The sequence below is a fragment of the Streptomyces viridosporus T7A genome (assembly GCF_008704515.1).
In the GTDB taxonomy this organism is placed as follows: Bacteria; Actinomycetota; Actinomycetes; order Streptomycetales; family Streptomycetaceae; genus Streptomyces; species Streptomyces viridosporus.
On sequence record NZ_CP023700.1, the window covers coordinates 1,488,670 to 1,713,655 of the forward strand.

Sequence of the window (224,986 nt, forward strand, 5' to 3'; positions counted from 1 at the left end):
CGCCCGGGGGCGGGCCGGAAGCGAGCGGAGCCTAGCTCATTGTTACCTATACTCACAATGAACGACATCCTGATATTGTTCCCGCATGACCGCCCCCGATCCCGACGGCCTGCTGGCCGAGCAGCTGCTCCGGCTCACCCGCCGGGTGCACCGCATCCAGAAGCACCATCTGGAGCGGCGCGGGCTCGGTGTCACCCCCGCCCAGTCCCGTCTGCTGCGCACCCTCGCGCACTACGGCTCGCCGCCCCGCATGGCGGATCTCGCCGAGCGGCTGGAGGTGGTGCCCCGGGCCGTCACCACCCTGGTCGACGGGCTCGAGGCGAGCGGCAAGGTACGGCGCGTACCGGATCCGGCCAATCGGCGGGTGATCCGCATCGAGCTCACCGAGGACGGGCGCGCGGCCCTGCGCGAACTGCGCGCCGCGCGCAGGGCCGCCGCGGAGGAGATCCTGGCCCCGCTGGCGGACGAACAGCGCGCGGTGCTGGGCGATCTGCTGAACACTCTGGTCGACGGGGCGGCCGCCCCGCACCACGGCGGCCCCTCCGTGTGACCCGTGTCCCGGGCGGTGGCCGGGCGGCCGGCGTCCCGGCAGCCGGTTCCGCGCGGTGGCGGGGAAAACCGTTTGCCTCCCGGTACTGAGCGGCGTCAACCTGTCACGGTTTGCTGTTTCCGGCCGACAGCGGCGTGCGGCGTGCCCGTGTCTCCCTCCGGCCGCCTCCCGCCCTCCCCGCCGCCCCCCTGACACGAGCCACTGGGACGTCATGCAGATCCAAGACCTTCCGTACTCCGACCCGGGCGTGCCCGACACCCGCTCGGGTCCCCGATTCCTGTGGTGGCTCTTCCGGAACCAACTGTCCGGACAGCTCAGGTCGTTGGCCTGGGGACTGCTGCACTTCGCCTCCGTCGCCTCGCTGCCGTTCTGCGTCGGTGTCGCCGTCCAGGCCGCCGTCGACCGCTCCGGGAGCCGGCTCGCGCTGGCCGGCGGCCTGATGGCGCTGGCCTGTGTCGGCAACGCGGTCGGCGACACCTTCCTGCACCGTGCCGCCGTGACCAACTGGATCACCGCCGCCGCCCGCGTCCAGCAGTTGCTGGCCCGCAAGGCCGCGACGCTGGGTTCGGCGCTGACCCGGCGCGTCGCGGCCGGTGAGGTCGTGGCCGTCTCCACCGGCGACGTCGAGAAGATCGGCTGGTTCGTGGAGGCCCTGTCGCGGTTCACCGCGGCGGCGGTCACCATCGTGCTGGTCTGCGTCGGCCTGCTCCTCCACCAGCCGGCGCTCGGCGCGGTCGTGGCCGTGGGGCTGCCCGTGCTGGCGATCGCGGTGCTGCCGCTGCTGCCGCACGCCACCCGGCGGGCCGACGTCCAGCGCGAGAAGGCCGGCCGGGCCACCGAACTCGCCTCGGACACCGTCGCCGGACTGCGCGTGCTGCGCGGCATCGGCGGTGAGGAGCTGTTCCTCGAGCGCTACCGCCGCGCCTCCCAGGAGGTCCGCCACGCCGCCGTGCGCAGCGCGCGGATGTGGTCGCTGATCGCCGCCGTCCAGGTGCTGCTGCCGGGGCTGCTGCTGATCACGGTGGTCTGGTACGGCGTCCATCTGGCCCGTGAGGGCCGGATCACCGTCGGCGAACTGGTCACCGTCTACAGCTCGGTCATGCTGCTCACCTATCCGATCCGGCACTTCGAGGAGATCGCGATGGCCTACTCCTTCTCGCGCCCCTCGGCCAGGCGGGCCGCGCGCGTGCTGTCGCTGGAGCGGGCCACGGACACCGGGGGATCGCGTGCCGCCGAGGCCCCCGCCGGTGACCTGTACGACCCGGCGACCGGTCTGCTCGCCCCCGCGGGGCGGCTCACCGCCGTGGTGTGCGGGGACCCGGACGCGGCGGGGCGGCTGGCCGAACGGCTCGGCGGGCACGCCGCGGAACCGGACACCTCGGTGCTGCTCGGCGGGGTGCCGCTCGACGAGCTGCCGCTGGACTCCGCCCGGCGCGCGGTCCTGGTGCAGGACAAGGACCCGGTGCTGCTGTCCGGCACCCTGCGCGAACTGCTCGACGTGCCCGCGTCCGGTGCCGTCGGCCCGCACGAGGCGCTGGAGGCCGCGCAGTGCGCGGACGTGCTGGCGGCTGTGGTGCAGGGCTCGTCGGCCGCCGAGGACCCGATGGACGCGTGGCTCACCGAACGCGGACGGTCCCTGTCGGGCGGCCAGCGCCAGCGGCTCGCGCTGGCCCGGTCGCTGGTCACCGACCCGGAGGTGCTCGTCCTGGACGAGCCGACCTCGGCCGTCGACTCGCACACCGAGGCCCGGGTCGCCGAGGGCGTGCGCGCGCTGCGGAAAGGACGCACCACCGTGGTGTTCACCTCGTCCCCGCTGCTGCTGGACCGCGCGGACCGGGTGGTGTTCCTGCACGGCGGCACGGTCGCCGCGGTCGGCGGCCACCGCGAGCTGGTGCGCGCCGAACCCCGGTACCGGGCCGTGGTGACCCGCGAGACGGAGGAGGAGGCCCCGGCGGCCGGCGCCCCGCGCGGGGACCGGGAGCCCGGTGAGGTCCCGCTCGAGCGGGACGTCGTACCGCGTGAGGACGGCGTACCGCACCGCCTGGAAGAGATCGAGGAGACGGCATGATCGGCGTGGCACCACCGGCCTACGACCCGGCGGCCCCGACCACGGCCGGCACCCTGCCCGTGGGTGCCCCCGCGACCGTGCGCGCCTACGTGGCCGAGCTGCTGCGCCGGCACCGGCGGGCCTTCCTGCTGCTGATCACCGTGAACACCGTCGCCGTGATCGCCTCGATGGTGGGCCCCTATCTGCTGGGGGACCTGGTGGAGCGGGTCTCGGACCGGACGCGGGAGCTGCACCTGGGGCTCACGGCCGCGCTGTTCGTGCTGGCGCTGGTCGTCCAGGCGGTGTTCGTCCGCCAGGTGCGGCTGCGCGGTGCGGTGCTCGGCGAGCGGATGCTGGCCGACCTCCGCGAGGACTTCCTGGTGCGGTCGGTCGGACTGCCGCCGGGGGTGCTGGAGCGGGCGGGCACGGGGGATCTGCTGTCGCGGATCACCACCGACATCGACCGGCTCGGCAACGCCATGCGCGAGGCCGTGCCCCAGCTGGCCATCGGAGTGGTGTGGGCCGTCCTGCTGCTGGGCGGACTGGTCGTCACGGCGCCCGAGCTGGCGCCGGCGGTCCTGGTGGCTGTGCCGCTGCTGGTGGCCGGCTGCCGCTGGTACTTCCGGCGGGCGCCGGCCGCCTACCGCTCGGAGGCGGCCGGATACGCCGCCGTGGCCGCCGTGCTCGCCGAGACCGTGGACGCGGGGCGGACCGTCGCGGCCCACCGCCTCGGCGAGCGCCGTGTGGCGCTCTCGGACCGGCGGATCAAGGAGTGGACGGCCTGGGAGCGCTACACGCTCTGGCTGCGGTCGGTGCTCTTCCCCGTCGTCAACATCACCCACGTGACCGTGCTCGGCTCGGTGCTGATGATCGGCGGTGTGTTCGTCCTGCAGGGCTGGATCGGTGTCGGCCAGCTGACGACGGGGGCCCTGATCGCGCAGATGCTCGTCGACCCGGTGGGGCTGATCCTGCGGTGGTACGACGAACTGCAGGTGGCCCAGGTGTCGCTGGCCCGGCTGGTCGGGGTCCGGGACATCGAGCCCGGCGCCGGTGACGCCGCGCTGGTCCCCGACGGGCGCCGGGTGCGGGCGGAGCGGGTGCGCTTCGGCTACCGCGAGGGCGTGGACGTCCTGCGCACGGTGTCGCTCGAGGTCGCCCCGGGGACCAGGATGGCGCTGGTCGGCCCTTCGGGCGCGGGCAAGTCCACCCTGGGCCGGCTGCTCGCCGGGATCTACGCGCCCCGGGACGGCCGGGTCACCCTGGGCGACGCCGAGCTGTCGCGGATGGCGGCGGAGCGGGTCCGGGAGCACGTGGCCCTGGTCAACCAGGAGCACCACGTCTTCGTGGGCTCGCTGCGCGACAACCTGCGGCTCGCCCGGGCGGACGCCGGGGACGCCGAGCTGTGGGCGGCGCTGGGCGCGGTCGACGCGGACGGGTGGGCGCGCGCGCTGGACGACGGTCTGGACACCGAGGTCGGCTCGGGCGGCCTGCCGCTCACCCCGGCCCAGGCCCAGCAGGTCGCCCTGGCCCGGCTGGTGCTGGCCGACCCGCACACGCTGGTCCTGGACGAGGCGACCTCGCTGCTCGACCCGCGTGCGGCGCGTCACCTGGAACGCTCCCTGGCCCGCGTCCTGGACGGCCGGACCGTCGTCGCCATCGCCCACCGCCTGCACACGGCCCACGACGCGGACGTCATCGCCGTCGTGGAGAACGGCCGCATCAGCGAACTCGGCAGCCACGACGAGCTGGTCGCCGCGAACGGGGCGTACGCGGCGCTGTGGCGTTCCTGGCACGGGTGAGCGGCGCCGCCGGGCGCGGCGGGCCCGGGCGGGCGGCGGGCACGGTCGTCCGGAGGCCGCGCGGAGGCCGGCCGCACCGGGCTCCGCGCGGCCGGCGCTTCCCCGGCGCGGTGGGCACTGCCCGCCGCCCCGGCCCCGGAGCGGGGCCCGGCCCCGGAGCGGGGCGGCGGGGGCGTGCCGTTGCCGGTGGGGAACACCGGTGGAAGGCTGGAACCAGGCATCGGCTCGGGGAACGCCCGGGGCCCGGCGGACCGGGCACGGGCGGTGCCGGTGCCCCGTGCAGTGGCGGCCCGTGCGGGCCGCGGCGGGAACGGGCCCGCCCGCACCCCCAGGAGGTACCCGTGAAAAGCGCCGACGGTTGGGGAGACGACGTCTACCAGCCCGACGCGTCCGACATCCAGGACGACGCCGGACTGCTCGACGCCGAGGACACCCTGGTGGACGACGGCGTCGATGACCCCCTCGACCGGGGCTGGTCCCCTCCCGAGCGGCCCTGGGCCGTGGAGCACCACGGCGTGACGGCGGCGGAGCGCCACGAGGGCGAGACGCTGGACCAGCGGCTCGCCGAGGAACTGCCGGATCCCGCCGCCCCCGACGGGGACGGTCTCGGCGACTCCGAGGGCACCGACGGCGAACTCCTGGACAACGAGGTCGGCGCCGCACGCTCCGGTCGGCTCGTGGCCCCCGACGAGGGGGCGCACGAGGACGAGGAGGAGGCCCTGGTCGCGCTCGACGTCGGCATCGACGGCGCGGCCGCCTCCGCCGAGGAGGCCGCCATGCACGTCGTCGACGAGGACACCCTGCCCGGCTGACCCTCCGTTCCCCCGTCGTCGCGCCCGACCGAGTCGCCCGAGGAGCATCCATGCAGAAGGACAAGCACCCCGACTACCACCCCGTCGTCTTCCGCGACCGCGCCGCCGGTTACGCCTTCCTCACCCGGTCCACGGCCACGAGCAGCCAGACCATCGAGTGGGACGACGGCGAGACCTACCCGGTGGTGGACGTGGAGATCTCCTCGGAGAGCCACCCGTTCTACACGGGCAAGGCCCGGACGGTGGACTCGGAGGGCCGCGTCGCCCGGTTCGAGCGCCGGTACGGCCGCGAGGGGTCCGGCTGAGCCGACGGCGGCGGGCCGGGCCGGTCCGTGCCGCCGCCCTCAGACCACGTTGAGCGCCACCGCGCAGCCCACGCCGCCCAGCAGCATGAACGCCGGCATCAGCACCTTGAGCTCGACCCAGCTGCCCGCCCGGAACCGCATGGCCTTCGGCGGGCCGACCGGGTACCAGCGCTTGCGGCCCACCGGTATGGGCCACAGGATCGGGCAGCCGGAGACGGTCAGCGCGTCCCCGAGGTCGTGCACCAGCGCGCCCAGGACGATCGGCAGGCCCAGCCACAGGTACTCCTGGCCCGGTGCGGTGAACAGCCAGTCGGAGCCGTTGCCCGGCTGGTCCAGGATGTCGGCGAGGATCCAGGCGCTGGTCGCCGCCAGGAGCCACACCAGGACATCGCTGCTGGAGCCCCGGGTCGCCCGCCACAGCAGGCCCTCGATGGCCAGCACCATGTGGGCGAAGAGGATCGCCAGCACCGCCCAGCGGCCCCCCGTGATCGCCAGCACCGCGGTGCCGGAACCGATCAGCACGGCCCACAGCCAGGTGTGCGTGAGCGTGCGGTGCCCGCCGGTGCGGCGCGGGTCGCCCGGCTTCTTCGTGGCCTTGTAGACGGCGTAGGACAGTTTGTCGACGACCTCGCACAGCCAGCGGGACAGCGGTCCGAAGGACCGGGAGATGGTGGCCGCCTTGTGGTCCAGGTCCGGGGCGAGCGCGGCGCCGGCGCAGATCAGGGCACCGACCAGGAGGACCGGCCAGGGCATCGGGTGCCCGGCCGCGGCCGTCGCCGCTCCGACGCCGAGCCAGGCCGCAGCGCCCGACAGTGAGTGTGCTGGTCCCATCATCGCCGTTGCCCGCCCCATTCCTCTTCGGCCGCTGTCCAGTTGACCGGGTGCATTGACGCTCCGCCGACGACACAGCGTAGCGTTCGCGATCTTCGTGGCCGCATTCGATTCCCGCATCGGGCGGGAGGACAGGCAAGATGGGGGGTGTGACCCTCATCGATCAGCTGCCGCCGACCGCCGACCCCGACGCCCTGTACGAAGCCTTCGAGTCCTGGGCCCGGGAACGCGGTCTCACGCTCTACCCCCACCAGGAGGAGGCGCTGATCGAGGTGGTCTCCGGGGCGAACGTGATCGTGTCGACGCCCACCGGCTCCGGCAAGAGCATGATCGCCGCGGGCGCCCACTTCGCCGCTCTGGCCCGCGACGAGGTCACCTTCTACACGGCCCCCATCAAGGCGCTGGTGTCGGAGAAGTTCTTCGAGCTGTGCAAGGTCTTCGGCACGGAGAACGTCGGCATGCTCACCGGTGACGCGTCCGTCAACGCCGACGCCCCGGTCATCTGCTGCACCGCCGAGGTGCTGGCGTCGATCGCGCTGCGCGACGGCAAGGACGCCGACGTCGGCCAGGTCGTGATGGACGAGTTCCACTTCTACGCGGAGCCGGACCGCGGCTGGGCCTGGCAGATCCCGCTGCTGGAGCTTCCGCAGGCGCAGTTCGTGCTGATGTCGGCGACGCTCGGCGACGTCTCCTTCTTCGAGAAGGACCTCACCCGCCGCACCGACCGCCCCACGGCGGTGGTCCGCTCGGCCACCCGGCCCGTGCCGCTGTCCTACGAGTACCGGTACACGCCGCTCACCGAGACGCTCACCGACCTGCTGGAGGCCCGGCAGGCCCCGGTCTACATCGTGCACTTCACGCAGGCGCAGGCGGTGGAGCGGGCGCAGGCGCTGATGAGCATCAACATGTGCACGCGCGAGGAGAAGGACCGGATCGCCGAGCTGATCGGCAACTTCCGCTTCACCACCAAGTTCGGCCGCAACCTCTCCCGCTACGTCCGCCACGGCATCGGCGTGCACCACGCCGGCATGCTGCCCAAGTACCGGCGCCTGGTGGAGAAACTCGCGCAGGCCGGGCTGCTGAAGGTCATCTGCGGTACCGACACGCTCGGCGTGGGCGTCAACGTCCCCATCCGCACGGTGCTGTTCACGGCCCTGACCAAGTACGACGGCAACCGCGTGCGCACGCTGCGGGCCCGGGAGTTCCACCAGATCGCGGGCCGCGCCGGACGCGCCGGCTTCGACACGGAGGGCTTCGTCGTCGCCCAGGCGCCCGAGCACGTCATCGAGAACGAGAAGGCGCTCGCCAAGGCCGGGGACGACCCGAAGAAGCGGCGGAAGGTCGTGCGCAAGAAGGCGCCCGAGGGCTTCGTCGGATGGACCGAGCAGACCTTCGAGAAGCTCATCGGCTCCGAGCCGGAGCCGCTGACGTCCCGTTTCCGGGTGACGCACGCGATGCTGCTGTCGGTGATCGCCCGCCCCGGCAACGCCTTCGAGGCGATGCGCCGGCTGCTGGAGGACAACCACGAGCCGCGCAAGCAGCAGCTGCGGCACATCCGGCGGGCGATCGCCATCTACCGTTCGCTGCTGGACGGCGGCGTCGTCGAGAAGCTGGAGCGGCCGGACGCCGAGGGCCGCGTCGTCCGCCTCACCGTGGACCTCCAGCAGGACTTCGCGCTGAACCAGCCGCTGTCCACCTTCGCGCTGGCGGCGTTCGAGCTGCTGGACCCCGAGTCGCCGTCGTACGCCCTGGACATGGTGTCGGTGGTGGAGTCCACCCTGGACGACCCGCGCCAGATCCTCGCCGCCCAGCAGAACAAGGCGCGCGGCGAGGCGGTCGCCGCGATGAAGGCGGACGGGGTGGAGTACGAGGAGCGCATGGAGCGCCTCCAGGACATCACCCACCCGAAGCCGCTGGAGGAGCTGCTCTTCCACGCGTACAACACCTACCGCAAGAGCCACCCCTGGGTCGGCGACCATCCGCTGTCGCCGAAGTCCGTGGTGCGGGACATGTACGAACGGGCGATGTCCTTCACGGAGTTGGTGTCCTTCTACGAGCTGGCGCGCACCGAGGGCATCGTGCTGCGCTACCTCGCCGGCGCCTACAAGGCCCTGGACCACACCATCCCCGACGACCTCAAGTCCGAGGACCTGCAGGACCTGATCGCCTGGCTGGGCGAGACGGTGCGCCAGGTCGACTCCAGCCTGCTGGACGAGTGGGAGCAGCTGGCCAACCCGGAGGAGATGACCGCCGAGGAGGCGCAGGAGAAGGCGGACCAGGTCAAGCCGGTCACCGCCAACGCGCGCGCCTTCCGCGTCCTGGTCCGCAACGCCCTGTTCCGCCGCGTCGAGCTGGCCGCGCTCGACCAGGTGGAGGAGTTGGGCGAGCTCGACGCCGAGTCGGGCTGGGACGCGGACGCCTGGGGCGAGGCGATGGACAAGTACTGGGACGAGTACGAGGAGCTCGGTACCGGCCCCGACGCGCGCGGTCCGAAGCTGCTGCTGATCGAGGAGGAGCCGGACCACGGGCTGTGGCGGGTCCGGCAGATCTTCGACGACCCGAACGGCGACCACGACTGGGGCATCAGCGCCGAGGTCGACCTCACGGCCTCCGACGCGGAGGGCCGCGCCGTCGTCCGCGTCACCGATGTCGGCCAGTTGTGAGCACAGGAGAGTCCCACCCATGACGAACCCGGCCGAGAGGCTCGTGGACCTGCTCGACCTGGAGCAGATCGAGGTCGACATCTTCCGTGGCCGCAGCCCGCAGGAGTCGCTGCAGCGGGTCTTCGGCGGCCAGGTGGCCGGCCAGGCGCTGGTCGCCGCCGGCCGCACCACGGAGGGCGACCGCCCCGTGCACTCGCTGCACGCGTACTTCCTGCGCCCGGGCCGGCCCGGGGTGCCGATCGTGTACCAGGTCGAACGGGTGCGGGACGGGCGGTCGTTCACCACCCGCCGGGTCACCGCGGTGCAGCAGGGCCGCACGATCTTCAATCTCACCGCCTCCTTCCACAAGCCCGAACAGGGGAGCTTCGAGCACCAGCTGCCGCCGGCCCGTGAGGTGCCGGACCCGGAGTCGCTGCCGACGGTCGCGGACGAGATCCGTGCGCATCTGGGCGCGCTGCCCGAGCAGTTGGAGCGCATGGCCCGCCGCCAGCCCTTCGACATCCGCTATGCGGACCGGCTGCGCTGGGACCCGGACGAGGTCAAGGGGGCCGAGCCGCGCAGCGCGGTGTGGATGCGCGCGGTCGGTCCGCTCGGCGACGATCCGCTGGTGCACACCTGCGCCCTGACCTACGCCAGCGACATGACCCTCCTGGACGCCGTCCGGATCCCGGTGGAACCGCTGTGGGGCCCGCGCGGCTTCGACATGGCGTCGCTGGACCACGCCATGTGGTTCCACCGCCCGTTCCGCGCGGACGAGTGGTTCCTGTACGACCAGGAGTCGCCGATCGCGACGGGCGGGCGGGGGCTGGCCCGCGGGCGGATCTACGACCTGCGCGGTCGCCTGCTGGTGTCCGTCGTCCAGGAGGGGTTGTTCCGGGCGCTGTAGGCCACCGGTTCCCGCGGCGCCGCCGGCCCGGACGGGCCGCGGCAGCGCGCGGTGTCCCCCGGGTCCGCGGGGAGCCCTCCGGGCCGGAGCGCGACGGCACGGGGCGGAGCGGGGTGCCGGACGACGCTCCCGCGCCTCTTCCGTCAGCCGGGCCGGCTCCGCCCGCGACCGGGGAGCCGCTCGCTCCCGGCCCGCCGGCCCCCTCCGCCGCCGGGGGGCGTGCGACCGGTCGTGGTCCGGGATCCGCGCGCCGCCGCGGCCTGTTCGGCGGCGGCCGCGGCGGTGACGTCGTGCGTGAGGGTGCGGTGTCCGGACATGCTCGTCTCCCCCGTGGAGTGTGGGCGGCCGGCGCCGTGTGCGTCCGTCCAAAAGGAACGTAGCCGCTTTGCCACGGTCCGCGACAGGCCTGTGGACAACTCCGCGGGGCATCCACGGGGCATCCACGGGGCATGACGTGTGCGCAGGTCAGAGCTCCGTGAAGGGATCGGGGTCCGGTCGGCGGGTGTCCACGTCCAGATGCTCGCCGACCCGGTTGACCAGAAGCGTCATCTCGTACCCGATCTGGCCGATGTCGGCCTCGGCGCCGCTGAGGACGCACAGGCAGCTGCCGGTGCCGGCCGCGGTGACGAAGAGCACCGCGTCGTCGAACTCGACCATCGTCTGGCGCACCCCGCCCGCGCCGAAGTGCCGTCCCGAGCCCTTGGCGAGGCTGTGCAGTCCGGACGACACGGCGGCGAGGTGCTCCGCGTCCTCCCGGCGCAGCCCCGTGCTCGCGCCCGTCACCAGTCCGTCGTTGGACAGGACCAGCGCGTGCCGTACGTGTTCGACGCGCTGGGTCAGGTCGTCCAGCAGCCAGTCGAGTCCCTGGTTCTGCGCCATGTCGTGAATCTCCCCGTGTTCTTCCCCGTGGTCTTCCCCGCCTGCCGTCCCCTCCTGGCGGGAGGGTCCCCGCGCCAGCCTTCCCCACGACCGGGCGCCGGGCAAGAAGAATGGGAGCCATGGGACAGAAGATGACCGACGAAGAATGGCGGGAGTTCGTCTCGCGCGGGACCCGCACCGCCAAACTCTGCACCGTCCGCGCCGACGGAAGCCCGCACGTGGCCCCGGTCTGGTTCCTGCTCGACGGCGACGAGGTGGTGTTCAACACCGGCGAGCGGACCGTGAAGGGGCGCAATCTGGCCCGTGACGGGCGGGTCGCCCTCTGCGTGGACGACGACCGCCCGCCGTTCGCCTACGTGATGCTGCACGGCCGGGCACGGCTCTCGCAGGACCCCGGGGAGCTTCGGCACTGGGCCGCCCGGATCGGGGCGCGCTACATGGGCGAGGACCGCGCCGAGGAGTTCGGGGCCCGCAACGGCGTGCCCGGCGAACTCCTCGTCCGCGTCACGGTCGAGAAGGTCCTGTCGGAGAAGGGCGTCGCGGACTGAGACCCGGTCGCGGGGCGGCGGGCCCCGCGGTCACCCCACCGAGTCCAGCGGCCGGGCGGTGTGCGTCCGCCCGGCGTACTCGACGAGCCGGATGAGCACCTCCTTCCCCGAGTCGCGCTCGCGCGCGTCGCACAGCACGACGGGCGTGCCCGCGTCCAGGTCGAGCGCCCGGCACACGCTCCGCGCGTCGTGGCGCCCGGCTCCCTCGAAGCAGTTGACGGCGACCACGAAGGGGATGCGCCGGTGCTCGAAGTAGTCCACCGCCGGGAAGCAGTCCTCCAGGCGCCGGGTGTCGGCGAGGACCACGGCGCCCAGGGCGCCCTGCGCCAGTTCGTCCCACAGGAACCAGAAGCGGTCCTGTCCCGGTGTGCCGAAGAGGTACAGGGAGAGCCCGGACCGGATGGTGATGCGCCCGAAGTCCATGGTGACGGTCGTGGTGACCTTCCGGTCGACGCCGTCGGTGTCGTCCACCGACCGTCTCGCCTCGCTCAGCAGTTCCTCGGTGCGCAGCGGCCGGATCTCGCTGACCGCGCCCACCAGGGTGGTCTTGCCGGCGCCGAACCCGCCGGCGACCAGTATCTTCAGCGCCGGCGCGGCCGTCTCGGCGTCCGGGGCGTCGGGGTGTTCGGGGACCATCGGTCACTTCTCTCTGGAGTGCCGGCCGCGGTCGGCGGGGGTGGGACGGGTGTGCCGCGGGTCCGGGAGGCGCCGCCGCGCGGCGGCGTCCGGGTGCCGGGCGCGGGGCCGCTACAGCGCCCGCAGCCCTTGGACCACCTCGCGGAGAACGCGTTCGTCGGGCAGGTGAGCGGGCGGCACCGGGAAGCTGACGGTGATGTTGCCGCGTTCCAGCAGGTCGCCGAGGAGCACCCGGACCACACCGCCGCCATGTCCAGGTAGTGCATGCCCGCGACGCCGAGACCGGTGGTGAGCCCGCCGAGCAGCGGGGCCCGGCCGCGACCGGGGCCGTGGCCGACGGCGAACACCCCGGCGCAGACGACGGCCATGGCGACGAGCAGGCTCACCGGGGTGAGCGGTACGTCGTGGCGGATGCCGGTGCCGCTGACGCCGAACCCGAGCACGGCCACGAAGTGCGTGGTCCAGATGCCGGTGCCGATCGCCGGGGCCGCGGTGATCAGCCGGTTGCGGCGCGCGCGGCCGGTGGCGGCGAGCGCGCGTACCGTGCAGCGCGGCCCGAGGACCGCACCGGTGCGGGCCATCGCGCACGACGGCACGGGGGTGAGCCGTCCCAGGGCGGCGCGGTCCAGGTGTCCCATGGCCCCGGGACGTCAGGGGGCACAGGCGCACGAAGGGGGCGTGTCTCGAAAGCTGGTGGAATGTGGCGCGGCGGTGCGCCGGATCGACCGTGTCACGCTCGAACGTGCGCACAGCGCATCGCCCGCTCCGGTGGGGAATCATGCGGTGCATGAGCGACGACCACACACACGTCCAGGAGTTCTTCGGCGCACGGGCGGCCGACTGGGACCGCCGCTTCCCCGACGACGGCCCGGCCTACGCGGCCGCGGTGGCCGAGCTCGGGCTGCGCGAGGGCGGCCGGGTGCTCGACGCGGGCTGCGGCACGGGGCGGGCGCTGCCTGCGTTGCGTGCGGCCGTGGGGCCCTCGGGGGTGGTGCTCGGCGCGGACCTGACCCCGGCCATGCTGCGGGAGGCGGTACGGGCCGGACGGGACCGCGACGGGGTGCTGCTCCTCGCCGACGTGGCCGCGCTGCCGCTGCGTCCGGGGGTGCTGGACGCCGTGTTCGCCGCGGGCCTGATCGCGCATCTGCCCGATCCCGTCGCGAACCTCCGGGAACTGGCCCGGGCGGTGCGGCCCGGGGGCGTGCTCGCGCTGTTCCATCCGGTCGGCAGGGCGGCGCTCGCCGCCCGCCAGGGCCGCTCGCTCACGCCGGACGACCTGCGGGCGGAGCCCAACCTCCGCCCGCTGCTCGCCCGTTCGGGGTGGCGCATGACGTCGTACGCCGACGAGGACACCCGGTTCCTGGTACTCGCCGTGCGCGGGAACCGGGCCCCGGGGCGGGGAGCGGATCCTCAGTCCGCGTCCGCGGGCCGCACCGGGCAGCCGCGCAGCCCCGGGACGGGGTGGGTGCCCAGGTCCTCCAGCCGGTAGCCGTTCGGGTAGCCCTTGACCTCCCGGTTCTGCCGGGCGAAGTGCGGGGTCCTCCGGGGCGGCAGCAGACGGACGGCGCGTCCCCGCAGCCGTACCGCGCGGCGTACCCACGCGCGCGTGACGGGGCCGGGCGGGGGGTAGCGGAAGGCGCGCAGCAGGGGTTCGTCGAGCAGGGCGAGCGTGGCGGTGCGCAGCAGGGGGGCGAGCGGACGCGGGTACCAGGAGGCCATGAGGTCGAGCGTGGCGTCCGAGACCCGCCGCGCGCCCTCGTCCCAGCCGAAGTGGGCCTCCTCGTAGGCGTCGAGGAAGGCCTCGAACTCCTCGTAGGACCCGGGGATGTCCTTGATGCCCATGTGCCGGCCGAGGGTCTGGTAATGGACGGTGCCGGCGACCGTCTCGTGACGCGACATCCTGCGCCATCCGTAGGCGTCGATCCAGCGCTTGGGCATCACGACGAACGTGCACAGGACGTAGCGCATGTCGTCGTCGGGGATGTCGTAGCTGCGGTGCATCCGGTTGATGCGGCGGATCGCGGTCCGGCCCCGGTCGCTGCCGAATCCGTGCTCGACGACGGCGTCCAGGAGCAGCGAGGTGTCGTCGTAGCGTTTCTGCGTGCGGTCCGTGAGCTCGGCCGTCTCGGCGAGCAGCCCGCCGATGCGGGGAACGGCGTAGGTGCGGTAGAGGGCCAGTTCGAGGGCCCGGGCGAAGTCCCAGGGGAACTCGTAGGCCGCGCTGAGCCGGTAGATCTCCGTGGCCTCCCGGTACGGGTCCATCCGCCGGATCCGTTCCAGCCGCTCGAAGCGCTTCACCGTGCTGCCCCCTTCTGCCGTCGGAGTTCCGACCTTACGTTGAGCGGCGGGAGTCGAAAGGCCGTCGAGGGCGACCGCACCGGGGAGGGTGAACCGTATGTGGGGCAGAGTCCGCAGGATCGGCGTCAAGGTGGCCGACGGCGTGCGCACGCGGCAGCGGACCGGGCGGGAGGACCGTCCGCACAACCTGTTCGAGGCCGCCGCGGCCTACGTCTCGGCCCGGGTGGAGGGCGATCAGGAGCGGATCGACGAGGCGTCCGGCTGGGTCTCGCCGGAGGCGCTGTCGTTCGGGGTGAACGAGCTGGCGTGCCGGGCCGTCGTCGCGCTCGCGCGGGAGCGTGACGAGTCCCCGCGGACCGTCGCGCGGGCGCTGCTGGGGCTCCCGGCGGCCTGATCCCCCGGCGGTACGCGGTCGTCCCGCCCCGCCCGGCCGGGAACCCGCGGCTCCGGGTGCGGCCTGCGGGGTCGTGACAAGCGGCTCGGGGGCGGCATAGGGTGCGCGCCGACGGACGAGCCGATGGGGAGGCTGGGATGGCCGGGACGGACGAGGAGGCCGTCGCCGCCGCGGAGGACGCGCTCTACGTGCTCACCGCGGCGTTGCTGACGCCGGCGCAGTTCCCGAGCGTGCTGGGCGACGACTACCCGGAGGCGTGCGCGGCGCTCGGCCTCCCGCCGCTCGCCGACGGGTACGGGCTGGTACTCGGCCAGGACGGCGAGGGGGCCCGGTGGACGGTCGTCGTCGACGACGTCTCGCTGGTCGCCGTCGCGATCGCGTCCTGGGACTGCGGCATGGAGCACGACCTGTCGCCGGACGAGCGGACGGTGGTGGCCGCGCTGCCCGGCTGGCCCCTCGCCGTCGCCGTCGCGGCGCCGAACGTGCCCGCACCGCACGATCCCGGTCCCGACGTCGCGGATCGGCCCCCGCTGTCCCCGCCGGACACGAGCGTCTGGGGTCCCGCACAGCGCCGCCTGGGCGCCGACGAGATCGCGCTGCGGTGGTCCACCTGGCGGGGCCAGGTCGACGACACCGCGTTCTCGACGTCCGGCGGCCCCGGGGAGGCGGCCGACGGCGCCGCGGACGCCCCGGAGGGCACCACGGAGGGCAACGGGGAGGAGGACGGCGGGCGTGGCCGGCGGCCGGGCCACAGCGGCGTCCGGCACGTCCTGGCGCAGGCGCGCGCCTATGTCGACTCGCCGCCGCCGATCGGCCGGGTCCGCTCGGCCTTCGCGCCGGGCGGAGCGCGCACCCTGCGGGCCGACGGTCCCGGCTGGTCGCTGGTCGCCAGGACGGACGACATCGCGTTCGTCCTGCTCGACGACGAACCCGGTGAGGTGCTGCCGGTGGGCCGGGGGCCGAAGTTGCCGGGGCTGCTCGAAGCACTCGACAGGATGGCCGTACGCCCCCGCTGAGCCCACTCCGGCCTGCGGCACGGCCGCGGACCACGGAAGCTGGCGCGTGGTGCACCTCTCCGCGCGGGCATCGTTCCCGGGGCCCCACTCCCCCGGTGACGGCGCGGTCGGTCCCTCACCCCGGGGCAGTTCGGGACCCCTGCTGCCCTCTTCCGCTCGTCCGCCCTCCCGGAGGTCGTCATGCGCCCGTCCCGCGGCGTTCCCCTGCTCGCCGTCGCCCTCGCGGCGGCCGCCCTCACCGCTCCGTCCCCGGTCCGCGCGGCCGAGGACGGCCACTGCGCGCGCCAGGAACGGGTGCGCGTGCCCGGCGCCGCCCACCAGCGCAGTGCCTGTCTGGCCGACCTGACCACCACGGGGCTGGCCGGCACCCCGTACACCGACATGGCCGACCAGGCGGGTCTGACCGCCGCGGCCACCCGGTCGCCGTCCGGTGTGCCCGGTGTGCAGATCGACGGCTACTTCCCGGACTCCTCGCGCTTCAACACCACCCACGGATGGCGGCACGACGCGCAGTTCGTCATCCGGCTCCCCGACCGCTGGAACGGCGGCCTGGTCGTCACCGGCGCGCCCGGCAACCGCAAGCAGTACGCGACGGACCAGGCGATCTCCGACCAGGTGCTGGCCCGGGGGTACGCGTACGCGGCGACCGACAAGGGCAACAGCGGGGTCGACTTCCACCGTGACGGCGTCCGGCCCGGCGACGCGGTCGCCGAGTGGAACACACGGACCACACAACTCACCCGGGCGGCCCGGCAGGCGGTGGCCCAGCGCTACGGGCACGCCCCGCGCCGCACGTACATCACCGGCGTCTCCAACGGCGGCTACCTCACGCGCTGGCAGTTGGAGAACCATCCGGAGCTGTACGACGGCGGGGTGGACTGGGAGGGCACCCTGTGGACGGCCGACGGCCCCAATCCGTTCACCTCCCTGCCGGTGGCGGTGGCCCGGATGTTCGGCACGGCGCAGGACGAGGACCTGTACGCGGCGGGCTTCGCCCGCGGCTCGGAGTTCCTGTGGCCGTACCACGAGAAGGCCTACTGGGGCGTCACGCAGAAGATCTACCGCGCCGAGTTCGACCCCTCCTACGACCCCGGATGCCCCGACCCCTCCGCGGGTTCGACGGTGGAGGAGGTCCTCGCGCCGTGCGCCTCCGACGCCTCCTACGACTACGCCTCGCGCCCCGGCTCCGTGCACCGCGCCGTGGCCCGGGTGTCGCTGACCGGGCGCATCGACCGGCCGCTGATCACCCTGCACGGCGACCTGGACGCGCTGCTGCCCAAGGCCACCGACTCCGATGTGTACGCGCGCATGATCGACACAGCCGGGCGGGGCGCGCTGCACCGCTACTACACGGTGCAGGACGGCACGCACGTCGACGGACTGTACGACTCCCATCCGGACCGGCTGCGGCCGATCCTGCCCTGCCACCGGTCGGCGTTCGACGCCCTGGTGGCCTGGGTGGAGCGCGGGGTCGAGCCGCCCGCGGACCGGGTCGTGCCCCGCCCCGCCGACGGTGACGTGGTCAACTCCTGCGCGCTGGACGCCGGCGGGGCGGGGGCGCGGTAGCTCCTCAGCGGCCCAGCTCCTTGCGCGAGACGCGGCGCAGCCTGCTCCGCTGCGAGGGGTCCAGGGCGAGGTACGCGGCGGCCGGGACCCCCAGGACCACCAGAAGCGCGGCCCACCAGGGCAGCCAGATGAGCAGGATGAGCCCGGCCGCCACACCACCCGCGGCGATCTTGGCGTTCTTCGACATGAGTGTCGCCTCCTTCGCGGCCACTGCCGCTCTCTGTCGTGAGAACGGGCCCGCGCTTTCGGCGGTTCCGGACCGCGACCCTGAGACTTCCCTGAGCCGCGCCCCCTAGGGTTTCCCGGAGGCTCGTCGCCTCCTGCGGCGCACGGGAGCACGGCTCACCTTCATGGTGGCCCGGATCACACTCCGGGCGCACCCGTCGGCCCCCGTCGTGCTGTACTCTCGGCGGCTCCGATCCCACTAGTCAAGTTTGAGGAATCCGTCATCGCTGCGCAGACGCACTCCCCTGCCCCTCCCTCCCCGCACGCCGAACCGGCCCGTTGCCCGGCCGTCTTCGTCCCCGGCGATCCCGCCCGCGCCGGCCGTGTCGCCTTCTGGCGGCCGGACGGTTCGGCTCCGCCCGCCGTGGACGGGGCGCCGGTCGAGGAGCTGACCGTCGTCGCGCCCGGCGGCGACGGGGTCGCGCCGGTGCGGGTGCCCGCCGTTCTCCTGCCGGTGCGCGCCGCGCTGCCGGTGCTCACCCGCGCGCGGGCCGGCGGCGGGCACCGGGCCGCCGTGTTCTGGGGCGCCGCCGCCGTGCACGCCCTGCACCTGGTGGCACGCGGGCTGCTGCTGCCCGGCCTGTCCCCGGCCGACCACGACGCCTGGCGCGTCGGCCCCCTGGGCGCGGAGGACGTCGACGCGGTGCGCCGGCTCGCCGCGGCGATGCCGCCCGAAGCGCACGCCGTGCCGGTGGACACCGCCGGACCGCTGCGGCTGCCCGACCCCGAGCGGCTGCTGCGCGCCTTCCTCGACGCGGTCGCCGACACCCTCCCCCGCTCCCCCGCCGCGCCCCTCCTGACCGGCACCCCGGCCTTCGCGGCACCGCGGCCGCAGCGGCTGCCCGAACTGCGCGGCTGGGCCGCCGACGTCGCCGCCGGCCACGACGCGGGCGTACGGCTGTCCCTGCGGATCGAGCTGCGCGTGCCGACGGACGCGGCGGAGGCGGGGACACCGGGGAACTCGGCGGACGCGGCGGACGCGGTGGGCACGGCGGACACGGTGGGCGGCCGGCCCGACGGCACGGGGGCCTCGTTCCGGGCCGTGCTCCAGGTGCACGGCGCGAGCGGTCCCGCCCTGGTCGCGGACGCCGCCGAGGTGTGGCGCGGGACGTCCGAGGAGGATTTCGGTCCCCGCGCGCGCAGGGACGCCCTGCTCGCGCTGCGCCGCGCAGCCCGGGCCTGGGCGCCGCTCACGCCCCTGTTGTCGGCGGCCGTCCCGGACGCGGTCGACCTCGCCGACGAGGAGGTCACCGAACTCCTCGGCGAGGGCGCCCGGGCGCTGGCCGGCGCGGGCGTCGAGGTGCACTGGCCCGGGGAGCTGGTCCGCGGACTCACCACCCGCGCGGAGATCGGCCCCGCGGACGACGCGCCGGGGTCCGGGAGGGCCGACTTCTCCCCGGGGCCGTCGTCCCTGTCCGCCGACGCGCTGCTCGCCTTCGACTGGTCGTTCGCCGTGGGCGACCGGCTCCTCACCCGCGAGGAGCTGGACCGGCTCGCCGAGGCGAACCGCCCCCTGGTGCGGCTGCGCGACCAGTGGGTCCTGATCGACCCTCGGGAGGTGCTGCGCGCCCGGGCCCGCCGGAGCCGCGGGATCACGCCGATCGACGCGCTCGGCGCGGCCCTGACGGGCTCGGTGGAGGTCGACGGCAGCCGGATCGAGGTGCGCACCACCGGATGGCCGGCGGCGCTGCGGGACCGGCTCGCGGACCCCGAGGCCCAGGAGCCGGTCGGGCAGCCGGCCGCCCTCGCCGCCACCCTGCGGGACTACCAGCGGCGCGGCCTGAACTGGCTGGCGCACATGACCTCCCTGGGCCTGGGCTGCTGCCTCGCCGACGACATGGGCCTGGGCAAGACCGTCACCCTCATCGCCCTGCACCTGCACCGGCAGAGCGATCCCGCGGCGGCGGGACCCACCCTCGTGGTCTGCCCGACCTCGCTGATGGGCAACTGGCAGCGGGAGATCGAGCGGTTCGCGCCCGGCACCCCGGTGCGCCGCTTCCACGGGGCGCGGCGCGCCCTGGACGGCCTGGCCGACGGCGAGTTCGTGCTCACCACGTACGGCACGATGCGGCTGGACGCGCCCCGGCTCGCCGAGGTCGCCTGGGGGATGGTCGTCGCCGACGAGGCCCAGCACGTGAAGAACCCGTACTCGTCCACGGCCCGGCAGCTGCGTTCCCTCGGCGCACGCGCGCGCGTGGCGCTCACCGGCACGCCGGTGGAGAACAACCTGTCGGAGCTGTGGGCGATCCTCGACTGGACGACGCCCGGGCTGCTGGGCCGGCTCGGCACCTTCCGCAGGCGGTACGCGGACGCCGTCGAGGGCGGGCAGGACCCGGCCGCGGCGGACCGGTTGGCCCGGCTGGTACGGCCGTTCCTGCTGCGTCGCCGCAAGTCGGACCCGGGGATCGCCCCCGAGCTGCCGCCGAAGACGGAGACCGATCACGCCGTGTCGCTCACCCGGGAGCAGGCGGGGCTGTACGAGGCCGTGGTGCGCGAGGCCCTGGCGGAGATCTCCGGCGCGGACGGCGCGGCCCGGCGCGGGCTGATCGTGAAGCTGCTGACCGGCCTGAAGCAGATCTGCAACCACCCGGCGCAGTTCCTCAAGGAGGAGCGGCCCGTGGTCGCGGGACGGTCCGGGAAGCTGGAGCTGCTCGACGAACTCCTCGACACGGTCCTCGCCGAACGGGCCGGCGTCCTGGTGTTCACGCAGTACGTGCAGATGGCCCGGCTCCTGCAGCGGCACCTGGCCGCGCGGGGCGTACCGGAGCAGTTCCTGCACGGCGGCACGCCGGTCGCCGAGCGCGAGGCCATGGTGCGCCGCTTCCAGGACGGCGAGGTCCCGGTCTTCCTCCTGTCGTTGAAGGCGGCGGGCACCGGTCTGAACCTCACCCGCGCGGAGCACGTCGTGCACTACGACCGCTGGTGGAACCCGGCGGTCGAGGCGCAGGCGACCGACCGCGCGTACCGCATCGGCCAGACCCGGCCCGTGCAGGTGCACCGGATCATCGCCGAGGGGACGGTCGAGGACCGCATCGCCGAGCTGCTGGTCCGCAAGCGGGAGCTGGCCGACGCGGTGCTGGGCTCCGGCGAGGCGGCGCTCACGGAGCTGACCGACGCGGAGCTGGCGGAACTGGTCGAGCTGCGAGGAGGACCGCGATGACCCGGTACGACGGTGAGCGCACCTTCGCCGCGCTGCCGCCCGTGCGGGGGCGGGGTTCCGTGCGGACGTGGTGGGGCCGGGCCTGGCTGGCCGCGCTGGAGGGCACGGCGCTGGACGCCGGGCAGCTCAAGGCGGGCCGCGGGCTCGCGCGCGCGGGAGCGGTCGGCGCGGTGTCCGTGCGGCCGGGACGCATCACGGCGGTCGTGCGGGACCGCGACGGAACGGCCCACCGGGCGGACGTCCTGCTGCAGGAGCTGTCCGGGGAGCAGTGGGACCGTTTCCTGGCCATGGCCGTCGAGCGGGCCGGGCACGTCGCGGCGCTGCTCGACCGGGAGATGCCCACGCACCTGGTCGAGGACGCGGAACTGGCCGGGGTGGAACTGCTGCCGGGCCTCGGCGATCTGGAGCCGGAGTGCGACTGCGGCGCCTGGGACCACTGCGGTCACACGGCGGCGCTCTGCTACCAGGTGGCCCGGCTGCTGGACCGGGACCCGTTCGTCCTGCTGCTGATGCGCGGACGCGGGGAACGCGCCCTGCTGGACGCGCTCCAGGCACGCGGTGACGCGTCCGCCGGTCCGGCCGTCCGGCCGGAGGGCGTGGACGCGGCCGAGGCGTACGCGGCCGGGGACATCCTGCCCTCGCTGCCCGACGTTCCCGCGCTTCCCACGGAGCCGGGGATTCCGCCGTCGCTGGACACGGAGACCGCGCCCGGTGCCGGGATCGACCCGCGTGCGCTGGAGTTCCTGGCCGGCCGTACCGCGGCACAGGCCCACCGCATGCTGGCCGAGGCGCTCGGGGAAGGGCACGGGCCGCGGCCCGGGGAACCGGAGCCGACGGTGGCGCGGGACGCGGTGCGGCTGGCCGCCGGGGACCCCGGACGGGCCGCGGCGGACCGGCTCGCGGACGGGTCGGGGCGCGGCCGGGAGGGGCTGGCCGTGGCCGTGCGGGCCTGGCGGCACGGCGGACCGGAGGCGCTGGACGTGCTGGACGGGGAGTGGACGCCGGACGCCGGGAGCCTCGCCCGCGCGCGTGCCGCGCTGGAGGCGGCCTGGGACGAGGACGAGCGGCCGGCGCTGCGGGCCCGGGCCAACCGGTGGACGGTCGTCGGCGCCTGCGTCCAGCTGCGGCTGGGACGCGACGGCCGCTGGTGGCCGTACCGCAAGGAGCGCGGCCGGTGGGTCCCGGCGGGCGGCGCCGCCCGGGACCCGGCGACGGCACTGGCCTCGGCGGAGCGCGCCTTCGGGCAGTGAGCGCCGTCCCGGGGCACGTCCGGCGGCCACGGCGTCAGGGCGCTCCGGCGTCCCCCAGGGACGGCAGCAGGGATTCCAGACCGCTCGGCAGCTCGGTGGGGAAGCCGGACGGCAGCTCCGTGGGGAAGCCGGACGGGAGCCGGCTCGGCAGATCGCTGGGCAGCTCGGAGGGGACGCCCGGCGGCAGGTCGGGCAGGCCACCGGTGTCCGTGCTGCTCCCGGTGGGCTCCCTGTCCGGCGAGTCGTCGTCGCCCGAGGCCGTCAGCACGACGAAGACGACGGCCGCGACGGCCACGATCGCGGTGACCAGGACGAGTACCGTCCTGCGCCCGCCGGGGCCGCGTTCCGGTCCGCCCCGGTCGTCGGGCGGCCCGGGCGGCCGGGGCGGCGGCGCGCCGCCGTACGGGGGCGGTCCGAAACCGCCGTCCGGGGGCGGTGTGCCGCCCGGCGGGCCGGACGGCGGCTGGGGCGGTACGGGTGGCGTGGCCATGCGCACCATGGTCGCCGCGGGCACCCGGCCCGCGCGAGGGCGCCGCGCGGAAGTCGGCGCGGACTCAGGGCACCGGCGCCGTGCTTCCGGCGCGTTCCGCGCGCAGAGCGCGCCGCGCGGGACCTCGGCGCGCGCGGGGGGGCTCCGGCGCTCGCACGGGCGCCGCCGCGCGCCCCGGGCGACGGGCGGGGCGGGCGGGCGCGGGCAGGCGGAAAGCCGCCGCGAGGGCGCGACCGCGCGCCGGAGCCCGGCCGCGAAAGCCCCGCGGCGCCCGGAGCGCCTCCGCGGGAGGCCACCGCGACGCGCGGGGGCGCGGTCGTCCGGCGGATCAGCCGGTACGACCGCGCCCCCGCGCGTGCGAAGCTCAGCCCCGGGCCCCCAGCAGGTGGTCCATGGCGAGCTGGTCGAGGCGCTCGAAGGCCATGCCGCGCGCGGCGGCCGCGTCGACGTCGAAGTCCTCGAACGCGGACCGGTCGTCGAGCAGGGCCTGCAGGCCGTCGGCCGCCGTGGGCTCGGCCAGCTGGTCCAGACGGGCCGCGCGCAGCGCCTCCTGCACCTCCGGGTCGGCGCGGAAGGCGGCCGCGCGCTCCTTGAGGATCAGGTAGTTGCGCATGCAGCCGGCCGCCGACGCCCACACCCCGTCGAGGTCCTCCGTCCGCGGCGGCTTGAAGTCGAAGTGCCGCGGGCCGCTGTACCCGGCCGACTCCAGCAGGTCCACGAGCCAGAACGCGGCCCGCAGGTCGCCCGCGCCGAAGCGGAGGTCCTGGTCGTACTTGATGCCGCTCTGGCCGTTCAGGTCGATGTGGAACAGCTTGCCCGCCCACAGCGCCTGGGCGATGCCGTGCGGGAAGTTCAGCCCGGCCATCTGCTCGTGGCCGACCTCCGGGTTGACGCCGTACAGCTCGGGCCGCTCCAGGCGCTCGATGAAGGCCAGGGCGTGTCCGACGGTGGGCAGCAGGATGTCGCCGCGCGGCTCGTTCGGCTTGGGCTCGATGGCGAAGCGGATGTCGTAGCCCTGGGAGGTGACGTACTCGCCGAGCAGGTCGAAGGCCTCCTTCATCCGCTCCAGGGCGTCCCGCACGTCCTTGGCGGCACCGGACTCGGCGCCCTCGCGGCCGCCCCAGGCGACGTAGACCTCGGCACCGAGCTCGACCGCGAGGTCGATGTTGCGGATGGTCTTGCGCAGCGCGTAGCGGCGCACGTCGCGGTCGTTGGCGGTGAACGCGCCGTCCTTGAACACCGGGTGGGTGAACAGGTTGGTGGTGGCCATCGGCACCTTCATGCCGGTGTCGTCCAGCGCCTGCCGGAACCGCTTGACGTGCTCCTCCCGCTCGCTGTCGCTCGAGCCGAAGGGGATGAGGTCGTCGTCGTGGAAGGTGACGCCGTGGGCGCCCAGCTCGGCCAGGCGCCGCACCGACTCGACCGGGTCGAGGGCGCGCCGCGTGGCGTCGCCGAAGGGGTCCCGTCCCTGCCAGCCGACGGTCCACAGTCCGAAGGTGAACCTGTCCTCGGGGGTGGGCTGGTAGTTCATGCCGCGGCTCCTTGCTCGCTGAGGCTATTTCGTCATGGCGATTTACAAATTAGTATGCAGGAGCATTTCAGGGAAGAGACTCGCCCCGCGGAGCCGCGGAGGAGACTCGCCCCGCCGAGCCGCGGAAGAGGGAGAGACCGATGTCAGCAGCCGAGGGTCCGCTCGTCGTCGGCGTGGACACATCCACCCAGTCCACCAAGGCCCTGGTCGTCGACGTGGCCACCGGCCGGATCGTCGCGAGCGGCCAGGCCCCGCACACGGTGACCTCCGGGGCGGGCCGGGAGAGCGATCCGCGCCAGTGGTGGGACGCCCTGTGCGAGGCGCTGCGCCAGTGCGGCGAGCCGGCGCACGAGGCCGCCGCCGTGTCGATCGGCGGGCAGCAGCACGGCCTGGTCACCCTGGACGGGCGCGGCGAGCCGGTGCGGCCGGCGCTGCTGTGGAACGACGTGCGGTCCGCGCCGCAGGGCCGCCGGCTGATCGAGGAACTGGGCGGCGCGAAGTTCTGGGCCGAGCGCACCGGGAGCGTCCCCACCGCCTCCTTCACGGTCACCAAGTGGGCGTGGCTGGCGGAGCACGAGCCGGAGGCGGTCCGCGCCACCAAGGCCGTCCGGCTCCCCCACGACTACCTCACCGAGCGGCTCACCGGCCAGGGCACGACCGACCGCGGCGACGCCTCCGGCACCGGCTGGTGGGCCTCCGGGAGCGAAGGCTACGACGAGGAGATCCTCGCGCACGTGGGCCTCGACCCGGCGCTGCTGCCCCGCGTCGTGCGGCCCGGCGAGGTGGCCGGGACCGTGCGCGACAGCCACGACCTGCCGTTCTCCAAGGGCACCCTGGTGGCGTGCGGCACCGGCGACAACGCCGCCGCCGCGCTGGGCCTCGGGGTGCGGCCCGGCACGCCGGTGATGAGCCTCGGCACCTCGGGCACCGTGTACGCGGTGTCGCGGCGCAGGCCCGCCGATCCGACCGGCACCGTGGCGGGCTTCGCCGACGCGCGCGGCGACTGGCTGCCGCTGGCCTGCACGCTCAACTGCACGCTCGCGGTGGACCGGGTGGCGAGCCTGCTGGGCCTGGACCGCGAGGCCGTCGAGCCCGGCGACGGCGTCACGCTCCTGCCCTTCCTGGACGGCGAGCGCACCCCGAACCTCCCCCGCTCCTCCGGCCTGCTGCACGGACTGCGCCACGACACGACCGGCGGCCAGGTGCTCCAGGCCGCCTACGACGGCGCCGTGTACTCCCTGCTCGGCGCGCTCGACCTGGTGCTCGGCGAGGACGACGGGACCGACGAGGACGCCGACCCGTCGGCGCCCCTGCTGCTGATCGGCGGCGGCGCCCGGGGAGCGGCCTGGCAGCAGACCGTACGGCGGCTGTCGGGGCGCCCCGTGCAGGTGCCCGAGGCCAGGGAACTCGTCGCCCTCGGGGCCGCGGCACAGGCGGCCGGGCTGCTCACCGGGGAGGACCCGGCCGCGGTCGCCCGGCGCTGGAACACGGCGGCGGGCCCGGTGCTGGAGGCGGTGGAGCGGGACGAGGAGACGCTGGCCAGGGTCGCCGGGGTACTCTCCGACGCGGCCCCGCTGCTGGAGCGCGGCCCGGACGCCGGGTGACGGCACGGACCGGGGACGGCGCCCGGGACACCGGCCGACGGCGGGCACCGGGGGCCCGCGACGACGAAGAGACCGGGGACTGACGGAGGAATGAGCGCACCGCTGCACGAGGCCCGCCCGGCCGGTCCGGGGCGCGCGCTGCCCGACACCCAGCAGGGCATGCGCCGCCGCAACCTCTCGCGGGTGCTGCACACCGTCAGCGCCGAGGGACCGCTGTCCCGGGCCGCCGTCGCCTCACGCATCGGGCTGACCCGCGCGGCGGTGTCCACCCTGGTCGACGAGCTCATCCGCTCGGGGCTGCTGGAGGAACTGGGCCCCGAGCGGCCCGGACGCGTGGGCCGCCCCGGCTCGGCGCTCGCCGTCAGCGGCCGCGGTCCGGCGGGGATCGGCGCCGAGATCGGCGTCGACCACCTCGCGGTCTGCGCGGTCGACCTGCGCGGACGCATCCGCTCACGGGCGGTGCGGCAGGTGGCGAACCGGGGCCGCTCCCCCGGGCCGGTGATCGGGGAGCTGACCGAGCTGGTCCACCGGGTCGTCGCCGAGGCGGAGGCCGAGAGCCTGTGGCCGGCGGGGCTCGCCGTGGCCGTGCCGGGCCTGGTGGCGCGCGACGCCCGGACCGTCGTACGCGCCCCGAACCTCGGCTGGCGGGACACGGACCTCGGCGCCCTGCTGCCGGGCCGGTTCCCGCTCACCGTGGCCAACGAGGCCAACTTCGGCGCGCTCGCCGAACTCTGGCTCGGCGAGGGGACCCCCCGGGACTTCCTCCATGTGTCGGCCGAGATCGGCATCGGTGCCGCGGTCGTCGTGGACGGACGGCTGCTGCGCGGAAACCGCGGCTTCGCGGGCGAGTTGGGCCATGTGCCGGTGCGGCCCGAGGGACCGGAGTGCGCGTGCGGCGGACGCGGCTGCCTGGAGCAGTACGCCGGCGAGGAGGCGGTGCTGCGGGCGGCCGGACTGGAGCCGGGCGAGGACCGCGTCGGTCTGCTCGCGGGCCGCGCCGAACAGGGCGATGCGGACGTACGGCGCGCCCTGCGCGACGCGGGGACGGCGCTCGGCATCGCCCTGACCGGGGCGGTCAATCTGCTGGACCCCGAGAGCGTCGTGCTGGGCGGCGCGCTGTCCGGGCTCGCCCCCTGGCTGCTGCCGTCGCTGCGGTCCGAGCTGTCCCGCCGTACGGCGGGGCCGGTCTGCCCCGTCTCCGTGTCCGCGCTGGGGCCGCAGGGCCCGCTGCTGGGCGCGGCGCACTCGGTGGTGCGGGGCGTCCTGGACGATCCGGCGGCCTTCGCCGAGCGGGCCTGAGGCGGTCCGGGGCCGCGGGTGGCGGCCCCGACTCGGCCGCGGGTGGCGCCCGGCACCTCACCTCTCGATTACGAATCGCCCAACTCCTGGCTTCCGGACGGTGAGCGGGCAACGATGAGGGCATGACACCGGCGCAGCGAGCCATGGAGCGGCTGGGGACATGGCCCGACCTCACGGCCTGTCCGGCGGGTTGCGGTACGGGGCAGGCGCTCCGCACCGCCCGTGACGAGATCGTCCACTTCCACTCCGCCCGGAACGTGGACCTCCACCTCACCCACCGCGCCATCCAGCGCTTCCACTACGACCTGGGCGGGTCGAGCGCGATACAACTGGTCCCGGGCTCCTGCTGGGTGACGGTGCACCTGGACTGCGCCACCGACGTCGACCTGCTGCTGAGCCTGGTGAGCGTCGCCCTCAAGGCCCACCAGGCCCGGCCCCCGTCCACCGGTCCGGTGCCGGCCGGGTGCAACTTCCACCGGGTCACCGTGCTGCCGCGCGACGCGGTGCCCGACCGCTGAGCGGCCGGCCTCACGGCCGCAGACTGCCGACGATGTCCGCGGTCGCCGTGAGGCCGCTGTGGATGGTGGGAGCGATGCTGGTGCCGGCCAGGTAGAAGCCGAGCAGCAGGCAGACCAGGGCGTGGGAGATCTTCAGTCCGCTGTTGCGCAGGAAGATCACCGCCAGCACCGAGAGCAGCAGCACCACAGAGATGGAAACGGCCATCGTCAACCTCCTCCGCCACGTCCGCTTCGCGGCGTTCGGCCGCAAGTGTGGCGTAGCGGGAGGTTCGTCCGGGCGGCTGACCTGTCCGCCGAACGTGTGGTGTCACACCCGCCGGTGGGCGTCCAGGAAGGATTCCAGTCCGGCGAGGTCGTCGGTGTTGAGGTGGTCGACGTCCGCGGCGACCAGCTCGCCCCACAGCGCGTCGCGCGCGGGTCCCGGCAGGTCCGGGGTGGCCCAGAAGCGCACCCTCTGTCCCCGCGCGTGCGCGGTGCGCACGATGTCCCGCAGTTTCCGGCGCTCGTCGCCAGGGAACGCGCCGACGCCCCGCCAGGTGAAGTGGAGCGTCCAGTTGTCGCTGATCAACGGGGCGAAGGAGGCCGGCGCCGGGCCGCCGAGGTCGGCGAGCCGGCCGTCGTAGAAGGCCCGGCGCACCCGCTGGGCCTCCATGGGCGCACGGGCCGCGCGGTCGCCGGAGACGACGGCGGTGACGGGTCCGGGCAGGACGCGGCCGTGCGCGCAGGTGGTGAACAGGTGCCGGTAGCGGCGCAGACGGCGGTCGAGCGCGCGGTAGGTGGACGAGCCCTCGGTCTTGAGGTCGACGAGGAGCTGGAACGGCCCGCGGTGCCCGCGGTACACGGAGCCCCGGTGGGCGCGGACCCGGGCGGCGAGCGGGTCGAGGTAGAGGGATTCGAGGGTGCGGGACGGGTCGAGGTCCTCGGGGTCGTGGGCGACCAGGAGTTGGTCGCCGACCAGGAAGACGTCCGCCTCGACGCTGCCGAAGCGGTGGTCGAGGGCGTCGAGGAGGGGGCGCGGGTGCTCGTAGTCGTTGTGGGCGTGGGCGCGCCACAACGGGCGTGGACGGTGCCCGTGTTCGCCGGCCAGCGCCTGGGTGGCGGGCAGTGCGACCGGACCGGCGAGGGCGGCGCCGAGGGTGGTGAGGGCTCTGCGGCGGGTGGTGAGGGCCATGCTCTGCCTCCCGGGGAGTGGCGTACGGGGCCTCAGCGAGTATGAGGTCCGCACAGGCCCGAAAGGCAGTGCTGTGACGGGAGTTGGCCGGTCCGCCGTCGCGCGTTCATCCCACTGACGCGGGGCGCGCGGAGAAGCCCGCCCCCTGGAACGCGCCTGGAGGGGCGGGCTTCTCCTCCCGTTCGTCCGGGTGGGCTCAGGGCGCCCGCAGGTCGACCAGCCCGGCCAGCGCCTCGCGGTGGGCGCCCGCCGTGCCGTGGGCGATCGAGTCGGCCTTGGCGCGCTTCAGGAAGAGGTGCACCGGGTGTTCCCAGGTCATGCCGATGCCGCCGTGCAGTTGCAGCGCCTCCTCGGCGGCCCGGACCGCGACGGGGGCCGCGTAGGCCTGCGCCACGGCGACCGCCACGTCGGTGTCCTCGCCGGTCGCCAGGGCGTCGGCGGCGCCCCGGGCGGCGGCGCGGAGGCCGGCGATCTCCAGCCACAGCCGGGCGAGTCGGTGCTTGAGCGCCTGGAACCCGCCGACGGGGCGGTTGAACTGCTTGCGCTCCCTCAGGTGGCGGAGGGTCTCCGTCAGCGACCGGTCCGCGAGGCCGAGTTGCTCCGAGGCGAGCAGCCCGGCACCGGCCCGCAGGGCACGGCGTACGGCGGGTTCCGCGTCGCCCAGCCGGCGTCCCGGGGCTCCGTCGAGGGTGACCTCGGCGACCGGCCTGGTGAGGTCCAGGGACGTCTGCGGGGTGAGGGTGACCGCGCCGGCCTCCACCGCGTACAGCCCGCCGTCGTCCGCCGGCACGAGCAGCACATCGGCGACCGCCGCGTCCGCGATGCCGGACAACCGCCCGTGCAGCGCGCCGCCCTCCCGCCGCACGGTGGCGAACGCGGCGCCGGGCGCCGTGTGCAGCCCGACGGCGAGGGCGCCGATCCTGCGCCCGGACGCCAGTGCGGCGAGCGGTTCGTCCCCGTCCGCGCAGGCGAGCAGGGCCTCGGTGGCCACGACCGCGCTGGTCAGGTACGGCACCGGAGCGACCGCGCGGCCCAACTCCTCGAGGACGACGGCGGCTTCGCGGTGGGTGGCGCCCTGGCCGCCCCGGTCCTCGGGGACCAGCAGGCCCGCCAGGCCCATGCCGTCGGCGAGCGTCTTCCACAGCGCCAGGTCGTGGGGCGCGTCCGTCTCGATCCGGGCGATCACCCCGGCCGTGTCGCAGTGGTCGGTGAGCAGGTCCCGGACGGCGGCGCGCAGCGCCTCTTCCTCCTCCGAGTACAGCAGGTCGGGCCGTGTGCTCATCGGGCGAGGTCCTTCCACGCGACGTCCTTGTCGGTGCGCGGCTCGGCCGGCAGGCCCAGGACGCGCTCGGCGACGATGTTCAGCAGGACCTCGCTGGTCCCGCCCTCGATGCTGTTGCCCTTGGAGCGGAGGTAGCGGTAGCCGGCGTCGCGGCCGGTGAAGTCGACCAGTTCCGGGCGGCGCATGGTCCAGTCGTCGTACAACAGGCCCTCTTCGCCGAGGAGTTCCACCTCCAGCCCGCTGATCTCCTGGTTGAGCCGGGCGAAGGTGAGCTTCGTCCCGGCGCCCTCGGGGCCGGGCTGGCCGGCGGCGAGCTGCTGGCGCAGGCGTTCGCCGGTGAGGCGGGCGACCTCGGCCTCCACCCACAGCTTCAGCAGCCGCTGGTGCAGGTCGTGGGTGCGCAGTTCGGGGCGCTCGCGCCAGGTCTTCGCGACCGGGCCGATCATGCCGCCCTCACGGGGCAGCCGCATGCCGCCGATGGCGACGCGCTCGTTGTTCAGCGTGGTTTGCGCGACCCGCCAGCCGTCACCGACCTCACCGAGGCGGTGGGAGTCGGGGATGCGGACGTCGGTGAGGAACACCTCGTTGAACTCGGCCTCACCGGTGATCTGGCGCAGCGGCCGCACCTCGACGCCGGGGTCGGTCATGTCGCAGAGGAAGTACGTGATGCCCCGGTGCTTGGGCACGTCCGGGTCGGTGCGGGCGATGAGGATGGCCCAGCGGGCGAGGTGGGCGCTGGACGTCCACACCTTCTGCCCGTTGACCACCCAGTCTCCCCCGCCCTCCCGGACGGCGCGGGTGCCGAGCGCGGCCAGGTCGGATCCGGCGCCCGGCTCGCTGAACAGCTGGCACCAGACCTCCTCGCCGGTCCACAGCGGCCGCAGGAAGCGCCGCTTCTGCTCCTCGGTGCCGTACTGCAGGATCGTCGGCGCGGCCATGCCCAGGCCGATGCCGATGCGTCGCGGGTCGTTGTCGGGGGCTCCCGCGGCCTCCAGCTCGGCGTCCACGACGGCCTGCAGGGAGCGCGGGGCGCCGAGCCCGCCGAGCCCCGCGGGGAAGTGCACCCAGGCGAGTCCGGCGTCGAAGCGGGCGTGCAGGAAGTCCAGGCGCCCGGTGTCGGCGGGGGGATGCGCGGCCAGCAGTTCCTGTGTGCGGCGGCGCAGTTCGGCGGCGTCGATCATGCCGCGGCTCCGTTCTCCGGCGCGGGCAGCACGGTGACGCGTCCGGTGGTGACTCCGTCGGCGACCCGCTGCACGGCGGCCGCGGCGCCGGCGAGCGGGACGCGCTCGCTCACCAGCGGCTTGATCGCGCCCCGGGCGGCCAGTTCGGTGAGCCGCTCGTGGCAGTGCCGGACCAGTTTCGGGTCCTTGGTGTTGTACAGGCCCCAGTGCAGGCCGAGGATCGAGTAGTTCTTCACCAGGGCGTGGTTGAGCGCCGGGCTGGGGATCGTGCCGCCGGCGAAGCCGACGACGACGATCCGCCCCTCGAAGGCGACGACCTTGGCGGACTGGGCGTAGGCCTGGCCGCCCACGGGGTCGTAGATCACGTCGGCGCCCCGGCCGCCGGTGGCCTCCTTGACGGCGGCGACGACGTCCTGCTCGTGCCGGTCGATCACCAGGTCGCAGCCCAGCTCCCGGGCGACGGCCGCCTTGGCCGGGCCGCCGACCACGCCGATGACGGTGGCGCCGGCGGCCTTGCCCAGTTGCACGGCCGCGCTGCCGACCCCTCCCGCGGCGGCGTGGACGAGCAGGGTCTCGCCGGCTTCGAGCCCGGCCCGGCGGTGCAGGCCGAACCAGCCGGTCTGGTAGCCGATGTGCAGGGCGGCCGCCTCGGCGTCGTCCAGTGCGTCCGGGGCGGGCAGCAGCGCGGCGGCGTCCGCGACGGCGTACTCGGCGAACCCCCCGTGCGGCAGCACGGGGGTGGCGAGCACCCGGCGCCCGTCCTCGGTCTCGCCGCAGACCTCCAGGCCCGGCGTGAACGGCAGGGGCGGCCTGACCTGGTACTGGCCCCGGCACATCAGCGCGTCGGGGAAGTTGACGTTGGCGGCGCGCACCCTCAGCAGGACCTGGCCGTCGCCGGGCGTCGGTCGCGCCGCCTCCGCGAGGCGCATCACCTCGCCCGGCTCGCCGATCTCGTGCACTTGCCATGCCTGCATGCGGGGCCTCCACGGGGCTGGTGGACGTCGGGGTCACCCGGACCGGGTCCCTCGCATACTAAGCGGTCGCTTGCTTTCAGGGAACCGTCCGTCGCGTCACGTCCTCCTGGGCCGCGCCCTGACATGCATCCGCTCCCCCTGCGGGCCGAACAGGCTGAGGAACTCCACCGGCCCCTCCCCCGTCGACCCGAACCAGTGCGGCACGCGCGTGTCGAACTCGGCCGCCTCCCCCGCGGTGAGCACCAGGTCGTTCTCGCCCAGCACCAGCCGGAGCCTCCCGGACAGCACGTACAGCCACTCGTAGCCCTCGTGGGTACGGGGTTCCGGCTCGAGCTTGCGCCGCGGCTCGAGCACCTTGTAGGCCTGGAGTCCGCCGGGCTGGCGGGTGAGCGGCCAGTGGGTGCGGCCGTAGCGCTCGATCGGCTTGGAGCGGACGCGCGGGTCGCCGACCGGCGGCGCGCCGACCAGCTCGTCCAGCGGCACCTGGTGGGCCTGCGCGATCGGCAGCAGCAGCTCCAGGCTGGGTCTGCGCAGTCCAGACTCCAGGCGCGAGAGGGTGCTGACGGAGATGCCGGTCGCCTCGGACAGCGCGGCGAGGGTCACCTCCCGCTCCTTCCTGATCCGCCGCAGCCGGGGGCCCACATCCGCGAGAACGCTCTCCGTAGTCATGCGTTTATTGCAGGTTCGGCAAAGGTGTTTGTCAATGCGGCAGCGCTCGGGGGACCTTCGGCGTGGAGGTGGTCACCATGACCGAGCACACCCGGAACACCCGGGACACCCGGAACGACCAGAACGCCCGGAAGGCCCGGGGCACCCGGAACGCCCGGGACACCGAGAGGAACGGGAACGCCGGGCGGACCCGGAGGGCCGGCGGGCACGGGAGCGGGACCCACGACGTGGTGGTCGTCGGGGGCGGCGCCGCCGGGCTGTCCGCCGCGCTGGTGCTCGGGCGGGCCCGGCGGCGCACGCTGGTCGTCGACGCGGGTGAGCCGCGCAACGCGCCCTCGTCCCACATGCAGGGCTATCTGTCCCGGGACGGGATGGCGCCGGCCGAGTTCCTGGCGGTCGGCCGGGAGGAGATCGCGCGCTACGGCGTCGAGCTCGTCCGCGACCGGGTCACGGACGTGACCCGGGACGGGGACGTGACCCGGGACGGGGACGTGACCCGGGACGGGGACGTGACCCGGGACGGGGACGTGACCCGGGACGGGGACTTCACCGTCGTCCTCGGCGCGGGGCGGACCGTGCGGGCCCGCCGGCTGGTCGTCGCCACCGGGCTGCAGGACGAGCTGCCCGCGGTGCCCGGGGTCGCCGAGCGGTTCGGGCGGGACGTGCTGCACTGCCCGTTCTGCCACGGCTGGGAGGTGCGCGACGAGCCCTTCGGCGTCCTCGCGGCCGGCCCGGCGAGCGTGCACCAGGCGCTGATGGTGTCGCAGTGGTCCAAGGACGTCACCCTCTTCCTGCACACGGTCGCCGAGGAGGAACTGTCCGGCCAGGACCTGCGCCGACTGGCCGCCGCCGGGGTCGACGTGGTGCCCGGCGAGGTCGCGGAGCTGCTGGTCGAGGACGACCGGCTCACCGGGGTCCGCCTCGCCGACGGCTCCGTCCACGCCCGCTCCGTGCTCTACGTCGCCCCGCGCCCCGTGCCCCGAACGGGCCTGCTGGAGCGGCTGGGCACCGCGATGGACGAGACCCCGTTCGGCACGTACCCGGTCGTCGACCCGACGGGCCTGACCACGGTGCCCGGCGTCTGGGCGGCGGGCAACGCGATCGGCTTCGCCGAGCAGGTCGTCCACGCGGCGAGCGGCGGCTACCGCGCGGCGGCCGCGATCGTCGGGGACCTGCTCATGGCCGACCTGGACGCCGCGGTGACCGGGTGACCCGCGGCGGCCGGGTGTGAAGTCCACGGCTCCGTAGCACTCTGATCCCATGCTGCTGTCCCGTCTGGCCCGTGTGTCCCAGGAAGTCGCCGCCACCTCCGCGCGGTCCCGGAAGATCGCTCTGCTCGCCGAGCTGTTCCGGGACGCCGGGGCCGACGACGTGCCGATCGTCATCCCGTACCTGGCGGGGCGGCTGCCGCAGGGACGGATCGGCGTCGGCTGGAAGGTGCTGAACCGCCCGGTCGCTCCCGCCGCCGAGCCGTCCCTGACCGTCCGCGAGGTCGACGCCCTGCTCGGCCGGCTGGGCGAGGTGTCCGGCCCCGGATCGCAGGCCGAGCGGGCCCGGCTGGTCGGGGAGCTGCTGGGCGCGGCCACCGAGGACGAGCAGCGGTTCCTGTCCGGGCTGCTCACCGGGGAGGTCCGGCAGGGCGCCTTGGACGCGGTCGCGGTGGAGGGGCTGGCGCGGGCGACGGGAACGCCGCCGGCGGACGTGCGGCGCGCGGTGATGCTCGCGGGCTCCCTGCAGACGGTGGCCGGGGCGCTGCTGGCGGACGGCCCCGCCGCGCTGGAGCGGTTCCGCCTCACCGTCGGCCGCCCGGTGCTGCCGATGCTGGCCCACAGCGCCTCCTCGGTCGCCGAGGCGGTCGAGAAGCTCGGCGCCTGCGCGGTCGAGGAGAAGCTGGACGGCATCCGGGTCCAGGTCCACCGTGACGGCGACACCGTCCGCGTGCACACCCGGACCCTCGACGACATCACCGACCGCCTGCCGGAAGTGACCGCCGCGGCACGGGAGCTGCGGGGCGAGCGCTTCATCCTCGACGGGGAGGTCATCTCCTTCGACGAGGACGGGCGCCCCCGCTCGTTCCAGGAGACCGCCGGCCGGGTCGGCTCCCGGGTGGACGTGGCGGCGGCCGCCCGGGAGGTCCCCGTCTCGCCCGTCTTCTTCGACGCGCTGTCCGTCGACGACCGCGACCTGCTGGACCTGCCGTTCGCCGAGCGGCACGCGGAGCTGGCCCGGCTCGTGCCGGAACCCCTGCGGGTGCGGCGCACGGTGGTGTCCGGGCCGCGGGAGACGGGCGCCGCGGAGGAGTTCCTCGCCCAGACCCTGCGGCGCGGCCACGAGGGCGTCGTGGCCAAGGGGCTCGACGCCCCCTACAGCGCCGGCCGGCGCGGCGCGTCCTGGCTGAAGGTCAAGCCCGTGCACACCCTCGACCTGGTGGTGCTGGCCGCCGAGTGGGGCCACGGCCGGCGCACCGGAAGGCTCTCCAACCTGCACCTGGGCGCCCGCACCGCCGACGGCGGTTTCGCGATGCTCGGCAAGACGTTCAAGGGACTGACCGACGCGATGCTGGCCTGGCAGACCGAGCGGCTGCGGGAGCTGGCCGTCGACGAGAGCGGGTACGTCGTCACCGTGCGCCCGGAACTCGTCGTCGAGATCGCCTACGACGGCCTCCAGCGCTCCACCCGCTACCCGGCGGGCGTCACCCTCCGCTTCGCCCGCGTGGTCCGCTACCGCGAGGACAAGCGCCCCGAGGAGGCCGACACGGTCGAGGCGCTGCTCGCCGCGCATCCGGGGGTGCGGCCGTGAGGAGCGGCCGGAGCGCCGGCCTGCTGCTGTTCCGGCGCACCGACCGGGGCCTGGAGGTGCTGCTCGGCCACATAGGCGGACCGTTCTTCGCGCGGCGGGAGACGGGGGCGTGGACCGTGCCCAAGGGCGAGCACGACCCCACCGAACCGGCCTGGGAGGCGGCGCGCCGGGAGTTCCGGGAGGAGCTGGGGCTGGAGCCGCCGGACGGGGCGGCGGTGCCGCTCGGGGAGGTCCGGCAGGCGGGCGGCAAGACCGTCACGGCCTGGGCGGTCGAGGCCGACCTGGACCCGGCGGCGGTCGTCCCCGGCACCTTCACGATGGAGTGGCCGCCGAGGTCGGGGCGGACCCGGGAGTTCCCGGAGCTCGACCGGGTGGAGTGGTTCGCCCTGGACCGGGCCCGGGAGGTGATCGTCTCCGCGCAGAGGGCGTTTCTCGACCGCCTGGCGGAGCACTCGCCCTGAGGAGTCCTCCCGCGTTGCGCCGGTCACCGCCGCGCGGGAGGGTCGAAGGCACAGCCCGTCCCCAGGGAGGTCAGCGATGCCCATCGCAACGGTGAATCCGGCGAACGGCGAGACGCTCAAGACGTACGAGGCCATGGGCGAGGAGGAGATCGAGCGCCGGCTCCGGCTCGCGGAGGCCACGTTCCGCACGTACCGGACGACGACCTTCGACGAGCGCGCCCGGCTGCTGCACCGGGCCGCCGACCTCCTCCAGGAGGACCGGGACGACATCGCCCGGGTGATCACCACGGAGATGGGCAAGCCGGTCGCACAGGCCCGCGCGGAGGCCGTCAAGTGCGCCAAGGCGATGCACTGGTACGCCGACCACGCGGCGCGGCTGCTCGCCGACGAGGAGCCCGACGCCTCCGACGTGAAGGACTCCGGTGCCTCCCGGGTGCTGGTGCGCTACCGGCCGCTCGGCCCGGTGCTCGCCGTGATGCCGTGGAACTTCCCGCTGTGGCAGGTGGTCCGGTTCGCGGCACCCGCGCTGATGGCGGGCAACGTGGGCCTGCTCAAGCACGCCTCGAACGTGCCGCAGACCGCCCTGTACCTGGAGGACCTGTTCCACCGGGCGGGCTTCGCCGAGGGCTGCTTCCAGACCCTGCTCGTCGGCTCCGCCGCGGTCGACGACATCCTGCGGGACGAGCGGGTGAAGGCGGCCACCCTCACCGGCAGCGAGCCCGCGGGACGCGCGGTCGCCTCGACCGCCGGGGAGATGATCAAGAAGACGGTGCTGGAGCTGGGCGGCAGCGACCCGTTCGTGGTCATGCCGTCCGCCGACCTGGACCGGGCCGCCGAGGTCGCCGTGACCGCGCGGGCGCAGAACACCGGGCAGTCCTGCATCGCCGCCAAGCGGTTCATCGTGCACACGGACGTCTACGACGCCTTCGCCGAGCGCTTCACCGCGGGCATGAGGGCGCTGAGGGTCGGCGACCCGATGGACGAGGGGACGGACGTCGGCCCGCTCTCCAGCGAGCGGGGCCGGGCCGACCTGGAGGAACTGGTCGACGACGCCGTGCGCTCGGGCGCCACCGTGCTGTGCGGCGGCGAGCGTCCCGACGGGCCCGGCTGGTACTACCCGCCGACCGTGCTGGCCGGGATCACCCGGGAGATGCGCATCCACCGGGAGGAGGCCTTCGGCCCGGTCGCCACGCTGTACCGGGCGGCCGACCTGGACGAGGCGGTCCTGATCGCCAACGACACCGACTTCGGCCTGAGTTCCAACGTCTGGACGCGCGACGAGGCCGAGATCGACCGGTTCGTCCGGGACCTGGAGGCGGGCAGCGTGTACGTGAACGGCATGACGGCGTCGCACCCCGGGTTCCCGTTCGGCGGGGTCAAGCGGTCCGGGTACGGGCGTGAGCTGTCCGGGCACGGAATCCGCGAGTTCTGCAACATCACCACGGTTTGGCAGGGTGCGTGATGCTCACAGGGCTACGATCCCGACTGTGAACCGCGAAGTGACTCTGCCCCTGATCGTCGACGACCGCGGGACCCTGCAGGTGGCCGCGGCCGACGTCAGCAAACTGCTGCGCACGGTGGGCGGACGGTGGGTGCGTCTGGTGGAGGCCGGGGAGGACGGACTCGACGAGGACACGGTCGCCGCGCTCACCATCGAGCTGGCCAAGCTGGCCGACCGGATCGACGTGGCGTGCATCGCGCACAGCAGTGGCGGCGCGCCGTAGGGGCGGTCAGGCCGCCCGGGCGAGCGTCGCCCAGAACATCGCCTCGTAGCTCTGCAGCAGGCGACCGTGGCGGTGCGCGCGGTTCTCGTCCAGGCTGCCCGCCTCCAGGGCCGCCCGGACGGCCGCCTCGGCCGTCCGGTCCAGGTCCGGGGCCGGTTCGGCGAAGAAGTCGAAGAAGGCGCAGGCCTCGTCGGTGAAGCCGTAGTGGGTGCGCAGGGCCTTCGCGATCGTGGCGCAGTAGCCGCCCCAGGCCGAGAAGTTGGCGGTCACAGCGAGGACGGCGTCGGCCGGCGCGGCGTTGAGGGCCAGCCAGGCGACGCAGGCGGGGTAGGCCTGGCACCCCGGCAGGGGGTCGTACGCGTCCGCCCGGGCCGCGTCCGCGCCGCAGGCGGCCGCGAACGGTTCCAGGTGCTCCGCGGCGAGCGCCTCACCCTGCGCGAGGGCGGTGAAGAACGCGGCGGACCGCGGTTCGGCCGCGGACCTGTCCGCCAGGTGCAGGAACGCACGCCGGTCCGCGGGGATCACCCACCGCTGCTCCCGGGCGAGCGCGGCCAGGACCGCCCGGTCCGCCTCGCCGCGGGCGATCAGCGGCACGAGGGGGTTGGCGCCCGGGTCCGGGGCCAGGTCCCGGACGGCCGCCTCCAGCAGGTCCCGGGCCGTGCGTGTCATCGCGCCCTCCGTCGCGTCGGTCGTCCACGATCGTTCCCCCGGCGCGGGACGCGGGCAACCCGGCGGCGCCGCCCGCACCGCCGGGTCGTCCTCACGGCCGCCTCAGCGGATGGGCATGCCCGACAGGGTGCGCGCGATCACCAGGCGCTGGATCTCGCTCGTGCCCTCGAAGATGGTGTAGATCGCGGCGTCGCGGTGCATCCGCTCCACCGGGTACTCGCGGGTGTAGCCGTTGCCGCCCAGGATCTGGATCGCCTGGGCGGTGACCTCCTTGGCGGTCTCGCTGGCGAACAGCTTGGACATCGAGCCCTCGGCGGCCGTGAAGGGCTTGCCGTTGACCGCCATCCAGGAGGCGCGCCAGACCAGCAGGCGGGCGGCGTCGATCCGGGTGCGCATGTCGGCGAGCTGAAAGGCGACGCCCTGGTTGTCGATGATCGGGCGGCCGAACTGCTCACGCGTCTGGGCGTACTCCAGGGCGACCTCGTACGCGGCGCGGGCGGTGCCGACCGCCATGGCGCCGACCGCCGGGCGGGACGCCTCGAAGGTGGCCATGGCGGCGTTCTTGACGCGCTCGCCGCCCTTCTTCGCCTTCTCCCGGGCGCGGGCGAGGCGCTCGTCCAGCTTCTCCTTGCCGCCGAGCAGGCAGGAGCCGGGGACCCGGACGTCCTCCAGGACGACCTCGGCGGTGTGCGAGGCGCGGATGCCGTGCTTCTTGAACTTCTGGCCCTGGGACAGGCCGGGGGTGCCCGGCGGGACGATGAAGGAGGCGTGGCCCTTGGAGCCGAGGTCCGGGTCGACGACCGCGACCACGACGTGGACGTTGGCGATGCCGCCGTTGGTCGCCCAGGTCTTGGTGCCGTTGATCACCCACTCGTCCTTGGCCTCGTCGTACACCGCGCGGGTGCGCAGGGAGGCCACGTCGGAGCCGGCGTCGGGCTCGGAGGAGCAGAACGCGGCGACCTTGACGTCGTGCGCGTCGCCGTACATCTGCGGGATCCAGGTGCCGATCTGCTCCTCGGTGCCGTTGGCGAGGACGCCCACGGCGGCGAGGCCGGTCCCGACGATCGACAGGGCGATGCCCGCGTCGCCCCAGAACAGCTCCTCCATCGTCATGGGGATGCCGAGACCGGTGGCGTCGAAGTACTGCTGGGCGTAGAAGTCCAGGGAGTAGATGCCGACCTTGGCCGCCTCCTGGATGACCGGCCAGGGAGTCTCCTCACGCTCGTCCCATTCGGCGGCCGCGGGGCGGATCACATCGGCGGCGAAGCCGTGCAGCCAGTCCCGGACCTCCTTCTGTTCGTCGTTGAGCTCCATGGTGAACTCGGCCATGTCCCCTCCAGCGGGCGGTGCACGTGCATGTTACTTGCGGTAACACGAGTCTGTTACCCGCTGGTAAGAAAAGTCAACTCCCCGGGACCGGTCGGCATCCCGTTCGATGCCCGGGGTGCCGTCAGTGTTAGTTTGCGCAGGCGTCACCGGAACAGCACGGGTGGGGAGATCTCATGGACACCACGCAGCGGACCGATCAGCAGCGGTCCGCCGACCGACGCCGGCGCGAGCTGCTGGAGGCCGCCGACCGGGTGGTGCTGCGCGACGGCCCGCAGGCCTCGATGAACGCGATCGCCGCCGAGGCCGGCATCACCAAGCCGATCCTCTACCGGCACTTCGGCGACAAGGGGGGACTCTACGCCGCCCTGGCCAAGCGGCACACCGACGCGTTGCTGGACTCGCTGCGGGCCGCCCTGGACGCCCCGGCCGACCGGCGCGAGCGGGTCGAGGCGACCCTGGACACCTACCTCTCGGCGATCGAGGCGCGCCCCCAGGTGTACCGCTTCCTGATGCACCCGGCGGAGGGGTCGCAGAGCGACCAGGGCTTCGACGTGGGCAAGCACTCGGCGCCGCTGCTGCGGCGGATGGGCGAGGAGCTGGCACAGGTCATCGAGGAGCGGCTGGACCTCGGGTCGGACAGCCAGCAGCTGGCCCGGGTGTGGGGACACGGCATCGTCGGCATGATGCACGCGGCCGGTGACTGGTGGCTCGGCGAACGTCCCTGCTCCCGCGCCGCGTTGGTGCGCAGCCTGGCCGACCTGCTCTGGGGGCGGCTGGCCGCGGCGGGCGACAGGGTGGGCGGCCCGGGGTTCTGACCGCTCCTCGCCCCCGACGTCCGCCCGGCGTCCCCTCAGCCCTCCCGGCCCTCCCGGTTCCAGGAGGCCCGCTTCACCTGGCGCATGAGCCTGCGGTGCCGCCACCCCGTCAGCCGGTCGGCGTAGAGACGGCCCTCCAGGTGGTCGCACTCGTGCTGCAGGCACCGGGCGAAGAAACCCGTGCCGTGGACGGTGACCGGTTCGCCGGTCACCGTGAAGCCCTCGACGACCGCGTGGTCGTGGCGCTCCGTCCCGGCCTCCAGTCCCGGCAGGGACAGACAGCCCTCGGGGCCGCGCACCACCACGCCGTCCGTCTCGACCAGCCGCGGGTTCACCACGTGGCCGAGGTGCCGGACGTCCTCGTCGTCCGGGCAGTCGTACACGAACACCCGCAGCGGCTCGCCGATCTGGTTGGCGGCCAGGCCCACCCCCCGGGCCGCGTACATCGTCGCGAACAAGTCCTCCACCAGCCGGGCCAGTTCGGGACCGAAGTCGGCGACCTCCCGGCAGGGTGCCCGCAGCACCGGGTCGCCGAGCAGGGTGAGGGGCCGCACACGTCCGTGGACGCCGGGGATGGAGCCGTGTCGCATGGCGGTCAGAGTACGGTCCTTCCTGCAACGCCCGTCTCACGAGGGTGCCGCGGTTCTGGAGTGCGAATGGATCTCGATAGGCTGACGTTCACACCACGTGGCCGTCAGGCACAGGCGCGGCGCGTACGCAAGGAGGATCGAGAACTGATGGCAGGCAACTCGGACCCGCTCACGCCGCGGGCCAAGCTGGCCGTGACCGCAGGTAAAGCGGTCGCGGCGGCATCACGCGCCGCAGGGCGCGGCAGCGGTTCGGTGATCGGCGGCCGGGTGGCGCTGAAACTCGACCCCGACCTCCTCGCCCGGCTCGCCCAGAGCCTGGACGTCGTGCTGGTCTCGGCGACCAACGGCAAGACCACCACCACCCGGCTCATCGCCGAGGCGCTGCGGGCCGCGGGACCGGTCGTCTCCAACGCGCTCGGCGCCAACATGCCGGCCGGCATCACCTCGGCGCTCGCCGGCGGCTCGGACGCGAAGTTCGGCGTCATCGAGGTCGACGAGAAGTACCTCGCCGGCGTCGCCCGGGACACCGCCCCGAAGTGCATCGCCCTGCTCAACCTCTCCCGCGACCAGCTCGACCGCGCCGCCGAGACCCGCATGCTCGCGGAGAACTGGCGCGAGGGCCTGGCCGGCTCCAAGGCCGTCGTCGTCGCCAACGCCGACGACCCGCTGGTGGTGTGGGCCGCGTCCTCCTCCCCCAACGTGATCTGGGTCGCCGCCGGGCAGATGTGGAAGGACGACGCCTGGTCCTGCCCGTCCTGCGGCGGTGTGATGCAGCGCCCGGGCGACGACTGGTTCTGCGGCGAGTGCGGCTTCCGCCGGCCGACCCCCAGCTGGGCCCTGTCCGGCGACCACGTGCTCGACCCGCACGGCTCCGCCTGGCCGATCCACCTCCAGCTTCCGGGCCGCGCCAACAAGGCCAACGCCGCGAGCTCCGCGGCCGTCGCCGCCGTCTTCGGGGTGCCGCCGCAGGTCGCCCTGGAGCGGATGTACCAGGTGCAGGCCGTGGCGGGCCGCTACGACGTCGTGCAGTTCCAGGGCCGGGACCTGCGGCTGCTGCTCGCCAAGAACCCCGCGGGCTGGCTGGAGACGTTCTCGCTGATCGACCCGCCGCCGACCCCGGTGATCCTGTCGGTGAACGCGCGCTCCGCCGACGGCACCGACACCTCCTGGCTGTGGGACGTCGACTACACCCGGCTGACCGGCCACCCGATCTGCGTCATCGGCGACCGGAAGCTGGACCTCGCGGTGCGCCTGGAGGTCGCTGACCAGCAGTTCCAGGTCTGCGAGGACATCGACCAGGCGGTCCAGCTGTGCCCGCCCGGCCGGATCGAGGTCATCGCCAACTACACCGCCTTCCAGGACCTGCGCCGCCGCGTCGGCAACTGACGCGGGCGACGCACTCACAAGGACAGTGACTTCATGAGCGACAACAGCCTGCGGGTCGTCTGGCTCTACCCCGACCTGCTCAGCACCTACGGCGACCAGGGCAACGTGCTCGTCGTGGAACGCCGGGCCCGGCAGCGCGGCCTGGACGTGGCCCGGCTCGACGTGCGCAGCGACCAGCCGATCCCGACCTCCGGCGACATCTACCTGATCGGCGGCGGCGAGGACCGTCCGCAGCGGCTGGCCGCCGAGCGGCTGCGCCGGGACGGCGGTCTGCACCGGGCGGTGGAGAACGGCGCGATCGTGTTCTCGGTGTGCGCCGGCTACCAGATCCTCGGCCACGAGTTCATCAACGACCTCGGCCAGCGCGAGCCCGGCCTCGGCCTGCTCGACGTGGTCTCGGTGCGCGGCGAGGGCGCCCGGTGCGTGGGCGACGTGCTGGCCGACATCGACCCGCGGCTCGGCCTGCCCCCGCTGACCGGCTTCGAGAACCACCAGGGCGTCACCCACCTGGGCCCCACGGCCCGCCCCTTCGCCCAGGTGCGCTTCGGCAACGGCAACGGCACGGGGGACGGCACGGAGGGCGCGTACAACGACACCGTGTTCGGCACCTACATGCACGGCCCCGTGCTGGCCCGCAACCCGCAGATCGCGGACCTGATGCTGAAGCTGGCGCTCGACGTCAACGCCCTGCCGCCGACCGACGACCGCTGGTACGAGGCACTGCGGGGCGAGCGCATCGCGGCGGCTCAGCAGTCCGCGTGAAGGCCCGTCTGACGACTGCTCCGCACAGGTGAGCGGGGTCGTCCAGCAGGCGGACGCTCGATGTGGCCCCGCCCCCCGATGCCGCTAGGGTGGCGGGGATCGAGCCGGACAGCGCGGTCCGGTCCCGGCCCACATCGAGAAGGTTGTTTCGGGCTATGCGCATTGGTGTCCTCACGTCCGGCGGCGACTGCCCCGGCCTGAACGCCGTCATCCGGTCCGTCGTGCACCGCGCCGTCGTCGACCACGGCGACGAGGTCATCGGTTTCCGGGACGGGTGGAAGGGCCTGCTGGAATGCGACTACCTCAAGCTCGACCTCGACGCGGTGGGCGGCATCCTCGCCCTCGGCGGCACCATCCTCGGCTCCTCCCGGGTCCGCCCCGAGCACCTGCGGGACGGTGTGGAACGGGCCAAGGGGCACGTCCGGGAGCTCGGGCTCGACGCGATCATCCCGATCGGCGGTGAGGGCACGCTGAAGGCGGCCCGGCTGCTGTCGGACAACGGCCTGCCGATAGTCGGTGTGCCGAAGACCATCGACAACGACATCGCCGTCACCGACGTCACCTTCGGCTTCGACACGGCCGTCGGCGTGGCGACCGAGGCCCTGGACCGGCTGAAGACCACCGCCGAGTCCCACCAGCGCGTGCTGATCGTGGAGGTCATGGGCCGTCACACCGGCTGGATCGCGCTGCACTCCGGCATGGCGGCCGGCGCCCACGCCGTCGTCGTGCCCGAACGGCCCTTCGACATCGAGGAGCTGACCGCGAAGGTCGGCGAGCGGTTCGCGGCCGGCAAGCGGTTCGCGATCGTGGTGGCCGCCGAGGGCGCCAAGCCGAAGGCCGGGACGATGGACTTCGACGAGGGCGGCAAGGACGTCTACGGCCACGAGCGGTTCGCCGGGATCGCGCGGCAGCTCTCGGCGGAGCTGGAGGCGCGGCTCGGCAAGGAAGCCCGTCCGGTGATCCTCGGCCACGTCCAGCGCGGCGGCACGCCGACCGCCTACGACAGGGTGCTGGCCACGCGGTTCGGCTGGCACGCGGTGGAGGCCGTGCACCGGGGCGAGTTCGGGATGATGACCGCGCTGCGCGGCACCGACATCGTCACGGTGTCGCTGGCCGAGGCCGTCGAGACGCTGAAGACGGTGCCCGAGGAGCGTTACGCCGAGGCGGAGTGTGTCCTGTAGCACTCGAACGGGCCAACCCCGCCCCCGGTCGCAGCCGCGACCGGGGGCGGTTCTAGTCTGGTGCGGACAGACAGCGCACAACCACCACGAATCAGGAGCCGGCGGATGGATCACAGCGGGCACGGCATGACCATGGATCTGCCGCCGTTCACGCTGGGGCGAGGACTCGCCTGGTCGGCGGACCCGTTCTTCCTCATCGCCTGCCTGCTCGGGCTGGCCCTGTACGGCTGGGGCGTGGTGCGCCTCGTCCGGCGCGGGGACAAGTGGCCGGTGGGGCGGACGGTGGCGTTCGTCACCGGCGTGCTCAGCATCGGGCTGGTGATGTGCACCGCACTGAACGACTACGGCATGGTCATGTTCAGCGTGCACATGGTGCAGCACATGGTGATCAGCATGGTGTCACCGATCCTGATCCTGCTCGGCGCCCCGATCACCCTGGCGCTGCGCGCGCTGCCGACGGCCGGGCGGGGCCGCAAGGGGCCGCGCGAGCTGCTGCTGATGCTGCTGCACAGCCGCTACATGCGGGTCATCACCCACCCGGTGTTCACCATCCCGATGTTCATCGCGAGCCTGTACGCGCTGTACTTCACCCCGATCTTCGACTTCCTGATGGGTTCGCAGATCGGGCACATCGCGATGATGGTGCACTTCCTCGCCGTCGGCCTGATCTTCTTCTGGCCGATCATGGGCGTGGACCCGGGCCCGCACCGTCCGGGACACCTCATGCGGATGCTGGAGCTGTTCGCGGGCATGCCGTTCCACGCCTTCTTCGGCATCGCGCTGATGATGGCGTCCTCCCCGATGGTCACGACCTTCGAGAACCCGCCCGCCTCGCTCGGGATCGAGGCGCTGTCCGACCAGAACGCGGCCGGCGGCATCGCCTGGGCGTTCAGCGAGGTCCCGTCCGTCCTGGTGCTGATCGCGCTGCTGTTCCAGTGGTACGCCTCGGACCAGCGGCAGGCCAAGCGCGAGGACCGCGCCGCCGACCGTGACGGGGACAAGGAACTCGAGGCGTACAACGCCTATCTGGCCTCACTGCACGCACGCGGAAACTGAATTCACCCCTCCCCCGGCCCCCTTGAACGGGCAATTTCCTTCAGTAGCGTGAAGTGTCCGGGGGAAACCGCCGGGGGGAGCGGTGATGGCACTGCGCGCGTTCCTGCACGGGGCGGGGAAAACGGCGATGCGAAGGATCGCCGTCCTGCCGTTGATTCGTCCGGTCGCCGGTGGGCGTGATTCGGCCACACCTTTGTTCGAGGCCGGAGCGGTCGCCGCGGGGGTCGCCTCCCGGGCACCGTTCTTCGACGGGCACAGCGGGCTCGGACGGGACGCCGGCGTGCGGTCGCGGCCCGCCCGCGGCGGCTCGCGGCGGGGAAACACACCTGGTCGGTACGGGGGCACCGGGCGGCGGGCGATCCGCGACGCCGGGCGGCTGGAACGGTGTCTCACCGCGCCGCGCGACGGCCGCCCGACACGGGCACGGGCGACGGCGCCCGGTCTTCGCACCGGCGGGACACCGGAATGCCTCGACCGGCCCACCCCCGTCCTCCCGCGCCACGACACCCTGGGGGAGAAACACGACCACGAAAAGGGAAAGGCTGTTCCCTTTTCCGCGCCGCTCCGGGCGGGAATCGCGATTCCGGTCGACGCGCGGGGACTTCCCGAGGTGAAGTGCTCGTGCGGAAATACCGCTGCGGCCCTTCGAGGGGGACGAACGCGGGATTTCCGTCGCGTTCGAGGACGGGACCGAGGAGTGGAGGGGCCACGGCCCTTCCGAGCCGTGGTGGTACGGCCCGCGCCCGGCAACCGGAGTGGATCTCCCCCGTCGACGTCGGCGATCCGGCCCCGGACATCGGCGCACCCGCCTCCACCGGCCCCCCCGCGGGGACCCCCGCCGGAGCCGACGCCGCGGCCGCCACCGCCCAGCGCCCCGCGAACCGGGAGTTCATCGGATGCCTTCAGGATCACCCACGTCCGGAGTCGGCCGGGTCATCGCCGGACGCTACCTGCTGCTGCGCCGGCTGGGCGGCGGCGGCATGGGGCACGTCTGGCTCGCCCACGACCAGGGACTCGCGTGCGAGGTCGCCCTCAAGGAGATCGTGTTCCACGATCCGGCCGAGTCCGGCCGGGAGCGCGAGGCCCGGGTGGCCCGGGCCCGCGCGGAGGCCCGGCACGCGGCGGGCCTGCGCGGTCACCCGCACGTGGTGACCGTGCACGACGTGCTGGAGCACGAAGGGCTGCCGTGGATCGTCATGGAGTACGTCGCGGGCGCCGTCGACCTGCGGGAACTGGTCGCCCGGGGCGGCCGGCTCGCCCCGGCCGAGTGCGCCCGGATCGGGCTGGCCGTGCTGGACGCGCTGACCGCCGGGCACGAGCGGGGCGTGATGCACCGGGACGTGAAACCGGCGAACATCCTGCTCGCGCCGGACCGCACCGGCCTGCCCCACGGGCGGGTGCTGCTCACCGACTACGGCATCTCCGTCCAGCCGGACACCGGTGAGACGCGGTACACCCTGGCGTCCGCCCTGGTCGGCACGGCGGGTTACCTGGCGCCGGAGCGGGTCACCGGAGGCCCGCCCACCCCCGCGGCCGACCTGTTCTCGCTCGGCTGCACGCTCTACCACGGCGTGGAGGGCCGCAGCCCGTTCGCGCGGGAGTCGCCGCTGGCCTCGATCACCGCGGTCGTCATGGAGGAACCGCGCCCACCGGTGCGGGCGGGCGCGCTGGCGCCGGTGCTGCGGGGGCTGCTCACGAAGGACCCGGACCGGCGGACGACGGCGCGGGCGGTGGCGGCGGAGCTGGCGCGCATCGTGACCCCGCAGTCGGAGGCGTACGCGTGGACGCAGACGGACCCCGGGTCGCCCTCGCCCTGGGAGGCCCCGGCCCGGCCCGCGGCCGGAGGGGCCGGTTCCGCCACCGGGGCCCGCCGGCGCCCCCGCCCGCACGCGCTGCGGGCCGTCCTCGCCGGTGGGCTCGGCCTGGTGCTGGCCCTGGGCGGTGCCTGGTACGCGCTGGCCGACCGGACGGACGGCAGCGGCGGGGCCGCGGTGCCGTACGGCGAGGCCGTCGGGCTGGCGGAACCCCTGCGGGAGGGCGACTGCGTGCTGGCCGACTGGCCCGGCGGCACCCGGTTCACCGGCGTCCCGCGGCTCGCCCTGGATCCGACCTGCGCGGACCAGGCTCCCGACGGACAGGTCATGGCGTTCGTCGCGGCCGCCTCGGACGAGGAGGCGCGGGAGCGGGGGCCGGCCCGGTGCGAGGAGCGGACGCGGGAGATCCGCGACAGGCTGGCCGACGTCCGCAGCGTCGCCGTCGTCCCGGCCCCGCAGGGGTTCGAGGCGGCCGGGCGGCGTACCGCCTGTCTGGTGCTGGGGGCGCACGGACCGGTGTACGGGCCGCTCGGGGAGCGGCGCCGGTTCGGGGCGGCGTTCGCCGACACCGCGACGATGCAGCGGCGGGACTGCCTGGACGCGCGCTCCCACCGGGAGGCCCGGCTGGTGCCCTGCGGCGGCCGCTACGACGAGCAGGTGCTCGGGTTCACGCGGCTGGGCGCGGACGTCACGCTCGCCGAGGCCCGCACCGGGTCGGACACCGCGTGCGCACGCGAGGTGCCGCCGCGTGACTACGGCTTCGACCCGTCCGTCCACGAAGCCGGGTCCTGGACCAGCGAGGGGTCCTGGAAGTCCGGCGCCCATGTCGTCGTGTGCACCGTAAAGAAACGGAACGGGGGCACCATGGAGGGAACCGAATGAGGAGGGTGTCGCGATGCCCGGTTCCACGAACGGTTCCAGTTCGACGAAGACCATGGGGGTGCTCACCGTCGGCGGGCTGGTCGCCGTGACGGCCTACACGGTGGCGCTCGGCAGCAACGGCTGGTTGTGGTTCGCCTGGGTGGTCCTGGGCCTGATCACCCTCGGCATGGTCGCCACGCGCAGCGCCTGAGGGACACCTGCGGCGGGCCGGTCTCACTTCGGAGTGAGCCGGCCCGCCGAGTGCACCCCCGGCTGGTACTTCGGCAGCCGGACGGTGATCTTCATGCCCGCGCCCACGGCCGTCTCGATGACGAGGCCGTAGTCGTCGCCGTAGACCTGGCGGAGCCGGTCGTCGACGTTGGACAGCCCGATGCCGCCCGTGGGACTCACCTCGCGGGCGAGGATGCGGCGCAGCAGGCCGGGGTCCATTCCGGCGCCGTCGTCCTCGATGACGACGAGGGCCTCGGCGCCCGCGTCCTGCGCGGTGATCTGGATGTGGCACTGGTCGGACTTGCCCTCCAGGCCGTGCTTGACGGCGTTCTCGACCAGGGGCTGGAGGCAGAGGAAGGGCAGCGCGACCGGCAGTACCTCGGGGGCGATCTGCAGGGTGACGGAGAGGCGGTCGCCGAAGCGTGCCCGGACCAGCGCCAGGTAGTGGTCGATGGCGTGGAGTTCGTCGGCGAGGGTGGTGAAGTCGCCGTGCCGGCGGAACGAGTAGCGGGTGAAGTCGGCGAACTCCAGCAGCAGCTCACGGGCCCGCTCGGGGTCGGTGCGCACGAACGAGGCGATCACGGCGAGCGAGTTGAAGATGAAGTGCGGGGATATCTGCGCGCGCAGGGCCCGGATCTCGGCCTCGATGAGGCGGGTGCGGGACTGGTCGAGGTCGGCCAGTTCGAGCTGCACGGAGACCCAGCGGGCGACCTCCCCGGCGGCCCGCACCAGGACCGCGGACTCGCGGGGCGCGCAGGCGACGAGCGCGCCGTGCACCCGGTCGTCGACGGTGAGCGGGGCGACGACGGCCCAGCGCACCGTGCAGTCGGGGGTGTCGCAGGTGAGCGGGAAGGCCTCGCCGCGGCCGCTGTCGAGGGGGCCGGCCAGACGCTCCATGATCTCGGTGCGGTGGTGCGCGCCGACGCCGTCCCAGACGAGGACCCGGTCGCGGTCGGTGAGGCACAGCGCGTCCGTGCCCAGCAGGGAGCGCAGCTTGCGGGCGGCCTTGCGGGCGGTCTCCTCCGTCAGACCGGCCCGCAGCGGGGGCGTGGCCAGGGAGGCGGTGTGCAGGGTCTCGAAGGTCGCGTGCTCGACGGGGGTGCCGAGTCCGGCGAGGCTGGCGGGCCGGGCGGTGCGCCGGCCCAGCCAGAAGCCGGCCGCCAGCAGGGGCAGGACGGCGACCAGCAGCCCGGCGAGGAAGCCGCTCATGCGGACACCTCCGAGCGGAGTTCCTCCGGCAGGTGGAACCGGGCCAGCACCGCTGCCGTGCCGGGCGGCACCCGGCCGGGGGTGGCCAGGGACACCAGGACCATGGTGAGGAAGCCCAGCGGCACCGACCACAGGGCCGGCCAGGCGAGGAGGGCGTGCCAGGGCCCCTCGCCCGGGTAGCCGGCCATGGTCGCGGCGACGGCGAGGAAGGCGGACCCGCCGCCCACCAGCATCCCGGCGGCGGCGCCGGGCGGGGTGAGCCGGCGCCACCAGATGCCGAGGACGAGGAGCGGGCAGAAGGACGAGGCCGACACCGCGAAGGCGAGCCCGACGGCGTCGGCCACCGGCAGTCCGCCGACCAGGATGCTCCCCCCCAGCGGGACGGCCATGGCGAGCACCGTGCCGAGCCGGAAGTGCCTCACGCCCCGCGAGGGGAGGACGTCCTGGGTGAGCACGCCGGCCACGGCCATGGTCAGCCCGGACGCCGTGGACAGGAACGCGGCGAAGGCGCCCCCGGCGACCAGCGCGCCGAGCAGGTCGCCGCCCGCTCCCCCGATCACCCGGTCGGGCAGCAGGAGCACGGCGGCGTCGGCGTTCCCGGTGAGCGTGAGTTCGGGCGCGTACAGGCGGCCCAGCGCGCCGTAGACCGGGGGCAGGAGGTAGAAGGCGCCGATGAGGCCGAGCACCGCGACGGTGGTGCGGCGGGCGGCGACGCCGTGCGGGCTGGTGTAGAAGCGGACCACGACGTGCGGCAGGCCCATGGTGCCGAGGAAGGTGGCCAGGATCAGCCCGTACGTGGCGTACAGCGGGCGTTCCTCGCGGGACTCGGCCCGGGAGGGCGACAGGGCGTCGTCGACGCCGCGTCCGGCGGCGGGGACCTCGGTGCCCTCGGCGAAGGTCAGGCGGGTGCCGCCGTCGATGTGGTGGGTGCCGGCGGGCAGCCGGAGTTCGGTGCCGCGGTGGGCGCGGCCGTCGACCGTGCCGTGCACCGTCACGGTCAGCGGTTCCTCCAGCCTCAGGTCGAGGCCGTCCTCGACCCGGACGACCCGCTGCTCGCGGAAGGCGGCCGGTTCGTCGAAGGCGTGGCTGGGCGCTCCGTCGCGCTGCCAGGCGAGGACCAGGAAGAGGGCGGGGACGAGCAGGGCGGTGAGTTTGAGCCAGTACTGGAAGGCCTGCACGAAGGTGATGCTGCGCATGCCGCCCGCGGCGACGATCGCGGTCACCACCACGGCGACGATCACCCCGCCGAGCCAGTCGGGCGCGCCGGTGAGGACGGCGGTCAGGGTGAGTCCCGCGCCCTGCAGTTGGGGCAGCAGGTACAGCCAGCCGACGCCGACGACGAAGGCGCCCGCGAGCCGCCGTACCGCCTGGGAGGCGAGCCGGGCCTCGGCGAAGTCGGGCAGGGTGTACGCGCCGGAGCGGCGCAGCGGGGCGGCGACGAACAGCAGCAGGACCAGGTAGCCGGCGGTGTAGCCGACCGGGTACCAGAGCATGTCCGGGCCCTGGACCAGGACGAGTCCCGCGATGCCCAGGAAGGAGGCGGCGGAGAGGTACTCGCCGCTGATCGCGGCCGCGTTGAGCCGGGGGCCGACGGTGCGGGAGGCGACGTAGAAGTCGGAGGTGGTGCGGGAGATGCGCAGGCCGAAGGCGCCGACGAGGACGGTGGCCAGGACGACGAGGGCGACGGCGGGCACGGCGTAGCCGGAGTTCACGGTTCGGAAGGTCCCGTCGTCTCAGCGGTCCTCGACGAGCCGCACGAAGTCGCGTTCGTTGCGTTCGGCGCGGCGCACGTACCAGCGGGCGAGCAGCACCAGCGGTGGGTACAGCCCGAAGCCGAGGACCGCCCACTCCAGGCGGCGGGCGTCCGGGGCGACGGCGAAGACCAGCGGGAGCGGGCCGACGAGCAGGGCGAGGACGGCGAACACGGTGAGGCCGGCCCGCAGTTGGATGCGCATCAGGGACCGCACGTAGGTGTGGCCGAGGGTGGTCTGCTCGTCGATCTCGGTGCGCGGGCGGTAGTAGCCGAAGGCACGGCCGGCGCGGCGGGGCGGGCCGGTGACGACCACGCGGCGTTCGGTCGGGTCCTGGGGCATGCGGGCTCTCCCCTAACTCGTGGTCCGGCGCATCAGCAGGTCGCGCAGTTCGCGGGCGTGCCGCCGGCTGACCTGGAGTTCCTCGGTGCCGATCAGGACGCTCACGGTGCCCGCGTCGAGCCGGAGTTCGCCGATGTGGCGCAGGGCGACCAGGTGGCGGCGGTGGATGCGGACGAAGCCGCGGGCGCGCCAGCGCTCCTCCAGGGTGGACAGCGGGATGCGGACGAGGTGGCTTCCCCGGGCGGTGTGCAGGCGGGCGTAGTCGCCCTGGGCCTCGACGTGGGTGATGTCGTCGACCGCGACGAAGCGGGTCACGCCGCCGAGTTCCACGGGTATGTGGTCGGGGTCGGGTTCGTGCACGGGGATGCGCGGGGCGGTGCCCCGCCGGGCGGCGGCGCGCAGTTCGTCGACGCGGCGGACCGCCTCGGCCAGCCGTTCCTTGCGGACCGGTTTGAGCACGTAGTCCACGGCCTTGAGGTCGAAGGCCTGGACGGCGAAGTCCTCGTGGGCGGTGACGAACACGACGAGCGGCGGCCGGGCGAACCCGGTGAGCAGCCGGGCGAGGTCGAGCCCGTCGAGGCCGGGCATCTGGATGTCGAGGAAGACCACGTCGATGGCCTCGGGGCCGTCGGGCCCCGAGGCCAGGGCCCGGTTGATGCGGCGCAGCGCCTCGGTCGCGTCTCCGGCGCCCTCGGCACTGCCGATGCGGGGGTCCGCGTTGAGCAGGTACAGCAGTTCCTCCAGCGAGGGACGTTCGTCGTCGACGGCGAGGGCACGCAGCATGAGGCTGGAGTGTAGGGGGCATTCCCGCGTCCGGGCACGTGCCGGACGCGGCCGTCACCGCCGGTTCCGGTGACCGGTCGCCGTCCTGGACGGCGACCGGTCGCCGCTGGATACAGTTCCGGCATGACCAGCAGGCCCGCGCCGTTCGACGAACTCGACCGGAAGATCGTCACCGCGCTGATGGCGAACGCCAGGACGTCCTTCGCCGAGATCGGTACGGCCGTCGGGCTGTCGTCGACGGCGGTCAAGCGCCGGGTGGACCGGCTGCGCGAGACCGGGGTGATCACCGGTTTCACGGCGACCGTGCGGCCGTCCGCGCTGGGCTGGCGCACGGAGGCGTACGTCGAGGTGTACTGCGAGGGCGCGGCGCCGCCCCGGCGGCTGGCGGAGGTGGTGCGCAACCATCCGGAGATCGCCGCGGCGATGACGGTGACCGGTGGGGCGGACGCGCTGCTGCACGTGCGGGCGCGAGACGTGGAGCACTTCGAGGAGGTCCTGGAGCGCATCCGCCAGGAGCCGTTCATCCGCAAGACGATCAGCGTGATGGTGCTGTCCCACCTGCTCCCGGACAGTCCTGAGGCGGGCGTCAGCCAGCCCGCCCCGGAAGGCGCAGCAGACGTGCGCTGAATGGCGGAAACGCGCAGTGATCCTGCGCGAGCACGCAGCTCCCGTTCCTTGTCGCCCGTCAGGCTCGGTTCCTACCGTGGAGACACCCCCCTGTCGGCACCGCGTGGAAGCGGAGGGACCCCTCTGTGCCCGACTCCCGTGTGGCGCGCCGGCGGCGCTATCTCGTCTGCGAACCCAGACACTTCGCCGTGCGGTACGCGATCAACCCCTGGATGCACCCCGACCGTCCCGTCGACGTCCTCCTCGCCCAGCGGCAGTGGCGGACACTGGTCGACGCCTACCGCGACCACGGCCATACCGTGGAGACCGTGGAACCGGAGCCCGGCCTGCCCGACATGGTGTTCGCCGCGAACGCGGCGGTCATCGTCGAGGGCCGGGTCTTCGGCTCCCTGTTCCTGGCGCCCGAGCGGCGCCCGGAGTCCGTCCCGTACGAGGCCTGGTTCAAGGCCGAGGGGTACGAGGTCCACCACCCCGGGTCGGTCTGCGAGGGCGAGGGCGACCTGGTGCCCGCCGGGCGCTGGATCCTCGCCGGCACCGGGTTCCGCACCACCCGTGAGGCGCACCGCGAGGTGCAGGAGTTCTTCGGGGTGCCCGTGATCGGCCTGACGCTCGTGGACCCGTACTTCTACCACCTGGACACGGCGCTGTTCGTGCTGGACGAGGAGAACATCGCGTACTACCCGGAGGCGTTCTCGCCGGGGAGCCGCGAGGTGCTCGCCCGGCTGTACCCGGACGCGGTGGTCGCGACCCGTGAGGACGCGGCGGCGTTCGGGCTGAACTCCGTGTCCGACGGCCGCCATGTGTTCATCTCGCCGGGGGCCACGGCGCTCGCCTCCCGGCTCGCCGACCGCGGCTACGTCCCCGTTCCCGTCGACCTGTCCGAGTTCCACAAGGCGGGCGGCGGCATCAAGTGCTGCACTCAGGAGATCCGCTCATGACCTCGTCCGTCGTCACGCGTTCGTCCGCCGAGCTGATCGGCGCGGAGGAACCGGTCCTCGCGCACAACTACCACCCGCTGCCCGTGGTCGTCTCCCGCGCGGAGGGCGCGTGGGTGGAGGACGTGGAGGGCCGGCGCTACCTCGACATGCTGGCCGGTTACTCGGCGCTCAACTTCGGCCACCGCCATCCCGCGCTGGTCGAGGCGGCGCACCGCCAGCTGGACCGGCTCACGCTGACCTCGCGCGCGTTCCACAACGACCGGCTCGCCGAGTTCGCCGAGCGGCTGGCCGCGCTGACCGGCCTGGACATGGTGCTGCCCATGAACACCGGCGCGGAGGCGGTGGAGAGCGGTGTCAAGGTGGCCCGCAAGTGGGCCTACGACGTGAAGGGCGTCCCGGCCGACCGGGCGACGATCGTGGTGGCGGCGGACAACTTCCACGGCCGTACCACGACGATCGTGAGCTTCTCGACGGACGAGGTGGCGCGCGCCGGTTTCGGCCCCTTCACCCCGGGCTTCCGGGTCGTCCCCTACAACGACCTGGCGGCGATGGAGGCCGCGGTCGACGAGACGACCGCCGCGGTGCTGATCGAGCCGGTCCAGGGCGAGGCGGGCGTCGTCGTCCCGGACGACGGCTATCTGGCGGGCGTGCGGGAGCTGACGCGCCGCGCGGGGTGCCTGTTCGTGGCGGACGAGATCCAGTCGGGGCTGGGCCGCACGGGCCGGACGCTCGCCGTGGAGCACGAGTCGGTCGTCCCGGACGTGGTCCTGCTCGGCAAGGCGCTGGGCGGCGGCATCGTCCCGGTGTCGGCGGTGGTCGCCCGGCGCGAGGTGCTCCAGGTGCTCCACCCCGGGGAGCACGGGTCGACCTTCGGCGGCAACCCGCTGGCCGCGGCGGTCGGCACGGCCGTGGTGGAGCTGCTGGAGACGGGTGAGTTCCAGCGCCGGGCGGCGGAGCTGGGCGTGGTCCTGCGCGAGGGCCTGGAGGCGCTGGTCGGCAAGGGGGTCGTCGGTTTCCGCTCCCGCGGTCTGTGGGCGGGCGTCGACGTGGACCCGGCCCTCGGCACGGGCCGCGAGGTGAGCGAGCGCCTCATGCACGAGGGCGTCCTCGTCAAGGACACCCACGGTTCCACCATCCGTCTGGCCCCGCCGCTGACGATCACGGCGGACGAGCTCCGGGGGGCCCTGGAGACCGTGGAGAAGGTCCTGGGCCGACGGGACTGAACCGGCGCGGTACGGGGACGGGCCGGTCCGCGGGGCCGCCCCCGTACCGCGCCCCCGCCGTGGCGGGGCGGCCCCGCGCCCCCGCGCACGGTGACCCCGTCGGCCCGGCGGGGTCACCGGGACGTCCGCCCCGCCACCCGGGAAGCCCCCTTCGCGGTCAAGGGTGAAGATGGGGACAAAGGTGGTAGACCACTCTCAGCGACAGAGAGGTCGGCCGTGGGCGGACACAAGGAGCAGGACGTTGCCCGGCAGGGGTTCGATGTGGCCGACGCCGTTCCCCTGCTGCTCGATCCGCGGGGCGTGGTGTCGGGCTGGACCGGTCAGGCCGAGCGGCTGCTGGGGCACTCCGCGCCCGAGGCGGTGGGCCGGAAGTTCGCCGAGCTGCTGACCCCGGAGGACGCCGAGCGGGTGCCGGACCTGGTCGAGCGGTGCCGGGAGGACGGTGGCTGGGCGGGGCTGATGACGGCCGTGCGCCGGGACGGTCGGCCGGTCGCGCTCATGGTCCGGGTCACCCCGACCGTGGAACCGCGGGGCCGTTCGCCGCTGCTGGTGCTGCTGTCGGAGCTGGCCGGCTCCCCCGGCTGGGACATGAGCCGTGCGGTGCTGGAGCAGATGGTCGCCGGATCGCCGATCGGCATCGCGATCGTGGACACGGATCTGCGCTTCGTGTGGTCCAACGCCGCACTGGAGCGGTTCGGCGGCGGTCCGGCCGAGCGGCGCCCGGGGCTGCGGCTCGCGGACGTCCAGCCGGGCATGGAGACCGAGGCCATCGAGGCGCAGATGCGGCACGTGCTGGAGACCGGCGAACGCGTGGTCGACCACGTGCACACCGGCCGCGTCCGCTCGGCCCCGCTGCGCGACACCGCGCACCTGATGTCGTTCACCCGGCTCGACGACGAGCAGGGCCGCCCGGCGGGCGTGTACTACACCGTCGTGGACGTCACCGGATGGCAGCGCGCCCGGCAGCGTCTCGCCCTGCTCGACCGGGCCGGTGAGCGCATCGGCCGCACCCTGGACATCATGGGCACCGCGCAGGAACTGGCCGACGTCGCCGTGCCGGGGCTCGCCGAGTTCGTCGTCGTCGACCTGCTGGAGACGGTGCTGCGGGGCGCCGAGCTGCCGCCCGGACCGCTCGCCGGGACCGAGCGGGTGCCGCTGCTGCGCGCGGGTCACCGGTCGCTGTACGAGGACCTGCCGCGCACGGTCGTGGAGACCGGCGAGGTGGTGGCCTACCTGGCCGACTCGCCGCCGGTCCGCTGTCTGGCCACGGGCCGGTCCTGGCGTCAGGAGCAGCTCGATCCGCTCGCCACGGGGTGGCTCGCGGGGACCCCGGGCGGTCACGAGCCCACCTTCCTGGAGCTGGGCCTGCAGAGCGCGATGCTCGTGCCGATCCGGGCCCGGGGCGTCACCCTGGGCCTCACCGGGTTCTTCCGGCGCCGCCGCGAGCACCCCTTCGACGCGGACGACCTGAGCCTGGCCGAGGACCTCGTCTCCCGTGCCGCCGTCTGCGTGGACAACGCCCGGCGCTACACCCGCGAGCGGGACGCCGCGCTCGTGCTGCAGCGCAGCCTGCTCCCGCGCAGTCTGCCCGAGCAGGACGCCGTCGAGGTGGCCGCGTGCTACCGCCCGGCCGACGAGCTGACCGGTCTGGGCGGCGACTGGTACGACCTCATCCCGCTGTCCGGCGCCCGCGTCGCGCTCGTCGTCGGCGAGGTGCCCGGGCACGGCATCGACGCCGCCGCGGCCATGGGCCGGCTGCGGACCGCGGTGCGGACCCTGGCCGCGCTGGACCTGCCGCCGGAGGAGGTGCTCGCCCACCTCGACGACCTGATGGACCGGCCGGCGCGGGACGGTGGTGACGCACCGGGGGCCGAGGGCTCGGAGGGCCGGGGGGCCGGCTGCCTGTACGTGGTCTACGACCCGGTGGACGGCCGGTGCACGATGTCCGCCGCCGGGCACCCCGCGCCCGCCGTGGTGGCACCCGACGGCACGGTCACCTTCGTGGAGCTCTCCCAGGGCCCGGCGCTCGGCGTGGGCGGTCCGCCGTTCGAGTCGGTGCGGCTGTCCCTGGCCGAGGGCAGCACGCTCGTCCTGCACACCGACGGTCTGCTGACCCCCGGGGAGCCCGCGTCCGCCGACACCGCCCGGGAGCGGTTGCGCCGGGTGCTGGAGGAGACCACGGACTCGCTCGAGTCGAGCTGCCGCGCCGTGGTGGACGCGCTGGTGCCGACCCGTCCGTACGACGACGTGGCCCTGCTGCTGGCCCGTACCCAACGCCTCGCCCCCGAACGAGTGGCGGTCTGGGCCCTGCCGGCGGATCCGGCCGTGGTGGCCGAGGCCCGCGGGTCCGCCGTCCGGCAGCTGTCCCGGTGGGGGCTGGACGAGCTGGCCTTCGCCACCGAGCTGGTCGTCAGCGAACTCGTCACCAACGCCATCCGGCACGCCGGCGGCCCCGTCCGGCTCCGGCTGATCCGCGAGCGCTCACTGGTGTGCGAGGTGTTCGACGGCGGTGTGACGACGCCCCACGTGCGGCATCCCCGTGCGATGGACGAGGGCGGACGCGGGCTGCTGCTGGTCTCCCAGATCGCCCGGCGGTGGGGCACCCGGTTCGTCCCCGAAGGGAAGATCATCTGGGCCGAGCAGTCACTGGACGCGCCGGACCTGTGAGGTTCCGGCGCCGCCCCGGGGAAGGAGCGGACGACTCGCGCGACACGCCCCCGTGCGGGAGGACCAACGGGTTTCCGGAGGCGAGGCGACGGCCATGGCGCAGACGTCGATCGATTACGCGGCGGTCTACCAGGCCCTGCCCGGCATGGTGGCGCCGCTGACCCCCGATCTGGTGTTCGCGGACGTCGACGAGGCGTACGCCCGCGGGGTCGGGCGCTCGCGCGGGGAGCTGGTGGGCCGCCACCTGTTCGACGTCTTCCCGGCCAAGACGTCTTCCCGGCCAACCCGAACGCCCCGGACTCCACGGGCGCGCGCAACCTCCAGGCCTCGCTGCTCCGGGTCCTGGCCACCGGCGAGCGCGACACCATGCCCCTGCAGCACTACGACGTCGAGAACCCCGAGCGGTCCGGGGCGTGGGAGGAGCGGTACCGGAGCCCGGTGAACACACCGGCGCTCGGCCCCGACGGGAGGGCCGAGCTGATCGTGCACCGGGTGGAGGAGGTCACCGAGCTGGTCCGGGCCCGCGGCCACGCGGGCGACGGCCAGGGCCGGATGCCGGAGGCCGAGCTGTACTCGCGCGCCCGCGAGCTCCAGGAGCTCAACAACCGGCTGCGCCGGGCGCACGCGCGGGAGCGGGAGGTCGCCCCGGCGCTGCAGGAGTCGATGCTGCCCGCCCACCGGCAGGTCGGCGGCCACCGGGCCGCCGTGCGGTACCGGCCCGCGGTGGGGGCGCTCAACGTCTGCGGGGACTGGTACGACCTGGTCGACCTGGTGGACGGGCACCGCGTCGGCGTGTCCGTGGGCGACGTGGTCGGGCACGGTCTGGAGGCGGCCGGTGTCATGGGCCGGCTGCGCAGCGCGCTCACGGCCGCCTCCCGGGTGGCGGACGGCCCCGCCCGGGCGCTCGACGTGGTGGGGCTCTACGCCCACGTGGTGGACGGCGCCGAGTCCGCGACCGCGGTGACGACGTTCATCGACTTCGACCGGCACACGATCACCTGCAGCAGCGCCGGTCATCCCCCTCCGGTGCTGGCCCACCGCGACGGTCGCGTGGAGTTCCCCGACCGGGCGACCGATCCGCCGCTGGACGCCGGCCCGGTCCCGGGCCCGAGGCCGGAGGCGGCGACCGCGTTCACGCCGGGGGCGACCGTGGTGCTCCACACCGACGGTCTGATCGAACGGCGCGGGGAGGACATCGACACCGGACTGCTCCGTCTGGCCGAGGCGCTGCGGCGCCCTCGGACACAGGAGCCCGAGGCGCTCGCGGGCATCGTGCTCCGAGAGCTCCTCCCGCCCGGCGGCGCCACCGACGACACGGCGCTGATCCTCGTACGGCTGTGACACCGGGGGACGCCCCGTCGCCGCCCGCCCCGGCGGGGACGGCGCCCGGGCCTGCTCAGGCCCCCGTGCGCTCCTGGTCGAGGCGGCGCACCCGGTCCACGTTCCGCCGGTCCTCCGCGTCGTCGCTGGGCGCACCGGCGAACCAGGCGTCGAGGATCTCCTTCAGCAGCGGCTCCGACGTCAGCCGCAGGCTGAGCGCCAGCACGTTGGCGTCGTTCCAGCGGCGCGCGCCGTCCGCCGTGGTCGCGTCCGTGCACAGGGCGGCCCGGACGCCCGGCACCTTGTTCGCGGCGATCGAGGCGCCCGTGCCGGTCCAGCAGCACACCACCGCCTGGTCCGCCGTCCCGGCGGCGACCTCGCGGGCCGCCGCCTCGGAGCAGACCGCCCACTGCGGGTCGTCCCCGTGGCTCAGGGCGCCGTGCGCGCGCACGTCGTGACCGCGCTCGCGCAGCTCGGCGAGGAGGGCACGGGCCACGGGTTCGTCCATGTCGGAGGAGACGGAGATGCGCATGCTCCGGAGCCTACTCGGCCGGACGGCCCGGGGAACCTCGCAGGGGGCGCTCCCGGTCCGGTGCGATCCGGTCACGCCCGCCGATCGGGTTGTCGCCGGCCGGTGAGCGGCAGCAGGCTGGGGGCGGTGGTCCTCCCCGGTCGCGCCGGCCCCTTCCGGCCCGGCCGCCGACGGGTGTCCGGCCGTCCGGTGCGGTTGCGTCCGGTTGCGTCGCACGTGGTGCCGGGCGGACCCGCCCGGACCTAGACTGGCCCCCGCCCACGGCGTGCCGGTCGACCTGCTGGAACGCGGCGGCCCCGCCCGTCCGCCGGAGTCGAGGAGCGTGCGTTTGTTCTACTACCTTCTCAAGTACGTGCTGCTGGGCCCGCTGCTGAGGCTGCTCTTCCGGCCCCGGATAGAGGGCCTGCGGCACGTTCCGTCGTCCGGTGCGGCCATCGTCGCGGGCAACCACCTGTCGTTCTCGGACCACTTCCTGATGCCGGCCGTGCTCAAGCGGCGCATCACCTTCCTCGCGAAGGCCGAGTACTTCACCGGGCCCGGCCTCAAGGGCCGGCTGACGGCGTTCTTCTTCCGCAGCGCGGGGCAGATCCCGGTCGACCGCTCCGGCAAGGAGGCCGGTCGGGCCGCCATCCGGGAGGGTCTCGGAGTGTTGGCCAAGGGCGAACTGCTCGGCATCTACCCGGAGGGCACGCGGTCGCACGACGGCCGCCTCTACAAGGGCAAGGTCGGCGTCGCGGTGATGGCCCTCAAGGCGGGCGTCCCGGTGGTCCCCTGCGCGATGATCGGCACCTTCGAGGCGCAGCCGCCCGGCAAGGTGATCCCCCGCCTCCGCCCCGTGGTCATCCGTTTCGGCGAGCCCCTCGACTTCTCGCGCCACGCCGGCCTGGAGGACGAGAAGGCGGTCCTGCGCGCCGTCACCGACGAGATCATGTACGCCATCCTCGCCCTGTCCGAGCAGGAGTACGTCGACCAGTACGCGGCCGTCGCCAAGGCGGAGGAGGCGGCGCGCGGGGCGGCGGAGGACAAGCGCCGGTTCCCGCGCATGCCGCTGGGCTGACCCGCCCGGGCACACCGGCGAGGGGCGGCCGGAGGGCGCCGGCCGCCGTCGGGCGACCGGCCGTACGCCGTGCCGGCCGCGCGCCGGGCACGGGCCGCACGGAAACGACCGTGCATCCCCGCCGCGGCGAGGATGCACGGTCACGTCGTTCCCGAGGGCTTACGAGGGGGCCGTCCCCCGGTGCTCCGCGGCGATGCCGAACCGCTGCCGTTCGCGGGGAGCGGACGCCGCCTCGCGGACGCCGGCGACCGTGCTGATCACCTGCTCCTCCGCGGGTTCCCCGGCCCCCTCGAGCTCTTCGAGCCGTCGCAGGTCATCGGCGGACACGAGGGCGACGAGGGGTTTCCCGTGCCGGGTCACGACGACGCGCTCCCCGCCGTACACCACCCGGTTGATCAGGTCGGCGAGCTCAGCCCTGGCTTGCGTCACCGGAATCTCGTAGGCCATGCGCCCATCATAACGTCACGTACATCCTGTACATTTTTTACAGAAGCCACAGCGCCTGCGACGCGTGCGCCGGAAACGGCCGCGCCCTGCCACAGGAGGGGTTCGCATGACCCGACCGTCCGCCCGCCACGTCCTGCCCGAGCTCACCGAACGCACGGCGTCCGGGCACCGGACGACGGATCCGTACGCCAAGCTGCTCCAGGAGCGGATCGTCCTTCTCGGCACCCCGATCGACGAGACCTCCGCGAACGACGTGATGGCCCAGTTCCTGTACCTGGAGCACCGGGCCCCGGACCGGGACATCTCGCTCTACGTCAACTCCCCGGGCGGCTCGTTCCACGCCATGTCGACGATCTACGACACGCTGCGCTTCGTCTCCTGCGACGTGGAGACGGTCTGCCTCGGCCGGGCCGAGGGGACCGCCGCGCTGCTGCTCGCCGCCGGCACCCCGGGCAAGCGGTGCGTGCTGCCCGGCGCCCGCCTGGTGCTCCGTCAGCCCGATCCGTCCGGGCCGCTGGAGGGCCGGGCGAGCGACCTCGCGGCCCGGGCCGAGGAGCTGGGCCGCATCCGGTCCCGGATGGAGGACATGCTCGTCCGGCACGCGGGCCGCACCCCGGAGCAGGCCCGGGCGGACCTCGAGCGGGACACTGTCCTCGACGCACGGGCGGCGGTGGACCACGGCCTGGCGGACCGGATCGTGCCCGACCGCAGGGGCGGGCACCCCGCCGACGACGCGAGGTGAGCCGTCGATGCTGCCCCCGGAACTCCCTCCGCTGCCCGCGCTGACCCGCGCGGAGGCCGAGTTGATCGACCGTTACCTCGAGGTCGTCGACCTGCTCGGCCGCATCAACCCCGCCTCGGACGGTGACACCTACCGCGGCCTGCGCGCCGCGCAGGCACTGGTCGGCAAGGCCGTCGCGCTGCGCGACGCGCTGACCGTGATGCACCGGCGCGGCGAGACCGAACTGCACTCCGCCACGCTGGGCCGGGCCCTGCGGGTGCTGGACGGCGAACGGCGCACGGCCCGGCTCATCCTGCCGCCGACCCCGGGCAGTTGACGCCCACCCCGGTCCGGGCGGCCGTCCCCGGCGAGGGCGCGTCCGGACCGGAGCCGAAACGGACCAAACGGCTTACCCCCATCCGGCGTAGATGCACCTGCTTTTTTCGGGGCGCCGAAGTTGCGCAACACGCGGGGCCAGTGGGCGGAATTGAGCATTCCGACGCTGGTCCGAGGCCTTTCGGGGCTCTTGACAGCGAACCGAACAGGAGACTGTCCACCCGAACGGATGAGTGGTGAGTAACAACACAAATCCCCGGTTCAGTTGGGATTTCGGGCCGGGCATGGGACAAGATCCCTGACTGACGACAAGACCCCGCCGCCGCGGCGGGGCGATCCGGGCGGACGCCGAATCCTGCCGCCGCCCGGATGACCGGTCGACAAGGAGTGGATCGGCAGGAGTGGAGGACCCAAGCACGACGGGTCGCCGGAACGCCAGTTCCGAGCAGCCCTTGGGGTGAAGCCGCACGTGTGCGGCCGGGCCACTTCGCCAGCCCGAATCCGACAGGTCATCCTTCACAGGCGGCTGACGAAGGGTTGCGCATGACTGCGCTCAATCGTGTCCCGTCTCTCATGGCCCGGGCCGGCACGGCCTCGGCCCTCACCCTGGCCGCCGTGGGCGGCTCGATCGTGGTCCCGGGAGCCGCCTCGGACGCGGCCGCCGCGAGCACGGCCACCAAGGCTCTGAACGTCGCCGCTTCCAAGAAGGGAGCGCCGTACCAGTGGGGCGCCACCGGACCGTCCCGGTTCGACTGCTCCGGGCTCACCCTGTACTCGTTCAAGAAGGCGGGCAAGACACTGCCGCGCACCGCCGCACAGCAGTACAACAAGACGAGCCACATCTCCGCCAAGAACCGCAAGGCCGGTGACCTGGTGTTCTTCCACTCGGGCCGCAGCATCTACCACGTCGGCATCTACGCGGGCAACGGCAAGATCTGGCACGCCCCGAAGACCGGGGACGTGGTGCGCCTGCAGAAGATCTGGACCAGCAGCGTCTGGTACGGCCGGGTCAAGTGATCCGCCGGGGGCGGCGGTGCCCCGACGCACCGCCGCCCCACCGGGCGTGACGCGGCCTCAGCCGGTCGCCCGTCACCTCGCCCGTCACCGTACGGGCCGGCATCGCCCCCGCACGCGACGGGACCCCGCCGCGACGAGCCGGCCGAGACTTCGCCGGGCCGTTCCAGAACCGCGGGTCACCCGGGCGGGCGTACGGATCCTCCTCGCCTTCCCGCTGCCGCTCGCGTTCACCTCACGCCCCGGCTCGCCCGGCACGGCGCGGCGCACGATCCCGGAACCACACAACCGGTGCCTCCGGGGCGGAACACCGGCCCACGGCGCCGTGTGGCCCCGCCGGATCGGCCGCGGCCCGTCCGGGCCCTTGCGCCGGCACCTCGCCGACCGTCCCCTCGCCGTGACGGCCCCTACGGTTCCTGCCGACCCGTCGTGACCGGCTCCGCGGCAGGCTCCGCGGTGGGTTCCGCGGCGGGAGGCAGGGTCCACGGCAGTTCGACGGAGACGGTCTTGCCCCCCTCACGCGTGGGGCGGATTCTGAGCCTCCCCCCGCATTCCGCGGTCAGGCAGCGGATGATGACCAGTCCGCGGCCGTTGTCCTGCTGCACCGCGGCGGGCAGCCGTTTGGGGAAACGCGGATGGCTGTCGGTGACACCGACGTGCAGCCGCTCGTCGCGGTCGAGGACCATGTCCACCGTGAAGGTGGGCGACTGCCCGAAGGTGTGCTGCACGGCGTTGGTGGCGAGTTCGGAGACGATCAGCCGGACGGTGTCGGACACGTCCGCGTCCGCCGGCATGCCCCACTCCGCCAGCACGTCCCTCACATGGGCACGGGCCGCGGAGACCGAGGCGGGATCGCTCGGCAGAGTGACGGATGCTTCCAGATGGTCTGCCATGGCGATGTCGTCCCTTTCCCACGGGAGCGCAGTCCGACACGGAGGGGATGGTTCGAGTACGGTCCCGCACTGGTGCTTCGCCGCCAGAGTGCCATCACCGCACGGCGCGGGGCGGCGATCCACCAAGATATGCATATATCTGTCGCCCGAAGCGGTGAACCCTGCGACGGAAGACCGTATCCGGGCGGCTCGGAAGGAGTAAGGAGAGTCCATGCAGCACGGTCCCGCGGTGCGCCGCCGGAAACTGGGCGCCGAACTGCGCACGCTGCGCGCTTCGGCGGGGCTCACCAGCGGCGAGGCGGCCCGGCTGGTGGGCTGGCACCAGTCGAAGGTGAGCCGCATCGAGACCGGCACGAGCGGAGTGAAACCGGCCGATGTCCGCTCGCTGCTCGACGCCTACGGCGTGACCGATCCGCAGCTGCGGGAACTGCTGCTGATGCTGTCGGGTTCCGGTGACGGCGACGGCCGTCACCACTGGTGGCACGCCTACCGCGGCGTCCTGCCGCCGACCTACCGGGACTTCATCAGCCTGGAGTCCCAGGCGAGCGCGATGCGCACCCTGGAGACCACGGTGATCCCCGGGCTGCTGCAGACGCCGGAGTACGCGCGGGCGGTGACCCAGGCCGCGCTGGAGGGCGCTTCGGAGGAGCGGCTGGACGCCCTGGTGGAGGTGCGGTTGGCCCGGCAGGACGTGCTGCGGGCGGACCCTCCGCTGGAGTTGAGCGCGGTCCTGGACGAGGCGGTGCTGCGCCGGGAGGTCGGGGGCCCCGGCGTGATGACCCGCCAGCTGGCGCGGCTGGTCGAGGCGGCCCGGCTGCCCCAGGTGCGGTTGCAGGTCCTGCCGTTCAGCGCGGGGGCGCACATCGGTGTCACCGGCCCTTTCGTCATTTTCTCATTTTTGCGCACTTCTGATCTGGACGTGGTTGTTCTCGACCACTTGACGAGTAGCCTCCACCTGGAGCGGAAAGAAGACCTCCGGGCCTACTCGGAGGCCTTCAACGCCCTTTCGATCCACGCCCTTTCACCCGAGGACTCGTTGGATTTCATCGCCGGTACAGCCGCCGGCGCGTAAGGAGGCACGATGCCTGCACCGCCTCGGACCCTTCCTTCCGGTTTCGACCCGCACGGTGTGCGGTGGCTGCGCAGCAGTTACAGCACGGGCGCGAACAACTGCGTCGAGACGGCCCGGCCGGCCTCCGGCCCCCTGGCCGGACTGCTCGCCGTGCGCGACTCCAAGACTCCGGCCGGGCCCGTGCTGCTCTTCTCCCCCGGCAGCTGGACGGAGTTCGTGACCGCGGTCCGCTGACCACCGACCGGACCGACCCGTCCGTCCGGAGGGACCTGCTGAACCGGACAGCACCCGACCGATCCGACCCGTAGTCCGCCCGACCACTCGACCGACCACTCGACCGACCATTCGACCGACGATCCCCTCATCGGGCGACGCACGGCCGTGCCACGCCGACTCATGGCCGCGTTTCGCCGATCACCCGTACAGCGCGTTCGATCTCCGCCCCGGACAGGTCCGCGCGGGCGGTCAGCCTGAGCCGTGAGATGCCGTCGGGCACGGAAGGAGGACGGAAGCAGCCCACGGACAGGCCGGCCGCCCGGCAGTCGGCCGCCCATCGCACGGCCTGCTCCGGGGAGGGAGCGCGCACGGAGACGACCGCGGCGTGCGGCCGCACCGCTTCCAGGCCCGCGGTCGTCAGCCGGGTGTGCAGCTCGCGCGCCACCTCGCCCGCCCGTGCCGCGCGCCCGGGTTCGCGGCGCAGCAGCCGCAGCGCCGCGAGGGCCGCCCCCGCCGCCGCGGGGGCCAGACCCGTGTCGAAGATGAACGTCCGTGCCGCGTTGACCAGGTGCTCGATCACCCGGGCCGGGCCGAGCACCGCTCCGCCCTGGCTGCCGAGCGACTTGGACAGCGTGACCGTCACGACGACGTCCTCGGCGCCCGCGAGCCCCGCCGCGTGCGGGGCGCCCCGGCCGCCGTCGCCCAGCACGCCGAGGCCGTGGGCGTCGTCGAGCACCAGACCCGCGCCGTGCTCCCGGCACGCCTCGGCCAGCGCGGTGAGCGGGGCGGCGTCCCCGTCCACCGAGAACACCGTGTCGGACACCGCCACGGCGGGTCCGTCGTGCGCGCCCAGCGCCTTGCGCACCGCGTCGGGGTCGGCGTGCGCGGCGACCTGTGTCGTACCGCGGGCCAGCCGGCAACCGTCGATGAGCGAGGCGTGGTTGCCCGCGTCGGAGACGATCAGGGAGCCGTGCGGGGCCAGCGCGGTGACCGCGGCGAGGTTGGCCGCGTAGCCGGAGGAGAAGACCAGGGCCGCCTCGAAGCCGCAGAAGCCGGCCAGCTCGCGCTCCAGCTCGGCGTGGAGTTCGGTGGTGCCGGTGACGAGGCGCGAGCCGGTCGCGCCCCCGCCCCAGGTCCGCGCGGCCCGTGCCGCGCCCTCGGTGACCTCGGGATGGCGGGCCAGGCCCAGGTAGTCGTTGCTCGCCAGATCGAGGAGGGGCGCGTCGGCCGCCCGTGGGCGCAGGGTCCGCACGAGCCCGGCACGCCGGCGCAGCTCCGCCTGTCCGTCGATCCAGCCGAACGCCATGGGTCCTCCGGTGCTTTTGTAGGCAATGCACAGACACTAGCGGGACGACCATGGGGCCACTGTGTGGCAATACCCACACGTCGAAGCACCTCTGTTGTACGAACTCTCCTTGGCCCGGACGGGCCGAGTAGGACAGGATCGGCTTTCATGGACCTGTTGAACACGCTGGTGGACAAGGGGCTTCGGCGCGAGACGCCGACCCGCGGGGAAGCACTGGCCGTCCTCGCGACGTCCGACGACGACCTGCTCGACGTGGTGGCCGCGGCCGGGAAGGTGCGGCGGCACTGGTTCGGCCGGCGGGTGAAGCTCAACTACCTGGTCAACCTCAAGTCCGGCCTGTGCCCGGAGGACTGCTCCTACTGCTCCCAGCGGCTGGGTTCCAGGGCCGACATCCTCAAGTACACCTGGCTCAAGCCCGACGAGGCGTCGAAGGCCGCCGCCGCCGGACTGGCGGGCGGTGCGAAGCGGGTGTGCCTGGTGGCCAGCGGGCGCGGTCCGACCGACCGCGACGTGGACCGGGTGTCCGACACCATCAGGGCGATCAAGGAGCAGAACGGGGGCGTCGAGGTGTGCGCCTGCCTCGGCCTGCTCTCCGACGGCCAGGCGGAGCGGCTGCGCGAGGCGGGCGCGGACGCCTACAACCACAACCTCAACACCTCCGAGTCCACCTACGGGGACATCACCACCACGCACACCTACGCCGACCGCGTGGACACCGTGCAGAAGGCGCACGCGGCGGGTCTGTCCGCCTGCTCCGGGCTGATCGCCGGCATGGGCGAGAGCGACGAGGACCTGGTCGACGTGGTCTTCGCGCTGCGCGAGCTGGACCCGGACTCGGTACCGGTCAACTTCCTGATCCCGTTCGAGGGCACCCCGCTCGCCAAGGAGTGGCACCTCACCCCGCAGCGGTGCCTGCGCATCCTGGCGATGGTGCGGTTCGTCTGCCCGGACGTCGAGGTGCGGATCGCGGGCGGCCGTGAGGTGCACCTGCGCACGATGCAGCCGCTCGCGCTCCACCTGGCCAACTCGATCTTCCTCGGCGACTACCTCACCAGTGAGGGCCAGGCGGGCAGGGCCGACCTGGAAATGATCGCCGACGCCGGGTTCGAGGTGGAGGGCACCGACCGGGTGACCCTGCCGGAACACCGTACGGGCGGTGGCTGCGGGGCGCACGACGACGGTGGGTGCGGGGCGCACGAGGGCGACGGATGCGGGTCGCACGGCGGCGGGGCGTGCGGTCCGGCGCCGTCGGGCGCGGGCTCCTGCGCGGGTGCGGCCGAGGAGAGCGCGCCCCGGACCGACGAGCCGCGCACCGACCTGGTCGCCGTCCGCCGCCGGGGCGCCGGAACGGACCTCGCGCCCAATGCCTGAGCTCTCCGTCGCCGAGCTGCTGGAGCTCGACCGGCGACACGTCTGGCACCCGTACGGGCCCATGCCGGGCCGCGGGGAACCGCTCGTCGTGGAGTCGGCGAGCGGGGTGCGGCTGCGGCCGGCCGACGGCTCGGGCGAGCTGGTCGACGGGATGTCGTCCTGGTGGTCGGCGATCCACGGCTACAACCACCCGGTGCTGAACGAGGCCGTCCGGGAGCAGCTCGCGCGGATGAGCCACGTGATGTTCGGCGGGCTCACGCACGAGCCCGCCGTCCGGCTGGCGAAGCACCTCGTCGACATGTCGCCCGAGGGCCTGGAGCACGTCTTCCTCGCCGACTCGGGATCGGTGTCGGTCGAGGTCGCGGTCAAGATGTGCCTGCAGTACTGGCGTTCGCTGGGCCGGCCGCAGAAGCGGCGGCTGCTGACCTGGCGGGGCGGCTACCACGGCGACACCTGGCAGCCGATGTCCGTGTGCGACCCCGAGGGCGGGATGCACGAGCTGTGGAACGGGGTGCTGCCCCGTCAGGTGTTCGCCGACGCCCCGCCCGCCCGGTACCAGGAGTCCTACGCCGACCACCTGCGGGAGACGGTCGAGCGGCACGCCGGCGAGCTGGCCGCGGTGATCGTGGAGCCGGTGGTGCAGGGCGCGGGCGGGATGCGGTTCCACTCCCCCGCGTACCTGCGGGTGCTGCGCGAGGCGTGCGACGCGCACGACGTGCTGCTGGTGTTCGACGAGATCGCGACCGGGTTCGGGCGCACGGGCGCCCTGTTCGCCGCGGAGCACGCGGCGGTGGCCCCGGACGTGATGTGCGTGGGCAAGGCGCTGACCGGCGGCTATCTGACCATGGCGGCGACGCTGTGCACCGCGCGGGTGGCGAGGGGCATCTCGCGCGGCGAGGTGCCGGTGCTGGCCCACGGCCCGACGTTCATGGGCAATCCGCTGGCGGCGGCCGTGGCCTGCGCCTCCGTCGAACTGCTGCTCGGCCAGGACTGGGCTGCGGAGGTCAAGCGCATCGAGGCGGGCCTGCGGGACGGGCTGGCGCCGGCGGCACGACTGCCGGGGGTCCGGGACGTACGGGTGCTGGGCGCCATCGGTGTCGTCCAGCTCGACCGCGCCGTGGACATGGGCGCGGCCACCCGGGCCGCGGTGCGCGAGGGGGTGTGGCTGCGGCCGTTCCGGGACCTGATCTACACCATGCCGCCGTACGTCACGGGCGACGCGGACGTGGCGCTGATCGCGCGGGCGGTGTGCGCGGCCGCGGAGGAGGGATGACATGCCGGTTCTGGTGATCACGGGCACGGGCACCGAGGTCGGCAAGACGGTGGTGACGGCCGCGGTCGCGGCGGCGGCGCTGTCGGCCGGCCGGTCGGTGGCCGTGCTGAAGGCGGCGCAGACGGGGGTGGGCCCCGGCGAGCCCGGGGACGCCGACGAGGTCGTCCGGCTCGCCGGTGCCGTGACGGCGGCCGAACTCGCCCGCTATCCGGACCCGCTGGCGCCGGCCACGGCCGCCCGCCGGGCCGGCCGGGCGCCGGTGCATCCGCACGACGTCGCCGAGCGGGCCGCCAAGCTGGCCACCGAGCACGACCTGGTGCTGGTGGAGGGCGCGGGCGGGCTGCTCGTGCGGTTCGACCCGGCCGGCGGGACGCTGGCGGACGCGGCGGGGCTGCTGGCGGCCCCGGTGCTGGTGGTGGCGTCGGCGGGCCTCGGCACCCTCAACGTCACCGAGCTGACGGCCCGTGAGCTGCGCGGGCGCGGGCTCGGCCTGGCGGGTCTGGTGATCGGCAGCTGGCCCGCGGAGCCCGATCTGGCCTCCCGCTGCAACCTGCTGGACCTGCCGGACGTGACCGGGGCACCGCTGCTGGGCGCGGTACCGGCCGGGTCGGCGGCGCTCTCCCCCGCCGCTTTCCGGGCCGCGGCACCGCACTGGCTGGCGCCCCGGCTGGACGGGACGTGGGACGCGGAGGCGTTCCGGGTGCGGGAGGCGCCCTGACGGCGGCGGGGAGCGCGCGGAAGGCGCCCTGCCCTCGGCGGGGATGCGGGCGGCCCCCGCGGGGGAGAATCGCGGTGAGGCCCCGTCCGGGGAGGCCCTCGTGTCTCCCCGGCTTCCCGGCCTCTCCCCCGTGAACAGGGAGGTACCCGCCATGTCCGCCGGCTCCGCGAAAGTGGTGCGGGATCCCGTGCACCACCCGTTGTTCGCCCGTTGCTACGCCCGGGCCAGTACCGCCGCCGAGACCCGCATGGGAATGGCGCGGGTGCGCCGACGGCTGCTCGGCGGGCTGTCCGGGCGGGTGATCGAGGTGGGCGCGGGCAACGGCCTGAACTTCGCGCACTACCCGGGCACCGTCTCGGAGGTCGTCGCCATCGAACCGGAGCGGATACTGCGCAAGTCGGCCGTCGAGGCCGCCCTGCGCGCCCAGGTGCCGGTGGACGTGGCGCCGGGCGCGGCGGAGGCGCTGCCGGTCAAGAGCGAGGCGTTCGACGCGGCGGTGCTCTCCCTGGTGCTGTGCAGTGTGCGGGACGTGCGGCGGGCGCTCGCGGAGCTCAGGAGGGTGCTGCGGCCGGGCGGCGAGCTGCGGTTCTTCGAGCACGGCCGGGGCGGCGGCCGGGTCATGACCTTCACCCAGCGCGCGCTGGACCGGACGGTGTGGCCGTCGTTGGCCGGTGGGTGCCACCTGGCGCGGGACCCGGTCGGCGCGCTGCGGGAGGCGGGGTTCGAGCTCGGCCCCTACCGGCGGACGCTGCTGCCGGAGAACGGGCCGAAGCTGCCCCAGTCCTACTGCGTCACCGGCGTCGCGTGGCGCCCGCCGGCCGACGCGGCGGACGCCGGGCGCTGATCACTCGCTCCAGCGGCGCAGTTCGGCCGCGATGTCGTCGACGGTCGCCTCGCCGCTCTTGACCAGCCGGGCCAGGTCACGGACCTGCTCCGGCGAGGTGACGACCTTCAGGCCGCTGGCGACGAGATAGGCGTACGCGACGGCGGAGGCGAACAGGGCGTTGGAGCGTTCCAGCGCCGGGACGTGGATCAGCAGTTGGAGGAGGGCGGCGGCGCGGGCGTGCGGGCTGTCGTAGACCGGGACGTCGAATATCTCGGCCCGGTGGCGCGCGACGGCGGCGACGAGGGCTCCCCAGTCGGTGACCTGGGGGTCTCCCGGGGTCTGCTGCTCGGCGAGCATCAGCAGCCAGGCGAGGTCGATGCGCAGGCCGTTCAAGGGCTCAGGGGCGACCTTCGTGCGGGTCCTCGCGGTCCTTCCGCGCCCTCGCCCGGGCGGCGGGTCCCCCGTCGAACTCCTCGGCGAAGACGGCCTCGTACTGCTTCATGAAGTCGGCGGCGGCCTCGACGAACGCGCGGCCGGCCTCGCCGGTGTCCTGCCGGACCAGTTCCTCGATGTAGCGGTTCACGCTCATCCCGCGGGCCAGGGCACGTTCCCGTGCCGCCCGGGCGGTGCCCTCGTCCACGCGCACGTTCAACTGGGTCTTCGCCATACCTCGAAGCTAGCGCCGAAGCGCTAGCACCGGCAAGGGCGCCCGGCCCCCGCCGGGAGGCGGGCGTCCTTCGTGAGGTGCGTGCCCCCTCCCGAGGTGCGTGCCCCTTACACCGGCACCGGGGACCCGACCTGGGGCGGAGAGGAGTCCGGCCCCACGGGGGATGCCGGATGTGGGCCGCATCACACTACCCTCGGGCGCGACGAGCAGACCCGACGTCCCCTCGAAGGAGGCGGCCTTGTCCACACCTGCTGCGGAACACGCCCCGGGCCTCGCACCGGCCGACCGGATCGCGGCCCGCGCCCGCGGTCTGACCAAGGCGTACGGCTCGGGCGAGACGGCCGTGATCGCCCTGGACTCGGTGGACGTGGACATCGTGCGCGGTCGGTTCACCGCGGTGATGGGGCCGTCGGGTTCGGGGAAGTCCACGCTGATGCACTGCCTGGCGGGGCTCGACACCGTCTCGGCCGGACAGGTGTGGCTCGGGGAGACCGAGACAACGGGCTTGAGGGACCGTGAGCTGACCCGGCTGCGCCGGGACCGGATCGGGTTCATGTTCCAGTCGTTCAACCTCATCCCGACCCTGAACGCGCTGGAGAACATCACCCTGCCGATGGGCATCGCGGGGCAGCGGCCCGACCAGCAGTGGCTGGACCGGGTCATCGACACCCTCGGGCTCCGGGACCGGCTGCGGCACCGGCCCGCCCAGCTCTCCGGCGGACAGCAGCAGCGCGTGGCCTGCGCACGGGCGCTGGCCTCCCGGCCCGAGCTGGTCTTCGCGGACGAGCCGACCGGCAACCTCGACTCGCGAGCCGGGCTGGAGGTGCTCGGCTTCCTGCGGGAGGCCGTGGACCGGCTGCACCAGACCGTCGTGATGGTCACCCACGATCCGGGCGCCGCCGCCCACTCCGACCTGGTCCTCTTCCTGGCGGACGGCCGGATCGTCGATGAGATGCGGCGGCCCACGGCGGAGTCCGTGCTGGAGCGGATGAAGCGCTTCGACGTGCTCCGCGCCTCCTTCGACGGCGGAGCCCGCCGACCGGACGGCCCGGCCCCCGACGAGGACTGAGCCGGACGGTCCGGCCCCCGGCCTGGACCGAACCGTACCGAGGGCCGCGCTCCGGGACGGTCTTCGGCACCGCGGCGGCACTGCCGCCGGCGCCGCGGGCCTCGCGGATGGACGTGCCGGAGGCGCTCGCCCGCGAACGAGCCACCACGGCCCCCATGAGCCGCCGCGGCCCCCGTGGTCCCCGTGGTCCCCATGGCCCACTGGCCCCCATGGTCCACATGGTGAAACACCGCGTGACCGACGCCTCCGCGTGCTGTGATCACCCCATGACCGAACTGCGCGTACGGGCCGCCGCGCCCGAGGACCTCGACACCGTACTGGCCTTCTGGAAGGTGGCCGCGGAGGGCACGAGCATCAGCGACGACCGGACCGGCGTCGAGCGGCTGGTCGCCCGCGACCCCGAGGCGCTGATCCTCGCCCTGGCGGTCCCCCCGCCCGAGCGGAGCCCGGCGGGAGGGGAGGGCGGGGAACTGGTCGGCACGGTGATCGCCGGCTTCGACGGCTGGCGCTGCCATCTGTACCGGCTGGCGGTGCACCCGGACCACCGGCGCCGGGGGATCGCCTCCGCCCTGCTGGCCGCCGCGGAGGAGCGGTTCGTACGGCTCGGCGGGCGGCGTGCGGACGCGATGGTGCTCCAGCGCAACGAGACCGCGCACCGCGCCTGGGGCGCCACGGGCTACGCGCCGGAGGAACGGTGGCGTCGCTGGGTGAAGCCGCTCACCGGGTGATCCACGGCCCGACGGCACTTTTTTGCCGATCCTTTGCGCTCGGCGGGCCACTCGGTCCTCCATGAGAAGTTGTGTGCGCCCGCCCTCGGGCGGGCCTCCCGGTCCGCGACGCCGCGCATCCGCCCTCCTCCTGTCCGACCATGGGACGGAGGTGACCCGATGACCGAAGTGCTCCTCCTTCTGGTGGCGATCCTGCTCTCCCTCGCCTGCGGTGCCTTCGTCGCGGCCGAGTTCTCCCTCACCACGGTCGAGCGCGGCGAGCTGGAGCGTGCCGTCGAGCGCGGCGAGCGGGGGGCTCAGGGTGCGCTCAAGGCCGTACGGAACCTGACCTTCCAGCTCTCCGGGGCGCAGCTCGGCATCACGGTCACCAACCTGGTGGTCGGCATGCTCGCCGAACCGTCGATCGCGGCGCTGATCGCGGGCCCGCTGGAGGACATCGGCGTCTCCGGCTCGGCGGCGCGCTCCCTCGCCCTGGTGATCGGCACGGCCCTGTCGACCGTGTTCCTGATGGTGGTCGGCGAGCTGGTGCCCAAGAACTGGGCGATCTCGTCGCCGCTGGCCGTCGCCAAGCGGGTGGGCAACGCGCAGCGCTGGTTCAGCGCCGCCTTCCGTCCCTTCATCACCCATCTGAACAACACGGCCAACCGCATAGTGCGCCGCATCGGCGTGGAGCCCACCGAGGAGCTGGAGCCCGCGCGCGGCCCCCAGGAGCTCGCGGCGCTCGCCCGGTACTCCGCGAAGGAGGGCGCGCTGGAGCCGGACACCGCCGAACTGTTCGTCCGCACGCTGAACCTCGCCGACCTCACCGCGGAGAACGTGATGACCCCGCGCGTCCAGGTCATCGCCCTGGAGGCCGGGGCGACCTGTGAGGACGTGGCGAACGTGACCCGGGCGACCGGACTGTCCCGGTTCCCCGTCTACCGCGGCACCCTCGACTCAGTGGTCGGGACCGCGCACGTCAAGGACGTGCTGGCGGTGCCCTCGGAGCGCCGTGCGCGGGTCCCCGTGTCCGAGATGATGCGCGAACCGCTCCTGGTGCCCGAGTCGCTCACCGTCGACCGGTTGCTGGACCGGCTCTCCGAGCGGCGCACCATGGCCGTGGTGATCGACGAGTACGGCGGCACGGCGGGCGTGGCCACGCTGGAGGACATCGTCGAGGAGGTCGTCGGCGAGGTCCGCGACGAGCACGACCCGCACGAGACCCCCGACCTCGTCCGGACGGGCACCGACGAGGAAGGGCGCGCGCTCTTCTCCGCCGACGGCTCCGCCCGCGTGGACCAGCTCGCCCAGGTCGGCCTGCGCGTGCCGGAGGGGCCGTACGAGACCCTCGCCGGGCTCGTGGCGACCGCACTCGGCCGCATCCCGGCCGCCGGCGACATCCTCCAGGTCGCCGGCTGGCGGCTGGAGGTGCTGGAGTCCACCGGTCACCGCGCGGCGCGCGTCCTCATGCACGCTCCTCCCGACGCCTGGCCCCTCGTCGAACCGGGGAGGGACGGGATCACCCCCACCACGACGCACACCCGGCCGGACGGAACGGCGGACGGGACGGCGAACGGGGCGGCGGACGGGGCGGCGGACGGGAAGGGGGCGCGGCGATGACCGTCGTACAGCTGCTGATCGGTCTGGCGACCCTCGTCGTCAACGCCTTCTTCGTGGGCGCCGAGTTCGCCCTGATCTCGGTCCGCCGCAGCCAGATCGAGCCGTACGCCGACCAGGGGGACCGGCGCGCCAGGAGCGTGCTGTGGGGGCTGGAGCACGTGTCCGCGCTGATGGCGGCCGCGCAGCTCGGCATCACCCTGTGCACCCTGGTCCTCGGCGTCGTCGCCGAGCCGGCCATCGCACACCTGCTGGAACCGGTGTTCCACGCGGTGGGTGTCCCCCGGGGCGCGGGGCACGCGGTGTCCTTCGTGATCGCGCTGGCGCTCGCGACGTATCTGCACATGCTGCTCGGCGAGATGGTGCCGAAGAACGTCGCGCTCGCCGAGCCGGTGCGCAGCGCGCTGCTGCTGGGACCGCCCCTGGTGGCGCTGTCCCGGACACTGCGCCCGGTGATCTTCACGGTCAACGCCTTCGCCAACACCCTGCTGAAACTGCTGCGGGTCAAGGCGCGCAACGAGGTGGTCGCGTCCTTCTCGGACGCCGAGCTGGCCCAGATCGTGAGGGACTCCGGCGAGGCCGGCCTGATCGACGAACGCGCGCGGGAACGCCTGAACGACGCGCTGGAGCTGGGCCGCCGTCCGGTGCGGGACGTGGTGCTGCCCCTGGAACGCGTGGTCTACGCACGCGAGGGGGTCACTCCCGAAGGGCTGGAGGAGCTGTCGGTGCGGTCCGGGTTCTCCCGCTTCCCCGTGGTGGACGAGGGGCGGCGGATCGTCGGCTACCTCCACGTGAAGGACGCCCTCGACGCCTCGCCCCGGGACCTGCCGTTCCGGCCGCGGGACATGCGGCCCATCGCACGCGTGCGGGAGAGCACACCGCTGGACGACGTCCTGACCGCGATGCGGGGCAGCCGTACGCACCTGGCGGCCGTGCTCGGGGCCGACGGGCGGCTGGCGGGGCTGGTCACGATGGAGGACGTCCTGCGGGAACTGTTCGGGCAGCGGGCCTGAGCGGGCACGCGGCGGGGCGGGGAACCGGGCGGGGAGGCCGACCGACCGGCGGGTATGTGCACGGGATAGCATCTCTGTCGCCATGCAGACGATTCCCACCCACACCAGCCTCGTCGCCGTCGGCGACTCCTTCACCGAGGGCATGTCGGACCGGCTGCCCGACGGCACGTACCGGGGCTGGGCCGATCTCCTGGCCGCGCGGATGGCGGCCGCCCAGCCCGGTTTCCGGTACGCCAACCTCGCGGTGCGCGGCAAGCTGATCCGGCAGATCGTCGACGAGCAGGTGGAGGCCGCGGCGGCCATGCGGGCCGACGTGGTCACCCTGGTCGGCGGGCTCAACGACACCCTGCGGCCCAAGTGCGACATGGGCCGGGTGCGGGACCTGCTGACCGAGGCCGTGGAGCGGCTGGCCCCGCACTGCAAGCAGCTGGTGCTGATGCGCAGCCCGGGCCGCCAGGGCCCGGTCCTGGAGCGCTTCCGGCCGCGCATGGAGGCCCTGTTCGCCTGTGTCGACGAGCTCGCCGAGCGGCACGGCGCGCTGGTCGTCGACCTGTACGGGGCGCCCTCGCTCGCCGACCCCCGGCTGTGGGACGTGGACCGGCTGCACCTGACCGCGGAGGGCCACCGCAGGGTCGCGGAAGCGGTGTGGCAGACGCTCGGCTACCCGCCCGAGGACCCCGAGTGGCACCTGCCCCCGGAGGCGACGCTGCCGCCGCGCTGGGCGGCCCGGCGGGTCGCGGACGTCCGGTTCGCCCGGCAGCACCTGCTGCCGTGGATCGGCCGCCGGCTCACCGGCCGCTCCTCGGGCGACGGCCTGCCGCCCAAGCGCCCCGAACTGCTGCCGTACGGGGACCGGTAGCGGTCCCGGCCCCCGGCCGGGCCCTTGGAGCTTCCGACGAACCACCCGGTGGCGCTGGCCTGCACGAATCGCCAGTAGACTCCGTACACGTGACTGCTGCGCCCGCCAAGCCCCGTATCCCGAACGTCCTCGCCGGACGCTACGCCTCCGCCGAGCTCGCCACGCTCTGGTCCCCCGAGCAGAAGGTGAGGCTGGAGCGCCGGCTCTGGCTCGCCGTGCTGCGGGCCCAGAAGGACCTCGGGATCGAGGTGCCGGACGCGGCGATCGCCGACTACGAGCGGGTCCTCGACCAGGTCGACCTGGCCTCGATCGCCGAGCGCGAGAAGGTCACGCGGCACGACGTGAAGGCGCGGATCGAGGAGTTCAACGACCTCGCCGGGCACGAGCACGTGCACAAGGGGATGACCTCGCGCGACCTCACCGAGAACGTCGAGCAGCTGCAGGTCCGGCTCTCGCTGGAGCTGGTGCGCGACCGCGCGGTGGCCGTGCTGGCCCGGCTGGGCAGGCTGGCCGGCGAGTACGGCGAGCTGGTCGTGGCCGGCCGTTCGCACAACGTGGCCGCGCAGGCCACCACCCTCGGCAAGCGGTTCGCCACCGCCGCCGACGAACTGCTCGTCGCGTACGGCCGGGTGGAGGAGCTGCTGGCCCGCTACCCGCTGCGCGGCATCAAGGGCCCGGTGGGAACGGCGCAGGACATGCTGGACCTGCTCGGCGGCGACGCGGATCGGCTGGCGGAGCTGGAGCGGCGGATCGCCGGTCACCTGGGCTTCACCGAGGCGTTCACCTCGGTCGGCCAGGTCTATCCGCGTTCCCTGGACTACGAGGTGGTGACCGCGCTGGTGCAGCTGGCCGCGGCGCCGTCGTCGCTGGCGAAGACGATCCGGCTGATGGCCGGGCACGAGCTGGTCACCGAGGGCTTCAAGCCGGGCCAGGTCGGGTCCTCCGCGATGCCGCACAAGATGAACACCCGCTCCTGCGAGCGCGTCAACGGCCTGATGGTGATCCTGCGCGGCTACGCGTCGATGACCGGCGAGCTGGCGGGCGACCAGTGGAACGAGGGCGACGTGTCCTGCTCGGTGGTGCGCCGGGTCGCGCTGCCGGACGCCTTCTTCGCGCTCGACGGCCTGCTGGAGACGTTCCTGACGGTGCTCGACGAGTTCGGCGCCTTCCCGGCCGTCGTGGCCCGGGAGCTGGACCGCTACCTGCCGTTCCTGGCCACCACCAAGGTGCTGATGGGCGCGGTGCGCGCGGGGGTCGGCCGCGAGGTCGCGCACGAGGCGATCAAGGAGAACGCCGTCGCCACGGCCCTGGCCATGCGCGAGCAGGGCGCCGAGCGCAACGACCTGCTCGACAAGCTCGCCGCCGACGAGCGGCTGCCGCTCGGGCGCGACGAGCTCGAAGCGCTGATGGCGGACAAGCTGTCCTTCACGGGCGCGGCGGGCGACCAGGTCGCCGCCGTGGTCGGCCACATCGACGAGATCGTGAAGCAGCGCCCGGAGGCCGCCGGTTACGTCCCGGGGGCGATCCTCTGAGTCGCTTCACCCCCGAGGAGCTCCAGGCCGCCCGCGACCGGCTGGTGCCGGACGTGGCCGCGGACGGCCTGCGCGTGCTGTTCTGCGGCATCAACCCGGGTCTGATGACGGCCGCGACCGGCCACCACTTCGCCCGCCCCGGCAACCGCTTCTGGCCGGCACTGCACCGCTCCGGCTTCACCCCGAGGCTGCTGAAGCCGGCGGAGCAGGAGGAGCTGCTGTCCCACGGGCTCGGCATCACCAACGTCGTGGCGCGGGCGACCGCGCGGGCCGACGAGCTGAGCGCCGAGGAGTACCGGGAGGGCGGACGGCTGCTCGCCCTGAAGGTGGCCCGGCTCCGTCCGCGGTGGCTGGCGGTCCTGGGGGTCACCGCGTACCGGACCGCGTTCGACGACCGCGGGGCGAAGGTGGGGCCGCAGACGCGGACGATCGGCGACACGCGGGTGTGGGTGCTGCCCAACCCGAGCGGGCTGAACGCGCACTGGACGCCGGCGGCCCTGGCCGAGGAGTTCGCACGGCTGCGGGAGGCCGCGGAGCGGTAGGCGCCGGACCGTGCGCGCGGGCGGCGCGCCGGGCCCGCGGCCCGAGCGCCCTCCCCTCTCCTCCCCTCCGCCGATCCCGGCGGGCCGTGCGCGGGGTTCAGGAGCCGTGCGCGGGCTTCGTGGACCACTCGCGGGGTCTCCGAGGGCCGTCCGCGGGATCCGGGGGCCGTCCGCGGGATCCGGGGGTCGGTGCCTCGCAGGCCGCGGCCGGTCTCCGGCACCGTCGCGCGGCGGCCCGACCCCCGCTGTCGGCGTCCGGCTCCCGGTCAGGCGTCCCGGCGGCGCAGGCTCCACGCCCCCGCCAGGAGCGCGGCGGCCGTCCACAGCGCGGTCACCGCGAGCCCCGACCAGGGGCCCAGCGGTCCCTCGTGGGTCTGCTGGAAGACCAGCTGTCCGGCCCGGTCGGGCAGGAAGTCGACGACGGGGCCGGCCGCGTCGCCGATCACGAAGGACACGACGACGATGAACGGGATCAGCACGGACAGCGTGGCCACACCGCTGCGCAGCAGGGCCGTGAGGCCCGCGGCGAACAGGGCCATCAGCATGAGGTAGACACCGCAGCCCACGACCCCGCGCACCTGTTCGCCCCCGGTGAGGCCGTCCGCCAGGGAACCCAGTCCCGCGCGTGCCGCGAGGAGCGCGGCGAGGGCGGTCAGCAGCCCGGCGACGAGCGCCGGTACGGCGATCGCCGTCACCTTGGCGGCGAACCAGCGGCCGCGCCGCGGAACAGCCGCCAGCGAGACGCGCAGGGCGCCGCCCTGGAACTCCGACGACACGGCCATGGTGCCGAAGGAGATCGCGGCGATCTGGCCCGGCATGACGCCGGACAGGGAGATGTACAGCGGGTCGAAGTCGTCCGGCATCTCCGAGATGCCGGCGAGCGCGGAGAACGCCGTGGTCACGGCGAACAGCGCCAGGAGGGCCCCGGGGAGCGAGCGGAGCGTGCGGATCTTCAGCCACTCGGACCGGAGTACGGGTGCGAACTGCATGGTCAGGCCTCCTGGGGCTGTGCGGTGAACTCGGTCTCGGCCGCGGTCAGGTCCAGATAGGCCTGCTCCAGCGTGCCCTCGTCCGCCGCGAGTTCGAGGATCGGCACCCCTGCGGCGGAGGCGAGGCGCCCGATGTCGTCCACCCGCGCGTCCGGCACGCTCCAGTGCCCGTCCGGGTGCTCCACCATGGCGTGGCCCTCCCGGGCGAGCGCCTCCTTGAGGGCGGTGGGGTCGCAGGTGCGGACGCGGACGGTGGGCCGCACGCGTGCGCGGATGAACTCCCGCACCGGGGTGTCGGCCAGCAGCCGGCCCCGCCCGAGGACGACCAGGTGGTCGGCGAAGGAGGCGGTCTCGTTCATCAGGTGGCTGGAGACCAGGACGGTCCGTCCCTCGTCCGCGAGGCGGCGCAGCAGGGTGCGGATCCACACGATGCCCTCCGGGTCCAGGCCGTTGGAGGGCTCGTCGAGCATGATGACCTCCGGGTCGCCGAGCAGCGCGGCGGCGATGCCCAGCCGCTGGCGCATGCCCAGGGAGTACGTCCGCACCCGGCGGCGGGCCACCGGTCCCAGGCCGGTCTCCTCCAGCACCTCGTCGACCCGGCGGTCCGGGATGCGGTTGCTCGCCGCCAGGACGCGCAGGTGGTCGCGGCCGGTGCGGGAGCCGTGCGCGGCCTGCGCGTCGAGCAGGGCGCCGACCCGGCGCAGGGGCTCGGGGAGGGTGGCGTAGGCGCGTCCGCCGACGGTGGCGGAGCCGGACGTCGGGCGGTCGAGGCCGAGCACCAGGCGCATGGTGGTGGACTTGCCGGCGCCGTTGGGGCCGAGGAAGCCGGTGACCCGGCCGGGCGGGACGCGGAAGGTGAGGTCGTCGACGGCCCGCCGGGTGCCGTACTCCTTGGTGAGGTTCTGGACGTCGATGCTGGTCATGTGCCTCAGCGTGGCCGCGGACCGGAGGTCGGCACCTCCCCCGGGCGGGGAGAGGCCCTCCCCCGTGCGGGGGAGGCCGGTCGTCGGTGGCGGCTGGCACGATGACGCGATGACCACCGTCCTGCGTCCGCTCCTGCGCGGGGTGACGTACACCCGCATGCTGCATCTGTGGGTGACCGCGCTGCCGTTCAGCATATGGATCTTCATCTATCCGGCGGCCCCGTGGGCGCCCCTGCTCGTGCTGATCCCGCTGGGACTGGTTCCGGTGGTGCGCAGGGGCGAGGGGATACAGGCCCGGCTGCTGCTGGCGCCCGACGAGCGGGAGTCGGAGTTCTCCGAGGAGCCGTCGGCGACCTGGCCGGACCGGTGGCGGACCGTGCTGTGGCTGGCGGCGCGGGTGGGGCTGGCGGTGGTGACGGGGATCACCACCACCTGGCTGCCGCTCCTGGCCTACGGCTCGGGCGAAATGGCCATGGGCCACGCGCCGGGGGGCATCCCCTTGCTGGAGGACGCGACGCCGCACTGGGCCTACGCGCTGCTGATCCCGGTCTTCCTGGTCCTGCTGTACGCGGTGGTGGTGGGGCTCGGCGAGCTGGTCACCGCCGTCGCGCGCCGTCTGCTCGGCCCCTCCCCCACCGAACGCCTGGCCGCCCTGGAGGCCAGGACCGAACAGCTCCTGGAGCGCACCCGCATCGCACGCGAGCTGCACGACTCCATCGGCCACGCCCTGACGGTCGCCGTCGTGCAGGCCGGTGCCGCGCGGGCGGCGGGCGACCCCGCCTTCACCGACCGGGCGCTGGGCGCCATCGAGGAGACCGGCCGGGCCGCCCTGGAGGACCTGGAGCGGGTCCTCGGCGTCCTGCGCGAGGCGCAAAAGCCGGTGAGCGGCCGGCCCACGCTCGCGGACGCGGACCGCCTGCTGGAGTCCGCCCGGGCCTCCGGGGCGGAGGTCGACGCCGAGGTGAGCGGACCGGTGGGCACCGTGCCCGGCCCGATCTCCCGCGAGGGCTACCGCATCCTGCAGGAGTCGCTGACCAACGCGCTGCGGCACGCGGGGGCGGTCCCCGTGCGGGTTCGGATCCACGTCGCCGACGGTGCGCTGCTGCTGGAGGTCCGCAACCCGCTGCCGGGGGACGTGCCCGGCCCCGGGCGCGGCAGCGGGCTGCGCGGCATACGGGAGCGCGCCGCGCTGCTCGGGGGCCGCGCACGGACCGGACCGGACCGGGACGACTGGGCGGTGCGGGTCGAACTGCCGCTGTCCGGTGCCGAGATGCGTTGATCTAGGCTGACCGGATGCCGGTCACCGTTCTGCTCGTCGACGACGAGCCCCTCGTGCGCGCGGGGCTGCGTGCCGTGCTGGAGGCGCAGCCCGACATCGAGGTGGTCGGGGAGGCGGCCGACGGGGCGGCGGTGATCCCGCTGGTGCGGCGGCTGCGGCCGGACGTGGTCGCCATGGACGTGCGCATGCCGCTGCTGGACGGGATCGAGGCCACGCGCGCGCTGCTGCGGACGGTCGAGGAGCCGCCGAAGATCCTCGTGGTGACGACGTTCGAGAACGACGAGTACGTCTACGAGGCGCTGCGTGCCGGGGCCGACGGGTTCCTGCTGAAGCGGGCGCGGCCGGCGGAGATCGTGCACGCGGTGCGGCTGGTCGCCGAGGGCGAGTCGCTGCTGTTCCCCGCCTCGGTGCGCCGGCTCGCGGCCGAGTACGGCGACGACGGCGGCAACCGCGCGGCGCGGGACGTGCTGGAGCGGGCGCGGCTGACCGAGCGCGAGGCGGAGGTGCTGCGGCTGATGGCCCGGGGGCTGTCGAACGCGGAGATCGCCGCCCGGCTGGTGGTGAGCACGGAGACGGTGAAGTCGCACGTGAGCGCCGTACTGGCGAAGCTCGGGGCGCGCGACCGCACGCAGGCGGTGATCGCGGCGTACGAGTCGGGGTTCGTGGCGCCGGGATGAGTCGCGTCCCGGGGCGGGTCGGAGCCGTTGCCCCTGGGGCGGACCGCGGGGTTCCGCCCGGAGGTCGCCGGGGCGCGCCGTGCCGAGTACCATCCGGCCCACACGCGCATGAGCTGGGAGGACGGACGGTGGGTCGGCTGACCGGGGGGGACCCCTCGCTGCTGCGAAGGATCAACTCCGCGGTGGTGCTGCACGCGTTGCGGGCCACGGACTGCGCGACGCTGACCGAGGTCACCCGGGTGACGGGTCTGTCCCGGCCGACCGTCGAGGGCGTCGTGGAAGGGCTCATCGAGGCGGGCCTCGTCGTCGAGAAGGCGGCCGAGGAGGGGGCCGCACGGCGGCAGGGGCGGCCGGCGCGGCGGTTCCGCTTCCGTGCGGAGGCCGGGCACCTGCTGGGCCTGGAGATCGGCGTGCACCGGGTGGCCGCGCTGCTGGCCGACCTGGACGGCCGGGTGATCGGCGCCCAGGCCAGGGACGTCGACGAGACGGTCGGGGCCGACGAGCGGCTGGAGCGGCTGCGCACCGCCGTCGCCGAGCTACTGCGCCGGGCCGGTGTCGCGCGCGGCTCCCTGCGGGCCGTGGGCGTGGGCACGCCGGGCATCGTCGAGGCCGACGGGACGGTGCGGCTGGGCACGGCGCTGCCCGGATGGACGGGGCTGGGCCTCGGGGAGCGGCTGCGCCGGTCCTTCAAGTGCCCGGTGCTGGTGGAGAACGACGCCAACGCGGCCGTCGTCGCCGAGCACTGGAAGGGCGCCGCCAAGGAGACCTGCGACGTGGTGTTCGTGCTGGCCGGGCTGAGCCCGGGAGCCGGTTCGCTGATCGGCGGGCGGCTGCACCGGGGGTACAGCGGGGCGGCCGGTGAGATCGGGGCGCTGCACCTGCTGGGCCGGGAGGCGACTCCGGAGACGCTGCTGTCCACCACGGACGAGCCGCTGCACCCGCTCGACGAGCAGGCGGTCGCCGAGGTCTTCGCCCGGGCCCGCGAGGGCGACCGGCGGGCGCTCGCGGCGGTGGACCGCTTCACCCGGCGGCTCGTGCACGACGTGGCGGCGCTGGTGCTGGCCCTCGACCCGGAACTGGTGGTGATCGGCGGCTGGGCGGCCGGCCTGGACGGGGTCCTGGAGCCGCTGCGCCGTGAACTGGCCCGCTACTGCCTGCGCCCGCCGAGGGTCGCCCTGTCCCTCCTCGGGGAGGCGGCGGTGGCGACGGGCGCGCTGCGGCTCGCCCTGGACCACGTGGAGGAGCAGCTCTTCGCGGTGGACGGCACGGTGACGGCGCGTCGGTGAGGAGCCGGTGCGCCGGTGGCGGCCCGCCGGCCCCGTCGCGCCCGGGAGCGCGGCGGGGCCGGGACGCGGCGGTCCTCAGGAGGCGGCGCGCTCGGGTCCGTGGTGGATCTCCACGCCGCCGAAGTCGCCGAAGGTCAGCCGGCAGGTGTCCGCGCGGTAGGTGGCCACGGAGAGCGCGGCGGTGCGGCCCCGGGCGATGAAGCGGGTGGTGACGACGAGGACGGGCGCGCCGGGCAGGCGGTCCAGTTCCCTGGCGTCGTCCGCGCGGGCGGAGCCGAGCTCCACGGCGTTCTCCTGCCGCTCCAGTTCCAGGCGCTGCAGTTCGCGCAGCACCGCACGCGCGCGGGCCGCGCCGGACGGTGCGTCGATGCCGGAGAGGTCGGGCACCGATCCGGCCGGGATGTGGAGCAGCTCGGCGGCGACGGGCTGACCGTGCGACACGCGGGAGCGGCGCACGATGTGCACGGGCTCCTCACGGCCGGTCACCAGGGCCTCGGCGACGGCCGCGGGCGGCACCTCGAGCACGCAGTCGAGGGGCTGCCAGGCGTCGTCCGGCCCGCCCGGCCAGGCGTGCTGTGCCGTGCCGACGGACACGCCCATGCGCGGCGGCGCGACGGTCGTGCCCACACCGCGGCGGCGCTGCAGCCTGCCCTCCAGTTCGAGCTGTTCCAGCGCCTGCCGGAGCGTGGCCCGGGCGACGCCGAAGCGGGCGGCGAGGTCGCGCTCGTTGGGCAGGATCTCGCCCACGGAGAACTCCGAGTCCAGCGCCTCGCTGAGCACGGTCCTGAGGTGCCAGTACTTCGGTTCCGGCACCGTTTCCAGCTGCGTGGTCCCCACCCTGTCCTCCGCGATCGCCGTGTCCGGCGGCGTTTTAGCGCCCTTGTTTATTAAAGGTTGTTTCACTTGTCAGCGACGATAGGGCGCCCCTCACCCTTGGTCAATACCAATCCCGGTCCGCTTGCGCGTGGCGTGATCGAACGGCCACGAAGCGTCCGGGACGCGTCGGGGCCCCCGCCGCGGCGGGGGCCTCGGTGTGCGGACGTCAGGTCACCGGGCGGCGGCCAGGTGCCGCAGCTTGTCGGGGTTGCGGATGACGTACACCGTCCGGACGCGTCCGTCGGCGACGTCGAGCTGGAAGACGGAGTCGGGCTCGTCGCCGGACAGGACGAGCACCGCGGGGCCGCCGTTGAGCTCCAGGAAGCGGAAGGAGAGGTCCGCGACGCCCTTGCGGGCGGTGCCGTGGAGGAAGCGGCCCACCTTGTCGGCGCTGTGCAGGACCCGCAGCGGGGCGCGCGACTTGCCGCCGCTGTCGCCGACGAGACGCACGTCCGGGGCGAGCAGGTCCATCATCGCCGCCAGGTCGCCGCCGGCCGCCGCGGCCAGGAACCGCTCGGTGAGGTCGCGGCGCCGCACGGGGTCGACCTCGTAGCGCGGGCGCCGCTCCTCGACGTGCCGGCGGGCGCGCCCGGCGAGTTGGCGCACGGCGGGCTCGCCGCGGTCGAGCATGGCCGCGATGTCGGCGTACGGGTAGCCGAACGCCTCCCGCAGCACGAAGACCGCGCGTTCCAGCGGCGACAGGGACTCCAGGACGACGAGGACGGCGAGGGAGACGGAGTCGGCGAGCACGGCCCGCTCGGCGGCGTCCGGGGCGGTGTCGCCGAAGTCGGTGGGGTACGGCTCCGGCAGCCACGGGCCGACGTAGGTCTCCCCGCGTGCCTTGATCCGGCGCAGCCGGTCGAGGGCGAGGCGGGTGGTGATGCGCACCAGGTAGCCGCGCGGCTCGCGCACCCCGGACCGGTCGCCGCCCGACCAGCGCAGCCACGCGTCCTGGACCACGTCCTCCGCGTCGGCGACCCGGCCCAGCATGCGGTAGGCGACTCCCAGGAGAACGGGACGGTGCTCCTCGAAGACGTCGGCCATGGCGTCGGTGGTCACCGCACCATCCCAGCCGACCCGCGCGGCCGTGTCCAGGCGGAACCGGTGCGCCCCGGCGGGCGGGTCACCGGTGGCGGGACCCGCGGGGGCAAGGGGCTACCCGTGGGTAGCAATTGCTGACAAGCTGTCTACGCCGTCAGGCGGCGTCCGATCCCGCGAGTCCCAGACGAGGAGCACCCCCATGTCCGCGACCGTCTCCTTCGAGGTCACCTCCCCCCTCGGTCCGCAGCCCGTGACCCTGTCCTACGCGCGCGTGGGCCGCGGTGAACCGCTGCTCCTGCTGCACGGCATCGGGCACCACCGGCAGGCCTGGGACCCGGTGGTGGACATCCTGGCGACCGAGCGGGAGGTGATCGCCGTGGACCTGCCCGGTTTCGGCGCCTCCCCCGCGCTGCCCGACGGCCTCACCCACGACCTGCCGACCATGAACGCCGCGCTCGGCGCCCTGTGCGCGGCGCTGGAACTGGACCGGCCGCATGTCGCGGGCAACTCGCTCGGCGGCCTGCTGGCCCTGGGCATGGGCCGCGAGAAGCTCGTCCGGTCCGTCACCGCGCTGTCCCCGGCCGGTTTCTGGACCCCGGCCGAGCGGCGGTACGCCTTCGCCGTGCTGATCGGCATGCGGCGGGTCGCGGAGCGGATGCCGCTGCCGCTGGTCCGGCGCCTCGCCCGCTCGGCAGCCGGCCGGGCGGCGCTGACCAGCACCATCTACGCCCGCCCGGGGCGCCGTTCGCCCGAGGCCGTGGTCGCCGAGACGCTCGCGCTCGCCGGTGCCACCGGCTTCACCGAGACCCTCCGCGCGGGCACCACCGTGCGGTTCACCGACGACGTGCCCGGCATCCCCGTGACCGTCGCCTGGGGCGCCCGCGACCGGCTGCTCGTCCCCCGGCAGGGCGTCCGCGCCAAGCGGACCATCCCCGGGGCCCGGCTGGTCCGGCTGCCCGGCTGCGGCCACGTCCCGATGAACGACGACCCGGCGCTGGTCGCGCGCGTCCTCCTCGACGGCAGCCGCCGCTGAAGGCCGCCCGGCGGCTCCCGCGGACGGCCGGCCCCCTAGGGTCCCTGTCATGACGCCACCGCACACCGACTCCGACGGGGACCTTGCCTCCCCCGCCTGGGAGTTGCTCCTGCCCGCCGCCTCCGCACCGGCACGCGCGCGGGGCCGTTCCCTGCAGGCGGCGCTGCGCGAGGCGGTGCGGTCGGGCCGGCTGGCGCCGGGGACCCGGCTGCCGTCGAGCCGTGACCTGGCCGCCGACCTCGGGGTGTCGCGCGGGCTGATCACCACGGCGTACGAGCAGTTGACCGCGGAGGGCTACCTGCGCTCCGGCCGGGGCGCCGGGACATGGGTGGGAGACGCGGTACGGGCCGCCCGGCCGCGCGCGCACGACCTCGCCCCGCGCTCCTCGGGCGCCCGCGCCGACTTCGTCCCCGGCACCCCCGACCTGTCGCTGTTCCCGCGCTCCGCCTGGGCCGCGGCGCAGCGCAGCGTGCTGGCGGACCTCCCGCACCGGGAGCTGGGGTACCCCGATCCGCGCGGCCTGCCCCGGTTGCGCACGGCGCTGGCCGAACTGCTCGTACGACGCCGGGGCGTGGTGGCCGATCCCGAGCGGATCGTGGTGGTCTCCGGGGTCGCGCAGGCGACGACGCTGCTCGGCTCCGCGCTCCGCGCGCGCGGGCTGCGCACGGTCGGCGTGGAGGACCCCGGAAGCCCGCAGCACGACGCCCTGTACGCCTCGTCCGGGGTCTCCGCCGTGCCCGTGCCCGTGGACGGGGAGGGGCTCGCCATGGAGCCGTTGCGGGCGTCGGGGGTACGGGCGGTCGTCGTGACGCCGGCGCACCAGTTCCCCACCGGCATCGCCTACTCCGCGCGGCGCCGGGCCGAACTGCTCGACTGGGTGCGGTCCGTGGACGGGATCGTCCTCGAGGACGACTACGACGGCGACTTCCGCTACGACCGCGCGCCCGTCGGCGCGCTGCAGGGACTCGACCCCGAGCACGTGGCGTACACCGGCTCGGTCAGCAAGTCCCTCGCCCCGGGGCTGCGGCTCGGCTGGCTGCTGGTGCCGCGGTCGTGGACCGAGGAGGTGGTGGAGCGCAAGCGGACCATGGACCTCGGCCATCCGGCCCTGGACCAGGCGCTGTTCGCGCGGTTCCTGGAGCGCGGCGACTACGACCGCCAGCTGCGCCGCTGCCTGCGCGCCTACCGCGAGCGGCGCGACGCCCTGGTCGCCGCCCTGGGCGCGCACTTCCCGGGCGCCGAGGTGTCCGGGATCGCGGCGGGGCTGCACGTCATCGCCTCGCTGCCTCGGCGGTACGGGCCGCGGGAGCGCTTCCTCGCACGCGTGGCGGGGGCCGGTGCGGCGGTGCGCCCGCTCGCGGACCACGCGCGCACCGGCGCGGCCCACGACGACGGGGCGGACGGGGGCGTGCGGCTCGTGCTGGGCTACGCGCACGTGCCGCCCGCACGGATCCACGAGGGGGTGCGCCTGATGGCCGAGGCCGTCACCGGCTGAGGGCCGGGGCGCGTCGACTCACCGCCGCCGCACGGTTGTTCACCCGGGGTTCGCGTGCGAGCCTCGTCGCCCCCGTAGGTGTGGCAGCGCACACCGACCGGCCGGAACCCGTACCTGGAGGCGCATCCATGTCCCACCGTCCGCTCCCCGACCGCCGCGCGGTCCTGCGCGGCTCCCTCGCGGCCTCGGCGGCCCTGACCCTGCCCACCGCGCTCGGCACGGCGCCCGCCTTCGCCCGGTCCGGTCGCCCGCGGGCCGCCTGGGGCGTGCAGACGGGCGACGTGACCCGTGACTCCGCACTGGTGTGGGTGCGTTCCGACCGTCCGGCCCGGATGATCGTCGAGACGTCGGCGACCGAGTCGTTCCGCCGTCCGCACCGGTGGCACGGCCCGCTGCTCGGCGCGGGCACGGACTTCACCGGTACCACCCGGCTGCACGGGCTGCCGCCCGGCGAGCGGATCCACTACCGCGTGCTGCTCGCCGACCCCGACGACCCGCGCCGCACCGGGGAGCCGGTCACCGGCACGTTCCGCACGGCGGCGGCGCGGCGGCGCGACGGTGTGCGGTTCGTGTGGTCGGGCGACCTGGCCGGACAGGGCTGGGGCATCAACCCCGACCTCGGCGGCTACCGCATCTTCGACGCGATGGCACGGCTCGACCCGGACTTCTTCCTGTTCAGCGGCGACACCGTCTACGCCGACGGTCCCATCGCCGCCACCGCGGCCCTGCCGGACGGCGGCACCTGGCGGAACATCACCACCGAGGAGAAGTCCAAGGTCGCCGAGACCCTCGCCGAGTTCCGGGGCGCCTTCCGCTACAACCTGCTCGACGAGAACCTGCGCCGGTTCAACGCCCACGTGCCGTCCGTCGTGCAGTGGGACGACCACGAGGTGCGCAACAACTGGTACCCCGGCCAGCGGATCGCGGACACGGACGCCCGGTACACCGAGAAGAGCGTCGACGTGCTGGCGGCCCGGGCGCGGCGCGCGTTCGGCGAGTACTTCCCGATGTCCACGCCGCGGCCGGGCGCCCGGGAGGGGCGGGTGTACCGGGTCCTGCGGCAGGGGCCGCTGCTCGACGTGTTCGTGCTGGACATGCGGACGTACCGGGGCGCCAACTCCCCCGGCGACCAGGTCGTCGACCCGCAGGGCATCCTCGGGCGCGAGCAACTGGAGTGGCTCGAGCGGGAGCTGGCGCGGTCGCGGGCGGTGTGGAAGGTGATCGCCGCCGACATGCCGATCGGTCTCGTCGTGCCCGACACCACCGAGGGGCGGCAGAACGTCGAGGCGGTCGCCCAGGGCGACCCGGGGGCGCCGCTGGGGCGGGAGCTGCAGATCGCGGAGCTGCTGCGGTTCGTCAAGCACCGGCGGATCACCGGCACGGTGTGGCTGACGGCCGACGTGCACCACACCTCGGCCCAGCACTACCAGCCCTCGCGGGCCGCGTTCGGCGACTTCGAGCCGTTCTGGGAGTTCGTCTCCGGCCCGTTGAACGCGGGCGCCTTCCCGGCCGTCGCGCTCGACGGCACCTTCGGCCCGGAGCGGGTGTTCGTGAAGGCGCCCACCGCGTCGAACGTCTCGCCCGCCGGCGGCCACCAGTACTTCGGCGAGGTGGACATCGACGGCGACAGCGGCGTGCTGACGGTGCGGTTGCGGGAGCAGGACGGCACCGTGCTGTACACCAAGAGGCTGCAGCCGGGCCTGGTCGGTCAGTGACGCGACACCAACCGGCCGACGACCCGACAAAAACAGACATAAGGAGTCTTTACTCGCCAGTCACGGTGCGTTCGTGGTCGCGAAACACGATTCCTCCACAGTGGCGGTATGAGTCGAGACATGTCTGAAGCGACCCACGCCCGGCACGGACGCACCACGCACCGCCGGTGGACCCCGGCCGGGCTCGCCGAACTGTGCCGGGCGGCGTTCCGCACGTGGTGGGCACGCCGCCACGGCCACGCGCCACCGGCCTGCGGTACCGGCGCCGCCCGGCCGCCCGCCGCGGTGGCCGGGGAGGGCGCCCTGTGGCGGATGCGGACGACGGTGAAGGACGCACCGGGTTCGCTGGCCGCGCTGTGCACGGCGCTGGCCGAGCGGCACGTCGACATCCTCAGCCTGCAGACGCACCCGCTGGGCGGGGCCACGGTGGACGAGTTCCTGCTGCGGGTCCCGGCCGGCCTGACCGGGTCCGACCTCACCGGAGCGGTGTCGCGCGCCGGGGGCGCGGACACCTGGATCGAGCGGGCCGACGCCCACGACCTGGTGGACGCCCCGACCCGGGTGCTGGGGCTGGCCGCCCGCGCCGCCCAGGACACCTCCGAACTTCCGCTGGTGCTCCGCCAGTTGCTGGGGCGGTGCACGATCCGTTCCCTGCCCGCCGCACCGTTCGGCGGCCACGGGACGGCGCCGGCCGTGCCGGTGGAGGGGACCCTGGAGGGCACCGTGATGCGGCTGCGCGCCCCGGAGGGCGGACTGATCACCGTGGAGCGGCCCCGTCTGCCGTTCACCCCGGCCGAGTTCGCCCGGGCCCGGGCGCTGGTGGACCTGGACGCCCGGCTCGGCCCGAGGATCCCGCGCGGCCGGGACGTGCTCACGCTGCCCGAGGGCAGCGACATCTCCGTGCGCCGGGCGGACACCGGCGACCTGCCGGCGGCGCGGGCGATGCACGAGCGGTGCTCGGAGCGAACCCTGCGCATGCGGTACCACGGGCCGGTCGGCGACGCGGACCGCTACCTGAACCACCTGCTCGGTCCGCGCTTCGGGCGGACGCTCGCCGCGCAGACGGCCTCCGGCCGCGTCGTCGGCCTCGGCCACCTGCTGTGGGACGGCGACGAGACCGAGGTGGCGCTGATCGTGGAGGACGCCTGGCAGCGCCGGGGCGTCGGCGGCGAACTCCTCGCCCGGCTGGTCGCCCTGGCCGCCGAGGCCGGCTGCGCCACCGTGTACGCCGTGACGCAGGCCTCCAACACCGGCATGGTCGCCGCGATGCGCGGCCTCGGGCTCCCCCTCGACTACCAGATCGAGGAGGGCACCCTGGTCCTCACGGCCCGCCTGGACGCCGAGCCGGCCGTGGGCCGCCTCTTCGAGCTCCGCGGCCCGCGTACGGGGATCGGCCGGTCGTAGCTCCCCGTACGGCGCCCCCTCGGTCCGCCCGGCGTGACCCGCCGGGCGGACCGAGGGGCGCGCGGAGCCTCAGCCCTGCGCCAGCGCCTCCGAGCGGGCCGGCGCACCGGCCCGCTCCCCCAGGGCCCGGTCCAGGTCGGCCCACAGGTCCTCGACGTCCTCCAGGCCGACCGAGAGCCGCAGCAGCCGGTCGCTCACCCCTGCGTTCCTGCGGTCCTCGGCGTCGACGATGCGGTGGCTGATCGACGCCGGGTGCTGGATGAGGGAGTCCACGCTGCCGAGGCTCACCGCCGGGGTGATCAGCCGTACGGCGCCGATCACCTCGTGCGGGTCGCCGTGCACCTCGAAGGAGACCATCGCCCCGCCGACGCGCGGGTAGTGCACCCGGGCCACGCGCGGGTCGGCGGCGAGCCGGCGGACGAGCTCGGCGGCGTTCGCGGAGGCCGCCCGGACCCGCACCGGGAGGGTCGACAGGCCCCGCAGCAGCAGGTAGCCGGCCAGCGGGTGCAGTACGCCGCCCGTGGCGAAGCGCACCTGGCGCAGCCGTCCGGCGAACTCCTCGTCGCAGGCCACGACGCCCGCCAGCACGTCCCCGTGCCCGCCGAGGTACTTGGTCGCGCTGTGCAGCACCAGCCGCGCCCCGTGCTCGGCCGGGCGCTGGAGCACCGGGGTGGCGAAGGTGTTGTCGACGAGGAGCGGCACGGAGCCGCAGGCGTGCGCCACGGCCCGCAGGTCGACCTCGGCGAGCGTGGGGTTGGCCGGGGACTCGACCAGCACCAGGCCGGTGTCCGGGCGCAGCGCGTCGGCGACCCCGGCCGGGTCGGTCCAGGTCACCTCGGAGCCGAGCAGTCCGGCGGTCAGCAGGTGGTCGCTGCACCCGTACAGGGGCCGCACCGCCACGACGTGGCGCAGGCCCATGGAGCCGCGGACCAGCAGGACGGCGCTGAGCGCGGCCATGCCGCTGGCGAAGGCGACCGCCGACTCGGTGCCCTCCAGGCGGGCCAGGGCGGTCTCGAAGCGGGCGACGGTCGGGTTGCCGAGCCGCCCGTAGACCGGCGGGCCGTCCGGTTCGGCGCCGGTGGTGGCGAAGGCGTCGATCCGGTCGGCCTCGCCGCGGCTGTCGTACGAGGGGTAGGTGGTGGACAGGTCGATCGGCGGGGCGTGCAGCCCCTGCCCGGCGAGGTCGTCCCGGCCGGCGTGCACGGCCTCGGTGTCGAGTGCTCTCTTGGTGGCGCGCGTGTCCATGCCCAGGTCCATGGACGGAAGGGTGAACACGGATCGGGTCACCGGAGCGGATCCCCGTGTTACGTTCGGGCCGTGGCCGAATCTGTCGTACTGGATCCGGTGGACCTCCATCTGCTGCGGCTGTTGCAGAACGACGCCCGGACGACGTACCGGGACCTCGCCGCCCAGGTCGGGGTCGCGCCGTCCACCTGCCTGGACCGGGTGGCCCGGCTGCGCCGGTCCGGCGTGATCCTCGGGCACCGGCTGAAGCTGGATCCGGCCAGGTTGGGCCGGGGTCTGCAGGCGTTGCTGTCGGTGCAGGTCAGACCGCACCGGCGGGAGCTGGTGGGGCCCTTCGTGGAGCGGATCAGGGCGCTGCCCGAGTCGCTGACCGTGTTCCACCTGACCGGCCCGGACGACTACCTCGTGCATGTCGCGGTCGCGGACATGGCGGATCTGCAGCGGCTGGTGCTCGACGAGTTCACGGCCCGGCGGGAGGTGGCGCGCGTGGAGACCCGGCTGATCTTCCAGCAGTGGGACTGCGGTCCGCTGCTGCCGCCTTCGCCCTCAGCACAAAGCGGGTGACGTGCGACGGGCCGCGTACCAGGATGGTCCGCATGTCTGAGACCAACAGCGCGCTGCCCCGTCAGGTCGCCGACGCCTACGTCGACGAGCTCGTCGCCCTCGACCCGGTCACCGGGACCTTCCTCGGCGTGAAGGAGAGTTCCTCCCGTCTGCCCGACTTCTCACCCGCCGGTCAGGAGGCGCTCGCCGAGCTCCAGCGGGCCACGCTCGCACGGCTCGAGGAGGCCGAGCGCCGCCCCGGCGCGGACAGCGCCGTCGAGCGCCGCTGCGCCCGCCTGCTGCGCGAGCGGCTCACCGCGGAGCTGGCCGTGCACGAGGCCGACGAGGGCCTGCGCTCGGTCGGCAACATGGCGACGCCCGCGCACGCGGTGCGCGAGGTGTTCACGGTGACGCCGGCGCAGACGGACGAGGACTGGGCGGCGATCGCCGAGCGGCTGCGCGCGGTGCCGGCCGCGCTGGCCGGCTACCGGCAGTCCCTCGCGCTCGGCCTGGAGCGCGAGCTGTACGCGGCTCCGCGCCCGACGGCCACGTTCGTCGGGCAGCTCACCGAGTGGGCGGACACCGGCGAGGGCCGCGGCTGGTTCGAGGACTTCGTCTCGCCCGGCCCGGACGCCCTGCGCGCGGAGCTGGACGAGGCGGCCCGCGCGGCCACCGCCGCCCTGGCGGAGCTGCGGGACTGGATGCGCGACGTGTACGCGCCGGCGATCGAGGGCGCGCCGGACACCGTGGGCCGGGAGCGCTACGCCCGCCGGGCCCGCTACTTCAACGGCACCGACCTCGACCTGGACGAGGCGTACGCGTACGGCTGGTCCGAGTACCACCGCCTGCTCGGCGAGATGCGGAAGGAGGCCGAGAAGATCCTGCCCGGCGCCGAGACGCCCTGGGTGGCGCTGGCCCACCTCGACGAGCACGGCCGGCACGTCGAGGGCGTCGACGAGGTCCGGGACTGGCTCCAGGGCGTGATGGACCGGGCGATCGACTCCCTGGACGGCACCCACTTCGACCTCGCCGAGCGGGTGCGGAGGGTGGAGTCGCGGATCGCTCCGCCGGGCAGCGCGGCGGCGCCGTACTACACGCCTCCGTCGGAGGACTTCTCCCGGCCGGGCTGCACCTGGCTGCCCACGATGGGCCTGACCCGCTTCCCGGTCTACGACCTGGTCTCGACCTGGTACCACGAGGGCGTGCCCGGCCACCACCTCCAGCTGGCGCAGTGGGTGCACGTGGCCGAGGACCTCTCCCGCTACCAGGCGTCCGTGGGCATGGTCAGCGCCAACGCCGAGGGCTGGGCGCTGTACGCGGAGCGGCTGATGGACGAACTCGGGTTCCTCACGGACGCGGAGGAGCGGCTGGGCTACCTGGACGCGCAGATGATGCGGGCCCTGCGGGTCATCGTCGACATCGGCATGCACCTGGAGCTGGAGATCCCGGCGGACTCGCCCTTCCACCCCGGCGAGCGCTGGACGCCGGAGCTGGCGCAGGAGTTCTTCGGGGCGCACAGCAGCCGTCCGGCGGACTTCGTGGAGAGCGAGATGACCCGCTACCTGTCGATCCCGGGCCAGGCGATCGGCTACAAGCTCGGCGAGCGGGCCTGGCTGCTGGGCCGGGAGAACGCCCGCGAGCGGCACGGCGACGCCTTCGACCTCAAGGCCTGGCACATGGCGGCGCTGTCCCAGGGCTCGCTGGGTCTGGACGACCTGGTGGAGGAGCTGTCGGCGCTGTGATCCGGCCGTGCGCCCGAACCGGCGCCGTCAGCGCCGGAAGCCTCCTTCCGAGTCGATGACCTGACCGGTGATCCAGTCCGCCTCGTCCGTGGCCAGCCACGCGATGAGGCGGGCGGGGTCGTCGGGCATGCCCCAGCGCCCGGCGGGGAAGCACGCGGCGACGGCGTCGTAGGCGTCGCCGGTCAGGTAGTCCGTGTCGACCGGGCCGGGGTTGACGGTGTTCACGGTGACCGCGTGCTCCGCGAGCGCGGTCGCCAGGGAGCGGGTGACGGAGGCGAGCGCGCCCTTCTGGAGGGCGTAGGCGATCTCGTACGGCATGCCGCCGGCGATGTCCTGCCCGGAGGTCATCATCATCACGCGCCCGCCCGGGGTGCGCGGCGGCAGCGCGGCCCGGTGGCGGGCGTGGGCCTGGACGAGCAGCAGCACCGAGCGGGTGTCGACGGCCCAGTGGGCGTCCAGCATGCCCGCGTCGATCGCGTCGAGGCTGCCGTCGGAGCCGCTGAGGGCGTGGTTGGCGACGAGGACGTCGAGCCGTCCGCCGAGCGCCTCGGTGGCCCGGGCGTGCAGTTCGGCGGGGACGTCCGGGTCGGCGAGGTCGCCCGGCCCGGCGGCCACCCGCGCGCCGGGGTCGCCCAGGGCCTCGCGCACGGAGGCGGTCACCTCCTCGATCCGGTCGGCGCCCCAGGGCATGGCGGCGTCGTGCGGCACGTGGTGGTGCAGGTAGACGCTCGCGCCGTGGGCGGCGAGGCGCCGGGCCACGGCATGTCCGATGCCGCCGCGCCTGCTGGCCCCGGTGACCAGCGCGGTTCGGCCGCGCAGCGGCAGGGGGTCGCGGCGCAGTGCTTCGGGAGTGGGATGCGGAAGCTTCGGCATGATCACTCATGATGGCGGGCGCGCGGACCCGGCGCACCCGGGTTTTCCCGGCGGGCCGGCGGAGCCGCGGCGCACCGGGCCCGCGTCCCGGTCAGCGGACCCCGCGCTGCCGCAGCACCGATCCCGAGCGGCCCTTGACGACCTCCAACTGGGCGTGGATCCGTCGCCGCAGATCGGCGACGTGGCTGACGATGCCCACGCTGCGGTCGCGTTCGCGCAGGGAGTCCAGGACGTCCAGGACCTCGTCGAGGGTCTGGTCGTCGAGGCTGCCGAAGCCCTCGTCGATGAAGAGGGTGTCCAGCCGGACCCCGCCCGCCTCGTCGGTGACGACGTCGGCGAGACCGAGTGCGAGGGCGAGCGAGGCGAAGAACGTCTCGCCGCCCGAGAGGGTCGCCGTGTCGCGCTCCCGGCCGGTCCAGGCGTCCACGACGTGCAGGCCGAGTCCGCTGCGGCCGCGTCCGGTGCGGTCGTCGGAGTGGACGAGGGTGTAGCGGCCGGACGACATGCGGTGCAGCCGCACGGTCGCGGCGGCGGCGACCTGCTCCAGGCGTGCCGCCAGGACGTACGACTCCAGACGCATCCTGCGCTCGTTGTCGGCCGAGGTGCCCGCGGCGAGGCCGGCCATGCGGGCCACGCGGTCGTACTCCTCGCGCAGCGGCCCCAGTCGGCGCACCGAGGCGGCGACCCGCGCGGAGAGCCGGTCGAGCTCGGCGCAGCGGCGGGCGGCGGCGTCGCACGCGGAGGCCGCCTCGCGCACCCGGCGGGCCGCCTCCTCGGCGGCCCGCTGCGCGGAGGCGGGATCGGCGCGCGGTTGCCGGGCGGCGGCCGCGGTCTCCGGTTCGGCGAGCACCGCGCGCACGGCGGCCTCCTCGTGCTGCCGGGCGTCCAGGCGCCGTTGCAGTTCGCGGTGGGCGGCGTCGTCGAGGAGGGCGTCGGCCGCGGCCTGCGGGGTGTCGAAGCCCGCGCGGAAGGCGGCGTCGGCGAGCCGGGCGTCGGCGTCCTTGAGCCGCCGGGCGGCGTCCTCGGCGGTGCGGGCGGCGTCGGCCGCGTCCGTGAGCCGGGTGACGTCCCGCTCCAGTTGCGCGGCGCGCGCGGCCACGCCGGCCGCGGTTCCCCGCGCCCGGTCCACCTCCTCCTCCAGGGCGGCCTTCTCACGGTCCAGCCGGTCGCGGTGGCCCACCCGGGCGGCGGCCCGGACCGCCGCCTCCCGCTGGGCGGCGGTCCGCAGTCCGTGCTCGTGCTCCGCCCGCCGCAGCTCCTCCTGGACGGAGTGCAGGACCGAGGCGGCGGCCCTGGCCCCGGCGTACCGGCCCTCCAGCTCCTCGACGGTGCGGGCGAGCCGTTCGGTGGGCGTGTCGCCGGCCTCCGCGCCGGCGGCGGCCAGCGCCTCGCGCAGGCCGCCGAGGCGTCGCTCGTCCTCGGCGTGCCGTTCCTCCGCCCGCCGGCAGTCGGCCAGGGCGCGCTCCTCCGCCTCGCGGTCGACGTGTCCGTCCACCTTGCGGGCGGGGGCGGGGTGCTCGGTGGCGCCGCAGACCGCGCAGGGCGCGCCGTCGGTGAGGCCGGCGGCCAGTTCGGCGGCGATGCCGCTCAGCCGCTGCTCCTTGAGGTCGAGCCAGTGCGTGCGGGCCGTCACCGCCCGTTCGGCCGAGGCGAGCGCCCTGAGCCGGGCGTCCTCGGTGTCGGCGGCGAGCCGGTCCCGCTGCCGGGCCGCCGAGAGCCGCTTCCGGGCCGCCTCGTGCTGCACGGCGAGCTCTCCCGCGTCCGCCGCGGCCCGTTGGGCGGCCTCGATGGCGTCCTGGAGGCCGGCCCGGGTCTCCTCCCACCCCGCGAGCCAGGTCTCCGCGTCCTCCAACGCCTCCGCATCGGCGCGCTCCTGGCGGTCCAGGTCGGCCCGTTCCTCGAGGAGTCCGGCCAGCCTCCGCTCGGCCCGCCGGGCCGACTCCAGCGCGCCCAGTTCCTCGGTCGCCCTGCGTGCGGCGGCCGCCAGCCCGGCCGCCCCCTCGCCCGCGCGGGACGCCGGGAGCAGGGCGCGCGCCCGTGCCTCGGCCTCGGCCGCCCGGCGGTGCTCCGCGTCGGCGGCGTCCCGCAACTCCAGGGCGGGGGCGACCGTCTCGGCCTTGCGGGCCCGCTCCCAGCGCTCCTGCGCCTCCCGGTGGGCCGCGGCCCCCTCCCGAAGCCGCGCCGCCCGCTCCTGCGCCTCGGCGAACCGCCTTTGCAGCCGGTCCCGTTCGCGTGCGTCGTCCAGGGCCCGGTCGGCGGCGGCCTGGGCGGACTCGGCGGCGGTGAGGCGGCAGCGGGCGACGGCGAGCTGTTCGCGTGCGGTGCTGCGGGCCACGGCGGCCGCGCCCAGCACGGCCTCGGCCAGTCCCGGCTCGCCCGGGGCCAGTGGGGGCAGTTCCATGGCGTCGCCCGCGGCCTGCTGCATGCGGTGCGCGTCGGCCAGCAGGGCGGTGTCGCCGTCGCGCACCTGCGCCTCGGTGGCGCGCCGGCGTTCGGCGAGGCGCTTCTCGGCGTCGGCGAAGCGGCGGGTGTCGAAGAGGCGGCCGAGCAGTCTGCCGCGTGCCTCGGCGTCGGCGCGCAGGAAGCGCGCGAAGTCGCCCTGGGGCAGCAGGACGACCTGGCAGAACTGCTCCCGGCTCATGCCGAGGAGCTGGGCGATCTCCTCGCCGATCTCCTGGTGCGAGCGGCTGAGGTCCTTCCAGCTCCCGGCTGCCGCGTCGTACTCGCGCAGCCAGGTCTGCGCCTTGTCGAGCGTGGTGCCCGTGCCGCGCTTCTTCGGGCGCTCCCAGGGCGGTTGCCGGGTGATCTCCAACCGGCGCCCGGCGACGGTGAGTTCGAGGGTGACCGAGGTGCGGGTCCCGGGTTCGGCGTGGTCGCTGCGCAGGGCCGTGCCCTGGCCGCTCTGCCGGGCTCCGGGGACGGAGCCGTACAGGGCGTAGCAGACGGCGTCCAGCACCGAGGTCTTCCCGGCACCGGTGGGGCCGTGCAGCAGGAAGAGCCCGGCGGCGGACAGCTCGTCGAAGTCGACGCACTGCAAGTCCCCGAAGGGCCCGAAGGCGGTGATGTCCAGCCGGTGCAGCCTCACCGGGCCACCTCCCGTACCGCCTCGTCCGCGCGGACCGCGTCGAAGGCGTCCCGTAGGACGGCGCGTTCGTGCTCGTCGGGGCCGGCGCCGCGCACATGGGCCACGAAGTCCTCGGCGATCTGCTGGTCGTCGCGGCCGGCGAGGCGGCGGGCGTAGGACACCTCCGGGTCGTCCGCCGGCCGGTCCGGGGCGAAGACGAGGCTGAGGGTGTGCGGGAAGCGCTCGGTCAGCCGGGCCATGGGGTCGGCCGGGCGGACCGGGTCGGTGAGCGTCGCCTCGACCCACGCCTCCTCGTGCCGCGCCAGTGCGGGATCGGCGAGCAGTTCCTCCAGGGTGCCGCGGATCCGGGCCAGGGCGCGCGGCACCGGGCAGTCGACGCGCTCCGCGGTGACGGCCCCGTCGGCGGCCAGGTCCACCAGCCACATGCTCTTGCGGTGGTCCGCCTCCGAGAAGGAGTACGGCAGCGGGGAACCGGAGTAGCGCACCCGCTCGGTGAGGGTCTGGCAGCCGTGCAGGTGCCCGAGCGCCACGTAGTCGACGCCGTCGAACACCCCGGCGGGGACGGCGGCCACTCCCCCGACGGTGATGTCCCGCTCGCTGTCGCTGGGTCGGCCGCCGGTGACGAAGGCGTGCGCGAGGACGACGGAGCGGGTGCCGGGCGCGCGGGCGGCCAGATCGGCGCGGACCCGCTCCATGGCGGCGGCGAGCACCGCCTCGTGGCCGGCCCTCTCCACTGCGAACTCGTCCTTCACCAGCGCGGGTTCGAGGTACGGCAGCCCGTAGAAGGCGACCTCGCCGTGGGCGTCGGACAGCACCACGGGCGTGCCGCACTCGGACGGTTCGGTGCGCAGGTGGATGCCCGCGCGCCCGATGAGTCCGGCGCCGACGCCGAGACGGCGGGCCGAGTCGTGGTTGCCGGAGATCATCACCGTCGGCACCCCGAGCCCGGCGAGGCGGTGCAGGGCGTCGTCGAACAGCTCGACCGCGGCGAGCGGCGGCACCGCGCGGTCGTACACGTCTCCCGACACGACCAGCGCGTCCACCTCGCGCTCGCGCACGGTGGTGACGAGGTGGTCGACGAACGCGGCCTGGGCCCCGAGCATGCCGACCCGGTGGAACGACCGGCCCAGGTGCCAGTCGGAAGTGTGCAGCAGTCTCATGATTCCCGCAGGGTATCCGCCGGGCCCGACAGCACGGGCGGTCGCTCCCGGATCGCTCCGTCCCGGCCCGGTCCGGCCGTGCCCGTCATGTCCCCTTCCGGGAGCGGGACTTCGCGGCCGGTGGCCGTCACGCGTCCCCGTACGCCTCCCCGCCGAGCTCGAACCCGGCCGTGCCCGCGGTCGCGTCGGCCAGCCAGGCGCGGAAGGCGGCCACGTCGGCGTCCGGGAGGCCGATCTCGATCGTGACCTCCTCCCCGTAGTGCACGTCCCGCACCGCGCGGCCGGTGGCGCGCAGGTCGTTCTGGATCTTGCCGGCCCGCTGGTGGTCGACGGTCACCGTGGCCAGCCGGAAGCGGCGCCGGGTGATCGTGCCGAGGGTGTCCAGGGCCTCGCCGACGGCGCCGCCGTAGGCGCGGATGAGTCCGCCGGCGCCGAGTTTGACACCGCCGTAGTAGCGGGTGACGACGGCGACGACGTACCGCATGTCGCGGCGGAGCAGCATCTGGAGCATGGGGACGCCCGCGGTGCCGCCGGGCTCGCCGTCGTCGCTGGCCTTCTGGACCGAGGCGTCGGCGCCGATGACGTACGCCCAGCAGTTGTGGGTGGCGTCGGCGTGCTCCTTGCGCACGGCGGCGACGAAGTCCTGCGCCTCCCGCTCGGTGGCCGCCGGGGCGAGGGCGCACAGGAAGCGGGAGCGGTTGATCTCGATCTCGTGCACACCCGCGCGCGCGACGGTGCGGTACTCGTCCTGCATCCGGCCAGCCTATGCTCCGCCGTGCGGGCCGGACGCCCCGGTCATCCCTCCCCGCCGCGGGGCACGGTCACCGAGGTCAGCAGCGCGGCGCCGGGGGCGAGGTCCCGCCAGTCGGCGCCGTGCCAGGACAGGACGGCGACGGCGGAGGTCGGGAACTTCTCGCGGACGCGGTCCAGGGTGTCGTCCAAGCCGTCGCCGGCCAGCGTCAGGACGAGGTCCTCCAGGCCGGGGTTGTGGCCGATCAGCAGCAGCGTCCCGGCCTCGGCCGGCGCCTCGCGCACCACGGCCAGCAGCTCGGGGACGCCGGCGGCGTACAGCCGCGGATCGTGGCGGACCGGCGGGGACGTGTCCCACTGCGCGGCGGCCAGCTCCCAGGTCCGGCGGGCCCGTACGGCGGTGGAGCACAGCGCGAGGTCCGGCAGGCAGCCGGCCTCGGCGAGGGCGCGTCCGGCGGCGGGCGCGTCCGCGCGTCCGCGCGGGGCGAGGGGACGCTCGTGGTCGGCGACGCCCTCCGGCCGGGCGGACTTGGCGTGGCGCAGGACGACCAGGCGGCGCGGCGGTCCGGTCCCGGTGTGCCCGGTCATGCCGGGGCTCCCAGGTCGCGGGTGAGGTCGAGGCCGAGCAGCCGGTCCGCGTAGGCGTAGGTCTCGAAGCGGGCGCCGTCCGCCAGGTCCGCGTCGCCCTCCACCGCGTGCAGGACGCGGAGCACGCCGGCCGCCTCCAGATCGTCCTCCCAGGCGGCGCGCAGGTCCGCGCGCACCCGGTCGGGGATGGGCCGGGAGGGCCGGTGCGCCCAGGCGGCGACCGCGCGGCGCCAGTGGGCGAGGGTGTCGCCGGCGTCGTCCAGGGCGGCCCTGTCGACCCGCAGGGGGGTGCTCCGGGGCTGCGCGAGCAGGACGAGGCGCAGCACGGCGGGGTCGGTGTCGCCGGGTGGGCCGGGTGCCTCCCAGTGGACGGGGGCCACGGCGACGTGCACTCCGTCGGGTGCCGCGCCGCCCTCGCCCACCACGTGCAGGACCTGTGCCTCGCCCAGGCCGCTGCCCGTGTCCCGGCCGTCCTCGAAGGGCCGGACGCCGAGCGCCGCGCCCGCCGCGCGCAGTTCCGCCTGCCGCCGCTCGCCGGTGAGCAGCGCCCACACCGGGGTGCCGCCGAGTTCCAGGGCGCGGACGAGCAGGTCGGCGACGAGCAGCACGCGCAGGTCCGTCGGGTCGGACCCGCGCGGGTGGGCCTGGACGCGGGTCAGGCCCCGCCGGGCGGGGGCGGCGTCCACGAGTTCGCCGGTTCGGGCGTCGGTGATGCGCAGCACGAGGCGAGCGTAGGCGCGCGGGCGGTCGCGCGCAGGCATCTCGCGCGCTTTCCGGGCCGCCGTGGCGGATCCGGACCCGCCCGGAGGGGCGGCCGCCGCCGGGAATCACCGCGGGCCCCGGGGCGTTGCGGGGAGAACGGCATGTTCACGACGCTCCGGGAGGCCGACGGTGTACGGCGACGACGCAACGGTCCGCAAGATCCTCACCGAGCTCGGCGACACCTGGGCCGTGGTGGGCCTGTCGTCGAACCGGCAGCGCGCGGCGTACGGCGTCGCCCAGGTGCTGCAGCGCTTCGGCAAGCGCGTGGTGCCGGTGCACCCGAAGGCCGAGACGGTGCACGGCGAGCGGGGGTACGCCTCGCTCGCGGACGTCCCCTTCGACGTGGACGTGGTGGACGTGTTCGTCAACAGCGAGCTGGCGGGGGCCGTCGCGGACGAGGCGGTGGCCAAGGGCGCCGGGGCGGTGTGGTTCCAGCTCGGCGTCGTCGACGGGGCGGCCTACGAGCGGACCCGCGCGGCGGGTCTGCACATGGTGATGGACCGTTGCCCGGCGATCGAGATACCGCGGCTGGGCCGGACCCTTTCGTAGGCGCCGCCCCGGGGTCGCGCCGCACGCTTCGCAGCGGGGTCCGTCGCCTCCTCTCCTCACGGTCCCGGGCCGGTGAGGCACCGGCCCGCCGGTCGGTCGTGCCGGGGTCCGGCCCGCGCCGGTCCGAGGGCGCCGGTTCGAAGGCGCCGGTTCGAGGGCGCAGTCTCCTCCCGGCCGTTCACCGGCTCCCGCCGAGGCCCGGCGCGCCCCACACCGGGAACCAGCGGCCCAGATCGGGCTCGATCCGCAGGTCGTCCGCGAGGAGCGCCCTGACCTGGAGCTCCAACGCGTTGTCGCGCCTCTCGGTGCCGTCGGGCAGGGGGGCGAAGGGGTAGAAGGTGCCGCGCTTGTAGAGGTAGACCAGCGCCAGGACACGAGGGTCCGCCGTCGCACGGAACACGGCCAGTGAGCAGAGCAACTGCGGGCCGAAGCCCGCGTCCTGCAGCAGTGTGTTGACCGCGTGCAGGTCGTTGACCAGGGAGGCCGTGTCCTCGGGGGCGTGGCGGACGAGCAGCCAGGTGTATCCGTACGTGTCCTGGCTGTACTCGACCGGTGCGCCTTCCCGGTCGGCGTCGAGCAGTTCCCGCACCTCCTGGCGGAGGGTGTCGAAGGCGCCGCCCTCGACACTGGCGAAGCAGACCGAGCCGGTCCCGGTCGGGACGAAGCCGGCTCCCGCCTGGAGGGTGATCGCGGCGGAGGGCAGGCCGAAGAGCCGGTCGAGGTCGGGGCGCACCGGCTTGCTGCGGCCGAGGAGGGCGTCCAGGAGTCCCACTGCGCGGTACCTCCGTCGGCCGTCACACCCGGCCGAGCTGGGCCGAGATCCGGCCGAGCCGGTCGAGGCGCTGCTCGAGGGTGGGGTGGGAGGAGAACAGCCGGCTCAGGCTTCCCTCGGAGGAGAAGGCCGGCGCGAACCAGAAGGCGTTGAACGGCTCCGCCTTGCGCAGGTCCTTGGTCGGGATCCTCGCCATCTGGCCGGTCACCTTGGTGAGCGCCGAGGCGAGCGCGGACGGGCGGCCGGTGAGCAGCGCCGCGGAGCGGTCGGCGGACAGCTCGCGGTAGCGGGACAGCAGCCGGGTCAGCAGAAAGCTGATCATGTAGATGACGGCGCTGGCCAGGGGGATCACGACCGCCGCGATGGCGGTGGTGGTGTCACGGCTGTTGCGGCCGAGTCCGCTGTAGAGCGCGACGCGGCTCATGATGCCCGCGAGGACGCCCAGGAACGACGCGATGGTCATCACGGCGACGTCGCGATGGGCGACATGCGCCATCTCGTGCGCGAGGACGCCCTCCAGCTCCTCCGGTTCCAGGCGGCGGAGCAGACCCGTGGTGACGCAGACCAGGGCCGCGTCCCGGCTGCGGCCGGTGGCGAAGGCGTTCGGCATGTCGCTGTCCGCGAGCGCCACCCGCGGCTTGGGCAGGTCGGCGAGGGCGCAGACGCGGTCCACCGCGCCGTGCAGCTCGGGCGCCTGCCGGGGGGTGACCTCGTGCGCCCCCATGCCGGCGGCCACGATCCGGTCGCTGAACCAGAACTGCGCGACGAACAGGCCACCCGCGATCACCAGGACGACGGGCCACGCGTTCCGCAGGAGCGCCAGCAGGACGCCGACGCAGACGACGTAGAGCAGTCCGATCAGGAACATCGTCGTCACCATGCGGGTGGTGAGTCCTCGATCCGGGACGTACCGCGACCGGGATCCGGGCATGCCCCTCACCTCCAGCGGTCAGGCACTGCACTTTCCTCCCTGTCAGTGTGCTCCTCCCGCTCCGTGTCCGGCGGGTCGCCCGGGAAGAAGGACCGGCACCCGGGAGGCGGACGGCGCCGTGCCGCCACGACGGGCCGGCGGCGCGGGCCCTCCCCACCGCCGCTGCCGCCCGCACCGGGCGGGACCCGGGCACGGCCGGACGGCGCCCGGCTCCGTCAGTCGTGCGGCGGCCGGTTGCCGATGCGGTGGTCGGCCACGTTCAGCGCCTCGTCCACCAGCCGGCGCAGATGCCCGTCGCGCAGCGAGTAGACCACCCGGCGGCCCTCCTTGCGCGTGTCCACCAGCCCCGCGAGACGCAGCCGCGCCAGGTGCTGGCTGACCGCCGGCCGCGCCGCGCCGCACGCCTCGGTGAGCGTGGTGACGTCGGCCTCGCCGCCGGTCAGGGCGTGCAGCAGGGTCAGCCGGGTGCGGTCGCCGAGCAGCGCAAGGAGCTCCGCCGCGAGCGCGAACCGCTCCTCGCCCGGAGTGCGCGGGTGCGCGTCCTGCGCAGATGACAGGTGCATGCGTGCGCTCATAGGCACACAATGGCTCCGTGGGTGCCACCGCGTCCACTTCGCGCACCGGAAGGGGGCCCCCGTGAGCCGGCAGCACGCGCACCACCACCACGAGCCCGGGCCGGGGAGCGGGCACGACCACCGGCATCCCCGGGCGTCCCCGCGGCACCGCCTCGTCCGCCTCCTCACCCCCCACTCCCACGAGACCGCGGGCAAGCTGGACCCCGCCCTCGAGTCCTCTGCCCGGGGCATGCGCGCGCTGTGGGTCTCGCTGGCGGTGCTCGGGGTGACCGCGCTGGCGCAGGCGGCCGTGGTGGCCGTCTCGGGTTCGGTGGCGCTGCTCGGCGACACGGTGCACAACGCGGCGGACGCGCTGACCGCCGTCCCGCTGGGCATCGCCTTCGCGCTGGGGCGGCGGGCCGCCACCCGCCGCTTCACCTACGGCTACGGGCGGGCCGAGGACCTGGCCGGCGTCGTCGTCGTGCTGGTCATCGCCGCGTCCGCGGCCTTCGCCGGCTGGACCGCGTTCGGCCGGCTCCTCGATCCGCGCCCCGTCGCGCACGTGCCGGCGGTCGCCGTCGCGGCGCTCGTCGGGTTCGCGGGGAACGAGTGGGTGGCCCGCCACCGCATCCGCGTCGGCCGCGCCATCGGCTCGGCCGCCCTGGTCGCCGACGGACTGCACGCCCGTACGGACGGGTTCACCTCGCTGGCCGTGCTCCTGGGTGCCGGCGGCGCGGCTCTCGGGTGGCGGCTCGCGGACCCGGTCGTGGGGCTGGCGATCACGGCGGCGATCGTGCTGGTCCTGCGGGACGCCGCGCGGGAGGTGTTCCGGCGGGTGATGGACGCCGTCGACCCGGCGCTGGTGGACCGGGCCGAGCGGGCGCTGGCGCGGGTGCCGGGGGTGCGCGGGGTGGGCGAGCTGAGGCTGCGCTGGATCGGTCACCGGCTGCGCGCCGAGGTGGCGGTCGTGGTGGACGGCGGGGCCACGGTGCGCGAGGCCCACCGCATCGCGGTCGACGCCGAGCACGCCCTGCTGCACGCCGTACCGTGCCTCACCGCGGCCCTGGTCCACGCCGATCCGGAGCCGGTGCCGGGCGAGACGGACCCGCACCTCGCGCTGGTCCACCACGGGGCGCGCCGAGCGTCCTGAGCACCGGCGCCACCACCGGCCCGGTCCGGCGGCCACCGCGGCGGAGCGCCCTCAGGCGATCCCCAGTCCCTCCAGGACGACCGCCCCCGGGAGCTGCGCGAACGCCTTGCCCGGCACCAGCAGTTTGCCCCGGCGCCGGCCGCTGCCGACGAGCACGTACGGCAGGTCGACGACGGCCGCGTCCACCAGCAGCGGCCAGTCGCCGGGCAGCCCGATCGGGGTGATGCCGCCGTACTCCATGCCGGTCTCCCCCGTCGCCGTGTCCATCGGGGCGAAGGACGCCTTGCGGGCACCGAGGTGGCGGCGCACGACCCCGTTGACGTCGACGCGGGTGGTGGACAGCACGACACAGGCGGCGAGCGTGCTCCCGCCGCCGCGTCGGCCCGCGACCACCACGCAGTTCGCCGACCGCTCCAGCAGGTCCCGGCCGTAGTGCTCCACGAAGACGGCGGTGTCGGCCCGGAGCGGATCGGTGTCGACGTAGAGGATCCGGTCGGCGGGGACGCCGCCGCTCCAGTCGCGGACGGCGGCGGCCACCGGGGCGGTGAGCTCGTCGAGGCAGTCGGGGGCGGGGGTGGCGTGGTCGAAGTCTCCGATGGGTGCGCGCATGGCCGCACCGTAACAGCGGCGCGGCGGCCGTTTCAGGGGCGTCTCAGTGCACGGGCGGCACCGAGACGGCCATGATCATCTCCGTCGGTACGTCGCCCCGGTTGCCGTAGGTGTGCGGGGTGTCGGCCTCGAAGGAGACGCTCGCGCCGGCCGGCACGCGGTGTTCCGCCCCGTCGACGGTGAGCGTCAGCTCCCCGGACGTGACGTGGACGAGTTCGACCGTGCCGGTGGGGTGAGGGTCGGATGCGCTGTCCTCGCCCGGCATGAGCCGCCAGTCCCACATCTCCAGCGGACCGGGCGCCTCGGCACCCGCGAGCAGCCGGTTGTAGCTGCCCGCCTCGGTGTGCCAGAGCCGCACGGCCCGGTCGGCGGGGACGATGCGGACCTTGGGGCCCCGCTCGTAGTCGAGCAGGGTGGTGATGCTGACGCCGAGCGCGTCGCCGATCTTGACGACCGTGCCGATGCTCGGGTTGGTGCGGGCCTGCTCGATCTGGATGAGCATGCCGCGGCTGACACCGGCCCGTGCCGCCAGCGCGTCCAGGGTGAAGCCGCGCTCGGTGCGCCAGCGCCTGACGTTGCGCGCCAGGGACTGGGTCAGCAGGTCGAGGTCCGACACGTTCCGCCCCTTACGTTCAATGAAATGGATGACAGGGTTCAATACGTTCAACTACGGTGTGGTGCACCCGATCGTTCACCGCACTGTACTGCGAGGCTTGTCGTGACAGCACTCTTCGCCCTGGCCACCAGTCTGTTGTGGGGCCTGGCCGACTTCGGCGGCGGACTGCTGACCCGGCGCACCCCCGCGCTCACCGTGGTCGTGGTCTCGCAGTCCGTCGCGGTGGCCGTGCTCGGCGTGATCGTGGCCGCGACCGGTGCCTGGAGCGAGGCGGGGGCGCGGCTGTGGTTCGCCGTGGCCGCCGGTCTCGTGGGCCCGGTGGCGATGCTCTCCTTCTACAAGGCGCTCGCCCTGGGGCCGATGGGCGTCGTCTCGCCGCTCGGTTCGCTCGGCGTGGCCGTGCCGGTCGGGGTGGGGCTGGCGCTGGGCGAACGGCCGGGTGTGCCGCAGTTCGCGGGCATCCTGGTCGCCGTGGCCGGTGTCGTCCTGGCCGGCGGCCCGCAGGTGCGGGGCGCGCCGGTGCAGCGGCAGGCCGTTCTCCTCACCCTGCTCGCCGCGTTCGGGTTCGGCGCGGTGATGGCGCTGATCGCCGAGGCGTCGACCACCCTCACCGGGCTCTTCCTCGCCCTGTTCGTGCAGCGGGTCACCAACGTCGTGGCGGGCGGCCTCGCCCTGTACGTCTCGGTGCGGCGCGGCGGGCCCGCCCTCGCGCCGGGCGGGTTCCCGTGGCGCTCGCTCCCGGCGCTCGCGTTCGTCGGGCTCGCGGACGTGGCGGCCAACGGCCTGTACGCGACCGCCGCGCGGATCGGTCCGGTCACCGTGGCCGCGGTGCTCGCCTCGCTCTATCCGGTGGTGACCACCGTCGCCGCCCGCGGCCTCCTCGGGGAGCGGCTGCGCGCGGTCCAGACGGCCGGTGCGGGACTGGCCCTCGTGGGGTCGGTGCTGCTGGCGACGGGGTGACGACGGGGTGCGGGGGCGCGTCCCGGCTCCCGGGTCAGCTCTCGGGCCCCAGTTCGGCGAGCCGGGCCGTGCCGTCCCCGTCCAGTTCCGCGAGCCGCGCGACGTCCTCCCCGTCCAGTTCCGACAGCGCCCGCAACTGCTCCGGGGTGACGCCCTCCGGGATCGGGACGGGCGCCGGGGTGCGCAGCGGCGGCTGCCAGCCGTCGGCGGGGGTCCAGCGGCGCACGACCCGGGCCGGGGCGCCCGCGACCACGGCGTGGTCGGGCACCGCGCCCCGGACCACCGCGCCCGCGGCCACCACCACGTTCCGTCCGATCCGCGCCCCCGGCAGGATCACCGCGCCGGTGCCGATCCAGCACCCGGGGCCGATCCGCACCGGTTCCATCCGCGGCCACTGCTTGCCGATGGGCTCGTGCGGGTCGTCGTAGGAGTGGTTGGTGGAGGTGACGTAGACGTACGGCCCGAAGTAGCAGTCGCTGCCGATGGTGACGGACGTGTCGGCGATGACGTGGCTGCCGCGGCCCAGGACGACCCCGTCGCCGATGCGCAGGATCGGCTCCGGGCCGAGGTCGAGGCCGGGCATCAGGCCGGCGGTGAGGGTGACCTGTTCGCCGATGATGCAGTGGGCGCCGACGTGGATCCAGGGTTCGCCGAAGACCGTGCCGAGCGGGAAGGCGAGCCTGGTACCCGTTCCCATGGAACCGAAGCGGAAGCGGCCGGGGTGCTCGGCGGTCACCGACCCCGTGCGCTGCACCCAGGCCCAGCCCGCGTGGACCGCGCGCTGCGCGAGGCGGCGCGGCCAGGACGAGAACGTGTTCTTGCTCTTCGGCACCCGCTCACCGTAGTCGGCGGGCGCGGCGCCGTTGAGCCGGTGACCCTGTGATCTTCACCCCATGGCGTTGGCGTACGGTGCCTCCATCACCCGACGAGGAGGCGACGATGACGCACCGGGCGCTGATCACCGGCATCGGCGGCAGGGAGCCGCGTGTGGACCGGGAGGCCTTCGTGGCCCCCACGGCCGCGGTGATCGGGGACGTGACGCTGCACGCGGGTGCGAGCGTCTGGTACGGGGCCGTGCTGCGCGGCGACGTCGAGCGGATCTCGGTCGGCGCGGACAGCAACGTCCAGGACAACTGCACGCTCCACGCCGACCCCGGCTTCCCCGTGAGCGTGGGCGAGCGCGTCTCCGTCGGGCACAACGCCGTGGTGCACGGCGCGACCGTCGGGGACGACTGCCTGATCGGCATGGGGGCGACCGTGCTCAACGGCGCGGTGATCGGCGCGGGGTCCCTCGTGGCCGCGCAGGCGCTGGTGCCGCAGGGCATGGAGGTGCCGCCGGGGTCGCTCGTCGCGGGGGTGCCGGCGAAGGTGCGGCGGGAGCTGACCGAGGAGGAGCGTGCGGGACTGACGCTCAACGGCACGATGTACGCGGAGCTGGCGCAGGCCCACCGCGACGTGCACGGCGGGCCGTAGCGCTCACGCGTTCCAGCTCCACTCGGCGACCTCCGGCAGGTCGGTGCCGTGCTCGCGGATCCACGCGTGGTGCCGCGTGCGCGCGTCGGCCATCCGCTGGCGCACGGCGGCGGCGCGCACCGCGAGGCCGGGGACCCGGTCGATCACGTCCATGACCAGCCGGTAGCGGTCGAGGTCGTTGCGGACGACCATGTCGAAGGGCGTGGTCGTGGTGCCGGACTCCTTGTACCCGCGCACGTGCAGGTTCGGATGGCCGTTGCGGCGGTAGGCGAGGCGGTGGATCAGCCACGGGTAGCCGTGGTAGGCGAAGATCACCGGTTTGTCGGCGGTGAACAGGCCGTCGTACTCGAAGTCGGTCATGCCGTGCGGGTGCTCCTCGCGGGGCATGAGCCGGGCGATGTCGACGACGTTGACCACGCGGACGGCGAGCTCCGGCAGGTGGCGGCGGAGCAACTGGGCGGCGGCCAGGACCTCCTGGGTGGGCACGTCACCGGCGCAGGCCAGCACCACGTCGGGCGCGCCGCCGTTCTCGGTGCCGGCCCACTCCCAGATCCCGGCGCCCCGCGCGCAGTGGACGCGCGCCTCGTCGATCGACAGCCAGTCGAAGCAGGGCTGCTTGCCGGCCACGACCACGTTGACGTAGTCGCGGCTGCGCAGCGCGTGGTCCGCGACGGACAGCAGGGTGTTGGCGTCCGGCGGCAGGTAGACCCGTACGACCTCGGGGCTCTTGTTGAGCACGTGGTCGACGAAGCCGGGGTCCTGGTGGGAGAAGCCGTTGTGGTCCTGGCGCCACACGTGCGAGGTGAGCAGGTAGTTGAGCGAGGCGATGGGTGCGCGCCAGGGCAGCTCCCGCGAGGTCTTCAGCCACTTGATGTGCTGGTTGACCATGGAGTCGACGATGTGCACGAACGCCTCGTAGCAGGAGAACAGTCCGTGCCGGCCGGTGAGGAGGTAGCCCTCCAGCCAGCCCTGGCAGAGGTGTTCGGAGAGGACCTCCATCACCCGGCCGTGCCGGTCGAGGTGCTCGTCGACGTCGAGGGTGCCGGCCTGCCAGGCCTTGCCGCTGGCGTCGTAGACCGCCTCCAGCCGGTTGGAGGCGGTCTCGTCCGGGCCCACGAGCCGGAAGTCCCGCCGGTCCGCGGTGTCCCTCATGATCCGTTCGAGGAGGCCGCCGAGGATCCGGGTGGGCTCGTGCAGCGTGGTGCCGGGCTTGTCGACCGGGACGGCGAAGTCGTCGAGGGCGGGCATCGGCAGCTCGCGCACCAGCAGTCCGCCGTTGGCGTACGGGGTGGACCCGAGGCGCCGGTCGCCCTCCGGGAGGCAGGCGAGGACGTCCGCGACGGGCCGGCCCGCGTCGTCGAACAGTTCCTCGGGCCGGTACGACCTCAGCCAGGCCTCCAGCTGCCGCAGGTGCTCGGGGTTGTCGCGGACGCCGGCGAGCGGCACCTGGTGGGCGCGCCAGGTGCCCTCGACGGGTTTCCCGTCCACCTCGGCGGGGCCGGTCCAGCCCTTCGGGGTGCGCAGCACGATCACCGGCGTGCGCGCCCGTTCGGTCACGCCGTCCTCACGGGCGGCGCGCTGCACCTCGGCGATGCGGTCCAGCGCGGTGTCCATGGCGTGCGCCATCGCCCGGTGGACGGCGGCCGGATCGTCGCCGCTCACGTGGATCGGCTCGTGGCCGTAGCCGCGCAGCAGGGAGTCGAGTTCGTCCTCGGGCAGGCGGGCCAGGACCGTCGGGTTGGCGATCTTGTAGCCGTTGAGGTGCAGGATCGGCAGGACGGCGCCGTCGTGGACCGGGTCGAGGAACTTGTTGGAGTGCCAGGACGCGGCCAGCGGCCCGGTCTCCGCCTCGCCGTCCCCGATCACGCAGGCGACCAGCAGGCCGGGGTGGTCGAGGGCCGCGCCGTAGGCGTGGGCGAGGGAGTAGCCGAGTTCGCCGCCCTCGTGGACGGAGCCGGGCACCTCGGGGGCCACGTGACTGGGCACGCCGCCGGGGAAGGAGAACTGCCGGAAGAGCCGCTCCATGCCCGCCGCGTCCCGGCCGACGTCCGGGTACGTCTCGCCGTAGCTGCCCTCCAGCCAGGAGTTGGCCAGGACGGAGGGGCCGCCGTGGCCCGGTCCCCAGATGCACAGCGCGTCCAGTCCGCGCCCCGCGATCACCCGGTTGAGGTGGGTGTACACCAGGTTCAGCCCGGGTGAGGTACCCCAGTGCCCGAGCAGCCGCGGCTTGATGTGCTCGGGCCTGAGGGGCTCGGTCAGCAGCGGGTTCGCCAGCAGGTAGATCTGGCCCGCCGCCAGGTAGTTGGCGGCCCGCCAGTGGGCGTCCAGCGTGCGCAGTTCCTCGTCGCTCAGTACGGTCCGGGTGTCCGGGGCCTCGGGCATGGATGACTCCGTGGGTGGTCGACGTGGGCGGTCGGGCGGGTGTGGCGGGGGAACGGCGGCACGTCGCGCCCCGCGTCGGGCATCGGGACGGGGTACCAGTTTCCTGCGCTTCGACACGCCTCGCGCGGCCGGACGGCTGCATGTGGCGCAATCCGCGCGCGGGCCCACGGACCGCCCCGGGCCGGATCCCGGCGGTGGAGCCCCGTGCCCCGGTGCCCGCGGCCGTCCCTCCCGGTCGTCCCGTACGCGGTACGACGGCGGCCGGGCCCACCGGCCGGTGCGGGCCCCGCGGACCCGCGGACGGCACGGCCCGGTCCACGGGGTGCGGACCGGGCCCGGCGCCGTCGACGCCCGCGGCGAGGGGAGCTCCCTCGTGTTCCCCTTGCTTCCGGCGTGCGCGCGCCTCGGATCTGCTCCAGGCACGCGTGCCTCAGGTCTGCCTCAGGCGTGCGCGACGACGGCGACGGGTGCGGCGCAGTGGTGCATCACCGCGTGCGCGACGGGCCCGATGTGCGCACCGATCGGGGTGCGGCGGATCCGGCGGCCGACGACCACCAGCGACGCCTGTGCGGAGTTCTCGACCAGGCGGACGGACGGGCTGCCGCCGAAGGCTTCCTCGACGACCTCCACCTGCGGGAACTTCTCCCGCCAGGGGGCGAGCACCTGGGTCAGCGTCTCGGCCTGCTGCCGCTCGACGTCGTGGTACACCTCGGGAGCGGCCGCCAGTCCGTAGACGTAGTACGGCGGCAGGGCCCAGCCGTGCACGACGCGCAGGGCGGTGTCCCTGCGCGCCGCCTCCGCGAAGGCGAACTCGATCACCGGGTCGTGGGGTTTGCCCGCGTCCAGGCCGAGCAGGACGGGCCGGTAGGGCGTGGCGGCGGACGAGATGCCCATGCGGTCCGGTTCGTGCTCGTCGGCGGCCTGCCCGCCGGCGCGGACCAGGACGACGGGCCGCTCGGCACGGGCCACGACGAGGAGTCCGACCGAGCCGACCAGGAACCCGCCGATGGCACCGAGCCCCCGGGAGCCGAGCACCAGCACTTCGGCGTCCTCCGCGGCCTTGACCAGCACCTCGTGGGGGCGACCGCTGACCTGCTCGTGGGTGACCTCGACCCCGGGGTGGCGCAGCCGCAGCTCCTCGGCGGCCTCACGCGGCACGCGTTCGCTCCAGTGCGCCTGCGTCTCGGCACCGCTCACCGCCGCCTCGGCCGCCGGCCCCGGAACGGGCTGCCAGACGTGGAGCAGCCGCAGCGGCAGACCGCGCAGCGCCGCTTCACGGGCCGCCCACTCGGCGGCCGCCCGGCTCTCGGGGGAGCCGTCGAGGCCGACCGTGATGGTGCGGGTCATGGTGTGCACCTCCTGCTGTTGGGGAGATCAACCTACTTCTCCGTCCGGGCCCGGTGACAGGGCCGTTGGTCCCGGGCCCGTACCCCCACCCCCGCTCCGTCCCTGTGCGCGGCCGGTCGGGGAGCAGGGACCAACGCCCTCCCCGGTGGGCCGGACGGCCCATGGCCCGGACCGTGGCGCTCCGGGAGGCTGAGGGCACAACGCCGGTCCGTGACGCCGTCCGGGAGGTCCGCCGTGTTCGCTCCCCCGTCCCCCCGCATGCCCCGTGCCCTGCCCGCCGGGCACCGGGCGCGGCTCCTGCGGACCGCCCGTGAGGTGTCCTTCCCGGAAGGGGCCCGGTTGTTCGAGGAGGGTGGCCGCGCGGACCGGTTCTGGGTGGTCCGCACCGGCTCCGTCGACCTCGACATGCGGGTGCCCGGCCGCCGGGCGGCCGTGATCGAACGCCTGGGGCACAACGAACTCGTGGGCTGGTCGTGGCTGTTCGCCCCGCACGTCCGGCACCTGGGCGCCGAGGCGGTCACTCCGGTACGGGCCCACGAGTTCGACGCCGCGGCGGTCCACGAGCTGTGCCGGGACGACCCCGAGTTCGGCCGGGCCCTCACCCGGTGGGTCGGCGACGTGGTCGCCCACCGGCTGCACGCCGCCCGGGTCCGGCTGCTGGACCTGTACGCCCCGTACGGCGCCGGCGGTGGTCTGTGAGGAAGGCGGCGCCCGTGGACCCGGCCGTCGCGGTGAGACGCAGTGAGCGCAGTGAGCGCAGTGAGCGCAGTGAGCGAGGAGAGACCGTGCACGGTGTGCCGCACATCGTCCGTGACGTCATGACCCGGTCGGTGGTCTCCGTCGGGAGGCAGACCCCCTTCAAGGAGATCGTCCGGCTGATGCGGGGCCGGGGGGTGAGCGCCCTGCCCGTCCTGGAGGACGGGGACCGGGTCGTCGGCGTCGTGTCCGAGGCGGACCTGCTGCCCAAGGAGGAGTTCCGGGACAGCGACCCCGACCGGCGCACGCAACGGCGCCGCCTTCCGGACCTGCTGAAGGCCGGGGCGCTGACCGCGGAGGAGCTGATGACCTCCCCGGCCGTCACGGTCCGGGCCGGGGTGACGCTCTCGGACGCCGCCGGCCTCATGACCCGTCACCGGGTCAAGCGATTGCCGGTGGTGGACGGACGGGGCGCGCTGGAGGGCGTGGTCAGCCGCGCCGATCTGCTCGAGGTGTTCCTGCGCGACGACGAGGAACTGGCCGAGCAGGTACGGCGGGAGGTGGTGGCGCACCTCTTCCCCGGGCCGGAGTCGGCGGTGTGGGTGGAGGTGCGCGACGGTGTGGTCCGGCTGGTGGGCCGGGTCCGGGACACCTCGCTGGTGCCCGCGGCGGCCCGGCTGATCCGGGCCGTGGAGGGCGTCGTCGACGTGGAGTTCGCGCCGACGGAGGTGGTGTCCCCCGTCTCGGCCCGGACGTAGCGGGGCGTCCGGTGCCGGACCGGGCCGGACGTGGTGGGGCGTCCGGTGCCGGACCGGGCCGGGCCGCCGGGGGCTCCGGCGGCCCGGCCGCCCCGCGCGGTCCGTCGCGGCGACGGCGGTCAGTCGCTCGGGCGCAGGGTCCAGACCACGGTCATCTCGCCGGTGACCGCTCCGTCCTCGCGGCGGATGGCGACCGTCACCGGGAACTCGGGGCGGCGGCCCGCGTCGAGCTCCGCCACGACCTCCGCGGCGGGACGGCCGAGGGTCGCGGTGGCGGTGACGGGCCCCATCGCCAGCTTCCGGTAGGCGATCTCGGCGCGGACCGCCAGCGGCACGGCACGCGAGAGCTGGTCCCCGAACGCGGCGAGCACGATCGCGCCGCTCGCGGACTCGCCGAGCGTGAACATCGCACCGGCGTGCGGACCGCCCACGTGGTTGTGGTAGTCGCCCTGGTCCGGCAGGGCGACCACGGCCCGCTCCGGAGTGGTCTCCAGGAACTGGAGGTTGAGGGTCCGGGCCATGGGCACGGTGGCGGCGAGCATGTCGCCGACGGACATCTGATCTGCGCTCATGACTGCATGTTACCCGTGAGTAGCATCCGCTGGCCAGAGCCGGTGGCACCCGCCGCCCGCGCGACCCGCCGCGCCGTCCCGCCGCCGATTTGCTACGCCCCCGTCAAAGGGCGGTGACCGAATCGTGTCCCGGACGCGGCTAGGGTTGCTGCCCATGTGGCCAGGACAGCAGCCGCCCGGGGGCGAGCAGAACCCGCAGTCGAACAACCCGTACCAGCAGCCGGGGTATCAGCAGCCGAATCCGTACCAGCAGCCCGGCTACCAGCAGCCGAACCCGTACGCCCAGCAGCCGCAGTGGGGGGCTCCCGCCACGGCGGAGATGGCCCGGCCGCCGCAGGGCGGGGGCGGCGGGAACCGGACGAAGCTGGTGGCGATCGTGGCGGCGACGGCCGTCGTCGTGACCGCCGGTGTCACCGGGTTCCTGGTGCTCGGCGGCGACAAGGACGACGAGGCCGGCGGCGGCAAGGACGGCAAGCCGTCCGCGAGCGCGTCGCCGAGCACCTCCGCCGAGCCGAGCGCGTCCGGCTCCGGGGACAACCCCCGGGGCGGCGAGGGCGTGAAGGCGACGGTTCCGGGCTGGCAGGTCGTCGTCAACACGCGCTTCGGCACCATGTTCGACGTCCCCGCCGACTGGGAGATCGAGAACCCCGGCACCAGCGTGGGCTTCGAATGGGAGGAGAAGGACGGTGAGATGGGCCGCACCACCGTCACCGCCCCGGCCTACCTGAAGTCCGAGTGGTGCACCACCGACGACGACAAGGACGGCCGCGAGGAGGACACCGCCCTCGTCACCGCCGGAACCCGCGGCGAGAACGGCGCCAAGACCACGGACGAGGCGGCCAGCACCAGGGTGCCGTGGTGGATCTACGGCGGGTACACGCAGCCCGACAAGAAGAGCGTGAAGCAGGACGAACCCGAGCCGTACACCACCAAGTCGGGCATCAAGGGCAGCGTCGCCAGGGCGTACTCGGAGAACACGCCGCAGAACGGCAAGTGCGACAGCGACGGCAAGGCGATCACCTTCGCGTTCAAGAACAGCGCCGGGGACTTCGTCACCTGGAACCTGTACGGCGCCAAGGGCGTCAAGGAGGAGATCCCCGAGGCGACCGTGGAGAAGATCCTCAGCACCGTGCGCCTCACCGAGGAACCGCCGGAGGAGTCGTAACAGGCCAGGGGTGGGAAGACGCATTTGGCAAGTCGGCCCCGCCCCGGCGATAGTCACGGGGTGTCGACCACCACCGCCTTCCGCCGCCCCGCCTGGGCGGGCCGCAACTACACCCTGCTGACCGCCGCCGCCGTGGTGACCAACCTCGGCAGCCACGGCGCGCTGATCGCCTCCGCCTTCGCCGTGCTGGGCATGGGTGGCGACGGCGGCGACGTGGGTCTGGTGGCCGCCGCCCGCACCCTGCCGCTGGTGCTGTTCCTGCTGATCGGCGGTGCCGTCGCGGACCGCCTCCCGCGCCACCGGGTGATGGTCGCGGCCAACGCGCTGAACTGCGTCTCGCAGGCCGTGTTCGCGGCGCTGGTCCTGACCGGCGAGGCGCGGCTGTGGCAGATGATGCTGCTCAGCGCGCTCGGCGGCGCCGGCCAGGCGTTCTTCAACCCGGCCGCCGAGGGGATGCTGCTGTCCTCGGTCGACGGCGAGCAGGCCGGCCGGGCGTTCGCGGTGTTCCGGATGGCGATGCACGGGGCGACCCTCGGAGGGGCCGCCCTCGGCGGGGCCATGGTCGCCGTGATCGGGCCGGGCTGGGTGCTCGCGGTGGACGCGGCGGCCTTCGCCCTCGCCGCGGCCCTGCGGGCCCTGCTCGACGTGAAGCACATACCGCCGCGCGCCCCGAGCGGCGGCATGCTCGCCGACCTGCGCGAGGGCTGGCGGGAGTTCATCGGCCGGCCCTGGCTGTGGAGCATCGTCATCCAGTTCTCCCTGGCCAACGCGGTCGTCGGCGCCGCCGACGCGGTCTACGGGCCGCTGGTCGCCCGCGACCACCTGGGCGGTGCCGCGCCGTGGGGCCTGGCTCTGGCCTTCTTCGGCGGGGGCACGGTGGTGGGCGCCCTGCTGATGACCCGCTGGCAGCCGCAGCGCCTGCTGTTCGTCGGCACCCTGTGCGTGTTCCCGCTGGCCCTGCCGTCCGCCGCGCTCGCCGTGCCGGTCCCGGTCGGCGTGCTGTGCGCGGTGATGTTCGTGACCGGCGTGACCCTCGAGGTGTTCGGCGTCTCCTGGATGACCGCGCTGCACCAGGAGATACCGGAGGACAAGCTGTCCCGGGTCTCGGCGTACGACTGGTTCGGCTCGGTCGCGCTGGTGCCCGCGGCGATGGCGCTGGCGGGCCCGGCCGAGACGGCGTTCGGGCGCGAGGAGGCGCTGTGGGGCTGCGCCGCCCTGGTCGTGGTGGTCACCGCGGCGGTGCTGTGCGTGCCGGACGTGCGCCGTCTGCGCCGCCGGACCCGGCAGGTGGCCGGGGCGACGCCGGACGCGGACCACGGGTCAGCCGATGCCGAACGCCCCGTCGGGGGGCTCGGGTGACGGTACGGCGTCCTCGTCCCGCACCGGCCGCGCACCGCGGACGAAGTCCCGCAGGGACGCGCCGTGTTCCACCCGGGCGGGGAAGGCGTCGGCCGCGGTGCGCCGGGCCAGGGCGGCGGTGTCGAGGGGCCGGTGCGAGGCGGCCAGCACCGCGTTGCCGAACCGGCGCCCGCGCAGCACCCCCGGCTCGGCGATGAGCACCAGCTCCTCGAACTGCGTGCCGAGGGTGGCGAGCTGGGAGCGGAGGAAGGCGAACGGGGCCGCGTCCGCGAGATTGGCGAGGTAGACCCCGCCGTCCCGCAGGACGCGCGCGGCCTCGCGGGCGTAGGTGACGGAGGTCAGGTGCGCCGGGACCCGCGAGCCGCCGAAGACGTCGGCGACCAGGACGTCCGCCGAGTCGCCGGGGGCCGCCTCCAGCCAGGCGCGGGCGTCCGCCGCGTGCAGCGTGATGCGGGCGTCCCCGGGCAGCGGCAGGTGCTCGGCGACCAGTTCCAGCAGGGCCCGGTCGGCCTCGACGACGTCCTGCCGGGAGCCCGGCCGGGTGGCGGCCAGGTAACGGGGCAGGGTGAGCGCGCCGCCGCCCAGGTGCAGCGCGTCCAGCGGGCGTCCCGGTTCGGCGAGGGTGTCCAGGACGTGCCCGAGCCGCCGGGCGTACTCGAACTCCAGGTGGGTCGGCTCGTCCAGGTCGACGTACGACTGCGGCGCCCCGTCGACCGTCAGCAGCCAGGCCCGTTCCCGGTCGACGTCGGGCATCAGCTTGGCGGTGCCGTGATCGACGGCGCGGGTCACGGGCAGGGGCTCGTTCACCGTGCCATTGTGCCGCCGCCCGTACGGCGGGGTGCCCGCCCCCCTGCTCGGGGACGGGCACCCCGGTGCCGTCGCTCAGCCGACCTCCGTCACCGTGCCGGCCCCGACCGTGCGCCCGCCCTCGCGGATCGCGAAGCCGAGCCCGGGCTCCAGCGGCACCTCGCGGCCCAGCTCCACGGTCATCGTGACGGTCTCCCCGGGCCGGGCGACCGCCGCCGAGCCGAGGTCGACGTCGCCGACCACGTCCGCGGTGCGGAGGTAGAACTGCGGCCGGTAGCCGGTCGACACCGGCGTCGTACGGCCGCCCTCGCGGGCCGACAGCACGTGGACCCGCGCCGTGAAGCGCCGGCTCGGCACCACGCTGCCCGGCGCGGCCACCACGTGCCCGCGGCGCACGGCGTCGCGCGGCACCCCGCGCAGCAGCAGCGCCACGTTGTCCCCGGCCTGCGCCCGGGTCATGGGCCTGCCGAAGGTCTCCAGACCGGTCACCACGGTCTCCGCCCCGGCGCCGAGCACCTCGACCCGGTCGCCGACGCGGACGGTACCGCGCTCGACCGCGCCGGTCACCACGGTGCCCCGGCCGGTGATGGTGAGCACGTTCTCCACCGGCAGCAGGAACGGCGCGTCCAGGTACCGCTCGGGGACGGGCACATAGGTGTCCACCGCGTCCAGCAGCGCCTCGATCGACGCCGTCCAGCGCGGGTCCCCCTCCAGTGCCCTCAGCCCGGAGACCCGGACGACGGGCACCGAGTCGCCGCCGTAGCCGTGCGCGGAGAGCAGGTCGCGGACCTCCAGCTCGACCAGGTCGGCCAGCACGGCGTCCTCGCCGTCCTCGACGGCGTCGGCCTTGTTGAGGGCCACGACGATGTGGTCGACGCCCACCTGGCGGGCGAGCAGGACGTGTTCGGCGGTCTGCGGCATGATCCCGTCGAGCGCGGAGACGACGAGGATCGCCCCGTCGAGCTGTGCGGCGCCGGTGACCATGTTCTTGACGTAGTCGGCGTGGCCGGGCATGTCGACGTGCGCGTAGTGCCGGGTGTCGGTCTCGTACTCGACGTGCGCGATGTTGATGGTGATGCCGCGCGCCGCCTCCTCCGGCGCCCGGTCGATGCGGTCGAACGGGACGAAGCTGCCGGAGCCGCGCTCGGCGAGGACCTTGGTGATGGCGGCGGTCAGGGTGGTCTTGCCGTGGTCGACGTGGCCCATCGTGCCGATGTTCAGGTGCGGTTTGGTGCGGACGTACGCCGTCTTGGACATGGCGGTACCTCGAAGCCTCTCGGTGGTGGAGCGTGAGCGCCCCGGCGCGCGGCGGATGCGGCGCGCGGCGGGACGGGGACCCCCGGAAGGTGCCGACCCTCCCCCTGCGGGGTCCGCCGGACGATCCGGGGAGGGTCAGCTTCGGGCGCCGTCGACGGCGGCCGTGAGGACGGGAACGGCAGCCTTCGGGGCATCCGCGGCGGCGGATGCGGCGAGGTGGAAGGCGTACCGGAACATGGGGTCGATCATCGCCGACCCGCCGCCCGGCGTCGAACGGTTTTCCACGGCGCGCGGCGGTGCGGGGGGGGCGACCCGCCGCGCGCCGGCGGTCAGGTGCCGGTGTTCTCCAGCGCCTCCCGCACCGACGACGGCGCGCACCGCCCGCGTTCCCGGCCTGTGCCGTGGAGGTTCTCCGGCCGCTTCGCGAGCGCGGGTGGAGCGGCAGGTCGGCCGGCGTTCCGACGGCGGCTCTTCGAGCGACTCCGCGAGGGCGCGGTCCTTTTCACGGTGTTTCACCGCCCGGGGACCGGGAGCCCCGCGCGAGGGGCTCCCGGTTCCGGTTCAGGCGTCCAGGACCAGCCGCGGGCAGCCCCGGGCAGCGCGGGACACGCAGATCATCATCGTGCCGTCGGCGGCCTGTTCCGCGGGGGTGAGGATGGAGTCGCGGTGGTCGGCGGAGCCGTGCAGGATGCGTGTCTCGCAGGTGCCGCAGGTGCCTTCCTTGCAGGAGGACAGTGCGGTGATGCCGTGTTCCTCGGCGACCTGGAGGACGGACTTGCCCACCGGCACCCGGGCCCGGACGCCGGACTGGGCGAACTCCACCTCGAAGGCCTCGTCGGGTGCGTCGCGCACCACCTTCCTGGGCGCGAACCGCTCGGTGTGCAGCGTGCCCGCCGGCCAGTGCGCCAGGGCCCCCTCGAGCGCCGTCAGCAGCGGTTCCGGGCCGCACGCGTAGACGAGCGTGCCGGGGCGGACCGCGGCGAAGATGCCCGGCAGGTCCGGGTGGCCGCACTCGTCCTGCGGGATCGTCCTCACCCGGTCGCCGTACCGCTCCAGTTCGTCGAGGAACGCCATGGACGAGCGGGTGCGGCCGCCGTAGTGCAGCTCCCACTCGGCGCCCTCGGCCTCGGCCTTCTCGATCATCGGGAGGATCGGGGTGATGCCGATGCCGCCCGCGACGAAGACGTAGCGCGGGGAGGGCACGAACCTGAAGTTGTTGCGCGGCCAGCCCAGCCGGACGCGGGCGCCGACCTCGAGCCGGTCGTGGACCGCCCGGGAGCCGCCCCGCCCGCCCTCCTCGCGCAGGACCCCCAGCCGCCACTCGTGCCGCTGCGACGGCGACGACGACAGGGAGTACTGCCGCACCAGGACGCCGCCGTCCACCGGCACCCGGACGTCGACGTGCGCGCCGGGTTCCCAGTCCGGCAGGACGTCGCCGTCCGGGTGGGCGAAGCGCAGCGCGACGACACCGTCGGCCACCTCCTCCCGGCCGGTCAGGACGAGGTCCATCTCCCGCTTGACGCGCTTCTTCTGACGCTCGACGTCGGCGACGTCCCACACCACGGGCAGGGAGAGCCGCACCGGCAGCAGCGCCATCCGGGCGAAGTCGAGCGGGACCTCGGCGGCCGGGCGCAGGGAGGGCAGCCGCTCGAAGAGCACCCTGAGTCCCGTGGCGCCCTGGACGCGGGCCAGCGCCTGGCCGAGACAGGTGTGCCGGCCGGCGGTGAAGGCCAGGTGGTCGGTGGGGTCCTCGCGGTGGATGTCGAACTCGAAGGGGCGCTCGACGTGGGCCGGGTCGGTGTTCGCGCTCGCCAGCGAGACCCAGACCATGTCGCCCTTCGCGATCCTCACACCGGAGATCTCCAGGTCGCGCATCGCCTTGCGGGAGGCGAAGGGCGACGACGGGCGGCGGCGCACGGTCTCCTCGAAGACGTTCGCCCACAGCGCCGGGTCCTGGAGCGCCTCCTCGACGTAGTGCTCCTTCTCGGCGAGGAACAGCACGGCGTTCGCCATCGCCTGGGCGGTGGTGTCCGCACCGGCGAGAGCGAACTCGCAGACGTGCAGGGCCACCTGGGGGACGGTCAGGACGTACGCGCCGTCCCTGGTCCGCTGCGTCGCCATGTCGCTGATGAAGTCGTCGCCGGGGTTCTCCCGGCGCTCGGCGACCACGGCCTGCAGCCGTGCGAAGGACGCGGCGAACCGCTCCCACACCTCGTCGACGATCTCCGCGGGCATCTCCTCCTGGGCGGAGGAGAGCACCCGGCCCATGTCACCGCGCAGGCGGCGCATCATGGCGTCGTGCTCCCAGCCCAGGCCCAGGTGGGCCAGGAGGGTCTGGGTGGTCAGCTCCAGGCAGTACTCCTCCATGAGGTCGCCGGAGCCCCGCGTCTCGATCTTGTCGAGGATGCGGTGGGCGCGCTCCTCGATCTGCGGGCGCAGCGCCTCCATGCGGTCCTGGGTGAATCCGCGCAGCGCCGCGTTGCGGTGGACGGTGTGCAGGTCGGGGTCGGTGCCCACGATCATCTCGGACATCAGGCCCTGCGGGACGACGTCGCGGTGCTTCTCGGGCACCTCGATCGTCGCGGTGTTGCCGGAGGAGGAGAACTCCCTCCAGTCGGCCAGGACGCGCAGGACGTCCTCGCGCCGGGTGACCACCCAGGCGTTGAGCCAGGGGTACCAGAACACCGGGTGCTCGTCGCGCACCCTGGCGAAGTGCGTCGACGGGTCGCGGTAGTAGTCGTCGCTCATCGCGTCGAAGCCGTGCGCCACGGGGCAGCGGCCGGCGGCGGGCGGTGTCGCGGTCTCGGTCATCGTCGGCTCCTTCCTCTACAGGGCCGCGGCCACGGCCATGGTCGACAGCTTCTGGAAGCGGGCCACGTTCTCGCTCTCCTCCATGACTCCGGCGGACAGGAACACGAAGGTGAGGTCGCGCTCGGGGTCGACCCAGAACAGCGACGACCCGGCGCCGTAGTTCCCGTGCGTGCGCGGCGAGGTGAAGGGGCCGAAGAAGGTGGGCGCGGTGCCCGTGCCGGAGAGCGAGAAGCCCAGGCCGAAGTTGCCGCGGGGCGTCTCCCAGCCGCGGGCGGCCGCCATCTGCGCGTACAGGTCGTTCGGCATGTCGCCGGTCTGCAGGGTGGTGGCCTGCTCGACGATCGCCGGGGCCAGCACCCACCGCCCGTCGTGCAGGCCGCGGCGGCGGATCATCTCGGCGAACGTGAGGACGTCGCGGGCGGTGGAGACGGATCCCACCCACGGCATCTCGGCGTCCTCGGTGATGCGGTCGTTGAGGCACTCGATGTCGTCGGGCTGCAGGAACCCGCCCTCGGGCAGGTACGCCTTGAGCGGCACGGCCCGGTCCCGCAGCGCCGCCGGGAGGCCGAACGAGGTCTCGTCCATGCCCAGCGGATCGAAGATCAGCTCCCGGGCCAGGTCGCGGAACGACGCGGCGCCGTAGGCGCGGCGCACCATCTCGCCCATGAGCGCGTGGTTGATCGCCGGCGCGTAGTTGAGGTTGGTCCCGGGCTCGAAGAGCACGTCCACCGTGGACAGGGCCCGGACGACGTCCGCGAGGACGCCGAAGCGGTCCGGTCCGAGCCCCGGGTTCGGGGTGGGCGGCATGCCGGAACGGTGGGTGAGCAGGTGGACGAGGCTGATCCGGTCCTTGCGGAGCGTGCGGAACGGGTCGGTTCCGAGGAACTCCGGTATCAGGTCCACGACGCGGGTGGAGAGGGCCAGTCTGCCCTCGCCGATCGCGCGCAGCGCCATCGCGTTGGTGAACGCCTTGGTGAGCGACAGCACGCGGAACACGGCGTCGGGCCGCAGTGCGCGGTCGGCGGCCCGCTCGTGCCAGCCGAGCACGGTGTCCACGACGACGTCCCCGCCGCGGGCGAGGATCAGGTGCGCGCCGTCGTAGGTCCCGGCCGCGATGTCGTTCCTGATCTCGGCGACGAGCCGGTCGAGTGCGGCCCGGTCGATGTCGGCCCGGGACACGACGTCCGGGCCGGCGTCCCGCGCCACGGGGACGGTGGCGGTGTGCTGGGTCATGGTCTCCGCCTTCCTCACTGCATCACGAGCCCGCCCGAGGGCGAGATCGTCTGGCCGGTGTAGTACGCGCCGTCCTCGCCGGCGAGGAACAGGACCGTCCTGGCGATCTCCTCGGGCGCGGCGGTGCGGCGGATGGGCTGGAGACCGACGAGGAAGTCGACGAACTCGTCGTCGCTCTGCCGGAAGAGCGGGGTGTCGATGGCGCCCGGGGCCAGGGCGTTGACGCGGATGCCGAACGGGGCGAGTTCGACGGCGGCCTCCCGGGTGAGCCCGAGGACGGCGGCCTTCGAGGCCGGGTAGTAGGGCGGCATGGCCACCCCCATCAGTGCCGCGGCCGAGGAGAAGTTGACGACGGCGCCGCCGCCGTTGCGCTTCAGCAGCGGGACCGCGGCGCGCAGCGTGTAAAAAGTGCCGTAGAGGTTGATCCTCAGGACGCGGTCGAAGTCCTCGTCGGTGACGTGCTCGATGAACTCCGGGTCGTGGCGGCGCCCTTCCTTCATCGCGAGGAAGCCCTTGTAGTTCTCCTCGTTGAGCGCTTCCAGCGCGGCGCGGTTCGGGGCGTTGACACCCGCCGCGTTGACGAGGGTGTCGAGGCGGCCGTGGTCCGCCTCGACCCTGGCGAACGCCTCGTCGACGGCGCGGCTGTCGGCGATGTCGAAGGCGAGCGGGACCGCGCGCTCCAGGCCTTCGAAGGAGTTCTCCAGGCTCTCGGCGGAGATGTCGGCGCCGTAGACGACGGCGCCCTCCTCGTGGAACGCGCGGGCCACCGCGAGCCCCATGCCGGACGCCGCTCCGGTGACGAACACGACGTGATGGGCGAACTTCATTGTTCCTCCAGGGCTCCCCGGGCACGGGCGCCGGGGATCAACGTGTGTCGAGGCTCGCACACTCACAAGACATGTGTCTAGTGAGTGTCGTCACGGCGAACACCGCCCATCCCGCGGTCTCCCCCGCGTCCGGGCACGGCAGGTCACCGGTCGGCCGCGAGGCTTCCGGGGGCATTCGGGCGGTATTTCCGGTCGCACGGAGGGGTGACGGCACCTCTCCGTGAGCGGGGCGGTGCGGACGGCGGTCGGCGCCCCAGCGATCTCCGCGCACCTGATCGGTGGACGGACGTCCACCGAGCGAGGTCTTCACGAAGGGCGCGCGGGCACGGGCGCGGGCACGGGCGCGGACGGCGCGGCTCAGGCCGAGTGGGCCGGGTCCCCCCGCAGGGCGTGGGCGAGGGCGTCGGCGATCTCCGGGACGATCGCCTCGAAGAACGCGGGACGGTCACGCACGACGCTGACGTAGAACGCGCGCTCGATCGTCATCACCAGGGCGATGACGCGCGCCCTGGCCCGCTCCGCCGTCAGGCCCCGTGCGACGAGCCGGTCGGTGATGGTCGCCATCGCGTCGGCCAGCCGGCCGTACAGGGCGAACCACTCCTCCGCCACGGGCTCCTCGTTCGTCAGCGCCTGCTCCATGGCGGTGAACTCCATGCGGTGCCGGCGCCACAGGGCGGCGTGCTCCCGCAGCCACCGCTCGGTGGCCGAGGACGTGGGCTCGACCAGGGTGAGCTGTTCGTAGGACGCGACCACTTCCGGCTCGACGGCGCGCATGAGCTCGACGACGATCTCCGCCTTGGAACGGAAGTGCAGGTAGAAAGTGGCCCGTGAGACGTGCGCCGCACGGGCGACGGCGTCGGCGGTCGTGGCCGTGTAGCCCTGCGCCACGAACAGGCCGCGCGCGGCGTAGACCAGAGCGGCACGGGTGCGCCGCTTCTGCTCGGCGCGTGACACACGGGCCGTCTTCTCCGCCAACGGACAACCTTTCTGAGCCGGCGTCCCCTCACTGTACCGAAGCGTGTCACCTGCCGGAACGCGGGAGAACACGGGAGGAACGCGGGGAAACGGGGCGCGTGGGCCGCGGTGCGCAGCGCGCTCCGCGCCGCCCGGGAGCACCGCGGCTCCCCCGCACCCGCCCCTTCGGCCGCCCGCCCGGGGCCGGCCGCGACCGACGGCGGACACGGTCACCCGGTCGCGCGCGGCTCCCCCTCCCTGGGACGCCCCTGAGACGCACACGACGGCGATCACGGACATGTGTCGGTTACTGTCGCGGAATGCTCGATGCCACCAACCGCTCTGGGGGCACCGCCACGACCCCTCCCCGGGCCGCCACCACGGACCTCGCGGTCGCCGTCCCCACGGCCGCACCCGCGCTCCCCCCGCCCGTCGCCGCGACGGGGGTCGCCGCCCGCTGCGCCAGAGTCCTGCTGTCGCCGTGGTCACGGCTGTCGCTGCTCGTCGTGCTGCTCGCCTCCGCGGCGTCGACGGTGCTGCTCCTCGAACCGCAGAGACTGCTGACCGACGGCTGGCCGTCGCAGCTCGGCGGAGCCGCGGCGGTGGTGGCGTACGCGGTGGCCTACGGGGTGTGCACGGTGGCGTTCGTGCCGCGCCCGCTGCTGAACATCGCCGCGGGCGCGCTGTTCGGCTCCCAGCTGGGCCTGGGTGCTGCGCTGGGAGGCACGGTGCTCGGCGCCGGGCTGGCCTTCTGCCTGGGGCGGGCGCTCGGCCAGGACGCGCTCCGTCCGCTGCTGCGCGGACGCTGGCTGAAGGCCGCGGACCACCAGCTGAGCCGGCACGGCTTCCGCTCCATGCTGGCGACCCGCCTGTTCCCGGGCATCCCGTTCGCCGCGGCGAACTACTGCGCCGCCGTCTCCCGGATGGGCCTGCCGCCGTTCCTGCTGGCGACGGCGCTCGGCTCGATCCCGAACACCGCCGCCTACGCGGTGGCCGGCGCCCGCGCCTCGACACCGACCTCCCCGGCCTTCCTGATCGCGCTGGCCTGCATCGCCGTACCGGGTCTGGTGGGCGCGGCGGTGGCGTGGCGCAAACGGCACCGGCTGCGCGGAGACTGAGCCGGCGGACACCCCGCCCGTGAGCGCGGTGTCCGCCGGCGGGGCGTCAGATCCGCTCCAGCACCATGGCGTTGGCGAGCCCGCCCGCCTCGCACATGGTCTGCAGGGCGTACCGCGCGCCGCGTTCGCGCATCGCGTGGACCAGGGTCGTCGTCAGCCGGGTGCCGCTGGCGCCCAGTGGATGGCCGATCGCGACGGCGCCGCCGTGCACGTTGACCTTGGCGAGGTCGGCGCCGGTCTCCTGCTGCCAGGCCAGGACCACACTGGAGAACGCCTCGTTGACCTCGAACAGGTCGATGTCGTCGAGGGACAGGGAGGCGCGGCGCAGCACCTTCTCGGTCGCCGGGACGACCCCGGTGAGCATCAGCAGCGGGTCGGAGCCGGTGACCGCGAAGCTGTGCAGCCGGGCGAGCGGACGCAGTCCCAGCCGGGCCGCGGTCTCGCTCGAGGTGATGAGCACGGCGGAGGCGCCGTCGTTGAGCGGGCTGGCGTTGCCCGCCGTGACGTTCCACTCGATCTGCGGGAAGCGCTCGGCGAAGGCCGGGTCGTGGTAGGCGGGCCGGAGGCCGGCCAGGACCTCGGGGGTGCTGTCCGGCCGTACGCACTCGTCGCGGGCGACGCCCTCCAGGGGCGCGACCTCGGCGTCGAACAGACCGGCGTCCCACGCCGCGGCGGCCCTGCGGTGCGAGGAGGCGGCGAAGGCGTCCATCCGCTCGCGGGTGAGGGACCACTTCGCGGCGATGAGCTCGGCGCTGATGCCCTGCGGGACGAGCCCCTCCGGGTAGCGCTCGGCGACCCCGGGGCCGAACGGGTCCTTGCCGGCGGGGACGTTCGACCACATCGGCACCCGGCTCATGGACTCCACGCCGCAGGCGACGACGAGGTCGTACGCGCCGGAGATGACGCCCTGCGCCGCGAAGTGCACGGCCTGCTGGGAGGAGCCGCACTGGCGGTCCACGGTGGTCGCCGGGACGGACTCGGGCAGGCCGGCCGACAGGACGGCGTAGCGGGTGGTGTTCATGGCCTGCTCGCCGACCTGGTCGACGGTGCCGCCGATGACGTCGTCGATCAGCGCCGGGTCGACACCGGACCGCTCGACGAGGGCGCGCAGGGTGTGGGCGAGGAGCTCGACGGGGTGGACGTGGGCGAGGGCGCCACCTGGCCTGCCCTTGCCGATGGGGGTGCGTACGGCTTCGACGACGACTGCGTCACGCATGGTGCGGGCCTCCTCGGCCTCCTCGACCGCCCGGGCGGCGACCGGCGACTACCAGTGAGTAGGAAATCCGAACTCACCATAGCGCGGCGAGTTTGAAAAACAAACCCTCACGTAGACTCGACCGTATGGCCGCCCCCAAAGACCCGCGCCCCTGCTCGATCGCCGACACCCTGGCCCTGGTCGGCGAGAAGTACTCCCTGCTCGTCCTGCGCGAGGTGTGCCTCGGCAACGGCCGCTTCGACCAGCTGGTGCGCAACATCGGGGCGCCGCGCGACATCCTGGCCACACGGCTGAAGCGGCTCGTCGAGGCCGGGGTGCTGACCAAGCGGCCCTACAGCGAGCGCCCGCAGCGCTTCGAGTACCGGCCCACCCGGGCGGGGCTGGAGCTGGAGCCCGTCCTGCTGACCCTGATGGAGTGGGGCAACCGCCACCTCCGCCCGGACGGCGACCGGCCCATGGTGCTCGAGCACGTCTGCGGCGACGAACTCGTCCCGGTCGTCACCTGCCGGGCCTGCGGCGACCGGGTGCGCCACGAGGACCTGACACCCCACCCGCAGGCCCCGGGGTGGACGGTGGGCGGCCCGGCCACGACCTGAGCCGGAGCCCGGAGCGCGCCAGGCTCCGGCGGTCCGTGAAGCCCCTGTGCCGGGCCCGTCATCTTGGGGCGCTACGCTTCCCCCTCGGCACGCCGGATCATCGATCACCGCGCACCGCGGTGCGGTGTGCCCGTCGCCCGTTCCACGATCGGCACTTGGACTCCGTTACCTCATGTCTTGGTTTGAATCCCTCATCCTCGGACTCGTCCAGGGGCTGACCGAGTTCCTCCCCGTCTCCTCCAGCGCGCACCTGCGGCTGACCGCGGCCTTCTCCGGCTGGGAGGACCCGGGCGCGGCCTTCACCGCGATCACCCAGGTCGGCACGGAGGCCGCGGTGCTGATCTACTTCCGCAAGGACATCGGGCGGATCCTGTCGGCCTGGACCCGCTCGCTGACGAACAAGGAGATGCGCCGGGACCACGACGCGCGCATGGGCTGGCTCGTCATCGTCGGCTCGATCCCGATCGGCGTGCTCGGGGTGACGCTCAAGGACCAGATCGAGGGCCCGTTCCGCGATCTGCGGATCACCGCGGCGATGCTGATCGGCATGGGCATCGTCCTCGGCGTCGCCGACCGCCTCGCGGCGCGGGACGAGGGCGGCGGCCGGCACCGCGCGGCCAAGCAGCGCAAGCAGCTCGAGGACCTGACCGTCAAGGACGGCCTGATCTACGGCTTCTGCCAGGCCATGGCCCTCATCCCGGGCGTCTCCCGCTCCGGCGCCACCATCAGCGGCGGCCTGTTCATGGGCTACCGGCGCGAGGCCGCGGCCCGCTACTCCTTCCTGCTCGCCATCCCCGCGGTGCTGGCCTCCGGCCTGTTCGAGCTCAAGGACGCCGCGGAGGGCGGGCACGTCTCCTGGGGCCCGACGGTCTTCGCGACGATCGTCGCCTTCGTGACCGGGTACGCCGTGATCGCCTGGTTCATGAAGTTCATCTCGACCAAGAGCTTCATGCCGTTCGTCTGGTACCGCATCGCGCTCGGCGTCGTGATCATCGTCCTGGTGACCATGGGCGTGCTCAGCCCGCACGCGGCGGAGTCGGCGGGCTGAGCCCCGGCCGCGTGACCGGGGCGTGACCGAACCCATACGGGGCGGGTAGCCGTCCGGTAGCGCAGTGTCAGTGTCTGGCCCTAGGCTGGTCCGCATGTCCCCCGATGTCGTGACCCCTGGTTCCCTACGGTCCGCCGCCGAGGTCAACGAGCAGATCCGCGCCCTCTGGCTGCGTGCGGGCGGCTCCCTGTCGGCCCAGGAGCGCGAGAAGTACGAACTGCTGGTGATCGAGTGGGCGGCGGCGGTCCGCGGCGAGGTCGTCGAGGCCGCCTGACCCTCCCGGCCGCCCCGGGCGGTACGCCTCAGCGTCCGCCCGCCACCCGCAGGACCGCCCCCGTGGTGTACGAGGCGTCCGGTGACATCAGCCACGCCACGGCCGCCGCGATCTCCTCCGCCTGCCCCGCGCGCCGCAGCGGAACCCCCGCCCCCGCCTCCCGTGCGCGGTCCGGGGCGCCCATGGCGGCGTGCATCTCCGTGTCGATCACGCCCGGGGCGACCGCGTTGACGCGGATGCCGTCCGGCCCGAGCTCCTTGGCCAGCCCCAGCGTCAGCGTGTCCACGGCGGCCTTGGTCGCCGCGTAGTGCACGTACTCGTTCGGGCTGCCCAGCGTCGCGGCCCCGGACGAGATGTTCACGATCACCCCCTCGCCCCGGGGCGTCATGAGCTGCGCGGCCCGCCGCGCGCACAGCAGCGGCCCCATGAGGTTGACGTCCACGACCCGGCGCAGGGTCGCGGTGTCGACCTCGGCGAACCGCCCCAGCGGACCGGTCACCGCCGCGTTGTTCACCAGCCCCGTCACCGGTCCCAGCTCCCGCTCCGCCACCTCGAAGAGCCGGTCGACGTCCGCCTCGACCGAGGTGTCCCCCCGCACGGTCACGGCACGCGCACCCGCCGCCCGCACCCCCTCCGCCACCCTCTCGGCGGCGCCGGCGTCCCGGAGGTACCCCACCACGACGTCGTGCCCCTGCGCCGCGAGCCGCAGACAGGTCGCGGCCCCGATCCCCCGGCTGCCGCCGGTGACCACGGTGACGAGGCGTTTCATGACTTCCTCCCGGTGAAAGCTCCGAGCCGATGACCCCCGGGCAGAGCCTAGACCCGCGGACGGGCGAGGACGTCGTCCTCCGGCGACCGTGGGGGGCCGGCTTCGTGCGTCAGGTCGCGCAGTGGGCGGCGTACCGGGCGGAGTGTCCTTCGACGCAGAAGTCCTCGAAGTCGCCGGCCTCCTCACCGCGGATCAGCCGTCGCAGTGCCGCTCCGGCTTCGGGCGAACACCGACTCGACGGGTACGCCCTGGTCGTGGCCAGTCCGCTTCCGCACAGCAACGGGAGGCCGATCGAGCAGTCGGCGTCCATACTGGCGGACTTGACCCGCCAGACGAGCAGCACGTCGTGGGGGTCCCCGGCATGGGACAACTGAACGCAGCACAGCTTCATCAGCTCCGTGTCACCGCCGCCCTGCGAAAGCTCCTCCAGCCAGGTGTGGGCGGCCAGCAGACTCCGTACTTCGTCGAGGTCCACGCCATCGGCATCCGTCGGACTCGACACGCGATCCGGTCCGCTCAAGCCTCGGTGCTCCTGGAGTGGTTGTCGTCCGCCCCGCGTGTCCACAGTGAGATGTCACTGCTCGTCGCTACGGCGATGGTGCGTCCGGAGGGCGAGAAACCGGCTGCTCGGAGTTCGGAGTAGTGCGAGTGAAAGATGTGCCACCACCGCTCTCCGTGCGGACCGGCGTGGGGAAGCCCGCCGTCGCCGGACAGCAGGACGCGATCGTTCGGCCAGGCCGGGGAGACGACCTCCAGAGTCCAGCCGTCCGAGGTGGTGGTGTGCAGCCCTCCGCCGAAGAGCCCCGCGATGCGTACGCGGCTTCCGGTGATCGGCCCCAGCCCGGGGCAGGACAGGTCGGCAACCGCGTCGGGCGTGCTGTCCTCGGGGTCGGGATCACGGTCCCTGGCGATCTCCTCCCCGGTGACGGCGTCGAAGAGACCGTGACCGTCACCGGAGACGACCATCACCAGATCGTGACCGCTGTCGGGATGCGTCGCGAAGCCGATCCCGAGCAGCCCGCCGACAGGGACGCGGGACGCGAAGACGGGCTGCCAGGGCTCAGGAGCGGGCACCACGGGGGCCGCGAGAAGCCGGTCACGCATCGCCCGCCGGTACGCCGAGAGCTCCGGCCCACCCTCCGACCGCTCGACCGGATCCGCCTTGCCCGTCCACGTCGTCACGGCTCCATGATCCACGCTTCGGCAGGCCTGCCCAATGGATGTGACGCGGCCCGACGTTCGAGCACGTGCCCTTGCGGGCTGTGAACACGGCTCGATGACCCGGGCCGAGCAGCGCTCGCAGCCCCCTTCGCGGCCGACGGCACCTCGCGGGACCAGCGCTGAGGACCAACGCCGAGAAGGGCGACCGTGCGGGCACGGCGGGCCGGACGGCCGGGGGACCTCTCACCCGGCTGGTCCGAACGCCGTCATGCGGAAGCCACCACCTCGCCGGCCGTGACCTCGGGAGGGTGGGGAAGCACCGACGCGAGGTTGTCCCGCACGAAGTCCGCCGCCCTCGCGACCGACTCCTCGGCACCGGCCCGGTCCTGGAAGACGCTGGTCGAGACCATCACCCCGTCCCCGGCATCGATCCAGTAGTAGGCCACGAAGCCGGAGACCTGGCGCATGAGCGGCACGAACCCCTCGTTCACGAGACGTGCCGCCTCGGCCGGATCGGTCACCCCTTCGTATCGCCGGACTGCTGCGTACATCCCCGAGCTCCTCACGGCGTTCCGGGTTCGTCCTCTGTGTGCGTCCTCTGCCGAGACGTCGTACCCCTGCGGCGGCTGTTCGGCTCACGAGGCGTCCGGCCATCACCCGAAGGGCGGCCCCGGGTGATCCGAACGGCGGCCGCCGCGCGCCTCGGCGCGGCCGGCCCCCGGCCGGTGGGCCTGGTGGACGGTGACGGTGGGCCCGGTGGGGGCGGGCGCGCACCTCGGCTCCGGGGCGCGCCGCGGTCGGCTGGTCGTTCACGGTGTCCGGCCCGGCCCCGCCGCGCCCCGGAAACCGGTGAATATCCGCGCACGCCCCCTTGGATCCGCCCGCCGCATGACCAAGACTGAGCCGATGACGCAGCGTACGGAGCTCGCGACCGTGAGGGACCGGCTGGCCGTCGACGAGCTCGTCACCGAGTACGCGGCGGCCGTGGACGACGGTGACTGGGAGGCGTACCGGGGACTGTTCACTCCGGAGGGGCGGGCGGACTACCGCTCGGCCGGCGGGATCGAGGGGAGCGCCCGGGAGGTGGCCGGGTGGCTCGCGGAACACCTGGAGGCGTTCCCCGTGCGGCAGCACCTGATCGTCAACCGACGGGTGCGGTTCGGCGTCCGGGAGCAGGACACCGGTGACACGGCACGGGTGCGGGCCGACTACGTGGCCCCGATGGGCCGCACCGGGCGGGACGGCGGACCCGCCGAGCCGGACCTCGTGTGCGGCGGCCGGTACGCGTTCGCCCTGCTGCGCACGGACGACGGCTGGCGGCTGAGCGAGGTGGTGGTGCGCGAGAAGTGGCGCCGCCCTCCCGGCCCGCCGACGGCTCCTGTGATCGGCTGAGCCCGCCCGCCCTGTCCCGGATCACCTCCGGGACGCACACTGGAGGTACCACGGGGTCGGCAACCGATGGGGACGGGCTGAGCGGGAGTGTGTGTTCCGGCGTGTACGAGTGGCCGGGGACGGCCGGGGCCGGGACGGGTGCCGTCCGGCCGGGGAGGGGGACGGGAGTTCGCCCGTCGAACGCGTGACCTTGGCGGGTGGTGCTCGTTGGGAGGGGTGAGCGGGTGTTCGGAGTCGAGCCGGTGGGGGTGCGGGGTGGACGGCCCGGAGCACTCCACGGACACGCGGACGGAGCGGCAACGGTCTTCGGCCGAGGCGTCCTCGGCGCGCCGGGCCGGGAGCATCAGCGGGGCCACCCGTCACGACGCCGCCTCGGCGGCCGTCGGACGAGGCGCCCTCGGGCACCGCACCCGGCGACGGACCGCACCGCCCCCGCACGACCGGAGCGATCGTGCGGGGCATCGGACCGCCCGGGCCGGAGACGGCGCCCGGGGGCGTGGGGAAACCCGTCCCCGGGGTCCCGGACCACGGACACGATCCGTGCGGCCCGCACGCGGAGCGGACGCGGGAGACCGGTGTGCCCGGCACCGTTCGGGGCACGCGGCTGAGCCCGTGCAGTTCACGCCCGGTCTCCGGGAACGGTAGGGAGGCGCTCATGAAGACGCTCGGCCACTGGCTCACCTCGCCGTGGCGGCGCTCGGCCCTCGCCGCGGTCGTGGGTGCCCTGCCCGTCCTGGCCTTTCCCGCCCCGTCCCTGTGGTGGTTCGCCTACGTCGCCCTGGTCCCCTGGATCCTGCTGGCCCGCACCGCGCCGACGGGGCGACGGGCGGCCTACGACGGCTGGTGGGGCGGGTTCGGCTTCATGCTGGCCATGCACCACTGGCTGCTGCCGAACCTGCACGTGTTCACGTTCGTCGTCGCCGCCCTGCTCGGCGCGCTGTGGGCGCCCTGGGGCTGGCTGGTGCGCCGCATGCTCGGCGCAGACCCGTCGCGGGGCCGGGTCCTGGCGGCGCTCGTCGTGCTGCCGTCGGGCTGGCTGGCCGTCGAACTCGTCCGTTCCTGGCAGGGCCTCGGCGGCCCCTGGGGCGTGCTCGGCGCGAGCCAGTGGCAGGTGGAGGCCGCCCTGCGGCTGGCGTCGGTCGGCGGGATGTGGCTGACCGGCTTCCTGGTGGTGGCGCTGAACGTCGCCGTGGCCGTGCTCGTCGCCCTCCGGCGGTCCCGCGTGCCCGCGGTCGCCGGGCTGACCGCCACGGCCGCCGTGACCTGTGCGGCGTGGGTGTGGTCGCCGCGGCCGGACACCGACGACCGGGTCAGGATCGCGGTCGTGCAGCCCGGCGTCGTCTCCGGCCCCGGCAACCGGTTCGACCTCGAGGAGCGGCTCACCCGTGAGCTCGTGGGCCAGGACGTCGGGCTGGTCGTCTGGGGCGAGAGCAGCGTCGGCTTCGACCTCGGGGAGCGGCCCGACCTCGCGCGGCGGCTCGCGGACCTGTCCCGTGAGACGGGTGCGGAGATCCTGGTCAACGTGGACGCCCGGCGCTCCGACCGGCCCGGCATCCACAAGAGTTCGGTGCTGGTCGGTCCGGACGGCCCGACCGGTGACCGGTACGACAAGATGCGGCTGGTCCCGTTCGGCGAGTACGTCCCGGCCCGTTCCCTGCTGGGCTGGGCGACCTCCGTCGGCGAGGCGGCCGGCGAGGACCGCAGGCGCGGCTCGCGGCAGGTGGTGATGGACGTCGGGGAAGGGCTGCGGATCGGCCCGATGGTGTGCTTCGAGAGCGCCTTCCCCGACATGAGCCGGCACCTCGCCGAGGACGGCGCCGACGTCCTGCTCGCCCAGTCCTCCACCTCGACGTTCCAGCAGAGCTGGGCTCCCGCGCAGCACGCCTCGCTCGCCGCGCTGCGCGCCGCCGAGACCGGCCGTCCGATGGTGCACGCGACCCTGACGGGCGTCTCCGCCGTGTACGGACCGGGCGGGGAGCGCGTCGGCCCGCGGCTCGGCACGGACGCCCGTGCCGCGCAGGTGTACGAGGTCCCGCTGGCGCACGGCACCACGCCCTACGTCCGCTTCGGCGACTGGCTCCCGTACACCGCGCTGCTGGTCCTGGCCGCCTGGGGCGTCACCGAAGTCCTGCGCCTCGGGCGGAACGCTCGTGGATCGCGTGTACCACCCGCTCGCACAGCTCATGGGTCGCCAGCGCGTCCCGGGCGCTGAGCACCTCGCCCGCGCGCACCGCGTCCAGGAAGGCGAGCACCGCCTGCTCGATGCCGCGCTGCCGGGACACCGGCACCCAGTCGCCGCGCCGGCGCACGGTCGGCTGCCCCTTGTGGTCGATCACCTCGGCGAGGTTGACCACCTGGCGCTTGGCGTCCTGCCCGGAGACCTCGAGGATCTCCTCGGCCGATCCGCTGAGCCGGTTCATCACCCCGAGCGCGGTGAAGCCGTCCCCGGCGAGCTGGAGCACCACGTGGTGCAGCAGCCCGTCCTCGGTGCGGGCGCGCACGGTCACGTCGTCGACCGGGCCGGGCACCAGGAAGCGCAGGGTGTCGACGACGTGGATGAAGTCGTCGAGGATCATCGTGCGCGGCTCCTCCGGCAGCCCGGTCCGGTTCTTCTGCATCAGGATCAGTTCGCGCGGATGCTCCGCGCACTGGCTGTAGCCCGGGGCGAAGCGCCGGTTGAAGCCGACGGCGAGGCTCGTCCCCCGCTCCTCGGCGAGCGCCACGAGCCGCGTGGAGTCGGCGAGTTCGTAGGCGAGCGGCTTGTCGACGTAGGTCGGCACGCCCGCCTCGAGGAGGCGGGTCACGATCTCCGGGTGGGCCTGCGTCGGCGCGTGCACGAAGGCGGCGTCGAGGTCCTGGGCGAGCAGCGCGGCGAGGTCCGCGTGGCGCTGCCCGGGCGGGAGGTGGAGGCCGTCGGCGACCCGGTCGAGCGTGGCGGGGGTGCGGGTCTGCAGGTGCAGTTCGACGTCGGGCAGGCCGGCGAGCACCGGGAGGTAGGCCTTCTGCGCGATGTCTCCGAGTCCGATGCAGCCGACCTTCACCGGGTGTTCTCCTCTAGCCCTCGTCCGTCCTGGTCCGCTGCGCAGCATACGGCGGCCGGGGAGGCCGCCAGTCGGCGATCCCGTCGAAGCCGCGCAGGAACAGCGCCGGCCCGGCCTTCGACAGCGCGGCGATCGCGTTGTCGCGCACGGCGGTGCCGACCCGGCCGGTCATCATGTTCAGGCGGGCCACCCTGACGGCCCGGCGGGTGATCGCGGTGGTGCGGGGCAGCCGGGCGGCGGTGTAGGCGGGCAGGTCGTCGACGAGGGAGAGGGTGATCGCGTCCTCGATGGCCTGGTTGCCGCCCTGGCCGAGGGTCGGCGGCATGGCGTGCGCGGCGTCGCCGACCAGGGCCACCCGGCCGCGGTGGTGGGCGGGCAGCGGCTCGGCGATGTGGTGGACGTCGTGGCGGAGCACGTCCTCGGGGCGGGCGGCGGCCAGCACGGCGGGGATCGGGTCGTGCCAGTCGCCGTAGCGCCGCAGCAGTTCGGCCCGCTCGTCGTCGGGGGCGTGCTCCCCCGCGGGTGCCACGGCGGCGGCGTAGGCGTAGACCCGGCCGTCCTTGAGCGGGTGCGTGCCCCAGATGCGGCCCCGGCCCCAGGTCTCGTGCGAGGCGAACTCCACGCCGGGCAGCGGGATCACGACCCGCCAGGTGGTGAACCCGGAGTACACGGGTCCGGGGTGGTCCGGGAAGAGCGCGCGGCGCACCGCGGAGTGGATGCCGTCGGCGGCCACCACCAGATCGGCCTCCAGCTCGCCGTCGGGGGTGCCGACGCGGGCCGGCCGGCCGGGGTCGCCGGCCTCTCCGGGGTCGACGAGGTGCGCGGCGGCGGCCGTGCGGACGGCGTCCGGCGGGAGCCGCGCGGCCAGGTGGTCGATGAGGGTGGCCCGGTGGAGCAGGACCAGGGGGCCGCCGAAGCGCTCCTCCGCGGCGGCGGCGCCGGTCCGGGACAGCCACCGGCCGCTCGGCGCGCGCAGTCCTCCGTCGCCCTGCCAGGCGGACAGGGCGCGGATGTCGTCGCCGAGCCCGATGGCGTCCAGCCCGCGCAGCGCGTTGGGCGCCAGGGAGATGGCCGCGCCGACCGGTTCCAGGGAGGGGGCCCGTTCCAGCACCGTCACCCGCGCACCGCGCCGGTGCAGGGCGACCGCCGCAGTCAGGCCGCCGATCCCCCCGCCGATCACGATCGCCCGTTCGGCTCGCCCCATGGCTCCTCCTCACCCTGGAACTACATATGTAGTAAGCGTACGGCTCCGACTGTACTACAGCCGTAGTGCGGGAGGTAGTTTGGCCTCCATGTCCGAACGCACCGCAGGCGCCTCCCGCGCCGATCTAGTCGCCGACGCCGCCCTCGCCCTGCTCGCCGAACGCGGGATGCGCGGGCTCACCCACCGGGCGGTCGACCAGGCGGCCGGACTCCCCCAGGGATCCACCTCGAACCTGGCGCGCACCCGCCAGGCGCTGCTGGAGCTGACGGTGCGGCGGCTCGCCGAGCGGGAGGCACGCGTCCTCGCGCTGCACGAGCTGCCGGACCCGCGGGCCGGGACCGGCTCCCTGGTGGACGCCCTGGCCCTGGCCACCCACCGCGCGCTGACCCGCAACCGCGAACTCACCCTCGCCCGTTACGAACTGGCCCTGGAGGCCACCCGCCGCCCCGAACTGCGGGCGTACTTCGACGCGGCCGGCGCCCGCTTCCGCGACCAGCTCGTCGCCCTGGTCACCGGGCTCGGCTCCATGGAACCGGACCGGCACGCGCTGTCGCTGATCGCCTGGGCGGACGGGCTGATGTTCTCCTGTGTGGCCGGTTCCTTCAGCGCGCGCGTGCCGAGCCTCGCGGAGGTGCGCTCGGACCTGGGGGAGCTGCTGGCCGGAATGCTCGGTCGGCCTTGAAACGCCTGGTGGACGAGGGCGGGGGTGGGCGAGGATGCCCCTCATGACGACCGAACGCCGCGAACCCGACCGGAACGCCGACGAACGCACCATGCTGGAGGGCTGGCTCGACTACCACCGCCGCACCCTGGCGTGGAAGTGCGAGGGGCTGACCGACGACCAACTGCGCACCGCCCCGGTGCAGCCCTCGGAGCTGTCCCTGATGGGGCTGGTGCGGCACATGGCGGAGGTGGAGCGGTCCTGGTTCCGCAGGGTGCTGGCGGCCGAGGACACCGGGCCGATCTACTACGACGAGGCCGATCCGGACGGCGAGTTCCACCTCACCGGGGCGGACACCTGGCAGGAGGCGTACAGCACCTGGCAGGCCGAGATCGGCGCGGCCCGGCGCAACGCGGCCGGCTTCGCGCTGGACGACCCGTCCAAGGGCCGGGGCCGGGACGGTGGCGAACCGTTCACCCTGCGCTGGATCTACACCCACATGATCGAGGAGTACGCGCGTCACAACGGCCACGCCGACCTGATCCGCGAGCGGCTCGACGGCGTCACCGGCGAATGACGTCACCCTCGGCACCTCCCCGGCCCCCCGTACGGGGCCGGAGATCACCCGTGCGGGGCATGCTCCGCCCGTCCGCCGCCCCTCGACGCACCCGAGCCGCCAGAGTGGCCCGGGTGCATCGAAAGACGACCACAGCAACGCTTCTGCTGACCGTGGCGGTCTCGGCCCTCTCGGGCTGCGTGACGGTCCAGCACCCTCCCGCGCCCGGCCCGCCGGGGGCGGCGCCCCGGCCGTCCGAGGCGCGCCCGGTCGTGCAGGCACCGGCCCGCGAGGCCCTGGAGAGGGTCGGCCCGTCCCGGCGCCCGAAGGCGTCCGAGACCCCCTCGCACCGTGCCGCCCCCACGACCGCCGCACCGGAGCGCAAGGCGCCGCCCGTCGAGCGGAAGGGACAGACCCGGTCGGCCCGGCCGCAGCCGAGGACGTCCGGCCGCCCGCAGCGGCCCCAGCCCCTCCCCCGCGTTCCGGAGGCGACGCGCCACGTCGGAGGCGGCGGGACGGGGCTGTGCGCACTGGGCAGACAGTACGGCGGCTGGCACCCGGACAGCCCGGAAGCGACCATCTGCAAGGAGACGTACGGGGGCTGACCCGGCCGTCGGCCGCGTCACCGACCTGTCCGGGTGGCACGCCTAGGGCCGCTGTCGCGGCGGACGCCACCCGCCGGGCGCCCCGCCCTCGCCCAGCCGCAGTTCCAGCCACCGGATGGCGGCCCGTACCCCCTCGCCGTAGGTGTCGTCGGCCAGGGTGCGGGCCGCACCCCGGGCCCGGTGGAGATGGGTGCGGGCGGCGTCGGGGCGGCCGAGGCGGGCGTAGTCGGCGGCCAGGTTCAGGTGCAGCGACGGATAGAGGGCCCGCACGGCGAGGGACCCCTCGTACGCGGCGGACCGGTCCCCGACGACCTCCTCCGCCGCCGTCAGCGCCCGCAGGTCCCAGGCCAGTTCGTCCTCGGGGTCGTCCTGGGTGTCGGCGAGGTAGTGGGCCAGGGTGCAGCGGTGCAGCGGATCGCCGTGCGCGCCGATCTCCACCCACAGGCCGAGGAAGCGGTGCCGGGCCTCCTCCCGGTCGCCCGCGTGGTGCAGCATCACGACCTGCCCGATCCGTGTCAGCACGGCGTCCGGCGCCGCCTGCCCCTGTCGCTCCGCCACCGCGCCCTCCGCACCGCTCGCCGGCTGTCGCACCCGACGCTAACGGCAGGCGGGGCCGATCCCGGACAAGCCGCTCCGTGGCGCCCCGGGCGGCCGGGTGCGGGATCCGGTGGACCGGCCCGCACCCCCCGGGAGGCGTCAGCCCAGGTTCGGGATGGTCCAGTCGATCGGCTCGTGGCCCTGCGCGGCCACCGCCTCGTTGATCTGCGTGAACGGACGGGAGCCGAAGAACTTCTTCGCCGACAGCGGGGAGGGGTGTGCGCCCTTGACCACCGCGTGCCGGCTCTCGTCGATCAGCGGCAGCTTCTTCTGCGCGTAGTTCCCCCACAGCACGAAGACCGCCGGGTCGGGACGGTCGGCCACCGCGCGGATGACGGCGTCGGTGAACCTCTCCCAGCCGCGGCCCTTGTGCGAGTTGGCCTCGCCGCCGCGGACCGTGAGCACCGCGTTGAGCAGCAGCACGCCCTGCTCGGCCCACGGCATCAGATAGCCGTTGTCCGGGATGGGCGTGCCCAGCTCCGCGTGCATCTCCTTGTAGATGTTGCGCAGCGACGGCGGGATCCGCACCCCGGGCCGGACCGAGAAGCACAGGCCGTGCCCCTGCCCCTCGCCGTGGTAGGGGTCCTGACCGAGGATCAGGACCTTCACCTTGTCGTACGGCGTGGCGTCCAGCGCCGCGAAGACCTCCTCGCGGGGCGGGTAGACGGGACCCTTCGCCCGCTCCTCCTCGACGAACTCGGTCAGCTCCTCGAAGTAGGGCTGCTGCAGCTCGTCGCCCAGAACCCCGCGCCAGGACTCGGGCAGCATGGCGATATCGGTCACGTCGTCGTCCTCACGTGTGCGGTCACTTGCAGGCTTCAGAACCTACAGGCGATCACTGACAACCGGCCCCGCGGGCGGCCGTACCCGGTCCTACCAGCTGGTCTTCCGGGAGAGTTCCCACATCATCATGATCGTCGAGGGGTCCAGCGCCCGCTCCGCCCCCGAGATGTCCCGGCTCGCGGCCACGTACTGCCTCCCCTGCCACAGCGGCAGCAGCCGCGCGTCCTCGACGAGGATCCGCTGGGCCTCCTTGAACTGCTTCACCACGTTGGCGCGGTCGTTCTCGCGGCGGGAACTGGGCAGCAGGTCGTTCGTGATCCTGGTGGCCTCGTAGGGCGTGCCGAGCGCGTTCTGCTTGCCGACGAACGGGGCGATGAAGTTGTCCGCGTCCGGGAAGTCGGGGGACCAGCCACGCCCGAACACCGGGTACTCGCCCTTCTGGTAGCCCTCGACGTACGTCTTCCAGGGGCGGCTCTTGAGGGTGACGTCGAACAGCTTCGAGGCCTCCAGCTGGCGCTCGATCTCCTTGAACTCCAGCCCGGTCTCGGAACCGTAGCGGTCCGTGGTGTACCAGAGGGTGAGCGGGACCGGCTCGGTGATGCCCGCCGAGGTGAGGATCTGCCGGGCCTTGGCGACGCTGGGCTCGCCGTAGTCGTCAAAGAAGCCGGTGGTGTGGCCGGTCAGGCCCTTGGGGACCATGGAGTACAGCGGGTCGACCGTGTCCCTGTAGACCTTGTGCGCGATCGCTCCGCGGTCGATGACCTGGGCGACGGCCTTGCGCACCGCCTTCTTGTCGGCCCACGGGTCCTTCGGGTTGAACACCAGGTAGTTGATGTCGGTCCCGGTGCCCTCGACGAGCTGGATCTCCTCCTCCTTGGAGGCCTTGCCCTGGAGGTCGATGACGTCACCGGCGGCCAGACCGCGGTAGGTCAGGTCGATCCGGTCCTCCCGCAGCGCCTTGACCATGGTGCTGGAGTCCTGGAAGTAGCGGACGGTCACCGCGCCGTTCCGGTGCTCGGCGTGGCCCTCGTAGTGTTCGTTGCGGACGAGCCGGGCCTCCTTGCCCTCCTCGTACGACTGGAGGGCGTACGGCCCGGAACCGACGACGGCGCCGTCCTTGCGCAGGGCGCCGGCCGGGTAGGAGTCGGGGTCGACGATCGACATGGCGGGCGTGGCGAGCACGAACGGGAAGGTGGTGTCCGGCTTGTTGAGGTAGAAGACCACCTCGCGCTCGTTCGGTGCCTGTACCCGTTCGAGGCTGCCCAGCAGACCGGCGGGGCCGCCGTTGACATTGATCTCGCGGATCCGGTCGATGGAGTGCTTGACGGCCTTGGCGTCGAGCGTGCCGCCGTCGGAGAACTTCAGGCCCTCGCGCAGTTCGCAGCGGAACACCTGGTTGGAGCTGTCGGAGAACTCGCAGCTCTCGGCGGCGTCCGGCTGGGGCGTGCTCGCACCGACGGGGTAACTCAGCAGCGTCTGGTAGATGTTGCGGAACAGCTCCCAGGAACTGTCCCAGGAGGCGGCAGGATCCAGCGTGCTGGGGGAGCTGGTGGTTCCTATGACGATGGGGTCCTCGTCCTCCGGGGTGTCGGACGACAGGACGCCGCATCCGGTCACCAAGGACGATATGGACGCGATGGCCGCCACCCGCCGCAGGCATCGGTTCCGGTTGAACACGCGCACGCTCCTCGATCTGCCGTACCAAGGGTCGGCAGACGATACCGCAGTGTTCCGCCTCCTGGACCGCTCCGGTACGGCCCCGTAGATCAACTTTTCGATGACTACGTTGTCAGCGTGTCGTGGGGCCCCAAAACGCCGACACGGGCGCCGTTTTCGTCAACGGACGCCCGTGCCGCAGCCGCCGCGCCCCGGGCCGCGCGGGCGTCCGGGCGGCCCGGGGCGGCGGGGCGGGGGTCAGGCCACTCCGGTGTTCAGGAAGACGCCGCCGTCGACGACCAGGGTCTGGCCGGTGACCCAGTCCGACTGGTCCGAGGTGAGGAACGCGGCGGCGCCGCCGATGTCGGACGGCACGCCGAGCCGGCCCAGCGGGTAGGCCGCGGCGGCCTCCGCCTCCCGGCCCTCGTACAGCGCCTGGGCGAACTTGGTCTTCACCACGGCCGGGGCGATGGCGTTGACCCGCACCTTGGGCGCGAACTCGTGCGCGAGCTGCACGGTCAGGTTGATCAGCGCCGCCTTGCTGACGCCGTAGGCGCCGATGAAGGGCGAGGGCGCGAGGCCCGCGACGGAGGCGATGTTGACGATCGCGCCGCCGTTGTCCTTCTGCCAGGCGTGCCAGGTGCGCTGGGCGAAGCCGAGCGCCGAGAGCACGTTGGTCTCGAACACCTTGCGCGCCACGTCCAGGTCGAGGTCGGCCATCGGCCCGAACACCGGGTTGGTCCCGGCGTTGTTGACCAGGTGGTCGATGCGGCCGAAGGCCTCCATCGTGCGCTCGACGGCGACGGCCTGGTGGGCCTCGTCGTGCGCCTTGCCGGCGACGTACACGGCGCGGTCGGCGCCGAGCTTCTCGACGGCCTCCTTGAGGGCTTCCTCGTTGCGGCCGGTGATGCAGACGCGGTCGCCGCGCGCGACCAGCGCCTCGGCGACGCCGTAGCCGATGCCGCGGCTGGCACCGGTGATCAGGGCGACCTTGCCCGAGAGTTCCACGGAAGTCATGTCCTCGGCCTTCCCTAGTCGAGCGGTCCGCCGGCGACGTACAGCACCTGGCCGGAGACGAAGCCGGCCCCCTCGCCGGTGAAGAAGGCGATGGCGTCGGCGACGTCCTCCGGTTCGCCGACGCGGTTCACCGGGATCTGGGTGGCGGCGGCGGCCTTGAAGTCCTCGAAGCCCATGCCGACGCGCTCCGCGGTGGCCTTGGTCATCTCGGTGGCGATGAAGCCGGGGGCGACGGCGTTGGCGGTGACGCCGAACTTGCCGAGCTCCTTGGCGAGGGTCTTGGTGAAGCCCTGCAGACCCGCCTTGGCGGCCGAGTAGTTGACCTGCCCCCGGTTGCCGAGCGCGGAGGAGGAGGACAGGTTGACGATCCGGCCGAAGCCCGCGTCCACCATGTGCTTCTGGCAGGCCCGGGACATCAGGAAGGCACCGCGCAGGTGCACGTTCATGACGGTGTCCCAGTCGGAGACGCTCATCTTGAACAGCAGGTTGTCGCGCAGCACGCCCGCGTTGTTGACCAGGATGGTCGGCGCGCCGAGCTCCTCGGCGACCCGCGCGACGGCGGCCTCGACCTGCGCCTCGTCGGAGACGTCGCAGCCGACCGCGACGGCCCTGCCACCCGCGGCGGTGATCTTCTCGACGGTGTCCTTGCAGGCGGCCTCGTCGAGGTCGATCACGGCGACCGCACGGCCCTCGGCGGCCAGTCGTACGGCGGTGGCGGCGCCGATGCCGCGCGCGGCGCCGGTGACGACCGCGACCCGCTGCTCAGTGGTGGACATTGCTGCTTCTCCTCGCCCTTGGGATGCGGCTCCTGCGGCCGGGCTCCATGAGTGAGCGACCGCTTAGTACCTTCAGCAGACGTGACGCTAGAAGCCCTGGCACCCGGTGTCAACGGCACACCGCGCGGTGTGATCCATTCCCCGCACGACCGGCCCCGCGGCGGGCCGTGTCCCGGCCGTCGCCGGCCCGCGCCGTCACCCGCGCGGAGCACCCGATCGGCCCAGGGCCGCGCGCCTGGGCGCCGGGCGGCCCCTAGCGTCGAAGCGCGAGCCACTCGTGGCCGGAAAGGAGGCGCTCCATGCGCCGTCGCACCGGTGCCCTGGGCACGCTGATCACGCTCGCCGCGATCGTGCCGCCGACCGGCACCGCTCACGCCCAGGGCCTGGACTGCTCCGACGTCGCCGTCCAGGAGGAGGCGCAGTCCCGGCTCGACGCGGACCCGGGCGACCCCCACCGGCTCGACATAGCCCAGGGGGCGGACGACGGAGTGGCCTGCGAGGAGCTTCCCCGGCGCGGCCTCACCTCGTCCACCGCCAGGCCCCGGACGGCCGCCCCCTCCCCCGCCGGCCCGATGGCGCCCACGGCCCTTCCGACCGGGCTCGCGGTCCCCACTGCGCCGACCGGGACCGCGGCTCCCGCCGCACCGGCGACTCCCGTCGCCGCACCCGCACGCGGCGCGCGGGGCGGCACGGGCGGCTCGTCGGACTCCGGACCGAGCGGCTGGGACGTGGGCATCGGCGCGACGTTCGTGACGGCCGCCCTCCTCGCGACCGTCTACCTGGCGAAGCGCCGCCCGTGACGGGACCGCCGGCCCGGGCGGCCGGGGCGCAGGCCCCACCGCGGGGCCGGCCGGGTCAGCGCACGAGCAGGTCGAGCAGCCGCTCCACCTCCGCCGCCGGATCGGCGGTGAGCCCGGTGTGCACCGGTCCCGGCTGGACGATGGTGGAGCGGGGCGCGATCAGCCAGCGGAAGCGCCGCCCGGCGTCGTCGTGCGCGGCCTGCCCCGCCGCGTCACCGCCCGCGCAGACGCCCTCGACGGCGCGCAGCGCGGCCCGTACGCCGGGCAGGTCGACCTCCGGGTCGAGGGCCAGCAGTCGCGGCTCGTCGAGGTGCGTACGGGCCGCGACGAACGACTTGGGGCGGCAGTACACGAGCACCCCCGCGTTGACGCACTCACCGCGTTCGACGCGCGGCACCACCCGCAGCAGCGCGTACTCGAAGACGTGCCGGTCGCTCACTGGTCCCCCTCGAGGCCGTGGATGCGCTGGTGGGCGGTGGCCGCGCGGGCGAGCAGCGGCCGCGCGTACGCCCGCCGGAGTTCGTCCGGCGTGCCGAAACCGGGCTCGCCGGTCAGCCACACGTCGGGGATCTCCGCGGTGACCTCGGCGAGCAGGTCCTCGGTGATCCGCGGCGCCAGTTCCGCGGCGGCCGCGGCGACGTCCGGCGCGAAGGACTTCAGGGCGTGGTCGGAGGCGTCGTAGGGGCGCGCGGCGGAGCTCTCGGCGCCGGGCCAGTTGTGGTGCCAGATCATGGTCGCCCCGTGGTCGATGAGCCAGAGCTCGCCCCGCAGGCGGAGCAGGTTGGGGTTGCGCCAGGAGCGGTCGACGTTGTTCACCAGCGCGTCGAACCAGACGACCCGCCCGGCCTCCTCGGGGCTCACCTCGAAGGCGAGCGGGTCGAAGCCGAGGGCGCCGGAGAGGAAGTCCATGCCGAGGTTGGTGCCGCCGCTGGACTTCAGCAGCTCCTGCACCTCCTGGTCGGGCTCGCCGAGCCCCAGGACGGGGTCGAGGTCGACGGTGACCAGACGCGGCACCCTCAGCCCCAGCCGGCGGGCGAGTTCCCCGCAGACCACTTCGGCGACCAGCGTCTTGCGGCCCTGTCCCGCGCCGGTGAACTTCAGGACGTACGTCCCGAGGTCGTCGGCCTCGATCAGCCCCGGCAGCGAACCACCCTCGCGCAGGGGCGTGATGTAGCGGGTTGCGGTGACCTCGGTCAGCATTTCCCCAGGTTACGCGATCTCTTGACCTTGCAATCCACGCCCTTCCCAAGGCCCCGCGCTCCGGGAAGCCGGCCACGGTCGGCCCGGCTCGCCCCGAGGGACGCGTCGGCCGCCGCCGCGCGCCGGTTGCACGCCGACCGGTACCTGCCCGAGCACGCGGCCGCCCGCGTACGGCAGGCGGGACGGCGGGCCGGGCACGGGTAGGGACGTTGACGCTGAGAGCGAAACGACAGCCGTGGTTCACGCCGTCCCGACCCCGGCCGGGCCACACTCTCGGCAGTGCCTGAACAGGGCAGGGTCTGAACAGCGCGGGCCCGCCGACCGTACCTCTGCGCAGATCACCGGATCACGCATCCTCCCGGAAGGGACACACCTGCATGACCAGCGCATCGTTCCAGTCCTCTCCCGAGCTCCCGGTTCCGCCCGAGCAGGGCGGCGCCCCCGCGGGGCCGGCCCGTCGGACCGTCGTGGCCGCGGCCGGGGCGGCGGGCCTCGCCGTCGCACTGACCGCGTGCGGAGGGTCCGACGACGCGTCGTCGTCCTCCTCCACGGACTCCGGCTCACCGGGTGGCGGCGGCGCGGACGGCGGTGGTTCGGGCGGGGGCGAGGAAGCCGCCGCCGGTGCCGCGCTCGCCGCGACCGCCGACATCCCCGAGGGCGGCGGGAAGGTCTTCGCCGACCGCAAGGTGGTGGTCACCCAGCCGACGGCGGGCGAGTTCAAGGCGTTCTCGGCGACGTGCACCCATCAGGGGTGCGCGGTGAAGAGCGTCGCCGACGGGGTCATCAACTGCCCCTGTCACAACAGCAACTTCTCCATCACCGACGGCAGTGTGCAGAGCGGCCCGGCGACCAAGCCGCTGCCCTCCGTGCAGATCGACGTCAGCGACGGCTCGATCACCCTCGTCTGAACCGCCGGCGCCGGACCGTACGGCGCCGGTCGCCGGGACGAGGGGCGACGCTCATCGCGGGGTGCGGCCGGAGGGCGCCCCCGCGGCACCGCCGTGCCGGCCGGGCCCCGTCACGGGCGGCGGGCGAGGTCGCACGGTGCGACAGGCCCCCCGCCCTTGCGCGGGCGAGGAGGACGACTCATCCTTCCCGACGTGATGTCAGGGCATCTCCCTCCGGTACGACGTGAGAGAAGAGGCACCGTATGACCGCCACGCAGCGCCGGGGCCGGAAGATCATGATGACGCCGGGCGAGCTGGACGACTTCCTCACCGGTCAGCGCACCTGCCGGGTCGCCACGGTGTCCGCCGACGGCGCGCCGCACGTCAGCGCGCTCTGGTTCGTCTGGGACGGCGTCTCGCTGTGGCTGTACTCGGTCGTCCGCAGCAAGCGCTGGGCGGACCTGCGCCGGGACCCCCGGGTGGCGATCGCGGTGGACACCGGCGAGGAGTACGACGAGCTGCGCGGCGCGGAGCTGTCCGGGCGGATGGAGTTCGTGGGCGAGGTCCCGCGCACCGGCGAGCTGTGCGCGGAACTCGACGTCCCCGAGACCCTGTTCGCCCGGAAGTACTTCGGCCTGGACGAGATGCCCCACGACGGCCGGCACGCTTGGATGCGGCTGACCCCGGAGAAGGTCGTGTCCTGGGACTTCAGGAAGTTGGGGGCGCTCCCGTAACGGGCGGCCCGGCGGTGGGCGGGGCGGCCGTCCCGCCGCTCACCCCGCGCCCTGCTCCCGGTGCCCTCCCCCGGCCGCGCCGACGCTCTCCCCGGCCTCCCGCAGCGCCCGCACCGCCGCGCGGATCGAGGGGCGGCGGTCGGCGTCGGCGCGCCAGACGACGAACACGTGCCGCCGCATGCGCTGTCTGAGCGGGAGGGTCACCACCCCCTCGGGCAGCGGGTCGCGGCCGAGCAGCGGGGCGATGCAGACGCCGAGCCCCGCGGCGACCAGGGCGAGCTGGGTGTGGCTCTCGGCGGCACGGTGGCCGACGATCGGCTCGATGCCCTTGGAGCGCAGCGTGAACATCAGCCACTCGTGGCAGAACTCGCCCTCGCCCCAGGTGATCCACTCGTCCTCGGCGAACTCGGCCAGGTCCGCCTCGGCGCGGTCCGCGAGCCGGTGGCCGGCCGGGAGCGCCACGTCGGCCGGGTCGTCCAGGACGGGCGCCTTGACCAGGCCGTCGGGCAGCGGCATCGGCTTGTTGTGCCAGTCGAGCACCACCGCGAGGTCGAGGTCTCCGCGCACCACCCCCGCGACGCCCCGCTCCGGTTCCAGCTCGCGGGAGCGCACGCGCAGCGCGGGATGCCGTCGGCGCAGGTCCGCGAGCGCCACGGGGAACAGTCCCCGCGCGGCGGTCGGGAACGCCGAGACGCGCAGCTCACCGGCGACCTGACCGCGCTGCGCCTCCAGGTCGGACTGGGCGAGCTGCACCTGGGACAGGATGCGCGCGGCGTGCTCGGCCAGCAGCCGGCCCGCGTCCGTGAGCCGGACGCCGCGCCCGTTCTTGGCGAGCAGTTGCTGGCCGACCTCGCGCTCCAGCTTGGCCATCTGCTGCGAGACGGCCGAGGTCGTGATGTGCAGGCCCGCGGCCGCACCGCTGACCGAGCCGTGCCGGGCGAGGGCGTCGAGGGTGCGCAGGCGCTCCAGGTTCAACATGTAAGCGATGCTACGCAATACCAAGTGTGAAATCTCGATTGTGCTACGAGATGATGTCCATCATCGTTACGCCCATGAGCAGCGTCACCGCGACCACCACGCCGGACCCCACCACGCCGGACCCCATGACGCCGGGTCAGGACGGCCCCGTCCCGAACGGCGCCCGCCCCCGCCTGGACTGGCGGCTCCGCTTCGGCGCGCTGTCCCTGATCTGGGGTTTCAGCTTCCTCCTCATCAAGGTCGGCACCCAGGGCTACGCCCCCTTCCAGGTCACGCTCGGCCGGCTGGTCTTCGGGACCGCCGTGCTGGCGGTCGCGATGGCGGTGCGGCGGGAGCGGCTGCCGCGTGGCGCGCGCACCTGGGGCCATCTCGCGGTCGCCGGGTTCCTGCTGAACGCGCTGCCCTTCTCGCTGTTCGCGTTCGCGGAACTCACCATCCCGTCCACCCTGGCGGGCATCTGCAACGCGACCTCGCCGCTGTGGGGCATGGCCCTGTCCCTGGTCGCCCTCTCCGAGGACCGTCCGACCCGGGTGCGGGTGGCGGGGCTGGGCCTGGGCTTCCTCGGGGTGCTGACCGTGCTGGGAGCCTGGCAGGGCTTCCAGGGCCTGGACGCCCGCGGCACGGCGCTGGCCCTGCTGGCCTCGCTGAGCTACCCCGTCGGCTGGATCTACGTCCGTCGCACCCTGGCGGGCAGCAGTCACTCGAACCTGTCCCTGACCGGCGGCCAGCTGCTGCTCGCCACCCTCCAACTGGCCGTGGTGACACCGCTGTTCACCACCCTTCCGACCGACTTCGCCGTCGGGCCGCTGCTGGCGGTCGTGGCGCTGGGCACGCTGGGCACGGGTCTGGCGGTGCTCATCCAGTACGGCCTGGTCGCCGAGGTCGGCCCGACGACCGGTCAGATGGTCACGTACTTCATCCCGGTGATCGCCGCCGCGGCGGGCGTCGTGCTCCTCGGCGAGACGCTGGTCTGGTCGACACCGGTGGGCGCGGTGATCGTGCTGGCGGGCGCGGCGCTCACCCAGGCCGGGCCGAGGAGGACGGCGTAGACCGCGCCCGCCCCGGCCGCCGGCCGCGCCCCGCCCCCTTCGGCCGCCGCTCGCGCCGCACTCCCGCCCCGGCCGTCGGCCGCGACCTCCGAACGCAGGCCCCCGCCCGCTAGACGTACGTCCTCGACGGCTCCCCGCCCGGTCCGAGCGCCGCGGCGATCGCCTCGCCCAGGAGTTCGGTCTCGTCCTGCGTGAGCGTCGAGACGGTGACGCGGATGCCCGGCGGCGCGCTCATCCGGAAGCGGGCGCCGGGGGCCACCGCCCAGCCGGCGTGCAGCAGCCGGGCGACGGCGCCGGTCTCGTCCGGGACGGGCACCCACACGTTCATGCCGCTGCGCCCGTACGCCGCGATCCCGCGCCGGGCGAGCGTCCCGATCAGCGCGTCCCGGCGCCGTCCGTACGCCGCCGCCACGGCCGCCGGGTCCACCGCCCCGTCGGTCCACAGCCGTACCACCGCGCGCTGGACGAGCCTGCTCACCCAGCCGGGTCCGAGGCGCTGCCGTCCGCGCACCCGGTCGAGCGTGACGGCGTCCCCGGTGAGCACCGCGAGCCGCAGGTCGGGGCCGTACGCCTTGGCCGCCGAACGCACGAAGGCCCAGCTGCGGGTGGTGCCCGCGAGGGGGTGCAGCGGGAGGTCGACGATGTGGTGCCCGTGGTCGTCCTCGATCAGCAGCGTCTCCGGGTGGTCGGCCAGCACCGACCGCAGGGCACGCGCGCGGTCGGCGCTCAGCGCGGCGCCGGTCGGGTTCTGCGCGCGGTCGGTGACGATCAGCGCCCGGGCTCCGCCCGCCAGGGCGCGCCGTACCTCGCCGGGGAGCGGCCCCTCGTCGTCGACGCCGACGGGGACGGTGCGCAGCCCGAGCGCCGGGACCAGGTCCAGCACGCTTCCCCACCCGGGGTCCTCCACGGCGACGGCGTCCCCGGGCCTGAGGTGCGCCGCGAGCACCCGCTCCACGGCGTCCAGCGAGCCGGAGGTGACGACGACGGGCCCGTCCGGGACCCCGTCGGCGTCCAGCCCGGCCCGCGCGAGGCGCGCGAGTCCGGGCTCCACCGGGGCGTGCCCGTAGAGCACCGGCTCCCGGTCGCCGAGCCCGGCCGCCGCGGCGAACGCCTCGGCCAGCGGGGGCAGCAGCGCGGGGTCCGGGTTGCCGTCGGACACGTCCCGCACCCCCTCCGGCACCTCCACCCGGATGGCGTCGCGCGCCGTGGTGGCCGGCTTGGGCCGCACCCTGCTCCCTCGGCGGCCCGCGGTCTCGATGACCCCGCGCTCCCGCAGGGTCCGGTACGCGGCCGCGACGGTGTTCGGGTTCACCCCCAGTCGCGTCGCCAACTCCCGCATGGGGGGAAGCAGTTCGCCGGGAAGCAGCTCTCCCTCCCCCACCGCGCGCTCGATGCTCGCGGAAATCTCCGCCGCACGCCGCCCACTGATCCGATACTCTCCTAGCACAAACCCAATTATGCACTAGTGCAATGGAGAGTGCCATGCAGGGGACCCCACCGCCGCAGCCGCGGACCGCCGCCGTCTACCCGCCCACCGGACGCACCGTCCCCACCCGCTCCCCCGGCCGGGCCGCGTACGACAGGGAACTGGTGCACGCGATACTCGACGAGGGCTACGTCTGCCACCTCGGATTCGTGCGCGACGGTGCCCCGGTGGTGCTGCCCACGCTGTACGCCCGGGTCGGTGAGCGGCTCTACGTGCACGGTTCGACCGGCTCGCGCCCCCTGCGCGCGGCGGGCCGGGCCGACGCCGGTCTCCCGGTCTGCCTGACCGTCACCCACGTCGACGGGCTGGTGCTGGCCCGCTCGGCCTTCCACCACTCGGTCAACTACCGCTCGGTGGTGGTGCACGGCCTCGCGCACGACGTGACCGACCCCGAGGAGAAGCGCCGGGCCCTCGACGCCCTGGTCGACCACGTCGTACCGGGGCGCGCCGCCGACTCCCGCCCGGCCGACAGGAAGGAGCTGGCCGCCACCGCGGTGATCCGCCTCGACCTCGAGGAGGTCTCCGCCAAGCTCCGCACCGGTGGCGTCAACGACGAGCCCGAGGACCTCGCCCTGCCCCACTGGGCCGGCGTCCTCCCGCTGCGCAAGGGGTACGACGCCCCGCTCCCCGACCCCGGCCTGGCCCCCGGCACCGCGCTGCCCTCCTACCTGGCGGCCCTGTGATGCTGATCCATCCCTGGGACGCGCCCCGCGACGACGCCGAGTGGCAGCAGTGGCTGGCCGCGCACGACTTCGGGCAGCTCGCGGTCAACGGCCCGCCGGGCGAACCGCCCCACGTCCAGCCCCTGCACTTCGCCTACGACGCCGGACGCGGCGAGGCGGTCACCCACCTGGCCCGGCCCAACCCGCTGTGGCGGGCCGTCGAGGCGGACCCGGTCGTCCTGCTGAGCGTGGTCGACGACTACGTCTACGTCCCCGGCCCCTGGCAGGCGGAGCCGGACGTCCCGCCCGAGCACGGCGTGCCGACGAGCCTCTACGCGGCCGTCCAGTTGCGGTGCCGCGCCCATGTCGTGGACGACCCGGCGCACAAGGCCGCGCTCCTCGACCGCCAGGTCGGCCACTTCCAGCCGGAGGGCGGCTCCGCGCGGGTGGCGGTGGGTGAGGCCCCGTACGGGAGGATGCTGTCCGGCATCCGCGTACTGCGGCTCGAAGTGACGGGCGTACGCGCGAAGTTCAAGTACGCGGGCCAGCGGTCGGCGGCGGTGCGCAACCGGATCGCGGCCGGGCTGGCGGACCGGGACGGCGCGCGTGACGCGGCGGCCCGCGGACACGTCCTGCGCCGTCGGCGGGAATGACCGAGGGGCCCCTCCCCGGCGGAAGGGCCCCCGCCGTCACGTCACACCGGCACCGCTTCCCGCCCCGCGCCGCGGGCCCGCGCCTCGCGCGCCTCGCCCACCGCGAGTCCGGCGACCGCGCCGAGCATCAGCAGCGTGCCGACCAGGGTGGCCGCCGTGAGCCGCTCGCCGAGCAGGGCGACCGCGAGCACCGCCGCGCTCACCGGCTCCAGCAGCATGATCACGGACACGGTGGCCGACCGCACGACGGCCGCGCCGGCGAAGTAGAGGCCGTAGGCGAGCGCCGTGGGAACGGTGGCGACGTACACCAGGAGCCAGAGGAGCCGACCGGGTGCCTCGGTGGCCGGCACCAGGCCCTCCACCACGGCGAGCGGCAGCAGCAGCACGCTCGTGACGGCGAACGCCCCGATGGTCGTGCCGGAGGCGTCCGTCCCGCCGTCGCGCCCCCACCAGCGGGTGAGCAGCGTCATCGCCGAGTAGCCGGCCGCGGACAGCAGCGCGAGCAGGACGCCCCACGGGTCCACGGTCGTCCTCCCGCCGCCCAGGACGAGCACGGCGAGCCCGACGAGGGCACCGGCGACGGCGGCCAGGCCGCCGCCCCCCAGGCGCTCCCCCAGGGCCGCTCGCGCGCCGAGCGCGATGAGCACGGGTCCGGCGCCGAGGGTGACGACGGTGGCCACGGCGAGTCCCGTGGCGGAGACGGCGGCGAAGTAGGCCGTCTGGAAGACGGCGAGCCCCACCCCGGTGGCCACCGCGCGCAGGAGACGGCGGCCGGCCGGCACGGACGGGGCGGTCCGGTCGCGCGGCAGCAGGAGCCGGGCGGCGGACAGCAGCAGGAGGCCTCCCGCGCAGCGCCAGAAGGACAGGGCGACGGGCCCCATGTCGCTGGTCCGGTAGACCAGCGACGCGGCCGCACCCGCGGTGCCCCAGGCGGCACCGGCGACGATCAGGTAGAGCAGGCCTCGCCCGACGGGCAGGCCCAAGACGGCGTTCGACACGTGTTCTCTCCGCAGATGCGCGCACCACGGGCAGCGCCGTGGCGCGGGAAGGAAGGGACCCCGGGTTCAGGCCCTCGGGCCGGGCGGCGGGGTCAGCGGACTCCGTCTGCGGGCAGCACCGTCACGCCCGGCGACGCGCCGGGCGGATGCACCGGAGGGCCCGCCTCAGGCGGCCGGAGGCGGGAGAACGAGTGCGTGCGCATGCATGATCAACACCTTATGCGGTCGTTTCCGGCAGGGACAACTCCCGTTCGGGCCCACTGCCGGCCACCGGCCGGTCGGAGCCCTTCGCCGGTGCCGAGGACTGGGCGATGAAGGCGCCCAGCAGCACGACCGCACCGCCCGCGATCTGCGGCGCCGACAGGTGCTCGCCGAGCAGGACCCAGGCGAGGACGGTGGCGATGACCGCCTCGAGACAGGCCACGACACCCGCGACCTGCGGCGAGAGCCGGCGCACCGAGAGCACGCCGGTGACGTACGCGACGACCGTGGCGACCAGGACGATCCACGCCAGCAGCACGAAGGCGGCGACCGGGGTGCCGTCCATCTCGGCGCTGCCCGCGAGCACGGACCAGTCCATGGACCAGGGGCGGGCGACGACGGTCAGGACGGCGGCGCCGACGAGCAGGCCGTAGGCGATCACGCCGAGCGGGTCGGGGGCCTCGTCGCCGGCGTCGCTGCCCTGGTCGGACAGGACGAAGTAGCCGACCTGGCAGCAGGCGGCGCCGAGCGCGAACAACAACCCGAGGGCGTCGAAGCCGAGGCCCGACCACACCTCCACGACGCAGGCGAGCCCGCCCACCGCCAGCACCACGCCGATCGCGGCGGCCCGGGTCACCGGGCGCCGCTGCACGAACCGCACCCAGCCGAGCACCAGTGCGGGCGCCAGGTACTCGACCAGCAACGCGACACCCACGGGGATGCGGGACAGGGCGGCGAAGTAGCAGGCCTGGACACCGGCCACGGCGAACAGACCGAACCCGGCCAGCAGTCCCGGACGGCGGCGCAGCAGTCCCCGGTGACGCACCGCCAGCGGCAGCATGACGAGCGCCGCGCCCGTCACCCGCAGCCACACGACGTGGAGCGGGTCCAGCCCCGCCTCGATCAGCGGCTTGGCCGCGACACCGGATCCCCCGAAGGCCACCGCGGACAGCAGCGCGAGGCCGAGCCCGACGCCTTTGCCACGAGTGCTCCGAGTGCTGACAGAGGTATGCACCGGCACATGATGACAGGCACCGACAGGAGCGTCACCCCCCATGGCACCTGTCTCATCGGCTGGACGGCGCGGTGGCCTCCCCCGGGTCGCTCAGCGGGCCGAATCTCCGTCCTCGGCGGCGTATCGCCCGGGCCGTGCGCCGTACCGCCCGTCGGTCCGCGCCTCGATCCGGCCGGGCAGCCGGGAAGTGTCCACACCGGCGCGCTCGAGCACCTCGACGGCCCGCGCCTGCGGCTCCACGGCGATCTCCGCGAGCAGATCCACTCCGCGTGCCGGACCGTCACCGCGGCGGGCGGCGCGCTCGTGGGCGCGCTCCATGCAGGCCGCGGCGAGCGGCGAGAAGCCCGCGACCTCCGCGGCCACGGGGGCGCCGCCGGAGTCCTCGACGCCGCTCTGCCAGCGCAGGCCGTAGCCGATGCTGCGCTGGACCAGGTAGCCGAGCAGCCGGGCGATGTGCGGGCCCTCGCCGAAGACGGTCCTCACCTCGGTGTCGGACTCCAGGAGCGAGTGCAGCAGATGGGCGGTGTCGATCTGGCGGTCCCCGTCCCGGACCGCTCTGCGGCGGGCACCGGTGACCACCGCTGCCAGCTCGGCACCGAGCCTGGCATCGTTGTCCGCGTGGTGGGCCCCCCGCTCTCGGGGCCCAGGGGCCGACTGCCGGGGGATAGGGGCTTGCACATCCCCACCCCATCAGCCCCGCGGGCCCGGGTCATCCCCGGCGGGAAGCATTTCCGCGTCCCACGGGAAGTGGACTCCCCGGGCCGAAATCTCCTCCTTGCGGAGGAGATCAGGGCGTTTTCCCTCGAGCGGCGCGCGCCGCCTTTCCGCACGCCCCATGACGGCGGAGCCCGGTGCGGGCGTTCGCCCGCACCGGGCTTCGGGCCTGCCGCGGTCAGTCCTCGTCGGCGAGGATCAGGTACAGCTTCTTGCGGGCCTCGTTGATGACGGTGAGCGCCTTGTCCCGCTGCTCCTTGCTGCCGGTCTTCCAGACCTGGCCGAACGCCTCCATCAGTCCGAAGCCGGCCTGCCGGATCTCGCCCAGCGCCTCCCAGTCGACGCCGCGGGAGGCTTCCTCCCAGGGGGCGTCGGGGCCTTCCCCGGCCGCCGCGCGGCCGGCGTCGGTGAGGGAGAACAGCTTCTTGCCGCCCTCGCTCTCGCTCACGATCAGCCCTTCGTCCTCCAGGAGCTGAAGGGTGGGGTACACCGAGCCGGGGCTGGGCTTCCACGCCCCGCCGCTGCGCTCGGCGATCTCCTGGATCATCTCGTAGCCGTGCATCGGCCGGTCCTTCAGCAGGGCCAGGATCGAGGCCCGTACGTCACCGCGCCGTGCCCTCCCCCTGGGTCCGCCGCGCCCTCGCCCGCCCCACGGGCCGTGACCGAAGCCCGGACCGAAGGGACCACCGGGCCCGCCCGGACCGAAGGGGCCGAACGCCGCGCGCGGCCGGTCGAAGTCGTCCCGGCCGCCGCGCGGGCCGCCGTGACGGTGTCCCTGCTCGAAACCATGGGTGCGCATCGCAACCACTCCATTCCATCGTTGATCTGTCGCGATGCTTCAACGATATATCGGGATGGTTCGGTGGACAACCTCCCGGGCCGCCGCACCACCGCGCCGGAAGCTGCCGGAAACCGGTCCAGTCCCCGCACATTGGCCTTGGCCTGCGGCTTCGCGCAGCCCTTACGGTCGGGGCATGCGCATGCGAATCGTCGACGCCTTCACCGACCGGCCCTTCGCCGGCAACCCCACCGGAGTGCTGCTGCTCGACGCCTTCCCGGACGACCCCTGGCTCCAGAACGTCGCGCTGGAGGTCAACCACGCCGAGACGGCCTTCGCCCACCCGCTCCCGGCGGGCGGTGAGGCCGACTGGGCCCTGCGCTGGTTCACCCCCACCACCGAGGTCGCGATGTGCGGCCACGCCACCCTGGCCACCGCGCACGTCCTGCACACCACCGGCGCGCACAAGGGCCCGGTGCGGTTCGCCACCCGCAGCGGCGTCCTCGCCGCCACCCCCGACGAGGACGGCTCCCTCACGCTGGACTTCCCCACCGCCCCGCTCACCCCGGTGGACCTCCCCGAGGGCGTCGCCGACGCGCTGGGCGCCGCGCCCCGCACGGCGTTCGACACCGGCCCGAAGATCGGGGACCTGCTCGTCGAGGTCGCCGACGAGCGCACGGTCCACGCCCTGCGCCCCGACCTCAAGGCGCTCGGCGCCCTCTCCGAGCGCGGCATCATCGCCACCGCCCGCGCCGAGAACCCCGCGCTGGGCTACGACTTCGTCTCCCGCTGCTTCTTCCCGAACCTCGGCATCGACGAGGACCCGGTCACCGGCAGCGCGCACACCGCCCTGGCCCCGTACTGGTCCGAGCGCCTCGGCCGCCCCGTCCTCACCGGCCTCCAGGCCTCACCGCGCTCCGGCCGGGTCCGCACGGAGGTGCGCGGCGAGCGCACCCTGCTGAGCGGGCGGGCGGTGACGGTCATCGAGGGCGAACTGCTCGTCTGAGCCCGGACGGGGAGCGGAGGGCGGAAGCACACCGGAAGGACGAGGGGCGTGCGGCACAGCCGCACGCCCCTCGCTCCCGGTCCCTCGCCCGGCCCTCACTCGGGCGTTCAGGCCGTCGGCAGCCAGTCCACCCTGCCCGCCAGCAGCGCGTAACCGACGAACGCCCCGATGTCGAGCAGCGTGTGGGCGACCACCAGCGGTCCCACCCGGCCCCAGCGCCGGTACAGGTACACGAACACCACGCCCATGACCACGTTCCCGATGAAGCCGCCGATGCCCTGGTAGAGGTGGTACGAGCCGCGCAGCACCGAACTGGCCGCCAGCGAGGCGCCCGGGGACCAGCCCAACTGGTCCAGCCGGCGCAGCAGGTAGCCGACGACGATGACCTCTTCGAGGATCGAGTTCTCCATCGCCGAGAGGATCAGCACGGGGTACTTCCACCACACCTCGGGCAGCGCCTCCGGCACCACCGTGAGGTTGAAGCCGAGGCCGCGCATGGCCAGGTAGAAGGCGATGCCGCTGCTGCCGATGACCGCCGCGATCGCCGCTCCGCGGCCGAGGTCGGACCAGGGGCGGGTGCGGTCGAACCCGAGGGTGCGCAGCCCCGCCCCCTCGCGCATCAGGAAGTGCGCGACGAGCGCCACCGGGACGAGCGCCGTGGTGATCCCGAAGAGCTGCCAGGCCAGGTCCAGCCAGGGGCGGCCCGGCGCGGCCGAGGCGTTGAGCGTGGCCGCCTGGTCCTTCAGACCGCCCGGCCTGGTGACCGAGCCGAGGAAACTGATCAGCGCGGAGACGCCGCTCGCGCCGAGTGAGAGCGCGAGCACGAGCAGCGTCTCGTTGCGGAGCGTCGTCCGCGAGAGCCCGCGCTCAGGGTAGGAATCGGCCACCGGGCCCGCCTCCGCCTGCACACCTGCCTCCACATCACCGATCGGTCCGATCAGTATGGGGGCAGTGGCCGGGCGCCCGGTCGGCGGGCCGGGCGCAGCGGTCAGGCCGTCGGCACCGGTTCCGGCAGGCCCACCGGCCAGGTGTGCACCGGATCGCCCTGCTCCGTCAGCTCGCGGTAGCGACGGGTGGTGGCGGCCAGCGCGGCCTCGCGGCCCAGTCCCCGGTCCAGGGCCCGGTGGAAGGTCGCGGCCTGCCAGGTCGCGCCGTTCACCCGGCGCCGGCACCGCTCCTCGATCACCCCGAGGTACAGGTCGCGGTCGGCGGGCTCGATCCCCCACGCGTCCAGTCCGGCCTCGGCGAGCGGCAGCAGTTCGTCGCGCACGAGGGTGACCGCGTCCACCTCGGCCGTACCGCCGTAGCGGCCGCGCCGGGGCCAGGTGAGGCGGGCGTCGATGCCGTCCTTGCAGGCGGCGTCGAAGTTGGCGGCGGCCGCCTCGAAGGGCAGCCGGCTCCACACCGGCCGGCTGTCCTCGGCGAGGGCGCGGACCATGCCGTAGTAGAAGGCCGCGTTGGCGACGACGTCGGTGACGGTGGGCCCGGCGGGCAGCACGCGGTTCTCCACCCGCAGGTGCGGGACGCCGTCGGCGATGCCGTAGACCGGGCGGTTCCACCGGTAGATGGTGCCGTTGTGCAGGACGAGTTCGGCGAGGGTGGGGATGCCGCCCCGGTCCAGCACCTCGAGGGGGTCCTCGTCGTCGCAGATCGGCAGCAGGGCCGGGAAGTAGCGCAGGTTCTCCTCGAAGAGGTCGAAGGCCGAGGTGACCCACCGCTCCCCGAACCAGGTGCGCGGCCGCACCCCCTGGGCCTGGAGCTCGGGCGGGCGGGTGTCGGTGGACTGCTGGAACAGCGGGGGCCTCGACTCGCGCCACAGTTCGCGCCCGAAGAGGAAGGGGGAGTTGGCGCCCACGGCGATCTGGGCGGCGGCGACGGCCTGCGCCGCGTTCCACACGTCGGCGAAGCGGTCCGGGGTGACCTGGAGGTGCAGCTGCACGGAGGTGCAGGCGGCCTCCGGCGCGATGGACTTCGAGGTGCAGCTGAGGCGCTCCACCCCGTCGATGTCGAGCTTGAAGTCCTCACCGCGCGCGGCCACGATCTGGTCGTTGAGCAGGGTGTAGCGGTCGACGTCGGAGAGGTTCGAGGAGACCAGGTCGTCCCGGCCCAGCGTCGGCAGGATGCCGATCATCACGATGCCCGCGTCGACCTCTCCGGCTTTTCGGTCGGCGTAGCCGAGCGAGGTGCGCAGTTCCTCGTCGAGCCGGTCGAATACCCGGCCGCCCAGGCGGTGGGGGGCGATGTTGACTTCCAGATTGAACATGGCGAGTTCCGTCTGGAAATCCCGGCTCGCGATGCGTTCGAGGACTTGCGCATTCAACATTCTCGGCATGCCGTCGGCACCCGCGAGATTCAATTCGATCTCCAGCCCCATGAGGTTCTTGGGGCGGTCGAACCGCTTCTCCGCCAGGAGTCGCTCCAAGCCCGTCAGACACCTGTGGAGCTTGTCGCGGTAGCGCTGGCGATCGGACAGGTCGAACTGACCTGCCACGACCTTCTCCCCCATCGAAGCGTCCCTCCTCGGATGGGCGGACCGAAGAACGGCCGCCGGGGTCCCGGTGCACAAGGGAGGATGCCCCGTCAATGCGATCGATAACGCCCCGGACGGACTCATCGACCGCTACGCTGGCGACTGTGACCAGTGGCACATTCACGCGGCATGGCGCGCACCGCACGTTACGGGGCCGCTGCGAACTCGTGAAAAACGCCGACGGCAATGAGCCGACCACTCCGCGGTCGTTTTCCGAGGTCACCGTCGCGCACCCCTCCTGAAATCGGGATGGTTTTCGCATTTCACCGGCCGGAAGTACCCTTGTTTCGCGAGCCGAAAACAGCTAGGCGAAACATATGGTGAACGGGCGTCGTATAAACTTCGTGCACAAGGCAGAGAAGGTTGGCGCCCACGGTCGAGCGATCCAGCCGACGAGGTGATGTGGCGGCAGACCTCACCCCCACCTCGCGCGCTCAGCCCCCGGCCCCGCCTCTCTGACCTTCGCGAGCTGACAGCGCCGTCCGCACCGCCACGCCCCGCCCTCGCGCCACTGTGCCTTCGAATGAGAGGCGACCCACCATGCCGCTGCATGTCCCGCCGGCTCCCGCGCCCGCCCTGCGTTCCGTCCTCACCGCGCTCTCCTCCCCGACCGCGGTCCGCGAAGCCCGAACCCCCTCTCTGCTCGGCACGCGGGGACCGGCCTCGCCCGAGCTCCCCCTGCCCGTGCACGTCCTGGACCGGATCGCCACCGAGGACGTGTCCGCGACACGTCTGGCCGGGTGGCGCTTCCTGATCCGCTGCGGCGATCGCGCCGTGGCCGCCGCGGACACCGTGCTCACCCCCGACGGCTGGACCTTCTCCCGCTTCTTCGAGGGCCCCTACGTCGCCTCCACCGAGCTCGCGCTGCGCCAGGCCGAGGCCCTGACGCAGCCGTACCAGCCCCGGCTGCTGTCGGTGCCCGGGCTCTACATGCTGACGCTCTGGCTGCACGGCGACCCCACCGCGGACGCGGCCACCGGACATCCGGCCGCCACCGACCTGCTCGTCCCGCTGGCCCCGGCGCCGCCCGGGATCGCGGCCCACCGCCCGCACCGGGTCGCCGAGCTGCTCCCGGTGCTGACCCACCGGGTGACGCCCACCCGGCTGCTCGACTCCCCCGCCGCCTGAGGCCCCGCGCGCTCCGGCTCCGCGTCCCCCGCCGCCCGTGATCCGGGCCGGCGGGGGACGTGCCGTTTCCCCGTCCTTTCCCCACCCCGCCGCCCCACCCCCACCACCCCGCTCGTCCGAGCGCGAAAAGACTCGTACGAGCCCGGAACGCTTTTCCGCGGCACCGGACTAGCCCCATCCGACCACGCCGAACCACCCGAAGGGACCGTGCAGTTGAGCTGAACCGCCCGCGCGGGTGACGCGTCATCAACCTGTGAGGAGTGGTGCCGCGAAATCCCTGCGGATCGCCGTCCGCGGGGCAACACTGGTTTCCGACCGACCTATCACAACGGGGGGCGGCCATGAACGAACCTTCACGCCGCGGAACTGACACGACAGACGTCTCACAGGTCACCACAGAGCGAAAGAACCCATCCATGTGCCAGCACCAGTCACCGTGCCCCTCGGCCGACTCCGCCGACCGGGAATCCGCCCGTCTCGTGGCGCACCACCCGGAGCAGGGGTGGAGCCTGCTGTGCAACGGTGTCGTGCTCTTCGAGGACACCGGTGAACTCCTGCCCGACGGCAGGGCCATCGCCCCGCAGCGCCCCCGGGGCGCCCGCCTGACCACCGCCTGAGCCCCACCGGGCCCGACGGGGCCCGCCCCGGGACGCCAGGGGCCGGACCGCAGGACCTCCTGCGACCCGGCCCCGATGCGTGTCCGGAGCGGATCACCCACCGTGAGCCGGTGCCCGGCAGGAGTGACGCCCGGCCTCTCCGCCCCCTTCCGCGCGGGGAGTTCGTCCCGCGCACCCTCCCGCGGACACCCCCGGCCTCCGGAAGGCTCCGAAGGCGCCGCACCGCACCCGGGACCCCGCGGGCCGCCCCCACCGCCCTATCGTGACCGGCATGCAGTCCTACACGATCGGCCAGGCAGCGCGACTGCTCGGCGTGAGCCCGGACACCGCCCGCCGCTGGGCGGACGCGGGCCGGATCACCACCCACCGCGACGACAGCGGGCGGCGCCTCATCGACGGCCGGGACCTGGCCGCGTTCTCGGTCGAACTCGCCAGGGCGGGCACCGCCGAGGAGGGCGCCCCCTACACCTCGGCCCGCAACGCCTTCCCCGGCATCGTCACCGCGATCAAACTCGGCGACGTCGCCGCCCAGGTCGAGATCCAGGCCGGCCCGCACCGCCTCGTCTCCCTGCTCACCCGGGAGGCCGTGGAGGAGCTGGGCCTCGAGGTCGGCATGGAGGCCACCGCACGCGTGAAGTCGACGAACGTCCACATCGACCGCGTCTGACCGGGGCGGGGGCCCGTCGCGCGAGCGCACATGCCAGCCTTTCAGCAGCCTTCCCTGGCACACACGATGCGACAGGGAACCTCTCCCTGGCAGATGCGTAAGTATCATCAGCACAGGGGAGGGCTGTGTCCGCTCCTCCCCCCGGCCCGCAGAGGGAGTGCCACCGAGATGACCCGTTCCGCCCGCCGCCCCCGGCGGCGCCTGCGGACCGCCGGCGCCGCGGCCGCCGTCCTCCTGGCGCTGGGCGGCTGCTCCGCGTCCGGCACGGACACCTCGGGGTCCGCCGGGGACGGCCCCTCCGGGACGGTCACCGTCTTCGCGGCCGCCTCGCTCGAGGAGGGCTTCTCCACGCTCGGCGAGCGGTTCGAGAAGGAGCACCCGGGAACCACGGTCACCTTCAGCTTCGGCGGCAGCGACACCCTGGCCGCCGGCATCTCCGGCGGTGCCCCGGCCGACGTCTTCGCGGCGGCCAGTACCAGGACGATGAAGACCGTCACGGACGAGGGGCTCACCGCGGGCAGCCCGAGCACGTTCGTCCGCAACCGGCTGGAGATCGCCACCCTGCCGGGCAACCCGCGGGGAATCGGCTCCCTGGGGGACCTGGCCGCACCCGGTCTGAAGGTCGTGCTGTGCGACAGGACGGTGCCCTGCGGTGCGGCGGCGCAAACGGCCCTCACGGCCGCCGGCGTCGACCTGACGCCGGTCTCCTACGAGCAGGACGTCAAGAGCGCCCTGACGAAGGTCGAGCTGAAGGAGGCCGACGCCGCCGTCGTGTACCGGACGGATGTGAGGGCCGCGGGTGACAGGGTGGAGGGCGTGGAATTCCCGGAGTCGGCCGAGGCCGTCAACGACTACCCGATCGCCCTCCTCGAGAACGCCCCGAACCCGACGGCGGCGAAGGCGTTCGTCGCACTGGTGCGGTCGCCGGAGGGCCGGAAGGTCCTGACCGGGGCCGGATTCCTCGCGCCATGACCGGTCGGCACGGCACCCCGCCGGACCCGGGCGCGCCCGCCCCGCCCTCCGGCGGCGGCCGGAACGGGACACCGGCCGCGAAGGCCCCCCGCACGCCGCGCCCGCGCACCCCCGGCCGCGGCGTCCCCCTCCTCCTCCTCGCGCCCGCCCTCCTGGGCCTCGCCTTCCTCCTGGTCCCCCTCCTCGCCCTCCTCCTCCGAGCTCCCTGGCGCAGCCTCCCCGAGCAGCTGACCAGCCCCGAGGTGTGGCAGGCGCTGCGCCTGTCGCTGGTCTGCGCCACGGCGGCGACCGCGCTGAGCCTGGTCATCGGCGTCCCACTGGCCTGGCTGCTGGCCCGTACGGAGTTCCCCGGCCGCGGCCTGGTCCGCGCCCTGGTGACGCTTCCGCTGGTCCTCCCCCCGGTGGTGGGCGGCGTCGCCCTGCTGCTCGCCCTGGGCCGCAACGGGGTCGTCGGCCAGTGGCTGGACGCGTGGTTCGGCATCACCCTGCCCTTCACCACCGCGGGCGTCGTCCTCGCCGAGACGTTCGTGGCGATGCCGTTCCTCGTCATCAGCGTCGAGGGCACGCTGCGGGCCGCCGACCCGCGTTACGAGGAGGCGGCCGCCACCCTGGGCGCCTCCCGGTTCACCGCGTTCCGCCGGGTCACCCTGCCGCTGGTCGCCCCGGGCATCGCGGCCGGTGCCGTCCTCGCCTGGGCCAGGGCCCTCGGTGAGTTCGGCGCGACGATCACCTTCGCCGGCAACTTCCCCGGCCGCACCCAGACCATGCCGCTCGCGGTGTACCTCGCCCTGCAGAACGACCCGGCCGCCGCGATCGCCCTCAGCCTGGTGCTGCTGGCGGTGTCCGTCGCCGTGCTCGCCGGACTGCGGGACCGCTGGATGAGGACGGTCTGATCCCGTGCCCGAGACCCTGCCGGAAGACCTCGGCGAGGACCCCGGAAAGAGGTCCGGCCCGGCGCCCGCACCGGCCGCCGAGGGCCTCGACGCGCGGCTCGTCGTCGACCGCGGCTCCTTCCGCCTGGACATCGCGCTCACCGCCGCGCCCGGCGACGTCGTCGCCCTGCTGGGCCCGAACGGCGCCGGCAAGACCACCGCCCTGCGCGCGCTCGCCGGCCTCGCTCCCCTCACGGCGGGCCATCTGCGGCTGGACGGCGTCGAGCTGCGCCGCACGCCGCCCGAGTCGCGCCCGGTCGGCGTCGTCTTCCAGGACTACCTGCTCTTCCCGCACCTGACCGCCCTCGACAACGTGGCCTTCGGACCGCGCTGCCGGGGCGCCGGCAAGGCACAGGCCCGCGCCCTGGCCGCCGAGTGGCTGGACCGCATGGGCCTGGCCGAGCACGCCGGTGCCAAGCCCCGCCGGCTCTCCGGCGGCCAGGCCCAGCGGGTGGCGCTCGCCCGCGCCCTGGCCACCCGCCCCCGGCTGCTGCTCCTGGACGAGCCGCTCGCCGCCCTGGACGCCCGTACCCGGCTGGAGGTGCGGGCCGGTCTCCGCCGCCATCTGGCCGCCTTCGAGGCCGTCGCCGTCCTGGTCACGCACGACCCGCTGGACGCCATGGTGCTGGCCGACCGCCTGATCGTCGTGGAGCGGGGCCGGATCGTGCAGGAGGGCACGCCCTCCGACACCGCCCGCCACCCGCGCACCGAGTACGTCGCCCAGCTGGTCGGCCTCAACCTGTACCGCGGGCAGGCCGAGGGCCACACGGTCCGGCTCGACGCCGGCCCCGCGGTGAGCACCACGGAGGACCTTTCCGGCCCCGCGTTCGTGGCGTTCCCGCCCGGCGCCGTGACCCTCCACCGCGACCGCCCCACCGGCTCCAGCGCCCGCAACCTCTGGCGCTGCGAGGTCGCCGGCCTGGAGCCCCACGGCGACCAGGTCCGCGCGGAGCTCACCGGCGAACTCCCCCTGACCGCCGACCTCACCGCGGTCGCCGCGGCCGAGCTGGGCCTGCATCCGGGCGCCCCGGTGTGGGCGGCGGTCAAGGCCGCGCAGACCCACGCGTACCCGGCGTAGCACACGACGGCCCGCGCACACGGCGTAGGGCCCCGCTCCGGCCGTGCGGCCGGAGCGGGGCCCTACGCAACCCTTCCGTTTCGGGTGGGTCAGTCCTCGTACGCGTCCAGCGGCGGGCAGGAGCACACCAGGTTCCGGTCGCCGAAGGCCTGGTCGATGCGGCGCACCGGCGGCCAGTACTTGTCGGCGGCGCTCACCCCGGCCGGGAACACGGCCTCCTCGCGTCCGTAGGCGTGCTCCCACTCCCCGCCGAGCGCGGCGGCGGTGTGCGGGGCGTTGCGGAGCGGGTTGTCGTCCGCGGGCCACGCGCCGGAGCCGACCTTCTCGATCTCCGCGCGGATCGCGATCATCGCCTCGCAGAACCGGTCGATCTCGGCCAGGTCCTCGGACTCGGTCGGCTCGATCATCAGCGTGCCGGCCACCGGGAAGGACATCGTCGGCGCGTGGAAGCCGTAGTCGATCAGCCGCTTGGCGACGTCGTCCACGCTCACGCCGGTCGCCTTGGTCAGCGGGCGCAGGTCGATGATGCACTCGTGCGCGACGAGGCCGCCGGGGCCGGTGTAGAGCACCGGGTAGTGCGGCTCGAGGCGCTTGGCGATGTAGTTGGCGCTGAGCACCGCCACCTGCGTGGCCCGCTTGAGCCCCTCGCCGCCCATGAGACGGACGTACGCCCAGGAGATGGGCAGGATGCCCGCCGAGCCCCACGGCGCGGCCGAGATCGGCCCCACACCGGTCTCCGGTCCGGCCTCGGGCTGGAGCGGGTGGTTCGGCAGGTACGGGGCGAGGTGCGCCCGCACGCCGACCGGGCCGACGCCGGGTCCGCCGCCGCCGTGCGGGATGCAGAAGGTCTTGTGCAGGTTCAGGTGCGAGACGTCACCGCCGAAGTGCCCCGGCTTGGCCAGGCCCACCAGCGCGTTGAGGTTGGCGCCGTCGACGTACACCTGGCCGCCGGCCTCGTGCACCTGCGCGCAGATGTCGGCGACGTGCTCCTCGAACACGCCGTGCGTCGAGGGGTACGTGATCATCAGCACCGCCAGCTCGTCGCGGTACTGCTCGATCTTCGCCCGCAGGTCCTCGACGTCGACCTCGCCGTTCTCGGCGGTCCTGACGACGACGACCTTCATCCCGGCCATCACGGCGCTGGCGGCGTTGGTGCCGTGCGCGGAGGACGGGATCAGGCAGACGGTGCGCTGCGCGTCGCCGTTGGCCCGGTGGTAGCCGCGTACGGCGAGCAGGCCGGCCAGCTCGCCCTGGGAGCCGGCGTTGGGCTGGAGGGAGACCTTGTCGTAACCGGTGACCTCGGCGAGCCGCTCCTCCAGCTCGTGGATGAGCGTGAGGTAGCCCTGCGCCTGCTCGGCGGGCGCGAAGGGGTGCAGCTGCCCGAACTCGGGCCAGGTGATCGGCTCCATCTCGGTGGTCGCGTTGAGCTTCATGGTGCAGGAGCCCAGCGGGATCATGCCGCGGTCCAGCGCGTAGTCCCGGTCGGCGAGGCGGCGCAGGTAGCGCAGCATCGCGGTCTCGGAGCGGTGCTGGTGGAAGACGGGGTGCGTGAGGTACTCGTCGGTGCGCAGGAGCGCGTCCGGCAGCGCGTCCTCGGCGACCGCGTCCAGCGCCTCGACGTCGCCCTCGACGCCGAAGGCGCCCCACACGGCGGCGAGCAGGTCGCGGGTGGTGGTCTCGTCACAGGCGATCGAGACGTGGTCGGCGTCGACCGGACGCAGGTTGACGCCCCGGTCGCGCGCGGCGGCGACGACCTCGGCGGCCCGCCCCGGGACCCGGACGGTCAGCGTGTCGAAGTAGGAACCGTGCACGATCTCGGCCCCGCCGGCCCGCAGCCCTTCGGCGAGGACCGCCGCGTACCGGTGGGTGCGCCGCGCGATGGTCCGCAGCCCCTGCGGGCCGTGGTAGACGGCGTACATGCCGGCCATGACGGCGAGCAGCACCTGGGCGGTGCAGATGTTGCTGGTGGCCTTCTCGCGGCGGATGTGCTGCTCACGGGTCTGCAGCGCCAGCCGGTAGGCCTGGTGTCCGTCGGCGTCGACGGAGACGCCGACGAGCCGCCCGGGAAGACTGCGCGCCATCTTCTCCTGCACGGCCATGTATCCGGCGTGCGGTCCGCCGAAGCCCATCGGCACACCGAAGCGCTGCGTGGTGCCGACCGCGATGTCCGCGCCGAGCTCACCGGGCGACTTGAGCAGGGTGAGGGCGAGCAGGTCGGCGGCGACGGTGACGAGCGCGCCGAGTTCGTGCGCCCGGTCGATCACCGGCTTGATGTCGCGTACGGCGCCGGAGGCACCCGGGTACTGGATCAGCACGCCGTTGATCTCGCGCTCGGCGACCTCGGCGGGGATGCCCTCGCTCAGGTCGGCGACGACGACCTCGACGCCGGTCGGCTCGGCCCGGGTCTCGATCACGGCGATGGTCTGCGGCAGCGCGTCCGCGTCGACCAGGAACAGGCCCTTCTTGTTCTTGCCCATGCGCCGCGACAGCGCCATCGCCTCGGCGGCGGCGGTCCCCTCGTCCAGCAGGGAGGCGCCGGAGGTCGGCAGGCCGGTGAGCTCGGCGACCGTGGTCTGGAAGTTCAGCAGCGCCTCGAGCCGCCCCTGCGAGATCTCCGGCTGGTACGGCGTGTAGGCCGTGTACCAGGCCGGGTTCTCCATGACGTTGCGCAGGATGACGGGCGGGGTGAACGTTCCGTAGTACCCGAGCCCGATCATGGAGCCGAGCACCTCATTGCGGCCGGCCAGCGAACGCAGCTCGGCCAGCACCTCGGCCTCGCTCCGCGCCCCCGGCAGGTCCAGCGCGTCGGCGTTCTTGATCACATCCGGGACCGCGGCGGCCGTCAGTTCGTCCAGCGAGCCGTAACCGACCTGCGCGAGCATCTTGGCCCGGGCCTCGTGGTCGGGGCCGATGTGGCGCTGTTCGAAGGGCGTTCCCTGTTCGAGCTCGGAGAGCGGAGTGCGATGGACGGTCATTGCGGAGGCCTCCTGGTCTGACGACCTTCGAGGGGCACCACGGCGCTGGTGCCCGGACGGCCTCCCCCTCTGTCATCTCAACCTGAGAGCTTCACCGGACCGTCCGAAGGCGTCCGGCTTTCACCGTCGGTGAGAGCGGAAGCCGTCGACACCCGCCCTGCTTTCCAGAGTGACCTCGTCCGTGCGGTACGTGAGCCTGAGAGATTCCGGGGAGGATTTGCTCCTTCGGCGCCTCCGGTGGACTCCGGAGGACTCTCCCGCACGGGGTCAGCAGCCGTTTGCCAGCGTACCAGCGAGCGCCGCACCGGGACTTTCGAGTGGCCGCTGCGCCGATTGTGCCTTTTCGTAGTGCTTACGGATGAGTGTGCGACCAGTGGAGGGCCCGTGCAGACCGACATCGATCCGCGCCACCTGATCGGCCGCAAGGCGTTCGACCGCAACGGAACCCGGATCGGCACGATCGACGAGGTCTATCTCGACGACGCCACCGGAGTGCCCGAGTGGGCGGCGATACGCACCGGACTGTTCAGCAGGGACGCCTTCGTCCCCCTGGAGCCCAGCGAACTGATCGACGGCGCCCTGCACGTCCCCTTCGAACGCGCCCTGATCAAGGACGCCCCGGACTTCGGCGTCGGCCGCCACCTCTCCCCGGAGCAGGAGCTCCAGCTCTACCACCACTACGGCCTGGACGTCACCGCCCCTCCCCCGCTCCCGGACCGCGACTTCGGCAGACTCGCGGGCAAGGACGAACCGGCCTGAGCACCCGGCGGCCCCTTCCCGGCCGCCGTGACCTTCGGGGGAAGGAGCCGTCCCGCTCACCGGTCCGCGGACGACGTCCGTGCCGCCCGGGGCCGACGAGACGGGTCGGCCCGCCCGGTCCCCGTCGCCAGGGCGGAGACGTCCCTCGGGGAGAGCGGAGCGCTCCACGGGCTCTCCTGCCTTCCGGTTCCGCACCGGCAACCGCGCCCGGCCCCGGCGACCCCGCCCGTCCGCACGGGGCCATCGGGGCCCGTCCACGGACCGCCGGGACCGGCGAACCGCGGGCGGAGCGCGAACCGCCCGGAGCCCCCGCCCCGCCCGCGGACGCCCGGCCGCGCACCCCGCTCACCGCGCTCACCGTGGCGGCTCACGGCCGCCCGCCCGTCCGGTCCCGCGTCCGCACCCCACCGGCCCCGGCGACCACCGACCCCGCTCACGGACCCGCCGACCCCACCCCGCCGGCCTCCGCCCGCTCACTTCTTCCCGGTCTTCGCGCCACCAGCGGCAGCGGTTCCGCCGGCTCCAGATCCGGGTCGTCGATCCGGAAGGTCTTCACCCGTCCCGGTCCCGAATCGGGCGTCTCGAAACGCACCGTGACCCGGCCCAGCCCACTGCCCTGGACCCACCCGTGCCCGTGGGCGGCGTGCCGCACGTCGTGCCCCGCCGACCAGCGCCGCTCGGCGGGAGCCTGCCGCTCCTGCGCGGGAGCGGCCTCGGGCTCCTCGGCGAGGACGTCCTCGTCCACGCCCGCCGCCTGCGCGAACAGGTCCTCCTGCGTGTAGGCGGCCAGTCCGCTGACCCCCACGCCCAGCAGCCGCACCCCGCCCGTCGTGTCGACCGACTCCAGCAGCCGCGCCGCCGCCTCCCGTATCACCGCCGGATCGTCCGTCGGCCCCCGCAGCGTCTCGGACCGGGTGAGGGTGGAGAAGTCGTACCGGCGCACCTTCAGCACGATGGTCCGCCCCGACAGCCCCGCCCCGCGCAGTCTCCGCACGCACCGGTCGGCGAGCCTCCGCACCTCCGTCCCCACCCGCACCCGGTCGTGGATGTCCACGTCGTACGTGTCCTCGACCGACACCGACTTCGTCTCCCGCTCGGCCACCACGGACCGCTCGTCCCGCGCCAGCGCCATGGCGTACAGCGCGTGCCCGTGGGCCTTGCCCAGCAGCCGTACGAGCTCGTCCTCCCCCGCCTCGGCGAGCTCCTCGACCGTGTGGATCCCGGCCCGCCTGAGGTGGTCGCCGGTGGCCGGTCCCACCCCCGGCAGCGTCCGCACCGGCAGCGGTCCCAGCAGCGCCCGCTCGGTGCCCGGCTCGATCAGCACCAGCCCGTCCGGCTTCGCCTGCTCCGAGGCGATCTTCGCGAGCATCTTGGAGGCCGCGAGCCCCACCGACCCGGTGAGCCCCGTGACCGCCCGGATGTCCGCGCGCAGCTTCGCCCCGGCCAGCCGCGCCGACTCTTCGTCCCAGGCCGCGCCACCGGCCTCCAGGTCCACGAACGCCTCGTCCAGACTGAGCGGCTCGACCAGCGGCGACAGGTCCCGCAGCAGCCCCATCACCTGCTCGCTGATCGACCGGTAGAAGGCGAAGCGGGGCACCAGGTAGGCGGCGTGGGGCGCGAGCCGCCGGGCCTGTCCCATGGGCATCGCCGAGTGGACGCCGAAGACGCGGGCCTCGTACGAGGCGGTGGCGACCACACCGCGTGGCCCGAGCCCGCCCACGACGACGGCCTTCCCGCGCAGACTCGGCTTGGACGCCTGCTCCACCGCGGCGTAGAAGGCGTCCATGTCGAGATGCAGGATCGTGGGCGAGGATCTCACGTGTCCGATGCTGCCCTACACCACTGACAGCGCCGGCCTCAGACGGCCCGGTTCCGCCGCCGCGCCAGCTCGTCCGCCGGATTGTGGCCGATCAGCGTCTCCCCGGTGTCGACGCGCTCCCCGTGCAGCTGCGACAGCGCGCTCTCGACGTCCCGCCACACCACGCCCACGGCGATGCCGAAGATGCCCTGGCCGCCCTGGAGCAGGGCGTGGACCTCGTCGGGCGAGGTGCACTCGTAGACCGTGGCCCCGTCGCTCATCAGCGTCATGCGCTCCAGGTCGCTGAAGCCGCACTCGCGCAGGTGCTGGACGGCGGTGCGGATGTTCTGCAGGGACACACCGGTGTCGAGGAACCGCTTGACGATCTTCAGGACGACGACGTCGCGGAAGCTGTACAGCCGCTGGGTGCCGGATCCGTGGGCGGGCCGCACGCTGGGCTCGACCAGCCCCGTGCGGGCCCAGTAGTCGAGCTGCCGGTAGGTGATGCCGGCGGCCGCGCAGGCCGTGGGGCCCCGGTAGCCGATCTGCTCGGACGCCATGGACGTCGCCCCTCCGCTGCTCGGCACGGCCGTCGGTCGCTGCGGAACGTGTTCGGCCGCGCTGTCGTGCTGGGGGATTCCCCCGCTCGAGCGGAGCCGGGAGCCCGGGGAAGGGAACGGCCCGTTCGCCCCGAGACTGCGTCCGGGGGCACCCCCAGCCGTACCGTCGCCGCTGCTTCTCACGCCGACCTCCGTCCTTGACCTGCCTCCTCGACGGTAGGCAGTCACCAAGGGTGCGTCAACGATCGCCACACTCGGCACGCCGAGTGATAATCACCCTAAGAGTGGTTTCCCGTGCTCCTTCGCGGGGAAAGGCTAGCCGAATGTCTTCCGCACCGGCCGGGTGGCCTTCCCCGACTCCACCGGCCCGGGCGGGTGGCGGGGCCCCGACGGCCGCGGTCCCTCACTGACTGCTGCTGCCGAAGTCCTCGGGCGAGATCTGGTCGAGGAACTCGCGGAACTTCTCCACCTCGTCCTCCTGCTCGTCCGGGATCGCGATCCCGGCGTCGTCGAGCACCGTCTCGCTCCCGTAGATCGGCGTCCCCGTGCGCAGGGCCAGCGCTATGGCGTCGGACGGCCGGGCACTCACCTCGACCCCACTGGCGAAGACCAGCTCCGCGTAGAAGACCCCCTCGCGCAGGTCCGTGATGCGCACTTCCGTGAGCTCCTGACCGACGGCCTCCAGCACGTCCTTGAACAGGTCGTGGGTCAGCGGCCGTGCGGGGGCCATGCCCTGCTGGGCGAAGGCGATGGCCGTCGCCTCCCCCGGTCCGATCCAGATGGGGAGGTAGCGGTCGCCGCCCACTTCACGCAACAGCACGATCGGTTGGTTGGAGGGCATTTCGACCCGGACACCTACGACATCGAGCTCGTTCACACAGCAACCCTAGGCCGTGCCCGGGACGTTTGGGTAGTCGGGCAGGGCTCGGGGGGCCGATCCGGCCGCCCGAGCGCGTCCGGCTCAGGGCAGCCGCACCCCGAGCGCCGTCTGCACCAGCGCCGTGTGCAGCTTCACCGTGAGTGCCGCCAGCTCCTTCGTACGGGCCTCCGCATGGGCCCTGGTCTGCGGGTTCCGGTGGCGTCTCAGCGGAGCGACGAGCTGGTCCACCAGGCCGGCCTCCCGGTCGGCGGCGGCCTTCATGACCCTCAGGTGCCGGGGCTCGATCCCGAACCGCCCCAACTCGGTGATGAGCTCGGCGACGGTGACCGCCTCGGCGTCGTACACCCCGTCCTCCACCGGGGTGAGCAGCCCGTACGACTCCCACTCCGCGAGCTCCCGCTCGCCGATGCCGGCGGCCGCCAGCAGCTGGGCGCGCCCGATGCGGGCCACCGCGGGCGCCTCGAGCACGGGCTCCTGACCGGCCTCCCCGTCACGCGGCCGGACCAGCACCGGCAGCGGGACGGCCTCCCCGCGCTCCATGGCCTCCAGGTGTTCGCGGATCACCTTGAGCGGCAGGTAGTGGTCCCGCTGCATCCTCAGGACGTGGCCGAGGCGCTCGACGTCCCCGGCGCTGAACTTGCGGTACCCCGAAGGGGTCCGCTGCGGCTCGATGAGCCCTTCCGACTCCAGGAATCGGATCTTGGAGATGGTGACCTCGGGAAACTCCTCACGCAGCACGTTCAGCACCGTGCCGATGCTCATCAGTCCGGTGTCCGTTGCGGCGGCACCGTCTCCGGCACCGCCGCTCGGTGTGTGAAGCATGGACCTTCCCTGCTGGTCCCCCGGACGGAGTCCGGGGGAAGGTCAGTAGCCCCGCTGGTTCGCGTAGAAGACCAGCCTGTACTTGCCGATCTGCACCTCGTCGCCGTTCGACAGGGCGACCTGGTCGATCCGCTCGCGGTTGACGTACGTGCCGTTCAGGCTGCCCACGTCGGCCACCGTGAAGGAGCCGTCCGGACTGCGGCGGAACTCCACGTGCCGCCGGGAGACCGTCACGTCGTCCAGGAAGATGTCGCTCTGCGGATGACGCCCGGCCGTGGTCAGGTCGCCGTCCAGGAGGAAACGGCTGCCCGAGTTCGGACCGCGGCGCACGACCAAGAGCGCGGAGCCCACCGGCAGGGCGTCGACGGCCGCCTGCGCCTCCGGGGAGAGCGTCGGCATCGGCGTCTGACCGGTGGTCTCGGCGTCGTAGGCCTCGAGACCGGAGATCGAGATCGTGGACGTCGTCTCGGAGGGGCGCTCCGGGGTGACGCCCGGCCTGAGCGGCGCTCCGCAGTGGGAGCAGAAGCGGCTGTTCTCCGCGTTGCGGTTACCGCACCTCGTACACACCAGGACCGACATGGACGGATCCTCCTGCTGCGGCTGCCCACCAGGGGCAGGGGGCGCGTACGGGTCGGAGAACCCTCCGCCCGTACCTGAGGTCGACGGTTGCCCGAAACCTATGCCGCCCGGCTGCGCAGGGTCAACCGACGGCGCGCCCTGACCTCCGGCGACGTCCGCGCCCGGACCGGTGACCTGGTCCCGGAACAGTGGACGCTGACCTTCCGCGTCAGGCTGTGCGCGATGGCGAGCGGTCGCGTTGTCGCTGCCCTCTCGCGCGCTCTTGCCGAACAACTTCGCAAACAACTTCACGGGCGATTCCCCTTGACCGAAACAGACCCGCCCGTGGGGCAGGACGAACCCTGACTGAACACATTGGCCGACCCGGACATCTTCACAACGTCCGCCTCCGCCAGACAGTTTCCACCACGCACCACCCATTCGGTGCGCCGACCCCCCGCAACCTCATGCCCTCGCCGGATGTCCCCCATGCACCCCCGCTTCACCGGGAGGACGACCGAGCGTAGTCAGGCCGCTTCGCGGCTCGCAAGGCATCCACGACGATCTTGGTGGACCGCTCCACGGTAACGGTGGCCTGTTCCTTCTCGAGGGTCTGCACCACGCCTCCCGGAATGTTGAGGGCCGGCTCGAGGTCCTGCGGCTTGCCGATGACCTTGAAACGATAGGGCGCGGTGATCTTGTTCCCGTCCACGCCGACACCGTTGCCGGAATCCGTCAGATAGGTGCCCGCCACGACCCGCACACCGTTCACCTGGATCGCCTCGGCACCGGCCGCACGCAACTCCTGGATGGCGTCGAGCAGCATGTCCGCCTCGACCGTCCCCTTCGTGTCCTCGATGGTCATCGTGATGCCGGGACCCTGCGCGGCCACCGTGCCCGCCAGAACGCCGAGTTGCCGTTCCTTCTCGATCGTCTGCCTGCGGGCCTCCTCGGCCTGGTCGGAGCTGTTCTCCAGCTCCTCGCGCTGCTTCTCGAGTCCCTGCTTCTCGTCCTCAAGACGCTGTGTGCGGTCGTCGAGTTCATCGAGGATGCGCACAAGATCTTCCTGTCGTGCCCCGCGCAGCGCGCTGTCGCTGTCGCTGTTGGAGGCCACCTGGACGGCCAGACCGAATCCCAGACCGAACAGCAGCAGGGCCACGATGAGTTGAGCCCGGGTCACCCGCGGCGGCCACAGCCCCTGCACCAGCCGCTGCCGCCCGGTGAGCTGGGGCCCCGGCTCGGTCTTCGGCGCTTCCGCCACCGCGGGCGCGCTCGCGGGCACCTCGGCGGGCAGTTCCTTGCGCAGGCTGCTCGCGGGCGCGGGCGCGGGCGTGGTCTCGGGGGCGGGCCGGGGCCGCGGGGCCGACGCGGGCCTGGGCGGGGACGCCTGAGCGGGCGTCGTCTCGTCTCGCTCGTTCTCGCTCATCGGCCTCACGCCCGGAAGACGTGCCGGCGGATCGCCGCGGCGTTGGAGAAGATACGGATACCGAGGACGACCACGACGCCCGTGGACAGCTGGGCCCCCACACCGAGCTTGTCGCCGAGGAACACGATCAGCGCGGCGACCACCACGTTCGACAGGAATGACACCACGAAGACCTTGTCGTCGAAGATGCCGTCGAGCATGGCCCGCAGCCCTCCGAACACGGCGTCGAGCGCCGCGACGACGGCGATCGGCAGATAAGGCTCGACGACCGCCGGAACCTCGGGCCGGACCAACAGTCCGGCCACGACTCCCACGACGAGGCCCAGTACGGCGATCACGATGTGCCCTTCTCGGTTATCGGCTGTGCGGTACGTACGATCACACTCGGTGCGGCGGGCAGCCGGAGGTCCTCCTCCACGGAGAGGGCCGTCCGGATGTCGTAGTTCTCCTGCAGCACGTGCAGGTACACCCCGTCCGCACTGTTCCGGAACCGGTCCTTCAACTGCGGGCCGTCCCCCACCGCGAGCACCGTGTACGGCGGTACCAGCGGCCTGTTGTCGACCAGTATCGCGTCTCCGGCGGCCCTGATCGCCGACAGGGCGGTCAGCCGCTGCCCGTTGATGGAGACGGCCTCGGCACCGGACTCCCACAGGCCGTTGACCACGCGCTGCAGGTCGCGGTCACGGACCCGTCCGGTGTCCGAGAACCCGGAGGTCGACCGCGGGTCGCCGTCGCCGCCCGCGGTCGTGTCCTTGGCGTCGTTCACCACGAGCCGCACACCGGGGCCGTGCACCGCGACGGCTCCCGCCATGATGCCCACCAGCTCGGAGCGGTCGCTCCCGCCGCTGTCCCGGAGCGCTTCGCGCTGCCGCGCGCCGACGTCCTCGCGCAGCTCGTCGATGTCGTCCTCGAGCTCGTCGGCCGCCTCGGTCTCCCGGTCGATCCGGTCGATCAGCTCCTCGCGCTCCTTGGCGACGACGGGAGCCGCGACCCGGGCCTGCGCGGCTCCGACGGTCACGATCAGGGCGGCGAGCACCAGGCCGGCGGCGAGCCCCAGCTTCGCCCTGAGGGTCTTCGGCATGCCGCCGTCGCCGTCGGCCTTCTTCCGCGCGGCGGCCTCGGCGTATCCGTCGTCGAGGCTGTGGTCCATGACGTTGGTGATCAACGACATGGACGCATCCGGACGCGGGGACCGCCGAGGCGTGCTCCGAACGGGGGGTTGCTGCGGCATGCCGCACATCGTCGCACGCCACAGCCCCTGCTTTCGAACGACCCTACCGGCGTGCCGGACAGGCCCCGTTGGGGACACTTGTCCGGCACGCACGTGTACCGGCCGTTCTACCTCCCTGCGCTGTCCACGACCGCCGACCACTCGTCGAGCAGGGCCTGGGCGGAGGCGTCGTCGGGCCCTTCGGCCCACAGGTGGGTGACCGCCTCGGCCGGGTCGGGCAGCACCATCACCCAGCGGCCGTCCGCCTCCACCACGCGCACGCCGTCGGTGGTGTCCACGGACCGGTCCCCGGCCGCCTCGACCACCCGCCGCATCACCAGTCCCTTGACGGCCCACGGGGTCGCCAGGTCCCGCTTGAGCACGTGCGCCCGCGGGATGCGCGCGTCGATCTGGCTGAGCGTGAGCTGCGTCCGCGCCACCAGTCCGATGAGCCGCACGAAGGCCGCGGTGCCGTCGTAGACGCTGCTGAACTCCGGAACGATGAAACCGCCCTTGCCGTCACCGCCGAAGATCGTCCCTTCCTCGCCACCCACACGGGTGAGGTCGCCGGGCGAGGTCGTCGTCCACTCGACCTGGGTGCCGTGGTACGCCGCCACCTGTTCGGCGATCCGGGTGGTGGTCACCGGCAGCGCGACCCGGCCGCTGCGCCGCTCGGCCGCGACGAGGTCGAGCATCACCAGCAGTGCCCGGTCGTCCTCGATGATCCGCCCCTTCTCGTCGACCAGGGACAGCCGCTCACCGACGGGGTCGAACCGCACGCCGAACGCGGCACCGGAGGACGCCACGATCTCCCCGAGGCGCACCAGCCCCGAGCGCCGCATGTCGGCCGTCTCCGTCGGCCTGGACTCGTCGAGGCCGGGGTTGATGGTCAGCGAGTCGACGCCCAGCTTGCCGAGCAGGCTCGGCAGCACCAGGCCGGCGCTGCCGTTGGACGCGTCCACGACCACCTTCAGGCCGGCCTCCGCGATGCCGGTGATGTCGACGTTCCGCAGCAGCGACCCGGTGTACGAGTCGAAGACACTCGCCGGGAAGTGCAGATCACCGATCTCACCGGGGAACGCACGCCGGTACTCCTGCCGCGCGAACACCCGGTCCAGCTTGCGCTGGCTGCCCTGCGACAGGTCGGCGCCCTGACCGTCGAAGAACATGATGTCGACCGAGTCCGGCACCCCGGGCGTGGTCCGGATCATGATCCCGCCGGCGCTCCCCCGCGCGGTCTGCTGCCGCGCCACGGGCAGCGGCACGTTCTCCAGGTCCCGCACGTCGATGGCGCTGGCCTGCAGCGCGGAGATGACCGCCCGCTTCAGTGCCCGGGCACCGCGGGAGTGGTCGCGGGCCGTGGTGACGGTCGAGCCCTTCTTGAGCGTCGTCGCGTAGGCACCCGCCAGGCGCACGGCGAGTTCGGGCGTGATCTCGACGTTCAGGATCCCGGACACGCCGCGGGCGCCGAAGAGGTGCGCCTGCCCCCTCGACTCCCAGATCACCGAGGTGTTGACGAAGGCACCGGCCTCGATGGTCTTGAACGGATAGACCCGCACATTGCCCTGGACGATCGATTCCTCACCGACCAGGCACTCGTCGCCGATGACGGCGCCGTCCTCGATCCGCGCCGCGCGCATGATGTCGGTGTTCTTGCCGACGACACAGCCGCGCAGATTGCTGTGCGGTCCGACGTACACGTTGTCGTGGACGACGGCCTTGTGCAGGAAGGCACCGCTCTTCACGACGACGTTGGATCCCACGACGGTGTGCTCGCGGAGCTCGGCGCCGGCTTCCACCTTGGCGTAGTCACCGATGTACAGCGGTCCCCGCAGTACGGCGTCGGGATGCACCTCGGCGCCCTCGGCCACCCATACGCCCGGGGAGATCTCGAAGCCGTCGAGGTCGACATTGACCTTGCCCTCGAGGACGTCGGCCTGCGCCTTCACATAGCTCTCGTGCGTGCCGACGTCCTCCCAGTAGCCCTCGGCGACATAGCCGTAGACGGGCTTGCCCTCCTTCATCAGCTGGGGGAAGACGTCACCGGACCAGTCGACGGGCACATCGGCCTCGACGTAGTCGAAGACCTCGGGCTCCATGACGTAGATACCGGTGTTCACCGTGTCGGAGAAGACCTGGCCCCAGGTCGGCTTCTCGAGGAAGCGCTCGACCTTGCCCTCCTCGTCCACGATGGTGATGCCGAATTCCAACGGATTGGGCACTCGGGTCAGACAGACGGTGACCAGGGCACCCTTTTCCTTGTGGAAATTGATCAGCTCAGTGAGATCGAAGTCGGTCAGTGCGTCGCCGGAGATGACGAGAAAAGCATCGTCCTTCAATGCCTCCTCGGCGTTCTTGACGCTTCCGGCGGTACCGAGTGGCTTCTCCTCATTGGCATAGGTGAGCTCCATTCCGAGCTCTTCGCCGTCACCGAAGTAGTTCTTGACCAGCGACGCCAGGAACTGGACGGTCACAACGGTTTCGTTGAGCCCATGCCTTTTGAGCAGCCGCAGAACGTGCTCCATGATCGGCCGGTTGGCCACCGGCAGGAGCGGCTTGGGCATGCTTGAGGTCATGGGACGAAGACGGGTGCCTTCGCCCCCGGCCATCACGACGGCCTTCATGTCGGAAGCGTCCTCCTCTAAGAGACGACGGTCTGACCGACTTCACCCGCCCTATTGTCCCGCACATTTTCCCTGCGGGCCATCGCGCCACCATGCGCGGGTCAATCAGCGAGTTCAATCAGCCACAGCGTCCGCACGAACCAGACGGCGGACTTGGACCACATAGAGAACTCCTGCCCACCAATACAGGGTTGTACCCCATCCGGCGAACGCCCATCCGAAAATAGCAGCGAGTGACGAGATCCAGCCGGTTCCGTCACTGAGCAGGAGTAGCGGGAAGGCATACATCAGGTTGAAGGTGGCGGCCTTCCCCAGGAAGTTCACCTGCGGCGGCGGATAGCCGTGCCGCCGGAGGATGCCCACCATCACCAGCAGAACGAGCTCACGTGCCAGGAGCACGGCGGTCAGCCAGAGCGGCAGGATCTCGCGCCAGGTGAGACCGACCAGGGTCGAGAGGATGTAGAGCCGGTCGGCCGCGGGATCGAGGAGCCGGCCGAGGCTGCTGACCTGGTTCCACCGGCGCGCGAGCTTGCCGTCCAGGTAGTCGCTGACACCGCTCAGCGCCAGCACCAGGAGCGCCCAGCCGTCACTCTTCGGACCACCGAACTCGGGCCTGAGGATCAGCCACAGGAAGAGGGGTACGCCGACTAGCCGCGCCATGCTGAGCACGTTCGGGATGGTGAGGACGCGGTCCGTCTGGATCCGCGTCTCCTGGACCTCCACCCGGGAGCCTCCTGTGAGAAATGTGCCGATGATGCCCCCCGACTTTACCGCAACACAAAAAAGCCCTGGCTCTCGGGTTGTATGTCCGAGAGCCAGGGCTCTAAAAGGAGTTCGGCGGCGTCCTACTCTCCCACAGGGTCCCCCCTGCAGTACCATCGGCGCGGTAGGGCTTAGCTTCCGGGTTCGGAATGTAACCGGGCGTTTCCCCTACGCTATGACCACCGAAACACTATGAAACAATCAACAACCGTTGGCTGTTCGTGGTTTCAGAACCAACACAGTGGACGCGAGCAGCTGAGGACAAGCCCTCGGCCTATTAGTACCGGTCACCTCCACACGTTACCGTGCTTCCAGATCCGGCCTATCAACCCAGTCGTCTGCTGGGAGCCTTACCCCATCAAGTGGGTGGGAGTCCTCATCTCGAAGCAGGCTTCCCGCTTAGATGCTTTCAGCGGTTATCCCTCCCGAACGTAGCCAACCAGCCATGCCCTTGGCAGGACAACTGGCACACCAGAGGTTCGTCCGTCCCGGTCCTCTCGTACTAGGGACAGCCCTTCTCAAGACTCCTGCGCGCACAGCGGATAGGGACCGAACTGTCTCACGACGTTCTAAACCCAGCTCGCGTACCGCTTTAATGGGCGAACAGCCCAACCCTTGGGACCGACTCCAGCCCCAGGATGCGACGAGCCGACATCGAGGTGCCAAACCATCCCGTCGATATGGACTCTTGGGGAAGATCAGCCTGTTATCCCCGGGGTACCTTTTATCCGTTGAGCGACGGCGCTTCCACAAGCCACCGCCGGATCACTAGTCCCGACTTTCGTCCCTGCTCGACCCGTCGGTCTCACAGTCAAGCTCCCTTGTGCACTTACACTCACCACCTGATTGCCAACCAGGCTGAGGGAACCTTTGGGCGCCTCCGTTACCCTTTAGGAGGCAACCGCCCCAGTTAAACTACCCATCAGACACTGTCCCTGATCCGGATCACGGACCCAGGTTAGACATCCAGCACGACCAGACTGGTATTTCAACGACGACTCCACGACCACTGGCGTGGCCGCTTCACAGTCTCCCAGCTATCCTACACAAGCCGAACCGAACACCAATATCAAACTGTAGTAAAGGTCCCGGGGTCTTTCCGTCCTGCTGCGCGAAACGAGCATCTTTACTCGTAGTGCAATTTCACCGGGCCTATGGTTGAGACAGTCGAGAAGTCGTTACGCCATTCGTGCAGGTCGGAACTTACCCGACAAGGAATTTCGCTACCTTAGGATGGTTATAGTTACCACCGCCGTTTACTGGCGCTTAAGTTCTCAGCTTCGCCCCACCGAAGTGGAGCTGACCGGTCCCCTTAACGTTCCAGCACCGGGCAGGCGTCAGTCCGTATACCTCGCCTTACGGCTTCGCACGGACCTGTGTTTTTAGTAAACAGTCGCTTCTCGCTGGTCTCTGCGGCCACCCCCAGCTCACCGGGCAAAGCCGGATCACCAGTGATGGCCCCCCTTCTCCCGAAGTTACGGGGGCATTTTGCCGAGTTCCTTAACCATAGTTCACCCGAACGCCTCGGTATTCTCTACCTGACCACCTGAGTCGGTTTCGGGTACGGGCCGCCGTGCAACTCGCTAGAGGCTTTTCTCGACAGCATAGGATCATCCACTTCGCCGCAATCGGCTCGGCATCAGGTCTCACCCCCATGAGTGGCGGATTTGCCTACCACTCGGGCTACACCCTTACCCCGGGACAACCACCGCCCGGGCTGGACTGCCTTCCTGCGTCACCCCATCACTCACCTACTACCAGCTCGGGTCACCGGCTCCACCACTCCGGCCTCGTCCGAAGACTCGGCCGGCGGCTTCACGGGCTTAGCATCACTGGATTCGGTGTCTGGCGCTGCACCGCGGGTACCGGAATATCAACCGGTTGTCCATCGACTACGCCTGTCGGCCTCGCCTTAGGTCCCGACTTACCCTGGGCAGATCAGCTTGACCCAGGAACCCTTAGTCAATCGGCGCACACGTTTCTCACGTGTGAATCGCTACTCATGCCTGCATTCTCACTCGTGAACCGTCCACAACTCGCTTCCGCGGCTGCTTCACCCGGCACACGACGCTCCCCTACCCATCACGATCCCCGTTGGGGGTACATATCGCAATGACACGACTTCGGCGGTACGCTTGAGCCCCGCTACATTGTCGGCGCGGAATCACTAGACCAGTGAGCTATTACGCACTCTTTCAAGGGTGGCTGCTTCTAAGCCAACCTCCTGGTTGTCTCTGCGACTCCACATCCTTTCCCACTTAGCGTACGCTTGGGGGCCTTAGTCGATGCTCTGGGCTGTTTCCCTCTCGACCATGGAGCTTATCCCCCACGGTCTCACTGCCGCGCTCTCACTTGCCGGCATTCGGAGTTTGGCTAAGGTCAGTAACCCGGTAGGGCCCATCGCCTATCCAGTGCTCTACCTCCGGCAAGAAACACACGACGCTGCACCTAAATGCATTTCGGGGAGAACCAGCTATCACGGAGTTTGATTGGCCTTTCACCCCTAACCACAGGTCATCCCCCAGGTTTTCAACCCTGGTGGGTTCGGTCCTCCACGAAGTCTTACCTCCGCTTCAACCTGCCCATGGCTAGATCACTCCGCTTCGGGTCTTGAGCGTGCTACTGAAACCGCCCTGTTCGGACTCGCTTTCGCTACGGCTTCCCCACCCGGGTTAACCTCGCAACACACCGCAAACTCGCAGGCTCATTCTTCAAAAGGCACGCAGTCACGACGTTGAGCGCAAGCACTCAACGCGACGCTCCCACGGCTTGTAGGCACACGGTTTCAGGTACTATTTCACTCCCCTCCCGGGGTACTTTTCACCATTCCCTCACGGTACTCTCCGCTATCGGTCACCAGGGAATATTTAGGCTTGGCGGGTGGTCCCGCCGGATTCACACGGGATTTCTCGGGCCCCGTGCTACTTGGGTGTCTCTCCAACGAGCCGCTGACGTTTCGGCTACGGGGGTCTTACCCTCTGCGCCGGACCTTTCGCATGTCCTTCGCCTACGCCAACGGTTTCTGACTCGTCCCACGGCCGGCAGACCGTGGAAGAGAGATCCCACAACCCCGCATGCGCAACCCCTGCCGGGTCTCACACGCCTGCGGTTTGGCCTCGTCCGGTTTCGCTCGCCACTACTCCCGGAATCACGGTTGTTTTCTCTTCCTGCGGGTACTGAGATGTTTCACTTCCCCGCGTTCCCTCCGCGCTGCCTATGTGTTCAGCAGCGGGTGACAGCCCATGACGACTGCCGGGTTTCCCCATTCGGACACCCCCGGATCACAGCCTGGTTGACGGCTCCCCGGGGCCTATCGTGGCCTCCCACGTCCTTCATCGGTTCCTGGTGCCAAGGCATCCACCGTGCGCCCTTAAAAACTTGGCCACAGATGCTCGCGTCCACTGTGCAGTTCTCAAACAACGACCAGCCACCCGTCACACACCGCTCACGCGGTGCTGCACCGGGGCCGGCGACCGAAGACCCGGCCTGGCGGCCGTGCCCTCAGACACCCAACAGCGTGCCCGACACGGCCGGCCGACCAGATCCGCGTTCCACGCCCCGCAGGGGCAGTACTAGCGCCTGGTCCGTCCTGGACCGTGCCGAGTAGTCAACGTTCCACCCATGAGCAACCAGTGCGGGACGTGCGCCCGCATGCTGGCCTCTGACCGCGATCCCTAAGGGACGCGGTGAGAAGTGCTCCTTAGAAAGGAGGTGATCCAGCCGCACCTTCCGGTACGGCTACCTTGTTACGACTTCGTCCCAATCGCCAGTCCCACCTTCGACGGCTCCCTCCCCAGGGGGGTTGGGCCACCGGCTTCGGGTGTTACCGACTTTCGTGACGTGACGGGCGGTGTGTACAAGGCCCGGGAACGTATTCACCGCAGCAGTGCTGATCTGCGATTACTAGCGACTCCGACTTCATGGGGTCGAGTTGCAGACCCCAATCCGAACTGAGACCGGCTTTTTGAGATTCGCTCCACCTCGCGGTATCGCAGCTCATTGTACCGGCCATTGTAGCACGTGTGCAGCCCAAGACATAAGGGGCATGATGACTTGACGTCGTCCCCACCTTCCTCCGAGTTGACCCCGGCGGTCTCCCGTGAGTCCCCAGCACCCCCGAAGGGGCCTGCTGGCAACACGGGACAAGGGTTGCGCTCGTTGCGGGACTTAACCCAACATCTCACGACACGAGCTGACGACAGCCATGCACCACCTGTACACCGGCCACAAGGGGGACCGTGTCTCCACGGTTTTCCGGTGTATGTCAAGCCTTGGTAAGGTTCTTCGCGTTGCGTCGAATTAAGCCACATGCTCCGCCGCTTGTGCGGGCCCCCGTCAATTCCTTTGAGTTTTAGCCTTGCGGCCGTACTCCCCAGGCGGGGCACTTAATGCGTTAGCTGCGGCACGGACGACGTGGAATGTCGCCCACACCTAGTGCCCACCGTTTACGGCGTGGACTACCAGGGTATCTAATCCTGTTCGCTCCCCACGCTTTCGCTCCTCAGCGTCAGTGTCGGCCCAGAGATCCGCCTTCGCCACCGGTGTTCCTCCTGATATCTGCGCATTTCACCGCTACACCAGGAATTCCGATCTCCCCTACCGAACTCTAGCCTGCCCGTATCGACTGCAGACCCGGGGTTGAGCCCCGGGCTTTCACAACCGACGCGACAGGCCGCCTACGAGCTCTTTACGCCCAATAATTCCGGACAACGCTCGCGCCCTACGTATTACCGCGGCTGCTGGCACGTAGTTAGCCGGCGCTTCTTCTGCAGGTACCGTCACTTGCGCTTCTTCCCTGCTGAAAGAGGTTTACAACCCGAAGGCCGTCATCCCTCACGCGGCGTCGCTGCATCAGGCTTGCGCCCATTGTGCAATATTCCCCACTGCTGCCTCCCGTAGGAGTCTGGGCCGTGTCTCAGTCCCAGTGTGGCCGGTCGCCCTCTCAGGCCGGCTACCCGTCGTCGCCTTGGTGAGCCGTTACCTCACCAACCAGCTGATAGGCCGCGGGCCCATCCTGCACCGCCGGAGCTTTCCACACCGAGGAGATGCCTCCCGGTGTCGTATCCGGTATTAGACCCCGTTTCCAGGGCTTGTCCCGAAGTGCAGGGCAGATTGCCCACGTGTTACTCACCCGTTCGCCACTAATCCCCACCCGAAGATGGTTCATCGTTCGACTTGCATGTGTTAAGCACGCCGCCAGCGTTCGTCCTGAGCCAGGATCAAACTCTCCGTGAATGTCTCCCCGTGATCGGGGCGCACACAACACGGGAGCGGAACGCCGGGAGGAATAGTCCCGGCGTTCACAGCGTCCTCGCTGTGTTTCTTCAAAGGAACCTCGGCCATCGGTGTACCCGATGGACGGGGTATCAACATATCTGGCGTTGACTTTTGGCACGCTGTTGAGTTCTCAAGGAACGGACGCTTCCTTCGTACTCACCCCTCCGGGCTTTCCTCCGGGCGCTTCCCTTCGGTCTTGCGTTTCCGACTCTATCAGTGTTTTTCCGGCCTTCTGACCACCGCTCTGCAGACATGCAGAAAGGAATCCAGAAGTTAGGATCTGAGCGAGTCGATATTTTCTGCCGAGCGAGGACGCTTGCTGCGTCGCTCAGCCCCAGGCAGGACTTAAGACTGTACACGGGGTCGCGGACCGCATGCAAATCCATTAGGCTGGGTGGTCTAGACCTCTGATCTGGACCTGCCGCCCGGAACCGGTACGTCATATGACATACGCTGCTGAACAGCGCACCGTCCGGGCCGGAACAGTGACGGCGCCCCTATAGATCTCCACCCCGGGAGGCTTTCCCATGACCACCGTGACGTCCCCGCTTGCAGGACGGGCCATCGGACTGGCGTCCGTACCCGATCCCGTCTTCTCCGGGGCCATGGTCGGCCCGGGTACAGCGATCGACCCCGTCCGGGAGCCCTCCGAGGCCGTCTCTCCCGTGGACGGCGTCATCGTCTCCCTGCACCCGCACGCGTTCGTCGTCGTCGACGAGAGCGGCCACGGTGTGCTCACCCACCTCGGTATCGACACCGTGCAGCTCAACGGCGAGGGCTTCGAGCTGCTCGTCAGCAAGGGCGACACCGTCAAGCGCGGCCAGAGCATCGTGCGCTGGAACCCGGCCGCCGTCGAGGCCACCGGGAAGTCCCCGGTGTGCCCGGTCGTGGCCCTCGAGGCCACGGCGGACGCCCTCTCCGAGCTTCGTGACGACGGCGATGTGAAGGTGGGCGACAGTCTCTTCCTCTGGAAGTGACGCCGGCGCCGTCCCGGACGGCGAACAGGACGACCAACGGGGCGGCGGGAGCCGCCGCACTACGGGAGACGGGTGAGATGGAGACAACGCTGCGAGGCGTCGGCGTGAGCCACGGTGTGGCGATCGGCGAGGTCCGGCACATGGGGACGGCGGTGCTCGAGCCGCCGGCCAAGCAGATCCCGGCGGAGGAGGCGAAGCGCGAACAGGGGCGCGCCCGCAAGGCCGTGGAGGCTGTGGCCGCCGATTTGACGGCGCGCGGCAATCTGGCGGGGGGCGAGGCCCAGGCGGTGCTCGAGGCCCAGGCCTTGATGGCCCAGGACCCCGAACTGATGACGGACGTGGAGCGGCGTATCGCCGTCGGCAGCACCGCCGAGCGTGCCGTGTACGACGCGTTCGCCGCGTACCGCGAGCTGCTGGCGGCTGCCGGTGAGTATCTGGCGGGTCGGGTGGCCGACCTCGACGACGTGCGGAACCGTATCGTCGCGCGGCTGCTCGGGGTGCCGATGCCGGGGGTGCCGGACAGCGACGAGCCGTACGTTCTCGTGGCCCGGGACCTCGCTCCCGCGGACACGGCGCTGCTGGACCCGACCCTGGTGCTCGGTTTCGTGACCGAGGAGGGCGGGCCCACCAGTCACAGCGCGATCCTGGCGCGTGCGCTCGGTGTACCCGCCGTGGTCGCCCTGCCGGGTGCCGGCGAACTCGCCGAGGGCACCGTGATAGCGATCGACGGCAGCAGCGGTGAGATCTTCGTGAACCCGAGCGAGGAGAAGAAGGCACAGCTGGAGGCGGCTGCGGCCGAGCGCAGGGCGGCGCTGTCGGCGTCGACCGGGCCCGGCGCGACCGCAGACGGCCACAAGGTGCCGCTGCTGGCCAACATAGGGGGCCCGGCGGATGTGGCGGCCGCTGTCGAAGCGGGCGCGGAGGGCGTGGGCCTCTTCCGCACGGAGTTCCTCTTCCTGGACGACAACGAGAACGCTCCTTCCGAGGAGAAGCAGGTCGCGGCGTACCGGCAGGTGCTCGAGGCGTTCCCCGAGGGCCGTGTGGTGGTGCGTGTGCTGGACGCGGGCGCGGACAAGCCGCTGGACTTCCTCACGCCGGCCGACGAGCCGAACCCGGCGCTGGGCGTGCGCGGTCTGCGCACGCTGCTCGACCACCCCGAGGTGCTGCACACCCAGCTGACGGCGCTGGCGAAGGCCGCGGAGGGGCTGCCCGTCCACCTCGAGGTCATGGCCCCGATGGTCGCGGACCGGGCCGACGCCAAGGCGTTCGCGGACGCGTGCCGTGCGGCGGGGCTGCGGGCGAAGTTCGGTGCGATGGTCGAGATCCCCTCGGCCGCGCTGCGGGCGCGCTCGATCCTGCGGGAGGTGGAGTTCCTGTCGCTGGGGACCAATGACCTCGCGCAGTACACGTTCGCCGCCGACCGCCAGGTGGGGGCCGTCTCCCGGCTGCAGGACCCGTGGCAGCCCGCGCTGCTCGACCTGGTGGCGCTGTCCGCGGAGGCGGCGAAGGCCGAGGGCAAGAGCTGCGGCGTCTGCGGCGAGGCCGCGTCGGACCCGCTGCTCGCCTGTGTGCTGACCGGTCTGGGAGTCACCTCTCTCTCCATGGGTGCGGCGTCCCTCCCCTACGTACGGGCGACGCTGGCGAAGTTCACGCTGGCGCAGTGCGAGCGGGCCGCTGCCGCGGCCCGGGCGGCGGACAGTGCCGAGGAGGCACGTGACGCCGCCCGGGCGGTGCTCTCGGGCGAGTAGCCGGACAGCTCCGGAAGGCAGTCGGTTTCCCCGAGGGGCGCCCCACCGCAGGTGGGGCGCCCCTCTCCGGCTCCGCGGTTCAGTGGCGGTGGGCCGGGTCCGGGCCCTCTTCTTCCCCGAGGTCGGGCGGCGCGCAGTAGTCGACGTTGGACTCCGGGGCGATGAGGTCACCGGACTCGACGTCGGTGCAGTAGGCGTCGAAGACCTCTCCGGCGGTGAGGGGTTCGAGGCCGTGGGCGCGCAGGCGCCAGCCGTGGACGCGGTCGTGGGCGCCGGGTGAGCTGGTGCGCATGACCAGTCCGCCGGGGCGCTCGGTGGCGAGACCGACGGCCAGGACGGTGGTGAACTCGAGGGCTTCGGCCGCGTCCGGTTCGCCGCGGCCGGCGCTGTCGTCGGCGTGGAGGACGGCGGTGAGGGCCTCGGGCGGTCCGGAGACGCTGCACACGAGGTGCCGGTCGCCGGGTGGGGCCGTGTCGAGGATGCGGGCGAGGAGGCGGGAGGCGCGGGCGAAGGCGGCGCGGCCCAGGTCCTCGCCGCACGAGGCGCAGGGACCGAGGCGGGCGAGGAGCGTGGCCGCGTACTCCCAGGTCGCCCGGCGAACGGCCTCGTCGACGAGGGTGGGCAGCAGATCGGCCAGGGGCTGGCCCTCGTAGAGGACCGTGGGTCCGGTGGTCGCGATCTCGGCCGTGAACCGGGTGCGGCTGCTCCGGCTGTCGGGGTCGAGGCCCGTTTCCCTGCAGAACTCGGTGTACTCCTCGGGGTCGAAGAGGGCCAGTGTGGTGTGGCTTCCCTGCAGCGCGCGTGTTCTGAGGACGGCCTCCACGTGCCTGAGGTAGGTGGCGTGGTCGTCGAAGGCGAAGCTCCGGTAGTGCCGCATGGCCCGGAAGTCGTGCTCGTCGGCCAGCAGGCCGATGGTGCCTGCGATTTCGCGGCGCAGGACACGCCGCAAGGTTCGGTGGTCGGTGTACGCCATGTCTCCCCCTCTGCACGGTCGATCAATGCTCACTCACAGTAATCGTCGGCACTGACAACGGCGTGCGAAGAGGGCGGTGGCGGTGACGCGGGGTTCCCGCGCGCGCCGACCGCGGAGCCTGCCGACCGGCGGGGGCCTGCGCCGCCCGCCGGGGGCGGTCAGGCGCGTTTGCGGGCCAGTTCCTCGTAGAAGCCGAGCAGGTCGAGGTTGTCGATGGATCCCGGGTTGACCGCCTTCTCCAGGGGGGTGCCCTGGAGGAGTCGCTTGACCGGCACCTCGATGCGCTTGCCGGTGAGGGTGTGGGGGATTCCGGGCACCTCGATGATCTCGTCGGGGACGTGGCGGGGTGACAGTTGCTCGCGGATGGTCCGCTTGATGCGGTCCAGCAGGTCCTCGTCGAGGGCGGCTCCCGGTGCCAGGTGCACGAACAGGGGCATCCAGTAGCCGCCGTCGGGCTGCTCGACGCCGATGACGAGGCACTCCTTGATCTCCGGGAGGCGTTCGACGGCCTCGTAGATGTCGGCCGATCCCATGCGGACGCCCTGGCGGTTGAGCGTGGAGTCGGAGCGGCCGTGGATGACGACGGAGCCGCGGGAGGTGACGGTGATCCAGTCGCCGTGCCGCCACACGCCGGGGTAGGTGTCGAAGTAGCTGTCGTGGTAGCGGCTGCCGTCGGGGTCGTTCCAGAAACGGACCGGCATGGACGGCATGGGGTTGGTGACGACGAGTTCGCCGACCTCGTCGATCAGGGGGTTGCCGTCCGGGTCCCAGGACTGCAGGTCGGTGCCCAGACCGGGGGCCTGGAGCTCGCCCACGTGGACGGGGAGGGTCGGTACGGCTCCGGCGAAACAGGAGCACACGTCCGTGCCACCGCTGACGGAGGCGATCCACAGGTCGTCGCGGACCTCGTCGTGCAGCCAGCGGAAGCCGTCGGGGGGCAGCGGGGACCCGGTGGTGGCGACGCACTTCACCGCCGAGAGGTCGAAGTCGCGCGAGGGGTGCACGCCGGCCTTGCGGCAGGCCATGACGTAGGCGGCGGAGGTGCCGTAGAGGGTGGCACCGGTCCGTTCGGCGATCCGCCACTGGGCGCCCGTGTCCGGGTGGCCGGGGCTACCGTCGTACAGGACGATCGTCGTTCCGGTCAGCAGGCCGGAGACGAGGAAGTTCCACATCATCCAGCCGGTCGAGGTGTACCAGAAGAAGCGGTCCTCCGGGCCCAGGTCGCAGTGCAGGCCGAGCTGCTTGAGGTGCTCGACGAGGATGCCGCCCTGGGACTGGACGATCGCCTTGGGCAGTCCGGTGGTGCCGGAGGAGTAGAGCACCCACAGCGGGTGGTCGAAGGGCACCTGCTCGAAGACCGGTTCCGTGTCCGCGGAGGTGAGGGCCGACCAGTCCAGTGCGCCCCGGGGGGCGTCGGTGCCGAGCAGCGGGATGTGGACGACGGCGCGCAGGGTGGGCAGTTCGCGGCGCAGTTCGGCGACGACGTCGCGGCGGTCGTGCTCCTTGCCGCCGTAGCGGTAGCCGTCGACGGTGAACAGGACGACCGGTTCGACCTGCTGGAAGCGGTCGAGGACGCTGCGGGCGCCGAAGTCGGGCGCGCAGGAGGTCCAGACGCCGCCCACGGCCGCGGTGGCGAGGAGGGCGACGACGGCCTGCGGGATGTTCGGGAGGTAGCCGCTGACCCGGTCCCCGGGGCGTACTCCCAGGGAGCGCAGCTCGGCCGCGAGGGAGCCGACCTGGCGGCGCAGCTCGGTCCAGGTGACGGGGCTCGGGTCGTGGGTCTCGTCGACGTACAGGAGGGCCGGTTCGTCGGCGCGGGACGCGGCCGCGCGCAACGCGTGCTCGGCGTAGTTCAGGGTCGCTCCGGGGAACCACTGGGCGCCCGGCATCGAGCGGTCGCCCAGCACGCGCGCGCAGGGGGTCGCGAAGCGGACGTCGAACCACTCCGTGACCGCTTTCCAGAAGGTGTCCAGCTCGTCGACGGACCAGCGGTGCAGCGCCGCGTACCCGCCGTCGGCGGGGGCGCCGTGGTGCTCGGCGGCCCACGCCTGGAACCTGGTGATCCGTGCTCGGGCGATACGTTCCGGATCCGGCTGCCAGAGCGGCTGGGGGTTCACGGTCGACATGGGGCGGCTCCCGGACTGTACGCGTCGTGTGCGTCTGCGCGCACGAGCGGGGGTGTGCGCGTGACGCGGCTGAGAGGGACGATGCCATGTGATCGACTTCCGCACCAGGGTGCCCCCGCATAGTCCGTGTCATGAGGATGTGGTCCGATCGCGGATGAACGGCAGTTGAACGAGACGCATGCGGGATGCGGTCAATGGCAGGGTGAGCAACATGGACGGTCGTGACCTGGTGCGTTCGGTGAAATCGGTCGGTTCGGTGGGGGCGGCCCAGGGGTTGCGTACCGTACGGGCAGCGTGGCGCAGGCGGCGGACCGACGCCACCGGGCTGCCGCCGCGCGGGCCGGAGCGGGCGCGGGTGCCCGGGACCGTGCGGGAGGTGGAGGCGGAGCCCGGTGGCGGCGTCGTCCGGTTCGATCGTTCGGAGCTGCGGATCCTCGTCGCGGTGAACGGGGCCGTCTTCTGGGGGTGGGACGGGGCGGCTCCGACACCGTCCCACGCGCTGGCCGGCCGCTGTCCCGAGCCGGATCCGCGGGCGGCGCTGGAGCCGGACAAGGACGGCGGCTGGCGGGTGGTGGCCGAGCGGGTGACGGTGGCCGTCTCACGGCACGGCGCCGTGGAGGTGCTCACCCCCGGGGGTGTGACGCTGCGGCGTGATCTGCCGCCGCGGTGGTGGGAGCCGGTGGGCGGCGGCGCGGCGCGCTGGGGGCAGCGCTCGGAGGTGCCGGCGGACGCCCGCTTCTTCGGGCTCGGGGGGCGTGCGGTGGGTCCCCGGCTGCGGGACGGCACGTACCGGTTGTGGAACACCGCCCCCGGCCGGGTCTTCGGGCCCGGCGACGATCCGTCGAGCATCACGATGCCGGTGCAGCTGGTGGTGGCCGACGCGGGTACGCACCTGGTGTTCCACGACAGTTCGTGGGACGGCACCGTGACGCTGCGGGAGGGGGAGGAGGGCGCCGGTTCCGGTCACGACCGGGCCGGGACGAGTGAGCTGCGGATGGACGGCGGTCCTCTGCGCTGCTGGGTGATGGTGGGCACTCCCGCGCGCGTGCTGCTCGCCTGGGCGTCGCTCACCGGTGCGCCCGCGCTCCCGCCCGTGTGGGCGCTCGGCCACCATCTCGCGTACGAGGGCCTCGGCGGGGAGGAGGAGGTGCGGAGGGTCGTCGCGGGCCACCGGGAGCACGGGCTGCCGGTCGACGCCGTGCACCTCGGTGCCGGCCGCTTCGACGCCCGTCAGGTGTTCACCGTCGGCCGGGAGCGGTTCCCCGAGCTGCCGGTCCTCGCCGACGAGCTGCGCCGCGACGGAATCCGGCTGGTGTCGGTCGTCGGCCCGGCGGTCGGGGCCGTGCCCGGCGACGCCGTGTACGACGAGGGGACGGCCCTGGACGCGTTCGTGCGGGACTCCTCCGGGGAGGTCGTGCGGGGAGTCGCGTGGCCGGGGGACGCGGTCTTCCCGGATTTCACGCACCCGCGCGTGCGTGCGTGGTGGGGCGGGCTGTACGCGGAGAGCCTGGCGCGGGGGTTCGCCGGTTTCCGGCACGACCTGGACGAACCGACGTCGTTCACGGCCTTCGGGGAGCCGACGCTCCCGCGCTCGGCCCGCCACGCCCTGGACGGACGGGCCGGCGACCATCGCGAGGCGCACAACGTGTACGCGCTGTGCATGGCCGAAGCGGCGTTCGAGGGGGTGCGGGATCCGGCGCCCCACGAGCGGCCGTTCGTCTTCTCGCGCTCCGGGTGGGCCGGTATGCAGCGTTACGGCGGGACCTGGCCGGGGGGTGCGGCGACGGGGTGGGCCGGGTTGCGTGCGGGGCTGGCGCTGGTCCTGGGACTGGGACTGTGCGGCGTCCCCTGTTCGGGGCCGGACCTCGGCGGCTTCGACGGGGATCCGCCGCCCGAGCTGTACCTGCGCCGGCTCCAACTGGGCGCCTACTTGCCGTTGTTGCGCACGCACACCGGTCCGTGCGCGGGGCGCGGGGAGCCGTGGGGGTTCGGTGCCGAGGTCCTGGAGCACGCGCGCGCGGCCCTCGTCGAGCGCCGGCGGCTGCTGCCGTACTTCATGACGCTGGCGCATCTGGCCCGGCGCACCGGGGCCCCCTACGTGCGGCCGCTGTGGTGGTCGGCTCCCGAGGAGCGTGCTCTGCGCGACTGTGAGGACGCGTTCCTGCTGGGCGACTTCCTGCTGGTGGCGCCGGTGCTCGCTCCGGGGGTGGACCGGCGGACCGTTCCCCTGCCCCGGGGGCGCTGGTACGACACGGCGACGGAGCGGGCGTACGAGGGACCGGCCCGGGTGCTGGTCGAGGCGCCCCCGGAGCGGATTCCGGTGTTCGCGCGCGCGGGAGCCGTTCTTCCCGTGCGGGGAGAGGACGGCGGGCCGGAGCTGGAGGTGTGGGCGCCCGCACGGGGGCGGACCGGCGGCGGGTGGGTCGTGCCGGACGCGGGCCACGGACGGGAGGACCCGGAGCTCGAGCGTCTCACCGTCCGCTGGGCCGGTCCGCGGCTCGTCGTCGAGCGGGAGGGCGCGGACGGCGCCGGCGCGCCGGCCTGTCCGGTGCGCTTCCGCGGGCTCGGACCGGGCCGGGGTCAGATGTAGCGGCCCTCGAACCAGGCCCGCACGGCCAGGGTGTGCAGGGGGAAGGCGAGTTCCGCCGGGCGGCGCAGGAGGCGCCGCTCCTGCGTCTCGTCGGTGGCGGCGAAGGGCGGCAGGCTCTCGGCGGGCCGCTCCGGTAGGAGTCCGAACAGCAGCAGGTGTCCGTCGGGTGAGCTCATCGCGTCGGCGAGCCGTACGTCGCGGCTCGCCGCGTCGATGCCGGTCTCCTCCCTGAGCTCGCGGACGACCGCCCGGCGCCAGTCCTCACGGTCGTCGATGTAGCCGCCGGGCAGAGCCGTGCCCCCGCGTGCGGGGGCGACGGTCCGGGTGATGACGACCAGGGCGGTGCCTTCCGTGTCGTACACGGGCTGCAGGGCCACCGCGACCGGCAGCGGGTTGCGGTAGGCCACGGTGCCGCAGGCCGGGCAGGTGCGGGGCCAGCCGGAGACGCCCTCTCCGAAGGGGGCGCCGCAGCTCGAGCAGTGGGAGCCCGGAACGGGGTCGGGGACGGGGGTGTGGGTTCGGGACACGCGCGGACTGTAGCGGACCGCATCCGATCGCGGGAGGGGCGTCTTGAGAAGGTCTCGCTCAGCGGTGGCCGGTGAGCGACCTGCGGGACACCGGGAAGTCGAAGTAGGTGTCCGGGTGGGGTTCGGGCTTGAAGGTGTAGTGCCACCACTCCTCGGCGAGGTTCACGAACCCGAGGTCCTCCAGGGTGCCCTTGAGCAGGAGTCGGTTGGCGCGCTGCTCGCCTTGGACACGGGGGTCGAGGGTGTGGCTGAGGGTGTCGAAGCAGTCGTATCCGGTGCCCATGTCGACGGAGTTGTCGGGGAACCGCTCGTCCTCGGGGGCGAAGCAGGGCGTCAGGGGCTGCCCGGGGCGGTAGGGCGGGGTCGGCCGTGCGGGGAGCTTCACGAGGGTGAGGTCCACCGTCGAGCCCCGGCTGTGGCCGGATCTCTCCGCGATGTAGCCGTCGGCGAACAACCGGCTCTTGTCGACGTTCGGGTAGAACTCGGCCTTCATCGCCTGGTCGTCGGGGTCCTCGGCCCAGCGCACGAAGTGGTCCACGGCGCGCTGGGGCCGGTAGCAGTCGTACACCTTGAGGGAGTAGCCCCGGCGCAGCAGCTTCCGCTGGGCCGTGTGCAGGGCCTGGGCGGCGGGGCGGGTGAGGATGCACAGGGGTTGCCGGTAGCCGTCGACGGGCTCGCCCACGAAGTTGTGCGGGGTGAAGTAGCGCATCTCCTGGAGGATCGTCGGGTCCACGCTGCTCAGCGCCACGAAGTCCTCCGGCGCCCTGGGCTCGGGCTTCGCCCGGGCGGGTGCGGAGGCGGCGGTCGTTGCCAGCAGGGCGGCGAGCGCGGTGACCAGGCCGCGCACCGCTGCGGAAAGTCGTGTCATGCCCCCTTCATCTATCAGGAGCGGGCTCCGCCGGGGAAGCACCCCGGCCCGCTTCGTCCCCGCGCGGACCGTCCGCCGGGGCGGGAAGGGATTCGACCGCACGGCCGACAACCGTCGCGGTCGGCGGCCTTCCGGACCGCGACCCGTACTCCGGTCGGTGGGGTACGGGCCGTGTCCGAGGCCGCCGGGTCCGGGCCGGGCCGGCGGCCTCAGGTGGTGACCGCCCGGCGGTGCCGCGCGGCCTGTGTCATGGCGTGCTGGACGACCCCGACGAGGACCTCCTTGACCGATTCACGCTCCCGGGCGTCGCACATCAGCAGCGGTACGTGGTCGTCGAGGTCGAGGGCGCGGCGGATGTCGTCGGCCGGGTACCGCGCGGCGCCCTCGAAGCAGTTGACTCCGACGAGGAACGGTATGGAGCGCCGCTCGAAGTAGTCGATGGCCGCGAAGCAGTCCTCCAGGCGCCGGGTGTCCGCGAGCACGACCGCGCCGAGCGCGCCCTCGGCGAGCTCGTCCCACATGAACCAGAACCGCTCCTGGCCGGGCGTGCCGAAGAGGTACAGCACCAGGTCCTCGCGCAGCGTGATGCGGCCGAAGTCCATGGCCACGGTGGTGGTGTTCTTGGCCTCCACACCGCTGATGTCGTCGACCGGGCGCCCCGCCTCGGTGAGCAGTTCCTCGGTGCGCAGCGGCCTGATCTCGCTGACCGCGCCGACGAGCGTGGTCTTGCCCACGCCGAAGCCGCCGGCCACCAGGATCTTGAGCGTGAGGGGCTCGATCGGGGGCTTGCCGCGCTCAGAGCGCCCGAGGATCATCGATCTCTTCTCCTGCTCGATGGGGGTCGGACGGCGGGCCGTATCCTCCGCCGCCGGGGGTTTCGATGACGAGTACGTCGCCGGGGCCGACGTCCGCCGAGTCGCTTCCGGCGAGCCGGGTGACCGTGCCGTCCGCCCGTTCGACCCGGTTGGCGCCCGGCGCGCCGGGCGCACCGCCGGCCATGCCGTACGGAGGGACCCTGCGGTGCTGGGACAGGGTGGAGACGGTCATGGGCTCCAGGAAGCGGATGCGGCGCACGGCTCCGTCCCCGCCGCGCCACCGTCCGGCACCGCCGCTGCCGCGGCGCACCGCGAACTCCTCGAGGCGGACGGGCAGCCGCCACTCCAGGACCTCGGGGTCGGTGAGCCGCGAGTTGGTCATGTGCGTCTGCACGACGGACGCGCCGGGGAAGCCGTCTCCCGCGCCCGAGCCGGAGGCGACGGTCTCGTAGTACTGGTGGCGCGCGTTGCCGAAGGTGACGTTGTTCATCGTGCCGGAGCCCTCGGCCTGGACGCCGAGCGCCGCGTACAGGGCGCCGGTGATGGCCTGGGAGGTCTCCACGTTGCCGGCGACGACCGCGGCCGGCGGCTCGGGCGCCAGCATGGAGCCGGGCGGCACGACGATCCTCAGCGGGCGCAGGCAGCCGTCGTTGAGCGGGATGTCGTCGGCGACCAGTGTGCGGAAGACGTACAGGACGGCCGCGTTGACGACCGAGAGCGGGGCGTTGAAGTTGGTGGGCAGCTGGGCGGACGTGCCGGTGAAGTCGATGGTCGCCGAGCGGCTCGCACGGTCCACGCGCACCCGCACGCGGATGACGGCGCCCGAGTCGGTCTCGTAGGCGTACTCGCCGTCGTCGAGGGTGTCGATGACGCGGCGCACCGCCTCCTCGGCGTTGTCCTGGACGTGCTTCATGTACGCCTGGACGACGTCGAGGCCGAAGTCCTCGATCATGCGGCCGACCTCGTCGACGCCCTTGCGGTTGGCGGCGATCTGGGCCCGCAGGTCGGCGAGGTTGGTCTCCGGGTCGCGGGACGGGTGGGGCGCCCCGGTCAGGAGCCGGAGGGTCTCCTCCTCGCGGAAGCGGCCGTTCTCGGTGAGCAGCCAGTCGTCGAGGAGGACGCCCTCCTCGTCGATGGTGCGGCTCCCGGCCGGCATGGAGCCCGGGGCGATGCCGCCGATCTCGGCGTGGTGGCCGCGGGAGGCGACGTGGAAGAGGACCTCGTGGTCACGGTCCGTGTCGCCGGTCGGCCCGCTGCCGAAGACCGGGGTGATCACGGTGACGTCGGGCAGATGGGTGCCGCCGTGGTACGGGTCGTTGACGGCGTAGGTGTCGCCGGGGCGCATGGTCGGGCCGCGCCGTCGGATGACCTCTTTGACACTGGTGCCCATCGAGCCCAGGTGGACGGGGATGTGCGGGGCGTTGGCCACCAGGTTCCCGTCCGGGTCGAAGAGGGCGCAGGAGAAGTCCAGGCGTTCCTTGATGTTGACGGACTGGGCGGTGGACTCGAGGCGGGCGCCCATCTGCTCGGCGATGGACATGAAGAGGTTGTTGAAGACCTCGAGCAGGACGGGGTCGACTTTCGTGTCGAGATCGGAACTCTGCGTAACCGCGGTGCGTTCCATGAGCAGATGCCCGTCGTCGGTCGCCGCGGCTCGCCAGCCGTCGTCGACGACCGTCGTCGCACCGGCCTCGGTGATGATCGCCGGGCCGGTGACGGTGTCGCCGGGGGGAAGGTCCTCGCGGCGGTGGAGGGGCACGTCCCGCCAGGCACCGCCGGTGTGGAGGCGGACGGTCCGCGGGGCGGCGGGACTGCTTCCGAAGGAGCGCTCGCCGGGGGCCAGGGCGGAGAGATCGGGGGGGTCGGTGATGCCGGTGGCTTCGACGGAGAGGGCTTCGACGACGATCGGCCGGTCGAGCGTGAAGGAGTACGTGGTGCGATGACGTTCCTCGAAGACGCGGCGCATCGCGTCGGGCTCGGTCAGCTCGACGGTGAGGGTGGTGTCGGTCCCGTCGTAGCGCAGCTGGGCGCGGCGGGTGACCTCGATCCGCTCCTCGGGGACGTCCTCGGCGAGGAGTTCGGCGCGGGCGGCCGCCTCCAGGTCGTCGGCGACCGTGCGGACGCCGGGCATCGCGTCGGGTCCGAGGGGTGCCTCGACGGAGCGCTCGCGCATGGCCGTGGTGTCGGCGAGGCCGATGCCGAGTGCGGACAGGACACCCGCCATGGGCGGGACGAGGACGGTGCGGATGCCGAGGGAGTCGGCGACCCTGCACGCGTGCTGTCCGCCCGCACCGCCGAAGGTGGTGAGGGTGTAGCGGGTGATGTCGTGGCCCTTCTGCACGGAGATCCGCTTCACGGCGCCCGCGATGTTGGCGACGGCGATCTGCAGATAGCCCTCGGCGACCTGCTCCGGGGTGCGGTCGTCGCCCGTCCGCTCACGGATGTCCCGGGCGAGGGCGGTGAAGCGCTCCCGGACGAGTGCGGCGTCGAGGGACTGGTCGCCCTCCGGGCCGAACACCGCGGGGAAGTGGTCGGGGGGGATACGGCCGAGCATGACGTTGGCGTCGGTGACGGCGAGCGGGCCGCCGCGCCGGTAGCAGGCGGGGCCCGGGTCCGCGCCCGCCGAGTCCGGCCCCACCCGGTAGCGGGAGCCGTCGAAGTGGAGGACCGAGCCGCCGCCGGCGGCCACGGTGTGGATGTCCAGCATGGGCGCGCGCAGCCGGACGCCGGCGATCTGTGTGGTGAAGACGCGTTCGTACTCGCCCGCGAAGTGCGAGACGTCGGTGGAGGTGCCGCCCATGTCGAAGCCGATGACGCGGTCGTGGCCGGCGCGCTGCGACATGCGCGCCATGCCGACGATGCCGCCGGCCGGCCCGGACAGGACGGCGTCCTTGCCGCGGAACTGCCCGGCCTCGGCGAGTCCGCCGTTGGACTGCATGAACATCAGCCGTACGCCTTCGAGGGCGTCGGCGACGTGCCGTACGTAGCGGCGCAGCACGGGCGAGAGGTAGGCGTCGACCACGGCGGTGTCACCGCGCGGGACGAGCTTCATCAGCGGGCTGACCTCGCTGGACAGCGAGATCTGCGGGAATCCGGCACGGGCGGCGAGTTCCCAGATCGCCCGCTCGTGGGCGGGGTGGAGGTGGCTGTGCAGGCAGACCACGGCGACGGCCCGGATCCCGTCGTCGTACGCCTGCCGCAGCGGTTCGGTGAGGGCGTCCAGGTCCGGGGGGCGCAGGACGGTGCCGTCGGCGGCGATGCGCTCGTCCACCTCGACGACCCGTTCGTACAGCTGGTCGGGCAGGTCGATGCGGCGGGCGAAGATCCGGGGGCGGTTCTGGTAGGCGATGCGCAGGGCGTCGCGGAAGCCGCGGGTGGTGATCAGCAGGGTGCGTTCGCCCTTGCGCTCGAGGAGGGCGTTGGTGGCGACCGTGGTGCCCATGCGCACGGCGTCGACGGCGTCGCCCGTACCGGCGGGCTCGCCGGCCGCGGCCAGCAGCGCGCGGATGCCCGCGACGGCCGCGTCGGCGACGGGTGCCCCGGCGTCCGGGCGGGGCCCGGAGCGCCGGAGGGCGGGGGTGTCCGACAGCAGTTTGTGCGTGAGCAGCCGACCGTCCGGGCGCCGCGCGACGATGTCGGTGAAGGTGCCGCCCCGGTCGATCCAGAATTGCCAGCCTGCCATGTCAGTACCCCGCTTCCGCGCCGGTCACAGTGCCCGGAGACCGGCGATCACGTCGCGCAGAATACTCTCGTCCGGCAGTTCGGCCGGGGGTACGGGCCGGTTCACGTGGACGAATTCGGTGTCGACGAGGTCTCCGACCAGGACCCGGACCACTCCGACCGGCAGATCGAGTTCGGCGGCGAGTTCGACGACCGTCTGCGGGGTGTCACGGCACAGTTCGACGATGTCCACGTGCTCCGGGGAGAGCGTCGGGTCCGTCTCCGGGTCGTCGGCGTGGCGTTCCGTGACGACCACCGCGATCAGGTCGAGGCGGTGCTGGGCCGCACTGGTGGTGCGGCCCCGCGTCATGGCGTACGGACGGACGACCGGCCCGGCCTCGTCGTCGAACCAGTGGCTTCTCCCCTGACCGTCAGCGCTCATGTCATCCCACTACCCGCCCGAGGGCAGATCGGTGCGCGGAGCGGCGCCCAGATGCACACCGACCCGCTTCACGAGGAGCGTCATCTCGTAGGCGACCTGTCCGACGTCGGAGTCGGCGTCCGCGAGGACGGCGAGGCAGCTGCCGTCCCCGGCGGCGGTGACGAACAGGAACGCCTCGTCGAGTTCGACGACGGTCTGACGGACCTCGCCCGCCTCGAAGTGGCGGCCCACGCCCTTGGCGAGGCTGTGGAACCCGGAGGCGACGGCGGCCAGGTGCTCGCTGTCCTCACGGGTCAGGTCCTTCGAGACCCCGGTGGGCAGGCCGTCACCGGAGAGCACGATGGCCTTGCGGATGCTCGCGACGCGCTCCACCAGGTCGTCGAGGAGCCAGTTCAGCTCCCCCTTGTCGGTCGCGGTGTGGCCGGTGGCCTTCGGTGCGGTCATCGACCGTTCTCCTCTGTCGTTCGTCGTGGTGCCGTGCCGCTGTCGGCGTCGTCGCCCGCGGCGTTCTCCTCACGGCCGCGCTGCCAGCCCCGCTGGAGCGAGGCCATGCGGCTGCGTACTTCTTCCGCGTCCCGTTCCACGGGCCGGGTCCTGTCCTCGCTGCGCGGTTCGGTACCGCGCTTCAGCTGCGGGGCGAGGCTGGCCTGCCGTTTGCGCCGGGGCAGTGGTCCGGCGTCGGGCCGTGCGGCGCCGGTGTCCTGCGGCGCGCCGCCGGGCCCGGTCCCCGCCGTCGCGTCCGCGGCCGGTGCGGAGTCGTCCGGGCCGTTCGACGCGCTCGCGGGGCGGCGCGTGCGCCGGGGAAGGAGGGCGGGGGTCTCCGGCTGGTCGCCGCTCGCTCGGCCGGAGGGCTCCGGGGGCTCGCTCCGTTCCCCGGCGCGGGCGCCGGTCCCGGGGCGGGCGGGGTCCGCGCGCCGTCTGCGGGAGGGGAGGGCCGGCAGCGTCCCCGCGTCCGGTGGTCCCTGCTCGTGCTCCGACGGGGCGGCCGTGTCCTCGTCCGTCCGCTCCCGGCGGGTGCGCCGGTCTCCGACCGGGCGTCCGTGGGAGCTGACCAGCTTGGGTGCCCTCCGGCGGGGCAGCGGGACCGGGGCGCTCGTCCGGTCGTCCTCGCCCCGGTCGTCCCCCTCACGGGTGCCGGGGGTCTGCTGATGCTGCTCGCGGTGGCGCCCGGGCCGCTCGTCCTCGGAGCGGGTGAGGGAGCGGTGGGGGCGGAAGAGGCCGCCGTGGCCGCTGCCCTCGTCGCCCAGCGCGCCGGGGAAGTCGTCGAGGGCGTCCAGGTCGACCGGGGATTCCAGTTCCACCGGTCCGTCCAGCAGCGAGGCGGGCAGTCCGGGCCGTTGCACGGGCGTCCGGGAGAGCGCGGCGTCGCGGCTCCGCCCCTTCTTCCCCTCCTCGGCCCGCTGGGGCCGGTCGAGGCGGAAGCCGACGCCGTTGGTGTCCGGCACGTCGTCCGTCAGCAGCGCGTCGGGGATGAGGACGACTGCCGTGGTACCGCCGTACGGGGAGGGCTGGAGGGAGACCCGGATGTTCTGACGCCGGGCGAGGCGGCTGACCACGAAGAGTCCGAGCCGGTCGGTGTCGGTGAGTTCGAACTCGGGTGTCTCGGCGAGCCGGAGGTTGGCGTCCAGGAGCGCGTCGGCCGCCATGCCGAGACCGCGGTCGTGGATCTCCAGGGTGAAGCCGTTGGCCACGCGCTCGCCCAGGACCTGGACGGCGGTGTGCGGCGGCGAGAACACCGTGGCGTTCTCCAGGAGTTCGGCCACGAGGTGGGTGAGGTCGGCGACGGCCGGTCCGGTGACGGCGGTCCTCGGCAGGCGGCGGACCTCGATGCGCTCGTAGTCCTCGACCTCGGCGACGGCGGCGCGGACGACGTCCATGAGCTGGACCGGCTTGCGCCACTGCCGGGAGGGCGCGGCGCCGGAGAGGATGACGAGGCCCTCGGCGTGCCGCCGCATGCGGGTGGTCAGGTGGTCCAGGCGGAACAGGTCGGCGAGTTCCCCGGTGTCCTCGGTCCGGCGCTCCATGGTGTCCAGCAGGGTGAGCTGCTTGTGGAGCAGGACCTGGCTGCGGCGGGCGAGGTTGACGAACACCTCGGAGACGCCGGCGCGCAGTTCCGCCTGCTTGACGGCGGCCTCCACGGCGGCGCGCTGGAGGGTGTTGAGGGCCTGGCCGACCTCGCCCAGCTCGTTCTTGTCGTACTCCAGCCGCGGGACCTCGGTCTCGACGTCTACCTGTTCGCCGGCCGAGAGGCGGCGCATCACGCTGGGCAGCCGGACGCCGGACGCCTCGTGCGCCTCGAGACGCAGCTGCCGCAGGTCCCGGATGAGGCCGCGGCCGATGCGTACGGAGAGGAAGAGGGAGAGCAGGAGGGCGACCAGGCCGAGGGTGCCGGCGACGACGGCCTGGACGATGACGCCCATGGCGACGGGACGGACGCGGTCCTGGTAGCGGTCGGTGGCCTGGTCGTTGAGCGTGCCGAGTTCGGTGAGCACATGGCCGGCGGCGGTGTCCCAGCTCTTCGCGGTGATCCCGCGGGGCGGCCCGGCGCCGGAGGAGACGGCCGCCTCCTCCCCCACGCGCAGCGGAGCGGACGCGGCGTTCTTCCAGAAGGCCTCGTAGCGGTCGCGCTCGGAGGCGGGCAGCAACGGCAGGCTCACGTCGTACATCAGCGTGCGCTGGGCCACGAGGTCGGAGACGTCGCGCACTTCGGCGGGGGACAGCCTGCCGACGATCAGGGCGGAGCCGAGCAGGGCGTCCTCCCGGGCGAGCAGTTCGCGGGCGCGGGCCAGGTTGACGAGGGCCCGGTACTGCTTGTCCAGTTCGACGTCCTCGACCACGTGCAGATGGGCCAGCAGGACGTAGCACGGGTCGACCAGCCGGTTGTAGAGGTCAAGGGCCTGGGAGCGGTCGACGGTGCCGTCCTCGACGCTGCGGCGCAGGGACTCGATGCCCTCGAAGGAGTCCAGTACCGCGTTCAGTTCGCCGGAGTCCTGGTGCATGGCCGCGCGCACGTCGGGGTCCGCCGCGCTCGCGCGGACGCGCTCGACGGCCTTGTCCGTGGCGGCGCGGCTGCGCCGGAGGGCGGCGATCCCGTCGGAAGCACGGGGGTCCGCGAGGTGGACGAGGGTCTGCCGGCGCTCCTGCTGGAGGACGCGGACGGTGTCCTCGACGGGGTAGCCGACCTCCTCCATCACCGACGACACATCGAACAGGTGGCTCGCTTCGCGGCCGGTGAGCACCGTGGTGAAGGCCCAGATCGCCGTCAGGGACACCAGCGGCACGAGAAGCAGCGCCACGATCTTCCGGCGGATGGACTTCCCGCGAAAGCGCATGGCCTCCCCCAGCTCGCCCCCGACCGGACGGGGTACACAGGTGCGTCAACAAACGGCGCGAGCCTACTACCGAGCCCCGGTCAACTCGAAGAGTCGACCGGAGGCCGAAGTTCCGCTCTACGGGCGGGACATGGGGAGTTGTCCGCCCATTGCGGGAGATTGCCGCCCGCGATCGGAGGGTGTCCGCGGGCCGATCTCCCGGGCCCGCGGGGCTGGTTGGCCGATTTCTTTCCTCGTCCGGGAATCCTCGGGACGTTCCGTTCGTCCTTCTCTGTGGGAGATGGGGGCGGAATCGGCCACAGGAGCCGTGTCCCACATCCGGGCGGCGTAAAACAGTGCAAGCCGGGCAGCCGCGGGGAACCAGGTCTGAGGACATGAGTGAGCGGTCTGCCGGCGGTGGGGAGTGACACGTTGATGGGCACGGCGGAGCGGCGCGGGGCGCCCGAGGACGGCGCGGCGGCGCAGGTGGGGATCCGGTCGGATGCCGAGGCGCCGGAACGCGGCGCTTCCGGGGCCGGGCGCGGGGCGGTCGGCGGACGCGGCGTCCCGGCGGCCCGGCGCGGCGGCGCGCGGGCGGAGCAAACCGGCGACGCGGCGCACGAAGCCGCGGAGGACACCGGCACGCCCGGTGTCCGGGGACAGACGCACCACCGGCCCCTGTGGGTCGAGGAACCGGCGCGGCGACGCCGGCTGCCGGACCCGGTGCGGACGGCGGCGGTACGGGCGGTGCTCGTCATCGCCGTGACGCTGATTCAGGCCATGGTGGCCCTCCTGTGCACGCTGGCCGGCTCCTGGCTGGCTTTCCCCATGGTCGTCAGCAGCGTCGTCAGCACGATCCTGGCGACCTGGGCGGCCCTGGACGTGTGGGTGACCCGCCAGGTCTGGAACCAGCGCCACGGTGTGGTGTCCACCCCCAGCAGCACTGCGCGGGCCCTGCGGCGCGAGCGGCGCCGCGCCCGGCGCCAGGAGCGGTCCGCCGAGCGGACGCGGACGCGCATACGCCGGCGGGGCGGGGCCGGGCAGCTGTCGCACTCCTGACGGCGGCAGCCAGGCGCGTTCCGGCCCTTCACCGCCGGAGGCGCGGACGTACGGCGCCTCCCCCGGGGGCCCGACCGCCCGGTGGCATGATGTTGCCCATGGCGCACGAGTGAGCGTCATGGGCAACGGGGTCCGGGCGGGCGGCGATCGCGTCGAAGTTCTTTCCGAACGGGGTCCGCACCGGGGCGACAGGTGGTGAGGGCCGAGACATGACCGGCGCGCATGAGCAGTCCGGACGCCGCGGGGAGCATACGGCGGGCCCGGCGCGGCGGAACGGGAAGAGCCCGGCGAGCGCCGTCCAGTCGGTGGACCGTGCCGTGAGCGTGCTGGAGATACTCGCCCGGCACGGCGAAGCGGGCGTCACCGAGATCGCCGACGCGCTGGAGGTGCACAAGTCCACGGCTTTCCGGCTGCTCGGCGTCCTGGAGAACCGCGGCCTGGTGGCCCAGGCCAAGGAACGCGGCAAGTACTACCTGGGTGCCGGAGTGCTGCGCCTCGCCGGTGCGGCGGCCGTGCGGCTGGACATCTCGCAGGAAGGCGTGCCGGTCTGCCGGGAACTGGCCGACGAACTGGGCGAGACGGTGAACATCGCGGTCCTGGACGACGACGCCGCCGTCAACATCATGCAGGCCCGCGGAACGGCGTCCGTCTCTGCGCAGAACTGGCTGGGCAGGCGCACCCCGCTGCACGCCACCGCCGGCGGCAAGGTGTTTCTGGCGCACATGCCGCCCACCTCGCGCGAGGACTTCCTCGCCGGCCCGCTGCACCGGTTCACGGAGCGCACGATCACGGAGGCGTCCGCTTTGCGGGGCGAGCTGGAGCCGGTGGTCCCCGAGGGGTACGCGGCCACGCTCGAGGAACTGGAGCCGGGACTCGCGGCCGTCGCCGCGCCGGTCCGCTCGCACGAGGGCGAGGTGATCGCGGCGCTCAGTGTCTCGGGGCCGGTGTACCGGCTGGCCCCGGACCGGCTGCCGGAGCTGGGCCGGCGGACGGCGGCAGCGGCGGCCGAGCTGTCCCGGCGCATGGGCTACGGCTTCTGAGCCGGGGCCCGGACCGGGTGGAGGAGGGCGGAGGCGTGCTCACCCGCTCGTCGGCGCGGGCCGTTTGAACATCCGGGTCGCCGTGATCTCGCTGTGCGCCTCCTCGGCCGGGTCCGGCAGGGGCAGACCGGGCCTGAGGTGCTCCTCCACGCTGATGTACTTCAGGCCGGCCCGGAGGTCGGCGTCGTTGCGCAGCCGGATGACCAGCGGGAACTCCGCGAGCGCCGTCGTGTCGAACAGGCCCGTGGTGTACAGGAGCTGCACGCCGAGCGCGTCGGCGACCGCCCGCTGGAGCTCCAGCAGGTAGGTGGCGTTGGCGCGGCCGATGGGATTGTCGAGGAACAGGGTGCCCGCGTGCCGGTGCTTGTCCCGGCCCCGGTCGTTGGACCGCAGGGCGGCCATCGTGCAGTACAGGGCGATGGCCGCGGTGAGCAGCTGACCGCCGGAGAACACGTCACCCATCTGCCCCACGGGGACGCGCTCGGCACGCAGGACCGCGTCGGGCTTGAGGATCTCGACGGCGATGCCCTTCGGCCGGAGCGCGGCGGCGACCCCGCGCAGCAGCAGGGACATGCCGTCGCGCCGCAGGTCGGAGTTCTTCTTGACGGCCGACCGGGTCGCCTCGTCGATGACCTCGCCGAGCCGCTCGGTGAGCGTGGCCTGGTCGGGCTCCTCGAAGCGGATGCGCAGGAACTCCTGCCCGGACCACTCACCGAGTCCTTCGGGCAGCCGGGAGAGCCGCTGGGCGGAGCGCAGGGTGGCCAGCGCCGACTCCACCAGGCCCCTGAGCCGGTCCACGATCGAGTCCCGGTTCCGCTCCAGCTGCTCCAGCTCGTCGGTGAGCACCCGGAGGCGGGGTGCGAAGGCGTCCGCCCACTTCCGGGCGTGCTCGGGCAGCGCGGAGGCGGGCAGCTCGCGGATCTGCTGCCGCGCGGGGGTGCGGACCTGTTCGTAGCGCGTGGAGTTGGCGTGCCGGACGAGGATGTCGCTCGCCTCGCGCACGGCGGACTCGGCGGCGGACAGGTCGGCGGCGCAGCCCCGCAGCGAGCGGCGGGCCTCGGCGGCGGACTGCCGGGCCTCCTCCGTGCTGCCCGGGTAGGGCTCGGGCTGCTCCTGCTCCTCCTCGGGGGTGTGCTCGCGCAGCAGGTCGCGGAGCATGGCGGCGATCTCGTCGAAGCCTCCGGCCGCGTCCTCGGCGGCACGGTGCGCCTCGAGCAGCTCGGCGTGCGCCTCCCGGGCCTGCTCCAACGCCTCGGTGCGGGAGGCCAGTTCGGCCGAAGCGGTGCGCAGGAGGGCCTGTGCGTGCTCGGCGTCGCGCGGCACCAGCTCGTCGGACAGCCCGGTGTGCGCCTCACCGTTCTCGGGCGCGAGCCGCTCGGCCTCACCGCGCAGCCGCCCGAGCTGCTCGCTCGCGCCGGACATGCGCGTCTCCAGAAGCTGGACCAGTTCCTCGGCGCGGGCGGCCGCGGCCTGCCGGCTGGGCCCGTCGGAGCCGTCGGGCGACAGGAGCAGTTGCTCGGCCCGGGTACGGACCTTGTTGCTGAGCCGGTCCAGCTCGGCGCGGGCGGCGCTCTCGTCGCTCTCCGCGCGGGCCTGCTCGGCGCGCAGGTCGGCGCCGACACCGACCTTCTCGTACACCTGGGACGCGGCCCGGTACGCCTCGCGCAGGGCGGGCAGCGACGCCTGCGGCGCCTCGGCGCCGTCCTCGGGCACGTCGTCGGGGGCGCCCGCGATCTCGGAGCGCTCGGCGCGCAGCGCACGCGCGGTGCGCCGAGCGTCGTCGGCGGCACGCTGGGCGCCGCGCCGGTCCTCGTCGGCGGCACGCGCGCGGTCCAGGCAGGCCTGGGCGCGCGCCTCCGCCTCGGTCGCGTCGTCGGCCAGTTCGCGCAGCTTGGCCTGCCAGGCGGCCCGTTCCCGCAGTCGGAACGCGAGCCCGGCGAGGGCGTCGGCGGCGCGCCGGGCCTTCTGCGCGGTCTCCTGCCGCTCGTCGCGCACCCGGGCGGCCTCGACGGCGGCCTCCTCGGCCTCCGCGCGCACGGTGCGTGCCTCGGCCAGCTCGGCCTCGCACTCCTCGGCGAACGCCCGCGCCTCGCGCGCCGCCCGCGCCAGCTCGGTGAGCCGGCCGGCCGGGCAGCCGGTGCGCCAGGAGGCGAGCCGGGCCACCAGCTCCCGGTCCTTGCCGAGCCGGGCGGCGAGCCTGCGGATCTCCTCGTCGCGCGCGGTCGCCCGGGCGCGCAGTGCCTGCCGCTCCTCGTCGGCGGCGTGCTCGTCGTGCATGGCCGGGTTCGGCGGGACGAGGAAGACGTCCCCGGTGTCCGCGTCCGCCGCCGGGGCCGGGGCGAGCAGGGCGGCGGCCGTGCCGACGGCGACGGTGGACCGGGGCAGCAGGGCGGCGTCGCCCAGCGCCTCGCGGGCGCGGACGTGGGAGTCCGGGTCGGTGATGATGACGCCGTCGACCAGCTCGGGCCGGGCGGCCAGTACGCGCGCGTGGTCGGCCGGGTCGACGGCCTGGGCGAGGTAGCGCCAGCCGGGCAGGGCCGGGATGCCGTGCTCGCCGAGGAACTCGACGGTCGCCAGCACGTCCGGGCCGGGCGGCAGCAGCCCGCCGTCGCCGAGGGCGCCGAGGATGCGGGCGTCGTCGGCGGCGGCGGTGCGCAGCTCGAACAGCTGCCGCTCGGCGGAGGAGACCGCGTCGTCGAGCAGTTCGCGCAGGTCGTCGGCGAAGCGGTCGAGCTCCTCGGCGGTGAGGGCGCCGCCGGCCGGAGTGCCGTCCGGTCCGCCGTCCGTGCCGTGCCGGGGTCGCGGGACCGACGGCCGGGGAGCGGTGCCGGTCAGGCTCAGCAGCTCCGCCAGCCGCTCCTCGGCGGCGAGGGCCTCGGCGGTGCGGCGCTCGCCCTCGTGGGCGCGCTCGGCCGCCGCGGCGGCGTCCGCCGCGCGGGCCGCGGTGAGCTCCGCGCGGCTCTCGGCGGCGGCCGCCTCGCGCGCGTGCTCGCCGGTCCGGCGGGACGCCTCGCGGGCGGAGTCCCAGGCGGCGACCGCCGTCTTCTCCGCGTCGCTGGCCGCGAGGGCGGCCCGAGCGGGGTCGGCGTCGGGGGCGCTGTCGTCGAGCCAGCCGGCCCGGACCGCCTCGGCGGTCTCCTGCTCGACCTCGGCGAGGCGCTGCCGCAGGTGCCCGATCTCGCTGCGGGCGCGCTGGGCCTCGGTGGCGGCGGCGGTGGAGTCGCGGTAGGCGGCGTCGCTGACCTCCTGGAGGGCGGCGGACCGCTCCTCCTCCTCGTTGGCGAGGTCCTCGGCGTTCCGCGCGGCGGCGTGCAGGGCGCGTACGAGGTCGACGGCGGCCTTGGCGCGCGCGGCCAGCGCGGGGGCCGCGTCCCGCTCGGCCTCCTGGATCGCGGCGGACACGCGCGCGACCCGGTCGGCGGCTGCCCGGTGGCGCAGCACCGCCTCGGCGGCCTGCCAGGCCGCGTACAGCGTGCGCGCGTCGGCGAGTTCGCGCTTCTGGGCGGCGGCGGACTTCTCGGCGGCGGCGAGCGCCAGGGAGGCGTGCCGGTAGGCGAGTTCGGCGGAGATCAGGGCGCTGCGCTCGCGGGCCGCCTCGGCATGGGTGACGGCGTACGCGGCGGCGGTGACCCGTTGCGCCAGGTCGGCCGCGCGGACGCGCTCCCGGGCGCCGCGCGCGGAGAGCCTGCGGGCCAGGGCGCGGGTGCGGCGCTCGGCGGCGGCGTGGACCTCCCGCGCGCGGGTGCGGGCGTCGGTGGCCTCGACGATCCGGCCGAGGAGGTCGACGGATCCCGCGGTGAAGTCCCGTTCGGCGATCAGCTCGGCGCGCCGGCCCAGCTTGTTGCCGAAGCCGCTGACCAGGTCGGCGAGCCCGTCGGTGTCCCGGGTGTCGGTGACGGCGCGCAGCAGCAGGTCGGTGAAGTCGGAGTCCTTCTTGACGGCGAAGAGGCCGGCGGCCTCGCCCTCGTCGGCGTTCATCTCGCGCTGGTAGCGGAAGAGTTCGGGGTCGAGTCCCAGTTCGCCGAGGTGCTCGGTCCAGCGCTCGTGGATCTCCTCCCAGTGCACCTCCAGGTGCGGGTACGTCTTGCCCGCCTCGGTGAGGGCGTCCCGGAAGCCCTTCATGGTGCGGCGCCGCCCCCGCGCGCCCGACTGGCCCTCGGCGGGCGGCCGCACGGCCGTGGACTCGGCGACGGGCAGGTTGTCCAGGCTGAGCCCGGGGCCGGGCCGGAAGGAGTACCAGGCCTCGGCGAACTTCCGCGGGTCGTTGGAGACCTGGCGGCCCCGCCACTCGCTGGCCTTGCCGACGACGACGCACTCGCCGGTCTGTACGTGCTGCCACTCCAGCGCCACGTGGCCGCAGTCGTCGGCGAGCAGGAACTTGCGCAGGACGCCGGAGCTGGCGCCGCCGAGGGTGTTGCGGTGGCCCGGGAGCATCACGGAGAAGATCAGCTTCAGCAGGACGGACTTGCCGCCGCCGTTCTCCAGGAAGAGCACGCCGGCCGGCGCGGGCCGGCGCGGCGGGCCGACGGGCTCCTCCTCGAAGAACTCCGCCTGCGTCGGCGCGGGGTCGGGCACCGTCGCGCCCACACCGCGCAGGTCAAGCACGGTGTCGGCGTAGCGCGCACCGGCGGGCCCGATGGAGTAGAGGCGGACCCGGGACAGCTCGTACATGGCGGACTCTCGTAAGGCTTCGTGAAACGGGGAGTGCAGCGGGGAACAGGGGTCTCAGGAGGAGTGGAAGGGCAGGCCGGCGTCGGCGACGAGATCCAGGTCGTCGGCGTCCTCGGGGGGCAGCAGGGTGGGCGTGCCGTCGGTGATCGGGACGACGCCCAGTTCCAGCAGCTCGGCCAGGGCGGCGCTGCCCGCCATGTCGCGCACCTGGAGCTGGTAGCGGGCCGTGGTGCGGTACGTGCCGCCGTTGTCGTCGCCGGTGCGCTGCAGGAAGCCGGAGTCGGTGAGGAAGGCGACGGCCTTGGCGACGATGCCGGTGGTCGATCCCGCGAGCCGGCGCGCGTCCTTGGTGGCTCCGGTCGCGCTGCGTCTGGCCCAGACCCGCCAGGCGGCCTCCAGGCCGGGGGCGTCGCTGGCCGGGTCGGTGTTCTCGCCCTGCCGGGCGGCCCGTTCCTCCAGCCGGTGGCAGGCCTGGCGCACGAAGGCGTCGACGCCGTTGACCGTGACGCGTCCGATGTAGCCGTCGTCGGCGAGGTCCTCCGGGCGCGGGAAGGCCAGAGCGGCGACGGCGAGATGGGCGAGCCCGTGCAGGAACCGGTCGCTGCCGTCGGCGGAGGTGCGTCGCGCGTAGTCGCCCATGCGCACCGCGAACACGGAGTCCTCGGCGGCGGTCACCGCCATGCCCGCGCGCGGGGACACCTCCAGCACGATCAGTCCGAGGCCGGTGGCCACGGCGTCGGTGAGCCGCGCGAACGGCGGGTCCTCGCGGTAGCGGCGCAGCAGGTCCGCGTACTCCTGGTCGCGGGCCGGCTGGAGCTTGGGCTGGAGGCCGAAGGCGACGAGCCGCGCCGCGTCGGCGGCGTCGGCGGGCGTGACGGCGGCACCGGCCGGTGCGGCACCGGCCTCCGGCTCGCTCCACTCGACGTGCTCGGTCACGGTTTCGGCTCCTTGCTCTCGGGGACAACGGTGCGGTCGGCTTCTTCGGGGGCCCGGGGCCGCGGCTCCGCCGCGTGGGCCCGGCCCGCCGCCGGCGCACGGTCGCCCCGCGGCGGGACCATCACGCCGCCTCCGTCCGGTCCGCCGCCATCCCCGCCGCGTCCAGCAGGGCCGTGCCGACGACGAGGTCGGCGCCGCCGAACTCGGGGTCGTCGAGCTCGGTGCCGTCGTCCACGGCGAACAGCAGCTTCCGCTCGCCCTGGCGGTAGGCGGTGCCGACCGGCGGGCTGGCGGCGTGGATCGCCAGCAGGGCGACCAGGTACGGCAGCTCGGGGTCCCGGCGGCGCGCGTCGGCGAGCAGTCCGGACAGCCGGCGCGGCGCGTCGGCCGGCAGGTCCAGCAGCTCCATGGCGGCCGCCAGCTGCTCCTCGCTGAAGCGGCTGTCGTCCGGTGTGGCGATGAGGTCGGGCTCCGGCATCTCGGCCCCGAGGTGCTCCCGCTCCACGGGCGGCGTCAGCAGGATCTCGACGAGGTCGGCGACCCGGACGGACACCGGGGTGCGCAGCCCGGTGCCGCGGGCGAAGAAGGCGTCGGTGACCCGGGCCGCCCGCTCCACGGGCAGCGGCAGCAGGGGCGCCAGGAGATGGCCGTACAGGTCCGTGCCCGAGGTGGGCGTGGGGGTGGCGAAGGCCTGCCGGTCCTGTTCGGCCCGGAACAGCGGACCGGCCTCCAGCAGCCGGGACTGCAGCTGCGTGTGCCGCCGGATGCAGTCCTTGACGATGTCCACCAGCTCGGCGGCCCGCCGCTTGTTCTCGGGGTCCTCGGACTCGTCGCGGGCCTTGCGGATGTTGGTGAGGATCGCGTTCTCGTGGCGGTAGCGGTCCGCCACGTGGTCCAGGGCCTCGGCGATCATGTCGGGGACGGTGCTCAGCCAGTCCACCGCGCGGACGTTGCGCCGGGTGGCCTCCAGGGCCCGGCGCAGGGTCTCGGAGTACTGCACGGTCCGGTAGCGGGCCTGCTCCGCGGCGAGCTGGGCGTCCGCGAGCCGGCCGCGGCTGATCAGCACCTCCAGCTTGACCTCGGCGGCGATCTGCGCGCTGGTGACATCGGTGTCCAGGGCGCCGACCAGGACGTTGACGGCCTCGTCGGTGGTCCGCAGGTACACCGTGCCGCCGGGGCCGGGGACCTCCTCGATCAGCTTGAAGTCGTAGTCGCGGCGCACATAGGTGCCGTCCGCCCCGAACACGCCGTACACCGCCCGGAAGCCGCGGTCGACGCTGCCGACGTTGATCAGGTTCTCCAGGACCCAGCGGGCCACCCGCTCGTGTTCGGCGGCGGGACGGTGCGGGGCCTGGGCGGCGATGCGCAGGACGAGCCGGGCGACGATCTGGTCGTGGTCCGCGCCCGTGTCGAAGTCCATGTTCAGCGTGACGAGGTCGATGGCGGCCAGGGCGATCTCCGCCATGCCGTACACCGAGTACTCACCGGCCAGGTTGGCCTTGCGCGCGTCCAGGTCGTGCAGCGGCGCCGTGCAGGCGAGCGCGCGCAGCCGCCGCGCCAGCCCTTCGTCGGCGGCCGGGCCCGGTGCGGGCCGCGGCCCCGCGCTGAGCTGGGGCGGAGCACTGTCCGTCGATGCTGGCGATGTCACGGTCACAGACTAGGTCCTCGGTCTGACAACGACCCAAACGAGGCGGACGCGCCCCGGCGCCACGGGGCCGCGCCCGCGTTCCGCCGCCGCGCGCCGCCGCGGCTCAGCCGTCCTGCCCGCCCGTCCCGACCCGGCGCCGGTACACCTCCACCACCCGCTCCAGCGAGACGTCCAGGTAGGCCGCGAGCAGTTCCTCGGCCGCCCCCCGGTCGCCGGCCTGCAGGGCCCGGAGAATCGCGACATTGCGTTCGATGTACGGTTCGTGCAGCCGCCTGGGCTCGTCCACCACGTGGAAGGCGAGCCGCAGTTCGGCGAAGACGCTGCGCATCAGCTCGTCGGTGCGCTCGCTGGCGGCGAGGGCCACCAGCTCCCGGTGGAAGTGGATGTTGGCCGTACCCACGCCTTTCCAGTCACCTTCGCGCGCCGCCCGGCGGCCCTCCTCCACCGCCCCGGCGAGCGCGTCCAGCCCGTACGGAGGCTCGCCGAGGCCGCGCACGACGGCGCACTCGACGAGCCGGCGGGTGCGGTAGATGTCCTCGACGTCCTCGACGGTCAGCACCCGGACGAACACGCCCCGGTTCAGCTCGTGGACGAGCAGCCGTTCGTGCGTGAGCAGCCGGAACGCCTCGCGCAGCGTGTTGCGGGAGACCCCCAGCGCCCCGCCGATGCCGTCCTCCGACAGCCGCGTCCCGGGCGGGAAGTACCCCTCGGCGATCCGGCTCCTGAGGATGTCCGAGACCCGCTCGGCGGTACTGGTGCGGCCCAGCAGGGCACGGTCGTCGGCCAGTCCCCTCAGCTCCTCTGCCATGCCCGGAATTCAATCGCACACGGAGGGACGAGACAACACGGGTATTGAAGGATCGTTCAACGATCCTCTACGGTGCTCCGCACGGCGCCGCCCTCCGGGCGCACGGCGCCGCTCCTTGCGCACCACGGCACGGCTCATTCCTTCCAGCACCCTCCGTCCTCTCCCTGCGAGGTGCCCATGAGCACGCCCCCTCCACCGCGGGCCCTGACCGGCCGACCACGCCCCGCGCGGGCCGAACACACCGACGACGACGGAGTGTTCGGCTGGCTGCGGGCACTGGGGCCGAGCGGCCGTCGCGCCTTCGGCGGCGCGTTCGGCGGCTATGCCCTGGATTCGTACGACTACTTCACCCTGCCGCTGACCATGGTCGCGCTGTCCGCGTACTTCGGTCTGAACAGCGGTCAGACCGGCCTGCTCACCACCGTCACGCTGGTGGTCTCCGCGGTCGGCGGCGCCCTCGCCGGCGTGCTGGCGGACCGCGTCGGCCGGGTGAGGGCGCTGCTGCTGACCGTGATCACCTACGCGGTGTTCACCGTGGCCTGCGGTTTCGCCCCCAACTACGAGACGCTGCTGGTGTTCCGGGCCCTCCAGGGCCTCGGCTTCGGCGGCGAGTGGGCGGTCGGCGCCATCCTGGTCGCCGAGTACGCGACCGCCCGGCACCGGGGCCGCACCCTCGGCGCGGTCCAGAGCTCCTGGGCCGTGGGCTGGGCGCTGGCCGTGATCGTGTACACGCTGATCTTCTCGCTCGTCGGCGACGATCTGGCCTGGCGCGCGATGTTCTGGACCGGCGCGCTGCCGGCCCTGCTCGTGGTGTGGGTGCGGCGCAGCGTGCGGGACGCGCCCGAGGCGGCCGCCGCGCGGGAGCGGAGCGCCCACCGGGGCTCGTTCGCGGTGATCTTCCGGCCGGGCCGGGCGGGAGCGCCGGGGCTGCTGCGCACCACGCTCTTCGCCGTGCTGCTCTCCACCGGCGTGCAGGGCGGCTACTACACCCTGGCCACCTGGGTGCCGACCTACCTGAAGACGGAGCGCGGCCTGTCGGTCGTCGGCACCGGCGGCTATCTCACGTTCCTGATCTCGGGTGCCTTCATCGGCTACCTGACCGGCGGCCACCTCACCGACCGGCTGGGCCGTCGGCGCAACATCTGGCTCTTCGCCCTGCTGTCGGCGCTCTGCGTCCTCGCGTACACGAACATCCCGAGCGGCGCCGACTCCCTGGTGCTCGTGCTCGGCTTCCCGCTCGGGTTCTGCATGTCGGCGATCTTCAGCGGCTTCGGCTCCTACCTGAGCGAGCTGTACCCGGCGGCGGTGCGCGGGACGGGACAGGGCTTCACGTACAACACCGGACGTGCCGTGGGCGCCGTCTTCCCCACGACCGTCGGCTTCCTCGCCGACGGCTGGGGCGTGGGCGGGGCGCTGGTCTTCGGCGCGGTCGGCTACGGTCTGGCGGCGCTGGCGCTGCTGGGCCTGCCGGAGACGCACGGGAAGGAGCTGGAGTGAACCGCACCGACGACCTGCCGGCGGCCGCCGTGGGCGACCGCCCCGTGGTCCTCGCCGACGAGCACGCGCACGCGTGGAGCCCGCGCACGGCGCGGGCCCGCTTCCGGGAAGGGCTGACCGGTCCCACGGCCGGCGTGGCCGCGGGCCGCACCCAGGCCAACCTGGTCTCGGTGCCCGCCGACTGGGCGTACGACATGCTGCTGTTCTGCCAGCGCAACCCCAAGCCCTGCCCGGTCCTCGACGTCACCGACGCCGGATCCGTCACCACCGTCCTCGCCGAGGGCGCGGACCTGCGCACCGACCTGCCGCGCTACCGGGTGTGGGAGAACGGCGAGCTGGTGGACGAGCCGACGGACGTCCGGGCGCACTGGCGCGACGACCTGGTGTCGTTCCTGATCGGCTGCAGCTTCACCTTCGAGTGGGCGCTGACGGCGGCGGGCGTTCCGCTGCGGCACCTGGAGCAGGGGCGCAACGTTCCCATGTACGTGACGAGTTGGCAGTGCCGTCCGGCGGGACGGCTGCGCGGGCCGCTGGTGGTGTCCATGCGGCCGGTGCCGCCCGCGCACCTCTCGGCGGCGATCCGGGAGAGCAGTCTGCTGCCGGCGGTGCACGGCGGTCCCGTGCACTGCGGCGATCCCGCGGCGCTCGGCATCGACGACCTCGGCCGCCCCGACTTCGGCGACCCGGTGGACCTCGAGCCGGACGACATCCCGGTGTTCTGGGCCTGCGGCGTGACACCGCAGGCCGCGCTGACGGCCTCGCGTCCGCCGTTCGCCCTCACCCACGCACCGGGGCAGATGTTCCTCGGCGACGCCCGCGACGAGCAGTTCCGCGTGATCTGACGGTCCCGCGGACCGAGAAGGAGAAACGAAGGACCCATGACCTCCATCGATCTGAACGCCGACCTCGGCGAGGGTTTCGGCCACTGGCGGCTCACCGACGACGAACGGCTGCTGTCCGTCGTCACCAGCGCCAACGTGGCCTGCGGTTTCCACGCCGGGGACGCGGCCACCATGCGCCGGGTCTGCGAGCTCGCGGCCGAGCGCGGGGTGCGGATCGGCGCCCAGGTCTCCTACCGGGACCTGGCGGGGTTCGGGCGGCGCGCGATGGACGTGCCGCCCGCCGAGCTGACGGCCGAAGTGGCCTACCAGATCGGCGCCCTGGAGGTGTTCGCCCGTGCGGCGGGCGCCCGCGTGGCCTACGTCAAACCGCACGGGGCGCTGTACAACCGGGTGGTCCGCGACGAGGAGCAGGCCGGCGCGGTCGTCGACGGGGTCCTCCTCGCGGACGCCGCGCTGCCGGTGCTCGGCCTGCCCGGCTCGCGGCTGCTGGAACTGGCCGGGAAGGCGGGCCTGCCGGTCGTCCCGGAGGCGTTCGCCGACCGCGCGTACACCGACGAGGGCACCCTGGTGCCGCGCCGTCAGGAGGGCGCCGTGGTGACCGATCCCGCGTCCGTCGTGGCGCGTTCGGTGGACCTGGCCCGTTCCGGTGAGGTCGGGACGCACTCGGGACGGCGCATCGGGGTGCGGGCGCGCTCCCTGTGCCTGCACGGCGACACGCCCGGCGCGGTGGACCTGGCACGACGGGTGCGGGACGGCCTGGAGGCGGCGGGGATCCGGGTGGAGGCCTTCGCATGAGGGTGCTGCCCGTCGGCGAGGACGCCCTGCTCGTCGAGGTCTCCTCGGGCGACGAGGCGCAGGCGCTCCACGTGGAGTTGCTGCGGCTCCGTGCGCAGGGGTCGCTGCGGGTCGGCGAGATCGTGCCGGCGGCCCGCACGGTCCTGCTCGACGGCCTGTCCGATCCCGCCCGGCTGGCCGCCGAACTGACCGCCCGGCCCCTGCCGCCCGTGCCCCCGGGCGCGCCGGGGACGGTCGAGATCCCGGTGCGCTACGACGGCCCGGACCTCGCCGACGTCGCCGCGCACTGGGGCGTCCCCGCGCGGGAGGTGGCACGCATCCACGCGGGCACCGGGTTCCGCGTCGCCTTCTGCGGTTTCGCACCCGGTTTCGGCTACCTCACGGGGCTGCCGCCGCGTTACGACGTGCCCCGCAGGCCGACTCCGCGCACGGCCGTGCCGGCCGGCTCGGTGGCGCTGGCGGGACCGTACACGGGCGTGTACCCGCGCTCCTCGCCGGGCGGCTGGCAGCTGATCGGCACGACCGACCTCGTGCTGTGGGACCCCGCGCGGGCGCCGGCCGCGCTGCTCGCCCCCGGCACCCGCGTGCGGTTCGTACCGGTGGCGGCGACGGAGCCGGCGGCATGACGGACCGTGCGCTCGCCGTCGTCCGGGCGGGGGCCCTGACCACCGTGCAGGACCGGGGCCGCCCCGGGCACGCCCACCTGGGCGTGCCCCGTTCCGGGGCGCTGGACGGGCCCGCGGCGGCGCTCGCCAACCGGCTGGCCGGCAACCCGCCGGACGCGGCCGTCCTGGAGACGACCCTCGACGGCTGTGCGCTGCGCCCCCGTTCCACGGCCGTCATGGCGGTCACCGGTGCGCCCTGCCCCGTCACCGTGGACGGCCGCCCGGCCGCCTGGGGCGCGCCGGTGCGCGTGCGGGCCGGGTCGGTCCTGGACGTCGGGACGGCGGCCCCGGGCGTACGCGCCTACGTCGCCGTCTCCGGGGGGATCGCCGTCGAGCCGGTGCTCGGCAGCCGCTCCACCGACCTGCTCTCGGGCCTCGGCCCGGCGCCCCTCACGGACGGCGCCGTCCTCCCCCTCGGGACGGTGCGAGGACTCCCCGCGCGGGTGGACGTCGCCCCGCAGCCGGCGCCCCCGGACGAACTCGTCCTGCGCGTGACGCCGGGCCCGCGCGACGACTGGTTCACCCCGGAGGCGGTCCGGGTCCTCACGTCCCGCGCGTACCGCGTGTCCCCCGCGAGCAACCGCATCGGGCTGCGCACGACCGGGCCTGCCCTGGAGCGGGCCCGGCCGGACGAACTCCCCAGCGAGGGCATGGTGCTGGGGGCGGTGCAGGTGCCGCCCGACGGCAGGCCGGTGGTGTTCCTGGCCGACCACCCGACCACCGGGGGCTACCCCGTGATCGCGGTCGTCCGCCCCGCCGACCTCCCGGCCGCCGCCCAGGCGGCACCCGGCACCCCGGTCCGTTTCGTCGCCGTGCGCCGCCGCTGAACGCTCAGGCGGGGCCTGGCCGTCGCTCCCCGGGGGACAGTGCGGCCGGCGCCGCCGACACGGCGGCGCCGGCCCGCAGGCCCAGCCGGACGCCCGTGCCCCGCGCGCGGTGCCGCGTCTCGTCGGCGGCGCGCCGGGCGGCGCCCTCCGGCAGTCCCCAGGCCCGCAGCACCCCGTCGGCGGTCTCGTGGGAGACCGTGACCGCCGGGACCCGGGCCCGCCGGGCCCACTTGCCGGTCCAGCGCAGGGTCGTGCGGTCGGACACCTCGAGGCGGTCGGGGGCCAGTTCCCGGAGCAGGCCGGTCATTCGCGCCCGGTCGGTGAGGACGCGGTGGCCCCCCGTGCCGGGCAGCAGCGGGCCCGGCAGCGTGATCACCCTCCCCTGCTCGGTCTCCCGGTCGCCCTCCCGCTCGCCGGGGACGACGAGCACGGGCCGGTGTACCGCCGCGCGGTATCCCCTGCCGAGCTCCCTCGGCGCGGTGCGCAGCCCGCCGGAGGCGGGGGCGACGAAGTTCGCGAGCCGCACGATCCGCAGCGGTCCGTCGGTCCGCGCCGGGCCGCCGGCGTGCACCGGACCGGGGGCCACGGCGAACGGCCGCCCACCGGGGTCGCGTGCACGCCGTTCATGCCGCCACCGCCGTCCTGCGCCCGGCGAGCACATCCGTGTAGTACCCGATCAGCTGGTCCCCGACCGCGGCCCAGGTGCGCCCCTCGACCGCCGCGCGCCCGGCCGCGCCGTACGCGTCCCGCAGCCCGGGGTCGGCGGCCAGGGACCACACCGCGTCGCGCACGGCGGCGGCGTCGCGCGGGGGTACGAGCAGTCCGGTGCGCCCGTGCGCGACCAGGTCCAGCGGGCCGCCCGCCGCGGGCGCCACCACGGGCACGCCGCTGGCCATCGCCTCCTGCACGGTCTGGCAGAAGGTCTCGAACGGCCCGGTGTGCACGAAGACGTCCAGCGAGGCGAAGATCCGGGCGAGTTCGTCGCCGGTGCGGCGGCCCAGGAAGACCGCGCCGGGCAGCGTCTGCTCCAGCCCCGGCCGGCTGGGCCCGTCGCCGACGACCACGACCCGCACCCCGGACAGGGCGCACACCCCGGACAGCAGCTCGACCTGCTTCTCGGGGGCGAGCCGGCCGACGTAGCCGACGACGAGTTCGCCGTTCGGGGCGAGCGCGCGGCGCAGCTCCGCGTCGCGGAGGCCGGGCCGGAAACGGGCGGTGTCCACACCGCGCGGCCACAGCTCGCCCCCGGGCACGCCGTGCGCCTGCAGGTCGCGCAGGGCGGCGCCGGACGGAGCCAGGGTGAGGTCGGCCGCCGTGTGCACGGCACGGATGCGCCGCCAGGCCGCCGCCTCGCCCGCGCCCAGGTACGTACGGGCGTAGCCGGCGAGGTCGGTCTGGTAGACGGCGACGGCGGGCAGGCCGAGGCGGGCGGCGGCCGCCATGCCGCGCACGCCGAGGACGAAGGGGCCGGCCAGGTGGACGACGTCGGCCCGGTGCCCGGCGATCGCGGCGGCGAGGCGGCGGCCGGGGAGGGCGACGCGGACCTGGGGGTAGCCGGGGAGCGGAAGGGAGGGGACGCGGACGACGGGACACGGCGCCCGCTCGTCGGCAGCGGTGCCGGTGGTGGCGGGGGCGACGACGAGGGGGGTGTGACCGCGGTCGACGAGGTGCCGGGCGGTCTGGAACGCGCAGTGGGCCACGCCGTTCACATCGGGGGGAAAGGATTCGGTCACGATGACGACACGCATACCGGTGTTGTCGCCGCACCGGACGTGGCCGCGTCGAAGAGGATCTTTCCGTCCGGGGAACGCGCCATGAGCGTTGCCCCGCCCGCCCGGCCGGGTCAGGCGGTGTCCACGCACACCTGACCCGCGGGTCGTCCTCCGTTCACACCGCGCGTGCCCGAGCGGGTCACACGGCGGTCTCCTCGGGGCCGATCCGGCTGCGCACGGCGGTCTGCACCTCGGCCTCCTCGGCCGGGTCGGCGGCGAGCCGGCGCAGGCGCTCGACCACCCGGGTGTCCCCGGTCTCGGCGTGCCGGGCGGCGATCTCGCGGGTGGACTCCTCGCAGTCCCACAGGCACTCGACGGCGAAGCCGGTGCCGAAGGAGGGGTCGGTGGCGGCGAGGGCGCGCGCGGCCCGGCCCCGCAGATGGGACGAGGCGGTCTCGCGGTAGACGTGGCGGAGGACGGGGGCGGCGCAGGTGATGCCGAGGCGTCCGGCGCCGTCGACGAGTGTCCACAGGGTGGGGGCGTCGGGGCCCTCGCCCCGCACCGCCTCGCGGAGCGCGGCGAGGACCAGGTCGCGGTCCCGGGCCCCGCCCCGGCAGGCGAGGACGCGGCCGGCGGCGGCGCCCAGCGGGTCGGGCCGGCGGGCCCAGCCGCGCGCCCGGTCGACGGCCGTGAGGCTGCGCATGCGTTCGAAGGCGTCGACGGCGGCCTCCACGACGGCCGTCGAGCCCGTGGCCACGGCGCCCTCGATCAGCTCGAGGACGTCGGGGTCGTTGCTGTCGGCGAGGTACCGCAGGGCGGTGCAGCGGGCTCCCTCGGGGCCGTCCTCGGCGGCCCGGACGATCTCGGGCCGGTCCTCGGGGCCCGCCACGGCGGCGAGACAGCGGGCGGCCGGCACATGGAGCGCGGCGCCGCGTTCGACGCCTTGCTGGGCCCATGCGAACACGGCCTGCACGCTCCAGCCGGGGCGGGGCCCGCCGGGGCGCATCTGCCGCTGCCAGCGGTCGAAGCAGCCGGCCTCATGGGCGGCGCGCACGCGCGTGGCGATGGACGCGCGCGGGTCGTCGGCCCACAGCCGCCAGGGCCTCGGCTCGAAGGCGTCGCGAACGGTGGCGGCCAGTTCCGCCTCGCCCTCGGCGTCGGTGGCGAACCGCGCCAGCACCGGGGCGGCGAGGGCGCGCAGGCCCGCGTCGTCGTCCCGGAGGGCGAGCTCGTCCAGGGCCCAGGCCCAGTTGGTGCCGTGGGCGGCGTACCTGCGCAACAGCTCGAGCGCGTCCCGCCTGCCGTAGGAGGCGAGGTGCCCGAGGACGGCGAGGGCGAGTCCGGTGCGTGACTCGTCGGTGTCGAGGACGTCCTCGGGGTCGAAGAGGTGGGCCTCGATCGCGTCCAGTCCGCCGTGCAGATCGAGGTAGAGGCGGGCGTAGTAGAGGGAGCGGTTCTCCACCTGCCAGTCGTGGCGCGGGTCGCGCAGCACGCAGTGGTTCAGCGCCGCGAGCGCTTCGGCGCGCGGGGCGGTGAGCGCGTGCAGCGTGCCGTCGCCGCGGCCCCGCTGGAGCAGGCCGAGCAGCGTACCGCTGGGCGCTATGACCGGATCGAACATGGGAAACAGCCTCACATCAAGCGTCGACGCAACCGGGGACGTGCATTACCTGGCCGCGTGACGACACGTCGGGGCGCCCGCCGTTTCCTGCTCGCTGTAGACCATCTCTCTCTGCCTCTCGTCGGTGGCCCATGCGGACCGCATCACGGCCCGCGCGGTGCGGCAACACCTGCCCAGCCATCGCGTCCGTGAATCACGTCGTCATGATGACCCGGCGGTCACATCTCCCGCGACCGAAATTCCGGCGGCCCCGTACCGCCTCCCCGTTTTCCGTGTCGTCGCCGGTCAGGGCGTTCCGTTCACTGCTCGCCGAACAGGTCGAGCAGTTCCGTCCGGCCGAACATCCGGGCCGTGTCGACGGCCGAGGGGGTGCCGGCGGACGGGTCGGCGCCGCCCTCCAGGAGGGCCTCGATCACCTCGGCCTCCCCCTTGAAGACCGCCCCCGCGAGGGGGGTCTGGCCCCGGTCGTTGACGCGGTCGGCGTCGGCGCCGCGCTCCAGCAGCGCGCGCACCGTCCCGGCGTGACCGTGATAGGCGGCGAGCATCACGAGCGAGTCGCCCCGGTCGTTGGTGAGGTTGGCCGGGACCCCCGCGTCGACATAGGCCACGAGTTCGTCGGTCCGGCCGCGCCGGGCCAGGTCGAAGATCTTGGTCGCCAGCTCCACGACCTCCGGGTCGGGGGCATCGGTCATCGGCCGGACCGCCTCTCTCTGCGCAGCACTGCGTGCATCGGGGACAGGGCGTACGTCTGCGAGCGGTGCAGAGCCGTACGGGTGAATCGCCAGGGTACTGGCTCGCGCGGCACATGGCCCGACGCGTCCGGGGTGAGGATCACAGCGGACCTCCCGGCCGCGAGGACGCCGGTCCGTGGTCGGACGGAGCACCGGACAGCATTCCACCGAGCGGGCGAAAACTCCAAGAAATCACCCAGTTGCACCTTTTATCGTATAGATACATGCTGTGATGCTGGAAGTACTCATGGTGACTGTCCCCGTGAACCAGGAGAACTCACATGATCATCTCGATCTCATGCGTGGTGCTGCTCGGCATCGTCGTCTTCGTCTTCTTCCGCAAGGACGGGCTGAAGGCGTCGCACGCCCTGGTGGCCATGCTGTTCGGCTTCTATCTGGCCAGTACGGCCATCGCGCCCAGCATCAAGGCGGGTGGCGAAAGCCTGGCCAGCCTCCTGGGCGGGTTCAGGTTCTGATCCGGCTCCCCACGCCCCGCCCGCCCGTACGCACCTCCTGGAGACAGCAGTGGCCCGGCGCCCCCTCCCCCGCATTCTGAGCAACGGCAGCGCCCAGCTCGCCCGGAGCCGGGAACTGGCCAGGACGGCGGCCGACAGCGCCACGGACGTCCTCCACCCGCTGATCACCATCGCGCGCGGTCTGCGCCGACTGGCCTCGGCCGGGCGGCGCCGGTGGGTCGACACGCCCAAGGACAGGCGCGGCGCGCTGTTCTTCCTGGTGGCGGCGGCCGTGCTGGTCGTGGCACTCGCGCCGTACGGCCCGCTGCTCGCCGTCACCACCTTGATGGCGGTGGCGGCCTGGCGGGGGCGGGACCGTGCCCCGTCGGCGTCCGACGGGCCCGACGAGTCCCAGGTCCGGCGCCTGAGGTCGCTGTACGAGGCCCTGGTGCCGTACTTCTCGGCCGCCGAGGACCCGGATCCGCTCTACCGCCACGGCGGCGACTGGGAGAAGGTCTTCCCCGAGTACGAGTTCGACGGCACCGGCCGCATCACGTACCTGGTGATCGGCTATCCCCCCTACTTCACCGACGGCGAGCCGGAGTCCCGGGCGCGGATCGAGCACCTGCTCGGCGCCAAGTCGGGGCGCGGCCGCGAGTACCACTTCGCCTGGGACGAGGAGGGCAACCAGCTCACGGTCCACGTCCTCGCGCCCCTGCCCACCGACATCGCCGCCCAGCCCTTCGTCACGTCCCCCGGCGAGACGGTGCTCGGCTTCACCGACCCCATCCGGGTGCGGCGGACGCTGCCGCTCACCCACGGCGAGCAGCGGCGCGACGTCCCGCCCGTCGTCTGGCGCACCGGTATCCGCTCCACCGAGCCCCATCTGCTCGCGCTCGGCCAGCCGGGCAGCGGCATCTCGACCCTGCTGCGCTCCATCGCCCTGCAGGCCCTCCACCACGGGGACGTGGTGATCGTCGACGGCGGCGGCACCGGTGAGTACGCCTGTCTGACCGGCCGGGACGGGGTGCTCGCCGTCGAGTGCGGGCCGGCGGGGGCACTGGCGGTCCTGGAGTGGGCCGCGCACGAGACGGAGCGCCGGCTGAGCGCCGCGAACCGCGCCCACCAGGCGGGCGATCCGCCGCCCGAGGACACCAGGCGGCCCCTGTGGATCCTGCTGGACCGGCCGAGCGCGTTCACGCACCCGGCCGCCGCGGAGGGCCGGGAGGACCCCCAGTCCCTGCTCCACCTCCCGCTGCGGCACGGCCGCCCGGCGCATGTCACCGTGGTCGTCGGGGACCAGCTCGACAGCCTGGAGATCCTCACCGCCCCGGTGCGGCAGCACACGCGCGCGCGGGTCGTCCTCGGCCCCGCGACGACGGAGCAGCTCACGGCCGTCCTGGGCGCGCCCCCGCACACCACCCCCGTCGACCAGGTCCCCGCGGGCCGCGGCTACGCCCGGCTGGGCACGGGGCCGGTGCACCGCCTCCAGGTGCCGGCCACGCCGAACCCGTACGACGAGGCCACCAGCGACGCCCACCGGCAGGCCGTACTGGAGCTGCTGCCGCCGCGCACGGCTGCGGCGAAGGACGCGGGGCGGCCGGGCCCGGAAGCGGTTCCGGCGGGTTCCGTCCTCCTGGACGCGCTGCCCGCGGATCCCGTGCCCCTGGAGAAGGAACCGGTGCAGAAGGAACCGGTGCAGAAGCCGTTGCCCGAGGAGGCTCTCCCCGGCGGGCCGGTCCCCGTGGGGGCCGCCCCGGAGGAAGGGCCCGCCGCGACCGCCGCCCCGAAGGACATGGCCGCGGCCGCGGCACCCAAGGAAGCGGCGGTCGCGGAGTCCTCCTAGGGGACCCGGCGCCCCCTGGCACCCGTCCCGTGCCGCGTCACCGCCGTGACCGCTACGCCACGAACGCGCGCGACACCTCCACCCCCGTGGTCCCGCCGCTCTCCACCACCCGTGCCGCCGCGGCCAGCCGCACCGCCGCCTCCTCCGCCACCGCGCCGCCCACGGTGAACGGCAGCCGCACATACCCCTCGAACGCCCCGTCGACCCCGAAGCGCGGCCCGGACGGCACGCGCACGCCGACCCGCTCCCCCGCCTCGGCCAGCCGTGAGCCCGAGAGCCCTCCGGCGCGCACCCACAGCGTGAGCCCGCCCCGCGGGACCTCGAACTCCCAGCCGGGCAGCTCCCGCCGCACCGCCGCGACCAGCGCGTCCCGGTTCTCCCGGGCCTGCGCGCGGCGCACCTGGACGGCCTGCTCCCAGCCGTCCGTGCCGAACA

General features: G+C 73.7%; 204 protein-coding genes, 3 rRNA genes, 6 pseudogenes and 2 riboswitches (1 of these 215 cut by a window edge). Of the genes and pseudogenes, 104 read left to right on the plus strand and 109 right to left on the minus strand.

The annotated features are described in order from the left end of the window. The first annotated feature begins 85 nt into the window (after positions 1-85). The 5 genes from CP969_RS06975 (at position 86) to CP969_RS06995 (ending at position 5,513) form a co-directional block, all read left to right on the plus strand. Positions 86-550 (plus strand): MarR family winged helix-turn-helix transcriptional regulator, encoded by a 465-nt coding sequence (locus CP969_RS06975; protein WP_004991261.1) that lies wholly within the window; start codon positions 86-88, stop codon positions 548-550. A gap of 211 nt (positions 551-761) precedes the next feature. Further along, a complete protein-coding gene (locus CP969_RS06980; RefSeq protein WP_016827313.1) occupies positions 762-2,618 on the plus strand; it encodes an ABC transporter ATP-binding protein in 1,857 nt (618 codons plus the stop codon). Next, a complete protein-coding gene (locus CP969_RS06985; protein WP_016827312.1) occupies positions 2,615-4,396 on the plus strand; it encodes an ABC transporter ATP-binding protein in 1,782 nt (593 codons plus the stop codon). Before CP969_RS06980 ends, CP969_RS06985 begins: the two co-directional genes overlap by 4 nt. A 341-nt stretch (positions 4,397-4,737) precedes the next feature. Then, positions 4,738-5,208 (plus strand): DUF5709 domain-containing protein, encoded by a 471-nt coding sequence (locus tag CP969_RS06990; RefSeq protein WP_004991257.1) that lies wholly within the window; start codon positions 4,738-4,740, stop codon positions 5,206-5,208. 50 nt (positions 5,209-5,258) lie between these two features. Then, a complete protein-coding gene (locus tag CP969_RS06995; RefSeq protein WP_004991253.1) occupies positions 5,259-5,513 on the plus strand; it encodes a type B 50S ribosomal protein L31 in 255 nt (84 codons plus the stop codon). 39 nt (positions 5,514-5,552) lie between these two features. Here CP969_RS06995 and CP969_RS07000 read toward each other — a convergent pair whose 3' ends face one another. Beyond that, a complete protein-coding gene (locus tag CP969_RS07000) occupies positions 5,553-6,347 on the minus strand; it encodes a metal-dependent hydrolase (RefSeq protein WP_004991251.1) in 795 nt (264 codons plus the stop codon). Positions 6,348-6,493: 146 nt separating this feature from the next. Here CP969_RS07000 and CP969_RS07005 point away from each other — a divergent pair, with 146 nt between their 5' ends. Together CP969_RS07005 and CP969_RS07010 are read left to right on the plus strand one after the other, a co-directional pair. Continuing rightward, positions 6,494-9,007, plus strand: coding sequence for a DEAD/DEAH box helicase (locus CP969_RS07005; RefSeq protein ID WP_026085359.1), 2,514 nt, complete (start codon positions 6,494-6,496; stop codon positions 9,005-9,007). Between the two features lie 19 nt (positions 9,008-9,026). Then, positions 9,027-9,893, plus strand: a complete 867-nt coding sequence (locus CP969_RS07010) for an acyl-CoA thioesterase (protein WP_016827310.1) — start codon at positions 9,027-9,029, stop codon at positions 9,891-9,893. Positions 9,894-10,358: 465 nt separating this feature from the next. On the opposite strand, the gene CP969_RS07015 is transcribed toward CP969_RS07010, so the two are convergent. Then, positions 10,359-10,772 carry a roadblock/LC7 domain-containing protein gene (locus CP969_RS07015; RefSeq protein WP_004991240.1) on the minus strand — a complete coding sequence of 138 codons (414 nt, stop codon included), beginning with the start codon at positions 10,770-10,772 and terminating at the stop codon, positions 10,359-10,361. A 119-nt stretch (positions 10,773-10,891) separates the two neighbouring features. Between CP969_RS07015 and CP969_RS07020 the strand changes: the two genes are divergently transcribed. Further along, a complete protein-coding gene (locus CP969_RS07020; protein ID WP_004991238.1) occupies positions 10,892-11,320 on the plus strand; it encodes a PPOX class F420-dependent oxidoreductase in 429 nt (142 codons plus the stop codon). A 30-nt stretch (positions 11,321-11,350) separates the two neighbouring features. Here the strand turns inward: CP969_RS07020 and CP969_RS07025 are convergent, their stop codons facing one another. The 3 genes and pseudogenes from CP969_RS07025 to CP969_RS07035 form a co-directional block, all read right to left on the minus strand. After that, positions 11,351-11,956: a GTP-binding protein gene (locus tag CP969_RS07025; RefSeq protein ID WP_016827308.1), complete on the minus strand. Its 606-nt coding sequence runs from the start codon at positions 11,954-11,956 to the stop codon at positions 11,351-11,353. Between the two features lie 111 nt (positions 11,957-12,067). Next, positions 12,068-12,199: pseudogene (locus CP969_RS07030) on the minus strand (DUF742 domain-containing protein); the annotation flags it as partial. After that, a pseudogene (locus tag CP969_RS07035) lies at positions 12,196-12,594 on the minus strand (MHYT domain-containing protein); the annotation flags it as partial. The pseudogenes CP969_RS07035 and CP969_RS07030, both read right to left, overlap by 4 nt. 149 nt (positions 12,595-12,743) lie before the next feature. On the opposite strand from CP969_RS07035, the pseudogene CP969_RS07040 reads away from it, so the two are divergent. Further along, positions 12,744-13,334, plus strand: a pseudogene (locus CP969_RS07040) (class I SAM-dependent methyltransferase); the annotation flags it as partial. 32 nt (positions 13,335-13,366) lie between these two features. Here the strand turns inward: CP969_RS07040 and CP969_RS07045 are convergent. Continuing rightward, on the minus strand, positions 13,367-14,254 hold the full coding sequence (locus CP969_RS07045) for an oxygenase MpaB family protein (RefSeq protein WP_016827305.1): 888 nt from the start codon (positions 14,252-14,254) through the stop codon (positions 13,367-13,369). Positions 14,255-14,351: 97 nt separating this feature from the next. Between CP969_RS07045 and CP969_RS07050 the strand changes: the two genes are divergently transcribed. The 3 genes from CP969_RS07050 to CP969_RS07060 all read left to right on the plus strand — a co-directional run bounded on the left by CP969_RS07050 (position 14,352) and on the right by CP969_RS07060 (position 17,230). Continuing rightward, on the plus strand, positions 14,352-14,648 hold the full coding sequence (locus tag CP969_RS07050; RefSeq protein WP_016827304.1) for a hypothetical protein: 297 nt from the start codon (positions 14,352-14,354) through the stop codon (positions 14,646-14,648). Between the two features lie 137 nt (positions 14,649-14,785). Then, positions 14,786-15,664 (plus strand): hypothetical protein, encoded by an 879-nt coding sequence (locus CP969_RS07055; protein ID WP_016827303.1) that lies wholly within the window; start codon positions 14,786-14,788, stop codon positions 15,662-15,664. Between the two features lie 180 nt (positions 15,665-15,844). Then, positions 15,845-17,230 (plus strand): tannase/feruloyl esterase family alpha/beta hydrolase, encoded by a 1,386-nt coding sequence (locus CP969_RS07060; protein WP_016827302.1) that lies wholly within the window; start codon positions 15,845-15,847, stop codon positions 17,228-17,230. Positions 17,231-17,234: 4 nt separating this feature from the next. On the opposite strand, the gene CP969_RS07065 is transcribed toward CP969_RS07060, so the two are convergent. Then, positions 17,235-17,417: a hypothetical protein gene (locus CP969_RS07065; protein WP_016827301.1), complete on the minus strand. Its 183-nt coding sequence runs from the start codon at positions 17,415-17,417 to the stop codon at positions 17,235-17,237. A gap of 261 nt (positions 17,418-17,678) precedes the next feature. Between CP969_RS07065 and CP969_RS07070 the strand changes: the two genes are divergently transcribed. Further along, entirely contained in the window at positions 17,679-20,615 is a 2,937-nt protein-coding gene (locus CP969_RS07070) for a DEAD/DEAH box helicase (RefSeq protein ID WP_150474904.1), read from the plus strand. Beyond that, positions 20,612-21,865 (plus strand): SWF or SNF family helicase, encoded by a 1,254-nt coding sequence (locus tag CP969_RS07075; RefSeq protein WP_016827300.1) that lies wholly within the window; start codon positions 20,612-20,614, stop codon positions 21,863-21,865. The genes CP969_RS07070 and CP969_RS07075 overlap by 4 nt, the downstream gene beginning before the upstream one ends. Positions 21,866-21,899: 34 nt before the next feature. On the opposite strand, the gene CP969_RS07080 is transcribed toward CP969_RS07075, so the two are convergent. Both CP969_RS07080 and xylA read right to left on the minus strand, forming a co-directional pair. Next, on the minus strand, positions 21,900-22,355 hold the full coding sequence (locus CP969_RS07080; RefSeq protein ID WP_109540509.1) for a hypothetical protein: 456 nt from the start codon (positions 22,353-22,355) through the stop codon (positions 21,900-21,902). Positions 22,356-22,719: 364 nt separating this feature from the next. After that, positions 22,720-23,886 (minus strand): xylose isomerase, encoded by a 1,167-nt coding sequence (gene xylA, locus CP969_RS07085; RefSeq protein WP_016827298.1) that lies wholly within the window; start codon positions 23,884-23,886, stop codon positions 22,720-22,722. Positions 23,887-24,026: 140 nt separating this feature from the next. Here xylA and xylB point away from each other — a divergent pair, with 140 nt between their 5' ends. From xylB to CP969_RS07100, 3 genes are all read left to right on the plus strand, one after another. After that, positions 24,027-25,490, plus strand: a complete 1,464-nt coding sequence (gene xylB, locus CP969_RS07090) for a xylulokinase (RefSeq protein WP_016827297.1) — start codon at positions 24,027-24,029, stop codon at positions 25,488-25,490. A gap of 90 nt (positions 25,491-25,580) precedes the next feature. Continuing rightward, on the plus strand, positions 25,581-26,789 hold the full coding sequence (locus CP969_RS07095; protein WP_016827296.1) for an ROK family transcriptional regulator: 1,209 nt from the start codon (positions 25,581-25,583) through the stop codon (positions 26,787-26,789). 122 nt (positions 26,790-26,911) lie between these two features. Next, complete coding sequence (locus CP969_RS07100; protein ID WP_004991204.1) at positions 26,912-27,307, plus strand: luciferase domain-containing protein; 396 nt, start codon at positions 26,912-26,914, stop codon at positions 27,305-27,307. Between the two features lie 10 nt (positions 27,308-27,317). Here the strand turns inward: CP969_RS07100 and CP969_RS07105 are convergent, their stop codons facing one another. The 6 genes from CP969_RS07105 to CP969_RS07130 all read right to left on the minus strand — a co-directional run bounded on the left by CP969_RS07105 (position 27,318) and on the right by CP969_RS07130 (position 32,584). Then, positions 27,318-27,512, minus strand: a complete 195-nt coding sequence (locus CP969_RS07105; RefSeq protein ID WP_004991203.1) for a hypothetical protein — start codon at positions 27,510-27,512, stop codon at positions 27,318-27,320. Between the two features lie 102 nt (positions 27,513-27,614). Continuing rightward, on the minus strand, positions 27,615-28,478 hold the full coding sequence (locus CP969_RS07110) for a phosphatidylinositol-specific phospholipase C/glycerophosphodiester phosphodiesterase family protein (RefSeq protein ID WP_016827293.1): 864 nt from the start codon (positions 28,476-28,478) through the stop codon (positions 27,615-27,617). Between the two features lie 196 nt (positions 28,479-28,674). Beyond that, positions 28,675-29,760, minus strand: a complete 1,086-nt coding sequence (locus tag CP969_RS07115; protein ID WP_016827292.1) for an acyl-CoA dehydrogenase family protein — start codon at positions 29,758-29,760, stop codon at positions 28,675-28,677. Then, positions 29,757-30,941, minus strand: a complete 1,185-nt coding sequence (locus CP969_RS07120; protein WP_016827291.1) for an acyl-CoA dehydrogenase family protein — start codon at positions 30,939-30,941, stop codon at positions 29,757-29,759. The genes CP969_RS07115 and CP969_RS07120 overlap by 4 nt, the downstream gene beginning before the upstream one ends. Continuing rightward, positions 30,938-31,915 carry an NADPH:quinone oxidoreductase family protein gene (locus CP969_RS07125; RefSeq protein WP_004991191.1) on the minus strand — a complete coding sequence of 326 codons (978 nt, stop codon included), beginning with the start codon at positions 31,913-31,915 and terminating at the stop codon, positions 30,938-30,940. The genes CP969_RS07120 and CP969_RS07125 overlap by 4 nt, the downstream gene beginning before the upstream one ends. Positions 31,916-32,011: 96 nt before the next feature. Beyond that, positions 32,012-32,584 carry a helix-turn-helix domain-containing protein gene (locus CP969_RS07130; RefSeq protein ID WP_004991190.1) on the minus strand — a complete coding sequence of 191 codons (573 nt, stop codon included), beginning with the start codon at positions 32,582-32,584 and terminating at the stop codon, positions 32,012-32,014. A 77-nt stretch (positions 32,585-32,661) separates the two neighbouring features. Between CP969_RS07130 and CP969_RS07140 the strand changes: the two genes are divergently transcribed. The 5 genes from CP969_RS07140 (at position 32,662) to CP969_RS07160 (ending at position 37,568) form a co-directional block, all read left to right on the plus strand. Next, on the plus strand, positions 32,662-33,795 hold the full coding sequence (locus tag CP969_RS07140; protein WP_223887063.1) for an NAD(P)/FAD-dependent oxidoreductase: 1,134 nt from the start codon (positions 32,662-32,664) through the stop codon (positions 33,793-33,795). Between the two features lie 49 nt (positions 33,796-33,844). After that, positions 33,845-35,383 carry an ATP-dependent DNA ligase gene (locus CP969_RS07145; protein ID WP_016827287.1) on the plus strand — a complete coding sequence of 513 codons (1,539 nt, stop codon included), beginning with the start codon at positions 33,845-33,847 and terminating at the stop codon, positions 35,381-35,383. Continuing rightward, on the plus strand, positions 35,380-35,844 hold the full coding sequence (locus tag CP969_RS07150) for an NUDIX hydrolase (protein WP_016827286.1): 465 nt from the start codon (positions 35,380-35,382) through the stop codon (positions 35,842-35,844). Before CP969_RS07145 ends, CP969_RS07150 begins: the two co-directional genes overlap by 4 nt. Before the next feature lie 76 nt (positions 35,845-35,920). Then, positions 35,921-37,306 carry an NADP-dependent succinic semialdehyde dehydrogenase gene (locus CP969_RS07155; protein ID WP_016827285.1) on the plus strand — a complete coding sequence of 462 codons (1,386 nt, stop codon included), beginning with the start codon at positions 35,921-35,923 and terminating at the stop codon, positions 37,304-37,306. Positions 37,307-37,331: 25 nt separating this feature from the next. Then, complete coding sequence (locus tag CP969_RS07160) at positions 37,332-37,568, plus strand: DUF6213 family protein (protein ID WP_004991175.1); 237 nt, start codon at positions 37,332-37,334, stop codon at positions 37,566-37,568. 6 nt (positions 37,569-37,574) lie between these two features. Here CP969_RS07160 and CP969_RS07165 read toward each other — a convergent pair whose 3' ends face one another. Together CP969_RS07165 and CP969_RS07170 are read right to left on the minus strand one after the other, a co-directional pair. After that, on the minus strand, positions 37,575-38,237 hold the full coding sequence (locus tag CP969_RS07165; RefSeq protein WP_016827284.1) for a hypothetical protein: 663 nt from the start codon (positions 38,235-38,237) through the stop codon (positions 37,575-37,577). A 102-nt stretch (positions 38,238-38,339) separates the two neighbouring features. After that, positions 38,340-39,566: an acyl-CoA dehydrogenase family protein gene (locus tag CP969_RS07170; protein ID WP_004991171.1), complete on the minus strand. Its 1,227-nt coding sequence runs from the start codon at positions 39,564-39,566 to the stop codon at positions 38,340-38,342. Positions 39,567-39,739: 173 nt separating this feature from the next. Between CP969_RS07170 and CP969_RS07175 the strand changes: the two genes are divergently transcribed. Further along, a complete protein-coding gene (locus CP969_RS07175; protein ID WP_016827283.1) occupies positions 39,740-40,381 on the plus strand; it encodes a TetR/AcrR family transcriptional regulator in 642 nt (213 codons plus the stop codon). A gap of 35 nt (positions 40,382-40,416) precedes the next feature. On the opposite strand, the gene def is transcribed toward CP969_RS07175, so the two are convergent. Continuing rightward, positions 40,417-40,971: a peptide deformylase gene (gene def, locus CP969_RS07180; RefSeq protein WP_016827282.1), complete on the minus strand. Its 555-nt coding sequence runs from the start codon at positions 40,969-40,971 to the stop codon at positions 40,417-40,419. Between the two features lie 147 nt (positions 40,972-41,118). On the opposite strand from def, the gene CP969_RS07185 reads away from it, so the two are divergent. The 7 genes and pseudogenes from CP969_RS07185 to CP969_RS07215 all read left to right on the plus strand — a co-directional run bounded on the left by CP969_RS07185 (position 41,119) and on the right by CP969_RS07215 (position 48,242). Then, positions 41,119-42,357: a MurT ligase domain-containing protein gene (locus tag CP969_RS07185; RefSeq protein WP_004991164.1), complete on the plus strand. Its 1,239-nt coding sequence runs from the start codon at positions 41,119-41,121 to the stop codon at positions 42,355-42,357. Positions 42,358-42,390: 33 nt separating this feature from the next. Continuing rightward, positions 42,391-43,119 carry a type 1 glutamine amidotransferase gene (locus CP969_RS07190; protein ID WP_004991163.1) on the plus strand — a complete coding sequence of 243 codons (729 nt, stop codon included), beginning with the start codon at positions 42,391-42,393 and terminating at the stop codon, positions 43,117-43,119. A 155-nt stretch (positions 43,120-43,274) separates the two neighbouring features. Next, positions 43,275-44,300, plus strand: a complete 1,026-nt coding sequence (locus tag CP969_RS07195; RefSeq protein ID WP_016827281.1) for a 6-phosphofructokinase — start codon at positions 43,275-43,277, stop codon at positions 44,298-44,300. Positions 44,301-44,405: 105 nt separating this feature from the next. After that, positions 44,406-45,356: a cytochrome c oxidase assembly protein gene (locus CP969_RS07200; protein ID WP_004991161.1), complete on the plus strand. Its 951-nt coding sequence runs from the start codon at positions 44,406-44,408 to the stop codon at positions 45,354-45,356. A 127-nt stretch (positions 45,357-45,483) separates the two neighbouring features. Further along, positions 45,484-46,086: pseudogene (locus CP969_RS34590) on the plus strand (DUF6777 domain-containing protein); the annotation flags it as partial. A 166-nt stretch (positions 46,087-46,252) separates the two neighbouring features. Next, the gene (locus CP969_RS07210; RefSeq protein ID WP_150474905.1) at positions 46,253-48,052 is read left to right on the plus strand and encodes a protein kinase domain-containing protein; all 1,800 of its coding nucleotides are present in this window, start codon (positions 46,253-46,255) and stop codon (positions 48,050-48,052) included. 13 nt (positions 48,053-48,065) lie between these two features. Beyond that, on the plus strand, positions 48,066-48,242 hold the full coding sequence (locus CP969_RS07215) for a hypothetical protein (RefSeq protein WP_004991159.1): 177 nt from the start codon (positions 48,066-48,068) through the stop codon (positions 48,240-48,242). Positions 48,243-48,265: 23 nt separating this feature from the next. Here the strand turns inward: CP969_RS07215 and CP969_RS07220 are convergent, their stop codons facing one another. Genes CP969_RS07220 through CP969_RS07235 form a run of 4 tightly spaced genes read right to left on the minus strand, consistent with a single transcriptional unit; the run spans position 48,266 to position 52,347 of the window. Beyond that, complete coding sequence (locus CP969_RS07220; protein ID WP_016827277.1) at positions 48,266-49,471, minus strand: sensor histidine kinase; 1,206 nt, start codon at positions 49,469-49,471, stop codon at positions 48,266-48,268. Continuing rightward, positions 49,468-51,183 carry a sodium/solute symporter gene (locus CP969_RS07225; RefSeq protein ID WP_016827276.1) on the minus strand — a complete coding sequence of 572 codons (1,716 nt, stop codon included), beginning with the start codon at positions 51,181-51,183 and terminating at the stop codon, positions 49,468-49,470. The genes CP969_RS07220 and CP969_RS07225 overlap by 4 nt, the downstream gene beginning before the upstream one ends. Before the next feature lie 21 nt (positions 51,184-51,204). Next, positions 51,205-51,564, minus strand: a complete 360-nt coding sequence (locus tag CP969_RS07230; RefSeq protein WP_016827275.1) for a hypothetical protein — start codon at positions 51,562-51,564, stop codon at positions 51,205-51,207. A gap of 12 nt (positions 51,565-51,576) precedes the next feature. Next, positions 51,577-52,347 carry a LytR/AlgR family response regulator transcription factor gene (locus tag CP969_RS07235; protein WP_004991134.1) on the minus strand — a complete coding sequence of 257 codons (771 nt, stop codon included), beginning with the start codon at positions 52,345-52,347 and terminating at the stop codon, positions 51,577-51,579. Between the two features lie 123 nt (positions 52,348-52,470). On the opposite strand from CP969_RS07235, the gene CP969_RS07240 reads away from it, so the two are divergent. From CP969_RS07240 to CP969_RS07260, 5 genes and pseudogenes are all read left to right on the plus strand, one after another. Then, positions 52,471-52,974: an Lrp/AsnC family transcriptional regulator gene (locus tag CP969_RS07240; protein ID WP_004991130.1), complete on the plus strand. Its 504-nt coding sequence runs from the start codon at positions 52,471-52,473 to the stop codon at positions 52,972-52,974. Positions 52,975-53,099: 125 nt separating this feature from the next. Then, positions 53,100-53,912, plus strand: a complete 813-nt coding sequence (ddaH, locus tag CP969_RS07245) for a dimethylargininase (protein WP_016827274.1) — start codon at positions 53,100-53,102, stop codon at positions 53,910-53,912. Then, positions 53,909-55,135 carry an ornithine--oxo-acid transaminase gene (rocD, locus tag CP969_RS07250; protein WP_016827273.1) on the plus strand — a complete coding sequence of 409 codons (1,227 nt, stop codon included), beginning with the start codon at positions 53,909-53,911 and terminating at the stop codon, positions 55,133-55,135. The genes ddaH and rocD overlap by 4 nt, the downstream gene beginning before the upstream one ends. 216 nt (positions 55,136-55,351) lie before the next feature. Beyond that, on the plus strand, positions 55,352-57,802 hold the full coding sequence (locus CP969_RS07255; protein WP_026085358.1) for a SpoIIE family protein phosphatase: 2,451 nt from the start codon (positions 55,352-55,354) through the stop codon (positions 57,800-57,802). 94 nt (positions 57,803-57,896) lie between these two features. Further along, positions 57,897-59,143, plus strand: a pseudogene (locus CP969_RS07260) (PP2C family protein-serine/threonine phosphatase). Positions 59,144-59,198: 55 nt separating this feature from the next. Here the strand turns inward: CP969_RS07260 and CP969_RS07265 are convergent. Continuing rightward, positions 59,199-59,654: an RpiB/LacA/LacB family sugar-phosphate isomerase gene (locus CP969_RS07265; RefSeq protein WP_016827270.1), complete on the minus strand. Its 456-nt coding sequence runs from the start codon at positions 59,652-59,654 to the stop codon at positions 59,199-59,201. A gap of 328 nt (positions 59,655-59,982) precedes the next feature. Between CP969_RS07265 and CP969_RS07270 the strand changes: the two genes are divergently transcribed. Continuing rightward, positions 59,983-60,711: a lysophospholipid acyltransferase family protein gene (locus CP969_RS07270; RefSeq protein WP_004991116.1), complete on the plus strand. Its 729-nt coding sequence runs from the start codon at positions 59,983-59,985 to the stop codon at positions 60,709-60,711. A gap of 159 nt (positions 60,712-60,870) precedes the next feature. Here CP969_RS07270 and CP969_RS07275 read toward each other — a convergent pair whose 3' ends face one another. After that, positions 60,871-61,158, minus strand: coding sequence for a type II toxin-antitoxin system Phd/YefM family antitoxin (locus CP969_RS07275; protein WP_004991111.1), 288 nt, complete (start codon positions 61,156-61,158; stop codon positions 60,871-60,873). Between the two features lie 106 nt (positions 61,159-61,264). Here CP969_RS07275 and CP969_RS07280 point away from each other — a divergent pair, with 106 nt between their 5' ends. The 3 genes from CP969_RS07280 to CP969_RS07290 all read left to right on the plus strand — a co-directional run bounded on the left by CP969_RS07280 (position 61,265) and on the right by CP969_RS07290 (position 63,232). Further along, entirely contained in the window at positions 61,265-61,900 is a 636-nt protein-coding gene (locus CP969_RS07280; RefSeq protein ID WP_004991110.1) for an ATP-dependent Clp protease proteolytic subunit, read from the plus strand. 7 nt (positions 61,901-61,907) lie between these two features. Continuing rightward, positions 61,908-62,216, plus strand: a complete 309-nt coding sequence (locus CP969_RS07285; protein WP_016827261.1) for a hypothetical protein — start codon at positions 61,908-61,910, stop codon at positions 62,214-62,216. A gap of 335 nt (positions 62,217-62,551) precedes the next feature. Continuing rightward, a riboswitch (cyclic di-AMP (ydaO/yuaA leader) is annotated at positions 62,552-62,755 on the plus strand. 3 nt (positions 62,756-62,758) lie between these two features. Next, a complete protein-coding gene (locus CP969_RS07290) occupies positions 62,759-63,232 on the plus strand; it encodes a C40 family peptidase (protein ID WP_004991107.1) in 474 nt (157 codons plus the stop codon). 404 nt (positions 63,233-63,636) lie between these two features. Here the strand turns inward: CP969_RS07290 and CP969_RS07295 are convergent, their stop codons facing one another. Next, positions 63,637-64,122, minus strand: a complete 486-nt coding sequence (locus tag CP969_RS07295) for an ATP-binding protein (protein WP_026085357.1) — start codon at positions 64,120-64,122, stop codon at positions 63,637-63,639. Between the two features lie 211 nt (positions 64,123-64,333). Between CP969_RS07295 and CP969_RS07300 the strand changes: the two genes are divergently transcribed. Beyond that, complete coding sequence (locus CP969_RS07300) at positions 64,334-65,194, plus strand: helix-turn-helix domain-containing protein (protein ID WP_004991104.1); 861 nt, start codon at positions 64,334-64,336, stop codon at positions 65,192-65,194. A 9-nt stretch (positions 65,195-65,203) separates the two neighbouring features. Further along, complete coding sequence (locus CP969_RS07305; protein WP_004991102.1) at positions 65,204-65,428, plus strand: DUF397 domain-containing protein; 225 nt, start codon at positions 65,204-65,206, stop codon at positions 65,426-65,428. A 160-nt stretch (positions 65,429-65,588) separates the two neighbouring features. Here the strand turns inward: CP969_RS07305 and CP969_RS07310 are convergent, their stop codons facing one another. After that, the gene (locus CP969_RS07310) at positions 65,589-66,716 is read right to left on the minus strand and encodes an 8-amino-7-oxononanoate synthase (protein ID WP_016827257.1); all 1,128 of its coding nucleotides are present in this window, start codon (positions 66,714-66,716) and stop codon (positions 65,589-65,591) included. Between the two features lie 147 nt (positions 66,717-66,863). On the opposite strand from CP969_RS07310, the gene bioB reads away from it, so the two are divergent. The 4 genes from bioB (at position 66,864) to CP969_RS07330 (ending at position 70,922) form a co-directional block, all read left to right on the plus strand. Continuing rightward, entirely contained in the window at positions 66,864-68,087 is a 1,224-nt protein-coding gene (bioB, locus tag CP969_RS07315) for a biotin synthase BioB (protein ID WP_016827256.1), read from the plus strand. After that, complete coding sequence (locus tag CP969_RS07320; protein ID WP_016827255.1) at positions 68,080-69,360, plus strand: adenosylmethionine--8-amino-7-oxononanoate transaminase; 1,281 nt, start codon at positions 68,080-68,082, stop codon at positions 69,358-69,360. Before bioB ends, CP969_RS07320 begins: the two co-directional genes overlap by 8 nt. 1 nt (position 69,361) lies before the next feature. Continuing rightward, positions 69,362-70,078, plus strand: coding sequence for a dethiobiotin synthase (gene bioD / locus CP969_RS07325; protein ID WP_016827254.1), 717 nt, complete (start codon positions 69,362-69,364; stop codon positions 70,076-70,078). Positions 70,079-70,229: 151 nt separating this feature from the next. Beyond that, positions 70,230-70,922, plus strand: a complete 693-nt coding sequence (locus tag CP969_RS07330; protein WP_016827253.1) for a class I SAM-dependent methyltransferase — start codon at positions 70,230-70,232, stop codon at positions 70,920-70,922. Here CP969_RS07330 and CP969_RS07335 read toward each other — a convergent pair whose 3' ends face one another. Together CP969_RS07335 and CP969_RS07340 are read right to left on the minus strand one after the other, a co-directional pair. After that, a complete protein-coding gene (locus tag CP969_RS07335; protein ID WP_004991092.1) occupies positions 70,923-71,297 on the minus strand; it encodes a hypothetical protein in 375 nt (124 codons plus the stop codon). Between the two features lie 4 nt (positions 71,298-71,301). Further along, a complete protein-coding gene (locus tag CP969_RS07340; protein WP_004991090.1) occupies positions 71,302-71,571 on the minus strand; it encodes a hypothetical protein in 270 nt (89 codons plus the stop codon). 238 nt (positions 71,572-71,809) lie between these two features. Between CP969_RS07340 and CP969_RS07345 the strand changes: the two genes are divergently transcribed. From CP969_RS07345 to mug, 7 genes are all read left to right on the plus strand, one after another. Next, positions 71,810-72,640 carry an ABC transporter ATP-binding protein gene (locus tag CP969_RS07345; protein WP_004991089.1) on the plus strand — a complete coding sequence of 277 codons (831 nt, stop codon included), beginning with the start codon at positions 71,810-71,812 and terminating at the stop codon, positions 72,638-72,640. A gap of 266 nt (positions 72,641-72,906) precedes the next feature. Next, positions 72,907-73,368, plus strand: a complete 462-nt coding sequence (locus CP969_RS07350) for a GNAT family N-acetyltransferase (protein ID WP_004991088.1) — start codon at positions 72,907-72,909, stop codon at positions 73,366-73,368. A 159-nt stretch (positions 73,369-73,527) separates the two neighbouring features. Further along, positions 73,528-74,967, plus strand: coding sequence for a hemolysin family protein (locus CP969_RS07355; RefSeq protein ID WP_016827252.1), 1,440 nt, complete (start codon positions 73,528-73,530; stop codon positions 74,965-74,967). Beyond that, on the plus strand, positions 74,964-75,977 hold the full coding sequence (locus CP969_RS07360; protein ID WP_004991086.1) for a hemolysin family protein: 1,014 nt from the start codon (positions 74,964-74,966) through the stop codon (positions 75,975-75,977). Before CP969_RS07355 ends, CP969_RS07360 begins: the two co-directional genes overlap by 4 nt. 82 nt (positions 75,978-76,059) lie before the next feature. After that, positions 76,060-76,836, plus strand: a complete 777-nt coding sequence (locus CP969_RS07365) for an SGNH/GDSL hydrolase family protein (RefSeq protein ID WP_004991085.1) — start codon at positions 76,060-76,062, stop codon at positions 76,834-76,836. Positions 76,837-76,925: 89 nt separating this feature from the next. After that, a complete protein-coding gene (purB, locus tag CP969_RS07370) occupies positions 76,926-78,368 on the plus strand; it encodes an adenylosuccinate lyase (RefSeq protein WP_016827251.1) in 1,443 nt (480 codons plus the stop codon). Between the two features lie 44 nt (positions 78,369-78,412). Then, the gene (mug, locus tag CP969_RS07375) at positions 78,413-78,910 is read left to right on the plus strand and encodes a G/U mismatch-specific DNA glycosylase (protein ID WP_016827250.1); all 498 of its coding nucleotides are present in this window, start codon (positions 78,413-78,415) and stop codon (positions 78,908-78,910) included. 266 nt (positions 78,911-79,176) lie between these two features. On the opposite strand, the gene CP969_RS07380 is transcribed toward mug, so the two are convergent. Both CP969_RS07380 and CP969_RS07385 read right to left on the minus strand, forming a co-directional pair. Beyond that, the gene (locus tag CP969_RS07380) at positions 79,177-79,899 is read right to left on the minus strand and encodes an ABC transporter permease subunit (RefSeq protein WP_016827249.1); all 723 of its coding nucleotides are present in this window, start codon (positions 79,897-79,899) and stop codon (positions 79,177-79,179) included. Between the two features lie 2 nt (positions 79,900-79,901). Further along, entirely contained in the window at positions 79,902-80,822 is a 921-nt protein-coding gene (locus CP969_RS07385) for an ABC transporter ATP-binding protein (protein ID WP_016827248.1), read from the minus strand. A gap of 109 nt (positions 80,823-80,931) precedes the next feature. Here CP969_RS07385 and CP969_RS07390 point away from each other — a divergent pair, with 109 nt between their 5' ends. The 3 genes from CP969_RS07390 to CP969_RS07400 all read left to right on the plus strand — a co-directional run bounded on the left by CP969_RS07390 (position 80,932) and on the right by CP969_RS07400 (position 84,064). Next, a complete protein-coding gene (locus tag CP969_RS07390; RefSeq protein ID WP_016827247.1) occupies positions 80,932-82,101 on the plus strand; it encodes a sensor histidine kinase in 1,170 nt (389 codons plus the stop codon). Between the two features lie 14 nt (positions 82,102-82,115). Then, complete coding sequence (locus tag CP969_RS07395) at positions 82,116-82,778, plus strand: response regulator transcription factor (protein ID WP_004991079.1); 663 nt, start codon at positions 82,116-82,118, stop codon at positions 82,776-82,778. 128 nt (positions 82,779-82,906) lie between these two features. Next, positions 82,907-84,064: an ROK family transcriptional regulator gene (locus CP969_RS07400; protein ID WP_016827245.1), complete on the plus strand. Its 1,158-nt coding sequence runs from the start codon at positions 82,907-82,909 to the stop codon at positions 84,062-84,064. A 75-nt stretch (positions 84,065-84,139) separates the two neighbouring features. Here CP969_RS07400 and CP969_RS07405 read toward each other — a convergent pair whose 3' ends face one another. Next, positions 84,140-84,901 carry a GntR family transcriptional regulator gene (locus CP969_RS07405; protein ID WP_004991075.1) on the minus strand — a complete coding sequence of 254 codons (762 nt, stop codon included), beginning with the start codon at positions 84,899-84,901 and terminating at the stop codon, positions 84,140-84,142. A gap of 210 nt (positions 84,902-85,111) precedes the next feature. After that, positions 85,112-85,999: an RNA polymerase sigma-70 factor gene (locus CP969_RS07410; protein WP_016827244.1), complete on the minus strand. Its 888-nt coding sequence runs from the start codon at positions 85,997-85,999 to the stop codon at positions 85,112-85,114. Between the two features lie 181 nt (positions 86,000-86,180). On the opposite strand from CP969_RS07410, the gene CP969_RS07415 reads away from it, so the two are divergent. The 4 genes from CP969_RS07415 (at position 86,181) to CP969_RS07430 (ending at position 91,628) form a co-directional block, all read left to right on the plus strand. Beyond that, entirely contained in the window at positions 86,181-87,014 is an 834-nt protein-coding gene (locus CP969_RS07415) for an alpha/beta fold hydrolase (RefSeq protein ID WP_016827243.1), read from the plus strand. A gap of 49 nt (positions 87,015-87,063) precedes the next feature. Then, complete coding sequence (pdxR, locus tag CP969_RS07420) at positions 87,064-88,509, plus strand: MocR-like pyridoxine biosynthesis transcription factor PdxR (RefSeq protein ID WP_016827242.1); 1,446 nt, start codon at positions 87,064-87,066, stop codon at positions 88,507-88,509. A gap of 128 nt (positions 88,510-88,637) precedes the next feature. Further along, positions 88,638-90,224, plus strand: a complete 1,587-nt coding sequence (locus CP969_RS07425; RefSeq protein WP_016827241.1) for an alkaline phosphatase D family protein — start codon at positions 88,638-88,640, stop codon at positions 90,222-90,224. 108 nt (positions 90,225-90,332) lie between these two features. After that, entirely contained in the window at positions 90,333-91,628 is a 1,296-nt protein-coding gene (locus CP969_RS07430; protein WP_026085356.1) for a GNAT family N-acetyltransferase, read from the plus strand. 69 nt (positions 91,629-91,697) lie between these two features. Here the strand turns inward: CP969_RS07430 and CP969_RS07435 are convergent, their stop codons facing one another. Beyond that, positions 91,698-92,885 carry a trans-sulfuration enzyme family protein gene (locus CP969_RS07435; RefSeq protein ID WP_026085355.1) on the minus strand — a complete coding sequence of 396 codons (1,188 nt, stop codon included), beginning with the start codon at positions 92,883-92,885 and terminating at the stop codon, positions 91,698-91,700. 60 nt (positions 92,886-92,945) lie between these two features. On the opposite strand from CP969_RS07435, the gene CP969_RS07440 reads away from it, so the two are divergent. Next, complete coding sequence (locus tag CP969_RS07440; RefSeq protein ID WP_004991068.1) at positions 92,946-93,437, plus strand: Lrp/AsnC family transcriptional regulator; 492 nt, start codon at positions 92,946-92,948, stop codon at positions 93,435-93,437. Between the two features lie 32 nt (positions 93,438-93,469). After that, the gene (locus CP969_RS07445; protein WP_016827238.1) at positions 93,470-95,158 is read left to right on the plus strand and encodes a DUF885 domain-containing protein; all 1,689 of its coding nucleotides are present in this window, start codon (positions 93,470-93,472) and stop codon (positions 95,156-95,158) included. 27 nt (positions 95,159-95,185) lie between these two features. Here the strand turns inward: CP969_RS07445 and CP969_RS07450 are convergent, their stop codons facing one another. The 6 genes from CP969_RS07450 to CP969_RS07475 form a co-directional block, all read right to left on the minus strand. Beyond that, positions 95,186-96,031: an SDR family oxidoreductase gene (locus CP969_RS07450; RefSeq protein ID WP_016827237.1), complete on the minus strand. Its 846-nt coding sequence runs from the start codon at positions 96,029-96,031 to the stop codon at positions 95,186-95,188. A gap of 91 nt (positions 96,032-96,122) precedes the next feature. Next, positions 96,123-99,116: an AAA family ATPase gene (locus CP969_RS07455; protein WP_016827236.1), complete on the minus strand. Its 2,994-nt coding sequence runs from the start codon at positions 99,114-99,116 to the stop codon at positions 96,123-96,125. Beyond that, positions 99,113-100,276 (minus strand): exonuclease SbcCD subunit D, encoded by a 1,164-nt coding sequence (locus CP969_RS07460; RefSeq protein ID WP_016827235.1) that lies wholly within the window; start codon positions 100,274-100,276, stop codon positions 99,113-99,115. The genes CP969_RS07455 and CP969_RS07460 overlap by 4 nt, the downstream gene beginning before the upstream one ends. A gap of 127 nt (positions 100,277-100,403) precedes the next feature. Then, positions 100,404-101,030, minus strand: a complete 627-nt coding sequence (locus CP969_RS07465) for a YigZ family protein (RefSeq protein WP_004991058.1) — start codon at positions 101,028-101,030, stop codon at positions 100,404-100,406. Between the two features lie 41 nt (positions 101,031-101,071). Then, entirely contained in the window at positions 101,072-101,614 is a 543-nt protein-coding gene (locus tag CP969_RS07470) for a SixA phosphatase family protein (RefSeq protein WP_016827234.1), read from the minus strand. Beyond that, positions 101,611-102,375 (minus strand): cysteine--tRNA ligase, encoded by a 765-nt coding sequence (locus CP969_RS07475; protein ID WP_016827233.1) that lies wholly within the window; start codon positions 102,373-102,375, stop codon positions 101,611-101,613. The genes CP969_RS07470 and CP969_RS07475 overlap by 4 nt, the downstream gene beginning before the upstream one ends. 130 nt (positions 102,376-102,505) lie before the next feature. On the opposite strand from CP969_RS07475, the gene CP969_RS07480 reads away from it, so the two are divergent. After that, positions 102,506-102,925 carry a CoA-binding protein gene (locus CP969_RS07480; protein WP_004991051.1) on the plus strand — a complete coding sequence of 140 codons (420 nt, stop codon included), beginning with the start codon at positions 102,506-102,508 and terminating at the stop codon, positions 102,923-102,925. A 178-nt stretch (positions 102,926-103,103) separates the two neighbouring features. Here CP969_RS07480 and pspAB read toward each other — a convergent pair whose 3' ends face one another. From pspAB to CP969_RS07495, 3 genes are all read right to left on the minus strand, one after another. After that, positions 103,104-103,697, minus strand: coding sequence for a PspA-associated protein PspAB (gene pspAB, locus CP969_RS07485; RefSeq protein WP_004991046.1), 594 nt, complete (start codon positions 103,695-103,697; stop codon positions 103,104-103,106). Between the two features lie 22 nt (positions 103,698-103,719). Further along, on the minus strand, positions 103,720-104,628 hold the full coding sequence (htpX, locus tag CP969_RS07490; protein ID WP_026085354.1) for a zinc metalloprotease HtpX: 909 nt from the start codon (positions 104,626-104,628) through the stop codon (positions 103,720-103,722). 215 nt (positions 104,629-104,843) lie between these two features. Beyond that, entirely contained in the window at positions 104,844-105,203 is a 360-nt protein-coding gene (locus tag CP969_RS07495) for an ArsR/SmtB family transcription factor (protein ID WP_016827231.1), read from the minus strand. A gap of 61 nt (positions 105,204-105,264) precedes the next feature. On the opposite strand from CP969_RS07495, the gene CP969_RS07500 reads away from it, so the two are divergent. After that, positions 105,265-106,332, plus strand: coding sequence for a cation diffusion facilitator family transporter (locus tag CP969_RS07500; RefSeq protein ID WP_016827230.1), 1,068 nt, complete (start codon positions 105,265-105,267; stop codon positions 106,330-106,332). A gap of 51 nt (positions 106,333-106,383) precedes the next feature. Here CP969_RS07500 and CP969_RS07505 read toward each other — a convergent pair whose 3' ends face one another. Together CP969_RS07505 and CP969_RS07510 are read right to left on the minus strand one after the other, a co-directional pair. Beyond that, entirely contained in the window at positions 106,384-106,941 is a 558-nt protein-coding gene (locus CP969_RS07505; protein WP_016827229.1) for a YbaK/EbsC family protein, read from the minus strand. A gap of 43 nt (positions 106,942-106,984) precedes the next feature. After that, complete coding sequence (locus tag CP969_RS07510) at positions 106,985-107,557, minus strand: helix-turn-helix domain-containing protein (RefSeq protein ID WP_016827228.1); 573 nt, start codon at positions 107,555-107,557, stop codon at positions 106,985-106,987. A gap of 102 nt (positions 107,558-107,659) precedes the next feature. On the opposite strand from CP969_RS07510, the gene CP969_RS07515 reads away from it, so the two are divergent. After that, a complete protein-coding gene (locus CP969_RS07515) occupies positions 107,660-108,517 on the plus strand; it encodes a DMT family transporter (protein WP_004991034.1) in 858 nt (285 codons plus the stop codon). 34 nt (positions 108,518-108,551) lie between these two features. Here the strand turns inward: CP969_RS07515 and CP969_RS07520 are convergent, their stop codons facing one another. Next, a complete protein-coding gene (locus CP969_RS07520; RefSeq protein WP_016827227.1) occupies positions 108,552-109,349 on the minus strand; it encodes an acyltransferase in 798 nt (265 codons plus the stop codon). Between the two features lie 107 nt (positions 109,350-109,456). Between CP969_RS07520 and CP969_RS07525 the strand changes: the two genes are divergently transcribed. Then, entirely contained in the window at positions 109,457-109,990 is a 534-nt protein-coding gene (locus tag CP969_RS07525; RefSeq protein WP_004991025.1) for a gamma carbonic anhydrase family protein, read from the plus strand. Positions 109,991-109,993: 3 nt separating this feature from the next. On the opposite strand, the gene CP969_RS07530 is transcribed toward CP969_RS07525, so the two are convergent. Then, entirely contained in the window at positions 109,994-112,372 is a 2,379-nt protein-coding gene (locus tag CP969_RS07530; RefSeq protein ID WP_004991024.1) for a phosphoketolase family protein, read from the minus strand. Positions 112,373-112,813: 441 nt separating this feature from the next. After that, positions 112,814-113,719 (minus strand): universal stress protein, encoded by a 906-nt coding sequence (locus CP969_RS07535; protein WP_016827226.1) that lies wholly within the window; start codon positions 113,717-113,719, stop codon positions 112,814-112,816. A 258-nt stretch (positions 113,720-113,977) separates the two neighbouring features. Here CP969_RS07535 and CP969_RS07540 point away from each other — a divergent pair, with 258 nt between their 5' ends. Next, positions 113,978-114,418: a cyclic nucleotide-binding domain-containing protein gene (locus tag CP969_RS07540; protein WP_016827225.1), complete on the plus strand. Its 441-nt coding sequence runs from the start codon at positions 113,978-113,980 to the stop codon at positions 114,416-114,418. Between the two features lie 86 nt (positions 114,419-114,504). Further along, positions 114,505-115,173 (plus strand): CBS domain-containing protein, encoded by a 669-nt coding sequence (locus CP969_RS07545; protein WP_016827224.1) that lies wholly within the window; start codon positions 114,505-114,507, stop codon positions 115,171-115,173. Between the two features lie 119 nt (positions 115,174-115,292). Here CP969_RS07545 and CP969_RS07550 read toward each other — a convergent pair whose 3' ends face one another. Then, positions 115,293-115,730: a DUF4442 domain-containing protein gene (locus tag CP969_RS07550; protein WP_016827223.1), complete on the minus strand. Its 438-nt coding sequence runs from the start codon at positions 115,728-115,730 to the stop codon at positions 115,293-115,295. A 169-nt stretch (positions 115,731-115,899) separates the two neighbouring features. Here CP969_RS07550 and CP969_RS07555 point away from each other — a divergent pair, with 169 nt between their 5' ends. Next, entirely contained in the window at positions 115,900-116,910 is a 1,011-nt protein-coding gene (locus tag CP969_RS07555; RefSeq protein WP_016827222.1) for a DUF8017 domain-containing protein, read from the plus strand. Between the two features lie 60 nt (positions 116,911-116,970). Further along, positions 116,971-118,269, plus strand: coding sequence for an MFS transporter (locus tag CP969_RS07560; protein ID WP_016827221.1), 1,299 nt, complete (start codon positions 116,971-116,973; stop codon positions 118,267-118,269). Here the strand turns inward: CP969_RS07560 and CP969_RS07565 are convergent. From CP969_RS07565 to CP969_RS07595, 7 genes are all read right to left on the minus strand, one after another. After that, positions 118,231-119,076 carry a spermidine synthase gene (locus CP969_RS07565; protein WP_026085352.1) on the minus strand — a complete coding sequence of 282 codons (846 nt, stop codon included), beginning with the start codon at positions 119,074-119,076 and terminating at the stop codon, positions 118,231-118,233. The genes CP969_RS07560 and CP969_RS07565 overlap by 39 nt on opposite strands. A 75-nt stretch (positions 119,077-119,151) precedes the next feature. Then, complete coding sequence (gene tuf / locus CP969_RS07570) at positions 119,152-120,333, minus strand: elongation factor Tu (protein WP_004990992.1); 1,182 nt, start codon at positions 120,331-120,333, stop codon at positions 119,152-119,154. 135 nt (positions 120,334-120,468) lie between these two features. Continuing rightward, positions 120,469-120,711, minus strand: coding sequence for a hypothetical protein (locus tag CP969_RS07575; protein ID WP_016827219.1), 243 nt, complete (start codon positions 120,709-120,711; stop codon positions 120,469-120,471). A 183-nt stretch (positions 120,712-120,894) separates the two neighbouring features. Beyond that, positions 120,895-123,144: a cytochrome P450 gene (locus CP969_RS07580; protein ID WP_016827218.1), complete on the minus strand. Its 2,250-nt coding sequence runs from the start codon at positions 123,142-123,144 to the stop codon at positions 120,895-120,897. A 15-nt stretch (positions 123,145-123,159) separates the two neighbouring features. Continuing rightward, on the minus strand, positions 123,160-124,377 hold the full coding sequence (locus CP969_RS07585; RefSeq protein WP_016827217.1) for a serine hydrolase domain-containing protein: 1,218 nt from the start codon (positions 124,375-124,377) through the stop codon (positions 123,160-123,162). 14 nt (positions 124,378-124,391) lie between these two features. Next, positions 124,392-125,204, minus strand: a complete 813-nt coding sequence (locus CP969_RS07590) for an SDR family NAD(P)-dependent oxidoreductase (protein ID WP_016827216.1) — start codon at positions 125,202-125,204, stop codon at positions 124,392-124,394. Between the two features lie 357 nt (positions 125,205-125,561). Continuing rightward, on the minus strand, positions 125,562-126,179 hold the full coding sequence (locus tag CP969_RS07595; RefSeq protein ID WP_016827215.1) for a TetR/AcrR family transcriptional regulator: 618 nt from the start codon (positions 126,177-126,179) through the stop codon (positions 125,562-125,564). 299 nt (positions 126,180-126,478) lie between these two features. Between CP969_RS07595 and CP969_RS07600 the strand changes: the two genes are divergently transcribed. Beyond that, a complete protein-coding gene (locus CP969_RS07600; protein WP_016827214.1) occupies positions 126,479-127,276 on the plus strand; it encodes a TVP38/TMEM64 family protein in 798 nt (265 codons plus the stop codon). 46 nt (positions 127,277-127,322) lie between these two features. Here the strand turns inward: CP969_RS07600 and CP969_RS07605 are convergent, their stop codons facing one another. Next, the gene (locus tag CP969_RS07605) at positions 127,323-128,492 is read right to left on the minus strand and encodes a thiolase family protein (RefSeq protein WP_016827213.1); all 1,170 of its coding nucleotides are present in this window, start codon (positions 128,490-128,492) and stop codon (positions 127,323-127,325) included. Between the two features lie 125 nt (positions 128,493-128,617). On the opposite strand from CP969_RS07605, the gene CP969_RS07610 reads away from it, so the two are divergent. The 3 genes from CP969_RS07610 (at position 128,618) to CP969_RS07620 (ending at position 130,410) form a co-directional block, all read left to right on the plus strand. Beyond that, complete coding sequence (locus CP969_RS07610) at positions 128,618-129,088, plus strand: winged helix-turn-helix transcriptional regulator (RefSeq protein ID WP_004990973.1); 471 nt, start codon at positions 128,618-128,620, stop codon at positions 129,086-129,088. A 172-nt stretch (positions 129,089-129,260) separates the two neighbouring features. Then, positions 129,261-130,136 carry an undecaprenyl-diphosphate phosphatase gene (locus tag CP969_RS07615; protein WP_004990971.1) on the plus strand — a complete coding sequence of 292 codons (876 nt, stop codon included), beginning with the start codon at positions 129,261-129,263 and terminating at the stop codon, positions 130,134-130,136. A 94-nt stretch (positions 130,137-130,230) separates the two neighbouring features. Further along, positions 130,231-130,410 carry a hypothetical protein gene (locus tag CP969_RS07620; protein WP_016827212.1) on the plus strand — a complete coding sequence of 60 codons (180 nt, stop codon included), beginning with the start codon at positions 130,231-130,233 and terminating at the stop codon, positions 130,408-130,410. 28 nt (positions 130,411-130,438) lie between these two features. Here the strand turns inward: CP969_RS07620 and CP969_RS07625 are convergent, their stop codons facing one another. The 4 genes from CP969_RS07625 to CP969_RS07640 all read right to left on the minus strand — a co-directional run bounded on the left by CP969_RS07625 (position 130,439) and on the right by CP969_RS07640 (position 132,891). Further along, positions 130,439-131,179, minus strand: a complete 741-nt coding sequence (locus CP969_RS07625) for an SDR family NAD(P)-dependent oxidoreductase (RefSeq protein WP_004990966.1) — start codon at positions 131,177-131,179, stop codon at positions 130,439-130,441. Between the two features lie 109 nt (positions 131,180-131,288). Then, complete coding sequence (locus CP969_RS07630) at positions 131,289-131,654, minus strand: hypothetical protein (RefSeq protein ID WP_016827211.1); 366 nt, start codon at positions 131,652-131,654, stop codon at positions 131,289-131,291. A gap of 41 nt (positions 131,655-131,695) precedes the next feature. Then, a complete protein-coding gene (locus CP969_RS07635) occupies positions 131,696-132,283 on the minus strand; it encodes a hypothetical protein (protein ID WP_051044553.1) in 588 nt (195 codons plus the stop codon). Positions 132,284-132,606: 323 nt separating this feature from the next. Continuing rightward, a complete protein-coding gene (locus CP969_RS07640) occupies positions 132,607-132,891 on the minus strand; it encodes a hypothetical protein (protein ID WP_026085350.1) in 285 nt (94 codons plus the stop codon). A gap of 355 nt (positions 132,892-133,246) precedes the next feature. Here CP969_RS07640 and CP969_RS07645 point away from each other — a divergent pair, with 355 nt between their 5' ends. Both CP969_RS07645 and lnt read left to right on the plus strand, forming a co-directional pair. After that, a complete protein-coding gene (locus CP969_RS07645) occupies positions 133,247-133,732 on the plus strand; it encodes a nuclear transport factor 2 family protein (RefSeq protein ID WP_016827208.1) in 486 nt (161 codons plus the stop codon). A 655-nt stretch (positions 133,733-134,387) separates the two neighbouring features. Continuing rightward, complete coding sequence (gene lnt, locus CP969_RS07655) at positions 134,388-135,944, plus strand: apolipoprotein N-acyltransferase (protein ID WP_016827207.1); 1,557 nt, start codon at positions 134,388-134,390, stop codon at positions 135,942-135,944. On the opposite strand, the gene CP969_RS07660 is transcribed toward lnt, so the two are convergent. Beyond that, entirely contained in the window at positions 135,850-136,773 is a 924-nt protein-coding gene (locus tag CP969_RS07660; RefSeq protein WP_016827206.1) for a Gfo/Idh/MocA family protein, read from the minus strand. The genes lnt and CP969_RS07660 overlap by 95 nt on opposite strands. A 13-nt stretch (positions 136,774-136,786) precedes the next feature. Next, positions 136,787-137,977 carry an FAD-dependent monooxygenase gene (locus CP969_RS07665; RefSeq protein ID WP_016827205.1) on the minus strand — a complete coding sequence of 397 codons (1,191 nt, stop codon included), beginning with the start codon at positions 137,975-137,977 and terminating at the stop codon, positions 136,787-136,789. A gap of 88 nt (positions 137,978-138,065) precedes the next feature. Between CP969_RS07665 and CP969_RS07670 the strand changes: the two genes are divergently transcribed. The 3 genes from CP969_RS07670 to CP969_RS07680 all read left to right on the plus strand — a co-directional run bounded on the left by CP969_RS07670 (position 138,066) and on the right by CP969_RS07680 (position 139,799). After that, on the plus strand, positions 138,066-138,659 hold the full coding sequence (locus CP969_RS07670; protein ID WP_016827204.1) for a TetR/AcrR family transcriptional regulator: 594 nt from the start codon (positions 138,066-138,068) through the stop codon (positions 138,657-138,659). Between the two features lie 43 nt (positions 138,660-138,702). Then, entirely contained in the window at positions 138,703-139,215 is a 513-nt protein-coding gene (locus CP969_RS07675; protein ID WP_004990952.1) for a DinB family protein, read from the plus strand. A 104-nt stretch (positions 139,216-139,319) separates the two neighbouring features. After that, positions 139,320-139,799, plus strand: coding sequence for a hypothetical protein (locus CP969_RS07680; protein ID WP_026085349.1), 480 nt, complete (start codon positions 139,320-139,322; stop codon positions 139,797-139,799). A 42-nt stretch (positions 139,800-139,841) separates the two neighbouring features. Here the strand turns inward: CP969_RS07680 and CP969_RS07685 are convergent, their stop codons facing one another. The 5 genes from CP969_RS07685 to fabG all read right to left on the minus strand — a co-directional run bounded on the left by CP969_RS07685 (position 139,842) and on the right by fabG (position 144,628). Next, positions 139,842-140,357, minus strand: a complete 516-nt coding sequence (locus tag CP969_RS07685; protein ID WP_016827202.1) for a tetratricopeptide repeat protein — start codon at positions 140,355-140,357, stop codon at positions 139,842-139,844. A gap of 138 nt (positions 140,358-140,495) precedes the next feature. Continuing rightward, on the minus strand, positions 140,496-141,179 hold the full coding sequence (gene ung / locus CP969_RS07690; protein WP_004990947.1) for a uracil-DNA glycosylase: 684 nt from the start codon (positions 141,177-141,179) through the stop codon (positions 140,496-140,498). 90 nt (positions 141,180-141,269) lie between these two features. Continuing rightward, positions 141,270-142,856: an ABC transporter substrate-binding protein gene (locus tag CP969_RS07695; protein WP_016827200.1), complete on the minus strand. Its 1,587-nt coding sequence runs from the start codon at positions 142,854-142,856 to the stop codon at positions 141,270-141,272. Between the two features lie 237 nt (positions 142,857-143,093). Further along, the gene (locus CP969_RS07700; protein ID WP_004990944.1) at positions 143,094-143,852 is read right to left on the minus strand and encodes an SDR family oxidoreductase; all 759 of its coding nucleotides are present in this window, start codon (positions 143,850-143,852) and stop codon (positions 143,094-143,096) included. A gap of 14 nt (positions 143,853-143,866) precedes the next feature. Further along, positions 143,867-144,628 (minus strand): 3-oxoacyl-ACP reductase FabG, encoded by a 762-nt coding sequence (fabG, locus tag CP969_RS07705; RefSeq protein ID WP_004990943.1) that lies wholly within the window; start codon positions 144,626-144,628, stop codon positions 143,867-143,869. A gap of 299 nt (positions 144,629-144,927) precedes the next feature. Between fabG and CP969_RS07710 the strand changes: the two genes are divergently transcribed. Next, complete coding sequence (locus tag CP969_RS07710; protein ID WP_016827199.1) at positions 144,928-145,428, plus strand: excalibur calcium-binding protein; 501 nt, start codon at positions 144,928-144,930, stop codon at positions 145,426-145,428. A 55-nt stretch (positions 145,429-145,483) separates the two neighbouring features. Here CP969_RS07710 and CP969_RS07715 read toward each other — a convergent pair whose 3' ends face one another. Together CP969_RS07715 and CP969_RS07720 are read right to left on the minus strand one after the other, a co-directional pair. Beyond that, a complete protein-coding gene (locus CP969_RS07715; RefSeq protein ID WP_004990941.1) occupies positions 145,484-145,867 on the minus strand; it encodes a DUF3037 domain-containing protein in 384 nt (127 codons plus the stop codon). After that, entirely contained in the window at positions 145,864-146,628 is a 765-nt protein-coding gene (locus tag CP969_RS07720; RefSeq protein WP_004990940.1) for a HipA family kinase, read from the minus strand. The genes CP969_RS07715 and CP969_RS07720 overlap by 4 nt, the downstream gene beginning before the upstream one ends. A 377-nt stretch (positions 146,629-147,005) precedes the next feature. Here CP969_RS07720 and CP969_RS07725 point away from each other — a divergent pair, with 377 nt between their 5' ends. Both CP969_RS07725 and CP969_RS07730 read left to right on the plus strand, forming a co-directional pair. Continuing rightward, positions 147,006-147,536 carry a Rieske (2Fe-2S) protein gene (locus tag CP969_RS07725; protein ID WP_004990939.1) on the plus strand — a complete coding sequence of 177 codons (531 nt, stop codon included), beginning with the start codon at positions 147,006-147,008 and terminating at the stop codon, positions 147,534-147,536. 242 nt (positions 147,537-147,778) lie between these two features. After that, on the plus strand, positions 147,779-148,249 hold the full coding sequence (locus CP969_RS07730; RefSeq protein ID WP_016827198.1) for a pyridoxamine 5'-phosphate oxidase family protein: 471 nt from the start codon (positions 147,779-147,781) through the stop codon (positions 148,247-148,249). Between the two features lie 39 nt (positions 148,250-148,288). On the opposite strand, the gene CP969_RS07735 is transcribed toward CP969_RS07730, so the two are convergent. Further along, complete coding sequence (locus CP969_RS07735; RefSeq protein ID WP_016827197.1) at positions 148,289-149,227, minus strand: LysR family transcriptional regulator; 939 nt, start codon at positions 149,225-149,227, stop codon at positions 148,289-148,291. 74 nt (positions 149,228-149,301) lie between these two features. Here CP969_RS07735 and CP969_RS07740 point away from each other — a divergent pair, with 74 nt between their 5' ends. Next, on the plus strand, positions 149,302-150,276 hold the full coding sequence (locus CP969_RS07740) for a DMT family transporter (RefSeq protein ID WP_171817510.1): 975 nt from the start codon (positions 149,302-149,304) through the stop codon (positions 150,274-150,276). Between the two features lie 109 nt (positions 150,277-150,385). Here CP969_RS07740 and CP969_RS07745 read toward each other — a convergent pair whose 3' ends face one another. After that, entirely contained in the window at positions 150,386-151,723 is a 1,338-nt protein-coding gene (locus CP969_RS07745; RefSeq protein ID WP_026085347.1) for an aminotransferase class I/II-fold pyridoxal phosphate-dependent enzyme, read from the minus strand. 35 nt (positions 151,724-151,758) lie between these two features. Between CP969_RS07745 and CP969_RS07750 the strand changes: the two genes are divergently transcribed. After that, complete coding sequence (locus CP969_RS07750) at positions 151,759-152,445, plus strand: pyridoxamine 5'-phosphate oxidase family protein (protein ID WP_016827194.1); 687 nt, start codon at positions 151,759-151,761, stop codon at positions 152,443-152,445. Beyond that, the gene (locus tag CP969_RS07755) at positions 152,445-153,077 is read left to right on the plus strand and encodes an FMN-binding negative transcriptional regulator (RefSeq protein ID WP_016827193.1); all 633 of its coding nucleotides are present in this window, start codon (positions 152,445-152,447) and stop codon (positions 153,075-153,077) included. The genes CP969_RS07750 and CP969_RS07755 overlap by 1 nt, the downstream gene beginning before the upstream one ends. A 41-nt stretch (positions 153,078-153,118) precedes the next feature. On the opposite strand, the gene CP969_RS07760 is transcribed toward CP969_RS07755, so the two are convergent. The 4 genes from CP969_RS07760 to CP969_RS07775 all read right to left on the minus strand — a co-directional run bounded on the left by CP969_RS07760 (position 153,119) and on the right by CP969_RS07775 (position 156,804). After that, positions 153,119-154,075, minus strand: coding sequence for a DMT family transporter (locus CP969_RS07760; RefSeq protein ID WP_016827192.1), 957 nt, complete (start codon positions 154,073-154,075; stop codon positions 153,119-153,121). A gap of 217 nt (positions 154,076-154,292) precedes the next feature. Beyond that, the gene (locus CP969_RS07765) at positions 154,293-155,297 is read right to left on the minus strand and encodes an EamA family transporter (protein ID WP_004990924.1); all 1,005 of its coding nucleotides are present in this window, start codon (positions 155,295-155,297) and stop codon (positions 154,293-154,295) included. Positions 155,298-155,381: 84 nt separating this feature from the next. Beyond that, positions 155,382-155,969 carry a Clp protease N-terminal domain-containing protein gene (locus CP969_RS07770; protein WP_004990922.1) on the minus strand — a complete coding sequence of 196 codons (588 nt, stop codon included), beginning with the start codon at positions 155,967-155,969 and terminating at the stop codon, positions 155,382-155,384. A gap of 214 nt (positions 155,970-156,183) precedes the next feature. After that, entirely contained in the window at positions 156,184-156,804 is a 621-nt protein-coding gene (locus CP969_RS07775; protein WP_016827189.1) for a PadR family transcriptional regulator, read from the minus strand. 175 nt (positions 156,805-156,979) lie between these two features. Between CP969_RS07775 and CP969_RS07780 the strand changes: the two genes are divergently transcribed. Next, positions 156,980-157,789, plus strand: coding sequence for a PhzF family phenazine biosynthesis protein (locus CP969_RS07780; protein WP_004990918.1), 810 nt, complete (start codon positions 156,980-156,982; stop codon positions 157,787-157,789). 107 nt (positions 157,790-157,896) lie between these two features. Here CP969_RS07780 and CP969_RS07785 read toward each other — a convergent pair whose 3' ends face one another. Together CP969_RS07785 and CP969_RS07790 are read right to left on the minus strand one after the other, a co-directional pair. Next, positions 157,897-158,697 (minus strand): CPBP family intramembrane glutamic endopeptidase, encoded by an 801-nt coding sequence (locus CP969_RS07785; protein ID WP_016827188.1) that lies wholly within the window; start codon positions 158,695-158,697, stop codon positions 157,897-157,899. Between the two features lie 80 nt (positions 158,698-158,777). Further along, complete coding sequence (locus tag CP969_RS07790; RefSeq protein WP_004990914.1) at positions 158,778-160,295, minus strand: glutamate-cysteine ligase family protein; 1,518 nt, start codon at positions 160,293-160,295, stop codon at positions 158,778-158,780. A gap of 564 nt (positions 160,296-160,859) precedes the next feature. On the opposite strand from CP969_RS07790, the gene CP969_RS07795 reads away from it, so the two are divergent. The 6 genes from CP969_RS07795 to CP969_RS07820 all read left to right on the plus strand — a co-directional run bounded on the left by CP969_RS07795 (position 160,860) and on the right by CP969_RS07820 (position 165,713). Next, a complete protein-coding gene (locus CP969_RS07795; RefSeq protein WP_004990911.1) occupies positions 160,860-161,447 on the plus strand; it encodes a hypothetical protein in 588 nt (195 codons plus the stop codon). 416 nt (positions 161,448-161,863) lie between these two features. After that, entirely contained in the window at positions 161,864-162,064 is a 201-nt protein-coding gene (locus CP969_RS07800) for a DUF5999 family protein (RefSeq protein WP_004990908.1), read from the plus strand. Positions 162,065-162,335: 271 nt separating this feature from the next. Then, positions 162,336-162,731 carry a TOBE domain-containing protein gene (locus CP969_RS07805; protein ID WP_004990904.1) on the plus strand — a complete coding sequence of 132 codons (396 nt, stop codon included), beginning with the start codon at positions 162,336-162,338 and terminating at the stop codon, positions 162,729-162,731. A gap of 168 nt (positions 162,732-162,899) precedes the next feature. Continuing rightward, positions 162,900-163,703 (plus strand): molybdate ABC transporter substrate-binding protein, encoded by an 804-nt coding sequence (gene modA, locus CP969_RS07810; protein ID WP_016827186.1) that lies wholly within the window; start codon positions 162,900-162,902, stop codon positions 163,701-163,703. Then, positions 163,700-164,596, plus strand: a complete 897-nt coding sequence (locus tag CP969_RS07815) for an ABC transporter permease (protein WP_016827185.1) — start codon at positions 163,700-163,702, stop codon at positions 164,594-164,596. The genes modA and CP969_RS07815 overlap by 4 nt, the downstream gene beginning before the upstream one ends. Before the next feature lie 4 nt (positions 164,597-164,600). Beyond that, positions 164,601-165,713 carry an ABC transporter ATP-binding protein gene (locus CP969_RS07820; RefSeq protein WP_016827184.1) on the plus strand — a complete coding sequence of 371 codons (1,113 nt, stop codon included), beginning with the start codon at positions 164,601-164,603 and terminating at the stop codon, positions 165,711-165,713. A gap of 89 nt (positions 165,714-165,802) precedes the next feature. On the opposite strand, the gene gcvP is transcribed toward CP969_RS07820, so the two are convergent. Continuing rightward, positions 165,803-168,688, minus strand: a complete 2,886-nt coding sequence (gene gcvP / locus CP969_RS07825) for an aminomethyl-transferring glycine dehydrogenase (protein ID WP_016827183.1) — start codon at positions 168,686-168,688, stop codon at positions 165,803-165,805. Positions 168,689-168,862: 174 nt separating this feature from the next. Then, a riboswitch (glycine riboswitch) is annotated at positions 168,863-168,958 on the minus strand. A gap of 114 nt (positions 168,959-169,072) precedes the next feature. Here gcvP and CP969_RS07830 point away from each other — a divergent pair. After that, positions 169,073-169,447 (plus strand): PRC-barrel domain-containing protein, encoded by a 375-nt coding sequence (locus tag CP969_RS07830; protein WP_016827182.1) that lies wholly within the window; start codon positions 169,073-169,075, stop codon positions 169,445-169,447. Positions 169,448-169,880: 433 nt separating this feature from the next. Here the strand turns inward: CP969_RS07830 and CP969_RS07835 are convergent, their stop codons facing one another. The 13 genes from CP969_RS07835 to CP969_RS07895 form a co-directional block, all read right to left on the minus strand. After that, positions 169,881-171,266 (minus strand): DNA polymerase IV, encoded by a 1,386-nt coding sequence (locus tag CP969_RS07835; RefSeq protein WP_026085346.1) that lies wholly within the window; start codon positions 171,264-171,266, stop codon positions 169,881-169,883. A gap of 38 nt (positions 171,267-171,304) precedes the next feature. Next, positions 171,305-171,988, minus strand: a complete 684-nt coding sequence (locus CP969_RS07840) for a MerR family transcriptional regulator (RefSeq protein WP_004990883.1) — start codon at positions 171,986-171,988, stop codon at positions 171,305-171,307. 220 nt (positions 171,989-172,208) lie between these two features. Continuing rightward, positions 172,209-172,682 carry a bifunctional nuclease family protein gene (locus tag CP969_RS07845; RefSeq protein ID WP_004990880.1) on the minus strand — a complete coding sequence of 158 codons (474 nt, stop codon included), beginning with the start codon at positions 172,680-172,682 and terminating at the stop codon, positions 172,209-172,211. A gap of 84 nt (positions 172,683-172,766) precedes the next feature. Further along, positions 172,767-173,507, minus strand: a complete 741-nt coding sequence (gene ftsR, locus CP969_RS07850) for a transcriptional regulator FtsR (protein WP_026085345.1) — start codon at positions 173,505-173,507, stop codon at positions 172,767-172,769. A 42-nt stretch (positions 173,508-173,549) separates the two neighbouring features. Next, positions 173,550-174,506, minus strand: coding sequence for an FHA domain-containing protein (locus CP969_RS07855; protein WP_078495448.1), 957 nt, complete (start codon positions 174,504-174,506; stop codon positions 173,550-173,552). Positions 174,507-174,567: 61 nt separating this feature from the next. After that, positions 174,568-175,491 (minus strand): DUF881 domain-containing protein, encoded by a 924-nt coding sequence (locus tag CP969_RS07860; RefSeq protein ID WP_016827176.1) that lies wholly within the window; start codon positions 175,489-175,491, stop codon positions 174,568-174,570. Positions 175,492-175,496: 5 nt separating this feature from the next. Then, positions 175,497-175,829: a small basic family protein gene (locus CP969_RS07865; protein WP_003988855.1), complete on the minus strand. Its 333-nt coding sequence runs from the start codon at positions 175,827-175,829 to the stop codon at positions 175,497-175,499. Next, complete coding sequence (locus tag CP969_RS07870; protein ID WP_016827175.1) at positions 175,826-176,662, minus strand: DUF881 domain-containing protein; 837 nt, start codon at positions 176,660-176,662, stop codon at positions 175,826-175,828. The genes CP969_RS07865 and CP969_RS07870 overlap by 4 nt, the downstream gene beginning before the upstream one ends. A gap of 167 nt (positions 176,663-176,829) precedes the next feature. Further along, positions 176,830-179,325: a mannose-1-phosphate guanyltransferase gene (locus CP969_RS07875; protein WP_004990867.1), complete on the minus strand. Its 2,496-nt coding sequence runs from the start codon at positions 179,323-179,325 to the stop codon at positions 176,830-176,832. A gap of 114 nt (positions 179,326-179,439) precedes the next feature. After that, positions 179,440-180,048 carry a CDP-alcohol phosphatidyltransferase family protein gene (locus CP969_RS07880; RefSeq protein WP_004990866.1) on the minus strand — a complete coding sequence of 203 codons (609 nt, stop codon included), beginning with the start codon at positions 180,046-180,048 and terminating at the stop codon, positions 179,440-179,442. 109 nt (positions 180,049-180,157) lie between these two features. Continuing rightward, positions 180,158-180,274, minus strand: a 5S ribosomal RNA gene (gene rrf, locus CP969_RS07885). Between the two features lie 70 nt (positions 180,275-180,344). Further along, positions 180,345-183,471: ribosomal RNA gene (locus CP969_RS07890) — 23S ribosomal RNA — on the minus strand. A 320-nt stretch (positions 183,472-183,791) separates the two neighbouring features. After that, positions 183,792-185,322: ribosomal RNA gene (locus tag CP969_RS07895) — 16S ribosomal RNA — on the minus strand. Together the 16S, 23S and 5S rRNA genes form the textbook arrangement of a ribosomal RNA operon. A 569-nt stretch (positions 185,323-185,891) precedes the next feature. Here CP969_RS07895 and CP969_RS07900 point away from each other — a divergent pair. Beyond that, positions 185,892-186,341 carry a PTS sugar transporter subunit IIA gene (locus CP969_RS07900; RefSeq protein ID WP_016827174.1) on the plus strand — a complete coding sequence of 150 codons (450 nt, stop codon included), beginning with the start codon at positions 185,892-185,894 and terminating at the stop codon, positions 186,339-186,341. A 77-nt stretch (positions 186,342-186,418) separates the two neighbouring features. Next, entirely contained in the window at positions 186,419-188,089 is a 1,671-nt protein-coding gene (gene ptsP, locus CP969_RS07905; protein ID WP_004990856.1) for a phosphoenolpyruvate--protein phosphotransferase, read from the plus strand. A gap of 79 nt (positions 188,090-188,168) precedes the next feature. On the opposite strand, the gene CP969_RS07910 is transcribed toward ptsP, so the two are convergent. After that, on the minus strand, positions 188,169-189,062 hold the full coding sequence (locus tag CP969_RS07910) for a hypothetical protein (protein ID WP_016827172.1): 894 nt from the start codon (positions 189,060-189,062) through the stop codon (positions 188,169-188,171). 158 nt (positions 189,063-189,220) lie between these two features. Beyond that, on the minus strand, positions 189,221-191,188 hold the full coding sequence (locus CP969_RS07915; RefSeq protein WP_016827171.1) for an acetoacetate--CoA ligase: 1,968 nt from the start codon (positions 191,186-191,188) through the stop codon (positions 189,221-189,223). 211 nt (positions 191,189-191,399) lie between these two features. On the opposite strand from CP969_RS07915, the gene CP969_RS07920 reads away from it, so the two are divergent. After that, the gene (locus CP969_RS07920) at positions 191,400-193,778 is read left to right on the plus strand and encodes a glycoside hydrolase family 31 protein (RefSeq protein ID WP_026085343.1); all 2,379 of its coding nucleotides are present in this window, start codon (positions 191,400-191,402) and stop codon (positions 193,776-193,778) included. On the opposite strand, the gene CP969_RS07925 is transcribed toward CP969_RS07920, so the two are convergent. The 7 genes from CP969_RS07925 to CP969_RS07955 all read right to left on the minus strand — a co-directional run bounded on the left by CP969_RS07925 (position 193,769) and on the right by CP969_RS07955 (position 203,422). Further along, complete coding sequence (locus tag CP969_RS07925; protein WP_004990849.1) at positions 193,769-194,305, minus strand: NUDIX domain-containing protein; 537 nt, start codon at positions 194,303-194,305, stop codon at positions 193,769-193,771. The two genes, CP969_RS07920 and CP969_RS07925, sit on opposite strands and share 10 nt — an antisense overlap. Positions 194,306-194,363: 58 nt before the next feature. Further along, complete coding sequence (locus CP969_RS07930) at positions 194,364-195,173, minus strand: M15 family metallopeptidase (RefSeq protein WP_026085342.1); 810 nt, start codon at positions 195,171-195,173, stop codon at positions 194,364-194,366. A gap of 209 nt (positions 195,174-195,382) precedes the next feature. Further along, positions 195,383-195,988 (minus strand): GTP-binding protein, encoded by a 606-nt coding sequence (locus CP969_RS07935; protein ID WP_004990846.1) that lies wholly within the window; start codon positions 195,986-195,988, stop codon positions 195,383-195,385. Continuing rightward, entirely contained in the window at positions 195,969-199,670 is a 3,702-nt protein-coding gene (locus tag CP969_RS07940; protein ID WP_016827168.1) for a hydantoinase B/oxoprolinase family protein, read from the minus strand. The genes CP969_RS07935 and CP969_RS07940 overlap by 20 nt, the downstream gene beginning before the upstream one ends. A 24-nt stretch (positions 199,671-199,694) precedes the next feature. After that, positions 199,695-200,090 (minus strand): DUF742 domain-containing protein, encoded by a 396-nt coding sequence (locus CP969_RS07945; protein ID WP_016827167.1) that lies wholly within the window; start codon positions 200,088-200,090, stop codon positions 199,695-199,697. A 9-nt stretch (positions 200,091-200,099) separates the two neighbouring features. Next, positions 200,100-200,534 carry a roadblock/LC7 domain-containing protein gene (locus CP969_RS07950; protein ID WP_004990842.1) on the minus strand — a complete coding sequence of 145 codons (435 nt, stop codon included), beginning with the start codon at positions 200,532-200,534 and terminating at the stop codon, positions 200,100-200,102. Then, positions 200,531-203,422 carry a nitrate- and nitrite sensing domain-containing protein gene (locus CP969_RS07955; RefSeq protein WP_016827166.1) on the minus strand — a complete coding sequence of 964 codons (2,892 nt, stop codon included), beginning with the start codon at positions 203,420-203,422 and terminating at the stop codon, positions 200,531-200,533. The genes CP969_RS07950 and CP969_RS07955 overlap by 4 nt, the downstream gene beginning before the upstream one ends. 414 nt (positions 203,423-203,836) lie before the next feature. On the opposite strand from CP969_RS07955, the gene CP969_RS07960 reads away from it, so the two are divergent. Continuing rightward, entirely contained in the window at positions 203,837-204,460 is a 624-nt protein-coding gene (locus CP969_RS07960; protein WP_016827165.1) for a hypothetical protein, read from the plus strand. Positions 204,461-204,669: 209 nt separating this feature from the next. Beyond that, the gene (locus CP969_RS07965) at positions 204,670-205,500 is read left to right on the plus strand and encodes an IclR family transcriptional regulator (RefSeq protein ID WP_026085341.1); all 831 of its coding nucleotides are present in this window, start codon (positions 204,670-204,672) and stop codon (positions 205,498-205,500) included. 39 nt (positions 205,501-205,539) lie between these two features. Here the strand turns inward: CP969_RS07965 and CP969_RS07970 are convergent, their stop codons facing one another. From CP969_RS07970 to CP969_RS07985, 4 genes are all read right to left on the minus strand, one after another. After that, complete coding sequence (locus CP969_RS07970; protein ID WP_150474906.1) at positions 205,540-210,171, minus strand: coiled-coil domain-containing protein; 4,632 nt, start codon at positions 210,169-210,171, stop codon at positions 205,540-205,542. 54 nt (positions 210,172-210,225) lie between these two features. Then, entirely contained in the window at positions 210,226-211,107 is an 882-nt protein-coding gene (locus CP969_RS07975; RefSeq protein ID WP_004990832.1) for a hypothetical protein, read from the minus strand. 121 nt (positions 211,108-211,228) lie between these two features. After that, the gene (locus tag CP969_RS07980; RefSeq protein WP_026085340.1) at positions 211,229-212,755 is read right to left on the minus strand and encodes a hypothetical protein; all 1,527 of its coding nucleotides are present in this window, start codon (positions 212,753-212,755) and stop codon (positions 211,229-211,231) included. 103 nt (positions 212,756-212,858) lie between these two features. Continuing rightward, the gene (locus tag CP969_RS07985) at positions 212,859-213,563 is read right to left on the minus strand and encodes a GntR family transcriptional regulator (RefSeq protein WP_004990827.1); all 705 of its coding nucleotides are present in this window, start codon (positions 213,561-213,563) and stop codon (positions 212,859-212,861) included. 177 nt (positions 213,564-213,740) lie between these two features. Between CP969_RS07985 and CP969_RS07990 the strand changes: the two genes are divergently transcribed. From CP969_RS07990 to CP969_RS08010, 5 genes are read left to right on the plus strand one after another with little or no spacing between them, the layout of a single operon-like run. Then, the gene (locus CP969_RS07990) at positions 213,741-215,060 is read left to right on the plus strand and encodes an MFS transporter (protein ID WP_026085339.1); all 1,320 of its coding nucleotides are present in this window, start codon (positions 213,741-213,743) and stop codon (positions 215,058-215,060) included. Next, positions 215,057-215,902, plus strand: coding sequence for a putative hydro-lyase (locus tag CP969_RS07995; RefSeq protein ID WP_016827160.1), 846 nt, complete (start codon positions 215,057-215,059; stop codon positions 215,900-215,902). The genes CP969_RS07990 and CP969_RS07995 overlap by 4 nt, the downstream gene beginning before the upstream one ends. A gap of 36 nt (positions 215,903-215,938) precedes the next feature. Beyond that, entirely contained in the window at positions 215,939-216,697 is a 759-nt protein-coding gene (locus CP969_RS08000) for a LamB/YcsF family protein (protein ID WP_016827159.1), read from the plus strand. Beyond that, the gene (locus CP969_RS08005; protein WP_016827158.1) at positions 216,694-217,323 is read left to right on the plus strand and encodes a 5-oxoprolinase subunit B family protein; all 630 of its coding nucleotides are present in this window, start codon (positions 216,694-216,696) and stop codon (positions 217,321-217,323) included. The genes CP969_RS08000 and CP969_RS08005 overlap by 4 nt, the downstream gene beginning before the upstream one ends. Continuing rightward, on the plus strand, positions 217,320-218,189 hold the full coding sequence (locus CP969_RS08010; protein WP_016827157.1) for a 5-oxoprolinase subunit C family protein: 870 nt from the start codon (positions 217,320-217,322) through the stop codon (positions 218,187-218,189). The genes CP969_RS08005 and CP969_RS08010 overlap by 4 nt, the downstream gene beginning before the upstream one ends. Before the next feature lie 16 nt (positions 218,190-218,205). On the opposite strand, the pseudogene CP969_RS08015 reads toward CP969_RS08010, so the two are convergent. From CP969_RS08015 to CP969_RS08030, 4 genes and pseudogenes are all read right to left on the minus strand, one after another. Beyond that, a pseudogene (locus CP969_RS08015) lies at positions 218,206-218,760 on the minus strand (glycosyltransferase); the annotation flags it as partial. A 52-nt stretch (positions 218,761-218,812) separates the two neighbouring features. Beyond that, on the minus strand, positions 218,813-219,937 hold the full coding sequence (locus CP969_RS08020; RefSeq protein ID WP_016827155.1) for a glycosyltransferase family 4 protein: 1,125 nt from the start codon (positions 219,935-219,937) through the stop codon (positions 218,813-218,815). 163 nt (positions 219,938-220,100) lie between these two features. Then, positions 220,101-221,519, minus strand: coding sequence for a HEAT repeat domain-containing protein (locus CP969_RS08025; protein WP_016827154.1), 1,419 nt, complete (start codon positions 221,517-221,519; stop codon positions 220,101-220,103). 299 nt (positions 221,520-221,818) lie between these two features. Continuing rightward, on the minus strand, positions 221,819-222,211 hold the full coding sequence (locus CP969_RS08030) for an ankyrin repeat domain-containing protein (RefSeq protein ID WP_016827153.1): 393 nt from the start codon (positions 222,209-222,211) through the stop codon (positions 221,819-221,821). A gap of 320 nt (positions 222,212-222,531) precedes the next feature. On the opposite strand from CP969_RS08030, the gene CP969_RS08040 reads away from it, so the two are divergent. Further along, positions 222,532-222,726, plus strand: a complete 195-nt coding sequence (locus tag CP969_RS08040; RefSeq protein ID WP_004990814.1) for a hypothetical protein — start codon at positions 222,532-222,534, stop codon at positions 222,724-222,726. A 49-nt stretch (positions 222,727-222,775) separates the two neighbouring features. Further along, the gene (locus CP969_RS08045) at positions 222,776-224,551 is read left to right on the plus strand and encodes a membrane protein (protein ID WP_016827152.1); all 1,776 of its coding nucleotides are present in this window, start codon (positions 222,776-222,778) and stop codon (positions 224,549-224,551) included. Positions 224,552-224,603: 52 nt separating this feature from the next. Here the strand turns inward: CP969_RS08045 and CP969_RS08050 are convergent, their stop codons facing one another. Then, on the minus strand, positions 224,604-224,986 hold the 3' portion of the coding sequence (locus CP969_RS08050) for an SCO1417 family PLP biosynthesis transcription factor (RefSeq protein WP_016827151.1). 1,117 nt of this gene lie beyond the right edge of the window; the window shows 383 of its 1,500 coding nt (coding positions 1,118-1,500); the start codon falls outside the window, past its right edge — the gene reads right to left on this strand; its stop codon occupies positions 224,604-224,606.

What these genes read in the sequence shown, in the direction of transcription:
- CP969_RS06975 (WP_004991261.1), top strand. Translation starts at nt 86, where the DNA reads ATGACCGCCCCCGATCCCGACGGCCTGCTGGCCGAGCAGCTGCTCCGG.
- CP969_RS06980 (WP_016827313.1), top strand. Translation starts at nt 762, where the DNA reads ATGCAGATCCAAGACCTTCCGTACTCCGACCCGGGCGTGCCCGACACC.
- CP969_RS06985 (WP_016827312.1), top strand. Translation starts at nt 2,615, where the DNA reads ATGATCGGCGTGGCACCACCGGCCTACGACCCGGCGGCCCCGACCACG.
- CP969_RS06995 (WP_004991253.1), top strand. Translation starts at nt 5,259, where the DNA reads ATGCAGAAGGACAAGCACCCCGACTACCACCCCGTCGTCTTCCGCGAC.
- CP969_RS07000 (WP_004991251.1), bottom strand. Translation starts at nt 6,347, where the DNA reads ATGATGGGACCAGCACACTCACTGTCGGGCGCTGCGGCCTGGCTCGGC.
- CP969_RS07010 (WP_016827310.1), top strand. Translation starts at nt 9,027, where the DNA reads ATGACGAACCCGGCCGAGAGGCTCGTGGACCTGCTCGACCTGGAGCAG.
- CP969_RS07015 (WP_004991240.1), bottom strand. Translation starts at nt 10,772, where the DNA reads ATGGCGCAGAACCAGGGACTCGACTGGCTGCTGGACGACCTGACCCAG.
- CP969_RS07020 (WP_004991238.1), top strand. Translation starts at nt 10,892, where the DNA reads ATGGGACAGAAGATGACCGACGAAGAATGGCGGGAGTTCGTCTCGCGC.
- CP969_RS07025 (WP_016827308.1), bottom strand. Translation starts at nt 11,956, where the DNA reads ATGGTCCCCGAACACCCCGACGCCCCGGACGCCGAGACGGCCGCGCCG.
- CP969_RS07050 (WP_016827304.1), top strand. Translation starts at nt 14,352, where the DNA reads ATGTGGGGCAGAGTCCGCAGGATCGGCGTCAAGGTGGCCGACGGCGTG.
- CP969_RS07055 (WP_016827303.1), top strand. Translation starts at nt 14,786, where the DNA reads ATGGCCGGGACGGACGAGGAGGCCGTCGCCGCCGCGGAGGACGCGCTC.
- CP969_RS07060 (WP_016827302.1), top strand. Translation starts at nt 15,845, where the DNA reads ATGCGCCCGTCCCGCGGCGTTCCCCTGCTCGCCGTCGCCCTCGCGGCG.
- CP969_RS07065 (WP_016827301.1), bottom strand. Translation starts at nt 17,417, where the DNA reads ATGTCGAAGAACGCCAAGATCGCCGCGGGTGGTGTGGCGGCCGGGCTC.
- CP969_RS07075 (WP_016827300.1), top strand. Translation starts at nt 20,612, where the DNA reads ATGACCCGGTACGACGGTGAGCGCACCTTCGCCGCGCTGCCGCCCGTG.
- CP969_RS07080 (WP_109540509.1), bottom strand. Translation starts at nt 22,355, where the DNA reads ATGGCCACGCCACCCGTACCGCCCCAGCCGCCGTCCGGCCCGCCGGGC.
- xylA (WP_016827298.1), bottom strand. Translation starts at nt 23,886, where the DNA reads ATGAACTACCAGCCCACCCCCGAGGACAGGTTCACCTTCGGACTGTGG.
- xylB (WP_016827297.1), top strand. Translation starts at nt 24,027, where the DNA reads ATGTCAGCAGCCGAGGGTCCGCTCGTCGTCGGCGTGGACACATCCACC.
- CP969_RS07095 (WP_016827296.1), top strand. Translation starts at nt 25,581, where the DNA reads ATGAGCGCACCGCTGCACGAGGCCCGCCCGGCCGGTCCGGGGCGCGCG.
- CP969_RS07100 (WP_004991204.1), top strand. Translation starts at nt 26,912, where the DNA reads ATGACACCGGCGCAGCGAGCCATGGAGCGGCTGGGGACATGGCCCGAC.
- CP969_RS07105 (WP_004991203.1), bottom strand. Translation starts at nt 27,512, where the DNA reads ATGGCCGTTTCCATCTCTGTGGTGCTGCTGCTCTCGGTGCTGGCGGTG.
- CP969_RS07110 (WP_016827293.1), bottom strand. Translation starts at nt 28,478, where the DNA reads ATGGCCCTCACCACCCGCCGCAGAGCCCTCACCACCCTCGGCGCCGCC.
- CP969_RS07115 (WP_016827292.1), bottom strand. Translation starts at nt 29,760, where the DNA reads ATGAGCACACGGCCCGACCTGCTGTACTCGGAGGAGGAAGAGGCGCTG.
- CP969_RS07120 (WP_016827291.1), bottom strand. Translation starts at nt 30,941, where the DNA reads ATGATCGACGCCGCCGAACTGCGCCGCCGCACACAGGAACTGCTGGCC.
- CP969_RS07125 (WP_004991191.1), bottom strand. Translation starts at nt 31,915, where the DNA reads ATGCAGGCATGGCAAGTGCACGAGATCGGCGAGCCGGGCGAGGTGATG.
- CP969_RS07130 (WP_004991190.1), bottom strand. Translation starts at nt 32,584, where the DNA reads ATGACTACGGAGAGCGTTCTCGCGGATGTGGGCCCCCGGCTGCGGCGG.
- CP969_RS07140 (WP_223887063.1), top strand. Translation starts at nt 32,662, where the DNA reads ATGACCGAGCACACCCGGAACACCCGGGACACCCGGAACGACCAGAAC.
- CP969_RS07145 (WP_016827287.1), top strand. Translation starts at nt 33,845, where the DNA reads ATGCTGCTGTCCCGTCTGGCCCGTGTGTCCCAGGAAGTCGCCGCCACC.
- CP969_RS07155 (WP_016827285.1), top strand. Translation starts at nt 35,921, where the DNA reads ATGCCCATCGCAACGGTGAATCCGGCGAACGGCGAGACGCTCAAGACG.
- CP969_RS07165 (WP_016827284.1), bottom strand. Translation starts at nt 38,237, where the DNA reads ATGACACGCACGGCCCGGGACCTGCTGGAGGCGGCCGTCCGGGACCTG.
- CP969_RS07170 (WP_004991171.1), bottom strand. Translation starts at nt 39,566, where the DNA reads ATGGCCGAGTTCACCATGGAGCTCAACGACGAACAGAAGGAGGTCCGG.
- CP969_RS07175 (WP_016827283.1), top strand. Translation starts at nt 39,740, where the DNA reads ATGGACACCACGCAGCGGACCGATCAGCAGCGGTCCGCCGACCGACGC.
- def (WP_016827282.1), bottom strand. Translation starts at nt 40,971, where the DNA reads ATGCGACACGGCTCCATCCCCGGCGTCCACGGACGTGTGCGGCCCCTC.
- CP969_RS07185 (WP_004991164.1), top strand. Translation starts at nt 41,119, where the DNA reads ATGGCAGGCAACTCGGACCCGCTCACGCCGCGGGCCAAGCTGGCCGTG.
- CP969_RS07190 (WP_004991163.1), top strand. Translation starts at nt 42,391, where the DNA reads ATGAGCGACAACAGCCTGCGGGTCGTCTGGCTCTACCCCGACCTGCTC.
- CP969_RS07195 (WP_016827281.1), top strand. Translation starts at nt 43,275, where the DNA reads ATGCGCATTGGTGTCCTCACGTCCGGCGGCGACTGCCCCGGCCTGAAC.
- CP969_RS07200 (WP_004991161.1), top strand. Translation starts at nt 44,406, where the DNA reads ATGGATCACAGCGGGCACGGCATGACCATGGATCTGCCGCCGTTCACG.
- CP969_RS07210 (WP_150474905.1), top strand. Translation starts at nt 46,253, where the DNA reads ATGCCTTCAGGATCACCCACGTCCGGAGTCGGCCGGGTCATCGCCGGA.
- CP969_RS07215 (WP_004991159.1), top strand. Translation starts at nt 48,066, where the DNA reads ATGCCCGGTTCCACGAACGGTTCCAGTTCGACGAAGACCATGGGGGTG.
- CP969_RS07220 (WP_016827277.1), bottom strand. Translation starts at nt 49,471, where the DNA reads ATGAGCGGCTTCCTCGCCGGGCTGCTGGTCGCCGTCCTGCCCCTGCTG.
- CP969_RS07230 (WP_016827275.1), bottom strand. Translation starts at nt 51,564, where the DNA reads ATGCCCCAGGACCCGACCGAACGCCGCGTGGTCGTCACCGGCCCGCCC.
- CP969_RS07235 (WP_004991134.1), bottom strand. Translation starts at nt 52,347, where the DNA reads ATGCTGCGTGCCCTCGCCGTCGACGACGAACGTCCCTCGCTGGAGGAA.
- CP969_RS07240 (WP_004991130.1), top strand. Translation starts at nt 52,471, where the DNA reads ATGACCAGCAGGCCCGCGCCGTTCGACGAACTCGACCGGAAGATCGTC.
- rocD (WP_016827273.1), top strand. Translation starts at nt 53,909, where the DNA reads ATGACCTCGTCCGTCGTCACGCGTTCGTCCGCCGAGCTGATCGGCGCG.
- CP969_RS07265 (WP_016827270.1), bottom strand. Translation starts at nt 59,654, where the DNA reads ATGCGCATCTCCGTCTCCTCCGACATGGACGAACCCGTGGCCCGTGCC.
- CP969_RS07275 (WP_004991111.1), bottom strand. Translation starts at nt 61,158, where the DNA reads ATGGCCTACGAGATTCCGGTGACGCAAGCCAGGGCTGAGCTCGCCGAC.
- CP969_RS07280 (WP_004991110.1), top strand. Translation starts at nt 61,265, where the DNA reads ATGACCCGACCGTCCGCCCGCCACGTCCTGCCCGAGCTCACCGAACGC.
- CP969_RS07285 (WP_016827261.1), top strand. Translation starts at nt 61,908, where the DNA reads ATGCTGCCCCCGGAACTCCCTCCGCTGCCCGCGCTGACCCGCGCGGAG.
- CP969_RS07290 (WP_004991107.1), top strand. Translation starts at nt 62,759, where the DNA reads ATGACTGCGCTCAATCGTGTCCCGTCTCTCATGGCCCGGGCCGGCACG.
- CP969_RS07295 (WP_026085357.1), bottom strand. Translation starts at nt 64,122, where the DNA reads ATGGCAGACCATCTGGAAGCATCCGTCACTCTGCCGAGCGATCCCGCC.
- CP969_RS07300 (WP_004991104.1), top strand. Translation starts at nt 64,334, where the DNA reads ATGCAGCACGGTCCCGCGGTGCGCCGCCGGAAACTGGGCGCCGAACTG.
- CP969_RS07305 (WP_004991102.1), top strand. Translation starts at nt 65,204, where the DNA reads ATGCCTGCACCGCCTCGGACCCTTCCTTCCGGTTTCGACCCGCACGGT.
- CP969_RS07310 (WP_016827257.1), bottom strand. Translation starts at nt 66,716, where the DNA reads ATGGCGTTCGGCTGGATCGACGGACAGGCGGAGCTGCGCCGGCGTGCC.
- bioB (WP_016827256.1), top strand. Translation starts at nt 66,864, where the DNA reads ATGGACCTGTTGAACACGCTGGTGGACAAGGGGCTTCGGCGCGAGACG.
- CP969_RS07320 (WP_016827255.1), top strand. Translation starts at nt 68,080, where the DNA reads ATGCCTGAGCTCTCCGTCGCCGAGCTGCTGGAGCTCGACCGGCGACAC.
- bioD (WP_016827254.1), top strand. Translation starts at nt 69,362, where the DNA reads ATGCCGGTTCTGGTGATCACGGGCACGGGCACCGAGGTCGGCAAGACG.
- CP969_RS07330 (WP_016827253.1), top strand. Translation starts at nt 70,230, where the DNA reads ATGTCCGCCGGCTCCGCGAAAGTGGTGCGGGATCCCGTGCACCACCCG.
- CP969_RS07340 (WP_004991090.1), bottom strand. Translation starts at nt 71,571, where the DNA reads ATGGCGAAGACCCAGTTGAACGTGCGCGTGGACGAGGGCACCGCCCGG.
- CP969_RS07350 (WP_004991088.1), top strand. Translation starts at nt 72,907, where the DNA reads ATGACCGAACTGCGCGTACGGGCCGCCGCGCCCGAGGACCTCGACACC.
- CP969_RS07355 (WP_016827252.1), top strand. Translation starts at nt 73,528, where the DNA reads ATGACCGAAGTGCTCCTCCTTCTGGTGGCGATCCTGCTCTCCCTCGCC.
- CP969_RS07360 (WP_004991086.1), top strand. Translation starts at nt 74,964, where the DNA reads ATGACCGTCGTACAGCTGCTGATCGGTCTGGCGACCCTCGTCGTCAAC.
- CP969_RS07365 (WP_004991085.1), top strand. Translation starts at nt 76,060, where the DNA reads ATGCAGACGATTCCCACCCACACCAGCCTCGTCGCCGTCGGCGACTCC.
- CP969_RS07380 (WP_016827249.1), bottom strand. Translation starts at nt 79,899, where the DNA reads ATGCAGTTCGCACCCGTACTCCGGTCCGAGTGGCTGAAGATCCGCACG.
- CP969_RS07385 (WP_016827248.1), bottom strand. Translation starts at nt 80,822, where the DNA reads ATGACCAGCATCGACGTCCAGAACCTCACCAAGGAGTACGGCACCCGG.
- CP969_RS07390 (WP_016827247.1), top strand. Translation starts at nt 80,932, where the DNA reads ATGACCACCGTCCTGCGTCCGCTCCTGCGCGGGGTGACGTACACCCGC.
- CP969_RS07395 (WP_004991079.1), top strand. Translation starts at nt 82,116, where the DNA reads ATGCCGGTCACCGTTCTGCTCGTCGACGACGAGCCCCTCGTGCGCGCG.
- CP969_RS07415 (WP_016827243.1), top strand. Translation starts at nt 86,181, where the DNA reads ATGTCCGCGACCGTCTCCTTCGAGGTCACCTCCCCCCTCGGTCCGCAG.
- pdxR (WP_016827242.1), top strand. Translation starts at nt 87,064, where the DNA reads ATGACGCCACCGCACACCGACTCCGACGGGGACCTTGCCTCCCCCGCC.
- CP969_RS07425 (WP_016827241.1), top strand. Translation starts at nt 88,638, where the DNA reads ATGTCCCACCGTCCGCTCCCCGACCGCCGCGCGGTCCTGCGCGGCTCC.
- CP969_RS07430 (WP_026085356.1), top strand. Translation starts at nt 90,333, where the DNA reads ATGAGTCGAGACATGTCTGAAGCGACCCACGCCCGGCACGGACGCACC.
- CP969_RS07435 (WP_026085355.1), bottom strand. Translation starts at nt 92,885, where the DNA reads ATGGACCTGGGCATGGACACGCGCGCCACCAAGAGAGCACTCGACACC.
- CP969_RS07445 (WP_016827238.1), top strand. Translation starts at nt 93,470, where the DNA reads ATGTCTGAGACCAACAGCGCGCTGCCCCGTCAGGTCGCCGACGCCTAC.
- CP969_RS07450 (WP_016827237.1), bottom strand. Translation starts at nt 96,031, where the DNA reads ATGCCGAAGCTTCCGCATCCCACTCCCGAAGCACTGCGCCGCGACCCC.
- CP969_RS07460 (WP_016827235.1), bottom strand. Translation starts at nt 100,276, where the DNA reads ATGAGACTGCTGCACACTTCCGACTGGCACCTGGGCCGGTCGTTCCAC.
- CP969_RS07465 (WP_004991058.1), bottom strand. Translation starts at nt 101,030, where the DNA reads ATGCAGGACGAGTACCGCACCGTCGCGCGCGCGGGTGTGCACGAGATC.
- CP969_RS07470 (WP_016827234.1), bottom strand. Translation starts at nt 101,614, where the DNA reads ATGACCGGGCACACCGGGACCGGACCGCCGCGCCGCCTGGTCGTCCTG.
- CP969_RS07475 (WP_016827233.1), bottom strand. Translation starts at nt 102,375, where the DNA reads ATGCCTGCGCGCGACCGCCCGCGCGCCTACGCTCGCCTCGTGCTGCGC.
- htpX (WP_026085354.1), bottom strand. Translation starts at nt 104,628, where the DNA reads ATGCCCGGATCCCGGTCGCGGTACGTCCCGGATCGAGGACTCACCACC.
- CP969_RS07495 (WP_016827231.1), bottom strand. Translation starts at nt 105,203, where the DNA reads ATGAGCGCACGCATGCACCTGTCATCTGCGCAGGACGCGCACCCGCGC.
- CP969_RS07505 (WP_016827229.1), bottom strand. Translation starts at nt 106,941, where the DNA reads ATGCGCGCACCCATCGGAGACTTCGACCACGCCACCCCCGCCCCCGAC.
- CP969_RS07525 (WP_004991025.1), top strand. Translation starts at nt 109,457, where the DNA reads ATGACGCACCGGGCGCTGATCACCGGCATCGGCGGCAGGGAGCCGCGT.
- CP969_RS07530 (WP_004991024.1), bottom strand. Translation starts at nt 112,372, where the DNA reads ATGCCCGAGGCCCCGGACACCCGGACCGTACTGAGCGACGAGGAACTG.
- CP969_RS07535 (WP_016827226.1), bottom strand. Translation starts at nt 113,719, where the DNA reads ATGACCCGCACCATCACGGTCGGCCTCGACGGCTCCCCCGAGAGCCGG.
- CP969_RS07540 (WP_016827225.1), top strand. Translation starts at nt 113,978, where the DNA reads ATGCCCCGTGCCCTGCCCGCCGGGCACCGGGCGCGGCTCCTGCGGACC.
- CP969_RS07550 (WP_016827223.1), bottom strand. Translation starts at nt 115,730, where the DNA reads ATGTCCGTCGGCGACATGCTCGCCGCCACCGTGCCCATGGCCCGGACC.
- CP969_RS07555 (WP_016827222.1), top strand. Translation starts at nt 115,900, where the DNA reads ATGTGGCCAGGACAGCAGCCGCCCGGGGGCGAGCAGAACCCGCAGTCG.
- tuf (WP_004990992.1), bottom strand. Translation starts at nt 120,333, where the DNA reads ATGTCCAAGACGGCGTACGTCCGCACCAAACCGCACCTGAACATCGGC.
- CP969_RS07580 (WP_016827218.1), bottom strand. Translation starts at nt 123,144, where the DNA reads ATGACCGAGACCGCGACACCGCCCGCCGCCGGCCGCTGCCCCGTGGCG.
- CP969_RS07585 (WP_016827217.1), bottom strand. Translation starts at nt 124,377, where the DNA reads ATGACCCAGCACACCGCCACCGTCCCCGTGGCGCGGGACGCCGGCCCG.
- CP969_RS07590 (WP_016827216.1), bottom strand. Translation starts at nt 125,204, where the DNA reads ATGAAGTTCGCCCATCACGTCGTGTTCGTCACCGGAGCGGCGTCCGGC.
- CP969_RS07600 (WP_016827214.1), top strand. Translation starts at nt 126,479, where the DNA reads ATGCTCGATGCCACCAACCGCTCTGGGGGCACCGCCACGACCCCTCCC.
- CP969_RS07605 (WP_016827213.1), bottom strand. Translation starts at nt 128,492, where the DNA reads ATGCGTGACGCAGTCGTCGTCGAAGCCGTACGCACCCCCATCGGCAAG.
- CP969_RS07610 (WP_004990973.1), top strand. Translation starts at nt 128,618, where the DNA reads ATGGCCGCCCCCAAAGACCCGCGCCCCTGCTCGATCGCCGACACCCTG.
- CP969_RS07615 (WP_004990971.1), top strand. Translation starts at nt 129,261, where the DNA reads ATGTCTTGGTTTGAATCCCTCATCCTCGGACTCGTCCAGGGGCTGACC.
- CP969_RS07620 (WP_016827212.1), top strand. Translation starts at nt 130,231, where the DNA reads ATGTCCCCCGATGTCGTGACCCCTGGTTCCCTACGGTCCGCCGCCGAG.
- CP969_RS07625 (WP_004990966.1), bottom strand. Translation starts at nt 131,179, where the DNA reads ATGAAACGCCTCGTCACCGTGGTCACCGGCGGCAGCCGGGGGATCGGG.
- CP969_RS07635 (WP_051044553.1), bottom strand. Translation starts at nt 132,283, where the DNA reads ATGCGTGACCGGCTTCTCGCGGCCCCCGTGGTGCCCGCTCCTGAGCCC.
- CP969_RS07640 (WP_026085350.1), bottom strand. Translation starts at nt 132,891, where the DNA reads ATGTACGCAGCAGTCCGGCGATACGAAGGGGTGACCGATCCGGCCGAG.
- CP969_RS07645 (WP_016827208.1), top strand. Translation starts at nt 133,247, where the DNA reads ATGACGCAGCGTACGGAGCTCGCGACCGTGAGGGACCGGCTGGCCGTC.
- lnt (WP_016827207.1), top strand. Translation starts at nt 134,388, where the DNA reads ATGAAGACGCTCGGCCACTGGCTCACCTCGCCGTGGCGGCGCTCGGCC.
- CP969_RS07665 (WP_016827205.1), bottom strand. Translation starts at nt 137,977, where the DNA reads ATGGGGCGAGCCGAACGGGCGATCGTGATCGGCGGGGGGATCGGCGGC.
- CP969_RS07670 (WP_016827204.1), top strand. Translation starts at nt 138,066, where the DNA reads ATGTCCGAACGCACCGCAGGCGCCTCCCGCGCCGATCTAGTCGCCGAC.
- CP969_RS07675 (WP_004990952.1), top strand. Translation starts at nt 138,703, where the DNA reads ATGACGACCGAACGCCGCGAACCCGACCGGAACGCCGACGAACGCACC.
- CP969_RS07700 (WP_004990944.1), bottom strand. Translation starts at nt 143,852, where the DNA reads ATGACTTCCGTGGAACTCTCGGGCAAGGTCGCCCTGATCACCGGTGCC.
- fabG (WP_004990943.1), bottom strand. Translation starts at nt 144,628, where the DNA reads ATGTCCACCACTGAGCAGCGGGTCGCGGTCGTCACCGGCGCCGCGCGC.
- CP969_RS07710 (WP_016827199.1), top strand. Translation starts at nt 144,928, where the DNA reads ATGCGCCGTCGCACCGGTGCCCTGGGCACGCTGATCACGCTCGCCGCG.
- CP969_RS07720 (WP_004990940.1), bottom strand. Translation starts at nt 146,628, where the DNA reads ATGCTGACCGAGGTCACCGCAACCCGCTACATCACGCCCCTGCGCGAG.
- CP969_RS07725 (WP_004990939.1), top strand. Translation starts at nt 147,006, where the DNA reads ATGACCAGCGCATCGTTCCAGTCCTCTCCCGAGCTCCCGGTTCCGCCC.
- CP969_RS07730 (WP_016827198.1), top strand. Translation starts at nt 147,779, where the DNA reads ATGACCGCCACGCAGCGCCGGGGCCGGAAGATCATGATGACGCCGGGC.
- CP969_RS07735 (WP_016827197.1), bottom strand. Translation starts at nt 149,227, where the DNA reads ATGTTGAACCTGGAGCGCCTGCGCACCCTCGACGCCCTCGCCCGGCAC.
- CP969_RS07740 (WP_171817510.1), top strand. Translation starts at nt 149,302, where the DNA reads ATGAGCAGCGTCACCGCGACCACCACGCCGGACCCCACCACGCCGGAC.
- CP969_RS07750 (WP_016827194.1), top strand. Translation starts at nt 151,759, where the DNA reads ATGCAGGGGACCCCACCGCCGCAGCCGCGGACCGCCGCCGTCTACCCG.
- CP969_RS07755 (WP_016827193.1), top strand. Translation starts at nt 152,445, where the DNA reads ATGCTGATCCATCCCTGGGACGCGCCCCGCGACGACGCCGAGTGGCAG.
- CP969_RS07775 (WP_016827189.1), bottom strand. Translation starts at nt 156,804, where the DNA reads ATGCGCACCCATGGTTTCGAGCAGGGACACCGTCACGGCGGCCCGCGC.
- CP969_RS07780 (WP_004990918.1), top strand. Translation starts at nt 156,980, where the DNA reads ATGCGCATGCGAATCGTCGACGCCTTCACCGACCGGCCCTTCGCCGGC.
- CP969_RS07790 (WP_004990914.1), bottom strand. Translation starts at nt 160,295, where the DNA reads ATGGGGGAGAAGGTCGTGGCAGGTCAGTTCGACCTGTCCGATCGCCAG.
- CP969_RS07795 (WP_004990911.1), top strand. Translation starts at nt 160,860, where the DNA reads ATGCCGCTGCATGTCCCGCCGGCTCCCGCGCCCGCCCTGCGTTCCGTC.
- CP969_RS07800 (WP_004990908.1), top strand. Translation starts at nt 161,864, where the DNA reads ATGTGCCAGCACCAGTCACCGTGCCCCTCGGCCGACTCCGCCGACCGG.
- CP969_RS07805 (WP_004990904.1), top strand. Translation starts at nt 162,336, where the DNA reads ATGCAGTCCTACACGATCGGCCAGGCAGCGCGACTGCTCGGCGTGAGC.
- modA (WP_016827186.1), top strand. Translation starts at nt 162,900, where the DNA reads ATGACCCGTTCCGCCCGCCGCCCCCGGCGGCGCCTGCGGACCGCCGGC.
- CP969_RS07815 (WP_016827185.1), top strand. Translation starts at nt 163,700, where the DNA reads ATGACCGGTCGGCACGGCACCCCGCCGGACCCGGGCGCGCCCGCCCCG.
- gcvP (WP_016827183.1), bottom strand. Translation starts at nt 168,688, where the DNA reads ATGACCGTCCATCGCACTCCGCTCTCCGAGCTCGAACAGGGAACGCCC.
- ftsR (WP_026085345.1), bottom strand. Translation starts at nt 173,507, where the DNA reads ATGCTTCACACACCGAGCGGCGGTGCCGGAGACGGTGCCGCCGCAACG.
- CP969_RS07855 (WP_078495448.1), bottom strand. Translation starts at nt 174,506, where the DNA reads ATGGGTGGTGCGTGGTGGAAACTGTCTGGCGGAGGCGGACGTTGTGAA.
- CP969_RS07860 (WP_016827176.1), bottom strand. Translation starts at nt 175,491, where the DNA reads ATGAGCGAGAACGAGCGAGACGAGACGACGCCCGCTCAGGCGTCCCCG.
- CP969_RS07870 (WP_016827175.1), bottom strand. Translation starts at nt 176,662, where the DNA reads ATGTCGTTGATCACCAACGTCATGGACCACAGCCTCGACGACGGATAC.
- CP969_RS07875 (WP_004990867.1), bottom strand. Translation starts at nt 179,325, where the DNA reads ATGAAGGCCGTCGTGATGGCCGGGGGCGAAGGCACCCGTCTTCGTCCC.
- CP969_RS07900 (WP_016827174.1), top strand. Translation starts at nt 185,892, where the DNA reads ATGACCACCGTGACGTCCCCGCTTGCAGGACGGGCCATCGGACTGGCG.
- ptsP (WP_004990856.1), top strand. Translation starts at nt 186,419, where the DNA reads ATGGAGACAACGCTGCGAGGCGTCGGCGTGAGCCACGGTGTGGCGATC.
- CP969_RS07910 (WP_016827172.1), bottom strand. Translation starts at nt 189,062, where the DNA reads ATGGCGTACACCGACCACCGAACCTTGCGGCGTGTCCTGCGCCGCGAA.
- CP969_RS07915 (WP_016827171.1), bottom strand. Translation starts at nt 191,188, where the DNA reads ATGTCGACCGTGAACCCCCAGCCGCTCTGGCAGCCGGATCCGGAACGT.
- CP969_RS07920 (WP_026085343.1), top strand. Translation starts at nt 191,400, where the DNA reads ATGGACGGTCGTGACCTGGTGCGTTCGGTGAAATCGGTCGGTTCGGTG.
- CP969_RS07930 (WP_026085342.1), bottom strand. Translation starts at nt 195,173, where the DNA reads ATGACACGACTTTCCGCAGCGGTGCGCGGCCTGGTCACCGCGCTCGCC.
- CP969_RS07935 (WP_004990846.1), bottom strand. Translation starts at nt 195,988, where the DNA reads ATGATCCTCGGGCGCTCTGAGCGCGGCAAGCCCCCGATCGAGCCCCTC.
- CP969_RS07940 (WP_016827168.1), bottom strand. Translation starts at nt 199,670, where the DNA reads ATGGCAGGCTGGCAATTCTGGATCGACCGGGGCGGCACCTTCACCGAC.
- CP969_RS07945 (WP_016827167.1), bottom strand. Translation starts at nt 200,090, where the DNA reads ATGAGCGCTGACGGTCAGGGGAGAAGCCACTGGTTCGACGACGAGGCC.
- CP969_RS07950 (WP_004990842.1), bottom strand. Translation starts at nt 200,534, where the DNA reads ATGACCGCACCGAAGGCCACCGGCCACACCGCGACCGACAAGGGGGAG.
- CP969_RS07955 (WP_016827166.1), bottom strand. Translation starts at nt 203,422, where the DNA reads ATGCGCTTTCGCGGGAAGTCCATCCGCCGGAAGATCGTGGCGCTGCTT.
- CP969_RS07960 (WP_016827165.1), top strand. Translation starts at nt 203,837, where the DNA reads ATGGGCACGGCGGAGCGGCGCGGGGCGCCCGAGGACGGCGCGGCGGCG.
- CP969_RS07965 (WP_026085341.1), top strand. Translation starts at nt 204,670, where the DNA reads ATGACCGGCGCGCATGAGCAGTCCGGACGCCGCGGGGAGCATACGGCG.
- CP969_RS07970 (WP_150474906.1), bottom strand. Translation starts at nt 210,171, where the DNA reads ATGTACGAGCTGTCCCGGGTCCGCCTCTACTCCATCGGGCCCGCCGGT.
- CP969_RS07985 (WP_004990827.1), bottom strand. Translation starts at nt 213,563, where the DNA reads ATGGCAGAGGAGCTGAGGGGACTGGCCGACGACCGTGCCCTGCTGGGC.
- CP969_RS07990 (WP_026085339.1), top strand. Translation starts at nt 213,741, where the DNA reads ATGAGCACGCCCCCTCCACCGCGGGCCCTGACCGGCCGACCACGCCCC.
- CP969_RS08000 (WP_016827159.1), top strand. Translation starts at nt 215,939, where the DNA reads ATGACCTCCATCGATCTGAACGCCGACCTCGGCGAGGGTTTCGGCCAC.
- CP969_RS08005 (WP_016827158.1), top strand. Translation starts at nt 216,694, where the DNA reads ATGAGGGTGCTGCCCGTCGGCGAGGACGCCCTGCTCGTCGAGGTCTCC.
- CP969_RS08010 (WP_016827157.1), top strand. Translation starts at nt 217,320, where the DNA reads ATGACGGACCGTGCGCTCGCCGTCGTCCGGGCGGGGGCCCTGACCACC.
- CP969_RS08020 (WP_016827155.1), bottom strand. Translation starts at nt 219,937, where the DNA reads ATGCGTGTCGTCATCGTGACCGAATCCTTTCCCCCCGATGTGAACGGC.
- CP969_RS08025 (WP_016827154.1), bottom strand. Translation starts at nt 221,519, where the DNA reads ATGTTCGATCCGGTCATAGCGCCCAGCGGTACGCTGCTCGGCCTGCTC.
- CP969_RS08030 (WP_016827153.1), bottom strand. Translation starts at nt 222,211, where the DNA reads ATGACCGATGCCCCCGACCCGGAGGTCGTGGAGCTGGCGACCAAGATC.
- CP969_RS08040 (WP_004990814.1), top strand. Translation starts at nt 222,532, where the DNA reads ATGATCATCTCGATCTCATGCGTGGTGCTGCTCGGCATCGTCGTCTTC.